This is a genomic window from Salinarimonas sp. (assembly GCF_040111675.1).
Classification (GTDB): domain Bacteria; phylum Pseudomonadota; class Alphaproteobacteria; order Rhizobiales; family Beijerinckiaceae; genus Salinarimonas.
In genome coordinates this window covers 1,556,162-1,783,264 of the sequence record NZ_CP157794.1, presented here as the reverse complement: position 1 = coordinate 1,783,264, position 227,103 = coordinate 1,556,162, and the positions used below count along the sequence as shown (strand labels likewise).

General features: G+C 70.8%; 199 protein-coding genes and 1 tRNA gene (2 of these 200 only partly in view). 80 read left to right on the top strand and 120 right to left on the bottom strand.

The genetic code is table 11. From position 1 onward, the window contains the following. Positions 1–518, top strand: the 3' portion of a protein-coding gene (locus tag ABL310_RS08275; protein ID WP_349371204.1) for a 3-hydroxybutyryl-CoA dehydrogenase. Its footprint begins 358 nt before the window's first position; the window shows 518 of its 876 coding nt (coding positions 359–876); its start codon lies off the left edge, out of view; it ends in the stop codon at positions 516–518. On the opposite strand, the gene ABL310_RS08270 is transcribed toward ABL310_RS08275, so the two are convergent. After that, positions 485–1,348 (bottom strand): hypothetical protein, encoded by an 864-nt coding sequence (locus tag ABL310_RS08270; RefSeq protein WP_349371203.1) that lies wholly within the window; start codon positions 1,346–1,348, stop codon positions 485–487. The genes ABL310_RS08275 and ABL310_RS08270 overlap by 34 nt on opposite strands. Before the next feature lie 348 nt (positions 1,349–1,696). Between ABL310_RS08270 and ABL310_RS08265 the strand changes: the two genes are divergently transcribed. The 4 genes from ABL310_RS08265 to ABL310_RS08250 all read left to right on the top strand — a co-directional run bounded on the left by ABL310_RS08265 (position 1,697) and on the right by ABL310_RS08250 (position 3,311). Beyond that, positions 1,697–1,906 carry a cold-shock protein gene (locus ABL310_RS08265; protein ID WP_349371202.1) on the top strand — a complete coding sequence of 70 codons (210 nt, stop codon included), beginning with the start codon at positions 1,697–1,699 and terminating at the stop codon, positions 1,904–1,906. 108 nt (positions 1,907–2,014) lie between these two features. Continuing rightward, positions 2,015–2,203 carry a hypothetical protein gene (locus ABL310_RS08260; RefSeq protein ID WP_349371201.1) on the top strand — a complete coding sequence of 63 codons (189 nt, stop codon included), beginning with the start codon at positions 2,015–2,017 and terminating at the stop codon, positions 2,201–2,203. Continuing rightward, complete coding sequence (locus ABL310_RS08255; RefSeq protein ID WP_349371200.1) at positions 2,200–2,556, top strand: DUF6481 family protein; 357 nt, start codon at positions 2,200–2,202, stop codon at positions 2,554–2,556. The genes ABL310_RS08260 and ABL310_RS08255 overlap by 4 nt, the downstream gene beginning before the upstream one ends. Next, positions 2,553–3,311: a lysophospholipid acyltransferase family protein gene (locus ABL310_RS08250; RefSeq protein WP_349371199.1), complete on the top strand. Its 759-nt coding sequence runs from the start codon at positions 2,553–2,555 to the stop codon at positions 3,309–3,311. The genes ABL310_RS08255 and ABL310_RS08250 overlap by 4 nt, the downstream gene beginning before the upstream one ends. Here ABL310_RS08250 and ABL310_RS08245 read toward each other — a convergent pair. The 5 genes from ABL310_RS08245 to ABL310_RS08225 form a co-directional block, all read right to left on the bottom strand. Further along, on the bottom strand, positions 3,308–6,244 hold the full coding sequence (locus ABL310_RS08245; RefSeq protein WP_349371198.1) for an FAD-binding and (Fe-S)-binding domain-containing protein: 2,937 nt from the start codon (positions 6,242–6,244) through the stop codon (positions 3,308–3,310). The genes ABL310_RS08250 and ABL310_RS08245 overlap by 4 nt on opposite strands. 37 nt (positions 6,245–6,281) lie before the next feature. After that, positions 6,282–7,373, bottom strand: a complete 1,092-nt coding sequence (locus ABL310_RS08240) for an enolase C-terminal domain-like protein (protein ID WP_349371197.1) — start codon at positions 7,371–7,373, stop codon at positions 6,282–6,284. Between the two features lie 11 nt (positions 7,374–7,384). Continuing rightward, positions 7,385–9,142 (bottom strand): thiamine pyrophosphate-dependent enzyme, encoded by a 1,758-nt coding sequence (locus ABL310_RS08235; protein ID WP_349371196.1) that lies wholly within the window; start codon positions 9,140–9,142, stop codon positions 7,385–7,387. Between the two features lie 109 nt (positions 9,143–9,251). After that, a complete protein-coding gene (locus ABL310_RS08230) occupies positions 9,252–10,463 on the bottom strand; it encodes a DUF2336 domain-containing protein (RefSeq protein ID WP_349371195.1) in 1,212 nt (403 codons plus the stop codon). Then, the gene (locus ABL310_RS08225) at positions 10,460–11,383 is read right to left on the bottom strand and encodes a transglycosylase SLT domain-containing protein (protein WP_349371194.1); all 924 of its coding nucleotides are present in this window, start codon (positions 11,381–11,383) and stop codon (positions 10,460–10,462) included. The genes ABL310_RS08230 and ABL310_RS08225 overlap by 4 nt, the downstream gene beginning before the upstream one ends. Positions 11,384–11,521: 138 nt before the next feature. On the opposite strand from ABL310_RS08225, the gene ABL310_RS08220 reads away from it, so the two are divergent. From ABL310_RS08220 to ABL310_RS08200, 5 genes are all read left to right on the top strand, one after another. Continuing rightward, a complete protein-coding gene (locus tag ABL310_RS08220) occupies positions 11,522–12,007 on the top strand; it encodes a MaoC family dehydratase (RefSeq protein ID WP_349371193.1) in 486 nt (161 codons plus the stop codon). A gap of 10 nt (positions 12,008–12,017) precedes the next feature. Continuing rightward, the gene (locus tag ABL310_RS08215; protein WP_349371192.1) at positions 12,018–12,884 is read left to right on the top strand and encodes a CoA ester lyase; all 867 of its coding nucleotides are present in this window, start codon (positions 12,018–12,020) and stop codon (positions 12,882–12,884) included. 143 nt (positions 12,885–13,027) lie between these two features. Next, on the top strand, positions 13,028–13,294 hold the full coding sequence (locus ABL310_RS08210) for a type II toxin-antitoxin system ParD family antitoxin (protein WP_349371191.1): 267 nt from the start codon (positions 13,028–13,030) through the stop codon (positions 13,292–13,294). Continuing rightward, entirely contained in the window at positions 13,291–13,695 is a 405-nt protein-coding gene (locus ABL310_RS08205; protein ID WP_349371190.1) for a hypothetical protein, read from the top strand. Before ABL310_RS08210 ends, ABL310_RS08205 begins: the two co-directional genes overlap by 4 nt. 206 nt (positions 13,696–13,901) lie before the next feature. After that, positions 13,902–15,119, top strand: coding sequence for an NADP-dependent isocitrate dehydrogenase (locus ABL310_RS08200; RefSeq protein WP_349371189.1), 1,218 nt, complete (start codon positions 13,902–13,904; stop codon positions 15,117–15,119). A 78-nt stretch (positions 15,120–15,197) separates the two neighbouring features. Here ABL310_RS08200 and ABL310_RS08195 read toward each other — a convergent pair whose 3' ends face one another. Next, positions 15,198–16,673, bottom strand: coding sequence for a pyruvate kinase (locus ABL310_RS08195; protein WP_349371188.1), 1,476 nt, complete (start codon positions 16,671–16,673; stop codon positions 15,198–15,200). Positions 16,674–16,800: 127 nt separating this feature from the next. On the opposite strand from ABL310_RS08195, the gene ABL310_RS08190 reads away from it, so the two are divergent. From ABL310_RS08190 to ABL310_RS08175, 4 genes are all read left to right on the top strand, one after another. Next, positions 16,801–17,753, top strand: a protein-coding gene (locus ABL310_RS08190; protein ID WP_349368028.1) for an IS630 family transposase whose coding sequence is annotated in 2 segments (ribosomal slippage) — positions 16,801–17,143 and positions 17,143–17,753 — 954 coding nt in all. Because the reading frame shifts where the segments join, the coding sequence is not laid out codon by codon here. A 94-nt stretch (positions 17,754–17,847) separates the two neighbouring features. Continuing rightward, positions 17,848–18,614, top strand: a protein-coding gene (locus ABL310_RS08185) for an IS5 family transposase (RefSeq protein ID WP_349368304.1) whose coding sequence is annotated in 2 segments (ribosomal slippage) — positions 17,848–18,157 and positions 18,157–18,614 — 768 coding nt in all. Because the reading frame shifts where the segments join, the coding sequence is not laid out codon by codon here. Positions 18,615–18,719: 105 nt separating this feature from the next. Next, positions 18,720–19,672, top strand: a protein-coding gene (locus tag ABL310_RS08180) for an IS630 family transposase (RefSeq protein ID WP_349368028.1) whose coding sequence is annotated in 2 segments (ribosomal slippage) — positions 18,720–19,062 and positions 19,062–19,672 — 954 coding nt in all. Because the reading frame shifts where the segments join, the coding sequence is not laid out codon by codon here. A gap of 123 nt (positions 19,673–19,795) precedes the next feature. Further along, positions 19,796–20,437, top strand: coding sequence for an exopolysaccharide biosynthesis protein (locus ABL310_RS08175; RefSeq protein WP_349371187.1), 642 nt, complete (start codon positions 19,796–19,798; stop codon positions 20,435–20,437). Positions 20,438–20,456: 19 nt separating this feature from the next. Here the strand turns inward: ABL310_RS08175 and ABL310_RS08170 are convergent, their stop codons facing one another. Continuing rightward, positions 20,457–20,882: an Lrp/AsnC family transcriptional regulator gene (locus tag ABL310_RS08170; protein WP_349371186.1), complete on the bottom strand. Its 426-nt coding sequence runs from the start codon at positions 20,880–20,882 to the stop codon at positions 20,457–20,459. Positions 20,883–21,405: 523 nt separating this feature from the next. Here ABL310_RS08170 and rocF point away from each other — a divergent pair. Further along, on the top strand, positions 21,406–22,380 hold the full coding sequence (rocF, locus tag ABL310_RS08165) for an arginase (protein ID WP_349371185.1): 975 nt from the start codon (positions 21,406–21,408) through the stop codon (positions 22,378–22,380). Between the two features lie 11 nt (positions 22,381–22,391). Next, entirely contained in the window at positions 22,392–23,603 is a 1,212-nt protein-coding gene (gene rocD / locus ABL310_RS08160) for an ornithine--oxo-acid transaminase (RefSeq protein ID WP_349371184.1), read from the top strand. Positions 23,604–23,607: 4 nt separating this feature from the next. On the opposite strand, the gene ABL310_RS08155 is transcribed toward rocD, so the two are convergent. Then, positions 23,608–24,987 (bottom strand): cytochrome P450, encoded by a 1,380-nt coding sequence (locus ABL310_RS08155; RefSeq protein WP_349371183.1) that lies wholly within the window; start codon positions 24,985–24,987, stop codon positions 23,608–23,610. 114 nt (positions 24,988–25,101) lie between these two features. Here ABL310_RS08155 and fumC point away from each other — a divergent pair, with 114 nt between their 5' ends. The 4 genes from fumC to ABL310_RS08135 all read left to right on the top strand — a co-directional run bounded on the left by fumC (position 25,102) and on the right by ABL310_RS08135 (position 28,623). Beyond that, positions 25,102–26,526: a class II fumarate hydratase gene (gene fumC, locus ABL310_RS08150; protein ID WP_349372021.1), complete on the top strand. Its 1,425-nt coding sequence runs from the start codon at positions 25,102–25,104 to the stop codon at positions 26,524–26,526. Between the two features lie 21 nt (positions 26,527–26,547). After that, positions 26,548–26,751: a DUF4169 family protein gene (locus tag ABL310_RS08145; RefSeq protein WP_349371182.1), complete on the top strand. Its 204-nt coding sequence runs from the start codon at positions 26,548–26,550 to the stop codon at positions 26,749–26,751. Beyond that, positions 26,748–27,023, top strand: a complete 276-nt coding sequence (locus tag ABL310_RS08140; RefSeq protein WP_349371181.1) for a ribbon-helix-helix domain-containing protein — start codon at positions 26,748–26,750, stop codon at positions 27,021–27,023. The genes ABL310_RS08145 and ABL310_RS08140 overlap by 4 nt, the downstream gene beginning before the upstream one ends. An 85-nt stretch (positions 27,024–27,108) precedes the next feature. Further along, a complete protein-coding gene (locus ABL310_RS08135) occupies positions 27,109–28,623 on the top strand; it encodes a sensor histidine kinase (protein WP_374730404.1) in 1,515 nt (504 codons plus the stop codon). A 22-nt stretch (positions 28,624–28,645) separates the two neighbouring features. On the opposite strand, the gene ABL310_RS08130 is transcribed toward ABL310_RS08135, so the two are convergent. Beyond that, a complete protein-coding gene (locus ABL310_RS08130; RefSeq protein ID WP_349371179.1) occupies positions 28,646–29,581 on the bottom strand; it encodes a phosphatase PAP2 family protein in 936 nt (311 codons plus the stop codon). A gap of 254 nt (positions 29,582–29,835) precedes the next feature. Between ABL310_RS08130 and ABL310_RS08125 the strand changes: the two genes are divergently transcribed. Next, complete coding sequence (locus ABL310_RS08125; RefSeq protein WP_349371178.1) at positions 29,836–31,191, top strand: esterase-like activity of phytase family protein; 1,356 nt, start codon at positions 29,836–29,838, stop codon at positions 31,189–31,191. Positions 31,192–31,230: 39 nt separating this feature from the next. Here ABL310_RS08125 and cobT read toward each other — a convergent pair whose 3' ends face one another. Next, entirely contained in the window at positions 31,231–32,274 is a 1,044-nt protein-coding gene (cobT, locus tag ABL310_RS08120) for a nicotinate-nucleotide--dimethylbenzimidazole phosphoribosyltransferase (protein ID WP_349371177.1), read from the bottom strand. Positions 32,275–32,404: 130 nt separating this feature from the next. On the opposite strand from cobT, the gene ABL310_RS08115 reads away from it, so the two are divergent. Genes ABL310_RS08115 through ABL310_RS08105 form a run of 3 tightly spaced genes read left to right on the top strand, consistent with a single transcriptional unit; the run spans position 32,405 to position 34,163 of the window. Further along, a complete protein-coding gene (locus ABL310_RS08115) occupies positions 32,405–33,244 on the top strand; it encodes an adenosylcobinamide-GDP ribazoletransferase (protein WP_349371176.1) in 840 nt (279 codons plus the stop codon). A gap of 14 nt (positions 33,245–33,258) precedes the next feature. Continuing rightward, positions 33,259–33,471 carry a DUF1289 domain-containing protein gene (locus ABL310_RS08110; RefSeq protein ID WP_349371175.1) on the top strand — a complete coding sequence of 71 codons (213 nt, stop codon included), beginning with the start codon at positions 33,259–33,261 and terminating at the stop codon, positions 33,469–33,471. After that, positions 33,471–34,163, top strand: coding sequence for a TIGR02281 family clan AA aspartic protease (locus ABL310_RS08105; RefSeq protein WP_349371174.1), 693 nt, complete (start codon positions 33,471–33,473; stop codon positions 34,161–34,163). The genes ABL310_RS08110 and ABL310_RS08105 overlap by 1 nt, the downstream gene beginning before the upstream one ends. Positions 34,164–34,264: 101 nt before the next feature. On the opposite strand, the gene ABL310_RS08100 is transcribed toward ABL310_RS08105, so the two are convergent. The 4 genes from ABL310_RS08100 to dusA all read right to left on the bottom strand — a co-directional run bounded on the left by ABL310_RS08100 (position 34,265) and on the right by dusA (position 37,878). Further along, complete coding sequence (locus tag ABL310_RS08100) at positions 34,265–35,356, bottom strand: toll/interleukin-1 receptor domain-containing protein (protein WP_349371173.1); 1,092 nt, start codon at positions 35,354–35,356, stop codon at positions 34,265–34,267. 150 nt (positions 35,357–35,506) lie between these two features. Beyond that, the gene (locus tag ABL310_RS08095; RefSeq protein ID WP_349371172.1) at positions 35,507–36,337 is read right to left on the bottom strand and encodes a sulfite exporter TauE/SafE family protein; all 831 of its coding nucleotides are present in this window, start codon (positions 36,335–36,337) and stop codon (positions 35,507–35,509) included. 75 nt (positions 36,338–36,412) lie between these two features. Further along, the gene (locus ABL310_RS08090) at positions 36,413–36,874 is read right to left on the bottom strand and encodes a PaaI family thioesterase (RefSeq protein ID WP_349371171.1); all 462 of its coding nucleotides are present in this window, start codon (positions 36,872–36,874) and stop codon (positions 36,413–36,415) included. Continuing rightward, positions 36,871–37,878: a tRNA dihydrouridine(20/20a) synthase DusA gene (dusA, locus tag ABL310_RS08085; protein WP_349371170.1), complete on the bottom strand. Its 1,008-nt coding sequence runs from the start codon at positions 37,876–37,878 to the stop codon at positions 36,871–36,873. Before dusA ends, ABL310_RS08090 begins: the two co-directional genes overlap by 4 nt. 126 nt (positions 37,879–38,004) lie before the next feature. Here dusA and ABL310_RS08080 point away from each other — a divergent pair, with 126 nt between their 5' ends. Continuing rightward, on the top strand, positions 38,005–38,181 hold the full coding sequence (locus ABL310_RS08080; protein WP_349371169.1) for a hypothetical protein: 177 nt from the start codon (positions 38,005–38,007) through the stop codon (positions 38,179–38,181). Between the two features lie 51 nt (positions 38,182–38,232). Here ABL310_RS08080 and ABL310_RS08075 read toward each other — a convergent pair whose 3' ends face one another. From ABL310_RS08075 to ABL310_RS08045, 7 genes are all read right to left on the bottom strand, one after another. Then, on the bottom strand, positions 38,233–38,664 hold the full coding sequence (locus ABL310_RS08075; RefSeq protein ID WP_349371168.1) for a cupin domain-containing protein: 432 nt from the start codon (positions 38,662–38,664) through the stop codon (positions 38,233–38,235). Between the two features lie 238 nt (positions 38,665–38,902). Continuing rightward, a complete protein-coding gene (locus ABL310_RS08070) occupies positions 38,903–40,747 on the bottom strand; it encodes a cation:proton antiporter (protein ID WP_349371167.1) in 1,845 nt (614 codons plus the stop codon). 76 nt (positions 40,748–40,823) lie between these two features. Next, positions 40,824–41,195, bottom strand: a complete 372-nt coding sequence (locus ABL310_RS08065) for a helix-turn-helix domain-containing protein (RefSeq protein ID WP_349371166.1) — start codon at positions 41,193–41,195, stop codon at positions 40,824–40,826. Positions 41,196–41,197: 2 nt separating this feature from the next. Then, positions 41,198–41,491 (bottom strand): type II toxin-antitoxin system RelE/ParE family toxin, encoded by a 294-nt coding sequence (locus ABL310_RS08060; protein WP_349371165.1) that lies wholly within the window; start codon positions 41,489–41,491, stop codon positions 41,198–41,200. Between the two features lie 171 nt (positions 41,492–41,662). Beyond that, positions 41,663–43,648, bottom strand: a complete 1,986-nt coding sequence (locus tag ABL310_RS08055; protein ID WP_349371164.1) for a methyl-accepting chemotaxis protein — start codon at positions 43,646–43,648, stop codon at positions 41,663–41,665. A 266-nt stretch (positions 43,649–43,914) separates the two neighbouring features. Then, the gene (locus ABL310_RS08050; protein WP_349371163.1) at positions 43,915–44,319 is read right to left on the bottom strand and encodes a DUF393 domain-containing protein; all 405 of its coding nucleotides are present in this window, start codon (positions 44,317–44,319) and stop codon (positions 43,915–43,917) included. Between the two features lie 6 nt (positions 44,320–44,325). Beyond that, complete coding sequence (locus tag ABL310_RS08045) at positions 44,326–45,279, bottom strand: FAD-dependent oxidoreductase (protein WP_349371162.1); 954 nt, start codon at positions 45,277–45,279, stop codon at positions 44,326–44,328. A 214-nt stretch (positions 45,280–45,493) separates the two neighbouring features. On the opposite strand from ABL310_RS08045, the gene ABL310_RS08040 reads away from it, so the two are divergent. Beyond that, positions 45,494–45,697, top strand: coding sequence for a hypothetical protein (locus ABL310_RS08040; RefSeq protein WP_349371161.1), 204 nt, complete (start codon positions 45,494–45,496; stop codon positions 45,695–45,697). A 6-nt stretch (positions 45,698–45,703) separates the two neighbouring features. Here ABL310_RS08040 and ABL310_RS08035 read toward each other — a convergent pair whose 3' ends face one another. Further along, the gene (locus tag ABL310_RS08035; RefSeq protein WP_349371160.1) at positions 45,704–46,081 is read right to left on the bottom strand and encodes a helix-turn-helix domain-containing protein; all 378 of its coding nucleotides are present in this window, start codon (positions 46,079–46,081) and stop codon (positions 45,704–45,706) included. A gap of 136 nt (positions 46,082–46,217) precedes the next feature. Between ABL310_RS08035 and ABL310_RS08030 the strand changes: the two genes are divergently transcribed. Further along, a complete protein-coding gene (locus ABL310_RS08030; RefSeq protein ID WP_349371159.1) occupies positions 46,218–47,063 on the top strand; it encodes a DUF2189 domain-containing protein in 846 nt (281 codons plus the stop codon). A gap of 45 nt (positions 47,064–47,108) precedes the next feature. On the opposite strand, the gene ABL310_RS08025 is transcribed toward ABL310_RS08030, so the two are convergent. The 10 genes from ABL310_RS08025 to ABL310_RS07980 all read right to left on the bottom strand — a co-directional run bounded on the left by ABL310_RS08025 (position 47,109) and on the right by ABL310_RS07980 (position 57,405). Further along, positions 47,109–47,858, bottom strand: coding sequence for an arginyltransferase (locus ABL310_RS08025; RefSeq protein ID WP_349371158.1), 750 nt, complete (start codon positions 47,856–47,858; stop codon positions 47,109–47,111). A 120-nt stretch (positions 47,859–47,978) separates the two neighbouring features. After that, positions 47,979–48,485 (bottom strand): RDD family protein, encoded by a 507-nt coding sequence (locus ABL310_RS08020; protein WP_349371157.1) that lies wholly within the window; start codon positions 48,483–48,485, stop codon positions 47,979–47,981. Between the two features lie 27 nt (positions 48,486–48,512). Beyond that, positions 48,513–49,754: a threonine ammonia-lyase gene (locus ABL310_RS08015; RefSeq protein WP_349371156.1), complete on the bottom strand. Its 1,242-nt coding sequence runs from the start codon at positions 49,752–49,754 to the stop codon at positions 48,513–48,515. An 11-nt stretch (positions 49,755–49,765) separates the two neighbouring features. Further along, positions 49,766–50,419, bottom strand: a complete 654-nt coding sequence (locus ABL310_RS08010; RefSeq protein ID WP_349371155.1) for an MBL fold metallo-hydrolase — start codon at positions 50,417–50,419, stop codon at positions 49,766–49,768. A 321-nt stretch (positions 50,420–50,740) separates the two neighbouring features. Next, the gene (murI, locus tag ABL310_RS08005; RefSeq protein ID WP_349371154.1) at positions 50,741–51,520 is read right to left on the bottom strand and encodes a glutamate racemase; all 780 of its coding nucleotides are present in this window, start codon (positions 51,518–51,520) and stop codon (positions 50,741–50,743) included. Next, positions 51,517–52,263 carry an RNA methyltransferase gene (locus tag ABL310_RS08000; RefSeq protein WP_349371153.1) on the bottom strand — a complete coding sequence of 249 codons (747 nt, stop codon included), beginning with the start codon at positions 52,261–52,263 and terminating at the stop codon, positions 51,517–51,519. Before ABL310_RS08000 ends, murI begins: the two co-directional genes overlap by 4 nt. A gap of 239 nt (positions 52,264–52,502) precedes the next feature. Then, positions 52,503–53,096 (bottom strand): ABC-type transport auxiliary lipoprotein family protein, encoded by a 594-nt coding sequence (locus ABL310_RS07995; RefSeq protein WP_349371152.1) that lies wholly within the window; start codon positions 53,094–53,096, stop codon positions 52,503–52,505. 84 nt (positions 53,097–53,180) lie between these two features. After that, a complete protein-coding gene (locus ABL310_RS07990) occupies positions 53,181–55,427 on the bottom strand; it encodes an MlaD family protein (RefSeq protein ID WP_349371151.1) in 2,247 nt (748 codons plus the stop codon). Positions 55,428–55,436: 9 nt separating this feature from the next. Beyond that, positions 55,437–56,252 (bottom strand): ABC transporter ATP-binding protein, encoded by an 816-nt coding sequence (locus ABL310_RS07985; protein ID WP_349371150.1) that lies wholly within the window; start codon positions 56,250–56,252, stop codon positions 55,437–55,439. Positions 56,253–56,256: 4 nt separating this feature from the next. Beyond that, on the bottom strand, positions 56,257–57,405 hold the full coding sequence (locus tag ABL310_RS07980) for an MlaE family lipid ABC transporter permease subunit (protein ID WP_349372020.1): 1,149 nt from the start codon (positions 57,403–57,405) through the stop codon (positions 56,257–56,259). Between the two features lie 110 nt (positions 57,406–57,515). Here ABL310_RS07980 and dgcA point away from each other — a divergent pair, with 110 nt between their 5' ends. Both dgcA and ABL310_RS07970 read left to right on the top strand, forming a co-directional pair. Then, complete coding sequence (gene dgcA / locus ABL310_RS07975) at positions 57,516–58,505, top strand: N-acetyl-D-Glu racemase DgcA (RefSeq protein ID WP_349371149.1); 990 nt, start codon at positions 57,516–57,518, stop codon at positions 58,503–58,505. A 161-nt stretch (positions 58,506–58,666) separates the two neighbouring features. After that, on the top strand, positions 58,667–59,293 hold the full coding sequence (locus ABL310_RS07970) for a LysE family translocator (RefSeq protein ID WP_349371148.1): 627 nt from the start codon (positions 58,667–58,669) through the stop codon (positions 59,291–59,293). A 244-nt stretch (positions 59,294–59,537) separates the two neighbouring features. Here ABL310_RS07970 and rpoC read toward each other — a convergent pair whose 3' ends face one another. The 11 genes from rpoC to ABL310_RS07915 all read right to left on the bottom strand — a co-directional run bounded on the left by rpoC (position 59,538) and on the right by ABL310_RS07915 (position 74,173). Next, positions 59,538–63,707, bottom strand: a complete 4,170-nt coding sequence (gene rpoC, locus ABL310_RS07965; RefSeq protein ID WP_349371147.1) for a DNA-directed RNA polymerase subunit beta' — start codon at positions 63,705–63,707, stop codon at positions 59,538–59,540. Positions 63,708–63,833: 126 nt separating this feature from the next. Next, a complete protein-coding gene (gene rpoB / locus ABL310_RS07960; RefSeq protein WP_349371146.1) occupies positions 63,834–67,955 on the bottom strand; it encodes a DNA-directed RNA polymerase subunit beta in 4,122 nt (1,373 codons plus the stop codon). Between the two features lie 307 nt (positions 67,956–68,262). Next, positions 68,263–68,640: a 50S ribosomal protein L7/L12 gene (gene rplL, locus ABL310_RS07955; protein WP_349371145.1), complete on the bottom strand. Its 378-nt coding sequence runs from the start codon at positions 68,638–68,640 to the stop codon at positions 68,263–68,265. A 52-nt stretch (positions 68,641–68,692) separates the two neighbouring features. After that, positions 68,693–69,211 carry a 50S ribosomal protein L10 gene (gene rplJ, locus ABL310_RS07950; RefSeq protein WP_349371144.1) on the bottom strand — a complete coding sequence of 173 codons (519 nt, stop codon included), beginning with the start codon at positions 69,209–69,211 and terminating at the stop codon, positions 68,693–68,695. A gap of 578 nt (positions 69,212–69,789) precedes the next feature. After that, on the bottom strand, positions 69,790–70,485 hold the full coding sequence (rplA, locus tag ABL310_RS07945; protein WP_349371143.1) for a 50S ribosomal protein L1: 696 nt from the start codon (positions 70,483–70,485) through the stop codon (positions 69,790–69,792). Positions 70,486–70,495: 10 nt separating this feature from the next. Beyond that, positions 70,496–70,927, bottom strand: coding sequence for a 50S ribosomal protein L11 (rplK, locus tag ABL310_RS07940; protein WP_349371142.1), 432 nt, complete (start codon positions 70,925–70,927; stop codon positions 70,496–70,498). Between the two features lie 164 nt (positions 70,928–71,091). Beyond that, positions 71,092–71,625: a transcription termination/antitermination protein NusG gene (gene nusG / locus ABL310_RS07935; protein ID WP_349371141.1), complete on the bottom strand. Its 534-nt coding sequence runs from the start codon at positions 71,623–71,625 to the stop codon at positions 71,092–71,094. Positions 71,626–71,639: 14 nt separating this feature from the next. Then, a complete protein-coding gene (gene secE / locus ABL310_RS07930; RefSeq protein WP_349372019.1) occupies positions 71,640–71,843 on the bottom strand; it encodes a preprotein translocase subunit SecE in 204 nt (67 codons plus the stop codon). 320 nt (positions 71,844–72,163) lie between these two features. Further along, positions 72,164–72,240, bottom strand: a tRNA-Trp gene (locus tag ABL310_RS07925). Between the two features lie 127 nt (positions 72,241–72,367). Then, the gene (gene tuf, locus ABL310_RS07920; protein ID WP_349368473.1) at positions 72,368–73,558 is read right to left on the bottom strand and encodes an elongation factor Tu; all 1,191 of its coding nucleotides are present in this window, start codon (positions 73,556–73,558) and stop codon (positions 72,368–72,370) included. 180 nt (positions 73,559–73,738) lie between these two features. Beyond that, on the bottom strand, positions 73,739–74,173 hold the full coding sequence (locus tag ABL310_RS07915; protein WP_349371140.1) for a PRC-barrel domain-containing protein: 435 nt from the start codon (positions 74,171–74,173) through the stop codon (positions 73,739–73,741). Positions 74,174–74,303: 130 nt separating this feature from the next. On the opposite strand from ABL310_RS07915, the gene ABL310_RS07910 reads away from it, so the two are divergent. The 10 genes from ABL310_RS07910 to ABL310_RS07865 all read left to right on the top strand — a co-directional run bounded on the left by ABL310_RS07910 (position 74,304) and on the right by ABL310_RS07865 (position 85,718). Continuing rightward, positions 74,304–74,999, top strand: coding sequence for an ABC transporter ATP-binding protein (locus ABL310_RS07910; RefSeq protein WP_349371139.1), 696 nt, complete (start codon positions 74,304–74,306; stop codon positions 74,997–74,999). 8 nt (positions 75,000–75,007) lie between these two features. Beyond that, positions 75,008–77,542, top strand: a complete 2,535-nt coding sequence (locus ABL310_RS07905; protein ID WP_349371138.1) for an FtsX-like permease family protein — start codon at positions 75,008–75,010, stop codon at positions 77,540–77,542. 116 nt (positions 77,543–77,658) lie between these two features. Next, positions 77,659–78,642, top strand: coding sequence for a sodium-dependent bicarbonate transport family permease (locus ABL310_RS07900; RefSeq protein WP_349371137.1), 984 nt, complete (start codon positions 77,659–77,661; stop codon positions 78,640–78,642). Beyond that, positions 78,639–79,007 carry a DUF190 domain-containing protein gene (locus ABL310_RS07895; RefSeq protein WP_349371136.1) on the top strand — a complete coding sequence of 123 codons (369 nt, stop codon included), beginning with the start codon at positions 78,639–78,641 and terminating at the stop codon, positions 79,005–79,007. The genes ABL310_RS07900 and ABL310_RS07895 overlap by 4 nt, the downstream gene beginning before the upstream one ends. A gap of 139 nt (positions 79,008–79,146) precedes the next feature. Further along, the gene (locus ABL310_RS07890) at positions 79,147–81,066 is read left to right on the top strand and encodes a M1 family aminopeptidase (protein WP_349371135.1); all 1,920 of its coding nucleotides are present in this window, start codon (positions 79,147–79,149) and stop codon (positions 81,064–81,066) included. Positions 81,067–81,147: 81 nt separating this feature from the next. Continuing rightward, a complete protein-coding gene (locus ABL310_RS07885; protein WP_349371134.1) occupies positions 81,148–83,160 on the top strand; it encodes a VWA domain-containing protein in 2,013 nt (670 codons plus the stop codon). A gap of 115 nt (positions 83,161–83,275) precedes the next feature. Next, positions 83,276–83,707 carry a curlin gene (locus ABL310_RS07880; RefSeq protein WP_349371133.1) on the top strand — a complete coding sequence of 144 codons (432 nt, stop codon included), beginning with the start codon at positions 83,276–83,278 and terminating at the stop codon, positions 83,705–83,707. 63 nt (positions 83,708–83,770) lie between these two features. Beyond that, entirely contained in the window at positions 83,771–84,148 is a 378-nt protein-coding gene (csgH, locus tag ABL310_RS07875; RefSeq protein ID WP_349371132.1) for a curli-like amyloid fiber formation chaperone CsgH, read from the top strand. Between the two features lie 30 nt (positions 84,149–84,178). Next, on the top strand, positions 84,179–84,586 hold the full coding sequence (locus tag ABL310_RS07870; protein WP_349371131.1) for a curlin: 408 nt from the start codon (positions 84,179–84,181) through the stop codon (positions 84,584–84,586). A gap of 265 nt (positions 84,587–84,851) precedes the next feature. Then, positions 84,852–85,718: an NAD(P)-dependent oxidoreductase gene (locus tag ABL310_RS07865; RefSeq protein ID WP_349371130.1), complete on the top strand. Its 867-nt coding sequence runs from the start codon at positions 84,852–84,854 to the stop codon at positions 85,716–85,718. A gap of 168 nt (positions 85,719–85,886) precedes the next feature. On the opposite strand, the gene ABL310_RS07860 is transcribed toward ABL310_RS07865, so the two are convergent. From ABL310_RS07860 to ABL310_RS07840, 5 genes are all read right to left on the bottom strand, one after another. After that, positions 85,887–86,669, bottom strand: a complete 783-nt coding sequence (locus ABL310_RS07860) for an enoyl-CoA hydratase-related protein (protein ID WP_349371129.1) — start codon at positions 86,667–86,669, stop codon at positions 85,887–85,889. After that, the gene (locus ABL310_RS07855; protein ID WP_349371128.1) at positions 86,666–87,313 is read right to left on the bottom strand and encodes a uracil-DNA glycosylase family protein; all 648 of its coding nucleotides are present in this window, start codon (positions 87,311–87,313) and stop codon (positions 86,666–86,668) included. Before ABL310_RS07855 ends, ABL310_RS07860 begins: the two co-directional genes overlap by 4 nt. Positions 87,314–87,352: 39 nt before the next feature. Next, a complete protein-coding gene (locus ABL310_RS07850; RefSeq protein ID WP_349371127.1) occupies positions 87,353–87,964 on the bottom strand; it encodes a glutathione S-transferase family protein in 612 nt (203 codons plus the stop codon). A 217-nt stretch (positions 87,965–88,181) separates the two neighbouring features. Next, positions 88,182–90,374, bottom strand: coding sequence for a xanthine dehydrogenase family protein molybdopterin-binding subunit (locus ABL310_RS07845; RefSeq protein WP_349371126.1), 2,193 nt, complete (start codon positions 90,372–90,374; stop codon positions 88,182–88,184). Between the two features lie 14 nt (positions 90,375–90,388). After that, entirely contained in the window at positions 90,389–90,844 is a 456-nt protein-coding gene (locus ABL310_RS07840; protein ID WP_349371125.1) for a (2Fe-2S)-binding protein, read from the bottom strand. Positions 90,845–91,040: 196 nt separating this feature from the next. Between ABL310_RS07840 and ABL310_RS07835 the strand changes: the two genes are divergently transcribed. From ABL310_RS07835 to ABL310_RS07825, 3 genes are all read left to right on the top strand, one after another. Beyond that, positions 91,041–93,020 (top strand): methylmalonyl-CoA mutase family protein, encoded by a 1,980-nt coding sequence (locus tag ABL310_RS07835; RefSeq protein WP_374730403.1) that lies wholly within the window; start codon positions 91,041–91,043, stop codon positions 93,018–93,020. 390 nt (positions 93,021–93,410) lie between these two features. Continuing rightward, complete coding sequence (scpA, locus tag ABL310_RS07830) at positions 93,411–95,597, top strand: methylmalonyl-CoA mutase (protein WP_349371123.1); 2,187 nt, start codon at positions 93,411–93,413, stop codon at positions 95,595–95,597. Positions 95,598–95,700: 103 nt separating this feature from the next. After that, positions 95,701–96,168 carry a hypothetical protein gene (locus ABL310_RS07825; RefSeq protein WP_349371122.1) on the top strand — a complete coding sequence of 156 codons (468 nt, stop codon included), beginning with the start codon at positions 95,701–95,703 and terminating at the stop codon, positions 96,166–96,168. Between the two features lie 28 nt (positions 96,169–96,196). Here ABL310_RS07825 and ABL310_RS07820 read toward each other — a convergent pair whose 3' ends face one another. Then, positions 96,197–98,287 (bottom strand): molybdopterin oxidoreductase family protein, encoded by a 2,091-nt coding sequence (locus tag ABL310_RS07820; protein WP_349371121.1) that lies wholly within the window; start codon positions 98,285–98,287, stop codon positions 96,197–96,199. Positions 98,288–98,403: 116 nt separating this feature from the next. Continuing rightward, positions 98,404–99,882 carry a phospholipase D-like domain-containing protein gene (locus tag ABL310_RS07815; protein ID WP_349371120.1) on the bottom strand — a complete coding sequence of 493 codons (1,479 nt, stop codon included), beginning with the start codon at positions 99,880–99,882 and terminating at the stop codon, positions 98,404–98,406. A gap of 138 nt (positions 99,883–100,020) precedes the next feature. Here ABL310_RS07815 and uvrB point away from each other — a divergent pair, with 138 nt between their 5' ends. After that, positions 100,021–102,741, top strand: a complete 2,721-nt coding sequence (gene uvrB / locus ABL310_RS07810) for an excinuclease ABC subunit UvrB (RefSeq protein WP_349371119.1) — start codon at positions 100,021–100,023, stop codon at positions 102,739–102,741. 16 nt (positions 102,742–102,757) lie between these two features. Here uvrB and ABL310_RS07805 read toward each other — a convergent pair whose 3' ends face one another. The 4 genes from ABL310_RS07805 to ABL310_RS07790 form a co-directional block, all read right to left on the bottom strand. After that, on the bottom strand, positions 102,758–103,816 hold the full coding sequence (locus tag ABL310_RS07805; protein WP_349371118.1) for a serine/threonine-protein kinase: 1,059 nt from the start codon (positions 103,814–103,816) through the stop codon (positions 102,758–102,760). Then, positions 103,813–104,811: a serine/threonine-protein kinase gene (locus ABL310_RS07800; protein WP_349372018.1), complete on the bottom strand. Its 999-nt coding sequence runs from the start codon at positions 104,809–104,811 to the stop codon at positions 103,813–103,815. Before ABL310_RS07800 ends, ABL310_RS07805 begins: the two co-directional genes overlap by 4 nt. 34 nt (positions 104,812–104,845) lie before the next feature. Next, on the bottom strand, positions 104,846–105,901 hold the full coding sequence (locus tag ABL310_RS07795) for a protein phosphatase 2C domain-containing protein (RefSeq protein ID WP_349371117.1): 1,056 nt from the start codon (positions 105,899–105,901) through the stop codon (positions 104,846–104,848). A gap of 132 nt (positions 105,902–106,033) precedes the next feature. Next, positions 106,034–106,288, bottom strand: coding sequence for a helix-turn-helix transcriptional regulator (locus ABL310_RS07790; protein ID WP_349371116.1), 255 nt, complete (start codon positions 106,286–106,288; stop codon positions 106,034–106,036). A 144-nt stretch (positions 106,289–106,432) separates the two neighbouring features. On the opposite strand from ABL310_RS07790, the gene ABL310_RS07785 reads away from it, so the two are divergent. The 3 genes from ABL310_RS07785 to ABL310_RS07775 all read left to right on the top strand — a co-directional run bounded on the left by ABL310_RS07785 (position 106,433) and on the right by ABL310_RS07775 (position 107,719). Continuing rightward, entirely contained in the window at positions 106,433–106,912 is a 480-nt protein-coding gene (locus tag ABL310_RS07785; protein WP_349371115.1) for a hypothetical protein, read from the top strand. 247 nt (positions 106,913–107,159) lie between these two features. Further along, positions 107,160–107,411, top strand: a complete 252-nt coding sequence (locus ABL310_RS07780; RefSeq protein ID WP_349371114.1) for a hypothetical protein — start codon at positions 107,160–107,162, stop codon at positions 107,409–107,411. Between the two features lie 56 nt (positions 107,412–107,467). Then, complete coding sequence (locus ABL310_RS07775) at positions 107,468–107,719, top strand: hypothetical protein (RefSeq protein ID WP_349371113.1); 252 nt, start codon at positions 107,468–107,470, stop codon at positions 107,717–107,719. A gap of 62 nt (positions 107,720–107,781) precedes the next feature. Here the strand turns inward: ABL310_RS07775 and ABL310_RS07770 are convergent, their stop codons facing one another. Further along, positions 107,782–107,955, bottom strand: a complete 174-nt coding sequence (locus tag ABL310_RS07770) for a hypothetical protein (protein ID WP_349371112.1) — start codon at positions 107,953–107,955, stop codon at positions 107,782–107,784. Positions 107,956–108,192: 237 nt separating this feature from the next. Between ABL310_RS07770 and ABL310_RS07765 the strand changes: the two genes are divergently transcribed. Then, positions 108,193–110,106, top strand: coding sequence for a hypothetical protein (locus tag ABL310_RS07765; RefSeq protein ID WP_349371111.1), 1,914 nt, complete (start codon positions 108,193–108,195; stop codon positions 110,104–110,106). A 151-nt stretch (positions 110,107–110,257) separates the two neighbouring features. Then, entirely contained in the window at positions 110,258–110,473 is a 216-nt protein-coding gene (locus ABL310_RS07760; RefSeq protein WP_349371110.1) for a hypothetical protein, read from the top strand. A gap of 4 nt (positions 110,474–110,477) precedes the next feature. On the opposite strand, the gene ABL310_RS07755 is transcribed toward ABL310_RS07760, so the two are convergent. The 4 genes from ABL310_RS07755 to ABL310_RS07740 all read right to left on the bottom strand — a co-directional run bounded on the left by ABL310_RS07755 (position 110,478) and on the right by ABL310_RS07740 (position 113,909). Beyond that, positions 110,478–111,191, bottom strand: coding sequence for an SDR family oxidoreductase (locus ABL310_RS07755; RefSeq protein WP_349371109.1), 714 nt, complete (start codon positions 111,189–111,191; stop codon positions 110,478–110,480). Positions 111,192–111,256: 65 nt separating this feature from the next. Then, positions 111,257–112,534, bottom strand: a complete 1,278-nt coding sequence (locus ABL310_RS07750) for a DUF763 domain-containing protein (protein WP_349371108.1) — start codon at positions 112,532–112,534, stop codon at positions 111,257–111,259. Positions 112,535–112,596: 62 nt separating this feature from the next. Further along, positions 112,597–112,851, bottom strand: a complete 255-nt coding sequence (locus ABL310_RS07745; RefSeq protein ID WP_188910342.1) for a DUF2312 domain-containing protein — start codon at positions 112,849–112,851, stop codon at positions 112,597–112,599. A gap of 188 nt (positions 112,852–113,039) precedes the next feature. Continuing rightward, positions 113,040–113,909 carry a LysR family transcriptional regulator gene (locus ABL310_RS07740; RefSeq protein ID WP_349371107.1) on the bottom strand — a complete coding sequence of 290 codons (870 nt, stop codon included), beginning with the start codon at positions 113,907–113,909 and terminating at the stop codon, positions 113,040–113,042. A gap of 107 nt (positions 113,910–114,016) precedes the next feature. Between ABL310_RS07740 and ABL310_RS07735 the strand changes: the two genes are divergently transcribed. From ABL310_RS07735 to ABL310_RS07725, 3 genes are all read left to right on the top strand, one after another. Continuing rightward, entirely contained in the window at positions 114,017–115,606 is a 1,590-nt protein-coding gene (locus tag ABL310_RS07735) for a proton-conducting transporter membrane subunit (RefSeq protein ID WP_349371106.1), read from the top strand. A 46-nt stretch (positions 115,607–115,652) separates the two neighbouring features. Next, positions 115,653–118,172, top strand: a complete 2,520-nt coding sequence (locus ABL310_RS07730) for a YbcC family protein (RefSeq protein WP_374730402.1) — start codon at positions 115,653–115,655, stop codon at positions 118,170–118,172. A 411-nt stretch (positions 118,173–118,583) separates the two neighbouring features. Beyond that, positions 118,584–119,648 carry an IS110 family transposase gene (locus ABL310_RS07725; RefSeq protein ID WP_349370788.1) on the top strand — a complete coding sequence of 355 codons (1,065 nt, stop codon included), beginning with the start codon at positions 118,584–118,586 and terminating at the stop codon, positions 119,646–119,648. A gap of 386 nt (positions 119,649–120,034) precedes the next feature. Here ABL310_RS07725 and nusB read toward each other — a convergent pair whose 3' ends face one another. The 8 genes from nusB to ABL310_RS07685 form a co-directional block, all read right to left on the bottom strand. Next, positions 120,035–120,514 (bottom strand): transcription antitermination factor NusB, encoded by a 480-nt coding sequence (gene nusB, locus ABL310_RS07720; protein ID WP_349371104.1) that lies wholly within the window; start codon positions 120,512–120,514, stop codon positions 120,035–120,037. A gap of 4 nt (positions 120,515–120,518) precedes the next feature. Beyond that, the gene (ribH, locus tag ABL310_RS07715) at positions 120,519–121,010 is read right to left on the bottom strand and encodes a 6,7-dimethyl-8-ribityllumazine synthase (protein WP_349371103.1); all 492 of its coding nucleotides are present in this window, start codon (positions 121,008–121,010) and stop codon (positions 120,519–120,521) included. A 307-nt stretch (positions 121,011–121,317) separates the two neighbouring features. Then, positions 121,318–121,941 carry a riboflavin synthase gene (locus tag ABL310_RS07710; RefSeq protein WP_349371102.1) on the bottom strand — a complete coding sequence of 208 codons (624 nt, stop codon included), beginning with the start codon at positions 121,939–121,941 and terminating at the stop codon, positions 121,318–121,320. A 4-nt stretch (positions 121,942–121,945) separates the two neighbouring features. Beyond that, on the bottom strand, positions 121,946–123,097 hold the full coding sequence (gene ribD, locus ABL310_RS07705; protein WP_374730380.1) for a bifunctional diaminohydroxyphosphoribosylaminopyrimidine deaminase/5-amino-6-(5-phosphoribosylamino)uracil reductase RibD: 1,152 nt from the start codon (positions 123,095–123,097) through the stop codon (positions 121,946–121,948). Then, on the bottom strand, positions 123,094–123,603 hold the full coding sequence (nrdR, locus tag ABL310_RS07700) for a transcriptional regulator NrdR (RefSeq protein ID WP_349371101.1): 510 nt from the start codon (positions 123,601–123,603) through the stop codon (positions 123,094–123,096). Before nrdR ends, ribD begins: the two co-directional genes overlap by 4 nt. A gap of 18 nt (positions 123,604–123,621) precedes the next feature. After that, entirely contained in the window at positions 123,622–124,926 is a 1,305-nt protein-coding gene (gene glyA / locus ABL310_RS07695; protein WP_349371100.1) for a serine hydroxymethyltransferase, read from the bottom strand. 171 nt (positions 124,927–125,097) lie between these two features. Then, complete coding sequence (locus ABL310_RS07690) at positions 125,098–125,517, bottom strand: type II toxin-antitoxin system VapC family toxin (RefSeq protein WP_349371099.1); 420 nt, start codon at positions 125,515–125,517, stop codon at positions 125,098–125,100. Next, positions 125,501–125,743: a ribbon-helix-helix protein, CopG family gene (locus tag ABL310_RS07685; protein ID WP_349371098.1), complete on the bottom strand. Its 243-nt coding sequence runs from the start codon at positions 125,741–125,743 to the stop codon at positions 125,501–125,503. The genes ABL310_RS07690 and ABL310_RS07685 overlap by 17 nt, the downstream gene beginning before the upstream one ends. Before the next feature lie 125 nt (positions 125,744–125,868). Here ABL310_RS07685 and ABL310_RS07680 point away from each other — a divergent pair, with 125 nt between their 5' ends. Then, complete coding sequence (locus ABL310_RS07680) at positions 125,869–126,840, top strand: nitronate monooxygenase family protein (protein WP_349371097.1); 972 nt, start codon at positions 125,869–125,871, stop codon at positions 126,838–126,840. 221 nt (positions 126,841–127,061) lie between these two features. Here ABL310_RS07680 and ABL310_RS07675 read toward each other — a convergent pair whose 3' ends face one another. The 6 genes from ABL310_RS07675 to ABL310_RS07650 form a co-directional block, all read right to left on the bottom strand. Further along, positions 127,062–127,859: a TIM barrel protein gene (locus ABL310_RS07675; protein WP_349371096.1), complete on the bottom strand. Its 798-nt coding sequence runs from the start codon at positions 127,857–127,859 to the stop codon at positions 127,062–127,064. 38 nt (positions 127,860–127,897) lie between these two features. Then, positions 127,898–128,659: an SDR family oxidoreductase gene (locus tag ABL310_RS07670; protein ID WP_349371095.1), complete on the bottom strand. Its 762-nt coding sequence runs from the start codon at positions 128,657–128,659 to the stop codon at positions 127,898–127,900. A 38-nt stretch (positions 128,660–128,697) separates the two neighbouring features. Next, a complete protein-coding gene (locus ABL310_RS07665; protein ID WP_349371094.1) occupies positions 128,698–129,969 on the bottom strand; it encodes an O-antigen ligase family protein in 1,272 nt (423 codons plus the stop codon). Continuing rightward, the gene (locus tag ABL310_RS07660; RefSeq protein ID WP_349371093.1) at positions 129,966–131,507 is read right to left on the bottom strand and encodes an undecaprenyl-phosphate glucose phosphotransferase; all 1,542 of its coding nucleotides are present in this window, start codon (positions 131,505–131,507) and stop codon (positions 129,966–129,968) included. The genes ABL310_RS07665 and ABL310_RS07660 overlap by 4 nt, the downstream gene beginning before the upstream one ends. A gap of 69 nt (positions 131,508–131,576) precedes the next feature. After that, a complete protein-coding gene (locus ABL310_RS07655; protein WP_349371092.1) occupies positions 131,577–132,761 on the bottom strand; it encodes a glycosyltransferase family 4 protein in 1,185 nt (394 codons plus the stop codon). 45 nt (positions 132,762–132,806) lie between these two features. Further along, positions 132,807–133,361: a polysaccharide biosynthesis/export family protein gene (locus ABL310_RS07650; RefSeq protein ID WP_349372016.1), complete on the bottom strand. Its 555-nt coding sequence runs from the start codon at positions 133,359–133,361 to the stop codon at positions 132,807–132,809. A 258-nt stretch (positions 133,362–133,619) separates the two neighbouring features. Between ABL310_RS07650 and ABL310_RS07645 the strand changes: the two genes are divergently transcribed. Beyond that, the gene (locus ABL310_RS07645) at positions 133,620–134,867 is read left to right on the top strand and encodes a L,D-transpeptidase family protein (RefSeq protein WP_349371091.1); all 1,248 of its coding nucleotides are present in this window, start codon (positions 133,620–133,622) and stop codon (positions 134,865–134,867) included. Between the two features lie 35 nt (positions 134,868–134,902). On the opposite strand, the gene ABL310_RS07640 is transcribed toward ABL310_RS07645, so the two are convergent. Next, positions 134,903–136,438 (bottom strand): cryptochrome/photolyase family protein, encoded by a 1,536-nt coding sequence (locus ABL310_RS07640; protein ID WP_349371090.1) that lies wholly within the window; start codon positions 136,436–136,438, stop codon positions 134,903–134,905. 11 nt (positions 136,439–136,449) lie between these two features. After that, entirely contained in the window at positions 136,450–137,184 is a 735-nt protein-coding gene (locus ABL310_RS07635) for an SDR family oxidoreductase (RefSeq protein ID WP_349371089.1), read from the bottom strand. A 113-nt stretch (positions 137,185–137,297) separates the two neighbouring features. On the opposite strand from ABL310_RS07635, the gene ABL310_RS07630 reads away from it, so the two are divergent. Next, positions 137,298–138,152: a formyltransferase family protein gene (locus ABL310_RS07630; RefSeq protein ID WP_349371088.1), complete on the top strand. Its 855-nt coding sequence runs from the start codon at positions 137,298–137,300 to the stop codon at positions 138,150–138,152. Between the two features lie 10 nt (positions 138,153–138,162). After that, entirely contained in the window at positions 138,163–138,348 is a 186-nt protein-coding gene (locus ABL310_RS07625; RefSeq protein ID WP_349371087.1) for a DUF2256 domain-containing protein, read from the top strand. Positions 138,349–138,619: 271 nt separating this feature from the next. Here ABL310_RS07625 and hppD read toward each other — a convergent pair whose 3' ends face one another. From hppD to ABL310_RS07610, 3 genes are all read right to left on the bottom strand, one after another. Continuing rightward, positions 138,620–139,732 (bottom strand): 4-hydroxyphenylpyruvate dioxygenase, encoded by a 1,113-nt coding sequence (gene hppD / locus ABL310_RS07620; protein WP_349371086.1) that lies wholly within the window; start codon positions 139,730–139,732, stop codon positions 138,620–138,622. A 63-nt stretch (positions 139,733–139,795) separates the two neighbouring features. Beyond that, the gene (gene maiA / locus ABL310_RS07615; protein ID WP_349371085.1) at positions 139,796–140,425 is read right to left on the bottom strand and encodes a maleylacetoacetate isomerase; all 630 of its coding nucleotides are present in this window, start codon (positions 140,423–140,425) and stop codon (positions 139,796–139,798) included. Next, positions 140,422–140,943, bottom strand: a complete 522-nt coding sequence (locus tag ABL310_RS07610) for a MarR family transcriptional regulator (RefSeq protein ID WP_349371084.1) — start codon at positions 140,941–140,943, stop codon at positions 140,422–140,424. Before ABL310_RS07610 ends, maiA begins: the two co-directional genes overlap by 4 nt. Before the next feature lie 171 nt (positions 140,944–141,114). Here ABL310_RS07610 and hmgA point away from each other — a divergent pair, with 171 nt between their 5' ends. Then, on the top strand, positions 141,115–142,485 hold the full coding sequence (hmgA, locus tag ABL310_RS07605; protein ID WP_349371083.1) for a homogentisate 1,2-dioxygenase: 1,371 nt from the start codon (positions 141,115–141,117) through the stop codon (positions 142,483–142,485). 375 nt (positions 142,486–142,860) lie between these two features. On the opposite strand, the gene ABL310_RS07600 is transcribed toward hmgA, so the two are convergent. After that, on the bottom strand, positions 142,861–143,979 hold the full coding sequence (locus tag ABL310_RS07600; RefSeq protein WP_349371082.1) for a TRAP transporter substrate-binding protein DctP: 1,119 nt from the start codon (positions 143,977–143,979) through the stop codon (positions 142,861–142,863). Positions 143,980–144,041: 62 nt separating this feature from the next. On the opposite strand from ABL310_RS07600, the gene ABL310_RS07595 reads away from it, so the two are divergent. From ABL310_RS07595 to ABL310_RS07580, 4 genes are all read left to right on the top strand, one after another. After that, a complete protein-coding gene (locus tag ABL310_RS07595; protein WP_349371081.1) occupies positions 144,042–145,049 on the top strand; it encodes a fumarylacetoacetate hydrolase family protein in 1,008 nt (335 codons plus the stop codon). A 126-nt stretch (positions 145,050–145,175) separates the two neighbouring features. Beyond that, the gene (locus ABL310_RS07590; RefSeq protein WP_349371080.1) at positions 145,176–146,126 is read left to right on the top strand and encodes an MBL fold metallo-hydrolase; all 951 of its coding nucleotides are present in this window, start codon (positions 145,176–145,178) and stop codon (positions 146,124–146,126) included. Between the two features lie 306 nt (positions 146,127–146,432). Further along, on the top strand, positions 146,433–148,040 hold the full coding sequence (locus tag ABL310_RS07585) for an FAD-dependent oxidoreductase (RefSeq protein WP_349371079.1): 1,608 nt from the start codon (positions 146,433–146,435) through the stop codon (positions 148,038–148,040). A gap of 1 nt (position 148,041) precedes the next feature. Continuing rightward, on the top strand, positions 148,042–148,272 hold the full coding sequence (locus ABL310_RS07580) for a DUF2783 domain-containing protein (protein WP_349371078.1): 231 nt from the start codon (positions 148,042–148,044) through the stop codon (positions 148,270–148,272). Positions 148,273–148,291: 19 nt separating this feature from the next. On the opposite strand, the gene ABL310_RS07575 is transcribed toward ABL310_RS07580, so the two are convergent. The 13 genes from ABL310_RS07575 to ABL310_RS07515 all read right to left on the bottom strand — a co-directional run bounded on the left by ABL310_RS07575 (position 148,292) and on the right by ABL310_RS07515 (position 166,817). Next, positions 148,292–152,899 (bottom strand): translocation/assembly module TamB domain-containing protein, encoded by a 4,608-nt coding sequence (locus ABL310_RS07575; RefSeq protein ID WP_349371077.1) that lies wholly within the window; start codon positions 152,897–152,899, stop codon positions 148,292–148,294. Continuing rightward, positions 152,899–154,851 (bottom strand): autotransporter assembly complex family protein, encoded by a 1,953-nt coding sequence (locus ABL310_RS07570; protein WP_349371076.1) that lies wholly within the window; start codon positions 154,849–154,851, stop codon positions 152,899–152,901. Before ABL310_RS07570 ends, ABL310_RS07575 begins: the two co-directional genes overlap by 1 nt. A gap of 286 nt (positions 154,852–155,137) precedes the next feature. After that, the gene (phnE, locus tag ABL310_RS07565) at positions 155,138–155,995 is read right to left on the bottom strand and encodes a phosphonate ABC transporter, permease protein PhnE (protein WP_349371075.1); all 858 of its coding nucleotides are present in this window, start codon (positions 155,993–155,995) and stop codon (positions 155,138–155,140) included. Beyond that, positions 155,992–156,927, bottom strand: coding sequence for a phosphonate ABC transporter, permease protein PhnE (gene phnE, locus ABL310_RS07560; protein WP_349371074.1), 936 nt, complete (start codon positions 156,925–156,927; stop codon positions 155,992–155,994). Before phnE (ABL310_RS07560) ends, phnE (ABL310_RS07565) begins: the two co-directional genes overlap by 4 nt. 3 nt (positions 156,928–156,930) lie before the next feature. Beyond that, positions 156,931–157,740 carry a phosphonate ABC transporter ATP-binding protein gene (gene phnC, locus ABL310_RS07555; protein WP_349371073.1) on the bottom strand — a complete coding sequence of 270 codons (810 nt, stop codon included), beginning with the start codon at positions 157,738–157,740 and terminating at the stop codon, positions 156,931–156,933. A gap of 106 nt (positions 157,741–157,846) precedes the next feature. Then, positions 157,847–158,773 carry a phosphonate ABC transporter substrate-binding protein gene (gene phnD, locus ABL310_RS07550; RefSeq protein ID WP_349371072.1) on the bottom strand — a complete coding sequence of 309 codons (927 nt, stop codon included), beginning with the start codon at positions 158,771–158,773 and terminating at the stop codon, positions 157,847–157,849. Between the two features lie 315 nt (positions 158,774–159,088). Continuing rightward, a complete protein-coding gene (locus ABL310_RS07545; RefSeq protein WP_349371071.1) occupies positions 159,089–160,327 on the bottom strand; it encodes a Zn-dependent hydrolase in 1,239 nt (412 codons plus the stop codon). 21 nt (positions 160,328–160,348) lie between these two features. Next, positions 160,349–160,924, bottom strand: coding sequence for a septation protein IspZ (locus tag ABL310_RS07540; RefSeq protein WP_349371070.1), 576 nt, complete (start codon positions 160,922–160,924; stop codon positions 160,349–160,351). Between the two features lie 310 nt (positions 160,925–161,234). Then, entirely contained in the window at positions 161,235–162,695 is a 1,461-nt protein-coding gene (gene hydA, locus ABL310_RS07535) for a dihydropyrimidinase (protein WP_349371069.1), read from the bottom strand. A 79-nt stretch (positions 162,696–162,774) separates the two neighbouring features. Next, on the bottom strand, positions 162,775–163,788 hold the full coding sequence (locus tag ABL310_RS07530; RefSeq protein ID WP_349371068.1) for an ABC transporter substrate-binding protein: 1,014 nt from the start codon (positions 163,786–163,788) through the stop codon (positions 162,775–162,777). Between the two features lie 36 nt (positions 163,789–163,824). Next, complete coding sequence (locus ABL310_RS07525) at positions 163,825–164,808, bottom strand: ABC transporter permease (RefSeq protein WP_374730379.1); 984 nt, start codon at positions 164,806–164,808, stop codon at positions 163,825–163,827. Further along, positions 164,805–165,746 carry an ABC transporter permease gene (locus ABL310_RS07520; protein ID WP_374730378.1) on the bottom strand — a complete coding sequence of 314 codons (942 nt, stop codon included), beginning with the start codon at positions 165,744–165,746 and terminating at the stop codon, positions 164,805–164,807. The genes ABL310_RS07525 and ABL310_RS07520 overlap by 4 nt, the downstream gene beginning before the upstream one ends. 228 nt (positions 165,747–165,974) lie before the next feature. Further along, on the bottom strand, positions 165,975–166,817 hold the full coding sequence (locus tag ABL310_RS07515) for an ABC transporter ATP-binding protein (protein WP_349371067.1): 843 nt from the start codon (positions 166,815–166,817) through the stop codon (positions 165,975–165,977). A gap of 278 nt (positions 166,818–167,095) precedes the next feature. Here ABL310_RS07515 and rutR point away from each other — a divergent pair, with 278 nt between their 5' ends. Beyond that, positions 167,096–167,764: an HTH-type transcriptional regulator RutR gene (rutR, locus tag ABL310_RS07510; RefSeq protein ID WP_374730401.1), complete on the top strand. Its 669-nt coding sequence runs from the start codon at positions 167,096–167,098 to the stop codon at positions 167,762–167,764. 20 nt (positions 167,765–167,784) lie between these two features. On the opposite strand, the gene preA is transcribed toward rutR, so the two are convergent. The 5 genes from preA to ABL310_RS07485 form a co-directional block, all read right to left on the bottom strand. Then, a complete protein-coding gene (gene preA, locus ABL310_RS07505) occupies positions 167,785–169,125 on the bottom strand; it encodes an NAD-dependent dihydropyrimidine dehydrogenase subunit PreA (protein ID WP_349371065.1) in 1,341 nt (446 codons plus the stop codon). A gap of 14 nt (positions 169,126–169,139) precedes the next feature. Beyond that, entirely contained in the window at positions 169,140–170,498 is a 1,359-nt protein-coding gene (locus tag ABL310_RS07500; RefSeq protein WP_349371064.1) for an NAD(P)-dependent oxidoreductase, read from the bottom strand. Between the two features lie 200 nt (positions 170,499–170,698). After that, complete coding sequence (locus ABL310_RS07495) at positions 170,699–171,412, bottom strand: hypothetical protein (RefSeq protein WP_349371063.1); 714 nt, start codon at positions 171,410–171,412, stop codon at positions 170,699–170,701. A 454-nt stretch (positions 171,413–171,866) separates the two neighbouring features. Beyond that, complete coding sequence (locus ABL310_RS07490; protein WP_349372013.1) at positions 171,867–172,766, bottom strand: histone deacetylase; 900 nt, start codon at positions 172,764–172,766, stop codon at positions 171,867–171,869. A gap of 5 nt (positions 172,767–172,771) precedes the next feature. Further along, the gene (locus ABL310_RS07485; protein ID WP_349371062.1) at positions 172,772–173,998 is read right to left on the bottom strand and encodes a cytochrome P450; all 1,227 of its coding nucleotides are present in this window, start codon (positions 173,996–173,998) and stop codon (positions 172,772–172,774) included. A 339-nt stretch (positions 173,999–174,337) separates the two neighbouring features. Between ABL310_RS07485 and ABL310_RS07480 the strand changes: the two genes are divergently transcribed. Together ABL310_RS07480 and ABL310_RS07475 are read left to right on the top strand one after the other, a co-directional pair. After that, entirely contained in the window at positions 174,338–174,808 is a 471-nt protein-coding gene (locus ABL310_RS07480) for a transposase (protein WP_349371061.1), read from the top strand. A 2-nt stretch (positions 174,809–174,810) separates the two neighbouring features. Continuing rightward, entirely contained in the window at positions 174,811–175,017 is a 207-nt protein-coding gene (locus ABL310_RS07475; protein ID WP_349371060.1) for a hypothetical protein, read from the top strand. Positions 175,018–175,027: 10 nt separating this feature from the next. On the opposite strand, the gene ABL310_RS07470 is transcribed toward ABL310_RS07475, so the two are convergent. After that, on the bottom strand, positions 175,028–176,185 hold the full coding sequence (locus ABL310_RS07470) for a M20 family metallopeptidase (protein WP_349371059.1): 1,158 nt from the start codon (positions 176,183–176,185) through the stop codon (positions 175,028–175,030). Between the two features lie 328 nt (positions 176,186–176,513). Between ABL310_RS07470 and ABL310_RS07465 the strand changes: the two genes are divergently transcribed. After that, positions 176,514–177,569: a hypothetical protein gene (locus ABL310_RS07465; protein ID WP_349371058.1), complete on the top strand. Its 1,056-nt coding sequence runs from the start codon at positions 176,514–176,516 to the stop codon at positions 177,567–177,569. Between the two features lie 9 nt (positions 177,570–177,578). Here the strand turns inward: ABL310_RS07465 and ABL310_RS07460 are convergent, their stop codons facing one another. The 9 genes from ABL310_RS07460 to ABL310_RS07420 form a co-directional block, all read right to left on the bottom strand. Further along, positions 177,579–178,115 (bottom strand): PRC-barrel domain-containing protein, encoded by a 537-nt coding sequence (locus tag ABL310_RS07460; protein WP_349371057.1) that lies wholly within the window; start codon positions 178,113–178,115, stop codon positions 177,579–177,581. 89 nt (positions 178,116–178,204) lie between these two features. Continuing rightward, positions 178,205–180,937 (bottom strand): malto-oligosyltrehalose synthase, encoded by a 2,733-nt coding sequence (gene treY / locus ABL310_RS07455; protein ID WP_349371056.1) that lies wholly within the window; start codon positions 180,935–180,937, stop codon positions 178,205–178,207. 187 nt (positions 180,938–181,124) lie between these two features. Then, positions 181,125–183,158, bottom strand: coding sequence for a 4-alpha-glucanotransferase (malQ, locus tag ABL310_RS07450; RefSeq protein ID WP_349371055.1), 2,034 nt, complete (start codon positions 183,156–183,158; stop codon positions 181,125–181,127). Beyond that, complete coding sequence (gene treZ / locus ABL310_RS07445) at positions 183,155–184,924, bottom strand: malto-oligosyltrehalose trehalohydrolase (RefSeq protein WP_349371054.1); 1,770 nt, start codon at positions 184,922–184,924, stop codon at positions 183,155–183,157. The genes malQ and treZ overlap by 4 nt, the downstream gene beginning before the upstream one ends. A 342-nt stretch (positions 184,925–185,266) precedes the next feature. After that, entirely contained in the window at positions 185,267–187,381 is a 2,115-nt protein-coding gene (gene glgX / locus ABL310_RS07440; RefSeq protein WP_349371053.1) for a glycogen debranching protein GlgX, read from the bottom strand. A 6-nt stretch (positions 187,382–187,387) separates the two neighbouring features. Next, a complete protein-coding gene (glgB, locus tag ABL310_RS07435) occupies positions 187,388–189,601 on the bottom strand; it encodes a 1,4-alpha-glucan branching protein GlgB (RefSeq protein ID WP_349371052.1) in 2,214 nt (737 codons plus the stop codon). Beyond that, a complete protein-coding gene (gene treS / locus ABL310_RS07430) occupies positions 189,601–192,879 on the bottom strand; it encodes a maltose alpha-D-glucosyltransferase (RefSeq protein WP_349371051.1) in 3,279 nt (1,092 codons plus the stop codon). The genes glgB and treS overlap by 1 nt, the downstream gene beginning before the upstream one ends. Position 192,880: 1 nt before the next feature. After that, positions 192,881–196,189 carry a maltotransferase domain-containing protein gene (locus ABL310_RS07425; protein WP_349371050.1) on the bottom strand — a complete coding sequence of 1,103 codons (3,309 nt, stop codon included), beginning with the start codon at positions 196,187–196,189 and terminating at the stop codon, positions 192,881–192,883. Positions 196,190–196,431: 242 nt separating this feature from the next. Continuing rightward, positions 196,432–197,469, bottom strand: a complete 1,038-nt coding sequence (locus ABL310_RS07420; protein ID WP_349371049.1) for a Glu/Leu/Phe/Val dehydrogenase dimerization domain-containing protein — start codon at positions 197,467–197,469, stop codon at positions 196,432–196,434. Positions 197,470–197,674: 205 nt separating this feature from the next. Between ABL310_RS07420 and metZ the strand changes: the two genes are divergently transcribed. Continuing rightward, positions 197,675–198,883 carry an O-succinylhomoserine sulfhydrylase gene (gene metZ / locus ABL310_RS07415; RefSeq protein WP_349371048.1) on the top strand — a complete coding sequence of 403 codons (1,209 nt, stop codon included), beginning with the start codon at positions 197,675–197,677 and terminating at the stop codon, positions 198,881–198,883. A gap of 7 nt (positions 198,884–198,890) precedes the next feature. Here metZ and ABL310_RS07410 read toward each other — a convergent pair whose 3' ends face one another. Continuing rightward, positions 198,891–200,012 carry a PilZ domain-containing protein gene (locus ABL310_RS07410; protein ID WP_349371047.1) on the bottom strand — a complete coding sequence of 374 codons (1,122 nt, stop codon included), beginning with the start codon at positions 200,010–200,012 and terminating at the stop codon, positions 198,891–198,893. Positions 200,013–200,137: 125 nt separating this feature from the next. Here ABL310_RS07410 and ABL310_RS07405 point away from each other — a divergent pair, with 125 nt between their 5' ends. From ABL310_RS07405 to ABL310_RS07390, 4 genes are all read left to right on the top strand, one after another. Next, positions 200,138–200,470, top strand: a complete 333-nt coding sequence (locus ABL310_RS07405; RefSeq protein ID WP_349371046.1) for a rhodanese-like domain-containing protein — start codon at positions 200,138–200,140, stop codon at positions 200,468–200,470. A gap of 74 nt (positions 200,471–200,544) precedes the next feature. Next, complete coding sequence (locus ABL310_RS07400) at positions 200,545–202,839, top strand: xanthine dehydrogenase family protein molybdopterin-binding subunit (RefSeq protein ID WP_349371045.1); 2,295 nt, start codon at positions 200,545–200,547, stop codon at positions 202,837–202,839. A gap of 517 nt (positions 202,840–203,356) precedes the next feature. Beyond that, complete coding sequence (locus ABL310_RS07395) at positions 203,357–203,809, top strand: cytochrome c (protein ID WP_349371044.1); 453 nt, start codon at positions 203,357–203,359, stop codon at positions 203,807–203,809. 9 nt (positions 203,810–203,818) lie between these two features. Further along, a complete protein-coding gene (locus ABL310_RS07390; protein WP_349371043.1) occupies positions 203,819–204,745 on the top strand; it encodes a cytochrome c in 927 nt (308 codons plus the stop codon). Here the strand turns inward: ABL310_RS07390 and ABL310_RS07385 are convergent. Then, a complete protein-coding gene (locus ABL310_RS07385) occupies positions 204,700–206,007 on the bottom strand; it encodes a hypothetical protein (RefSeq protein WP_349371042.1) in 1,308 nt (435 codons plus the stop codon). The genes ABL310_RS07390 and ABL310_RS07385 overlap by 46 nt on opposite strands. 85 nt (positions 206,008–206,092) lie before the next feature. Beyond that, positions 206,093–206,731 (bottom strand): DUF1134 domain-containing protein, encoded by a 639-nt coding sequence (locus ABL310_RS07380; RefSeq protein ID WP_349371041.1) that lies wholly within the window; start codon positions 206,729–206,731, stop codon positions 206,093–206,095. Positions 206,732–206,871: 140 nt separating this feature from the next. Between ABL310_RS07380 and ABL310_RS07375 the strand changes: the two genes are divergently transcribed. The 7 genes from ABL310_RS07375 (at position 206,872) to ABL310_RS07345 (ending at position 214,160) form a co-directional block, all read left to right on the top strand. Beyond that, positions 206,872–207,426, top strand: coding sequence for a YHS domain-containing (seleno)protein (locus ABL310_RS07375; RefSeq protein ID WP_349371040.1), 555 nt, complete (start codon positions 206,872–206,874; stop codon positions 207,424–207,426). A 102-nt stretch (positions 207,427–207,528) separates the two neighbouring features. Continuing rightward, positions 207,529–208,173 (top strand): histidine phosphotransferase ChpT, encoded by a 645-nt coding sequence (gene chpT, locus ABL310_RS07370; protein ID WP_349371039.1) that lies wholly within the window; start codon positions 207,529–207,531, stop codon positions 208,171–208,173. A gap of 135 nt (positions 208,174–208,308) precedes the next feature. Beyond that, the gene (locus ABL310_RS07365; protein WP_349371038.1) at positions 208,309–211,146 is read left to right on the top strand and encodes a hybrid sensor histidine kinase/response regulator; all 2,838 of its coding nucleotides are present in this window, start codon (positions 208,309–208,311) and stop codon (positions 211,144–211,146) included. Next, a complete protein-coding gene (locus tag ABL310_RS07360; protein WP_349371037.1) occupies positions 211,143–211,634 on the top strand; it encodes a chemotaxis protein CheW in 492 nt (163 codons plus the stop codon). Before ABL310_RS07365 ends, ABL310_RS07360 begins: the two co-directional genes overlap by 4 nt. 13 nt (positions 211,635–211,647) lie before the next feature. Next, positions 211,648–212,013: a response regulator gene (locus tag ABL310_RS07355; RefSeq protein WP_349371036.1), complete on the top strand. Its 366-nt coding sequence runs from the start codon at positions 211,648–211,650 to the stop codon at positions 212,011–212,013. Positions 212,014–212,088: 75 nt separating this feature from the next. After that, positions 212,089–213,312, top strand: coding sequence for a chemotaxis response regulator protein-glutamate methylesterase (locus ABL310_RS07350; RefSeq protein WP_349371035.1), 1,224 nt, complete (start codon positions 212,089–212,091; stop codon positions 213,310–213,312). Next, on the top strand, positions 213,309–214,160 hold the full coding sequence (locus ABL310_RS07345; RefSeq protein WP_349371034.1) for a protein-glutamate O-methyltransferase CheR: 852 nt from the start codon (positions 213,309–213,311) through the stop codon (positions 214,158–214,160). Before ABL310_RS07350 ends, ABL310_RS07345 begins: the two co-directional genes overlap by 4 nt. 456 nt (positions 214,161–214,616) lie before the next feature. Here ABL310_RS07345 and queG read toward each other — a convergent pair whose 3' ends face one another. After that, positions 214,617–215,699 carry a tRNA epoxyqueuosine(34) reductase QueG gene (gene queG / locus ABL310_RS07340; protein WP_349371033.1) on the bottom strand — a complete coding sequence of 361 codons (1,083 nt, stop codon included), beginning with the start codon at positions 215,697–215,699 and terminating at the stop codon, positions 214,617–214,619. 26 nt (positions 215,700–215,725) lie between these two features. Further along, positions 215,726–216,418 carry a glutathione S-transferase family protein gene (locus ABL310_RS07335; RefSeq protein ID WP_349371032.1) on the bottom strand — a complete coding sequence of 231 codons (693 nt, stop codon included), beginning with the start codon at positions 216,416–216,418 and terminating at the stop codon, positions 215,726–215,728. Between the two features lie 146 nt (positions 216,419–216,564). Between ABL310_RS07335 and ABL310_RS07330 the strand changes: the two genes are divergently transcribed. Then, on the top strand, positions 216,565–217,371 hold the full coding sequence (locus tag ABL310_RS07330) for an undecaprenyl-diphosphate phosphatase (RefSeq protein ID WP_349371031.1): 807 nt from the start codon (positions 216,565–216,567) through the stop codon (positions 217,369–217,371). 9 nt (positions 217,372–217,380) lie between these two features. On the opposite strand, the gene ABL310_RS07325 is transcribed toward ABL310_RS07330, so the two are convergent. Further along, positions 217,381–217,890 (bottom strand): flavin reductase, encoded by a 510-nt coding sequence (locus tag ABL310_RS07325; protein ID WP_349371030.1) that lies wholly within the window; start codon positions 217,888–217,890, stop codon positions 217,381–217,383. Between the two features lie 176 nt (positions 217,891–218,066). Between ABL310_RS07325 and ABL310_RS07320 the strand changes: the two genes are divergently transcribed. From ABL310_RS07320 to ABL310_RS07310, 3 genes are all read left to right on the top strand, one after another. Then, the gene (locus tag ABL310_RS07320; RefSeq protein WP_349371029.1) at positions 218,067–219,353 is read left to right on the top strand and encodes a cystathionine gamma-synthase family protein; all 1,287 of its coding nucleotides are present in this window, start codon (positions 218,067–218,069) and stop codon (positions 219,351–219,353) included. A gap of 468 nt (positions 219,354–219,821) precedes the next feature. After that, on the top strand, positions 219,822–221,552 hold the full coding sequence (gene ilvD / locus ABL310_RS07315) for a dihydroxy-acid dehydratase (protein ID WP_349371028.1): 1,731 nt from the start codon (positions 219,822–219,824) through the stop codon (positions 221,550–221,552). Continuing rightward, a complete protein-coding gene (locus tag ABL310_RS07310) occupies positions 221,539–222,357 on the top strand; it encodes a tetratricopeptide repeat protein (protein ID WP_374730377.1) in 819 nt (272 codons plus the stop codon). The genes ilvD and ABL310_RS07310 overlap by 14 nt, the downstream gene beginning before the upstream one ends. A 257-nt stretch (positions 222,358–222,614) precedes the next feature. Here ABL310_RS07310 and ABL310_RS07305 read toward each other — a convergent pair whose 3' ends face one another. The 6 genes from ABL310_RS07305 to ABL310_RS07280 all read right to left on the bottom strand — a co-directional run. Continuing rightward, complete coding sequence (locus ABL310_RS07305; protein WP_349371026.1) at positions 222,615–222,956, bottom strand: hypothetical protein; 342 nt, start codon at positions 222,954–222,956, stop codon at positions 222,615–222,617. Between the two features lie 2 nt (positions 222,957–222,958). Then, the gene (locus ABL310_RS07300; protein ID WP_349371025.1) at positions 222,959–223,225 is read right to left on the bottom strand and encodes a hypothetical protein; all 267 of its coding nucleotides are present in this window, start codon (positions 223,223–223,225) and stop codon (positions 222,959–222,961) included. A gap of 79 nt (positions 223,226–223,304) precedes the next feature. Beyond that, the gene (arsJ, locus tag ABL310_RS07295) at positions 223,305–224,543 is read right to left on the bottom strand and encodes an organoarsenical effux MFS transporter ArsJ (protein ID WP_349371024.1); all 1,239 of its coding nucleotides are present in this window, start codon (positions 224,541–224,543) and stop codon (positions 223,305–223,307) included. Between the two features lies 1 nt (position 224,544). Beyond that, positions 224,545–225,594 (bottom strand): ArsJ-associated glyceraldehyde-3-phosphate dehydrogenase, encoded by a 1,050-nt coding sequence (locus ABL310_RS07290; protein ID WP_349371023.1) that lies wholly within the window; start codon positions 225,592–225,594, stop codon positions 224,545–224,547. 17 nt (positions 225,595–225,611) lie between these two features. Next, on the bottom strand, positions 225,612–226,676 hold the full coding sequence (gene arsB / locus ABL310_RS07285; protein ID WP_349371022.1) for an ACR3 family arsenite efflux transporter: 1,065 nt from the start codon (positions 226,674–226,676) through the stop codon (positions 225,612–225,614). Between the two features lie 2 nt (positions 226,677–226,678). Next, on the bottom strand, positions 226,679–227,103 hold the 3' portion of the coding sequence (locus ABL310_RS07280) for an arsenate reductase ArsC (protein ID WP_349372012.1). 118 nt of this gene lie beyond the right edge of the window; 425 of the gene's 543 nt are visible here — the last part of the coding sequence; its start codon lies off the right edge, out of view — the gene reads right to left on this strand; it ends in the stop codon at positions 226,679–226,681.

Genomic DNA, 227,103 nt, shown 5'->3' with positions numbered 1-227,103 from the left:
CGATCTCGATCACGCGCCTCGCCGCCTCCACCGATCGGCCCGAACGCTTCATCGGCATCCACTTCATGAACCCCGTGCCGTTGATGCAGCTGGTCGAGCTGATTCGCGGCATCGCCACCGAGGACCCGACCTTCGAGTCGGCCAAGGCCTTCATCGACAAGCTCGGCAAGACGACGACGACCGCGGAGGATTTCCCCGCCTTCATCGTCAATCGCATCCTGCTGCCGATGATCAACGAGGCGATCTACACGCTCTACGAGGGCGTGGGCTCCGTCGACGCCATCGACACCGCCATGCGGCTCGGCGCCAACCATCCGATGGGGCCGCTGCAGCTCGCCGACTTCATCGGGCTCGACACCTGCCTCTCCGTCATGCAGGTGCTGCACGACGGCCTCGCCGATACCAAGTACCGGCCCTGCCCGCTCCTGGTGAAGTACGTCGAGGCCGGCTGGCTCGGCCGCAAGACCAAGCGTGGCTTCTACGATTACCGCGGCGAGACGCCGATCCCCACGCGCTGAACGTAGGCGAGACGCTCCGGCGCGAGCGCGAGTCCGAAGTGACGGTCGCTCGCCGCCGTCTCGCGCCGCCAGGCGGCGAGCGCGAGCGCGGCCGCGAGCGCGATCGCGAGCATCTCGCCGCCGTCCTCCGCGGTCATCAGCACGGCGTCGACGCCCTTGAAGGCGAGATCCGGCGCGATGCCGAGCGCGCCGGCGAGCGCCGCCGGCAGGCCGACGGCCTCCGAGGTGAGCGCGACATGCGCCATGTCGACGCCCACCGCGAAAACGGCGAGGAGGCCGAGCGACGCGCCGGCGAGAACGGCGAGCCCACGCGCGGCGCGGTCGGCGACGACGAAGCCCCAGGCCAGCAGCGCGACGAGCGGAACGCCGACCAGCGCCCAGGCGAGGAGCTCGCCGCTGTCGTCCGGGCGCAGGCCCGGCAGGGCCGGCAGGTCGAGGGCCACGACGAGCGCGTCGCCAGCCATCTCGTGATAGGACACCATGTCGTCGAGGGCGATGACGGCGAAGGCGAGCGCGAAGCCGGCGAAGACCGCGCCGCGGCCGCGCAGGAACAGAATCCCGAACAGGACCGCCGCGAGCAGCGTCTGGCCGTAATTGAGGATCTCGGGAAGCGCGCGGTCGTAGTCGAGGCGCAGGAAGTCGACCAGGGCCTCGTCGCGCAGGAGGCCGAGCTGTTCCCCCGCGATGGCCGCGCAATGGACGAGGACGGCGCCGAGGGTGATCCCGAGCAGGAGACGCGCGCCGGTTCCGGCGACGGGGTCGCGGCGCATCACGCGCGCGAGATCGCGAGCCTCCCTTCCTGCTGCTGCGACCACGTCCGCGGCGCCCATCGTCGCGCATCCTTTCCATGGGTGCCGGGCGGTCCGGCTCGAATTTCGCCGACTATCGACTGTTCTCGCAGGCGCGTCGACGCCGTGGTGAAGATACGGTTAACGACGCACGCGCTCGACGCGCAGATCGGCCGAGTTCCGTTCTCTCGTTGAAACGAGAGCCCGCACCCTTGTATTTGCGGGTGAAGGCGCGTATTTCAGGGGACGATCTTTTGGCCGGACAATCGGGCCGTGTCGCGCTGGCTGAGCCGTGCGGGCGTTCAGACTCTACCGAAACATCGACGACCGCGACCGGACGCACGCCCTGTGCGCCCGCTTGCACGCACGCACTTCAGACTGGACGACACAATGACCAACGGTACCGTGAAATTCTATAACGACCAGAAGGGCTTCGGCTTCATTCAGCCCGAGGACGGCTCGAAGGACGTCTTCGTGCACGCCACCGCGCTCGAGCGCGCCGGCATGCGCGGCCTCGTCGAGGGCCAGAAGGTGGCCTTCGACACGGCGGAAGACCGCCGCACCGGCAAGGTCGCCGTCAACAACATCCAGGCCGCCTGAGGCCCGCCTCGTCGTCAGACGCGGATACCGAAGCCACCCGATCTCCCGGGTGGCTTCACGCATTGGCGCCGGCGGCCGCCGCCGGCGCTTCGACGAGAGGAAGAGAGAATGCACCGCTTCAAGATCGGCCAACGGGTCCGCCTGCTGCGCGCCCCGGTTCCCGATGGGCGCTTCACCGGCGCCGACAGCTACGAGATCGTGCGCCTGATGCCGGCCGACCAGACGGGCGAGGCCGCCTACCGGGTGAAGTCGGGCTCCGCCGAGCTCGCCGTCCGCGAGAGCGAGATTCGCTCATGAGCGGCTTTCGCGAGAAGAGCTTCACCGACCGCCAGAGCGACGCCGCGAGCGCCAAGCGCGCCATGCTGGAGCGCGCCAAGGCGCGTTCGCCCCAGAACGATCCGGCCGCCGCCGAGCGGCGTGCGGCCCAGGCCGCCGCGACCCGCGAGGCCGACGCCCGACGCGCCGAGAAGGCCGCCCAGCGCGCCGCCGACGCCGAGCGGCAGCAGGCGGAGCGGATCGCCCGCGAGACCGCCGAGCGCGAGCGCGCGGCGACCGAGGAGGCCGACGCCGCCCGCCGCGAGGCCGATCTGCTGGCCCAGCAGAAGGCCGCCCGAGACGCCCGCTACGCCGCCCGCAAAGCCCGCAAATGACCGAGACGACCGCGCTCCCCCCTGCCCTGCCGGCCGCGCCGCCGGCCCCGCGGCGCCTGATCCCGAATGCGCGCTCGCGCGCCTTCGACGCTTATCTGGCCCTGTGGACCGGCCTGTTCGGCCTCGCCATCCCGATCTTCGCGCTCGTCGGCTCGCCGCGGGCGATCCGGGCGGCGACGCGGGTGTGGGTGCGCGGCGCCTTTTTCGGCCTGCGCGCGATCGTGGGGCTTCGCCACGTCGAGCGCGGCCGGGAGAACGTGCCCGAGGGACCGTTCCTCGTCGTCGCGAACCACCAATCCACCTGGGAGACCTTCGCGGCGCTCGTGCTGTTTCCCGACGTCGCCATCGTGGCGAAGCAGGAGCTGCTCGCGATTCCCGTCTTCGGCTGGTACCTGCGGCGCTCGGGCATGATCGTCATCGACCGCGCCAGTGGCGGCAAGGCCCTCAAGGAGATGATCGCCCAGAGCCGCGCGACGCTCGCCGAGGGCCGCCCCGTGCTGATCTTCCCCGAAGGCACGCGCCGCGCGCCGACGGACCCCGTGGTCTTCAAGCGCGGCACGGAGCTGCTCTACACCGCGCTCGGCGTCCCCGCCCTGCCGATGGCGCACGACGCCGGCGCGTTCTGGCGCTCCGGCGCCCCGCGCCGGGCCGGCGCGATCACGGTGACCTACGCCGAGCCGATCCCGCCGGGTCTTTCCGCAGCGGAATTCGCGCGCCGCGCCGAGGCGACGCTCGAGGCGAACAAGCAGGGCTAGGCCATCCCCATCCGCTCCGCCATCAGCTCCGCCACGTGGCGCGTCGCGCGCCCCGTGCCCTGCTCGATCTGCTCGCGGCAGGAATAACCATCGGCGAGGATCACGGTGTCCGCGCCCGCGTCGCGCGCCATCGGCAGGATCACCCGCTCGCCGCAGGCCATCCCCGTCTCGTAGGTCTCCTGCGCGAAGCCGAAGGAGCCGGCCATGCCGCAGCAGCCCGACGGCGCGATCTCGGCGTCGAGGCCGAGCCTCTCGAACAGCGCGCGCTCGCCCGCGTCCTTCAGGACGGCGTGGTGATTGCAGTGGATCTGCACGAGCGCCGCGTCGGCGATCTCCGGAAGATCGAAGCGCGCCTCGTGCGCCATCACGAAATCCGAGAAATAGGACACCTGCTCCGAGAGCGCCCGCGCGCGCGGATCGTCGGGAAACATGTTGACGAGCTCGTCCTTGAACGCCGTCGTGCAGGCGGGCTCGACGCCGACGATCGGGGTGCCCGCCTCGATCTCGTCGGCGAGCGAGACCAGCGTGCGGATCCAGAGCTTCTGCGCCGTATCGAGGAAGCCCTCCGCGTAGAGCGCCCGCCCGCAGCACAGGCGCCGGCGCGGGATGTCCACGCGGTAGCCGGCTGATTCGAGAACCCGCGTCGCAGCGATCAGCGTGCCCGGGCGGAAATGGTCGTTGAACGTGTCCGGCCAGATCAGCACCCGCTCGCCGGTCTCCGGGCGGTCGCGGCGGCGGGCGAACCAGCTGCGGAACGTCTCGTGCGCGAAGGACGGGATGGTGCGCTCCTGCGCGAGGCCCGCGACGCTCTTGGCGATCGAGGCGAGGCCCGGCAGGCGCGTGGCGAGATTGACGAGCCGCGGCATGCGCGCGCCGAGCGGCGCCCAGACGTGGATCAGCCCCATCGAATAGGCCGAGCGGGGGCGCAGCTTGCCCTTGTAGTAGCGCGCCCGGAACTCCGCCTTGTAGGTCGCCATGTCGACGTTGACCGGGCAATCGCTCTTGCAGCCCTTGCAGGCGAGGCACAGCGAGAGCGCGTCCTCCACCGCGTCGGCCTTGAAGCCGCCCTCCATGGCGCCGCCGTGCAGCATCTCGAACAGGAGCCGCGCGCGCCCGCGGGTGGAGTGCTTCTCCTCGCGGGTGACCATGTAGGACGGGCACATCACGCCGCCTTCCGAATCGAGCCGACGGCACTTGCCGACCCCGACGCAGCGCTCGGCTGCGGCCACGAAGCCGCCCTCCTCGTGGTAGGAGAAGACCGTGCGCGGCTCCTCGGGCTCCACCGTCGGCCCGAGCCGCAGGTTGGAGGTCGCCGGGTAGGGATCGACGATCTTGCCGGGGTTCATCAGCCCGTCGGGATCCCAGATCTCCTTGAAGGCGCGGAACATGGCGAGCATATCGGGGCCGTACATGCGCTCGAGCAGGGCGCCGCGCGCCTGGCCGTCGCCGTGCTCGCCGGAGAGCGAGCCGCCGTACTTCACCACCAGATCCGCCGCGTCGCTCAGGAAGCGCGACCATTCCGCGACGCCGTCCTCGTGCTTCAGGTCGAAGGAGACGCGGCAATGGACGAGCCCGTCGCCGAAATGGCCGTACATCGGGGAGACGTAGCCGTATTTGTCGTAGAGCGCCTGGAGCTCGCGGACATAGGCGCCGAGCTTCGCCGGCGGGACCGCCGTGTCTTCCCAGCCCTCCCAGGTCTCGGGGCGGTCGGGGATGTAGGCCGAGCCCGGCAGGCCCGCCTCGCGCACGCTCCAGACCTTCGCGGTCTTCTCCGGCGCGGCGAGGAGGCGGGCGGATACGCCCTTCTTCTCGTAGGCGCGGCACAGGGCGCGGGCCTTCTCCTCGGCCTGCGCCCGGTCGAAGGCGCCGAACTCGACGAGGAGCCAGCTGTCACCCTCGGGGAGGACCTCCATGTCGTCCTCGTGCAGGTGCTTGCGATGCATCGCGTCGACGAGGAAGCCGTCGATCCCCTCGATGGCGATCGGGCCGTGCTCGCGCACGGCGACCACCTCGTCGGCGGCCTCGTAGATCGAGGGGAAGGAGAGCACGCAGAGCACCCGCTCGGGCGGGCTCTCGATCAGGTTCAGCGTCGCGCCGAGGATCGTCACGCAGGTGCCCTCGGTGCCGACGAGCGCCTTCGCCACGTCGAAGCCGTGCTCCGGCAGGAGCTTGTCGAGATCGGCGAAGCCGGACACCCGGCGGGGGATGTCCGGGTAGCCCTCGCGGAGCAGGCGCTCGTGCGTCTTCCGGAACGCGTCGAGATTGTCGTAGAGGTCGGCGACGGGCCCGCCCTCGGCGCGGATGCGGGCGAGATCGGCGTCCGAGGTCTTGCCCACCGTCAGGCGCAAGCCCCGCGCGGTAATCACGTCGAGCGCCTCGACATTGTCGGCGGTGCGCTTGCCGATCACCGAGTGCACGCCGCAGGAATTGTTGCCGATCATCCCCCCGAGCGTGTTGTGGCTGTGGGTCGCCGGATCGGGGCCGAAGGTGAGGTGGTGGCGCTCGGCCTGCGTCCGCAGGACGTCCAGGACGCAGCCGGGCTCGACCCGGGCCGTGCGCGCCTCCGGCTCGATGTCGAGCACGTGGCCGCAATGCTTCGACCAGTCGATCACGACCGCCGTGTTGGTGCATTGCCCCGCGAGCGAGGTGCCGCCGCCGCGCGACAGGATCGGCGCCCCGTGCCGGGCCGCGATCCGCACGGCCTCCGCGCCGGCCTCGACCGAGCGCGGGACGACGACGCCGATCGGCACCTGGCGGTAGTTCGAGGAATCGGTGGCGTAGAGCGCCCGGTCGCCGTCGGAGAAGCGCACCTCGCCGTCGACATGCGCCGCCAGATCGCGGGCGAGCGCGTCCGGATCGCCGTCGAAACGGGCGGCCTCGCTGACGATGCGGCCGGAGGCGTTGCGCGCGACGATCCGGGCGGGGGCGTTCATGGGCGCTCTCTTTCGGTTTCGAGGGCGGTCACTCGGGTCACAGGGCGAAGCGCTCGGCGTCCTTCGCCTTCAAGGTCAGGCCGTGGCCGGCGGCGTCGCCCATGGCGATGGCGCCGGCCTTCGGGGTCGGCGCGCCGTCGAACAGCATGGCCTCGATGCGGACGTGGTCGTGGAACCATTCGATGTGGCGGCAGAGCGGCGCGGCGCGGCAGACCGGCAGGTGCAGGGCCGGCGCGGTATGGGCCGAGATCGGTACCGCGAAGGCCTCGGCGAGCGCGGCGGCCTGGAGGAAGCCCGTGTAGCCGAGGCAGCGGGTGGCGTCGATCTGGAGGCAATCGACGGCGCGCGCCTCGAGCAGGCGGCGGACGTCGTGCGGACCGTAGGCGTATTCCCCCGCCGCGCAGTCGATGGCGCCGGGGAGCCCGGCGCGGATATAGGCGAGGCCGTCGAGATCGTCGGAGGTGACGGGCTCCTCGTACCAGTCGACGCCGAATCCGAGGGCGACCTCGGCCATCGCGAGCGCCTCGCGCGGGGTGCAGGCGCCGTTCGAGTCAATCATCAGGGCCGCCTCCCCGATCGCCTCGCGGGCGACGCGCATGCGGCGCTCCTCCAGCCGGCGATCGGCGCCGACCTTCATCTTGACCCGCGCGCAGCCGTCCTCGGCGACCCATCGCCCGAGCTGCTCGGCGAGGCGCGCGTCGTCGTAGGAGGTGAAGCCCCCCGATCCGTAGATCGGAACCGCCTCGCGCCGCGCGCCCCACAGGTCGGCGAGGGAGAGGCCGATCAGGCCGGCCTTGAGGTCCCACAGCGCCGTGTCCACCGCCGAGATCGCGCCTGCCGCCACGCCCGACGAGCCCATGTTGCGCACGCGCCGGCGCATGCGGTCCCACAGGCGCGGCACGTCCATGGCGCTCTCGCCCAGCACCTCCCCGGCGAGCGTGCCGGCGGCGATGGCGGCGGCGCCGGCGTCGGCATAGGCGTAGCCCGTGCCGCGGACGCCGCCCGCGACCGCGGTGACGACGACGAGCGTCGTCGCGTCCCATTCGAGGGTGCCGTCCGCCTCGGGCGCGTCCGTCGGGATGCGGTAGGCGCGCGCCTCGAGGGCGTCGATGGGGACGGCGCCGGCCATCGCGCGCCGCCTCAGATGATCTCGCGGACGGTGTCGGAGGCCGCCGTGAGGGCGATCTTCGACGCGTTCGGCGTGCCGCGGGCGAGCGACTCGGCGAACTTCATCGCCTGGCCGGGCTTGATCTTCGGCGGCATCGGCGGCTCGTGCGGATCGACGACGGCTTCCACCAGGACCGGCCCCGGCGTCGCCAGCGCCTGACGCAGCGTGTCGCCGCAAAGCTCCGGATCGGTGATCTGGTAGGAGACGAAGCCGCAGCCCCGGGCGATGGTGGCGAAGTCGACGTCCTCCAGCTCGCAGCCGTATTCGGGGTTGCCGAGGAAAACCATCTGCTCCCACTTGATCTGGCCGAAGGTGTTGTTCTTGATCACGATGACCTTCACGTCGAGATCGTATTTCTTCGCCGTGATCAGCTCGCTCATCAGCATCGAGAGCCCGCCGTCGCCGACGAAGGCGATCACCGGCCGGTTCGGGTAGGCGATGGCGGCGGCGTTGGCGTAGGGCAGGCCGCAGGCCATGGTGGCGAGGTTGCCCGAGCACGAGAACATGATGTCGCCGCGGATGTCGACGTGGCGCGCGATCCAGGTGGTGATCGTGCCGGAATCGGTGGTGAGGATCGCGTTCTCGGGGATGAGCTTGTTGAGCTCGTGGGCGACGACCTGCGGCTTCATCGGCGTGTCGCGCCGCGTGCCGCGCTCGTGCATCAGGTCGCGCCAGTCCTGCATGCCTGTCTGCGCCTCCTCGAGGAAGGAGCGGTCCCGGCGATAGTCGAGGCGCGGCATCAGCATCTCGAGCACCCGGGCCGAGTCGCCCACCAGCGCCGCGTCGATGTCGTAGCGCAGGCCGATGCGCTGCGGGTCGATGTCGATCTGGATCGCCTTGGCCTGGCCGGGCGTGGGATAGAACTCGATGTAGGGATAGGACGAGCCGACGATCAGCAGCGTGTCGCAGCTCTCCAGCGCCTCCTGCGAGGGCCGCGTGCCGAGGAGGCCCGTGCCCCCGGTCGTCAGCGGGTGGTCGTCGGGCACGACGCCCTTGCCGAGCAGCGGCTTGACGATGGGCGCGCCGAGCCGCTCGGCGAGCGCGATCACCTGGTCGCGGGCGCCGAGCGCGCCGCGGCCCGCGAGGATCACCGTGCGCTTGCCCTCGTTGAGGATGGCGGCGGCCTCGGCGATCTGGCCCTCGGTCGGGATGTGCGCGCTCTCGGCCATGCGATCCGAGACGTGGCCGGCGATGTTGCGCTTCGAGCGGTAATCGGCGCTCACCGGCTGGGACTGGGTGTCCACCGGCATCGTCACGTGCGCGACGCCGCGATAGGCGAGCGCGGAGCGGCAGGCCAGCTCGACGACGTTGCGGGTATGGGCGGGGCCCATGACGCGCGCGTTGTAGACCGAGACGTCCTGGAACAGCTTGTCGAGCTCGACGTCCTGCTGGGTATGGGTCTGGATCAGGTCGTGGAACTGAAGACCGGTGATGGCGAGCACCGGCTGGCCGTCGAGCTTGGCGTCGTAGAGCCCGTTGAGCAGGTGGATGCCGCCCGGGCCCGAGGTCGCGAGGCAGACGCCGAGCTTGCCCGTGAACTTGGCGTAGCCGCAGGCCATGAAGGCCGCACCTTCCTCGTGGCGCACCTGAACGAAGCGGATCTCGTCCTGGCGCTTGCGCAGCGATTCGACGATGCCGTTGATGCCGTCGCCCGGCAGGCCGAAGATCGTGTCGACCCCCCACTCGATCAGCGTGTCGACGAGGACGTCGGCGGCGGTCTTGGATGCCATGAGAGCCACTCCCTGAAGCGCATGCGCGCCGACAGCCGAGGCGGGCCGCGCGCAACCGGATTTGCGCGGTCAACAGGGAGGGCGGCGGGTTCGTTCCGGAAGGGCGGGCTCAGGCGGCGAGCAGGCCCCGGGCGCGGATCGCCTCGACGATGCCGCGCTCGACATGGGCGAGCGCGACGTCGAGGGCCGCGTCCTCGGCCATGGCGCGGCTCGCCTCGCGGGCCTCCTCGCGGGCGGCCTCGACCTCGTAGCGGCGCAGGAGCACGAGGAGCTTGCCGCTCTCCTCCGCCGGCAGGGCGGCGCAGGCGGAGAGCACGCGCTCGACCATGCGGCGCGAGAGCTGCGCCGCGGCGCTCGCCCTGTCGCCCTGCGCCTCGCGCAGCGCCGAGAGCGCGGCCTCGAAGGCGGGCAGCAGGGCCGGCGGCAGCTTCGCCTTGCGGTAGAGCGCGGGGAAGCCGGCGCCGCGCGGATCGTGCAGGATGGCGACGACGCGCTTGCCCGGCATCTCGGCGAGGTCGGCGAAGGCGGCCTCGGCGAAGGGCATGGCGCGCGAGAGGACGGCGCGCAGGATCATGGCGGGGGTCAGCTGGCCCGTCCGGCGCAGATGCGTCACGAGCCGCGCGGCGTCCGCCACCGGTCCGGCGGACAGCGCCACCGTCGTCTTCTCCCGCGCCTCGCGCGCCACGCGCGCCCCGCGTTCGGCCGAGAGCCAGCCGCGGCCGACGACGAAGCTCTCGAGGCGCGAGGCGAGCGCCACCGCGATCGCCTGGCGCACGTCGACCGGGCAATCGGCGCGCTCCAGCAGCGCCTCGCGGATCTCGGGGTCGTCGCCGAGCCGCTCGTGGATGCGGGCGAAGGTCGAGGGCGCGATCTGAGCGCCGGGATTGCCCAAAAGCTCCACCACCGCCTGCGGGCAGGCGATCTCGGCGAGCGCCGCCGCGACGCCGGAAGTGAGCCGCGGGCGCAGCGCGATGGCGGTCTGGCAGAAATCGTCGCCGAGCGCGACCGCGTCGACGAGATCGGCGTCGGTGAGGAGCGGCGAGCGGGCGAGCACGAGCGCGGCGATGCCGCTCTGGTCGGAGGCGAGCGCCACGACGACGTGGCGCGGCGCGTCCGGCGCGTTGGCGAAGGCCTCGGCCATGGCCCGGCGGACCAGCGGCGAGGGATCGTCGAGCATGGCGGTGAGCGCCGTCTCGGCGTCGCGCACGTCGCCGGGCGCGAGGTCGCCGTAGAGATAGGCGCGGGCGAGCGCGCTCACCGCCTCGGCGCGGTCGCCGGGGGACGCGGTGCGGGCCCAGAGCAGGAAACGGCGCACGATCATCGCGCGACCCTCGTGAAGGCGGACAGGTCCAGCGGCGCGTCCCTCGCCTCTCGGCGGGCGCGCACCTCGACGAGGGCGGCCTCGGAGGGCGCGACGCGCGTCGGGGAGGCGGCGGCGCCGTCCGGCGGCGCGCTCCAGAGCGCCTTGACGGCGCCGGAGACGGGCCCGCTCGGCGTGTCGGTGCGGAAGAAGCCGTGGAAGGCCGGCCCGCCGCTCCGGGCGAAGGCGACGGGCGCGCCTTCGGCGAAGGCGGGCGCCGCGGACGGCGCGGCGTCCCGCGCCCGCCCGTGGGCGGCCGCGATCAGGCGGTAGAGCTCGCCCGCCCCGCGCGGGGCGCCGGCCTCGTCGTAGAACAGGCTGCGGTTCGCCTCCGCGGCGCGCGGGAACAGGTCGGCTGCCGATGCCGACGGCGTCTCGGCGGCGGCGCGGATCAGCCGAGCGGCGCCGCTCGCGCCGAGCACGTGAGCGACGGCGAGATCGGCCTCCGACGGCTCGCGGCCGAGATCGAGGGCGAGCGCCGCGCCGTTCTGCGCCGTCAGCGCGCCGGCGAGCCGGGCCGCGACCCGCGGGTCCTCGCGCAGGGCCAGGATCTCCGCCCGGCGGGCCGGGTCGGCGACGGCGAAAGACCCGTCCGCCTGCTGCACGACGTCGCGCGCGGCGTCCGCGAGCCCGAGCCGCGCGCCGTCGCTCTTCACGAGGCCGAGCCAGGTCTGCTCGATGAACTGGAACAGCCCCGTCGCCGAGGACGTGCTCGCCTTCGCCTGCGGGTCGAGCGCGGATTCGCGTTGCGCGGCCGCGAGCAGATAGTCGAAATTGAGCCCGTTCGCCCGCGCCCCGTCGCGGATCGCCTCGAGCACCGGTCGCGGCGTGGCGCCGTCCGGAGAACTGGACGAGACGGGTGGCGTGGTGAACAGGAACATGGCGCGCCGACGAACCCCCAGCCCCGCCGCCGACCCGCTCCGGGCGCGCGGCGGGCGCGAGAGCCATCATCGGCGCATCATGGTAAACGAAGGCTGAAGGCGCGCGGGCGGCCCCCGCGCGGCCACGAGGAGGACAGCATGGTCGACGAAGGGCGCCGCCACCCGCGCGGTGGGATCTATTTCGAGGATTTCGAGCCCGGCGCGGTGATTCCCCATCGCCTCACCCGCACGGTGACGCAGATGGACAACATGCTGTTCTCCAACATGACGCTCAATCCGCAGCCGCTCCACATCGACGCGCATTTCTGCGAGACGCAGACGGAGTTCGGCCGCCCTCTCCTCAACTCGCTGTTCACGCTGGGCCTGATGATCGGCATCTCGGTGAACGACACGACGGTCGGCACCACCATCGCCAATCTCGGCATGACCGACGTGACCTTCCCCGCCCCTCTCTTCGAGGGCGACACGGTGCGCTGCGAGACCGAGGTGGTCGAGAAGCGCGAATCGAAGTCGCGCCCCAATGCCGGCATCGTCACCTTCCGCCACCGCGCCTACAAGCAGGACGGCACGCTGGTTGCGCAATGCACGCGCCAGGCCTTCATGCTCAAGCGCCCGGCGGCGTGAGGAGGACGGCATGCGCTCGTATCTCTTCGTCCCCGGCGACAGCGAGAAGAAGCTCGACCGGGCGCTCTCCGCGGGCGCCGACGCGCTGATCGTCGACCTCGAGGATTCGGTCGCGCCGGGCGAGAAGGCGCGGGGCCGGGAAGTCGCCGCCGCCTTCCTCGCCCGCGCCGCCGGCGAGGCGGGCCGTCCGCGGCTGCTCGTGCGCGTCAACGCCCTCGACACCGATCTCATCGGGGCCGATCTCGATGCGGTAATGCCCGGGGCGCCGGACGGGATCGTGCTGCCCAAGGCCGCAGGCGGGCACGACGTCGCCCATCTCGCCGCCATGATCGCCGTGCGCGAGGCCGAATACGGCCTCGCCGACGGCGGAACGACGATCCTCGCCATCGCCACCGAGACGGCGAAGGGCATCTTCGCGCTCGGCACCTATCCGGGCGCGAGCCACCGGCTGCGCGGCCTCGCCTGGGGCGGCGAGGACCTCTCCGCCGACATCGGCGCGGAGGCGAACCGCGACGAGGCCGGCGCCTATACCGAGCCCTACCGGCTCGCCCGCTCGCTCACGCTGTTCGGCGCCGCCGCGGCCGAGATCGACGCGATCGACTCGGTCTACACCGCCTTCCGCGACACGGACGGCCTCGCCGCCGAATGCCGGGCGGCGCGGCGCGACGGCTTCGTGGCGAAGCTCGCCATTCACCCGGCGCAGGTGCCCGTCATCAATGCGGCCTTCACCCCCTCCCCCGAGGAGGTCGCCCGCGCCCGCGCCATCGTCGACGCCTTCGCCGCCGACCCGGGCGCCGGCGTCGTCGCGATCGAGGGCGAGATGATCGACATGCCGCACCTCAAGCGCGCCCGGCGGGTGCTGGCGCGGGCGGGGTGAGCGGGCCGACCCGAACCGGCGTTCGCCCGTCTCTCGCTTGCCGCTTGCCGAGTCTCGACAATAGGAGAGCGGTTTGCCTACCCCGTGGCTCGTTGACAATTTTTGCCAACAAGGACAATTTCGTCAGGATGAGGAGGCCTGCCATGGCTACGATGAATGTGAGCCTTCCAGACGACATGGTCGAGTTCGTCGAGGTCGAGATCCGCGAGGGCGGCTACGTTTCTGCGAGCGAGGTGGTCCGCGATGCCCTCCGTCTGCTGCGACGCGAGAAGGCTATCGAGCACGAGAAGGTCGCGATTCTCCGCAGGGAGGTCGGGATCGGCCTTGCCGATGCAGAAGAAGGAAGATTCTCCAAGAGGTCTGTAAGTGATATCGCCGATGAAGTTCGAAGGAAACACATCGGGCGATGAGCTACGAGTTGACGATGGCCGCTGAACGCGACATCGAAGAAATCCTGACGACGACACTGACGGTGTTCGGCGAAATTCAGCTGGACTCCTACACGGAGATTATCGACAAGGGGTTGGATCTGGTCGGTGCAGATCCGAACAGGGCCGGCTCCAGTGACCGTTCCGAGCTCGCGGCCGGCGTCAGATCTTTTCATCTGGAATTGGCGGCCGGTCGAAGCGGCGGCGGCGCGCACTGTTTGTATTACATCGCTGGGACGCTCTCGAACGGGAGCGACGGCGCCATCGTTCTGCGCGCTCTCCGCGAGCGCATGGAGCCGAAAAACAGGATCGCCCGATCTCTCGGCACGAAGCAGCCATCCCGTCGGAGATCCGCGACGGCGAGCGTGAAGAGAAAATCCTGACCACGTCCGAGCCCGGCACCAACAGCTGCCATGGCCTTCTCGACATCGGGCTCTCGGGTCTGCGGCCGCAGCCCGAAGGCTCCTGATCCGGATCGAGCCCGCCCCCGGCGAAAGCCGGACTTCCCCGCCAGGGCGTTAGCCGTTAAGACGCGCCGCGGAAGGGGGGCGCGCGGCGCCCCGCACGCTGATTTCGAAGAGGTCGTACGATGGCGAAGATCAAGGTCGCGAACCCCGTGGTGGAGCTCGACGGCGACGAGATGACCCGGATCATCTGGGCCTTCATCAAGGAGAAGCTGATCCACCCCTACCTCGACATCGACCTCGAGTATTACGACCTCGGCGTCGAGCACCGTGACGCCACCGACGACCAGGTCACGGTCGATGCGGCGAACGCCATCAAGAAGCACGGCGTCGGCGTGAAGTGCGCCACCATCACGCCGGACGAGCAGCGCGTCGAGGAGTTCGGCCTCAAGCAGATGTGGCGCTCGCCCAACGGCACGATCCGCAACATCCTCGGCGGCGTGATCTTCCGCGAGCCGATCATCGCCAAGAACGTGCCCCGTCTCGTGCCGGGCTGGACCCAGCCGATCATCGTCGGCCGCCACGCCTTCGGCGACCAGTACCGCGCCACCGACTTCAAGGTGCCCGGCAAGGGCCGCATGACCATCAAGTTCGAGGGCGAGGACGGCACCGTCATCGAGAAGGAGGTGTTCCAGTTCCCGGGCGCCGGCGTCGCGATGGCGATGTACAATCTCGACGAGTCGATCCGCGACTTCGCCCGCGCCTCGATGAACTACGGCCTCAACCGCAAGTACCCGGTCTACCTGTCGACCAAGAACACCATCCTCAAGGCCTACGACGGGCGCTTCAAGGACCTGTTCCAGGAGGTCTACGAGGCCGAGTTCGCCGACAAGTTCAAGGCGGCCGGCATCACCTACGAGCACCGCCTGATCGACGACATGGTCGCCTCGGCGCTGAAGTGGTCGGGCGGCTACGTCTGGGCCTGCAAGAACTACGACGGCGACGTGCAGTCGGACACGGTCGCCCAGGGCTTCGGCTCGCTCGGCCTGATGACCTCGGTGCTGATGACGCCGGACGGGCAGACGGTGGAGGCCGAGGCCGCCCACGGCACGGTGACGCGCCATTACCGCGAGCACCAGAAGGGCAAGGAGACCTCGACCAACTCCATCGCCTCGATCTTCGCCTGGACGCGGGGCCTCGCCCACCGCGCCAAGCTCGACGGCAACGAGGACCTCAAGCGCTTCGCCGATACGCTGGAGACGGTCTGCATCGACACGGTCGAGGCCGGCCACATGACGAAGGACCTCGCGCTGCTGGTGGGCCCCGACCAGCCCTGGCTGACGACGACGGGCTTCCTCGACAAGGTCGACGAGAACCTGAGGAAGGCGATGGCGGCGGGCTGATCGCCGCTCGCGCGCATCGCGACGACACAACGAGGGGCCCGGCCGGCGACGGCCGGGCTTCTTTCGTGTCGACCGCCCTCACCAGGTCCTGAGCGCCCGCAGGGTCGGCGTCTTCTTCGACTGGTGCTCGGCCATGCGGCGGAAGAGCCCGTCGAGCGCCTCGATGGCGGCGACGACGTTGGGGCCCTTGTTGAGCATTACGCATTCGGCGCGCGCCGCCATGGCGGCGTCCGTCATCTCGCCGCGGGACGGGAGCCCCGACTTGACGAGCTTCTCCAGCACCTGCGTCGCCCAGATCACGGGGACGTGGGCGGCCTCCGAGAGCCAGAGCAGCTCCTCCTGCATCTCGGCGAGACGCGAAAAGCCGATCTCCACGGCGAGATCGCCGCGGGCGATCATCACGGCGAAGGGCTGGCGCCCGGCGGCGGCGACGATGATCTCGGGCAGGTTGCGCACGGCGACCGGCGTCTCGATCTTCGCCACGATCCCGATCTCGCGCCAGCGGGCGCTGCGCGCCGAAAGCTCGCCCTGGAGCCGGCGGATGTCGTCTGCCGTCTGGACGAAGGAATAGCCGATCATGTCGGCGTGGCGCACGACGAAGTCGAGATCCGCGCGGTCCTTGTCCGTCAGCGGGTCGAGGGCGAGCGCCGTCTCGGGGAAGTTGAGGCCCTTCTCCGGCCTGAGCTTCGCGCCGCCGAGCTTGGCCTGATCGACGGCGACGACGAGCGCCTCGCCCGCGCGCGCCACCACCGCGCCCGAGAAGCGACCGTCGTCGATCGAGATCCGCGCGCCCTCGCCGATGGCGTCGAGGATGGCGGGCGCGGTGCAGGTCGCCTGGAACGGGTAGGCCGCGGCGAGGTCGGGCGCGAGGCGGCGCCCGACCAGAAGCCGGTCCCCGACGCCGATGCGGGCGCGATCGGCGGGCGTGCGGACCTCGCCGGTGCGGATCTTCGGCCCGGCGATGTCCATCAGGATCTTCAGCGGACGTCCGGTGGCTCGCTCGGCCGCGCGGGCATGCGCGATCATCGCCTCCCAGGCCGCCGGGCCGTCGTGGGCGCAGTTGATCCGCACGGCGTCCGCACCGGCGGCGGCGATGGCGTGGAGGAGAGCGGGGTCGTGCGCCGCGTCGCTGGGGAGCGTGACGAGGATGCGCCCCTGGCGCGTCTCGCGCGGCGACCCGAACAGGGCGGCCGTGGCCGCCTGCAGCCGGGCCTCGCCACGGAAGAACTGCCGCCGCGACGGCGCGCGGCGCCGCGTCGTCTCGCCCGCGAGGGCGGCGAGCGCCACGATGGCGGCGTCGAGGGTCGCCAGCACGCGGCCCTCGAGCCGCCCGAGCGAGGAGAGGCCGCGCAGCATCAGCTCGCGCTGGAGCCGGCGATGATCATGCTTCCGCAGCGCGAGGTAATGCGCGAGGTTCAGCGCCCCCGCAGCGAAGGCGGGCGTGCCGAGATCGTCACGGGACGCGCGGAAGCGCCGGCGGCCCTCGGCGGCGACCTCGTCGCGCAGGGCCTCGAGCTCCGCGAGCAGCGCTGTCGTCTCGGCCCCGGCCGCCATCACACTCTCCCCGTACGCGAACTTCCCGCCTCTAGAGCAGATCGCTTCCTGATGGAATCGCGCGGGGGATTCCCTTCGAGGCCAGTTCGTGATTCACGGTAGAGGCTGGCGGAGGAGGCCAGCCGCCATGACGAAGCCCCTCTCGATGGATCTGAGGCAGCGCGTCCTCGCTGCGGTCGATGCCGGCATGAGCCGCCGGGCCGCGGCGGACCGCTTCGGGATCGCGCCGTCCGCGGCGGTGAAGTGGTTCAACCTTCGGCGCGAGACGGGCTCGGTCGCGCCGCGGGCGCAAGGCGGCGACACGCGGTCCGGGCGGATCGAGGCGCTCGGCCCGGTCATCCTCGCGATGGTGGAGGAGGCGCCGGATCTCACCCTCGTCGAGATCGCCGAGCGGCTCGAGCGCGAGCACGGCGAGCGCTTCGCGCCCTCGACGGTGCACCGCTTCTTCGGCCGCCACGGCCTGACGTTCAAAAAAAGTCCGGCCACGCCAGCGAGCAGGACCGCGCCGACGTCGCCGCGGCCCGCGAGGCCTGGTTCGAGGAGCAGCCCGAGCTCGACCCGCAGCGGCTGATCTTCATCGACGAGACCTGGCTCAACACCAAGATGGCGCGGTTGCGGGGCCGCGCCCCCGAAGGCGAGCGCCTGCGCGCCGGCATCCCTCACGGCCATTGGCGCACCACGACCTTCGTGGCCGGGCTCAGGATCGGCGGGATCGACGCGCCGATGCTGATCGACGGCGCGATCAACGCGGCGAGCTTCCTCGCCTACGTCCAGCAGGTCCTGGTTCCGACGCTGAGCCCCGGCGACGTGGTGATCATGGACAACCTCGCCAGCCACAAGACCCCCGCCGTGCGCGAGGCCATCGAGGCGGCCGGAGCCGAGCTGCGCTTCCTGCCGCCCTACAGCCCGGACTTCAACCCCATCGAGAACGCCTTCGCCAAGCTGAAGGCCCTGCTCAGGAAGGTCGCCGCCCGGACGCGCGACGCCCTCTGGAGCGCCGTCGCCGACGCCATCGAAGCCTTCCCGCCAGAGGAATGCGCGAACTTCTTCACCGCAGCAGGATATGAACCCGAGTGGTGAGAATCTGCTCTAGGCTCTGGCCCCATAAACGGCAAAGCGGATTTGATCGCTCGAGCGTAGGATGATTCAACCTTCCTGATCGAGGGAGGATTCGATGCGCCGCCATGAGCTGACCGACGAGGAATGGGCGATCATCCAGCCGCTTCTGCCGAACAAGGTGCGCGGCGTGCCCCGGGTGGACGACAGGCGGGTGATCAACGGGATCGTCTGGCGCTTCCGGACGGGTGCGCCCTGGCGCGACGTGCCCGAGCGCTACGGCCCGCGCACGACGCTCTACAACCGCTTCGTCCGATGGCGGAAAGCAGGCGTCTGGGACCGAATTCTGGACGCCGTCTCAGAGGCTTACGACGGCGACATCGTGATGATCGACAGCTCCTGCGTCCGCGTCCACCAGCACGGGGCCGCGGGAAAAAGGGGGATTCGGAGGCCGCCGGAGATGGTCGCATGGGACGTTCCCGCGGCGGCCTGACGACCAAGATCCACGCCCTCGTCGATGCGGAAGGGCGGCCGGTTCGCCTCCTGCTCACCGCAGGGCAGGCAAACGACGCACCGGCCTGCGAGCAGCTCCTTCCGCTCGTCGCGAAAGACGCCATCCTGATCGCCGACCGCGCCTACGACACGAACGCGATCCGCGCGACGGTGACCGAACGCGGCGCCTGGGCGAACATCCCGCCCCGCGCGATCCGAAAGGGCAGCTTCCCGTTCAGCTCCTGGCTCTACCGCCAGCGAAACCTCGTTGAGCGCTTCTTCAATCGCATCAAGCACTTCCGCGGCCTCGCCACGCGCTACGACCGCTCGCCCGACAACTTCCTCGCCGCGCTCAAGCTCGCCGCGATCCGGATTTGGCTTGCCGCGAAATGAGTCCGCATCCTAGAGCAGATCGCTTCCTGATGGAATCGCGCGGGGGATTCCCTTCGAGGCCAGTTCGTGATTCACGGTAGAGGCTGGCGGAGGAGGCCAGCCGCCATGACGAAGCCCCTCTCGATGGATCTGAGGCAGCGCGTCCTCGCTGCGGTCGATGCCGGCATGAGCCGCCGGGCCGCGGCGGACCGCTTCGGGATCGCGCCGTCCGCGGCGGTGAAGTGGTTCAACCTTCGGCGCGAGACGGGCTCGGTCGCGCCGCGGGCGCAAGGCGGCGACACGCGGTCCGGGCGGATCGAGGCGCTCGGCCCGGTCATCCTCGCGATGGTGGAGGAGGCGCCGGATCTCACCCTCGTCGAGATCGCCGAGCGGCTCGAGCGCGAGCACGGCGAGCGCTTCGCGCCCTCGACGGTGCACCGCTTCTTCGGCCGCCACGGCCTGACGTTCAAAAAAAGTCCGGCCACGCCAGCGAGCAGGACCGCGCCGACGTCGCCGCGGCCCGCGAGGCCTGGTTCGAGGAGCAGCCCGAGCTCGACCCGCAGCGGCTGATCTTCATCGACGAGACCTGGCTCAACACCAAGATGGCGCGGTTGCGGGGCCGCGCCCCCGAAGGCGAGCGCCTGCGCGCCGGCATCCCTCACGGCCATTGGCGCACCACGACCTTCGTGGCCGGGCTCAGGATCGGCGGGATCGACGCGCCGATGCTGATCGACGGCGCGATCAACGCGGCGAGCTTCCTCGCCTACGTCCAGCAGGTCCTGGTTCCGACGCTGAGCCCCGGCGACGTGGTGATCATGGACAACCTCGCCAGCCACAAGACCCCCGCCGTGCGCGAGGCCATCGAGGCGGCCGGAGCCGAGCTGCGCTTCCTGCCGCCCTACAGCCCGGACTTCAACCCCATCGAGAACGCCTTCGCCAAGCTGAAGGCCCTGCTCAGGAAGGTCGCCGCCCGGACGCGCGACGCCCTCTGGAGCGCCGTCGCCGACGCCATCGAAGCCTTCCCGCCAGAGGAATGCGCGAACTTCTTCACCGCAGCAGGATATGAACCCGAGTGGTGAGAATCTGCTCTAGCCGGCTCGCTTGACAGGAACATGTCGGCGCGCGGGCCGCCGCGGTGGACTTCCCCGCCGCTTCCCGCTACGAGCGCGCCGACGCGGCTCCTCGCGTCCCCGAGGCCGAGCATGACCGACACCCGCCCGTCCGACGACGCCGCCGCCGCGGATCCCGCCCATCCGCACGAGAGCGCCTCCGACGTCCTCGCCCGCGTGGCGGAGACGACGCCGGGCGACCGCATTCCTCTCGGCGAGCTGATCGACGCGCTCGGCGAGCGCACCTTCGGGCTCGTCATGCTGGTGCTGGCCCTGCCGACCGCGATCCCCTTCCTCTACGGCGTGCCGCAGGTCGTCTCGATCCCGATGGTGTTCGTGGCGGCCCAGCTCGTGATCGGCCGCAGGGCCCTGTGGCTGCCCGAGGGCCTGCGCGCCCGCTCGTTCTCCAAGGCGGACTACGCCGCGATGATCGCCCGCGCCCGGCCCTGGCTGCTGCGCTTCGAGCGCTTGTCGCGGCCGCGGCTCGTCGTGCTCACCCGCCCGCCGCTCGACCAGCTGGTGGGCGTCGCGATGCTGATCGCCTCGCTCTCCATCGCCGTGCCGCTGCCGCTCACCAACACGGTGCCGGGCATCGGCGTCGCCATCCTGGCGCTCGGGCTCATCGAGCGCGACGGGCTCCTGGTGCTGGGCGGCGCGCTGGTGGCGCTCGTCTGGATCGGCTTCCTCGCCTTCGCCGGGACGACCGTGGTCGCGGCGATCCTGAGCCTGTTCTGAGCGGCCTCCAGGCTCGCTCTCACAGCTCGCTGAGGCAGATGTTCGTCTCCGAATGCGCGACGCCGGGCACCGCTCGGATGTCGGTGATGGTGGCGTCGAGGGCGGCGAGGTCGGTGGTCGCGATCTCGCAGACGAGGTCCCAGCGCCCGTTGGTCGAGTAGATCCGCGTCACCGGCGGCAGGCGCTTGAGGCGCGCTACGACCGGCTTCAGGTCGCCGGAGCGGACCTCCAGCGTGATGAAGGCCTTCACCGCCGCGGTCTCGACATCGGCGCGCAGCCGCACGGTGAAGCCGATGAGCACGCGCCGCTCGACGAGCTTGTCGATGCGGTTCTGCACCGTCCCGCGCGAGACGCGAAGCCGCTGCGCCAGGCTCGCCACCGGCAGCCGTGCGTCGGCGCGCAGCAGCGCGATGAGCGCACGATCGAGATCGTCGAGGCCTTCCATACGAGTCTCCGTTCGGGGCGGCGGGAATTCCCCTGTTCCTGGTGGCTGGACGAGTCTCGAATCGACGCCGTTCGAGACTGGTGCGAGCGGCTCGGCCGCTCGTCCTTCTCCCTTGGAGAAGGTGCCCCCGAAGGGGCGGATGTGGGTCGTGATGCAGCGCGAGCCGTGACAGAACCTGCTCGACGCTGCTGGTTCGCACGGCATCGGCGTCGAGACGGTTCTGCACGACCCACACCCCCGACCCCTCGCCACAAGGGCGAGGGGAGTCCGTCGGCGCTCCAGGCTTCAGGTCGCGACCATCCCGCAAAAGGGTTTCGCCGCAGGAGATGCGTGCATCGACGAGCCAGAGCCGAGAGGGGAGAGCCTGCATCGGCGACACAATCATATTGCGCAAACCGACTGACGATATGCCCCCTCGAGCGCCCCACATTGCCACATCTCTGGCTTTCTGTTGACCCCGGTCACGCACATATTCCGATCCGATGCCGCGCCACGAGCGAGACCGTGCGGCCGGAGGCGAGACATGGTTCATGCGCTGGGGGCGAGCGAGGTCGCCCGTACGGAGATTTCCCTGGTCGGCGTGCCGCTGGAGGACGGCGCCGGCCTGCGCGGCTGCACGATGGGGCCCGGCGCCTTCCGCGCCGCGGGTCTCGTCGAGGTCCTGCGCGACCTCGGCCATACCGTCCGAGACGAAGGCGACCTGCCCGCGCCCCGCCCCGTCGGCGGCGAGGCGGCGCTCAACGCCCTCGCCGAGACCTGCCGGAACGTGCGCGAGATCGCCGGCTGGACCCGGGCCCTGCACGATCGCGGCTACACGCTGATGAAGCGCGGCGGCGTGCCGGTCTTCATGGGCGGCGACCACGCGCTGTCCATGGGCTCCGTCGCCGCGGCGGCGCGGATCGCCGAGGAACGCGGCCACGACCTCGTCGTGCTCTGGCTCGACGCCCATGCCGACTTCAACACTCCGGCGACCTCGCCGTCCGGAAACATGCACGGCATGGCGCTCGCCTATCTCACCGGCGAGCCGGCGCTCGCGCCCGTCATGGAGGACATCACGCCGCTCGACCCGACGAAGATCCACCTCTTCGGCCTGCGCTCCATCGATCCGCAGGAGCGGCACATCGTCGACGCGAGGGGCGTCACCGTCTCGGACATGCGCGTCATCGACGAGTTCGGCGCGGCCGCGCTGATGCGCGACTTCCTGGCGAGCCTCGATCCGGAGAGAACGCATCTGCACGTCTCGCTCGACGTCGACTTCCTCGATCCCGGCCTCGCGCCGGGCGTCGGCACCACCGTGCCCGGCGGCGCGACCTATCGCGAGGCGCATCTCGTGATGGAGCTCCTCCACGAATGCGGCCTCGTGCGCTCGGTCGACCTCGTCGAGCTCAACCCCTTCCTGGACGAGCGGGGCAAGAGCGCGCGGCTGATGACCGAACTCGTCGCGAGCCTGTTCGGTCGCACCATTCTCGACCGCAAGCCGCTGAGGCCGGCCGCATGACGGAGGAGCGCATGACCCATCACGCGAACGACCTGATCGCCCTCGAGACGCGGCTCGGCGCGCACAATTACAAGCCGCTCGACGTCGTGATCGAGCGCGGCTCGGGCGTCTGGCTCTGGGACGTCGAGGGCAAGCGCTATCTCGACTGCCTCTCCGCCTATTCCGCCGTGAACCAGGGCCATTGCCACCCGAAGATCCGCGAGGCGATGATCGCCCAGTCGGAGAAGCTCACCCTCACCTCGCGCGCCTTCCGCAACGACCAGCTGCCGTTCTTCTACGAGGAGATCGCGGCGCTCACCGGCGCGCACACCGTGCTGCCGATGAATTCGGGCGCGGAGGCGGTGGAGAGCGCGGTGAAGGCCGTGCGCAAATGGGGCTACGAGGTCAAGGGCGTGCCCGAAGGCCGGGCCGAGATCGTGGTGGCGCGCGAAAACTTTCACGGCCGCACGCTCGGCATCGTCGGCTTCTCCACCGATCCCGACGCCCGCGGCGGCTTCGGACCCTTCGCGCCGGGCTTCGTCGCCGTGCCCTTCGGCGACGAAGCCGCGCTCGAGGCCGCCATCGGCCCGAACACCGTCGCGGTGCTGCTCGAGCCGATCCAGGGCGAGGCCGGGGTGATCATCCCTCCGCCAGGCTATTTCCGGCGCGTGCGCGAGCTGTGCACGGCGCACGGCGTCACGCTCGTCCTCGACGAGATCCAGACCGGGCTCGGCCGCACCGGCAGGCTGCTCGCCGAGGAGCACGAGGGGATCGAGGCGGACGTCACCCTCGTCGGCAAGGCGCTGTCCGGCGGGTTCTACCCGGTCTCCGCGGTGCTCTCGAATTCCGAGGTGCTGGGCGTGCTCAAGCCCGGCCAGCACGGCTCCACCTTCGGCGGCAACCCGCTCGCCTGCGCCATCGCCCGCGCGGCGCTGCGGGTGCTCGTCGAGGAGGGGATGATCGAGAATTCCGCCGCCATGGGCGCGCGGATGACGGCGGGGCTCGAGGCCATCCGCTCGAACCTCGTGCGCGAGGTGCGCGGCCGCGGCCTGATGCTCGCGGTCGAGCTGCACCCCGAGGTCGGCGGCGCGCGGCGCGTGGTCGAGGCCCTGCGCGAGCGCGGCGTGCTCGCCAAGGACACGCACGAGCACACGATCCGCCTCGCCCCGCCCCTCGTCATCCGCGAGGAGGAGGTCGACCTCGCGGTGGAGGCGATGGCGCAGGCGCTCGCCGCCTGCGGCTGACGCGTCAGCGCCGCAGCGTCACCCGCATCGGCAGACCGCCGCGGGGGCGAAGAGTGACACGCTGGACCGGCTCGATCCGATGTGCGGGATCGAGGTCGAGGCGCACGAGGCGGACCGTCTCCGCCAGCGCGATCAGGGCCTCCTGCATGGAGAAGGTGTTGCCGATGCACACCCGCGGGCCGGCGCCGAAGGGCAGGTAGGCGTAGCGGTCGATCGTCTCGCGCCGCGGCGACAGGAAGCGGCCGGGATCGAACACATCCGGGTCGTCCCACAGGAGCTTGTGCCGGTGCACCACCCAGGGCGCGATCATCACGATCGAGCCCGCCGGCAGGCGCAGGCCCTCGATCCGGTCCTCCTTGATCGCCTCGCGGCTCATGAAGGCGGCGGGCGGATAGAGCCGCATCGTCTCCTCGAGCACGGCCTTGGCGTAGGGCAGCCGGGCCGCGTGCTCGGCCGTCACCGGCTCGCCGCCGAGAACCGCGTCGACCTCCGCCTCGAGCCGCGCGCGCACGGTCTCGTCCTGCGAGATCAGGTAGAAGGCCCAGGTGAGCAGGTTCGCCGTCGTCTCGTGCCCGGCGGCGATGAAGGTGACGATGTTGGCGCTGACGTCGATGTCGGAGAGGCCCTGCCCCGTCTCGGGGTCGCGCGCCTCGAGCAGCAGCGTCAGCAGGTCGCGCGGCACCGCCTCCCCCGCCTCGACGCGGGCGCGGCGGGTCGCGATCAGCTCGGAGACCACCTTCTCGAAAAAGGCGATGGAGGGGCGCGCCTGGATGCGGCCGAGCCGCGGCAGCCAGTCCGGCATGCCGAGGACGTCCATCGGGTCGATGGGCCCCACCGCGTCGAACAGGCGCGTGATGGCGCGCCCGAGTGCGTCGGGGTCGCGCTGGAGGCCGTGGGTGAAGATCGTGCGCTCGAGCACGTCGAGGGTGAGCCGGGTCGTCTCCACCGCCATGTCGAGGGTGCGGCCTTCGCGGCGGGCGACGCGGCGCACGAGCCTGTGGGACGCCGCCGCCATCGCCTCGCCGAAGGAGGCGACGGTGCGCGCCGAGAACATCGGCGCCAGCGTCCGGCGCAGCATGCGCCAGTCCTCGCCCTCGGCGGTGAACAGGCCCGGCCCGATGACGCGCCGGGTGAGCTCGTCCTTGCGATAGTTGGCGGCGTTGTCGAGCAGCACCCGGCGGATGCCGCGGGGCTCGGACAGCACCAGGACGCGCCCGAGCACGCCCTTGCCGTAGACGACGGGCTTCTCGAAATGGTCGCGGGTCCAGGTGGCGAGCGGGTTGTCGCGCGCCTGGCGCAGGAAGGAGAACAGGTCCGGCGGCGCCCGGCGCGGGATGGGCGCGGGGGGACGGAAGCGGGGGGCGACGACGACGGGCTCGTCCATGCTCTCTCCTGGCGCGCGATGCTCGGGACCGCGATTCTACGCCGGCCGGGGGTGCCCGGCGCGGCTCCCACGCGTTACATGTGGTGTCGCGAACGCATGAGGGGAGGCCGCATGATGTCGCCGCAGACGGGTCAGGTCGACGCGGGGGGACCCGCGACGCGCAACGAGACGGACACGTTCGGTCCGATCGAGGTCCCCGCGGAGCGCTATTGGGGGGCGCAGACGCAGCGCTCGCTCGAGAATTTCCGCATCGGCACGGAGCGCCTGCCGACGCCGCTGGTGCGGGCGCTCGGCCTCGTCAAGCAGGCCGCCGCCATGGCCAACAAGGAGCTGGGCGAGCTGCCCGCCGAGATCGCCGACGCCATCGCCGACGCCGCCGCCGACGTCGCCCAGGGCAAGCTCGACGAGGAATTCCCCCTCGTCGTCTGGCAGACGGGCTCCGGCACGCAGTCCAACATGAACGCCAACGAGGTGATCGCCAATCGCGCCAACGAGGCGCTGGGCCACCCGCGCGGGGCGAAGACGCCCGTCCACCCCAACGACCACGTCAATCGCGGCCAGTCCTCGAACGACACGTTCCCCACCGCGATGCACGTCGCCGCCGTGCTGGAGATCACGACGCGGCTGATCCCGGCGCTGCAGCACCTGCACGACGCGCTCGCCGCCAAGGCGGACGATTACGCCGAGATCGTCAAGATCGGCCGCACGCACATGCAGGACGCCACTCCGGTCACGCTCGGCCAGGAATTCGGCGGCTGGGCGGCGCAGGTGCAGCTGGGCATCGCCCGCGTCGAGGCGACGCTGCCCTCGCTCCTCGATCTCGCCCAGGGCGGCACGGCGGTGGGGACGGGCCTGAACGCCCATCCCGAATTCGCCGAGCGCTTCGCCATGACGATCGCGGATCTCACCGGCCTGCCCTTCCTCTCGGCGGCGAACAAGTTCGAGGCGCTGGCCTCGCACGACTCGCTGGTCTTCGCCCAGGGCGCGCTGTCGTCGGTGGCCGCCGGCCTGTTCAAGATCGCCAACGACGTGCGCCTCCTGGGCTCGGGCCCGCGCTCGGGCCTCGCCGAGATCGCCTTGCCCGAGAACGAGCCGGGCTCGTCCATCATGCCGGGCAAGGTCAACCCGACCCAGGCGGAGGCGATGACCATGGTCTGCGCCCAGGTGATGGGCAACGCGGCGACCGTCCAGCTCGCGGGCACGCAAGGGCATCTGGAGCTCAACGTCTTCAAGCCCGTCATCGCCAACGCCGTCCTGCAGAGCGTGCGCCTCCTCGCCGACGCGGCGATCTCCTTCACCGACAAGTGCGTCGTCGGCATCGAGCCGCGGCGCGAGCGCATCGCCGACCTGCTCGAGCGCTCGCTGATGCTGGTCACCGCGCTCGCGCCGACGATCGGCTACGATCGCGCGGCGGCGATCGCCAAGGCCGCGCACGGGAACGGCACGACGCTCCGCGAGGAGGCGCTGAAGTCGGGCGCCGTCACCGAGGAGGAGTTCGACGCCCTGGTGCGCCCCGAGACCATGATCGGGCCGACCTGAGCCGGAGAGGACGCGCGAGAGATGAGCGCCGAGATCGTCAACCTGCGCCGCGCCCGCAAGGCGAAGGCGCGCGAGAAGGCCGAGGAGACGGCCGCGCAGAACCGCGCCACGTTCGGCCGGAGCAAGGCGGAGCGCGACCGCGAGGCGGCGGCGAAGGCGCTCGAGACGCGGCGGATCGATGGCCATCGCCGAGCGGGCGACGGCGACGAGGACGCGCCCTCGTGAGCGCCGCGATCGTCAAGCGCTCGCTCTCGATCGCCGGCCACCGCACCAGCATCTCGCTGGAAGAGCCGTTCTGGGAGGCGCTGCGGGCGCTCGCCGATGCCCGGGGCGTATCCGTGCAACGGCTCGTCGGCGAGATCGATGCGGAGCGCGGCGCGGCGAACCTGTCCTCGGCCATTCGCGTGCGCCTGTTCGAGGCTGCGCGCGCCGGGGAGCTGTCGCGCGGGGATGCCGCCCCCGGTCCCGAAACGGAGCGCGTGTCCGCCTCCGCATGAGGCCCCCGTTAAGATTTCGGTGGCATCTTCGGCGGGTACGGCCGCGCGAATCGCTCGCGCGGCGGGGGGCGTGCGTTCAGGGCTCATGACCGAGACGGCGGGGAACAGCGACAGGCAGGAGGGCGAGCGCGCCCTCGGCGATCCGAAGCGCCGTCGCCGGGTCGCCCAGGACGTGCGCGCCGCGCGCGAGAAGCTCACCTCTTCCGCCGGCCTCGAGCGCGCCTTCGAGACCGAGCTCGTCCGTCTCTTCGCGCAATATCGGGTCGGCGCGGCGATCCCGCTCTACGTGCTCGCCGCCGCCATCGCCGGGGCGGCCACGACGTGGCTGCCGATGCGGGTCACGGCGGTTTGGCTCGTCCTCGTCCTGTGCGCGATGTCGCTGATGCTGGTCCTGGCGCAGCGCCTGATCAGCCAGGCCGAGACGCGCGGTCTCGACGTCTGGCGGCGCGTCTTCGCCATGGGCGAGATGCTCCACGGCGCCTCCTGGGCCTACCTGATCCAGCTCCTCGTGCAGAACGCCACCGACGACGGGCGCATCTTCGTCCTCTTCTGCGCCGTGATGGTCACGGCGGTGGTGGCGACGCTCTCGGCGACCATTCCGGCCGCCGTCTATTGCGGGCTCGCCCCGCTCCTCCTCGTCACGCTCATCGTCCCGCTCACCGCCGGCGGGTCGCAGGCGCTGATGCTCGCGCTGATGATCGGCAGCGCGCTGATCTTCTTCGTCCTCCTCGCCCGCCACCTCTACGGCAGCGCCGTCGCGACGCTGCTGTCGCGCGCGGAGAAGGATGCGCTCTTCGTCGAGCTCGAGCAGGCCAAGGCCAATTCGGACGAGGCCCGGCGCCGCGCCGAGGAGGCGAACCTCGCCAAGTCCCGCTTCCTCGCGACCATGAGCCACGAGCTGCGCACCCCGCTCAACGCCATTCTCGGCTTCTCGGAGGTGATGAAGGGGGAGATCTTCGGCCCGCACGCCTCGGACAGCTATCGGGAATATTCCGCCGACATCCACGCCTCGGGCCAGCATCTGCTCAACCTGATCAACGAGATCCTCGATCTCTCGCGCATCGAGGCGGGGCGCTACGAGCTCAACGAGGAGGCGCTCGCGCTCGGCCATGTCATCGACGACTGCACGCACATGATGAACCTGCGCGCCCGCGCCAAGGGCCAGACGATCAAGGTCACCGTCGACGAGACGCTGCCGCAGATCTGGGCCGACGAGCGCGCGGTGCGCCAGATCGTGCTGAACATCCTCTCGAACGCGATCAAGTTCACGCCCCCGGGCGGCGAGATCCAGGTCAAGGCCGGCTGGACCTCGTCGGGCGGCCAGTACCTCGCGGTGAAGGACACGGGCCCCGGCATCCCCGAGGAGGAGATCCCCATCGTGATGTCGAGCTTCGGCCGCGGCACCTGGGCGATCAAGACCGCCGAGCAGGGCTCGGGGCTCGGCCTGCCCATCGTCAAGGGCCTCGTCGACCTGCACAAGGGCGGCTTTCAGCTCCGCTCGAGGCCCCGCGAGGGCACGGAGGTGATCGTCACCTTCCCCGCCTCGCGGGTGATGAACGCGCTCCCCGCCGTGGCGCAGGACAAGCGCAGCGCCGCCTGACGCGGCGCGCCGAGGCGCGACCTCAGATCCGCATCGACGAAGGCATCCCCGCCGCGGCGGGCCCGGTGGCCGGCTGACGCGCCCGCGCCGGCCTGCAGGTCCGGCTCGCCACGGCGACGGCGAGGAGCGCGGCCGCGGCGCCGCCGACGAGGTCGACGAGATAGTGCCCACCCTCCGGCAGCGTGCCGGCGATCACGCACAGATTGAGGGCGAGCGCGGGCCAGCGCAGCCAGGCGACACCCCAGGCCGCCCAGATCGTCAGCACCGCGAGCGCGGTGTGAAAGGAGGGGAAGGTGACGAGGCCCTCCGTCTGCGCGAGGTCGAAGACGGCGAAGGTGCCCGCGCGCAGCGCCTCGAAATGCGTCAGGTGCCAGACGCCCGCCTCCGCCGTCATGCGCATCAGCGCGGGATCCGGCGCGTAATGGACGTAGGGACCGATCGCGGGCGCGAGACCGGACACGCCGATCACGACGAGCGCGGAGACCGCGTAGGCGGTGAGGAACCGCTCGAGCGCGAGCTGCCGCCCGGACAGGCCGAGCAGCAGCACGATCGTGACGATCTGGATCAGGGACGAGTGGTAGGCGGCGATCAAGATCTGCGCGAGGAGCGGCCGCTCGGCGGCGAAGGCGAGGAAGGCCACCCAGTCGAAGCCCAGCGCCCGATCCCAGGCCGCGTAGGTCTCGTCCCGCAGCGGCAGCCCCGCCGCGATGGCGGCGTAGGACATCACGGCGCCCGCCGCGGTGAGGACGAGCAGCAGCGCCGTGCCTTCGAGCGTGCGCGCGAGCCGCGGATCGGGACGCCGGACCGTGTAGAACCAGGCGAGCGCGAGCATGGCGCCCGCCGTTCCGGCGAGCTTCAGGAAGCCGGCCGGCTCCAGGGCGAACCCGGCGAGGGGAATGCAGGCGGCGGCCGCGGCGACCATGGCCGCGGTGATCAGGCGCAAGGGCGTGGCGAGCACGGACGAAGCTCCCGTTTCGGCGTCTGCGCGGAGCCTAGCCGTACGCCTCCGAGCGCCCCGTTAACGCGGCGGACCGACGGCGCCCGCCGGCACAGGCCTGGTTAACGAAGGCTCTCGTTGCGTCACCGAACCGTCGCCGCACCGCAACACGCGCGACATGCGGCCGCACTAGCGATGACGCGCGCCGACGCCGCAGCCGCCCACGGGCAGCTCGCTCGGCGCCAATGCAAGCGCCCCAGCATCAAGGAGCACCCATGCGCGCACTCCTCGCCGTCTCCCTCGTCGCCCTCGCGACGGCCGCCGCGGCCCAGGACGCCCGGCAGATTCCGGCCGAGCTCGTCGGCCAGGCGATCCTCCCGGCCGAGACCGTCGTCACGCCGCCGGCGGACGCCCCGGCCGACCTCCGCGTCTCCGGCAAGTTCGCCGGCCCGGGCAACGCCCGCACCGAGACCCTCGGCGCGATCCAGGGCACGTCCTTCGCCCATCCCCGCGAGGCGCCGCGCCCGACCGGCTACGCGCTGCCGATCGAGGGCCAGCCGCTGCAGGGCCTCTCGGGCATCAAGGCGATGGGCGACGGCACCTACTGGGCGCTGTCGGACAACGGCTTCGGCTCGAAGGCGAACTCGCCCGACGCCATGCTGATGCTCCACCACCTGCGCCCTGATTTCGAGACCGGCGCGATCGAGGTGGTCGAGACCGTCTTCCTCGCCGACCCGAACAAGCAGGTGCCCTTCCGCATCGCCAACGAGGCGACGGAGAGCCGCTATCTCACGGGCTCGGATTTCGACATCGAGTCGATCCAGCCGGTCGAGGGCGGCTTCTGGATCGGCGACGAGTTCGGTCCCTACGTCGTCGAGCTCGACCGCTCGGGCGCGGTGGTGCAGGTGATCGAGACGCAGATCGACGGCGCCGTCGCCCGCTCGCCCGACCACCCGAACGTCCTCACCCCCGCCACGCCGGACGGCGCGGCGCAGTTCGTCGTGCGCCGCTCGCGCGGCTACGAGGGCATGGCGATCGCCCCCGACGGCTCGGTTCTCTACCCGCTGCTCGAAGGCCCGGTCTGGGACGCCGAGACGAACGCCTGGGAGACCGTCGACGGCCGCACCGCGCTGCGCATCCTCGAGCTCTCGACCGAGACCGGCGCCTGGACCGGCCGCTCCTGGTTCTACCCGCTCGAGGCGGCGGGCCACGCCATCGGCGACTTCAACATGATCGACGCGGATTCGGCGCTCGTCATCGAGCGTGACGGCGGCGAGGGCGTCGGCCCCGACGTCTGCCCCGAGGGCGCGCCGCGCAGCGACTGCTTCGGCACGCCGGCGCAGTTCAAGCGCGTCTACCGCATCGATTTCGGCGCGCCGGGCGAGGCGGTGGAGAAGGTCGCCTATATCGACCTCCTCGACATCGCCGATCCGAACGGCGTGGCGCGCCAGGGCACGGTCGAGGGCGTGTTCACCTTCCCATTCGTGACGATCGAGGACGTGGACGTGGTCGACGCCGAGACGATCATCGTGGGCAACGACAACAACTTCCCCTACTCCGCCGCCCGCGGCCCGCAGGTGCAGGACGACAACGAGCTCGTCCTGATCCGCGCGCCGGAGCTGCTGCAGTAAGGCGAGACGGGGCGCGGCGGCGGAACGGCCGCCGCCGCGTCACCCCTGCTTCTTGGACACCTGCGCCTGCTCGAAGGTCGCCATGTCGGTGTGGCAGGCGCAGGCGGCCTTGATCACGCCCATGGCGAGCGCGGCGCCCGAGCCCTCGCCGAGGCGCATGTTGAGCGCGAGAAGCGGCGTCTTGCCGATGCGCTCCAGCGCCTCGCGGTGGGCGCCCTCCGCCGAGAGGTGGCCGGCGACGCAATGGTCGAGCGCGCGCGGGTCGAGAGCGTGCAGCACCGCCGCCGCGGCGGTCGAGACGTAGCCGTCGACGACGACCGGCACCCGCTCGGCCCGCGCGGCGAGGATCGCCCCGGCCATGGCGCAGATCTCCCGCCCACCCAGCCGGCGCAGCACCTCGAGCGGATCGGACAGCGCCTCCCGATGCAGGGCGAGCGCGTCCTCGATGGCGGCGATCTTGCGGGCGAGGCCCGCGTCGTCGACGCCCGCGCCGCGGCCGACCCAGTGCGCGGGCTCGCCGCCGTAGAGCGCGCAATAGATCGCCGCGGCGGAGGTGGTGTTGCCGATGCCCATCTCGCCGATGCCGAGCAGATCCGCGCCCCCCGCGATCGCCTCCATGCCGAAGGCCATGGTGGCGACGGCGTCCTTCTCGCTCATCGCCGGCGCCTCGGTGAAGTCCTTCGTCGGGATGTCGAGGGCGAGGTCGAAGACCTTGAAGCCGAGCCCGTGGGCGGCGCAGATCTGGTTGATGGCCGCGCCCCCGGCGGCGAAGTTCTCCAGCATCTGCCGGTTCACCGCGTCGGGGAAGGCGGAGACGCCGCGCTTCGTCACGCCGTGCGCCCCGGCGAAGACGGCGACGAGCGGGCGCGCCACCGTCGGCTTCGTCTTGCCCTGCCAGGCCGCGAGCCATTCCGCCAGCCATTCGAGCCGCCCGAGCGAGCCGGCGGGCTTGGTCAGCTCCGCGTCGCGGGCGCGCACGGCCGCGACCGCGGCCTCGTCGGGGCCGGGCATGGCGGCGATCAGCGCGCGGATGTCGTCGAAGGGCGATCCGTCCGCGGACGGGCCGGCGGGGGTGTCGGTCATGGGATCCTCCGTGGCGCGCGAACGGCCGTGGACAGTACGCGCGAGCCGGGTGAAAGACGTGGTGCGACGACCTATAAGAGGATTCCGATCGGCGGTGAAGCCGCCGCCCCGCGACGGAGCCGCACGCCGCATGACCGCTCCCGCCGACGAGCATTCCACGCCGCGCGAGGGCGCGCTGTCGGGCGCCGCCTGCGACGTCGCGCGGGCGCTGCGCTTCTATTCGCGCCTGCCCGTCCCCGCCCTTCCCTGGGAGGCCGACCCGCACGCCCTGCCGGATTTCGCCCGCATGGCGCGGATGCTGCCGATCGCGGGCGCGATCCTCGGCGCGATCGGCGCGGCCGTGCTGGCGGGGGCGGCCGCGCTCGGCCTGCCGCCCCTCGTCTGCGCCGCGCTCGCGATCGGCGTGCTGGCGCTGATCACCGGCGCGCTGCACGAGGACGGCCTCGCGGACGTCTTCGACGCCTTCGCGGGCGGCACGACGCGGGAGCGGCGGCTCGAGATCATGAAGGACAGCCGGGTCGGCGCCTTCGGCGCGACGGCGCTGGGGCTCGCGCTGATTCTCCGAGTCTCGGCGCTCGCGGCGATTCTGCAAGCGGCGGGGATCGCCGGCGCGGCGGCGGCCGTCGTCGCGCTCGCAGCCCTGTCGCGGGTCGCGACCCTGATGCCGCTGGCGCTCGCCGATCCGGCGCGCAAGGACGGCGCCTCCGCCTCCGTCGGCCGGCTGCCCATGGCGACCCTGGTCCAGGCCGGCGCGCTCGGGACGCTCGTCGCGCTCGTGCTCGCGTGGGCGGGAGACCTGCCGCTCGCGGGCATGCTCGCCGCCTGCGCCGGAATCGGCCTCGGCGGCTGGGCGCTCACCCGCTGGTCGGCGGCGCGCATCGGCGGCCAGACCGGGGACGTCGCCGGCGCGGCCCAGCAGGTCGCCGAGGTCGCGGCCGCGCTTTGCCTCTTGATCGCCCTGCCCAGCTGACGATCTATGGAACCATGAGCACCGTTTCCTCTCCCTGCATCAAGGTCTGCCTCATCGACGAGGAGACCGGCCTGTGCGAAGGCTGCGGCCGCACGCGCGCCGAGATCGCGACCTGGGGTCGCCTCTCCGAGGAGGAGCGCCGCGCCATCATGGCCGGGCTCGACCGGCGCATGCGCGCCGCCTTCCTGGGCGAGGACGCGGACGCGCCCGGGCGCGAGACCGGCTGATGCCCGGCGCGATCGGCCTCGCGCTCCTCGCCTTCGGCCTCGCGGCGCTGGTCTGGACGCACGGCGAGCGGGAAATCATGGGCCTGCCGCCGGAGGAGTTCGCGCGGCTCACCGCCCTCACCGCCCTCGTCCTGTTCATCTCCGGCTCGCTGTTCGCGCGCTATCGCGGCCGCTGGACGGCGATGATCGGGCATCTCGTCTCCTGGGTGGTGATCTTCATCGGGCTCATCGCCCTCTACACCCACCGATACGAGCTCGAGGCGGTGGCGATGCGGGTGATGGCCGAGCTGCGCCCCGGGGCGGCCGTGGTCAGCGCGCCCGGCGAGGTGAGCGTGCGGCGCGGCTTCGACGGCGCCTTCGTGCTCACGGGAGAGGCGAACGGGGAGGAGCTGCGCTTCATCTTCGACACCGGGGCGAACATCGTCGTCCTCACCGCCGAGGCGGCCGAGCGCCTGGGCTACGGGCCGGGCGACCTCTCCTACACGGCCCCCGTCTTCACCGCGAACGGCCGCACGCTCGCCGCCCCGATCACACTCGAGACGCTCGCCGTCGGCGACATCGTCGAGCGCCGCGTGCGGGCGCTGGTGGCGCGCCCCGGCCAGCTGCCGGAGAATCTGCTCGGCATGACCTTCCTCGACCGCCTGGACGGCTACGAGGTGCGCCGCGACGAGCTGGTGCTGCGGGGGCGGTGAGGTCTCCAACTCTTCACTTCCCCTCGGCCTCGGATACGCGAAAAAGTCTCTGCGCGGATCCCGCATTAGCTGATCGCCACTACCGGACCACGCTGCCGCGACTAAAAGGGAATGTCCTCGTCGAACGCGACGGCCTTGCGCTCTCGAATTTGTTTTCCATCGATCATAAACGATCGACCAGTAGCTCTGTCTAGATAATTCTTCAGTCTATTATAATGATTATTTAGATAGATTGATCCGCTAAGCTGATCATTCTTGGCAAACGCAAAGATTATTGTTTGTAGCTGCTCTTCTGTAAGAGTCGGCACCTCTGCAACCAATCGATCAAATCGCTCGCGCGCCTCCGCAAAATCTGGAGAGGAGGCAAAGGCCTCAACAAAGGCAGCCTGGATTCTCTCCCGGCGACCGAGTTTGTCGACAAGGATGCGCTGGACGCGTTTCGCAGTCTCTTGAGCATCAGAAGCAGCGCGCAGCGCTTGCTCATGCCCGATGAAGCCGCGTGGATCGGTAGCACCGAGCTTCAGGGTAATGATCGGTATGTCCTTTCCCAGAGCAAAACCGACTTCTTGATTAGTCCAAACACTTTCATGGAAAGATGGGGTAAGATATACTAACATCACCTCCATCGTCTGCAAAGCTCTGACGATTTCTGCCCTCCACTCTCGTGTTGGCTCAATCTGATCGTGAGCGACAAACGAGGAAATCCCGTAATCATCGAGGAATCCGGCAAGTTCGTGAACGGCCGCTTTGTCGCCATCCCTATGGCTTATGAAGAGCCTGATCGTGTTTGGCCGCCAAAATGAGACCGAATCCGGAGTAAGCACCTGGCGACCGCTCAATCCAATCGCCTGCTGGTACTGTATATCTTGTTCGTCGATCATTTCGATTCTGACAAAGCGAAAATATTCATTATCTATACCACTCGAACACGCGTTTAGATCGCTCTTGATCTCCTCCTCGATCTCTTTCTGCTTTGCAAGCCTGATGGCTTTGATGATTGTTTCGGGCAGAAAGAGGATAACATCGTGCCCGTATGTCCCACCATTCCAATTGTCGAAATCAGTCTCTTCAACAACTAAAAAATGTGAAGCCCTGATGATTTCGAGCTTCACCCTGTCGCCTGCGGCGTCATATTCAAGCTGCAGTCGCTTGAGAAACGGCACTATCTTTGCTGGAAGGACGTGGCGACCCATCAAGGTACCTCGGAGCCGAAAGTCACACGCTCAAATATGCTCACGCTTGTCGAACATCAAGAGCTTGTAATCCAATCGTTGTGGACGACCACCGGAGCTTCCCGCCCACGAGGAGGACGCAACGCGCACTGCCGCACCCCGTCAAGGATCTCACTCGAAGATCGAGACCACGAACCTGAGGCACACGATCGCCAGGAAGACGCCGAAGGCGACCTCGAGCTTGCGCTTGGGCCAGGCGTGGGCGAGGTTCACGCCGATCTGGGCGGTGATCAGCGTGGTCGGCACCACGAGCAGGAAGCCCAGCACGGAGACGAAGCCGATGGCGTCGGGCGGCAGGCCCTCCTTGCCCAGCCCCGCGAAGACGTAGCCGATGGCGCCGGGGATCGAGATGATCAGCCCCAGCCCGGATGACGTCGCCACCGCCTGGTGGATGCCGCGGCCGTGAAGCGTCATCAGCATGTTCGAGATCTGCCCGCCGCCGATGCCCATCAGCGCGGAGGCGAGCCCGATGAACGAGCCGTAGGCGCGCAGCAGCCAGCCCTTCGGCAGGTCGGCGGCGACGCGCCAGGTGTCGTTGCCGAAGAGGAGCTTGATCGCGTTCATCCCGGCGATGAGGATGAAGACGAGCTTGAACACCCACGGGTCGGCGTAGCGCGCCACGGCCGAGCCGACGAGCACGCCGACGACGACCGGGACCGCCCACGACTTCAGCAAGGCCATGTCCACCGCGCCCTTCTTGAAATGGCCGCGGAAGGATCGGATCGACGTCGGGATGATGATCGCGAGCGAGGTGCCGACCGCGAGCGGCATGCGCACCTCCTCGTCCACGCCCAGCAGCCGGAACGCCTCGAACAGGATCGGCACGAGGATCGCGCCGCCGCCCACGCCGAACAGGCCGGCGAGCACGCCGGAGATCGCGCCCGCCACGAGGAGGCCGACCGCGAGCACCGCGAGGTCGCCGAGGGGTACGCCAAGGAGCATGGAGGGGCCCGCCTGTGGTGATCTGGAATGCACGGGCCGTATGCGGGTTTCCCGCCGTCGGCGCAAGCCGTCGCGTCAGTCGACAACGCCTTGGCGATTCTCCACGGCGACGAGCGTCGCCGTGAGCAGCGCGCAGGGCTTGCGCGTGGTCTCGTCGCCGCCGATCCGCTCGGCGAAGACCTCGGCCTGCGCGACCGTAAGGGTGCGTCCCGCCTTCACCACCCGGCCGACGGCCACGAGCCGCTCGCCGGCGGCGGGGCTGAGCAGGTTGATCTTGAACTCGGCGGTGAGGACGCCGCGCCCCTCCGGCATGGTGGTGAGTGCGGCGTAGCCCGCGGCGGAGTCGGCGATCGTCGCCACCGCGCCGGCATGGACGAAACCGTGCTGCTGCGCTACGTGCGGCGCGACCGCGAGCGCGATCTCCACCTCGCCGGGCGCGACCCGCACGAGGCGCGCGCCAAGGGTCTCCATGATCGTCTGGCGCGCGAAGCTCGCCTCGACGCGGCGGGCGGTGGCGGCGAAGTCGGGCGTCGTCACGTGGCGCGCTCCTCGCCCGACGCGTCCGACGCCGCGCGCCGCACGTGATCGACCGCTTCACGCAAGGTGTCGAGGCCCGCGCCCGGGCGCACCGCCTCCGTGGCGAGATGCCGGCGATAGGCCCGCGCACCGGGACGCCCCGGGAAGAGACCGAGCATGTGGCGCGTGATCGAGGACAGTCGCACGCCCTCCGCGAGCCGCGCGGCGACATAGGGCTCGTAGGCCTCGATCGCGGCGAAGCCGTCGGCGACCGGAGCGTCCTCGCCGAAGAGGACGGGATCGACCCGGAGGAGGATCTCCGGATCCTGGTAGGCGGCGCGCCCGAGCATCACGCCGTCGACATGGGCGAGCTCTTCGACGCAGGCCTCTATCGTCTTGATCCCGCCGTTGATCGCGATCGGCAGGTCCGGGAGCCGCGCCTTCAGGCGATGCACGCGCCCGTAATCGAGCGGCGGCACGTCGCGGTTCTCCTTGGGCGAGAGCCCCTGCAGCCAGGCCTTGCGGGCGTGCACGACCAGCGCATCGACGCCTACGGCGACCACGGCGTCGGCGAGCGCGTCGAGCGCCGCCTCGGGGTCCTGCTCGTCGACGCCGATGCGGCACTTCACGGTGACGGGAATCGACACGGCGGCCTTCATCGCCGCGACGCCCTCCGCGACCAGCCCCGGCTCGCGCATCAGGCAGGCGCCGAAGCGCCCGTCCTGCACCCGGTCGGAGGGGCAGCCGACATTGAGGTTGACCTCCGCGTAGCCCTCCCCCTCGCAGATCCGCGCCGCCTCGGCTAGCGCACGCGGATCGGACCCGCCGAGCTGGACGGCGACGGGATGCTCGGCCTGGGAGAAGCCGAGGATGCGCTCCCGGTCCCCGTGGATGACGGCGCCGGTGGTCACCATCTCCGTATAGAGCCGCGCCCGCCGCGACAGGACGCGATGGAACGCCCGGCAGTGGCGGTCGGTCCAATCCATCATCGGTGCGACGGAGAAGCGGAGGGTCTCGGGGGTCATGGGGAGGGAGATAGCGGGGGCGGGGGGATGGGGCAAGGGCCGCGTATCCGTGGTATGGTCTCGCTTGAAGACGGCCCGCGACGGAGAGTAAATGTGGGTGGGTGCACGTTTGCTTCGAGGTTGTCCATGGCGAGTGACGCGATCGACGAGCAACATCCGGGGGACAGCAGCCCGGAACGCGAGGACACGAAGCCTGCCTGCAATCTCGTCGCGAAAATCAAGGCGCGGATCGCACCGCTCGGCGGGGTGGATCTCGAGATTCCTCCCCGGGAACCGATGCGCGAGCCGCCGACGTTCGATTGAGGGCCGAGCCCGGCCGCCTCCCTTTGGAGACGGCCGCGCCCTCCCCTATCCTCACTTAGTCTCCGTCTCCAGGAACTCCTTCTCCGCCGGGCTGATCTGAAACACGACCACCTTCGCCGGAATGTCCTCCTCGTTCAGCACGCGCATGCGCGCGTCGAGCGGCTCGGCGGTGGCCTCGCCCGCCGTCAGGCGGCGCAGCTCGCGGCCCTCGACCTCCATCGTCAGCGTGCCTTCCGTTACATAGACGTAGACCGGCGTCGGATGGGAGTGCCAAGCGGCGGCGGTGTTCGGCTCGAGGGTGGCCTCGACCACGCGCACCTCCTGGGCCTCGCCGGGCAGCTCGACAGATTGGCCGAGGATCTGCTCCAGCGTGCTCGCGGGCGTGTCGATCGTGGTCAGGTCGCCCGTGTCGCTATCCTGGGCGAGGCTCGCGCCCGACGCGGCGAGCGCGAGCGCTGCGGCGAGTGAGAGAACGGCTTTCATGAGCGTCTCCGTCGCGTTTCGGCGTCGGCGAACCTCCGTGGAGGGCCGACGCACAGCCCCCGACATGTGGCGCTTCTTCTCGGCGCGCCTCTGCTCGACGCGGAAAAACCACACAGATTGAATGGTCTACTTTTGGAAATAACATGTCAAGCGTGAGTAAAACGAACTCAATCCGGGCGCGAGACCTGCGCCGGGATCAACGTTCGTCCGTCCGGGCCGGCGGGAGTACACGGCGACGCTATTCCGCCGCACGACGCCCACTCTCCTCCCCGCCCCCCTCCCCCTCGATCACGGCCCGCGCCTCCTCGTTCAAGGCCCGCCCCTCGTGCAGCGGCGCGCGCAGCGGCTCGGGGCGCATGGTCTTCTGGTGGAGGAGGTCCAGCCCCGCCTCGATGCCGGCGAGCTTCTGCGCCTCGAGCCGCGCGAGATCGCGGGCGCGCACGTCACCTTCCACCGCCGCCGCGCGCTCGGGCGACACGCCGAGCGTCTCCAGCACCTCGCGCCCGGCGCGGATGGCGCTCTCGAACGTGTCGCGCACGGAGAGCTCGACGCCCACGCGGTCCAAGGCGATCGTGTGCGTGCGGTCGTAGGCGCGGGCGTAGATGGCGAGAAGCGGGTACTGCGCCCGCAGGCGCTCGCAGATGGCGAGGCTCTCGTTGGGGTCCTTGACGCACACGAGGACGAGGCGGGCGTCCTCCACGCCGGCGGCGCGCATCACGTCGAGGCGTCCGCCGTCGCCGTAATAGACCTTGAAGCCGAAGCGCGCGGCGTTGCGCACCCGGTCGGGCGCGCGGTCGATGAGGGTGATCTCCAGGCCCTCCGCCAGCAGCATCTGTGTCGCGATCTGGCCGAAGCGGCCGAAGCCGATCACGATCGCCGTCCCGCCGGCGCCCTCGAAATCCTCGCGCATGGTCTCCGCGGGACGGGCGCGGGCGAGGAGACGCTCCGAGAGCGCGGCGAGCGGCGGGGCGCAGACCATGGAAAGCGCCGCGAGCGCGATCATCAGCCCGACGGTCTCCGGCGAGACGAGGCCGAGCGCCCCCGCGAGCGGGGCGAGCACGAAGGCGAACTCGCCCGCCGCGGCCAGGACGAAGGCGATCTTCACCGCCTCCCGCGCCGAGGAGCCGGTCGCGCGCGCGACCACCCACGCGGCGACGAGCTTCACGACGAGATAGGCGGCGAGGAGCGCGAGCACGAGATCGAGCCGCGCCCAGACGTCGGCGACGTCGATCAGCATGCCGACCGACATGAAGAAGAGCGCGAGCAACAGCCCGCGGAAGGGCTCGACGTCGGCCTGGAGCTGGTGGCGGTAGGAGGAGCCCGCCAGCATCACGCCGGCGAGGAAGGCGCCGAGCGCCATCGACAGGCCCGCCGCCCGCGCCGCCATCGCGGCGGCGAGGACGACGAGGAGCGCCGCCGCGGTCATCACCTCGCGCGCGCCTGCGGAGGCGACGAGGCGGAACAGGTGGTCGAGCAGGTAGCGCCCGGCGAGCACGATGCCGCCGACGACGCCGAGGGCGAGCGCCGCGTCTCCCCAGGCCGAGCCGGTGGCGCTCGCCCGCATGGCGGCCGCGCCGAACAGGATCGGCGCGAGCGCCAGCACGGGGACGGTGAGGACGTCCTGGGTCAGCAGCGCCGCGAAGGCGCGCCGGCCGTAAGGGCAGGAGAGCTGGCCGCGCTCCTCCATCAGCTGCAGCGCGATCGCCGTCCCCGACAACGCGAAGGCGAAACCGACGAGGAGCGCCGCCGCGGGCGGCAGGCCGAGCCACCAGGCGATCGCGCCGAGCGCCGCGGTGGTCACGACGACCTGCCCGAGCCCGATCCCGAGAATGTCGCCGCGCATGGCGACGAGGCGCGACAGCCGCGTGTCGAGGCCGATGACGAAGAGCAGGAGCACGATCCCGAGCTGCGAGACGCCCATCACCGCGTCGGCGTCGTCGAAGACCGCGAGCCCGGACGGCCCGATCGCCAGCCCGGCGGCGAGATACCCCACCGCCGTTCCGAGCCCGAGCCGCTTGAACAGGGGCGGCGCCAGGATCGCGGCGAGGAGGAAGGCGAAGGCCTGGGGGAGGTAGGCGTCCATGCGGGCTCCCGGTTGGGGGAGCCCCATGGTCTAGCGGGGCGGAGGATAGGGCAAGGGGGCGCAGTCGTGCGCCTAGTCAGCTGCGTGATGCAGTCTCGTCGCCGCCTCGCGCTCGGTTGCGGCGGCCCGGTTCTTCGAGATCACCGAGCCCATCCAGCACGACGGGCGTCTTGCCCGGGAACTCGACCGTCAGCTTCAACGTACCGCCCATCGCGTTCACGTAGCTCGTGAGCGTGGACAGCAAAAGATCGCTTTGCTTTTCGTACTTCGCAACGGTCGCTTGCCGGATGCCGAGCGATTGCGCCAGTTGCGTCTGCGTCAGCTCCCGAGCCTTGCGCAGCTCCTGCAACGTCAGGTACTCAGCATGCAGTCGATCGGCCTCGGCCTCGATCCGCTCGCGCCGTTCCGGGTCGAAGGTCGCCAGCTTTTCGCGCAGGGTCCGACCCATTCTCAATGTCCTCGCAGTCTTGCCAAGTGACGATCGAACCGTTCATCGGCTCTCGCGATGAGGCTCTTGTAGAAACGTCGTTCGTTCACGCCTGCCTTGTCGCCCGCGACGAGCAGCACCGCTTCCCGTTCCGGATCGAAGGCGAACGCGATACGCCAGACGCCATCGGCAGCCCTGCAGCGCAGCTCCTTCATATTGGCATGCCTGCTCCCAGCCAGCGTATCGGCATGAGGCCGCCCGAGCGCCGGCCCTTCTCGTTCAAGCAGAACCAGCACCGACGCAATGGCGTCCTGCACCTTCAATTCGAGTTGGTCGAACTCGGATTCGACTTCATCGCAAAGGTGACAGCCCAGCCCATGAGCAAGATACGCCTTTGAAGCTATATAGCCCTCTAGCAGTGATCTGGCAAGAGACATCTCGACAGGGTGGTCATAGGACCGCCCCGACCTTCACGTCGCCGCCCCCGATCACGCCGCCGCGACGCGCTCCAGGAAGCGGTCGATCGTCTCCGAGAGCCGGCGGGTCTCGTCGGCGGCGGTGCGGGAGGCGCCGAGCACCTCGTCGGCGGAGGCGGTGGTGCGGGCGGTGGAGGCCTGGACGGAGCCGATCGTCTCGGCCACCGCCTCGCTCGAGCGCGCGGCCTTCTGCACGTTGCGCGAGATCTCGCCCGTCGAGGCGCCCTGCTCCTCCACGGCCGCGGCGATGGAGGTGGTGTGCTGGTTCACCTCCTTCATGATCTGCGCGATCTGGTCGATGGAGGAGACCGCCTCGCCCGTCTCGGACTGGATCGCCGCGATCTGCTGGGCGATCTCGGCGGTGGCGCGGGCCGTCTGGTCGGCGAGCGACTTCACCTCGCCGGCGACGACGGCGAAGCCCTTGCCGGCCTCGCCCGCGCGCGCCGCCTCGATGGTGGCGTTCAGCGCGAGGAGGTTCGTCTGCTCGGCGATGGTGCGGATGAGGTCGACCACGTCGCCGATGCGCTGGGCGGCGTCGGCGAGGCCGGAGATGCGCCCGTTGGTGTCGTCGGCGGCGCGGGTGGCGCGGGTGACGACGTCGGTCGTGTAGCCCACGGCGCGGGCGATCTCGTCCACCGCCGAGGTGAGGCTCGCCGCCGCCTCCGCCGCGACGGTGGCGTTCTGCGCGCTCTCGTGGGTCTCGGAGGCGGTGCTCTCGGCGAGCCGCGACGTCTCGGCGGCGATGGCGGTGAGGGTGCCGGCGCTGGCCTGCATCTGGCCCATGTTGGCGGTGACGCTCTGGAGCGCCGCGCCCACGCTGGAGCGGAACTCGCCGATCAGCCCCTCGACGGCGCGCTGGCGCTCGGCGCGGGCCCGGGCCTCGCTCTCGCTCTCGCCGGCGAGGCGCTCGCGCTCGATGGCGTTCTGGCGGAAGATCTCGACGGCGGCCGCCATGGCGCCGATCTCGTCGCGGCGCTCGCGGCCCGGCACGGCGACCGTGGTGTCGCCCTCGGCCAGCCGGTTCATGGCCTGCGTCATCGCCGAGACCGGGCGGGCGATGGAGCGGCCGATCAGCACGGCGATACCGGCGCCCAGCAGCGCGAGCCCGATCGAGGTGGCGAGGGTCAGCATCGCCGTCTCGTTGGCGGCGGCCTTAGTGCGCTCGCCGATGGAGGCCGCCTCGCGGGCCGCGTCGGCGGAGATGGCGGCGGTCGCCTCGGCGACGGCGCGCTCGGTCTCGCCCAGCACGGAGGCGCGCAGGGCGGCGCGCTCGTCGGAGAGCGCCACCGCATCGGCGATGCCGGCCTTGAAGGCCTCCATGTGCCCGACGATCTCGCCGAGCTGGTTCTTGCGGGTGACGTGGGTGACGTTGTCGCGCAGGCGCGTCGTGTTGTTGAGCGCCGTGTCGATGTTGCCGACCGCCATCAGCGCGTCGTCGGCCGCCCCGGAGAGATAGCGCCCGAGCGCTACCTGCGCCGTCAGCATGTCCTTCATGGCGATGGCGAGACCGTTGGCGGTGGCGGTGTCCTGGTCCATCGTCGCCGAGTAGACGACGAGGTTCATGGTCTGGATCACCGCAGCGACGGACGGGTCGATCACCTCGTCGGTGACGGCCTCCAGCGCCGCGCGGGTCTCGAACAGGCGGTCGAGCCCCGCGCCGAACTCCGCGTAGCGCGCGGCGATGCCCTCGACGAGCGCGCGGCGCTGCGGATCGGCGGTGGCGGCGAGGGTCTCGGTGAGGTCGGCCTGGAGCTCGGCGCGCAGGTCGGAAATGGTCTGCGCCCGCTCGGCGCTCTCGCTCTCGAGCTCGTCGCGCACCAGCACGGCGAGCCGGGTCAGAGACCGATCGATCTCCTCCGCGCGCCGGCTCTCGGCGGAGACGCCGGCGAAGGCGTCGAACTCCCGCGAGAGGCCGACCACGTTCCAGGCGGCGAACAGGGCGACGCCCACCGCGAGAACCAGGATCGCGGCGAAGCCGGACGCGACGCGGCCCCTCAATCCGAGCCCCCCGCTTCCCGCACGCCCCGGCGCGCGCCCCTCGGCGCGCCGGCTCGAAACGCTGTCCTCGCGGCTGTCGGAACGGATCACGGCTTCAACCCCCGTCTGGCGAAAAGTCCCAAGCGAGGGTTACGGGAGAAAGCTGAACGGTCCGTTGACCGGACATACGGCGTCAATGTCTCCGTGCGCACCAGGACGCTACGGAAGCAGCCATCAGCCGGCTCTCGATACTGGTCTCCGGTGAGGTTCGACCTCGCAGGAGCGGATCATTCCCGCGCCCGGCCGAGCCGCCCCACCATCCGCGCGAGATGCGGCCGCACCGGCAGGAAGCCGCGATAGGCGAGCTCGAGCAGCGCGCGCACACCCGGCAATCGTGCGATGCGGGCGAGCGGGCGCCAGCCGGGCAGCACGCTCCACAGGGTGGCGAAGCCGGCGGCGCCGGAGACCAGGCGGCCGTCGGCCTCGCGCACATGGAACCGCGCCATCGCGGCCTCGCGCGGCAGATCGGGGCCGGGATCGGCGTCGGGCCGGGAGACGTCGACGAAAGCGACGTCGTCCGCGCCGCGGCAGCGCTGGTAATGGCCGATCTCGGCGCGACAGAGCGGGCAGTCGCCGTCGTAATAGACGGTCACCCGCTCGGCGTGGTCTCGCGTCGCGCGATTCTCCGTCATGCGGCCTTACCCCTCGCCGAGGACGGTGCGGGCGAGGGCCCGGCCGGAGTCGAAGGCGGCCTCGACCCGGCCGGCGAGGCACCAGTCGCCGCAGGCGCCGATGCCGCGCGCGGGGTCCCAGAGGCAGGCCTGGCCGACCGGCTCCTCGACGAGGGCGTAGCGCCAGCGATGCGCCTTGGCGTGGACGGGCGCGGCGGTCGCGCCGAGCAGGGGCGCGACCGCCGCGAGGAGCGCCTCGGCGATGGCGTCCGGCGCCTCCTCCAGATGGGCGCGGGAAAACTCGGGCGTGGCATTGACGACGATGCGGCGCGCGCCCTCCCTGAGGCGGCCGGGCTTCGTGCCGTCCTCCGCGATCCAGGCGATCGCAGCGTGCTCCGGCCTCTCCGGCACGGCCAGAGGAGACGGCACGTCGTCCGGCTCGAAGGCGAGCATCAGGGTCAGGCAGGGCGCGTAGCGCGCTCTCCCAGCCGCCTGCGCCAGGTCGGGCGCGGCGGCGGCGAGGAGCGTCGCCGTCTGCGGGGCGGGCGCGGAGACGAGGACGGCGTCGAAGGGGCCGGCCACGGCACCCTCCTCCGCGCGCAGCGTCCAGGCCCCAGGCCCGCCTTCGATCCGCGCGAGCGTGAAGCCGGTCGTCAGCGGCAGGCCGTCGGCGAGGGCCTTCACCGGCGCGTTCATCGCGGGGAGGCCGACGAAGCGATCCTCCCCCCAGGAGGTGGCGAAGCCGCGCGACCGCCATGCCGCGATCTCGGCGGCGAAGTCCGCCCCGTGCGCCTTGAAATACTGGGCGCCGTGGTCGAACGCGAAGCCCTCGGCGCGGCGCGTCGCCATCCGGCCGCCCGCGCCGCGGCTCTTCTCGAAAATGTGAACGGCGCAGCCGGCGACCGCCAGATCGCGCGCGGCGATCACGCCGGACAGTCCAGCGCCGACGATCGCGACGCGCTCGATACCTTCTACAGCCACGCTTCCACGCTCCTAGCGAGTGGTTTGCCTTCGCGAGGTTTACGCAGCGCAGCGCGGCTCGGACCTGCCCTGGCCCGCCCCGCGCGGGCGCCTGCGGCGCGACGCCGCCATGCGATCGTCCGCGAGATCGCTTGGCGGATGGTGCGGACGGGTCCAGACTGGCGAAGACAGGTCGAGCGCGCCTCGCGCGTCCCGACCTACGGAGACCGGACAGATGCAGACCCGTCAGAACGCACGTACCCTCCTCGACCTCGCCCGGGTGATGGTCAAGCAGGCGCGCATCCTGCGCGACGAGGGCTTCGCCGCCCGCGCCCGCGATGTCGCGCGTCGCGCCATCGCGCTCGACCGCCTCGCCTGGAGCATGCTGAAGCCGCAGCCCGCGCCCGTGCGCATCGTCGCGAGCCGCCGCCTGCACTGACCGCGATCAGCGGTCCGCGCGCGGTCCCGGCACGCCTTCGCTGCGCAGGATGGCGTCGATGGTCGAGGCGGCCGGAGCGGACCCGTGCTCGGCGAGGAGGATCTCGCGCAGCTTGCGCGGCCCGAGCGCCGGATGCGCCTGTCTCGCCGCGACGACGCGGGCGACCGTCTCCGGCGGGCTCGCACGGGCGTGCCGTCTCGGACGACGCGAGCGGTCCTTCAGCCCCGCCGCGCCCTCTTCCTTGTAGCGCGCGAGCCAGAGATAGCCGGTCGTCCGCGAGACGCCGTAGCGCGCGCAGCATTCCGTGACGTTCGCCCCCTCCTCGGTCGCCTCGCGGCAGAAGGCGAGGCGGGCCTCTTCCTTGGTGATCTCCCGAAACGGCACCTTACCCCCGGTCTTGCGCGTCCGCGCGCGCTCGCAGCATAACCAGTCTAGCCGCGCGCGGAAAAATCGGCCATCCTCGCGTCTCCCCCGAGTTCGAACGGCAACCGAGCAAAGAAGCCAAGACGAAGGGAACGCCATGGCCGACACCACCGACGCCGATCTCGGCGCGACGCCTGCGGAAGGCTCCGCCGAGGAGCCCGCACGCCGCGCGTACGAGCCCGTGGTGCGCGAGATCACCCAGGACGACGTCCGCGCCGCCCTCTCCGAGGGCCTGAGCGACTTCCGGGCCGCGCCCCAGTACGGCCTGTTCTTCGGCGCGGTCTACGCGCTGGGCGGGATCGCGATCGTCCTCCTCACGGCCTATAGCGGCATGGGTTATCTCGCCTATCCGCTCGCCGCCGGCTTCGCCCTCATCGGCCCGTTCGTGGCGGTGGGGCTCTACGAGGTCTCCCGCCGCCGCGAGGCCGGGGAGGCGCTGGCCTTCGGGCCGGTGCTGGGCGTGGTCTTCAGCCAGTCGAAGCGCGAGCTCGGCTGGATGGCGTTCGTCACGCTGTTCGTGATGATCGTGTGGATGTACCAGGTGCGCCTGCTGCTGGCGATCTTCCTGGGCTTCCAGTCCTTCGCGAGCCTGGGCGAGTTCCTCACCGTGGTCTTCACGACGACCGAGGGTCTGATGTTCCTCGCCGTCGGCAACGTCATCGGCGCTCTCCTCGCCGCGGCCCTGTTCTCGCTGACGGTGGTGTCGTTCCCGCTCCTGCTCGACCGGGACGTCGACTTCATCACGGCGATGATCACCTCGGTGAAGGCGGTGGTGACGAACCCCAAGCCCATGCTCGGCTGGGCGGCCTTCATCGTGGCCGCGCTGGTGCTCGCGATCGTGCCCTTCTTCCTCGGGCTGCTGATCGTGCTGCCGGCGCTCGGCCACGCCACCTGGCGGCTGTATCGCCGGGTCGTGGAGCCCGCGCCGGCGCAGGCGGCCTGAGGGCGGCGCGACCCGTAGCCACACGGTGGGCGGCGTGCGCGCCGCCTACTCCTCCACCCGCACCCAGCCCTGCGACAGGAGCCGCTCCTGCGGCATGAAGCGGGCCTTGTAGGCCATCTTGCGGGAGCCTTCGACCCAATAGCCGAGATAGACGTAGGGCAGGCCCATCTGCCTGGCGCGGGCGATGTGGTCGAGGATGACGAAGCTGCCCAGCGACCGGTCGGCCATGTCGGGATCGTAGAACGAATAGACCATCGACAGCCCGTCCGCGAGGACGTCCGTGAGGCACACCGCGATCAGCGGGCCCGCGCCGCGGCCGTTGATGAAGGTGTCCGGCCCACGGCGCCGATATTCCACGACGCGCGTCTCGATATGGCTGTCCTCGACCATCATGGCGTAGTCGAGCACGGTCATGTCGATCATGCCGCCGTCGGCATGGCGGCTGTCGAGATAGCGGCGGAAGAGCGAGTACTGGTCGCTCGTCGCCTGGTTGACCCCCACCGTCCCGACGAGATCGGCGTTCGCCTTGAGGATGCGCTTGAAGCTGCGCGAGGGCTCGAACCCGTCCACGGGCACGCGCACCGAGACGCAGGCGCGGCAGGTCTCGCACGCGGGCCGGTAGGCGATCGTCTGCGAGCGACGAAACCCGCCATGGGTGAGAATGTCGTTGAGCTCGCCGGCCCGGCGCCCCACCAGGTGCGTGAACACCTTCCGCTCCTCCTGGCCGGGAAGGTAGGGGCAGGGCGAGGGCGCCGTCAGGAAGAATTGCGGCGTTTCGCGGGAATGGCTCGTCACGCGGGTCAGACCTCGGGGAAGCGCGTCCGGGCGGCTCTCGTCAACGATACCATTCCCGTTCGCGCCAACAAGCGCTTTCGCCTCGCGACCATGCGAAGCAGGCGAACAATCTCCGGGCGATCAGGGTACGGTATCCGCCCGCGTGACGATCACGTCGACCAGGAGGTCGTGGCCCACCCGCCGGTCGTCGCGCGCGAAGCCGATGATCACATCGAGGAGCCAGAGCACGAAGGTCGAGGTGGCGAGCCAGAACAGGAGCGCGTGCACGCCCGCCGTCAGCGGGTCGACGCGCGCCGTCGAGGCCGCGCGCCAGACGCGCAGGCCCATCATCCGCATGCCGATCGTCGCCTGGTGCGGGCCACCGACGGTCATCGCGCTGTAGAGGAGACCCATGGCGGGGATCAGGATCGCGAAGAGCAGCCAGGCGAGCCCGAACGTGAGGAAGCCCAGGATCAGGATCGCCAGCGAGAACAGGATGACCAGCGCCCCGATCACGATCAGGTCGAGGCAGAAGGCGAGCGCGCGGCGGGTCAGCACGCCGTCTGTGGCGATGCGGATCTCGGCGCCCGGGCGGGGCGTGGGCAGGTCCTCGTGCGGAACGTCCCGGTTTCGATCGATCGTGCTCATCGCTCTGCGGCGCCCTCCCGGCTCCTGTCAGGACGGGGCCATCGTGGACAGGCCCCGCGGGTCGATGCGGGTCGGCGCGTAGCCGTCCCGCGCGAGCGCGGCGAGCACCTCCGCGGTGTGCGCCGCGCCCCGCGTCTCGATCGTGACGTCCACCGTCACGCCCTTGGCGGGAACATCGAGATAGAGACGCCCGTGCGAAACTTCCAGGATGTTGGCCCCGAGCTCGCCCAATCTACTCGCCACACGCCCGAGCAGGCCGGGCCGATCGTAGGAATAGATCCGGAAGGAGACGATGCGCTCGTCGCGCTCGAGCTCGCGCACCATCACCGAGGCGAGGATGCGCGGGTCGATGTTGCCGCCGCAGATCACGACGCCGACGTCGCGCCCGTGGAACAGCTCGGGGCGCGCCAGCATGGCGGCGATGCCGGCGGCGCCGGCGCCTTCCACCATGATGCGCTGGTGCGTGGCGCACAGGTTCACCGCGCGCTCGATCTCGGGCTCGTTGACCAGCACGATCTCGTCGACGAGGTCGCGCACGATGGGCAGCGTCAGCCCGCCGGGGCGCTTGACCGCGATGCCCTCGGCGAGCGTCGCTCCGCCCACCGGCAGCGTCTCGCCGTGGATGGCGTTGCGGAAGGACGGGTAGAGCCGCGCCTCGACGCCGACGACGCGGATCTGCGGCCGGATCGCCTTCGCCGCGACGGCCATGCCGGAGGCGAGCCCGCCCCCGCCGATGGGCACGACGAGAAGCTCGAGATCGGGCGCCTCCTCCAGCATCTCGAGGGCGATCGTGCCCTGCCCCGCGATGACGCGGGCATCGTCGTAGGGGTGGACGAAGACGAGGCTCTGCGCCTCGGCGAGCCGCCGCGCCTCGGTCTCCGCCTCAGCCACCGTCTCGCCGAAGAGGACGACGCGGGCGCCGTGCGAGCGGGTGTTCTCGACCTTCACCAGCGGCGTGCCCTCGGGCATGACGATGGTCGCCGGCGTCCCGAGCCGGGCGGCGTGGTAGGCGACGGCCTGGGCGTGGTTGCCCGCCGACATCGCGACGACGCCGCGCGCGCGCTCCTCCTCGTCGAGCGCCGCGAGCCGGTTCGCCGCCCCGCGCTCCTTGAAGGCGCCGGTGGGCTGCATCGTCTCGAGCTTGAGCGAGAGCCGCGCTCCGAGCAGCGCCGAGAGGCGCGGGGCGGCGACGAGGGGCGTGCGCAGCACGTGCGGCGCGATCGTCCGCGCCGCGGCGCGCACGTCGTCGGGGCTCACCGCGTAGGTCATGGCTCGGGCCCTCAGGCGAGGAAGGGGTTCGACTGCGCCTCGCGCCCGAAGGTCGACATCGGCCCGTGCCCGCACAGGAAGGCGATGTCGTCGCCGAGCGGCAGGAGCTTGGTCTCGATCGTGACGATCAGCTGCTCGTGGTCGCCGCCGGGCAGGTCGGTGCGGCCGATCGAGCCGGCGAAGAGCACGTCGCCGACCAGCGCGAAGCGGTCCGGCTTCGAGACGTAGGTGAGGCTGCCGGGCGAGTGGCCGGGCGTGTGCAGCACGTCGAAGGCGATGCCGCCGATCTCCACCGTGTCGCCCTCGTCGAGCCAGCGATCCGGCTTCACCGGCCGCGCCGGCGGCAGCCCGTAGGCCTGCGCCGTGGCGGGGAGCGTCTCGTCCATCAGGAAGGCGTCGGCGCTGTGCGGGCCGATGACGGGGACCTTCAGCGTATCGCGCAGGTCCTCGACGCCGGCGACGTGGTCGACATGGCCGTGGGTGAGGAGGATCGCCTCGATGGTCGCGCCGGTCTGGCGGATCGCCTCGAGGATGTTCGGCACGTCGCCGCCGGGATCGACCACGACGCCGCGCATTGTGTCGCGGGCGAACAGCACCGCGCAATTCTGCTGGAAGGGCGTCACCGGCACGATCGCCGCGCCGAGCCTGGGTTCCGTATCCGCCATCGGGGCACCTCGTCGGGAAAGTCCCCTTGTCGCACGGGCGAGGCGGGGATGGCCAGCCCCGGCCGGCGGAGGGCGCGCCCAGACGTCCGGGCGACTGCATGATGCTGGCCGCCGACGCACTCCCCTCTCCCTCGTGGAGAGGGGCTGGGGGTGAGGGGCGTCCGGCAAGTCTCCACGGGCTGCGAGTCCCGTTCGACCGCGGGGCAGCGGGGCATTGCTGTCGAGCGCGTTCTGCGCGCCCCTCACCCCCGACCCCTCTCCACGAGGGAGAGGGGAGATCCCCAGCCGCCCCCTCACGCGCCCCCCGCGTGGACAGGGTTTTCACCCGCAGGCCAGCCCCCGCTCCGCCAGCGCCGCTCGGATCGCGGGGAGCGGCGGGCGGCCGCTGGTGAAGCGGGCCTCTCCCCTCCCCGCCGGCGCGCCCGGGCGCGCCGCGCCGAGAAGGCTCACGACACGCCGGGCGATGGCCGGAGCGGGATCGAGCCAGGCGACCGGCCAGGGGGCGAGGCGGTGGAGGCGCTCGACGAGGAGCGGGTAATGCGTGCAGGCGAGGACGACCGCGTCGGTACGCGCCGCCTCGTCCGCGACGAAGCACGGCGCGATCTCGGCGGCGATCGCCGTGTCCGGCGCAGGCGCCCCCGAGAGCGCGGCCTCGGCGAGGGCGGCGAGGCCCGGCGCGCCGACCAGCGTCACCCGGCAGTCGCCCGCATGCTCGGCGATCAGGGCGCGGGTGTAGTCCCGCGCCACGGTCCCCGGCGTGGCGAGCACGCTGATCCGTTTCGTGTGCGAGGCCGCCGCCGCCGGCTTGATCGCCGGCACCGTGCCGACGAACGGGACCTCGAAGGCGGCCCTGAGCGGCGGCAGCACCAGTGTCGAGGCGGTGTTGCAGGCGATCACCACGGCGTCCGGGCGCGCGGCGGGGATCGCCTCGGCCATCACGCCGAGGACGCGCGCGACGAGCGCCTGCTCCGGCAGCGCGCCGTAGGGAAAGAAGGCGTCGTCCGCGAGGTAGAGCACGTCGGCATCGGGGCGCGCCTTGCGGATCGCGGCCAGCACGGTGAGGCCGCCGAGACCCGAATCGAAGACGAGCAGCCGGCTCACGCCTCCGGCGCCCCGCCGCGGCGGGGCTTCATCAGGGCGCCGATCATGCCGCGGAAGGTGCGCACCTCCTGCTCGGAGAGGCCCTTGCGCAGGAACATGTCGCGCATGTTGCGGGCCATGGTCGTCTTCTTGTCGGGCGGGTAGAAGCCGGCGCGGTCGAGCTCGACCTCCAGGAAGTCGAAGAACGAGACCACCATCTCGCGGGGCGCCGGCGGGCGCTCGACGTCGCCGAAGGGCAGCGCGCCCGCGCTCTCGGCCTTGAACCACTCGTAGCCGACGAGAAGCACCGCCTGCGCGAGGTTCAGCGAGGGGAACGCGGGGTTCACCGGGAAGGTGAGGATCGCGTCGGCGAGCGCGATCTCGTCGTTCCACAATCCCTCGCGCTCGCGCCCGAACAGGATGCCGACGCGCCCGCGCGCGGCCAGCGCGGGGCGCGCCTCCGCCACCGCGTCGACCGGCAAGAGCACCCGCTTCATCTGCCCGCGCTCGCGCGCCGTCGTGGCGTAGACGAGGGTGAGGTCGGCGATCGCGGCGCGCGTGTCGGGATAGACGGTCGCGTTCTCGAGAATGTGCGTCGCTCCCGCCGCCGTGGCCGTCGCGGCCGGGTTCGGCCAGCCGTCGCGGGGCGCGACGAGGCGCATCTCGGTGAGCGCGAAATTCGCCATGGCCCGGGCGGCCATGCCGATGTTCTCGCCCATCTGGGGCTCGACGAGGATGACGATGGGTGCGGCGGATGTGGTCATGGGGGGTGTTTAGCGCAGCCGCGAGGCGGATGCACCTGGCCGTCATCCCCGGCCGGAGCGCCGAAGGCGCGCAGGGGAAGGGGACCCAGCGCAGAAACTGCGCCGAAGGCGCGCCGCATGCCGCCGATCAGGCGGCTGGTCGCCGCCATATGGACGCCGCTGCGCGGCGACGAGTCGTGCTGGGTCCCCTTCCCCTCCGCCGCTTCGCGGCTCCGGCCGGGGATGACAAAGGGTGCGAGTCAAGCCCCCGCGCGACCGGTCCCGGCCCAGCGGACGATCTCCAGCATCGCCTCAGCCAGCGCGACCTCGAGCCCGAGCATCGCCGCGCGGCCGTCGATCGCCGCCACCGGAACGCGGGCGGAGAACACCTTGGCGTCGGCCACCGAGCCGTCGCTCTCGTCGACGGCGCGCACCGCGATCTCGACCACGGCGAGATTCGTCTCGGCGTCGACCCAGAAGGTGCGGATCGTCGAGTTCAGCTGGAAATCGGGCGAGACCCGGTCGCCGGGGCGGGCGACGCCGCCGATTCGGCTCGCGTTCTCGAAGGTCTCGACGAGACGCGTCTGCACGAGGGCGGGGAGCTGGTCGGCGTATTGCACGCCCGGCAGGTAGGAGAGCGCGCCGCCCGGCTCGCGCACCACGACGCGCTCGGAGGCGTAGAGCTCGATCGCGGTGGGCTCGACGACCAGGATCAGCCCCGGCAGCCGCATCGGCGCGGAGACGCGCTCGACAGGCGCGGCGAGCCCATAGGTGACGAGCGCCGGCGCGGAGGCGCAGCCCGCCAGCGGCGTCGCGAGCGCGACCGCCAGCGCGATCCGCCTCGCTCTCGTCATCGTGCTCGCCCTCGTCACATCACGCCCCCGAACCGCTCGACGCCCGAAACCCCGGGCCATCCAAAGCCGAAGCTGCGCCGGGCGTCAACGCCGGCCCTGATATTCGCGCACACCGCCGCCCTCGCCGCCGAAGATCACCTGCGAGGGATCGCGCTCGATCGAGCGCACGGCGCGGCCGATGTCCTCGAGGGTGCGCCGGCCTTCCTCGGCGAGCGCGCGGACCTCCTGCAGGCCCGGCCCCGTGAAACGGTTCAGGTTCTGCGACAGTTCCGCCGTGCGCGTGTCCAGGTTGTCGGCGAGCGTGCGGATCGAGGCCGCCGCCTCGCGGATCTCGTCGAACAGCGCATCGCCCTCCTCGCCCGCGGCCGTGCCGAGGAAATCCTCCGCGGCCTGGAGCACACGGTCGACCCGCGCCGCGGAGGCGTCGAGCTGCTCGGAGATCGAGACGGCGTTGGCCACCACGGCGTCGATCTCGTCGGCGTTCCCGCCGAGCGATTCGGAGAAGGTCTCGACATTGGCGATCACCCGCTCGATCCGCTCGGAATCGATCGCCTGCGCGATGCGCCCGATCTCCTCCAGCGCCCGCGTGACGTTCTCGCTGTTGTCGGCCAGCGTCTGCGAGAAGGCGCGGGCGTTCTCCACCGTCTCGGAGACGGCGGCCGGATCGACCGCGCCGACGAGCGCATCGACCCGGTCGATGGCGCCGTCGAGGCGCGTCGAGGTCTGCGCCAGGGTCTGCGTCAGACTCTCGGCGTTGGCGATGACGCGGTCCACCGCCTGCCGGTTCGCGGCGAGCGTCTGCGAGAAGCCCTCGACGTTGCCCAGCGTCGATTGCACCACGGCCGGGTCGATGGCGGCGGCGATCTCGCGCGCCTCTTCGAGCGTGGCGAGCAGGTCCTCGCGCGTGTCCGCCAGCGTCTGCGAGAAGGCGCGGGCGTTCTCGAGCGTCGCCGAGACCGTCGCCGGATCCACCGCCGAGACCAGCGCGTCGACGCGCCCCACCGTGCCGTCGAGCCGCGAGGCCGTGGCCTCGAGCGTCTGCGTCAGCGAGCGGGCGCTGGCGATCACGGCGTCGACGCTCTCGCGATTGGCGGCGAGCGTCTGCGAGAAGGCCTCGACGTTGGCGAGCGTCGATTCGACCCGCGCCGGGTCGACGGCGGCGACGAGCCCGTCGATGTCGGCGAGCGTCGCCTGCAGCGTCTCCGAGGCCGTGGCGAGGCGCGAGGTCAGCTGCGCCGCCTGGGAGAGCACCTGATCGATGTTCTCGCGGTTGGCCGCGACCGTCTCCGAGACGCCCTCCACGTTCTCCAGCGTCGCGTCGAGCCGCTGCGAGGACTGGGCGAGGTTCTCGGTCAGCGTCGCCGCCGAGCCGATCGCCCGGTCGAGCGCCTCGCGATTGTCGACCAGCGTCTGCGAGAAGTCGCGCACATTGGCGACCGTGGCGTCGATCGCCGCCGGGTCGAGCGCGCCGACGAAGGCGCGCACGTCCGCCACCGTCGCCTCGACGCCGGTCGCGGCCTCGTTCAGGCGCGAGACCAGCTCGGAGGCGTCGGCGAAGGCCTGCGTCAGCTGTTCCTCGCTGTTGGCCAGCGTCTGGGTGAAGCTCTCGACGTTCTCCACCGAGCGGGCGACGCTCTCCGCGTCGATCGCCGCGACGATGGAGTTCACGTTGCGCGAGAGCTCGTCGAGGCTGTCGGCGAGCGGCCCGATGCGCTCCGCCGCCTGGCCGACCTGCTCGAGGAAGCGGTCGATCGCCGGCGCGTTCTCGGCGAGCGCCTGCGAGAAGCGCTCCACGTTCTGCACCGTGTTGGCGATGGCCTGGTCGTTCTCCGCGACGAGCGTGTCGAAACGGTCGAACACGTCGGACGCGCGCCGGGCGATGTTGCGCGCGCTTTCGATCAGGTCCTGGAAGTCGGACGGCTCCGCCTCGATCGTCGGCAGCCCCTCCATGTCCTCGCTGATCAGCGGCTCGGAGGTCGGGGAGCCGCCGGACAGCGACACCGAGGCGATGCCCGTGAGGCCCTGGTACTCGAGCCGCGCCGTCGTGTCCTGACGAAGCGGGATCGTCGGGTCGACGGTGGCGCGGGCGATGACGATGGACGGGTTCTCCCGCGAGATCGCGAGCTGCGTCACCTCGCCGACGCGAATGCCGTTGAAGTTCACCGGCGCGCCGCGCGAGAGGCCCGACACCGAGCCCTCGAACAGGATGCGCAATTCGGCTCGCTCCCGGCCCGTGTCGCTGACCGCGAACCAGTAGACGAACAGGAACGCCGCCGCGACGACGAGGAGCGTGAACAGGCCGATGAGGGCGTAGTTGGCGCGGGTTTCCATGTCTCGTCCTCACGCGCTCTCGGTCGCGACCGCGCGCGCGCGCTTGCCGTGGAAGTAGGATCTCAGCCACGGGTGGTCCGAGGCGAGCATGGTCTCGATCGGCCCCTCCGCGATCACCCGCTTCTCGGCGAGCGCCGCGATCCGGTCGCAGACGGTGAACAGGCTGTCGAGGTCGTGCGTGACCATGTAGACGGTGAGCCCCAGCGTGTCGCGCAAGGTGGCGATCAGGTCGTCGAATTCGGCCGCGCCGATCGGGTCGAGGCCGGACGTCGGCTCGTCGAGGAAGACGACGTCCGGGTCGAGCGACAGCGCCCGCGCGAGCGCGGCGCGCTTGATCATGCCACCCGAGAGCTCGGAGGGGTACTTGTCCGCCGCATCGGGCTTGAGCCCCACCATCTCGACCTTGAGCATGGCGAGATCGTCCATCATGGCCTGCGACAGGTCGAGATGCTCGCGCATGGGCATCTGCACGTTCTGCTTCACCGTGAGCCCGGAGAACAGGGCGCCGTTCTGGAACAGGACGCCCCAGCGCCGCTCCATCTCGCGGCGCTCGCGCGCGGAGAGGCCCGCGCGGTTGCGACCGAAGACCTCGATCGTGCCCGCCCGAGTCGGCAGGAGGCCGAGGATGGCGCGGGTGAGCACCGACTTGCCGGTGCCCGAGCCGCCGACGAAGCCGAGGATCTCGCCGCGATAGACGTCGAGGTCGAGGTGGCGGAAGATCGTCTTCTCGCCGAAGCCGACCTCCAGATCGCGCACGCGGATGATCGGCTCCGCGTCGCGCGGGGCCGGACCTTTCTCCCGGATGCGGGTGGCGGGCTCGGTCATCGGCTCAGTAATCCAGCGCGGCGAAGAACATGGCGAACAGGCCGTCCAGCACGATCACCATGAAGATGGCCTTCACCACCGAGGCCGTCACGTGCTGGCCGAGCGATTCGGCCGAGCCCTTCACCGCCATGCCCTCGATCGAGGCGATGACGCCGATCACGAGCGCCATGAAGGGCGCCTTGATCAGGCCGACGAGGAAGGTCGAGAGGTCGATCGCCTCGCGCAGGCGCGCCAGGAACACGTCCGGCGCGACGTCGCCGTAGACCCAGGCGACGAGCCCGCCGCCGACGATCGCCGCGATCGAGGCGCAGAAGGCCAGCAGCGGCAGGCCGATGACCAGCCCGAGGATGCGCGGCACGACCAGCACCTCGATCGGGTCGAGGCCCATCACCCGCAGCGCGTCGATCTCCTCGCGCATCTTCATGGCGCCGATCTCGGCCGTGAACGCCGAGCCCGAGCGGCCCGCGACCATGATGGCGGAGAGGAGCACGCCCAGTTCGCGCAGGACCAGGATGCCGATCAGGTCGACGGCGAAGGTCGCCGCGCCGAACTGGCGCAGCTGGAAGATGCCCTGCTGCGCGATGATGGCGCCGACCACGAAAGAGATCAGCAGGATGATCGGCAGGCCCCGCAGCGCGATCTGGTCGACCTGGTTGACGAGCGCCGTGAAGCGGAAGGTCCAGGGCCGCATCACGACGCGCGCGAGCGCCGTGATGAACTCGCCGAGGAAGACGATGCCGGAGACGAGGTCCTTGCCCGCCTCCACCATCGTCTCGCCGACCGTGACCAGGAAGTCGACGAAGGGCGAGGTACGCGGGTGCTGCGGCAGCTCCAGACCGGCGCGGGCGACCTCGCCGATCAGGCGCTCGTGCACAGGCGCGGCGTTGCGCAGCGTCACCGTCGTCCCGGAGGCCGCGAGCGTTCGCCGCGCCCGGTCGACGGCGACGGCGCCCGCCGTGTCCATCCGGTCCACGCCGGCGAGGTCCACCGTGAGCTCGGCCTTGCCATGCCCCGCCTGGACCAGCGCCGCGCCGCAGCGCTCGAGCGTCTCGCCGAAGCGCGCGGTCCAGTCGCCCGAGAGCGCGAGCGCGCCCGGCCCGGCATCCGTCTGCGGAGCCGGCCGGCGCTCCGCGCTGGGAGCCTGGGTTTCGATCGCGTCGGTGGCGGGCAAGGCGTGTCCCGTCAATCGCCAATACGCATGATGAAACGGTGATAGCCCGCGCGGGCTTCCCGAGTCGAGGGCGTCCGGGGTATTCCTCCGACATGTCGCAGAGAAGCCTCACCGTCGCCGCCGAATCGTTTCCGATCGCAGGGCGCTTCACAATCTCCCGCGGATCCCGCACGGAGGCCGTGGTCGTCGTCGTCACGCTGGAGGCGGACGGCGCCCTCGGGCGCGGCGAATGCGTGCCCTATGCCCGCTACGGCGAGAGCGTCGAGAGCGTGCTCGCGCAGATCGAGACGATACGCCCCGCCCTCGTCGCCGGCATGAGCCGGGAGGCGCTGCAGAACGCCCTGCCCCCGGGCGCCGCCCGCAACGCCGTCGACTGCGCGCTCTGGGACCTGGACGCCAAGCGCTCCGGCGTACCCGCCGCCGTCACCGCCGGCGTCGATCGCCTGCGCCCGGCGACGACGGCCTACACGATCTCCCTCGATACGCCGGAGGCGATGGAGGCGGCCGCCGGCAAGGCCGCCTCGCGGCCGATCCTGAAGATCAAGCTCGGCGCGCCGGAGGGCGACCTCGCTCGCATCGCCGCCGTGCGCCGGGGCGCGCCGGACGCGACCCTGATCGCCGACGCCAACGAGGGCTGGACGCCCGACACCCTCGCCGCCCACATGGCCGCCTGCGCCGAGGCCGGCTTCGCGCTGGTCGAGCAGCCGCTCCACGCCTCCACCGACGAGGCCCTGCGCGGCATCGACCGACCGGTGCCGCTCTGCGCCGACGAGAGCGCCCACGACCGCGGGAGCCTCCCGCGGCTCGAGGGCCTCTACGATTTGATCAACATCAAGCTCGACAAGACCGGCGGCCTCACCGAGGCGCTGGCGCTGGCCGAGGCGGCGCAGGCGCGCGGCATGGGCATCTTCGTCGGCTGCATGCTGGCCTCGTCGCTCGCCATGGCGCCCGCCATGCTGCTCGCGCCCCGCGCCCGCTTCGTCGACCTCGACGGCCCGCTTCTGCTCGCCCGCGACCGCGACCACGCCCTGCGCTACGAGGGCTCGCTGGTGCATCCGCCGGAGCGGGCGCTGTGGGGGTGAGGTATCCCTGCCCTTGCGCAATCGATCGTAGGGGGAAGGCGCTCGCGGGGAAGGGCCGGCGAATCTTTGGAAACCTTTAGTTGTTTCTTATCAAGAGTCATACTATGACTTGCGCTGCGGTCGACGCCGTGCTACGCGTAAAGCCTCTGGAGGCGGCATACATGGACTATGCGCAGACACTGGCGGGTATAGCTGCGGTTCAGTTCTTTGCCGCGGCCAGCCCCGGGCCGAACTTCATTATCGTTTCCAACTACTCGATCAGCAGGTCACGGAGATACGGGCTTCTCGCCGTTTGTGGAATACTGGCAGCCAGCGCTACCTGGGCTCTTATGGCCGCACTAGGGCTAGGCGTGCTTTTGGCTACTCATCCGCACGTCTATGCAGCGATGCAGTATGCGTCTGCGGCTTACCTGATCTGGCTCGGCGGCAAGATCCTTCTCGGCGCCGTGCGCAAGAACTGCGGCAAGCCTGCGGCAACCGATCTCGATCGGCTCACGGCCTGGGAAGCGGTTCGGGCCGGATTTCTGACAAACATGACGAACCCCAAGTCCGTCGCCTATTACTCCAGCCTGTTCGTCGTCATGATACCTCCGGATGCACCTCTCGACCTCTTCGCGGCCAGTGTCGGCGTCGCGCTGCTGGTCTCGGCGCTTTGGTGGGTCTCGGTGGCTGCCTTCTTCGGGGTCCGCGTGGTTCGCGGAGCATACGAGCGATCGAGACGCGCCATCGATGTCCTCATGGGCGGACTTCTCGTCGCGCTGGGGGTTCGCATCGCCGTGTTTCGCTGATCGCGGGGGACGACACCGTGATCTGGACCCAGCTCTGGACTCGCCATCCAGCTCGGCGATTAGCTGCTCTCGAGTCCACGCGATCAAGCTCGAGCACCGGAAGCGCGGCCGAACCGCTTTGAATAAGTTGCTCGCCCAGGCGCCATCCAACGGCTTGCACTGTCTTCGGTGCCGATAATCGAAAGGGGGGCGATCCAGCAGATCGCCCCCCTTCCGATTTCGTGCCGAGCCTCGCGGCGGCGGCTCACCCCCCGGCGGGGAGCTCGCCGACCGCGCCGGTGGCCTCGGCCTTCTGCTGCAGGATGAGGTCGTCGCGCCGGGTCGCGATCTGGCGCAGCTGCGCCGCGAGCGCGCCGGTGCCCGCCGGGATGAGCGAGCCGACGATGACGTTCTCCTTGAGGCCCTCGAGCTGGTCCGTCTTGCCGTTGACCGCCGCCTCGGTGAGGACGCGGGTGGTCTCCTGGAAGGACGCCGCCGAGATGAACGACCGGGTCTGCAGGCTCGCCTTGGTGATCCCGAGCAGAACCGGATTGCCCTCGGCGGGCTTGCGCCGCTCGGCGACGAGGCGATCGTTGATCTCCTCGAACTCCATGCGGTCGACCTGCTCGCCGGCGATCAGCTCCGAATCGCCCGCATCCGTGATCTCGACCTTCTGCAGCATCTGGCGAACGATCACCTCGATGTGCTTGTCGTTGATCGACACGCCCTGCAGGCGGTAGACCTCCTGGATCTCGTTGACGAGGTAGGCCGCGAGCTCCTCCACGCCCTTGATCGCCAGGATGTCGTGCGGCGCCGGGTTGCCGTCGACGATGAAGTCGCCGACCTCCACGACGTCGCCGTCCTGCAGGTGGATGTGCTTGCCCTTCGGGATCAGGTACTCGACCGCCTCGGAGCCGTCGTGCGGGGTCAGCGTCAGGCGGCGCTTGTTCTTGTAGTCGCGCCCGAACTGGATCGTGCCGGACTTCTCCGCGATGATCGCCGCGTCCTTCGGACGCCGCGCCTCGAACAGCTCCGCCACGCGCGGCAGGCCGCCCGTGATGTCGCGGGTCTTGGCGCTCTCGGTGGAGACGCGCGCGAGCACGTCGCCGGCCTTGATCCGCGAGCCCGGGTCGACGGCGATGATCGCCTCGACCGGGAGCAGCGAACGGGCCTCGCCGCCGCGCGGCAGCTTCAGCACCTTGCCGTCGTCGTCGAGGATGGTGATCGCCGGCTTGAGGTCGGCGGTGCGGGCCGCACCGCGCCAGTCGATGACCACGCGCTTGGCGATGCCGGTGGCCTCGTCCATCGTCTCGACGATGGAGCCGCCGTCGACCAGGTCCTCGTAGGCCACCGCGCCGTCGACCTCGGCCAGGATCGGGCGGGAATAGGGATCCCACTCCGCGATGCGCTGGCCGCGCTTGATGGCGTCGCCCTCGTCGACGCGCAGGCGCGCGCCGTAGGGGATGCGGTGCACCGCGCGCTCGGTCCCGTCGGGCCCGACGATCACCACCGCGACGTTGCGGCCCATGGTGATGAGCTCGCCGTCGGAGTTGCGCGCCACGTAGCGGTTACGGAGCGTGACCTTGCCCTCGAAGGCGCTCTCCACGAAGGAGGTGTCGGCGATCTGCGCCGCGCCGCCGATGTGGAAGGTGCGCATCGTGAGCTGGGTGCCCGGCTCGCCGATCGACTGCGCCGCGATGACGCCGACGGCCTCGCCCTGGTTGACGGGCGTGCCGCGGGCGAGATCGCGCCCGTAGCAGGTGGCGCAGACGCCGTTGCGGGTCTCGCAGACCAGCACCGAGCGGATCTTCACCTCCTGCACGCCGGCGTCGTTGATCGCGGCGATGTGCCACTCCTCGATCATCGTGCCGGCGGGGACGATCACGTTGCCCTCGATGTCGGTCACGTCCTCCGCCGCGGTGCGGCCGAGGATGCGCGAGCCGAGCGTCGCGACCACCTGGCCGGCGTCGACGATGGCGCGCATGCCGATGCCCTTCGAGGTGCCGCAATCGACCTCGCGGATGACGGCGTCCTGCGCCACGTCGACGAGACGACGCGTGAGGTAGCCCGAGTTCGCCGTCTTGAGCGCCGTGTCGGCGAGGCCCTTGCGGGCGCCGTGGGTCGAGTTGAAGTACTCGAGAACGTCGAGGCCCTCCTTGAAGTTGGAGATGATCGGCGTCTCGATGATCTCGCCCGACGGCTTCGCCATCAGGCCGCGCATGGCGGCGAGCTGCTTCATCTGGGCCGGCGAGCCGCGCGCGCCGGAATGCGACATCATGTAGATCGAGTTGACCTGCTTGTCGGACCCGTCCTCGTCCTTCCGCACGGCGGAGATGCGCTGCATCATCTCGCCGGCGAGACGGTCCGAGCACTTCGCCCAGGCGTCGACGACCTTGTTGTACTTCTCGCCCTGGGTGATGAGGCCGTCCTGGTACTGCTGCTCGTAATCCTTCACGAGCGTGCGGGTCTCCTCGACGATGTCCCACTTGTTCTCCGGGACCACCATGTCGTCCTTGCCGAACGAGATGCCGGCCTTGAACGCGTGGTAGAAGCCCATGGCCATGATCCGGTCGCAGAAGATCACCGTCTCCTTCTGCCCGCAATTGCGGTAGACCGTGTCGATCATGTTGGAGATCTCCTTCTTCGTCATGAGCTTGTTCACGACGTCGAAGGTCACGCGCGGGGACTTGGGCAGCAGGGTGCCCAGGATCGCCCGACCCGCAGTGGTGTCGTAGATCTGGGTGTAGGGCTTGCCGTCCTCGTCGTAGTTCGTGGCGCGGTACTTGACCTTGGTGTGCAGGTTGATCGCGCCCTTGAACAGCGCGTGATCGATCTCGCCGAGATCCGCGAAGGCGCTGCCCTCGCCAGGCTGCTTGTCGCGCATGATCGACAGGTAGTAGAGGCCGAGAACGATGTCCTGCGAGGGCACGATGATCGGCGCGCCCGAGGCGGGGTGCAGGATGTTGTTCGTCGACATCATCAGCACGCGCGCCTCGAGCTGGGCCTCCAGCGAGAGGGGCACGTGCACGGCCATCTGGTCGCCGTCGAAGTCGGCGTTGAACGCCGCGCAGACGAGCGGGTGCAGCTGGATGGCCTTGCCCTCGATCAGCACCGGCTCGAAGGCCTGGATGCCCAGCCGGTGCAGCGTCGGCGCGCGGTTGAGCAGCACCGGATGCTCGCGGATCACCTCGTCGAGGATGTCCCACACCTCGGGACGCTCCTTCTCGACGAGCTTCTTCGCCTGCTTCACGGTAGCAGAGTAGCCCTTCGCGTCGAGGCGCGAATAGATGAAGGGCTTGAACAGCTCGAGCGCCATCTTCTTCGGCAGGCCGCACTGGTGCAGCTTCAGCTCGGGACCGACGACGATCACCGAGCGGCCCGAATAGTCGACGCGCTTGCCGAGCAGGTTCTGGCGGAAGCGGCCCTGCTTGCCCTTGAGCATGTCGGCGAGCGACTTCAGCGGGCGCTTGTTGGCGCCCGTGATGACGCGCCCGCGCCGGCCGTTGTCGAACAGCGCGTCGACCGCCTCCTGCAGCATCCGCTTCTCGTTGCGGATGATGATGTCCGGAGCGCGCAGCTCGATCAGCCGCTTGAGGCGGTTGTTGCGGTTGATGACGCGGCGGTAGAGATCGTTCAGGTCCGACGTCGCGAAACGGCCGCCGTCCAGCGGGACGAGCGGGCGCAGGTCCGGCGGGATCACCGGCACGACCGTCATGATCATCCATTCCGGCCGGTTGCCCGACATCAGGAACGCCTCGATGATCTTGAGGCGCTTGAGCAGCTTCTTCGGCTTGAGCTCGGAGGTCGTGGTGGCGATCTCGTGACGGAGATCCACCGCGATCTTCTCGAGGTCGAGATCCATCAGGATCTTGCGGATCGCCTCCGCGCCGATCATCGCCGTGAACGAATCCTGGCCGTACTCGTCCTGCGCGCGGACGTACTCCTCCTCCGACAGGAGCTGGCGCTCCTTCATCGGGGTGAGGCCCGGCTCGATGACGACGTAGGACTCGAAGTAGAGGATCCGCTCGAGATCCTTGAGCGTCATGTCGAGAAGAAGGCCGATGCGCGAGGGCAGCGACTTCAGGAACCAGATGTGGGCCACCGGCGCGGCGAGCTCGATATGGCCCATGCGGTCGCGCCGCACGCGCGCGAGGGTGACCTCGACGCCGCACTTCTCGCAGATGACGCCCTTGTACTTCATGCGCTTGTACTTGCCGCACAAGCACTCGTAATCCTTGATCGGCCCGAAAATGCGGGCGCAGAACAGGCCGTCACGCTCGGGCTTGAACGTGCGATAGTTGATGGTCTCAGGCTTCTTGATCTCGCCGTAGGACCAAGAGAGGATCTTTTCCGGGCTCGCGATCGAAATCTTGATCTGGTCGAACGACTGCGGCTGGGCCGCAGTGTTGAAAAGGTTCATGACCTCTTGATTCATCGCCGTCTCCTGGCAGGGCGAGGTGCGCCGTCACGCTCGCCTCGAAAATCGCAGGCGCCGCGGGGGCGGTCCCCCGCGGCTTCATTGGTCCGATCGATCCCGATCAAGGCCTCGACATCGGGGCCGTCACTCGGCCGCCTCCGAGGGAGGCAGCTCGTTGGTGTTGGCCTTCGAGGAGGTCAGCTCCACGTTCAGCCCCAGCGAGCGCATCTCCTTCACGAGCACGTTGAAGCTTTCCGGAATGCCCGATTCGAACGTGTCGTCGCCGCGCACGATGGCCTCGTAGACCTTGGTGCGGCCCGCCACGTCGTCCGACTTCACCGTCAGCATCTCCTGCAGCGTGTAGGCCGCGCCGTAGGCCTCGAGCGCCCACACCTCCATCTCGCCGAAGCGCTGGCCGCCGAACTGCGCCTTGCCGCCCAGCGGCTGCTGGGTGACGAGCGAGTAGGGTCCGATGGAGCGCGCGTGGATCTTGTCGTCGACCAGATGGTGCAGCTTGAGCATGTAGATGTAGCCCACCGTCACCTGCCGATCGAACGGCTCGCCCGTGCGCCCGTCGAAGAGCGTGACCTGGCCCGAGCGGTTGAGCCCGGCCATCTCGAGCATCTCCTCGATATCGCGCTCCTTCGCCCCGTCGAAGACCGGGGTGGCCATCGGCACGCCGCGGCGCAGGGTCTCGCCCATCTCCGCCAGCGTGTCGTCGTCGTAGGCCTCGAGCGGGTGGTTCGAGCCGTAGATGCGCTCCATGGTGCCGCGCAGCTGCGCCCCGTCGTGCGCCTTGCGATAGGCGTCGACCGCGGCCGCGACCTGCTTGCCGAGATTGGCCGCCGCCCAGCCCAGATGCGTCTCCAGGATCTGGCCCACGTTCATGCGCGAGGGCACGCCGAGCGGGTTGAGCACGATGTCGACCGAGGTCCCGTCCTCCAGGAACGGCATGTCCTCGACCGGCACGATCTTCGACACGACGCCCTTGTTGCCGTGACGGCCGGCCATCTTGTCGCCCGGCTGGATCTTGCGCTTCACCGCCACGAAGACCTTGACCATCTTCATGACGCCCGGAGGCAGCTCGTCGCCGCGCTGCAGCTTCTCGACCTTGTCGAGGAAGCGCTGCTCGAGCCGCTTCTTCGATTCGTCGTACTGCTTCTGGATCGCCTCGAGCTCGGCCATGCGCGCGTCGTCCGCCACCGCGAAGGCCCACCACTGCGAGCGCGGATACTCGTCGAGCATCTCGCGGGTCAGCGTCGTGTCCTTGCGGAAGCCCTTCGGGCCGGCGATGGCGGTCTGCCCGACGAGGAGCTCGGCCACGCGCGCATAGGTGTTGCGGTCGAGGATCGCCTGCTCGTCGTCGCGGTCCTTGGCGAGACGCTCGATCTCCTCGCGCTCGATCGCCTGGGCGCGCTCGTCCTTCTCGACGCCGTGGCGGTTGAAGACGCGCACCTCGACGATCGTGCCGGTGACGCCCGGCGGCACCCGCAAGCTGGTGTCGCGCACGTCGGAGGCCTTCTCGCCGAAGATGGCGCGCAGGAGCTTCTCCTCCGGCGTCATCGGGCTCTCGCCCTTGGGCGTGATCTTCCCGACCAGGATGTCGCCCGCGTTCACCTCGGCGCCGATATAGACGATGCCCGCCTCGTCGAGGTTCTTGAGCGCCTCCTCCGAGACGTTGGGGATGTCGCGGGTGATCTCCTCGGGCCCGAGCTTCGTGTCGCGGGCCATCACCTCGAATTCCTCGATGTGGATCGAGGTGAAGACGTCGTCCTTCACGATCCGCTCGGAGAGGAGGATCGAGTCCTCGAAGTTGTAGCCGTTCCAGGGCATGAACGCGACGAGCACGTTGCGGCCGAGCGCCAGCTCGCCGAGCTCCGTCGAGGGGCCGTCGGCGATGATGTCGCCCTTGGCCACGACGTCGCCGACGCGCACCAGCGGCTTTTGCGTGATGCAGGTGTTCTGGTTCGAGCGCTGGAACTTCTGCAGGCGGTAGATGTCGACGCCCGGCTTGCCGGGGTCGGTCTCCTCGGTGGCGCGGATGACGATACGGGTGGCGTCCACTTGGTCGACCACGCCGGCGCGGCGCGCGCCGATGGCGGCGCCCGAATCGCGCGCGACCACCGCCTCCATGCCCGTGCCCACGAAGGGCGCGTCGGCGCGCACCAGCGGCACCGCCTGGCGCTGCATGTTCGAGCCCATCAGCGCGCGGTTGGCGTCGTCGTTCTCGAGGAACGGGATCAGCGCGGCCGCGACCGAGACGAGCTGGCGCGGGGAGACGTCCATCAGGTCGACGCGCTCGGGCGGCACCACGATGACCTCGCCCGCCTTGCGGCAGATCACGAGATCCTCGGTGAGCGAGCCCGCATCGTCGAGGGCCGCGTTCGCCTGGGCGACGTGGTACTTCGCCTCCTCCATGGCCGAGAGATAGATCACCTCGCCGGTGACCTTGCCCTCGTGGACGCGGCGGAACGGCGTCTCGATGAAGCCGTACTTGTTCACCCGCGCGAAGGTGGCGAGCGAGTTGATCAGGCCGATGTTCGGGCCTTCCGGCGTCTCGATCGGGCAGATGCGGCCGTAATGCGTGGGGTGCACGTCGCGCACCTCGAAGCCGGCGCGCTCGCGCGTGAGCCCGCCCGGGCCGAGCGCCGAGAGGCGGCGCTTGTGGGTGACCTCGGAGAGCGGGTTCGTCTGGTCCATGAACTGCGACAGCTGCGAGGACCCGAAGAACTCGCGCACGGCCGCCGCCGCCGGCTTGGCGTTGATCAGGTCCTGCGGCATCACGGTGTCGATGTCGACCGACGACATGCGCTCCTTGATGGCGCGCTCCATGCGCAGGAGGCCCAGGCGGTACTGGTTCTCCATTAGCTCGCCCACGGAGCGGACGCGGCGGTTGCCGAGGTGGTCGATGTCGTCCACCTCGCCCTTGCCGTCGCGCAGGTCGACGAGCGCCTTCACCACCGCGAGGATGTCCTCGCGGCGCAGCGTGCGCTGCGTGTCCGGCGCGTCGAGGTCGAGGCGCATGTTCATCTTGACGCGGCCGACGGCCGAGAGGTCGTAGCGCTCCGCGTCGAAGAACAGCGAATGGAACATCGCCTCGGCGGTCTCGAGCGTCGGCGGCTCGCCCGGGCGCATCACCCGGTAGATGTCGAACAGGGCCTCCTCGCGGGCGGAGTTCTTGTCCACCGCGAGCGTGTTGCGGATGTAGGGGCCGACGTTGACGTGGTCGATGTCGAGCACCGGGATCTCGGTGAAGCCGCCGTCGACGAGCGCCTTGAGCAGCTTCTCGGTGATCTCCTCGCCGGCCTCGGCGAAGATGGCGCCGTTCGTCGTGTCGACGATGTCCTCGGCCACGTACTGGCTGATCACGTCCTCGTCCGTGGCCCGCAGCGCCGTGACGTTCTTCTCGGCGAGCTGGCGGGCGACGCGCGCGGTGAGGCGCTTGCCGGCCTCGAGCACGACCTCGCCGGTATCGGCGTCGATCAGGTCGACGGTGCCCTTGAAGCCCTTCATGCGCTCGGCGTCGAAGGGCGCGCGCCAGCCGTCGGCGTCGCGCGTGTAGACGATGCGATTGTAGAAGGTGTCGAGGATCTCTTCCGAATCGAGACCGAGCGCGTAGAGCAGCGACGAGACCGGAATCTTGCGCTTGCGGTCGATACGCGCGTGCACGATGTCCTTGGCGTCGAACTCGATGTCGAGCCAGGAGCCGCGATAGGGGATGATGCGCGCGGCGAAGAGCAGCTTGCCGGAGGCGTGCGTCTTGCCCTTGTCGTGGTCGAAGAAGACGCCCGGCGAGCGGTGCATCTGCGAGACGATGACGCGCTCGGTGCCGTTGACGATGAAGGTGCCGTTGTCCGTCATGAGCGGCATGTCGCCCATGTAGACGTCCTGCTCCTTGATGTCCTTGACGGACTTCGCCTGCGTGTCGGGGTCGACGTCGAACACGATGAGACGCAGCGTCACCTTCAGCGGCGCGGCGAAGGTCATGCCGCGCTGGCGGCACTCGTCGACGTCGTACTTCGGCGGCTCGAACGTGTACTTGACGAACTCGAGCAGCGCCGTGCTCGAGAAATCGGAAATCGGGAACACGGACTTGAAGACCGCCTGCAGACCCTCGTCCGCACGGCCGCCCTGCGGCTCGTCGACGATGAGGAACTGGTCGTAGGACGCCTTCTGAACCTCGATGAGGTTCGGCATCTCCGCCACTTCCGTGATGCGTCCGAAGGACTTGCGAATGCGCTTGCGGCCTAGCAGCGTGTTGGCCATGTCGACCTTGCTCCTCATGCACGGCTGACCGGGAGCCCCGTTCTGGCGCGGGGGAGGCGCCGGGGCGCCGGGTCAGCCGTCGGGCGGTTCCACAGGAACCGGCGGCGAAAAAGGACATGTGGAAAGGCGGGGGACCCTTCCGCAACGCCGGGGCGGCCCGGTGCGACAATACGCGTCGCGGGTCACCCCGAACCGCCCGCCGCGGGGCCGCGGAAGGCCCCCTCATCGGACGGAAACGACGGCCCCGGGCTTCCCCGGGACCGTCGGGATCGTCAAAGGCCGATCGCCACGCGGCGATCGGGCCCGATCACTTGAGCTCGACCTTGGCGCCGGCCTTCTCGAGCTGGGCCTTGATCTTCTCGGCCTCCTCCTTCGAGGCGGCCTCCTTCACGGTCTTGGGAGCGCCCTCGACCATGTCCTTGGCCTCCTTCAGGCCGAGGCCGGTGATCGCGCGGACCTCCTTGATGACCTCGATCTTCTTGTCGCCGGCCGCGGCCAGGACGACGTCGAACTCGGTCTTCTCCTCGACGGCCTCGGCGGGAGCGCCGCCGGCGGCGGGGCCGGCGACCGCGACCGCGGCCGCGGCGGAGACGCCCCACTTCTCCTCGAGCATCTTGGCGAGCTCGGCGGCCTCGAGAACGGTGAGCGACGACAGGTCGTCGACGAGCTTGGCGAGATCAGCCATTGTCTTCAGTTCCTCAAAAAGGTTCGAACGGTTCGTGTCGGGTGGGTCGGCGTCAAGCCGCTTCCTCGGACTTGGCATACGCCCCGAAGACGCGCGCCAGCTTGGCGGCGGGCGCGGTCGACAGCTGGGCGATCTTGGTCGCCGGGGCCTGGATCAGGCCGATCAGCGTACCGCGCAGCTCGTCGAGCGACGGCATCGTGGCGAGAGCCTTGACGCCGTCCGGGTTCAGGGCGGTGGCCCCCATCGCTCCGCCGAGGATGACCAGCTTGTCGTTGGTCTTGGCGAAGTCGACGGCGGCTTTCGGGGCCGCGACGGGATCTTCGGAATAGGCGAGCAGGGTCGGGCCCTGCAGCAGCTCCGAGATCGACGCGACTTCCGTGCCTTCGAGAGCGATCTTGGCGATGCGGTTCTTCGCGACCTTCACGGTGGCGCCGGCCTGCTTCATCTGCGCGCGCAGCTTCTGCATGTCGGCGACCGAAAGGCCCGAATAGTGGGCCACGACGACCACGGACGTGCTGGTGAACACGTCGTTGAGCGTCGAAGCGAGCTCGCGCTTGGCTGCTCTGTCCACTGGGCTCTCTCCGGTTGGCCGGAGCCCGCGAGGGCCCGGCCGGTTGCACACAACCGCCCATCAATCCGGCTCGCCGGGCCGATGGACGGCGCTCTGGCTAAGCCCTGTCCCCCTCCGACGCGGATCGCGCCCTCGGGAAAGCGATGGTTCGAACCTTCTTCGCCGCGGCGCCCGCCTTTCGGCCGGCGCCGTGGAAATACCGGTCGTCCCCGTCTATGCTGGCCCTCGGACGACGCCGGGAATTAAGCCCTCGCGGGCGCCTGCAGTCTCGGACAGGACAGGCCGCACGACCCCGCTCGAGAATCCCGCAAGGGGCCTCGCTCGGGTCCGGCAGCCGTCTTTCCGGCCGGTGTTCCGGCCGAAAAACGCGCGACCGAGGCTCCGCTGGACGCGGACCCACTCGGTCGATGAATTACGCGGACCGCTTCCTTAACGCGTCGCGCCCCGGATGCCAAGGGGGAATCTCGGCGAAAGTCAAGCGGGTTTTTCCGGAGCGGGGCTCCTGCGGCCGCCGCCCCGGACGTGCGAACGGCCGGGCGCGAGGCCCGGCCGTCCTGCGCGTCGCGCTGGCGCGCGGGTCAGCTCGTGACCGACGACACGTCGATCTTGAGGCCCGGGCCCATCGTCGAGGTAATGGCGATGCCCTGCACGTAGGTGCCCTTGGCGCCCGACGGCTTCGCCTTGATCACCGCGTCGGCGAAGGCCTTGACGTTCTCGGCGAGCTTGGCCGGCTCGAACGAGAGCTTGCCGACGCCGCCGTGCACGATGCCGGCCTTCTCGACGCGGAACTCGACGGCGCCGCCCTTGGCGGCCTCGACGGCGCCCTTCACGTCCATGGTGACGGTGCCGACCTTCGGGTTCGGCATCAGGCCGCGCGGGCCCAGCACCTTGCCCAGACGGCCGACGAGCGGCATCATGTCGGGCGTCGCGATGCAGCGATCGAAGTCGATCGTGCCGCCCTGGATCTGCTCGACGAGATCCTCCGCGCCGACGACGTCGGCGCCGGCCGCCTTCGCCTCGTCCTGCTTGGCGCCGCGCGCGAACACCGCGACGCGGACCGTGCGGCCCGAGCCGTTGGGCAGGTTGCAGACGCCGCGGACCATCTGGTCGGCGTGGCGGGGGTCGACGCCGAGGTTCATCGCGATCTCGAGCGTCTCGTCGAACTTCACCTTCGAGCGCTCCTTGAGGAGCGCGATCGCCTCGTCGAGCCCGTACAGCTTCGTCGGGTCGATGCCCTCGCGGGCGGCGCGGATACGCTTTCCAGCCTTGGCCATCTCGTCCTCCTCAGCCCACGACCTCGAGGCCCATCGAACGGGCCGAGCCCTCGATCATGGCGGCGGCCGCCTCGATCGAATCGCAGTTGAGATCGACCATCTTCTTCTCGGCGATCTCGCGAATCTGCTCGGCGGTGACCTTGCCCACCGGGCCGCCCTTGCCGGGAGCCGTCGCGCCCTTCTGCACGCCGGAGGCCTTCTTCAGCCAGTAGGTGACCGGCGGCTGCTTCATCTCGAAGGTGAAGGAGCGATCCTGATACGCGGTGATGATCACCGGGATCGGGGTGCCCTTCTCCATCTGCCCGGTCTTCGCGTTGAAGGCCTTGCAGAATTCCATGATGTTGAGGCCGCGCTGGCCGAGCGCCGGGCCGATCGGCGGGGAGGGGTTGGCCGCCCCGGCCGGGACCTGGAGCTTGATGTAGCCCGTGATCTTCTTCGCCATGAGACTGCGTCCGTAGCGTCCGCCGCCGGCTGCCGGCCGGGGGCGGAGGGTTGCAGGGCGCGGTGCGGCCGGTCGAGGCCCGGATGGCGTCCGGGCAGGCCTCCCGCGCGTCGTTCACGCCGGCGCGGGAGGCGCCGGCGCGATGCGTCCGGGTCGAGCGGTCCTCAGACCTTCTCGACCTGGCCGTATTCCAGCTCCACCGGGGTGGCGCGGCCGAAGATCGACACGGCGACCTTCACCCGCGAGCGGCCCTCGTCGACTTCCTCGACGACGCCGTTGAAGGAGGCGAAGGGGCCGTCGGAAACGCGCACCGTCTCGCCGACCTCGAAGGAGACCGAGGGCTTGGGGCGCTCGACGCCCTCCGCCACCTGGCCCTTGATCCGCTCCGCCTCGTGGTCCGGGATCGGCATCGGCTTCGCCTTGTCGGCGCCGAGGAAGCCCGTGACCTTGGGGGTGTTCTTGATGAGGTGATAGACCTCGTCCGTCATCTCGCACTTCACGAGCACGTAGCCCGGGAAGAACTTGCGCTCGGCGTCGACCTTGCGGCCGCGGCGCACCTCGACGACCTTCTCGGTCGGGACGAGGATCTCCTCGAACATCTCCGAGAGATTGCGCTGCTCGGCCTGGTCCTTGAGCGACTGCGCGACCTTGTTCTCGAAGTTCGAGTAGGCGTGGACGATGTACCAGCGCTTGGCCATGCTCTCCCCTCCCCTCAGCCGCCGAGACCGAGGACCAGGCCGACGCCGAAGCGCAGGATCTGGTCGACGACGAGGAAGAAGAGCGCCGCGAGAAGCACCATGACGAAGACCATGCCGGTCGTCACCATCGTCTCCTTGCGCGTCGGCCAGGTCACCTTGGACCCTTCCTGGCGCACCTGCTGGAGGAACTCGAACGGTGTGGTCTTGCCCTTGGCCATCTTTCGCTTCACGCCAAATCGCCCCGCCGCCGGCCGTCGCGCATCGCGAAGATCGGCGGGAGGGCTGGAGAAACCTGTCGGCTACGGCGGTCCGGGAGCGCCGCGGGGGGCGCGCCGGCCGAACCGGAGACCGTGTAATAGAGACGCCGCCGCGATTAATCAAGGGACGTTTGCCCCTCGCGAAACGACCGCCCCTCCGGGCCGCTCACGCGGCCCGCCTCCCCTGCGGGAAGATGGCGGCGGCGGCGTGAGCGGGAAACGAAAAGCGCGGCGCTCGTCCCCGAGCCCGCGCCTGATCCTGCCGTCGATTCCCTGCCGGTTGGCAGGAGTGGAGGGACTCGAACCCCCAACCCCCGGTTTTGGAGACCGGTGCTCTGACCAGTTGAGCTACACTCCTACGGCGGTCCGGAAGCGCCGTGTTCTGGGTCTTCCGGGGCCGGGAGGCGATGGTTAGCGCATCGCCTCCCGGAAGACAATCGGCTTGTGAAGCCCGCCCCGCGTTTTTTCGGGGGGCGCGAGATCCCTCAGTCCAGGACCGCCGCGACGACGCCGGCGCCGACGGTGCGGCCGCCCTCGCGGATGGCGAAGCGCAGCTTCTCCTCCATGGCGATCGGCGCGATCAGCTCGACCTCCATGGCGACGTTGTCGCCCGGCATCACCATCTCGGTGCCCTCGGGCAGCTTCACCATCCCGGTCACGTCCGTCGTGCGGAAGTAGAACTGCGGACGGTAGTTGTTGAAGAACGGCGTGTGGCGCCCGCCCTCCTCCTTGGTGAGGATGTAGGCCTCGGCCTTGAACTTCTTGTGCGGCTTCACCGAACCCGGCTTGCACACGACCTGGCCGCGCTCCACGTCCTCGCGCTTGGTGCCGCGCAGCAGGACGCCGACGTTGTCGCCCGCCTGGCCCTGATCGAGCAGCTTGCGGAACATCTCGACGCCCGTGACGGTCGTCTTGACGGTGTCGCGGATGCCGACGATCTCGACTTCCTCGCCCACCTTGATGATCCCGCGCTCGACGCGGCCCGTCACCACCGTGCCGCGGCCCGAGATCGAGAACACGTCCTCGATCGGCATCAGGAACGGCTGGTCGATCGGGCGCTCCGGCGTCGGGATGTACTCGTCCACCGTCGCCATCAGCGCGAGGATCGCCTGCTTGCCGATCTCGGGGGACTTGTCCTCGAGCGCCATCAGGGCAGAGCCCTTGGTGATCGGGATGTCGTCGCCGGGGAAGTCGTACTTCGACAGGAGCTCGCGGATCTCGAGCTCGACGAGCTCGAGCAGCTCCGGATCGTCGACCATGTCGACCTTGTTCATGAACACGACCAGAGCCGGCACGCCGACCTGGCGCGCCAGCAGGATGTGCTCGCGCGTCTGCGGCATCGGGCCGTCGGCCGCCGACACGACCAGGATCGCGCCGTCCATCTGCGCCGCGCCCGTGATCATGTTCTTCACGTAGTCCGCGTGCCCGGGGCAGTCGACGTGCGCGTAGTGACGGTTCGTCGTCTCGTACTCGACGTGCGCCGTCGAGATCGTGATCCCGCGCGCCTTCTCCTCGGGAGCCTTGTCGATCGCGTCGTAGGCCGTGAACGTCGCCCCGCCGGTCTCAGCCAGCACCTTCGTGATCGCAGCCGTCAGGGACGTCTTGCCGTGATCGACGTGGCCGATCGTCCCGATGTTGCAGTGCGGCTTCGTACGCTCGAATTTTGCCTTAGCCATCGCTCGCTTCCTGACGTCGTGCGCTCGGTTGGGCGCGCTCGCTTGTGCCCTGCGCACGCGCGCCGCGCGGCCTCGGGCGTGGTCCGTGCCCGGTATGCGCGCGGACGCGCGCCGGCTACGGGCGGTTTGGGCGCCCGCTTAGCGGGGTTTTCGTGGGGTTTCAAGAGGGGACGTGCGCCCTCACAGCCCCAGCTGCGCCGCCGCGTCCTCCAGCGCGCCGTAGGCGTCTCCGGCCTGCAGCTCCGAGAGCGGCTTCGTCAGCGACACGGTCGAGGCCTTCGCCGCGACCTTCACCGCCGCGAAGGGCACGGGCACGCGGGTCCCGTCCGGCGTCTCGAGGATCGCGGCGACGATGCGCCCGCCGGGGATCACCGCGAGATTCGCGATGGTGCCGACGCTCCCGCCGCTCGGATCCGCCACCTCCTTGCCGAGGAGGTCGCGCACGAGGAGCGCGTTCTCGGCCGCGTCGCGCAGGGCCGTCGCGGCCTCCGCCATGCCGTCGGGGCGGGGCATCGGCGTGGGGGTCGCCGCCGCGCCGGATTGCTGCTGCGCGAGGGCGGGCGGGCCCACGAAGGCGAGCGCGAGGGCGGTGGAGAGGACGGCGCGCGGGGTCATGGGCAGGCTCCTTCGCAGGGCGGGGTCGCCTCGACGACGCGTCGGCGCGCCCGCGGTTCCTTCGCACGGTTCCGGCGCGCCCTCGCCTTCCCCCGCGGATGCGCTAGCTTTCGCGGCGAAGGAAAACTCGATGCCGCATGCCGATCCCCTCGTCGCCCTCTCCGACCTGACGCTCTCCTACCCCTCGCCGGAGGGCGAGGTCGCCGTCCTGCGCGGGCTCGACCTCACTCTCTCCCCCGGCGAGGCGCTCGCGGTGATGGGCCCGTCGGGCTCCGGCAAGTCCTCGCTGATCGCGGTGATGGGCGGGCTCGAGCGGCCCACCGGCGGGCGCGCCCGGGTGCTCGGCCACGCGCTGGAGGAGGCGGACGAGCGCGCCCGCACGCAGCTGCGCCGGCGCGCCATCGGCATCGTCTTCCAGTCCTACCACCTCGTCCCCGCCATGACGGCGCTCGAGAACGCGGCGCTCCCCCTCGTCCTCGCCGGCGCGCCAGACGCCGAGGCGGCGGCCGCCGCCATGCTGGAACGCGTCGGCCTCGGGCACCGCCTGACGCACCGGCCCTCCGCCCTCTCCGGCGGCGAGCAGCAGCGCGTCGCGGTGGCCCGCGCCTTCGTGGCGTCTCCGCGCCTCGTCCTCGCCGACGAGCCCACCGGCAATCTCGACCGGCGCACGGGGACCGCCGTCGCCGACCTGATGCTCGGCCTCACCCGCGAGAGCGGCGCGGGGCTCGTCCTCGTCACCCACGACGAGGCGCTCGCGCGCCGCTGCGACCGGGTGATCGCGATCGAGGACGGCCGGGCCGTGGCGCCCGCCCGAGAGCCGGCATGAGAGCCGGCATGAGCGCGTCCGTCCCGGCCGGATCGCCTCTCGCGCCGCTGCCCCGGCTGCTGCGGGCGGAGCTGCGCGCGGGCATCGCCGGCCTGAGGCTGTTCGTCGCCTGCATCGCGCTCGCCGCCTTCGTGCTGGGCGCCGTGTGGATGACGGCCTCGGCCCTCACCCGGGCGCTCGAGGCGAACGGCGCGATCCTGCTCGGCGGCGATGTCGCCGTGAGCGTCGTCAACGCGCCGCTCGACGCGGCGCTCGTCGCCCGGCTCGCGGCTCTGGGCCCGATGTCCGGCGTGGCCGAGCTGCGCACGACCGCGCAGGCCGACGCGGTCCGCGCGCCCGTCGAGGTGAAGGCCGTCGACGACGTCTACCCGCTCGCCGGATCGGTCGCGATCGCGGGCGCGGCGTCCCTCCACGACGCGCTCGCATCGCGCGACGGCACGCCCGGCGCGGTGCTGGAGCCCGCGGCGCTCGCCCGGCTCGGCGTTTCGCCGGGCGACACGATCATGCTGGGCGGCGCGGACTTCGCCGTGCGCGGCGTGCTCGTGCGCGAGCCGGACCGGCTCTCGGCCGGGCGGTTCCTGGTCGGGCCGCGGGTGCTCGTCGGGATGGAGCCCGCCCGCGAGGCCGGGCTCATCGGCGCGCAGACGCTGGTCGACTGGCGCTACCGCCTCGTCGCGCCCGACGGCGTCTCACCGGAGGCGCTGGCGGAGCGGGTCCGCGCCCTCGCTCCCGAGCGCGGCTGGGAGCTCGAGACGCCCGCCGACGCCGGCGATCGCATCCGCGAGGTCGCGGCGCGGCTCGCGACCTTCCTCGGTCTCGCCGCCTTCGTCTCCCTCGCCATCGGCCTCGCCGGCGCCTTCGCCGGCGCGCGGGCCTGGATCGGCCGGCGCACGCGCACCATCGCGCTCTATCGTCTCTCCGGGGCCGAGCCGGCGCTCGTGCTCGCGCTGCATGCGGCGATCGTCGCCCTCGCCGCCGCGATCGGCATCGCGCTCGGCCTCGCGCTGGGCGCGGGCGTCGCGGCGACGCTGATGGATCTGCTCGCCGAGCGGCTGCATCTCGGCTGGCGCGGGCGCGACCTCCTCCCCGCCGCCGCGCTCGCGACGCTCACCCTCGCCATCGGCCTCGTCGGCGCCTGCGCGCCGAGCCTCGCCGCCGCGGCCCGCACGCCGCCGGGCGCGGCCATGCGCAGCGCCGACGCGCCGCCCGTGCCGGCCCGGCGGGACGCCCTGATCGGGCTCGTCGCGCTCGCCCTCGCCCTCCTCCTCGCCATCCTGGCGACGCCACGCGCCGAGCTCGCGGCCGGCGCCGCGATCGGCCTCGCGTTCGCGGCGGCGACGATCGGCGCGGCCGGCTTCGGCCTCGCGCGTCTGGCGCGCCGCCTGAGGCCGCGGAGCTTCGTCGCGCGCATCGCGCTCGGCGCCCTCGCCGAGCCCGGCGCGGCGGCGACCCGCGCGGTGGCGCTCGGCATCGGCATCGCCGGCATCACCGCCGTGATCGCGACGCAGGCCTCGCTCGCCACGGCTTTGCGCGGGGAGCTGCCCGAGCGCATCCCCGATCTCGTCCTCCTCGACGTGCAGCCCGGCCAGATCGAGGCCGTACGCGGGCGCATCGGTTCCGATCCGGCGCTCGGCGGCGTGCAGGCCTCGCCCTTCATGCGCGCCACCATCACCGCCGTGAACGGCGTGCCCGCCGAGGAGGCGCTGGTGCGGGCCGACAAGGCCTGGGTGATCGAGGGCGACCGCTCCTTCGCCTGGGCGGCGGAGCCGACGGGCGCGGAGCTGCTCGCGGGGGCGTGGTGGCCGGCCGACTACGAGGGCCCGCCCCTCCTCTCCCCCGAGGAGGACGTGCAGCAGGCTTTCGACCTCGTGCCCGGGGACCGCGTCACCTACAGCGTGCTCGGCCGCTCCTTCACGTCGGACGTGGCCAACATCCGCAAGGAATACCACCGCACCTTCCGGCCCGAATTCCTGCTCGTCGCCTCGCCGGAGCCGTTCCGGAACGCGCCGCATTCCTGGATCGTCTCGCTCGAGGGCGAGACGGACGCCGCGGTCGACGGGCTGGTCTCCGACCTCGCCCGCGACGCGCCGGGGATCACCGCCATCGACGTGCGCCGGATCGTCGAGGAGCTCGCCCGCATCGTGGAGGGCGCCACCCTCGCCTCGCTGGCGGTCGCGGGGGTGCTTCTCGTCGCGGGGGCGCTCACCCTCGCCGCCATCGTGGCCGCCGAGGTCGATTCGCGCCGCCGCCAGGCCGTCGCCTTCACGCTCATCGGCGCGAGCCGCGGCGAGATCGCGCTCGCGCGCCTGGGCGAGGCGGCCTGCGTCGGGCTGATCGCCGCCGTCGTGGGCGGCGGCGCGGGACTGTCCATCGCCGGCTGGATCGTGCTCGACGCTTTGCGCGTCGACTGGGCGCCGGGCGTCGGCGCGCTCCTCCTGCCGCTGGCGCTGGGCACGCTCGCAGCGCTCGCCGCCGGCGCCGCCGGCGGGCTCGGGGCGGCCCCGCGCGGGCGCGGGCAGCTGGTGCGGCTCCTGGCGCAGTGATCTTTCGGCGCCATGAGCCGCGTCGCCGATTGACCACCCGAGCCATGGGATTTGCCCGCGCGCCCGCGCGCCGCTAAGGAGGAGCCGCCCGCCGCCAGACCGAGGTGGATTCCCGCGTGCTCTCGCTCATCGTCGCCAATCTCACCTCGCCCATCGTCCTGTTCTTCGCGCTCGGTCTCGCGGCCGCGCTGGCGCGCTCCGACCTCGCGGTGCCGGAAGCGGTGGCGAAGGCGCTGGCCCTCTATCTGATGATGGCGATCGGCTTCAAGGGCGGGGCGAGCGTCGCGGGCCACGGCGTCGACGCCCGCCTGATCGGGGCGGTGATCGCCGGCGCCCTCTTGAGCTTCTCGATCCCCTGGATCGCCTTCCAGATCCTCAGCCGCACCACCCGGCTGCCGAAGATCGACGCCGCCGCGGTCGCCGCGCATTACGGCTCGATCTCCATCGTCACCTTCGTCGCCGCCTCGGAATCGGTGCGGCTCTCCGGCCTCGTCGCCGAGGGCTATCTCGTGGCGGTGGCGGCCGTGATGGAGGCGCCGGCGATCCTCACCGCCTTGTGGCTCGCGCAGGGCGCGCGCAAGGCCGCGGGGCGCGATCCCGAGAGCGACGAGCCGCCGGGCGCGCTGATGCGCGAGATCCTGCTCAACGGCTCCATCGTGCTGCTCGCCGGCGCGTTCGTGATCGGCTGGATCACCGGGGATCGCGGGCTCGAGATCGTCTCGCCCTTCCTGGTCGCGCCCTTCCAGGGCGTGCTCTGCCTGTTCCTGCTCGACATGGGCCTCGTCGCCGGGCGCGGCCTGCGCTCCGGCTGGCGCGAGCTGCGCGGGCCGGTGCTCGCCTTCGGGCTCTACATGCCGCTGGTCGGGGCCTCCCTCGCCGCGCTCGTCTCGCTGCCGCTCGGCCTCTCCGCCGGCGGCACGGCGCTGCTGATCACGCTCGCGGCGTCCGCCTCCTACATCGCGGTGCCCGCGGCCATGCGTCTCGCGCTCCCCGAGGCGCGCCCGGCGATCTATCTCACCCTCTCGCTCGGGGTGACGTTTCCGTTCAACCTGACGCTCGGCATCCCGCTCTACATCGCGCTCGCGGAGGCGCTGCCATGACAGACGACCAGAAGCCGGACGACCGGAAGCCGGACGACGCGAAGACCCCGCGCCTCGAGACCTACGCCAAGAAGCGCCTCGACATCATCGTCGAGGCCCCGATCATGAACCGGCTGCTCGACCTGCTCGATCGCCTGGCGGTGACGGGCTACACGGTCGTCCCGGCGCTCGCGGGCCGCGGGCGCGAGGGCTCCTGGCGCCGCGCCGGCCTCGTCTCCGACGCGGGGCAGATGGTGCTCGTCATCTGCGTCCTCGACGAGAGCCGCGTGCCCGACGTGCTGGAGCCGGTCTACAAGCTGCTCTCCCGCCAGATCGGCGTCGTGACGATCTCGGACGTCTCGGTGATCCGGCGGGAGCATTTCTGAGGGCGGCCTCCCCACCGGGCCGCGTCGCGGCCCAGCTCCCCTGCGGGGAGATGCCGGGCGGCCGTGTTCGGCGCGCGTCCTCGCCCTATATGCCGAACTCCAAGGATGGCCGCGGGCGCGCGGCGGACGAGGAGGGCGGATGCGGTTTCTCCAAGGTGTGGCGGCTTTTCTGGCGGTCTCGGTCGCGGGGCTCGTTGCGACGCAACCCGCGCACGCGGCGGCGGAGCACGCGGTCACGCTGCGGCTCGATCCCGAGACCGGCGCCCTCGCCCTGAGCGACGTTGTCACCGGCGCGGACGCTGCGCTCGTGCTGGACGGAGCGGACTGGCTCGAGACCCTCGCCGCGCAGGCGGGCGACGCGGCGATCGCCCCCGAGGACGGGCGGCTCGTCGTCCCCGCCGCGCGCGCAGCCGCGGACCCGGTGACGATCACCGCCGAGGGCGTGCTGCCGCCGGTCGACGGCGCCCTCGCCGCCGCCGGGGCGAGCCCCGAGGGCGCCTTCCTGCTCGACCCCTCCGGCTGGCTGCCGCGCTCGGCGGACGGCGGGGACGCGTACACCCTCACCGTCGAGACGCCCGCGCCCTGGCGCGCCGTCGCCACCGGCGCGCTCGTCTCCGAGGAGGAGGCCGGCGACGTCCGCCGCGCCACCTTCCGCTTCGCGCCGCACGACGAGCCCCCGGTCGTCCTCGCCGGCCCCTGGATCGTCGACGAGCGCGACGTCGCGGGCCTTCGGCTGCGCACCTACTTCCCCGAGGCGGCGCGGGACTACGCGCCGGCCTATCTCGACGCGGCGCAGGTCTTTCTCGCCCGCTTCGCCGAGGAGATCGGGCCCTACCCGTACGACGGCTTCGCAATCGTCGCTGCCCCGATCCCCGTCGGGCTGGGCTTCCCGAACCTCACCTACGTGGCGCAGAGCATCCTCGCCCATCCCTACATGCGCGGGCGCTCGCTGGCGCATGAGATCCTGCATTCCTGGTGGGGCAACGCCGTCGGCCTCGAGGCCGGCGCCGGCAACTGGGCCGAGGGGCTGACCACCTACCAGGCGGACTACGCCCTCGCCGCCGACGAGAGCCCGGAGGCGGCGAAGGCGCTGCGGCGCGAATGGCTCGCCGACCTCGCCGCCCTCCCGGCGGACGCGCGCACGCCCATCGTCGATTTCCGCTCCAGCGGGCACGACGGCCAGGCGGTCGGCTACGGCAAGCTCGCCCTCGTCTTCCGGATGCTGGAGCAGGAGCTCGGCGAGGCGGACTTCCGGAGCGGGCTGCGGACGCTCTACGAGCGGCATCGCTTCGGCCGCGCCGGCTGGCCGGAGGTGCGCGCCGCTTTCGAAGCGGCGGCGGATCGCGATCTCGGCTGGTTCTTCGGGCAATGGCTGGAGCGCGCCGGCGAGCCGCGCGTGATCCTCGCCGACGCCGCGCCGCTGGCGGACGGGACGGGCGTCTCCCTCACCCTCGCCCAGGACGCGCCGGCCTACCGGCTCTCGGTGCCGGTGCGGATCGAGACCGCGGCGGGGCCGGTGGAGACGATCGTGCGCCTCGACGCCGAGACGCGGACCTTCCGCCTGGAGACGCCCGCCGCGCCGGACGCCGTCCACGTCGACCCGGATTTCGGCGTCGTGCGCGCGCTGCTCGACGGCGAGACCGCGCCGGCCTTGCGGGATGTCCTGCGGGCGGACGATCTCACGCTCGTCGCGCCCTCCCCGGCCCTGCCCTTCGCGGAGGCGCAGGCGCTCGTGCGCCGCCTCGTCGGCGCGGACGCCGCGCTCGACGCCGCCTCCGCCCCGCCGGACGCGCCGGCGATCGTCGTCGGCCTCACCGCGGACGTCGCCCGCCTCGCGGCGGAGGGCGCGCCCGCCCGCGCGGGCGAGGCGCGCGCCTGGATCGCGCGGGAGGGCCCGCCCCGTCTCCATCTCTCGGCCGACACGCCGGACGCCCTCGCCGACCTCGTCGGCCGCCTGCGCTTCTACGCCAAGGAGAGCCTCGTCGTCGTCGCCGACGGCGAGGCCGTGCGGCGCGAGACGTGGGAGACCGGCGCGAGCCCGCTGACCCGGCGGTTCTAGCGGCCACGGCGCTTGCCTCCCGGCCACGCTTCCCGCACTCTCCCATGCACGGGCGGGGGCGCTCGTGCGGGAAGACGCGTCATGAAGACGAGCGCGACATCGATCGGCGCCTGCCTCGCCTGCGCGGCGGCGCTCGCCCTCGCGCCGGCGGGCTCGGCCCGAGCCCAGGAGCCCGTCGCGCACGAGACCATGCTCGTCCTCGACGCCTCCGGGTCGATGTGGGGACGCATCGGCGAGCGCTCGAAGATCGAGATCGCGCGGGAGACGGCGGACGCGGTGCTCGGCGGGCTGCCGGCGCAGACCTCGCTCGGGCTCGTCGCCTACGGCCACCGCCGGGAGGGCGATTGCGGGGACATCGAGATACTCGCCGCGCCGCGCCCCGGCGCCGGGCCGGACCTCGCCGCGCGCATCCAAAGCATCGTCCCGCGCGGGAAGACGCCCCTCACCGACGCCGTGCGGCAGGCCGCCGAGGCGCTGGGCTATACCGACGCCAAAGCCACGATCGTCCTCGTCACCGACGGCATCGAGACCTGCGACGCCGATCCGTGCGCGCTCGGCGCGGCGCTGGAGGCGGCGGGCGTCGATCTCACCGTGCACGTCGTCGGCTTCGGGCTCTCCGACGAGGAGGGCCGGCAGGTCGCCTGCCTCGCGGAGGAGACCGGCGGGGCCTATCTCGACGCCCGCAACGCCGACGACCTGCGCCTCGCCCTCGCCCAGACCGTCGCCGCGCCCGCGGCGCCGCCGCCGGCCGCGTCCCTGCCGGAGGCGCGCCTCGCCTTCGAGAACCCGGTGCCGGAGGGCACGCGCTTCGAGATCGCGGTCGAAGGCCCCGGCGGGCGTTTCGACCATCTCCACATCGCCCGCCCGGACATGCGCGACGGCGATTATCTGCGCACCGTCCGGCTCGACCCGGACGGCGGGCCGGTCCGGGCGATCGCGCCCGGCGAGGTCGGCGCCTACGAGCTGCGCTACTATTTCCGCGAGGGCGCGGCGATCATCGCGCGCGCGCCGCTCGACGTGGTCGAGGCGCGGGTCGGCTTCGACGCGCCGGAGGAGGTCGCGCAGGGGACGCAGGTCCGCGTCGGGTGGAAGGGCCCCGGCGCGCCGCGGGACGACATCCAGATCGCCCGCCCCGGCGCCGCGCCGGCGGACGCCGTCTTCTCCGCCCGCGTGCCGCCCGATCGCGGGCCGGTGACGCTGGATGCGCCCGTCGAGCCGGGGGACTACGTCCTGCGCTACTATTCCGCCGAGGACGGCGAGATCCTGGGCGAGACGCCCATCGCCGTCGTGCCGACGCCGGTCGTGATCGCCGCGCCGGAGGCGGTCTCGGCCGGGGCGGCCTTCACCGTCGCCTGGCAGGGGCCGGGCGCGATCCGCGACCTGATCCGCATCGCGCGCCCCGGCGCGCCGGAGACCGAGGAGCTCGGCTTCGGCCGCCTCGGCGGCGCGAGCGGGCCGATCCGGATGAGCGCGCCCGTCGAGCCCGGCGACTACGAGCTGCGCTACTGGTCCGGCGCGAGCCGGGAGGTTCTGGCCGCGACGACGCTCGTTGTCATGCCCGCCCTCGTCTCGCTCGCGCCGCCCGAGCGCGTCATGGGCGGCGCGCGCTTCGCGGTGGCGTGGCAGGGTCCCGGCGCGCCGCGCGACGAGATCCATCTCGTGCGCCCCGGCGCCGACGCCGGCGCCTATCTCGCCTTCGGCCGCATCCAGCCCGACGGCCGCGCGATCGCCCTCGACGCGCCGCTGGAGCCGGGGGACTACGAGCTGCGCTACTGGTCGGGCGAGGGCCGGGCCGTGCTCGCGACGGCGTCGCTGACGGTCGAGCCCGCGCAGGCGACGCTGACGCCCGACGCCAAGGTCAAGGCCGGCGAGCCCTTCTCGGTCTCCTGGACCGGTCCCGGCGGCCCGCGCGACGACCTCCAGATCGCCCACCCCGGCGCGGCCGACGGCGAGAGCCTCGCCGCGACCCGCCTGCCGCCCGACGGCCGCGCCGTCACGCTGCGCGCCCCGGCGGAGCCCGGCGCCTACGAGCTGCGCTACTGGTCCGGCGCGAACCGCGGCGTCGTCGCGCGCGTCCCGCTCGCGGTCGACTGAAAAAGAGCGATCGCCTTCGAACCTCCTCGCGTCCCCCTCCGACGAACGAGCATCCGGGCCAACCGGACGCCCCCCGCCGCAGCAGCGGCGGTCGTCGACCAGAGGAGACACGACCATGACCCGCAAGCTCGTCCTCGGCGCCCTCGTCGCTCTCGGCGCCGCCTTCTCCGCTCCCGCCAGCGCGAACGACTTCTTCATCGACCAGTACGGCATCGCCAACGAGGCCGGCGGCGGCCAGATCGGCGTCGGCAATCACGCCGGCACCTGGCAGGACGGCGTCGCCAATCGCGGCGTCACCACGCAGGACGGCTGGAGCAACACCGGCGTCATCGGCCAGCTGGGCGCGTTCAACGACGCGCAGGTCCATCAGCGCGGCGCGCACAATGTCGGCGGCGTCGGCCAGATCGGCGCGGGCCACGACGCGATCATGACCCAGGACGGCGCCGGCAACGTCGCGGCCGCGGTCCAGGTCGGCGAGAACTGCAACGGCAGCGTCAACCAGAACGGCGCCGGCAACGTCGCCGCAATCGTCCAGCACTGCCACTGACGCGCCGGCCGCGACGGGGCCGCCCCTCCCCCGCCCCGTCGCCCCGCGCGAAGGAGAGAGACCATGCTCGATCCCCGCAAGACGCTCCTCGCGGCGGCCGGTCTCGCGGCCCTCGCCGCCGGCTCGTCCGGCGCGACCGCCACCGACGCGCAGCACGGGCTGCGCTGCGAGATCCTCGTCGAGCGCTCGGGCGGCATGATCGCCGTCGCGCCGACGGTGGCCTCCGACGAGACGGTCAGCGGCGCCTATCGCCTGACGCTCGCCGGCGCCAGCGCCTCCGGGCGCACCAGCATCCGCCAGGGCGGGCCGTTCACGGCGCAGGCCGGCGAGACCGTCCGGCTCTCGCGCGCCATGGTGAGCGCCTCCGCCGCCACGGACGCCGCGCTCGAGATCGATGCGGGCGGCGAGACCGTCGCCTGCTCCCTGCGCATCGACCCCTGACCGGACAGCCCCATTCCGAGGAGACACGCCATGCTCACCCGCTCGAAGACCACCCTCGCCGCCGCCGCCCTCGCCCTCTCGGCGCTCGCCGGCGGCCCCGCTCTCGCCGGCGGCTCCGTCGGCCTCACCGTCTCGCCGGGCACGCCCGAGGGCGACCTCGCGCTGCGCACCGGCCTCGCGATCTTCGGCCTCGCCAACGGCATGAACGGCGGCGGTCACATCGGCCAGCACGGCAACGGCAATGCCGGCGGCCTTCTGCAGAACGGCTCCGGCAATCTCGGGATCGTGCACCAGGAGGGGAACGGCCACAACGGCACGATCCAGCAGAACGGGCACGGCAACGCCCACGGCCTGTTCCAGTTCGGCGAGAACACCGACGCCCACGTCCAGCAGACGGGGAACGGCCAGTCCGGCGTCACAGTCCAGTACGGGTTCTGAGGAGGCGCGACGCCGCTCCACGAACGGCGAGGCCCGCGCGGGGCGACCCGCGCGGGCCTTTCGTCGCCGCGGCCGCGCCTCGTCTCGCGGTCGCGGTTCCCGCGCGGCGATGCCGCGGGGCCACGTCCCTCTCGGCACGCCGCCTTTCGCGTTCCCGCACGTTTGCGCGTTTGACCCGCCGGGCCCGCCGACCTAGAACCGTCGACCATCTCTTGGGCCCGCGCGCGAGGGCGCGGCGCATTCCCTCATGCGAGGAGCTTCGACGATGGCGAAGGTAGCGTTCCTGGGACTGGGCGTGATGGGCTACCCCATGGCTCGGCACCTCAAGGACAAGGGCCACGAGGTCACCGTCTACAACCGCACCAAGTCGAAGGCCGAGCGCTGGGTGTCCGAGCACGGCGGCGCCTTCGCCAAGACGCCGCGGGAGGCGGCCGAGGGCCAGGAGATCGTCTTCGCCTGCGTCGGCAACGACGACGATCTGCGCGAGGTGACGATCGGCGAGAACGGCGCGTTCAAGGGGATCGCCAAGGGCGCCGTCTTCGTCGACCACACCACGGCGTCCGCCGAGGTCGCCCGGGAGCTCTCGGCGCTCTCCTGGGAGAAGGGCTTCGGCTTCGTCGACGCGCCGGTCTCCGGCGGCCAGGCCGGCGCGGAGAACGGCGTGCTCACCGTGATGTGCGGGGGCGAGCAGGCGACCTACGAGAAGGTCGAGCCGGTGATCGCGTCCTACGCCCGCATGTGCCGGCTGATCGGCCCCGCCGGCGCCGGCCAGCTGACCAAGATGGTCAACCAGATCTGCATCGCCGGCGTGGTGCAGGGTCTCGCCGAGGCGGTCCATTTCGGCAAGCGCGCGGGCCTCGACATGGAGGCCGTGCTCGACACGATCTCGAAGGGCGCCGCCGGCTCCTGGCAGATGGAGAACCGCTGGAAGACCATGGCGGCGGGCGAGTTCGACTTCGGGTTCGCCGTCGACTGGATGCGCAAGGACCTGAACATCGTCCTCAACGAGGCCCGCAACAACGGCGCGACGCTGGCCCTCACGGCTTTGGTCGACCAGTACTACGCCGACGTCCAGAAGATGGGCGGCAAGCGCTGGGACACGTCGAGCCTGGTGGCGCGGCTGGAGAAGTGACCGGAGGCGACGCGCGCCGCACGGTACCCTCCCCGCAGGGGAGGGAGTCGGCCGAAGGCCGGCGGGTGGGGACAGGGGACCAGATGACGGTCTCTAACCCCTCCGGTCCGCGGCTTCGCCGCGGCCCACCTCCCCTGCGGGGAGGTTTCGGCGCCGGCGGACAGCTGCTCACCCGTACCGCGGCGCGCGCTTCTCCCGGAACGCCGCCACGCCCTCCGCGAAGTCGTCCGAGAACCCCGCCTCCTGCTGGAGCTTCGCCTCCAGCGCCAGCTGGGCGGCGAGGTCGTTGTCGAGGCTCTTCGCCACGGCCTCCTTGGTGAGGCGGTAGGCGAGGCGCGGGCCCTCGGCGAGCCTCATCGCGAAGGCCCCGGCCTCGCGGGCGAAATCGGCGTCGTCGAAGACCTTGTGGACGAGACCCATCGCCTGCGCCTCCGCGGCCGGCACCGGGTCCGTCGTCAGCATCAGGGCGAGCGCGCGCTTCGGGCCGACGAGGCGCGGCAGGAAATACGTTCCGCCCGCGTCGGGGATCAGCGCGATGCGGGCGAAGGCCTCCTGCAGGTAGGCCGAGCGGGCGGCGAGGAGGATGTCGCAGGCGAGCGCGATGTTCATGGACGCGCCCACCGCCGGGCCGTTGAGCGCCGCGATCGTGATCTTGGGATAGGAAACGAGCGTCTCGATCAGCGGGTTGTAGTCGCGCGCGAGCGGGGGCCCGAGGTCGATGCGCCCGTCGGGGCCGCGCGGCAGGTCCTCGGTGAGGTCCTGCCCGGCGGAGAACGCCCTCCCCTCGCCGGTGAGCACCACGACCTTCACCGCCTCGTCCTCGGCGCAGGCGGCGAGCGCGCCGCGCAGCTCGGCGTGCACGCGCGCGGTGAGCGCGTTCAGCTTCTCCGGCCGCGTGATCGTCAGCGTCGCGACCCCGTCCTCGCGGGTCGTCCTCAGAACCTCGGTCATGCAGCGTTCTCCTCCTGCGCGCTTCGTTCGATCAGCGATGCTACCTGCGCCCGCAGAACCGGCAAGAGCTCGTCCTCGAACCAGGCATGCCGCTTGAGCCATGCGTTGTTGCGCCAGGACGGATGCGGCAGCGGCAGCACCCGCGGGCTGCGCGGCGCGGCGAGGATCTCCCGCCAGTTCCGCACGGTCTCGGTCAGCCCCGCCTTGGCGTGCTCCGGCAGGTGCCAGGCTTGCGCGTAGGAGCCGATGACGAGGATCAGCTCGAGCTTCGACAGCTCGGCGAAGACGCGTTCGCGCCAGGCCGGCGCGCATTCGCGCCGCGGCGGCAGGTCGCCGCCCTTGGCATCGTAGCCCGGGAAGCAATGGCCCATCGGCACGATGGCGACCCGGTGCGGATCGTAGAAGGTCGCCTCGTCGAGGCCGAGCCAGGCGCGCAGGCGCACCCCCGACGGATCGAGGAAGGGCACGCCGGCGACGTGCGCGCGGTTGCCCGGCGCCTGGCTCGCGATGCACAGCCGCGCCGCCGGATGCGCCTGGACGATCGGGCGCGGCTCGTGCGGCAGCGGCCCGCCGCGGGCCGGCGCGTCGCGGCAGATCCGGCACCCGCGCAGGTCGGCGAGGAGGGCGTCGAGGGGAGCGGTCATGGAGCGCAGATAAGCGCCCGTCCCGGCGAAAGCGAGGCGTCAGGCCGCCGCGCTGGGGCGCGCCTTCAGGCGCTCGTGGTAGGCGGTCAGCGCGGCGAGCTCTTCCGGCACGCGCATCTTCGCGAGCCGCAGGAAATCGAGACCGACGAGGGCGGAGATGTCGGCCACCGAGAACGCGTCGCCGGCGAGGAACGGGCTCTGCGCCAGATGGCGGTCGAGGAAGGCGAGCGAGGCCTCGACCTTCGGCCGGTTCGCCTCGCCCCAGGCGGGCACCTGCGGGACCTCGAGCTCGGCCATGGCGGGGTGCGTGTGCCGGAAGATCGCGGCGATCTGGGCGAGGAGGCCGTGCTCGATCCGCCGCTCCCACATCTCGATGCGGGCGATCGAGAGCGGGTCCGTCCCGAAGAGCGGCGGCTCGGGATGGAGCGCCTCGACGTAGCGGCAGATGGCGAGCGATTCGCAGATCGTCGTCCCGTCGTCGAGGACGAGGGCGGGAACACGCTGGAGCGGGTTGATGGCGGTGTACTCCGCGCTCTTGTGCTCGCCCTTGCCGAGATCCACGGGAACGAGGGGGATTGAGACGCCCTTCTCGGCGAGGAAGATGCGCACCCGCCGCGCATTGGGCACGCGCCCGCCGTCGTAGAGCTTCATTCCGTGCCTCCTGCGCGTCTCCTGGGCGGAGGAGGCGAGCACGCCGGGCTCGGCGCGTCAATCGGGCGCGGACGCCGAACGCCGCGCGCAAAAAAGAAGCCCGGCTTTCGGCCGGGCTGGAAGAAGCCTTCCTTTGGAGGTCACCCTAAAGAGAGTCTACTCGGGACGATCGGCAACGCCCCGACACCGGGGCGAGTTCCCGGCGGCCGCCTTTACTTCACGCACCCTCGCCGGCGGCGAGGTCGAGCGGCAGCGAACGCAGGCGCCGGCCGGTCGCGGCGAAGACCGCGTTGGCGATCGCCGGCGCCAGCGTCGGCACGCCGGGCTCGCCGATTCCGGAGGGATCGTTCTGCGAGGGCGCGATGTACACCTCGACGCGCGGCATCTCGGAGAAGCGGGTCGGGCGGTAGGCGTCGAAATTCGTCTCGCGCACGCGCCCGTCCTCGAGCGTCACCGCCTCGCGCAGGACGGACGACAGGCCGAAGCCCACCGCCCCCTCGATCTGGGCGCGGATCACGTCCGGGTTCACCGGCACGCCGCACTCCACCGCGGCGACGACGCGATCGACGCGGATCACGCCGCCCTCCACCGAGACGTCAGCCACCATGGCGCAGGCCGTGCCGAAGGAGGTATGGACCGAGACGCCTCGCCCCCGGCCGCCGCCCGGGCCCGGACCGTCCCAGCCGGCCTTCTCGGCGGCGAGGCGCAGCACCGCGGCCTCGCGCGCGCCCTCCTCCATGAGGCCGAGGCGGTAGGCGACGGGATCCTGCCCCGCGGCGGTCGCGAGCTCGTCGATCATGGTCTCGACGGCGTGGGCCGTGTGGGTGTGGCCGACGGAGCGCCACCACAGCACAGGCACCTGCTCGCGGGTGTCGTGAACCTCGACGCTCCGGTTGGCGATCCGGTAGGGCGTCTCGCGCGCGCCCTCGACGCTGGTGGCGTCGACGCCGTCGGCGACGATCAGCGCCTCGAAGGGCGTGCCCTTGAGGATCGACTTGCCGACGATGCGGTGCTCCCAGCCGACGATCCGGCCCTCGGGGTCGAGGCCGGCGCGGACCCGGTGCAGCACGAGCGGGCGGTAATGACCCGCCCGCATGTCGTCCTCGCGGGTCCAGACGAGGTGGATCGGCGCCGCCTCACCTGTCGCCTTCAGGATATGCGCCATCTCCGAGACCCAGTCCGCCCCCGGCACGGCGCGCCGGCCGAAGGAGCCGCCGGCGAAGAGCGTGTTCAGCCGCACCCGGTTCGGCGCGACACCGAGGATCGAGGCGATGGCGGCCTGGTCGATGGTCTGGATCTGGAAGCCGCCCCAGGCCTCGTAGGATCCGTCCTCGCGCCGGGCGATGACGCCGTTCATCGGCTCCATCGCCGCGTGCGCCAGATAGGGGAAGACGTGCTCGGCCTCGATCAGCGTCGCCGCGTCCGCGAGCGCGCCCGCCGCGTCGCCGGCGCGCGCCGCGACCATGCCGGGGCGCTCGGCGCGGGCGCGGGCCTCGGCGACGAGCGCCTCCGTCGAGCGCGTCTCCGCCCGGCTCTCGTCCCAGGTCACGGAAAGCGCCTCGCGCCCGCGCAGGGCCGACCAGGTGTCGCGCGCGACGACGGCGACGCCCGTCGGGATCTCCACCACGTCGACCACCCCCTTCACGGCCCGCGCGGCGGCGTCGTCGAAGGAGGCGACCCGCGCGCCGAAGAGCGGCGGATGGGCGACCACAGAGGTCAGCATGCCGGGCAGGCGCACGTCGAGAGAATAGGTCGCCGTGCCGTCGGTCTTCGACGGGCTGTCGAGGCGCGGCACGCCCTCCTTGCCGATGTAGATCCATTCGGCGGGCGTCTTGAGGCGCGGCGCCTCGGGCACGGGCAGCGCGGCGGCGGCCTCGGCGAGCGCGCCGAAGCCGGTCTCGCGCCCGCTCGCGGCATGGCGCACGCGCCCGCGCGCGACGCCGATCTCGCCCTCGGGAACGCCCCATTCGGCGGCGGCGGCGGAGATCAGCATCGCCCGCATCGCCGCGCCGGCCTGGCGCAGCTGCCGCCAGGAATTGGCGGTGGCGGTGGACCCGCCCGTGCCCTGCACCGGCCCCCAGGCGAGGTTGGCGTAGAGCGCGGCGTCGGCCGGGGCGAAGGCGAAGCGCATCTGGCCCCAATCGGCGTCGAGCTCGTCGGCGACGAGGGTGGCGAGCCCCGTCGTGACGCCCTGGCCCATGTCGAGATGCTTGATCGTCACCGTCACCGTGTCGTCCGGCGCGATGGAGACGAAGGCGTTGGGCGCCACCGGCGCCGAGGGCGCGGTGGGGGCCGCGGCGGCGGCGCGGGCCGCCCGCTTGTCGAGGGCGAGCGTCAGCCCGAGGGTCAGCGAGCCGGCGAGGAAGCCGCGGCGGGTCGGCGCGGGGGCGGAAAGCGGCTTGAACAGCATGAGACGTCCTCCCCTCAGCCGAGCCGCGTGGCCGCGTCGGCGATCGCCGCGCGGATGCGCTGGTAGGTGCCGCAGCGGCAGAGATTCCCGTCCATGGCCGCCACGACGTCCTCGTCCGTCGGTGCGGGCGTCTGCGAGAGGAGGCCGATCGCGGCCATGATCTGGCCCGACTGGCAATAGCCGCACTGGACCACGTCGAGCTCCCGCCAGGCGGCGCGCACCGCCTCGGCAACGGGGCCGTCGACGCCCTCGATCGTCGTGACCGCCGCGCCCTCGACCGCCGCGACGGGGGTGACGCAGGCGCGGATCGGCGCGCCGTCGAGATGCACGGTGCAGGCCCCGCACTGCGCGATGCCGCAGCCGAACTTCGTACCCGTGAGTCCCGCATGGTCGCGCAGCGCCCAGAGCAGCGGCATCTCGGGGTCGACGTCCAGCGCGGTCTCGCGTCCGTTCAAGGTGAGGCGTATCATGCGGCTTCGTCCTTTCACGCGAAGAGATAGGACGCGAGGGCGAGGGCGGACAGGGGGCGCAACGCCGCGACGCGGACGGGCGGCGCGCCGTTGCGGGCTTGCGCTCCGAGGCGATCCGCAACGAAAGTGCGACTTTCGCAGGGCTGCGGTTTGCGGGTAGACCACGAAGCCGGCATCACGCGGAGTGTCATGGATGATCGACGACAACGCCCTCTCGGCCGACTTCCCTCTCCCCTCGCGGGAGGACTGGCGCAGGCTCGCCGAGGGCGTGCTCAAGGGCGCGGATTTCGAGAAGCGGCTCGTCTCGAGGACCTATGACGGGCTCGCGGTCCAGCCGCTCTACGACAAGGCGGAGGCCCCGGCCCGGCCGGGCCGCGCCGCGCACGGCCCCTGGCGCGTCGCGCAGCGCGTCGACGATCCGCGGCTCGAGGCGGCGAACGCGCAGGCGCTGGAGGATCTCGAGGGCGGCGCCGACGCGCTGACGCTGGTCTTGCCCCAGGCGCCCTCGGCGCGCGGCTTCGGGCTGCAGGCGCAGACGGTGGAGGATCTCGACGCCGCGCTGGCGGGCGTGATGCTCGACCTCGTCCATGTCCGGCTCGACGCCGGCGGCGCCGGGCGGCAGGCGGCGGCGCTGCTGATCGCGCTCGCCGAACGCCGCGGCCACGCGCTCGCCGATCTCACCCTCGATCTCGCCCTCGACCCGATCGGCGCGGCCGCCGCCGCGGGCCGGATGTCCGCGCCCTGGGAGATCGTGGCCGAGCGCTCGGCGCAGACGCTCTCCGACCTCGCCGCGCGCGGCTTCACCGGGCGCACCTTCCTCGCCGATGCGCGGCCGGTCCACGAGGCCGGCGCGAGCGAGGCGCAGGAACTCGCCTTCGCGCTGGCCTGCGGCGTCGCCTATCTGCGCGCGCTGGAGGCCGGCGGGCATGGGCTCGACGCGGCGCGGGACGCGCTCTCGTTCCTGCTCGTCGCCGATGCGGACGAGTTCCTCGGCATCGCCAAGTTCCGGGCGCTCCGCGCGCTGTGGGCGCGGATCGAGGAGGCGAGCGGGCTCACGCCGAAACCGATCCGGCTCCACGCCGAGACCGCCTGGCGCATGACCACCCGCCGCGATCCGTGGGTGAACCTGCTGCGGGCCACCGTCGCGACCTTCTCGGCCGGCGTCGGCGGGGCGGATTCGCTCGTCGTGACGCCCTTCACCGCCGCGCTCGGGCTGCCCGACGCCTTCGCCCGGCGCGTAGCCCGCAACACGCAGCTCGTGCTCCTGCACGAATCGAACCTCTGGCGCGTCGCCGACCCGGCGGCCGGCTCGGGCGCGCTGGAGGGCCTCACGGACGCCCTGTGCGAGAAAGCGTGGGCGCTGTTCCAGGAGGTCGAGGCCGAAGGCGGGATCGTCGAGAGCCTGCGCACGGGCGCCCTGCAGGAGCGCGTCCGCGCGACCCGCGCCGCGCGGGACGCCGCCCTCGCCAAGCGCAAGGACGCCATCACCGGCGTCTCGGAATTCCCGTTCCTCGACGAGAAGCCGGTGGCGGTGGCGATGGCGGTGGACGACGCGCCACATCCCGCCCCGCCCTCGTCGGAGGCCGACGCGAACGCCAGGCCCGTCGCGGCCTTCGCCGACCTCGTCGCCGCCGCGGCCGACGGCGCGGGCCTCGCCCGGCTCATGGCCGCGCCGGCCGGCGTCGCGCCCGTGACGCTCGCGCCGCTGCCGCGCCGGCGCGACGCCGAGCCCTACGAGCGCCTGCGCGACCGGTCCGACGCGCTCCTCGCCGCCCACGGCAAGCGCCCGGCGGTTTTCCTCGCCAATATCGGCCCGCTCGCCGCCTTCAACGCCCGCGCCACCTTCGCCAAGAACGCCTTCGAGGCGGGCGGCATCGCCGCGCTCGGCAACGACGGCTTCCCGGACCACGCCGCCATGGCGGACGCCTTCGCCGAGTCCGACGCGACCATCGCCTGCCTGTGCTCGTCGGACGCGCTCTACGAGACCGAGGCCGTCGCGGCGGCCCAGGCGATGAAGGCCGCCGGCTGCACCCGTCTCTACCTCGCCGGCCGCCCGGGCGCGGACGAGGAGGCCTGGCGCAAAGCGGGCGTCGACGCGTTCGTCTCCATCGGCGTCGACCTGCTCGGGCTGCTCGAGGACGCGCTCGCCCATGCCGAGGAGGCCGCCCGTGCTTGATATCGCGAGCCGGTGCGCTCATCCTCCAAGCATGACGCCACCCGCTGTCATCCCGGATTGCGAAGCAAGTCCGGGACCCATATCCGCCGACGATCGTGGAGCGGCGTGCAACGCCGCGTCCCGCGACGCGAACGCCTGCGTTACGGGCGCGGGACGCGCGCGCTTCGCGCACGCTGAACAGTCGCCGGAGGTTCCGGGTCCCGGGCTGCCTTCGGCCCCCGGGATGACAGGGGGGAGTGTCATCCCGGATTGCGACACGCCGCGGCGCGACACGCTTGCGGCGGCGTTCGTGGACGCGCGCGCTTGCGCGCACGCTGAACACACCCCCGAGGATCTGGGCCCCGGGCCCGCTTCGCGACCCGGGGTGACAGCACGTGTAGAGGCCTGCCAATGAGCGCCAATCTCGGAAGCACCCTGCCCGACTTCACCAGCGTTCCCTTCGCCCGCGCCGCGCGCGGCGAGGCCGCGGCCGGCGCCGAGGCCGGCGCGCCCTGGGAGACGCCGGAAGGCATCCCGGTGAAGGGCGCCTACAGCGCAGAGGACCGCGCGGGGCTCGGCTTCGTCGACACGACGCCGGGGATCGCGCCCTATCTGCGCGGACCCTACCCGACCATGTACGTCACCCAGCCGTGGACCGTGCGCCAGTACGCCGGCTTCTCGACGGCGGAGGATTCGAACGCCTTCTACCGGCGCAATCTCGCGGCCGGGCAGAAGGGGCTCTCGGTGGCCTTCGACCTCGCCACCCACCGCGGCTACGATTCCGACCATCCGCGGGTGGCCGGCGACGTCGGCATGGCGGGCGTCGCGATCGATTCCATCTACGACATGCGCACTCTGTTCTCCGGCATCCCGCTCGACCAGATGAGCGTGTCGATGACCATGAACGGCGCGGTGCTCCCGGTGATGGCGCTCTACATCGTCGCCGCCGAGGAGCAGGGCGTGCCGGCCGACAAGCTCGCCGGCACGATCCAGAACGACATCCTCAAGGAGTTCATGGTTCGCAACACCTACATCTACCCGCCCTCGGCGAGCATGCGGATCATCTCGGACATCTTCGCCTTCACCTCGCAGAAGATGCCGAAGTTCAACTCCATCTCGATCTCCGGCTACCACATGCAGGAGGCCGGGGCGACGCAGGATCTCGAGCTCGCCTACACGCTCGCCGACGGCGTCGAGTACATCCGCGCCGGTCTCGCGGCGGGGCTGACGATCGACCAGTTCGCCCCGCGCCTGTCGTTCTTCTGGGCGATCGGGATGAACTTCTTCATGGAGGTGGCGAAGCTGCGCGCGGCGCGCCTGATCTGGGCGAAGCTCGTCAAGCAGTTCGAGCCGCAGAACGCGAAGTCCCTCGCGCTGCGCACGCATTCGCAGACCTCCGGCTGGTCGCTCACCGCGCAGGACGTGTTCAACAACGTCACGCGCACCTGCATCGAGGCCATGGCGGCGACGCAGGGGCACACCCAGTCGCTCCACACCAACGCGCTCGACGAGGCCTTGGCGCTGCCCACCGACTTCTCCGCGCGCATCGCCCGCAACACGCAGCTCTTCCTCCAGCAGGAGAGCGGCACGACCCGTGTCATCGACCCCTGGGGCGGCTCGCATTTCGTCGAGCGGCTGACCGCCGAGCTGGCGAAGACCGCGATGGCGCATATCGAGGAGGTCGAGGCGCTCGGCGGCATGGCCAAGGCCATCGAGGCCGGCGTGCCCAAGCTGAAGATCGAGGAGGCGGCGGCGCGCACCCAGGCGCGGATCGACAGCGGCAACCAGGCGGTCATCGGCGTCAACATGTTCAAGCCGCTCGACGAGCGCCCGGTCGAGGTGCTCAAGGTCGACAACGCCAATGTCCGCACGCTTCAGCTGGACAAGCTCGCGCGTCTGCGCGCCGAGCGCGACCAGGGCGCCGTCGACGCCGCCTGCGCGGCGCTGACCAAGGCGGCGGAGACCGGCGAGGGCAATCTCCTGGCGCTCGCCGTCGAGGCCGGGCGGGCGAAGGCCACCGTCGGCGAGATCTCGGCGGCGCTGGAGAGCGTCTGGGGCCGCCATCGCGCCGAGATCCGCTCGATCTCGGGAGTCTACAAGCGGGAGGTCGGAGCCATGTCGCCGGCAGTCGAGCGCGTGCGCAAGCTGGTCGAGGCCTTCGAGGAGGAAGACGGGCGGCGCCCGCGCATCCTCGTCGCCAAGATGGGCCAGGACGGCCATGATCGCGGCCAGAAGGTGATCGCCTCCGCCTTCGCCGATCTCGGCTTCGACGTCGACATCGGTCCGCTCTTCGCCACCCCGGAGGAGGCGGCGCGTCAGGCGATCGAGAACGACGTCCACATCGTCGGCGTGTCGTCGCTGGCGGCGGGGCATCTGACGCTGGTGCCCGAGCTGAAGAAGGCTCTGGAGGCCTACGATCGCGGGGACGTGATGATCGTGGTCGGCGGCGTGATCCCGCCCGACGACGTGCCCACGCTCCTCGAGATGGGCGCCTCCGCGGTGTTCCCGCCCGGCACCGTGATCGCGGACGCGGCCGAGAAGCTCGTCTTCGAGCTCAACCGGCGGCTCGGATACGAACCGCGCCAAGCGGCGGAGTGACGGAACGGAGTCGGCCGCGCGGGCTTTTCCTCCCATCCGCCGCCGCCTCTGGACAGGACCCCCGCCTCGCTCCCATATAACGGGGACCGCCGAAAGGAGCATCATGGCCGGCATCTCACTTTCCGTCGAAGGCGACAAGATTCAGCTGTCGTTTCAGAAGGACGACCAATCGACCGCGATCGTGATGGATGCGGGCGCGGCGCGGACGCTCGCCTCGGCCCTGACCCAGTTGCTCGACGTGATGGACGACGCCCTCGACGAGGACGAGCTCGAGGAGGCCTTCACCGACGAGGAGCTCACCGAGGAGCTCGCCCGCCAGCTGGCGGAAGAGGAGGAGGGCGGCGACGGCGAGGGCGTCGAGACGATCGAGGGGGAGGTCGTCGACGTGACGTCCCCGACGATCGACATCGGCCTGGACCAGGACGGGCACGCCGTCGTCTCGCTACGCGCGGGACGGTTGCCGCCGATCATGCTGCGCCTCCAGGACGAGGAAGCGCGCCACATCTCCCAATCGCTCAGCGAGATCCTCAGCGCACCGCGCGACGCGCGCCTGAGCCAAGGCGGGCATTGAGAGCGCGCAGGCGGGTTCGCCGACGCGGCTAGCCCGCCCGCGCGATCCGCACCCGGATGTCGTGGAACGCCGCGCCACCGTAGGGCGCCACCGGATCGGCGCCGGTCAGCGTGTTGATGCCCCGCCCGTCCGGATGGGCCGCGTTCGGCCAGATGCCCTCCGCGATCAGCACGCCCCGGCGCACGCCCGCGAACAGCCGCGCCGCGAGCCGGACGCGCCCGCGGGCGTTCTCCAGCGCGACCTCGTCCCCGTCCGCGATCCCGTGCGCGGCGGCGTCCTCCGGGTGGATCAGCACGCTCGGCCGCGCCTCCTTCTCCCGCGAGGTCGGCGTCTCCGTGAACGTCGAGTTGAGGAAGTGCCGCGCCGGGCTGGTCGCGAGCCGGAAGGGATGGTCCGGCGTCGCGTCTTCCGTCACCGCCCAATGGTCCGGCAGGGACGGCATGTCGGCCCATGGGCCCATGGCTCCGGCCGTCGGCGCCGGGACCTTCGTCCAGTCCGGCCGGAAGCGGAACCGGCCGTCCGGCCAGGCGAAGCCGTTCAGGTAGTGCGCCTCCTCGAACGGCGGTTGCGCGTCGCGGAAGCGATCCGCCTCCAAGGCCGCGAGGGAGCCCCAGCCGGAGACGGAGAGCGTCTCGTCGATGATCTCCCGCGGCGTCATCCGAAAGCCGCGATGCTCCGCGCCGAGCCGTTCGGCGAGCGCCGCGATCACCTCGTGGTTGGAGCGGCATTCGCCCGGGGGATCGACCAGCTTCGGGCCGATCTGGATGTGCTGGTGCCCGCCGCCCTGGTAGAGGTCGTCGTGCTCCATGAACATGGTCGCCGGCAGGACCACGTCGGCATAGGCCGCGGTCTCCGTGACGAACTGCTCGTGCACGACGGTGAACAGGTCCTCGCGCGCGAAGCCGGCCTTCACCAGCTCCTGCTCCGGCGCCACCGAGACGGGGTTCGAGTTCTGGATGAACAGAGCCGTCACCGGCGGGCCGTGGCGCAGCGCCTCGGCGTCGCCGAGGAGCACGCGACCGATCTGCGACTGGTCGAGCATGCGCACCGTCGGGTCGCGCAGGTCGTGGCCTTCGATCAGCGACTTGTTCCAGTGGAAGATCGCGCCGTTGTTGTGGAAGGCGCCGCCGCCTTCGTGCTGCCACGCGCCGGTCACCGCCGCGATGCACGACGCCGCGTGCATGTTCGCCGTGCCGTTGCGCTGGCGCGAGAAGCCGTAGCCGAGCCGGAAGTAGGTGCGCCGGCGCTCGCCCACGAGCCGGGCGAAGGCCTCGATCTCCGCGGCGGGAATGCCGGTGATGGCCTCGGCCCAGGCGGGGGTTCGCGTCTCGAGATGCGCGGCGAGCTCGTCCGGGCAGTCGGTGTAGCGGCGCAGGTAGTCCCAGTCGGCGAGCCCGTCGCGGAACAGCACGTGCATCGTCGCGCAGGCCAGCGCCCCGTCGGTGCCGGGACGCAGCAGCAGCTTGACGTCCGCCTGCTTCATCGTGGCGTTGTCGTAGACGTCGACGACGACGATCTTCGCGCCGCGCTCCTTGCGGGCGCGGATGGCGTGGGTCATCACGTTGACCTGCGTGTGCACCGCGTTGGTGCCCCAGATCACCACGCAGTCGGACTTGGCCATCTCGCGCGGGTCCGGCCCCGCGAGCTTGCCCGTTCCGGCGATGTAGCCGGTCCAGGCCATGTTCGTGCAGAAGGTCGCGAACATGCCGGAATAGCGCTTGGCGTGCCGCAGCCGGTTGATGCCGTCGCGCATGACGAGGCCCATCGTGCCGGCATAGTAGTAGGGCCACACCGTCTGCGGCCCGTGCGCCGCCTCGGCGGCGAGGAAGCGCCCGGCGATCAGGTCCAGCGCCTCGTCCCAGCTCGCCCGCCGGAAGGCGCCCTCCCCCTTCGCGCCGGTGCGGATCAGCGGATGCGTCAGCCGGTCGGGATGGTGGATGCGCTCGGCGTAGCGCGCGACCTTCGCGCAGATCACGCCGGCCGTGTAGCTCTGGGTCGGGTCGCCGTGCACGCGCCCGATGGAGCGCCCCTCGATCACCTCCACCTCGAGCGCGCAGGTCGAGGGGCAATCGTGCGGGCAGACGGACGAGCGGCGGGCGATGCGGGGCGGTGCGTTCATGGGGTGGAGTTGTGCCAGAACGCGGGGGCCGTGGGAAGCGGGGACGCGCGGGATGGAACGCCGCGAGAGCTGCGACGCCTGTCATCCCCTGCGCGCCTGCGGCGCTGTTTCCCCGCTCACCGCAGCGGCGCGAGCAGCGTCGCCTTGGCGCGGCGCAGCCATTTCGGCGGGCGCTCGGGGTCGAGCAGGTCGTTCTCGGCGAGGATCTCCTCCACCGGGCTGACCGGATCGGGCTCGTAGGGCTCGAGCGCCCGGCCCGGCTTGCGCAGGCTCTCGATGCCGCGCACCAGCCCGTGCTCGGCGAGGGCGGCGTGCGCCTCCTGCGGCGAGCAGGCGAGGTGCTCGGCCAGCAGGTCGGCCCGCACCTCGCGGATGCGCTCGCGGATGCGCGCCTCGTCCGGCGCCCCCGCCACCGCCTCGACGGCGACGTCGCACTCCGTGTCGAAGCCCATGGAGCGGTTGTTCAGGTTCGACGAGCCGATGCGGATCAGCCGGTCGTCGACGATCAGGATCTTGGCGTGGACGTAGATGTCCTCGCGCTCCTGCGTAACCGGCGTGTAGATGCGGAAGCGGTCGTGCCGGTCGGCGTCGCGCACGAGCTTGAGGAGCCGCGCCCGCGCCGAATCCATGGTCGCCGCCTCCAGGAAGCCGTCCGCGGAGAGCGGGTTGACGATCACGATCTCCGGCCCGTCGCGGTCGCGCAGGCGCGCGGCGATGGCCTCCGCCACCGTGCGGGAGGCGAAATACTGGCTCTCGCAATAGATCGTCTCGCGCGCCTCGCGGATGCAGGCGAGCAGCAGGCTCTCCACCTCGAACACGCGGGGGTAGTTGCCGAACAGGGGCGCGGTGCGGGCGATGCCGACGTCGACGTCGACGAAGGTCGGCGCCACCGAGGACGGCCAGAGCGGCGCGCGCGGCGGCGGGGGCTCGAGATCCTCGCCCGCGCCGAGCTTCCAGCGCTCGCGGGCGTGGTCGCCGAGCGCCTTCGCCGCGTCGCCGTCGAGCGCCATGGTGGCGTCGTGCCAGGGACCGTAGGGCTGGCCGCCGGGGCGGCGGCGGCGATCGTCGTGGTCGCCGTGGGCGCGCGTGTCCCAGCGGTCCGCGGTCATGTCGATGCCGCCGCAGAAGGCGAAGACGTCGTCGATGACCACGATCTTCTGGTGGTGCGCGGCGCCGGGGGGATGCGCGCCGTCGAGGTGGAAGCGCACGTTCTTGTCGGTGGTCCAGTCCAGGATCATCAGCGGCGTCGAGCCGCGACCGAGCGCCTGGATCATGCCGAGGTCCCACTTGAGAACGTTGATCTGCATGTCCGGCCGCCGCTTGGCGATCCAGCGCAGGAAGTCGCCGAGCCCGTTCGGCCCCTCGAGCGTCGACCCCTCCGGCTCGAGCAGGATGCGCAGGTCGAAATCCCAGCCGATCAGCATGATCGAATGCTCGGCGGCGAGCATCGCCTCCTTGGCGGCCTTGAAATAATGCTGCGCGTCGACGATCAAGCCGGCGCGATCGGCATGGGCGATGCGCCAGCAGGTCTCGCCAGGGCGCAGAATCCGGTCGGGCGCGGCCCCGTCGGGCTCGCGAGCGGCGTGCGTCGGCATGAATCTCCTCCCCCGGCGGCGCGGCCGGTGCTGCGGGAGAACCGGGAGCGTGGGGACGCGGTTCCGTTCCCGCGGGTCGTTCGGTGAAGGCCTCGTCCCCACCTTTCCCCCGGGCGCGACTCCGCCCATATTCCCCCCATGGCTCGCACCCCGAAAAAATCCCCGGCGAAATCCCCGTCCGCCCCCACCTCCGATTCCGGCGCCCCCGCGCGCAAGGGCGCGCGGCCGAAGGCGCAGAAGCCGGAGCTGAAGCCGCTCGACGAGCACCTGGCCGAGCTGCTCAACCCGGCGCTGAGCAAGAAGAAGGGCGAGACCGGCGTCACCGGCTTCGCCGAGGCGCCGCAGCGCGGCTTCGAGACCGGCTTCGTGGGCGAGCTCGACCCCGATCTCGCGCCCCCCGCCGCCCGCGATCTCGCCGAGCCCGCGGACTCCCCCGCCCGCAAGGGGGGCCGCCCGAGGAAGCCCTCCGCGCTGCCCCCGCCGGAGGATCTCGCCGGCGGCGGCGTCTCCGCCACGGTGAAGGCGCTGGAGGACCTGCTCACCTCCGGCAACCCGCTGTTCAAGGACGGCAAGCTCTGGACGCCGCACCGCCCGTCACGGCCCGACAAGTCGGAGGGCGGCCGTGCCTTCGTGATGCGGTCGGAGTACAAGCCGGCGGGCGACCAGCCCACCGCCATCGCCGAATTGTGCAAGGGCGTGGAGGAGCACGAGCGCGACCAGGTGCTGCTCGGCGTCACCGGCTCGGGCAAGACCTTCACCATGGCGAAGGTGATCGAGGAGACCCAGCGCCCCGCCCTCATCCTGGCGCCGAACAAGACGCTGGCCGCGCAGCTCTACGGCGAGTTCAAGTCGTTCTTCCCCGAGAACGCGGTGGAATACTTCGTCTCCTACTACGACTATTACCAGCCGGAGGCCTACGTCCCGCGCTCGGACACCTATATCGAGAAGGAATCGTCCATCAACGAGCAGATCGACCGCATGCGCCACTCGGCCACGCGGGCGCTGCTCGAGCGCGACGACGTGATCATCGTCGCCTCCGTCTCGTGCATCTACGGCATCGGCTCGGTGGAGACCTACACCGCCATGTCGTTCTCCCTGAAGCAGGGCGAGCGCATCGAGCAGCGCCAGCTCATCGCCGACCTCGTCGCGCTGCAATACAAGCGCATCCAGTCCGACTTCACCCGCGGCACCTTCCGGGTGCGCGGCGACGTCATCGAGCTCTTCCCGGCCCACCTGGAGGACCGCGGCTGGCGCATCGGGCTGTTCGGCGACGAGATCGAGACCATCCAGGAATTCGACCCGCTCACCGGGCAGAAGACCGCCGAGCTCGAGTTCGTCAAGGTCTACGCCAACTCGCACTACGTCACCCCGCGCCCCACCCTCCAGCAGGCGATCAAGGGCATCAAGGAGGAGCTCAAGCAGCGCCTCGCCGAGCTCAACAAGATGGGCCGGCTGCTCGAGGCGCAGCGGCTGGAGCAGCGCACCACCTTCGACCTCGAGATGATCGAGGCCACCGGCGCCTGCAACGGCATCGAGAACTATTCGCGCTACCTCACCGGCCGCCGCCCCGGCGAGCCGCCGCCGACCCTGTTCGAGTACCTGCCCGACAACGCGCTCGTCTTCACCGACGAGAGCCACGTCACCGTGCCGCAGATCGGCGGCATGTATCGCGGCGACTTCCGGCGCAAGGCGACGCTGGCCGAGTACGGCTTCCGCCTGCCCTCCTGCATGGACAACCGCCCGCTGCGCTTCGAGGAATGGGACGCCATGCGCCCGCAATCGGTGCACGTCTCCGCCACCCCCGGCGGGTGGGAGATGGACCGCACCGGCGGGATCTTCGTCGAGCAGGTCATCCGCCCCACCGGCCTCGTCGACCCCGTGGTCGAGGTCCGCCCCGCCAAGAGCCAGGTCGACGACCTGCTCGGCGAGGTGAAGGACATGGCGCGCCGCGGCTACCGCACGCTGGCCACCGTCCTCACCAAGCGCATGGCGGAGGATCTCACCGAGTACCTGCACGAGAACGGCGTGCGGGTGCGCTACATGCATTCCGACATCGACACGCTGGAGCGCATCGAGATCATCCGCGACCTGCGGCTGGGCGCCTTCGACGTGCTGGTGGGCATCAACCTGCTGCGCGAGGGCCTCGACATCCCCGAATGCGCGCTCGTCGCCATCCTGGACGCGGACAAGGAGGGCTTCCTGCGCTCCGAGACCTCGCTGATCCAGACCATCGGCCGCGCCGCCCGCAACGTCGACGGCCGCTGCCTCTTGTACGCCGACACGATCACCGGCTCCATGCAGCGCGCCATGGCCGAGACCGAGCGCCGCCGCGAGAAGCAGCTCGCCTACAATGCCGAGCACGGCATCACCCCGGAGAGCGTCAAGCGCGCCATCGGCGACATCCTGGAGAGCGTCTACGAGCGCGACCACGTGCGGGTCGACACGGGCCTGGCCGAGGCCGGCGCGACCGTCGGGCACAATCTCAAGGCCATCATGGCCGACCTCGAGAAGCGCATGCGCGAGGCGGCCGCCAACCTGGAATTCGAGGAGGCCGCCCGGCTGCGCGACGAGTTGAAGAGGTTGCAGGAAACGGAGCTGCTGGTCGGCGACGACCCGATGGCGCGGCAGGGGGACATCGAGGCGGGCGCCGGACGCTACGGCGCCGGGGACGCGCGCGGCGGGCGGCCGAAGGGCGGGACGCGGGTGGCGAAGCCGGTTCCGGGGGAGATGGGGCCGGGGACGGACCGGGAGCGGCCCTTGGGGGCGGGCGCCGTGGCGCCGCGGCCGGCGGGGCGGAGCATGGAGGGGCGGCCGGGGCAGGCGCCGAAGTATAGGGGGAGGAAGGGGAAGAGGGGGTGAGGGGGGGGGAGACGAACTATGCTAGCTTCACTACCGGATGTGCCCGGGAGTACGGAGTACCTGGGTGAAGTGAAACCATCACACGATCGTCAACCTTTATTCTTGTGGTGCCATATACACTTTCGACATGAAAGAAAACGTCTTCACCACTGTCCGAGAGGGCAAAATATTGGGTTCCATACTGTATTCTAACTACTTTTGCCGTTTTTCTCTCAAGATTGATTGCGTGCATCTCTTCAAGGCGCGTGATGATATCTGCCAGACTGGGCCTCTCCTCAATTGAGCTTTTAAGACAAGACACAATAAGATCTTGCAAATCTTTTGAGGCCTCTGCGTAGTGTTGATTTGCTGTCATGAACTTGGGCCACGGCTCAAGCTTGCCAGATGCAACGCGCACGGCTGCGAGCATACCTTGGCCAAAGGGATAAGACTTTGCTAATATTCGGAACATCAATGCTGCAAGGGACCATATGTCCGCCTCTGGCCCGGGGTGCTCTCCAGGTTGTCTGAACATCATCTCAGGCGCCATATACGGCAGGGCGCCCTTAACAGTGCCAGCGGTCGATTTGGTCAACTCTCCGCCTTGCTCATCGAAGAATTGTTGCGCGAGTGTAGCGATACCGAAATCGGTGATCTTGACTGTTGACAAGTTCGGATCAGCAGAGACAAGCACATTAGACGGTTTTAGGTCTCTGTGCACAACCCCGGCCTCGTGCGAGGCCCGCAAACCACGAGCGAGTTTCGAAAATATCTTCATTCCTAGATACGGATCCACGAACTGAAACTGCGATAAAGTTGCCGTTTCAAGATCTGCTCCTTCGACAAGCTCCTCAATCAAAAATGGACCATCATCCTGCTCAAAGTAGTCAAGTGTTTTGGCTACGTTATGGTGGTTCACCTTGGCGGCAAGGATCGCACTAGACCGGAAACGCTTCGCCTTTTCGCCAGGCAGCGGAGTTTTTAAAGCAACGTTCTTATCAAGTAGCTGGTCCTTAGCCAGGAAAACACTCTGCATGCCCCCTTGGCCGATATGCTTGACGACCCGGTACCGTCCAGAAAGCACACTGCCGATCATATCTGCACCTGCGGGCTATTGGTCTCAAAAGTTGTGAAAGTACGCGGAGAGTTGCTTCCTTCAAACGAAATCACGCAGGCCGGTATCATTCTTGATCCAGGAACTGCAGGGCGATTGTTCAGCATGACACGGCCCATCACGCTCTTCACCGTGAATTCTTTCCCGTCATACTCTATTGATAGCTTACACTCCTTTGTCGACAAAGTAAGCGCTCGCTTATCTTTATTGATTTCGTGGACCTTGCCACCAAGCAAGATACGGCCTCGATGCCGGTTATGAAGCAGCTTCTGCTCAAAAAAAAGCTGAACCTCTTCACTCGAAGGTCGCCGGTTCGGGACGGGTGCAAGACACTTTGAGATGAGGAGTGCTAGATCGTGTTGGAAAGCTGAAGAATTATCAGATATCGCCCTTAAGATCTCTTCGGGCGTCGATCCCCGCTTTACAGGAGGAATCGCGATGTTGAATATCTTTAACAACGTCACGCCGAAAGCATAAATATCAACCGATGAGCTAAAACTTATCGTCTGCTCTCCGAAAAGTTCTGGAGCCATGAATTCTGAGGTCCCGATTACTGACCTAGTCTTACTATCCACGCCTACGCTCCGTGAAAGTCCGAAATCAAGAATCTTCACGGTGCCCTCACTGGAAACGCGGATATTCTGCGGTTTGATATCTCGATGAACTACGTTAGCAGAATGAATATGCGTTAATCCACATGCAATTTGCCAAGCAGCATGAAGCTGCTCGGCTTCGCTCTTCAATACAAGGCCTTCTAAGTCGACACCTTCGATCTTCTCAAGGATCAACCCGTTCTCATCTTCTCCTTGATATTCATATGAAACTATATCCAAAAGCTGCACTACGTGAGGTGAGCGGACCGCCAGAAGCGCCTTCTGTTCATCTAGGAGGCGTCTAAAGTCGCCAACACGCTTCACGCGCTTGAGCATTACATACCGATCGAGGTGCCTATCTAGGCACTCGTGTACTTCTGACATTCCGCCCCAAGCCGCGTTGCCGGTCGGCTCATACCTATTCGCGATCAATATCATCGTGGCTCCCAGTAATTTGCTCAACCTCAATGCGCAACTGGTCTCGACCCGCTGACTGGCTGGTGTCGCGCTTCTTCCGGCGTGACGAGCGCCCAGGTCTGGTCGGTCGCCCCTTCGGCTTCAACCGCTCATCCGGAGTTTGATCGCCCTCCCTGCCTCTTCTATCGGAGATAGGCCGATTCGCAACACGCGCTTCATCGATCATGATAGTCAGTTTATCAGTCACGCTCCAAATTTCAATGATGGGTAGGTCTCGGGCGACGAGTTCCGGTTGAATCTCCTTGGGCCGCAACGCCACAATGGATCCGTTGTCGTGTCCCCCGAACCACCTCGCGAGAGCAACGAGCCGCTCCGCGGCAGCCTTGGGTTCGGGAGCCTTTCGAATCATTTCCGTTAATAGGTGCTGATCTAGATAATGAATTCCATCTGATGTTATGTATATTGTTGCTATGTCAGGATCGAGTCGCCCAATATGTGGAACAAGCCCCTCGCCGATACCAACATACTGAATGAGCCCGCGGTTCGGCCTTGAGAACAATTCTTCAAAGGTATCATCCTTTGTCTCACGAGCTAAATGGAAGAGATTTTGTTCTTTGGTTGAGTAGACACGGCTATCACCAACATTGACCACGTAAGTCGCATTTTCCGAAACAATTATAGCTGATAAAGTTGCACCACCTTTTCCCTTTGCGAACTCGAACACTCGCTCGTTGGCGAAATTCACTGCTTGGAACAAGGCCTCTTCGAAAGGGCCCTGATGTCGGCGAAGCGAGTGAAACAAGGCGGCTAGTGTCATTGCCGCACACTCCGAACCGTTGACCATTCCCCCCATGCCGTCGCTAAGGGCGGCACAAACGAAACTCTCTCCGGGCGGCCGGGCGCAGGACATCACGGCCACACGATCCTGGTTCTCGGATCGCTCAACGCCGACGTCCGTCGCCAAGAAAATCCCTAGCGGCTGCACGATGCGACTTGCTCGGTCTCGGACTGCCTCGAACAGCCAATCCCTGAGATAAAGAAGGTTCTTTTCGCTCACCTGTACTCCTCAGCCTCCCGAGCAATGCGCACCAAGCGGCGATGCCACCGTGAGAACGGGTAGTGCACCGACGCACGCTCCACAAGCACGTTATCAGAGGACTGGGCGAGTCGGGGAGGCTCGTAGTCGAAGTCAGCGCTCCCGGAATCGCACTCCCACCCCACCCCCGTTGGCGTCGATGAACACCACCCCCGCGTCCTCGAAGGCGCGGCGCAGCGTCGTGGCGGTCATGTTGAGCCCGCCGACCGGGCCCGCCTCGGCCTCGAGGCGCTTGATCGTGGGGAGCGAGACCCCTGATTCCTCGGCGAGCTTCTGCTGGGTCCAGCGCAGGAGGCCGCGGGCGGCGCGGACCTGCTCGGAGGTGATGCGGGGCGGATTGCCGGCCATCGGCGCACTTTCTAGATCGCTTCGATACTTTTGGTATTGACGAGGGCGGTCCGCCCGTATGATACTAATGGCATCAAGAGATCCCCGCCACCCCCGTGCGCGCCATCGCGCGCGCCAGACCCGCTCGCCCCGAAGGAGCCCGTCATGGTCCCCTCCCCGATCCCGGCCGCCCCCGCGGCCGCGAGCCCGTTCGCGCGGCCCGACCACCCCCACGCAGACTGCCCCCTCCGAGCCCTCGCCCGCGAGGCCGACGCGATGATCGCCCGCAAGCACCTCTGCGACGGCCGGGCGATCGACGCGCCCACCCCGGACGAGCGACAGGCGGCGCATGCGGAGATGGACCGGCTCGGGCGGGCGCTCGACCGCCTCGCCACGCGGGCGGCGTATCTCTCGGTCGGCTCGCGGGAGGGGGCGCTGCTCGCGCTCGTGCTGGCCGCGGGCGAGGCGGAGATGGTCGCTGTCGCCGACGAGGCCCCGGGCCCGGCGCTCGAGCGGCTCGTGCGCCACCTCTGGACCATCCGCCGCGTTCTGGAGCGCGACGCCGCCCTGCCGGAGCCGGTGGCGGAATACTGGATGCCGCGGCGGCTGGCGCCGTCCGCACTTTGCATGAACACGGATTCGTGAACGCTGCGTGACCGCACCCGCCGCGGCGGCGCGCCGCGTGCGGTCGGGGGAACACGAAGGAGGAAAATGCGTCCAGGCGCGCATGCCGGCGACGAACACCCCCGTTCGCTCCTCACATCCGCCTCGTTACTTGCACAGACGCAAGAAAGACCGTGCGAAGCGGGGCCGTGCGTTTTCCGCGGAACGAGCGAAGTAAGGGGCATCGAGACGGACGCAGCGTCCGCTCCCAACCCCAGGAGACACCACCATGACCAAGCTCGCTCTCGCCACCGCCGCCGCCGCCGCCCTGTTCGCCGGCTCGGCCCTCGCCGCCCCGTCCGAGGTCACCCTCTACGACGCGCCCCAGCAGAAGGACGCCTTCTTCCAGCTCCAGCGCGGCGCGGCCCCGGACGTGAACGTCACCGGCTCCATCGCGACGCCGGCACCGGTCGTCGCCGACGAGGTCCCCTTCTGGGCCGCCCACGAGCAGATCCGCATCGACGCCCAGAACAACAGCTGATCCCGCCAATCCGACCCGACGCCCCCACAGGCGCACATCCCACAGGAGACACCACCATGACCAAGCTCGCTCTCGCCACCGCCGCCGCTGTCGCCCTCTTCGCCGGCTCGGCCCTCGCCGCCCCCTCCGAGGTCACCCTCTACGACGCGCCCCAGCAGAAGGACGCCTTCTTCCAGCTCCAGCGCGGCGCGGCCCCGGACGTGAACGTCACCGGCTCCATCGCGACGCCGGCCCCGGTCGCCGTCGGCGAGGCGCCCTTCTGGGCCGCCCACGAGACGATCCGGATGATGGCCGAAGACAACAGCTGAGCCCATCCGCCCCCACGCGCACGGCGCCCGCCGGAGAGATCCTCCGGCGGGCGCTCGCGCGTTCAGGAGGCCGCCGCGTCGTCCGCCGCGCGCTGGGCGACGAGCGCCCACACGGTGGCCACGGGCCACAGCAGGATCGTCGCCTGCAGGACGAGCGCGACCGTGCCCGCGATCGGGCGTCTCAGCAGGAACAGGGCGAGGAAAGGCAGGACGAGGGCGAGAACGAAGGCGGCCATGGCGAAGCTCCGGGGGGAAGCGGCGTCCGGGCCCGCGAGCTTACCAGAGCGTTCGGGGAGCGGGATCGGGCGAAACCCGAAGGCGGGCGGCTCGGGCCCGATCCGTCGACGACAGACGGCGTCTCCCCTCCTCGCCACTGCTCTCTTCACCACGAGCGCAAGGCAGCCTCTTTCAGTTGACAATTCCTTAGAAAGCACGCAGTAGCAACGTGCACCACCTTGGCTGGGGGCAGCGACATGGGTGACGCGATCAATGGTACGGCGGCGCGCACCGTCAAAGCGGCGCTTCAGTCTCTGTTCCCGTATGTCGACGGGCAGCTCCCGTACATGTCGTTTCCCGATCGGAAGGGGCGGCCTCCGCGAGCGTACGTCACGCCGCCGATGCTCCCGCCCGATGTGTTCGCCGCGTCGGCCTACTTGCTGGAGCTCAGCGGAGCCTACCACCACGTCGTGTCGGAGCGCACCGGCGCCGGCCCTATGAGGCAGATCCAGGTCGATGCGGCGATGCGCGACGAAGCGGGCAAAGTCGCCGCGGCTTGGCGCGCCTTCGAGCCGAAGACGAACTATAAAGCCGATGATCCGAAGGTATTCGGCCGCTGGTTGCGTGGCGCGGGCGCGCCGCTGACGCGACTGTACGCGTGGTGGGACGCCGTTTTCGAGGCCTGCGCAGACGAGCCGGTCTTCAGGACACTCTCCTACGGCTCGCCTCCGCCGGACTGGTGGAGCCCCGCTTTGAGCCTCTTCATCGCAGCCGACGAGGCTGCGCTGGAATATGGCTGGCGCGTCCCGGAGACGAAGGACGGTGAACAGCCCAGCTGGCTGGAGCGGCTATTCGCGAGCAACTACGGCGCGCAGCTCCGGCAGCCGGCGGAGACGACGACCGACGAGAGCGGCCTCGTCCGAGGGCCCGATTCGGGCGTCGTGACGCTGTCCTCCGCCAACCAGGACGTCGCCACGGTCCTGCCGAAAGCGCGAACCGCGGCCGTGGGGTGCACGTTGCGATCCCTGTCTCACCACCTCGCCCTGCTGCCGGCGCGAGGAATCGCACGCGGCGCCTGGTTTCCGTTTCTGTTCGAAAGCCCTCCAGCGCTCGAGCAGCAAATGAACATCCTTCTGGTGCCGTTCCCGTTCTCGATCGAGGGGAGCGCATTCAGGCCGGCAGCGGACTACATGAACGGGCGATCGCGATTCGGCTATTTCGAGCTGGCGCAGACTTGGCTCGGAAACTCGATGCAAAATGCCCTCGCTCATTTCACAGAAAATCTGATCCATGCGGCCAAGAACGAATGCAGCAATATACATGGAGTCATTTTTCCTGAACTCGCGCTCGATTCAGATACCTATCAGCGCCTGCGCGATGTACTCATCAAGCGCCTTCCGGAAATCGAGTTTCTGATCGCGGGGGTGTCCGAGAGCGAAGACGACAATGGAGAGATTCGCTCGGGCAATTTCGTCTCGATGACTCTCTTCCAGGACAAATCGGGTCAGTCCAAGCATCCGGGCCTTCTCACCCAGCGCGAGAAGCATCATCGTTGGCGCCTCGATCGCTATCAGATCCTGGAGTATGGGCTCGAAGGCTTTCTCGACCCGTCATGTCTCTGGTGGGAGAACATCGACCTGCTGAGCCGACGCGTCGACTTCGCGGTCGTACGTCCCGGGACCGTCATCAGCGCGATGATCTGCGAGGACCTCGCGCGCGTCGACCCTTGCCAGGAGCTGCTTCGGGCTGTCGGCCCGAACATCGTCTTCGCGCTGTTGATGGACGCGCCTCAGCTGCGCGCGCGCTGGCCCGCGCGTTACGCAACGGTGCTCGCCGAAGACCCGGGAAGCGCGGTCCTGACGCTGACCTCCCGTGCGCTGATGACGAGGCAGCACCGGACGTCTCGTCGCCTATCGACGAACGGAAGCGACCGGGTGGTAGCGCTTTGGCGCGACGATGCGGGCGCACCGATCGAGATAGCCTGCCCCTACGGGGCACATGCAGTCAGGCTGACCCTCTCGGCTGTCCGCGTGTCGGACGTCACGCTCGACGGGAGAGAGGACGACAGGGCTGTCGCCTGGCGCTACGAAAATCACGCGCCGGTCTGCCTCCCGGACCCCGGCGCCTTCGGCGGGGTCCTGGGCGCAGAGGACGTGGCATGCCGCCCATGATTGCGTCGCTTCGCCGCGGATGGCGCATGCACCCCGGGGCACGTCGAACGCGTCTTTACGATGCGCGTTCAGCTTGCTTCAATTCTTGTACGGCCTATATTGCCGAGGACTATCGGAGGAATCCATGCAGAGGGTAGCCAGGGATGTGATCATGAGGATCACGGAGCAGACGCGGCAGCTCAGCCAGAGCCCCGACGTCCTGGCCATGGAGTCCCTGCCCGGCTATCGGAGCGTCTCGCGCGCCTTCGGTGGCGACCGCCGCGAGATCGCGCATGGCGGCAAGTCGAACTGGCAGCCGTCCGGGTCCCCCTCCGAAGCCGGAGCCGACGGAAACTCGCCTGACACCGGCTCGGCGCCGGGCATCTGAACGGTCACCCCTCCTCCACCGGCGGCGTCGGCAGGATGGTCAGCTCGTGCACGTCGACGCCCGGCGGCTGGGCCAGCGCGTAGACGACGCTGCGGGCGACGTCCTCCGGGCGGAGCGCATCCGGCTTCGGCTCGTCGAAGAACGCCGTGTCGACCATGCCGGGCTCGATCAAGGTCACCCGCACGCCCGTGCCGCGCAGCTCCTCGCGCAGATTGTAGCCGATGGCGGTGACCGCCCATTTCGAGGCGGCGTACATCGAGCCCGCCAGCACCCGCCGCCCGGCGACGGAGCCGGTGATCAGCACGTGCCCGCGCGCCGCCTTCAGATGGGCCAAAGTCGCGCGCAGCGTGTAGGCGACGCCGAGGATATTGACGTCGACCAGCTTGCGCCAGCTCTCCGGCGGCGCGCCGGAGAAGCCGCCGGGCGCGCCTCCCGTGCCGGCATTGGCGAAGACGGCGTCGATCCGGCCGAAGCGCTCCACGACCGCGGCGGCCATGCGCTCCTGGTCGGCATAGTCCGTCACGTCGCAGGGAAAGGCGGCGGCGCGATCCGCCCCGATCTCCGAGACGAGAGCCTCGAGCTTCTCCACCGAGCGCGCCGCCAGCGCCACGCGCCACCCCTCCCCCGCCGCAGCGCGCGCGGTCGCGGCGCCGATGCCGGAGGAGGCGCCGGTGACGAGGAGGACCTTGTCGTCGGGGGCGGGGGTGGTGGCGGGCATCGGGGGCTCCTGTCTGGATGATCAGACGGAGGAACGCCTCGCGCCGCCGGATGGTTGGCGCGCCCTCAGGCCGCGGGCCCGGCCACGTCGCTCTCCCCCTTCTCCCACCCGAACACGCTGCGCCCGCCACATGCCGGCGACATCCGCCGCTCCCGCGCCATGAACGCGTCCACCGACGGACCCTCCGCCACGGCCTCGAGCCGGCGGGCCTGGTCGTCGAGGCGGCGGAGCGCCGCGAGTTCCTCCGCCTCGCCGAGCCGCGCCTTGCGCAATGCGGATTTCATCACGGCGATGGTGCGGTCGTAGACGGCGGTGGGCACCGGATAGGGATGGCGGTCCTTGCCGCCATGGGCCAGCGAGAAGCGGGCGGGATCGCTGAAGCGGCAGGGCGCGCCGTGCAGCACCTCGGCCACCATCGCCAGCGAGAGCACGGTGCGCGCGCCGACGCCGGGCGTCATCAGGAGATCGGGGAAGTCGACCGGCCCGCGCTCGGCCGCGGCGGCGAGGGCGCCGTGGAGCCTGCGGGCGACCACGGTCTCGGGACGCACCTCTTCGTGGCGCGGCATGACGAGATGCGGCAGGAGCGGCTGCGCGGGCTGGGGCTCGGGCGTCGGGGCGGGCTGGCCCGCGCCACCGCCGTCCAGCTTCAGCGCCTCGGCGACGATCCGGTCCGGCCCGAGCTCGGCGAGGAGCGCGACCTGCCCCGTGCGCGAGGCGGCGGCGCGCCGGTCGGCGAGGTTGACGATCGTGCCCTGCCCCCGTCCCTCGACGGCGGCGTGCGGGCTGTCGACGAAGCTCTCCAGCCCCTCCGAGAGCCAATGGTAGCGGCGCGCCTGCCGCCGCTCGCCGTTCATGCCCTGCTGGATCACCGTCCATCGGCCGTCGTCGGTGACGACGAAGCCGTGGAGATAGAGCTCGAACCCGTCCTGCACCGCCGCGGAATCGACCTTGGCGACGAGCCGGCTCGCCCTGGCGAGGGCATCGCCGTCGAGCCCGGTGCGCTCGGCGACCGCGAGGAGCTCCGCCGGCGTCGCCCGCGAATGCCGCCCGCGCCCGCCGCAGACATGGATGCCGAGCTCGCGCGCCTTCGGCCCGAGCCCGCGCTTCAAGGCGCCGATCACGCTCGTCGTGATGCCCGACGAGTGCCAGTCCATGCCGATGACGGCGCCGAAGCTCTGGAACCAGAACGGATGGGCGAGACGGCGCAGGAACTCGTCGCGCCCGTATTCCAGCACGATCGCCTCGGCCATCACGGCGCCCAGCGCCGACATGCGCGCGCCGAGCCAATGCGGCACGCGGCCGCCGTGGAGGGGGAGATCGGCGCTGCCGGCGCGTGTCGTCATGAGAACGGAGCGTAAACGAAGCGCGCCTGCCCGGCAAGCCCGCCGTCCCGCGCCGGCGCGCCTCACGCCATGCCGAGCGCCTGCATGTAGAGCTCGAGGATCGCCTCCTCCTCCTGGCGCTCGGAGGCGTCCTTCTTGCGGATCTTGAGGATCTGGCGCACGGCCTTGGCGTCGAAGCCGCGACCCTTCAGCTCGGCGAAGACGTCCTTGATGTCCGACTGGATGCCGGCCTTCTCCTCCTCCAGCCGCTCGATGCGCTCGATGAACTGGCGGAGCTCGTCGGCGGCGACCCCGGAATCGGCGACGTCTGCGACCATGGTGGCGATCCTTCTCGAGATGAACGGCGCGGCCGGGCTGCGGCTCTCGCGCGGGCGATGTCGGAGGGTTGCGATAGCCGCGCCCGCGGGCCGACGCAAGGCCGCAGACGCGGCCGCGCGGTCGCGGGCGCGGGGCTGGGGACGGGCCTGTGGGAATTGCGGGGATAGCGGGCCGAAACGCCCTCCCCTCATCCCAGCAGCTCCCCCACCAGCGGGTTCGGGAACCGCCGCCGCAGCGTGATCGCGTAGAAGCTCTCCGAGAGCAGCGGCACGCGCGCGCGCTCGACCAGGACCCCGCTCGCCAGCTCGTCGCGCACCACGATGGGCGGGACGAGGGTCAGGCCGTCGCTCTCCCGGGCGAGGAGGCGCAGCATGGCCATGTCGTCGACCTCGGCGAGGATCGAGGGGCGCACGCGGGCGGCGTCGCAGAGGCGGTCGAAGGCCAGGCGCAGCTCGCTCTCGGCGGACGGCAGCACCATCGGCGCGCCGTCGAGATCCTCCGGCACGCGCAGCGCCCCGTTCCCCGCAACGGGCCGGCCGACGATGGAGACCGGCTGCTCGTCGAGGAGCCGGCTCTCGCGCGGCGCGGCCGCATCGCGCGGGGCGGGCGCGTTGGCCAGCACGAGGTCGAGCTCGTGCGCGTCGAGGAGGCCCAGGAGCTCGCGCAGCGTCCCCGAGCGCAGGACGAGGTCGACGTCCGGCCGGCCGATCAGCGGGCGGAGCAGCGCGAGCTGGAAGTTGCGCGAGAGCGTCGCGATGGCGCCGACCCTGAGCGCCCGGCGAGTCGCGCCAGGGCGCTCGCGCAGGGTCGAGACCAGCTCCTCGCCGGTCTTGAACACGCTGTCGGCGTAGTCGAGCGCGATCCGCCCGGCCTCGGTGAGCTCGAGCCGCTTGCCCTCGCGGGTGAACAGGTCGTGGCCGAGCTGCTCCTCCAGCGATCGCAGCTGAACGGAGAGCGCCGATTGCGAGACGTTGAGCCGCCGCGCGGCCTTGGTGAGCCCGCCCTCGTGGGCGATGGTCCAGAAATAGCGCAGGTGATGGTAGTTCAGCGTGGCCATGGGATCGTTCTACCAGAGCGAACGATGTCTTGCAAAGTTTGAATTTTTCAGAAGCAACGTGGACGCCTATATCCGATTCGGAGACGTGCTAATCCGGAGAATCCCTTATGTCGGCCCTGCTCGCCTGGCTCGCCGCCCTCGGCCCAGCCGCCCTCCTCGTGGTCGGGCTGATCCCGACCTCCCGCGCGAACGCCGAGCCGCGCGCCATGGCGCGCTACGCCCGCCTCGCGGCGCTGGTGGCGCTCGGCGCGAGCGTGGCGACGGGCCTCGCGGTGATCGCGGCGGGGCCGCTCTACACCGGGACGCTGGGCGTCGGCGGGGTCGGCCTCGCGCTCTACGCGGACGCGTTCTCGGCCCTGATGCTGGTGCTCGTCTCCTTCGTCGGCGCCATCGTGGTCGCCTACTCGAAGAACTATCTCGACGGGGACCCGCACCACGGCCGCTTCATCAAGCTGCTGTCGCTCACCATCGCCGCCGCGCTGGTGCTGATGGCCTCGGGCAACCTCTTCCATCTCGTCCTCGCCTGGATCGCGACGAGCCTCGGCCTGCATCAGCTCCTCGTCTTCTACAAGGATCGGCCGTACGCCGTGCTCGCGGCGCGCAAGAAGGGGATCGCGAGCCGCGTCGGCGACGCGGCGCTGATCGTCGCCTCCGCGCTCGTGCTCGGCGTCTTCGGTACGCTCGAGATCCCGGTCCTCCTCGCCGAGGCCACCGCCATGGCCGAGGCCGGCGAGACGCCTTGGGCCGTGCACGTCGCGGTCCTCCTGATCGTGCTCGCGGCGCTGGTGAAGTCGGCCCAGTTCCCGGTCCACGGCTGGCTCGGCGAGGTGATGGAGACGCCGACCCCGGTCTCCGCCCTGCTCCACGCCGGCATCATCAATCGCGGCGGCTTCCTGATCGTGCGGCTCTCGCCGCTCGTCGTCCTCTCGGCGCCCTCCATGGACGTGCTCGCGATCGTCGGCGGCTTCACGGCGCTGTTCGGCTCGCTGGTGATGCTGACGGCGCCGAGCGTGAAGGTGGCGCTCGCCTATTCCACCATCGGGCAGATGGGCTTCATGCTGCTCCAGTGCGGGCTCGGCGCCTTCTCGGCGGCGGCGCTGCACATCGTGGCGCACGCCCTCTACAAGGCCCACGCCTTCCTCTCCTCGGGCTCGGCGGTCGAGACCATCCGCGCCGCGCTGCCGCCGGAGGAGGCGAAGATGCCGAACCCGGCGATCTACGGCGCGACGCTGGCCGCCTCGGTGGCGCTCACCCTCGCGGTCGGGGCGGTGTTCGGCGCGAGCATTCTCGACAATCCGGGCGCCTTCGCGCTCGCCGCGGTCGTGGCGCTCGGCGTCGCCCATTACCTCGCGACGGTGCTGTCTCAGGAGACCGCGGTGAAGGCGCTCGGCTCGGCGGCGGCGCTCGCCGGGGTCGTGGTGGTCGCCTACTACGCGCTCCAGGCCGCCGCCGCCTGGCTGCTCGCCGGCGCGGTGGCCCCGAGCCTGACGCTCGAGAGCGCCTTCGACGGCTTCGTGGTCGGCCTCGTCGTGGTCTCGTTCGCCGCGGCGCTCGCGATCCAGACCTTCGCCCCCGCCCTCGCGAAGCACCGGCCCTTCGCCGCCCTCTACGTCCACATCGCCAACGGCTTCTACGTGAACGCCTACGCCACCCGCCTCGCCGCCCGGCTCGCGCCGGTCACGGTGAAGAAGTCCTGATCCGGAGGTTCTCGTGATGACCAAGAAGACTCCCGCCGAGCTCACCATGGATCAGGCCGCGCTCGCCCGCGCCGAGAGCGTGGGCGCCCGCGAGGCGGCCGCGTCGCTCGCGAGCCTCGAGAGCGAGGTCGCGACGGCCTGCGGCCGGATCGCGCCGCTCTGGCCGCTCAAGCACTTCGTGGCGGTCAACCCCTATCTCGGCCTGATCGACCAGAGCTTCGCCGAGGCCGCCTCGACCCTCGCCCGCATCTCCGGCGCACGGCTGACCCTGCCGCGGTCCTCCTACGCGGCGAAGCACGCCGCCGGCGAGATCACCGACGCCGACCTCGCCCAGGCGCTCCACGGCGCCGGGAAAGGGGCGCCCGCCGATCTCGGCGCCTTGAAGACGAAGATGGCCGAGGACGGGCCCTTCTGCCCGCTCGCCATGACCGCCGCCGAGGCGATCGACGTCGCCACCGGCCGCGATCCGGCGACCGGCGCCGCCGCGCTCGTGGTCGAGGAGATCTCGAAGTTCTGCGCCCGCTATTTCGACGAGGGCCAGGCGCTCTGGCGAGCGCCCGTGCGGGGCAAGGGCCTCTACGACGCCTGGCGGGCGCAGGCCGCCTTCGACCTGACGCCCGAGGTGATGGGCTTTGCCGGCTTCCGCAAGGCGCTGGCGCTGCTGCCCGAGGACGCGGACGCCGCCATCGCCACGGCGATCGCCGATCTCGGCGTGCCGGAGGCCGCCTGGGCGGACTACCTGTACCGGGCGCTCGTCACCATCAACGGCTGGGCCTCCTACGCCCGCTACCTCGTCTGGAACGCCGAGCTCGACGGCGGGAGCGATCCCGTCCTCAAGGAGCTCCTCGCGGTGCGCCTCTCCTACGACGCGGCGCTCCTCGCGGTGACGCCGCAGGCGAAGGCGACCTTCGACGCCGCGCTGACGAAGATGAGCGCTCCCCGGACGCTCGATCCAGAGCGGCTCGTCGACGCCATCCTGCAGGACGCCGCCGAGATCGCCCATCGGCGCGGCCTCGTTTCGCGGGTGGTCGAGGCCAACCGGGCGGCCGACGCCGCGCCGGCCGAGGCCGAGCGGCCCGCGGCCCAGGCCGCCTTCTGCATCGACGTGCGCTCGGAGGTCTTCCGGCGCGCGCTGGAGACGGTGGCGCCCGGCGTACAGACCATCGGCTTCGCCGGCTTCTTCGGCCTGCCGATCGAGTACGTGCCGCTCGGCCGGCGCCGGGGCGGCGCGCAGTGCCCGGTCCTGCTCAAGCCCGCCTTCGTCGTCTGCGAGGAGGTGAAGGACGCCGGCGCGCAGGAGCAGGAGGAGGTCGCCGGCCTGCGCAAGCTCCGCAAGGAGGCCGCCAAGTCCTGGAAGACCTTCAAGCAATCGGCCGTCTCCTCCTTCGCCTACGTCGAGGCGGCGGGCCTGCTCTTCGCCGGCAAGCTCGTCGGCGACACGCTCGGCAAGACTCGGCCGGTGACGCATCCGGCGGTGGACGGGCTCGACGCCGACGTCGCGAAGCGCCTCGCGCCGACGCTCGCTGGGAGCGAGATCGACGGCCGGCTCGCCGGCATCGATGTGGAGCAGCGCATCGCCACGGCGCAGGTCGTGCTCAAGGCCATGTCGATGACGGGCCCCTACGGCCGGCTGATCATGCTCGCCGGCCACGGCTCGACCACGGTCAACAACCCGCACGCGTCCGGCCTCGATTGCGGCGCCTGCGGCGGCCACACGGGCGAGGCCAACGCGCGGGTCACCACCGCCATCCTCAACGACCCCGCCGTCCGCGAGGGGCTGAAGGAGGCGGGCATGGGCCTGCCGGACGACACCTGGTTCGTCCCGGCCCTGCACGACACCACCACCGACGAGGTGCATCTCTACGACACCGAGATCCTGCCGCAGAGCCATGCGGGCGACCTCGCCCGGCTGAAGGCCTGGCTCGCCCAGGCCGGCGCGCTGACCCGCCTCGAGCGCTCGGCGCTGCTCGCCCTCGACGCGCCGGGGGCGAACGTCGACGGACAGGTGCTGGCGCGCGCCAACGACTGGTCGCAGGTGCGGCCCGAATGGGGCCTCGCCGGCTGCGCCGCCTTCGTCGCCGCCCCGCGGGCGCGCACCCGCGGCGTCGACCTCGGCGGGCGCTCCTTCCTGCACGATTACGAATGGGAGGCGGACGAGGGCTTCGGCATCCTCGAGCTGATCATGACCGCCCCGATGGTCGTCGCCTCCTGGATCAGCCTGCAGTACTACGGCTCGTCGGTCGACAATGCGGCCTTCGGCTCCGGCAACAAGGTCCTGCACAACGTCGTCGGCGGCCTCGGCGTGCTGGAGGGCAATGCCGGCGACCTGAAGGTCGGCCTGCCCCTGCAATCCGTCTCCGACGGCGAGCGCCTCGTCCACGAGCCGCTGCGCCTCAACGTCTTCATCGAGGCGCCGATCGAGGAGATGAACAAGATCATCTCGAAGCATGAGAGCGTGCGCCACCTCGTCGACAATGGCTGGCTCCATCTCTTCCAGCTCGCCGACGAGGGGAGGACCGTGCGCCGCTACGTGGGCGCGCTGGCGTGGGAGACGATCGAGGGGTGAGAGACGGGGGGCACCGCCCCTCCGGGCCGCTCGCGCGGCCCACCTCCCCTGCGGGGAGATGCCGGCCGCGCGCTGCATCGGGCGGTGGCGACAAGCGCGTCCGACACCTCCCCGAAGGAGAGGTCGATCGGAGTCGGACTGGAGGACAACAGCGCCGACGGGTGAGCGCCTGCCGCACGCGCTGTCACCCCGGGTCGCGAAGCGGGCCCGGGGCCCAGAACCGCCGACGTTTGTCTCAGCGTGCGCGGCAGCGCGCGCGTCCCTCGACAAGGATGCAGGCGTGTCACGACGCGGCGCTGGCGCGCCGCTCCTCATGGCTCCGGAGCGTATGTTGGTGTGGACGGCCCCACCCGGCGGCATCTGTGTGCCAAGATGGAGTATCTGCAGCTCGATCTGAGGGAGGGACCGTCCATGAAGGAGTTTAGCGCGATCGGCATCGACACGTCCAAGGCTCATTTCGCGGTGTCCGGCGCGGACGCGTCGGGCCGGGAGGTCTGGCGCGAGAGCGGGACGCCGGCGCGGATGAAGAAGAAGCTTTCGGCGCTTGCGCCGACGCTGATCGGGATCGAGGCGTGCCGGGGCGCGCACCTTCTCGCGCGCGAGCTCGTCGCCATGGGCCACGACGCGCGCATCGTGCCGCCCCAGCTCGCCAAGCCCTTCGTCGGGCGCAACAAGAACGACGCCGCCGACGCCCGGGCGATCTGCCGGGCCGTGCGGGAGCCGGACACGACCTTCGTGCCGATCAAGAGCGAGGCGCAGCAGGCGGCCGCCATGCTCGTCGACCACCGGCGGGCGCTCCAGGCGCGCCGAACCGAGATCGGCAACCGCGTTCGCGGCTACGCCGCCGAGCTCGGGATCGTGGCTCCGCAGGGCGCCCGATACATCCCCACGATCCTCGGCGAGATCCTCGCCCGCACGGACCTGCCGACGCACGCGCGGCTCGTCTTCGAGGATCTCGCCGACGAATGGGAGCGCCTCGGCCCGCGGGTCGCGGCCGCGGAGGCCGCGCTCGTGAAGGCGGCGCGGGCGAGCGAGGCCTGCCGCCGGCTGATGGAGGTGCCCTGCGTCGGCCCGGTCGTGGCCTGGCGCACGATGGTGGCGGTGGGCGATCCGCGGCGCTTCCGCTCGGGACGCGCCTTCGCCGGCTGGCTCGGGCTCACTCCGCGCGACCACACCACCGCCAACAGGCAGCGCCTCGGCGCCATCACCCGCGCGGGCGACATGGCGCTCAGGGCCGATCTCGTCTGCGCGGCGACGGCGCTGCTCCAGCAGGTGAAGCGCCGCGGCGAGGAGGCCTGCGGCGGCGGGCGGCTCGTCGCCTGGGCGGCGCGGCTCCTGCCCAAGAAGAAGTTCAAGGAGGTCGCGGTCGCGCTGGCCAACCGGGTGGCGCGGATCCTGTGGAAGCTCCTCGCCTCCGGCGCGCGCTTCGACCGCGATCACGGCCCGGCCCTCGAGCCGCTGGAGGCCGCGGCGTGAGCGCCGCCGCACCCCGTTTCGCGCCGGCCGGCCGCACCTGCGGCCGCCCCGGCGCGCCCGAGACGCCCGCCGCCCGCCGTGCCCTCCGGGGCCGACAAGCGAGGGCGTGACCTGCAGGAACGAGAGGTGGACCATCGACACGTCGATGATCGGGCCAAGCCGCGGGACCCAATGGCGCGATGAAATCGCGGGTATGTTCGGCGCCCGATCAAGCGTAACCCATCTTGGCCAGCGGCCCTCGGGCCGCGCGAACAGGTCGGACATATGGGTGCAGGCGATCTCGATGAGCCGGCTCGACCCTCTTGCAGACCAGGGGCCGTCCACATATGGGTCCCGGATCGCCTTCGGCGTCCGGGATGACAGCGGTGCGCCCCCCTAACGCCCCCCTAACGCCCCTTGGCGAACTCCTCCGCCCGCACCTCGTGCGCCACCGCGTCGAGCACCGCGTTCACCATGCCCGGCTCGTCCTCGCCGTAGAAGGCGTGGGCGACGTCGACGTATTCGGTGATGGCGACGCGGGCCGGCACGTCCTTGCGGTACATCAGCTCGTAGCCGCCGGCGCGCAGGATGGCGCGCAGCACCGCTTCGACGCGCTTCAGGGGCCACTTCTCGGCGAGCGCGGCGTCGACCTTCACGTCGATGGCGCGCTGCTCGCGCACGACGCCCTGGAGGATGTCGCGGAAAAAATCGAGGTCGGAGGGGGCGCCCTCGACGCCCTCGACCTCGCGGCCGATCCAGAAGGCCTCGAACTCGGCGAGCGCGTCGATCACGCCCTTGCCGGCGACGTCCATCTGGTAGAGCGCCTGCACGGCGGCGAGGCGGGCGGCGGCGCGGGCGGCGGCGCGGTTGGGCTTGGGGCTCGCCATGGGATCAGGCCTCCCCGCGCAGGCGGCCCGCGATGGCCGCGAGGCCGAGCGCGGCCCGCGCCGCGCCCCCGCCCTTGTCCATCTCCGACACCTTGGCGCGGGCCCAGGCCTGCGCCTCGGTCTCGACCGTGAGGATGCCGTTGCCGAGCGGGATCTTGCGGGCCACCGAGAGGTCCATCAGCGCGCGGGCGCTCTCGAAGGCGACGATCTCGAAATGCGCCGTCTCGCCGCGGATCACGCAACCGAGCGTCACCGCCGCCTCGTAGGGACGCCCCGCCGCCGCGGCGGCGTCCAGCGCGATCGCCACGCAGGCGGGGATCTCCAGCGCCCCGTCCACGGTGAGCACGTCGACCGCGACCTGCGCCTCCGCGCACACGGCCCGCACGCCCTCCAGCAGCGCGTCGGCGAGGCCGTCGTAGTAGCGCGCCTCGACGACGAGGACGCGCGCCCCGGGCAAGGGTTCGACCGGGCGGCTCTGGGCGTGGGTGGCGACCATGAAAGGCGTGTCTCGCAGGGATCGGATGTCGGGCGCTTCAGTTAAGGGGCGCGGGGCCCGGAGGCAAGTGCGGCGTGGCGAGGCGAGAGCGCGCGGGCGACCACCGTCATCCCCGGCCGGAGCCGCGCAGCGGCGGAGGGGAAGGGGACCCAGCGCAGAGAATCGCGCCGCAGGCGCTCCTTGCGGCGGCGACCAGCCGCCTGGACGGCGGCAGAAGGGGCGCCTTCGGCGCACTCTTCTTGCTGGGTCCCCTTCCCCTGCGCGCCTTCGGCGCTCCGGCCGGGGATGACGCCCGCGCCGTCATTTCTCACCGCGCCTCCATCAGTCGCGCCGCGTAGCGCGCCATCAGGTCGACCTCGAAATTCACGAGGTCGCCGGCCCGACGCGCGCCGAAGGTCGTCACCTCCAGCGTGTGCGGGATGAGCAGCACGGAGAAGACGTCGCCGTCGACGGAGTTCACCGTCAGCGAGCAGCCGTCGAGCGCGACAGAGCCCTTCTCGGCGACGAAGCGGGAGAACCCGGCAGGCGCGCGCAGGTCGAAGCGGGCGGTGGCGCCCCAGCCGGTCTCCTCCGGCGTCACCTCGGTGCGCGCCACGATCTCGGCCATGCCGTCGACATGGCCCGAGACGATGTGCCCGCCGAGCTCGTCGCCGATCTTGAGGGAGCGCTCGAGGTTGACCCGGGTCCCCTCCCCCCAGCTCCCGACGGTGGTGCGCGCCAGCGTCTCGGCCGCCGCGTCGACCGAGAACCACATGTCGCCGGCGATCCCGCCCTTCTCGACCACCGTCAGGCACGGGCCCGAGCAGGCGATCGAGGCGCCGATGGCGACCGTGTCCGGGTCGTAGGGGCAGGCGATGGTCAGCCGGCGCTGGTCGGCGCGGTCCTGCGCCGCGACGATGCGGCCGATGGCGGTGACGATGCCGGTGAACATGGGATCACGCTCTCTCGTAGAACTGGAACAGGTCCTCACCCGCGGGCTCCTCCGCGTGGAGGGTCAGGCGCGTCTCGATGTGGCGCGCCAGCGCCGGGCCGACCGCCGCGAGACCCGCCGCGTCGAGCCGGCGCGGGCCGGTGGCGATGGCGAGCGCATCGACGAGATCGGCGGCGGCGAGCCCCTCCGCCAGCGCCGGCCCGCCCTCGCAGAACACCCGCGTGACGCCGCGCGCCGCGATCAGCCGGAGGCCCTCGTCGAGCCGCACGCGGCCGTTCGCGTCGGCGCCGACACGCATCACCTCGCAGCCCGCGGCGACCAGCCGGCGCTCGGTCTCGACCGGCGCATCCACGGTGGTGAGGATCCAGGTCGGCGGCGCGCCGGCGCTCTGGACGACCTGCGCGTCGATGGGCAGGGCGAGGTTCGAATCGACGACGACCCGCACCGGGGAGCGATGCTCGAGCCCCGGCAGCCGCGTCGTCAGCCGCGGGTCGTCGGCGACCACGGTGCCGAGCCCGACCATGATCGCGTCCGCATGCGCCCGCATCAGGTGGACGCGGGCATTGGCCAGCGCGCCGGTGATCCGGAGCCGCTCGTTGGAAGCCGCCGCCGCGTAGCCGTCCGCCGTGCGGGCGAGCTTGAGAAGCACCGCGGGGCGGCCCCTGGTGACGCGGGTGACGTGGCCGATATGGCCGCGCGCGGCCTCCCGCTCCTCCACGCGGCCGGTAACCGCGAGGCCCGCCTGGCGCAGCAGCGCCGCGCCGCGCCCGCTCACCCGCGGGTCGGGATCGGCGAGGGCGTAGACCACGCGCGCGACGCCGGCATGGATCACGGCCTCGGCGCAGGGCGGCGTGCGGCCGTGATGCGAGCAGGGCTCGAGCGTGACGTAGAGCGTCGCCCCCCGCGCCGCGGGGCCGGCGGCGTCGATGGCCATGCGCTCGGCATGAGGCCGCCCGCCGGGCTGGGTGACGCCGCGCGCCACGATCACCGGCGCGCCGGACGCGTAGGAGACGAGCACCGCGCCGACGCTCGGGTTCGGCCAGGTGAGGCCGAGATTGCGGCGGCCGATGGCGAGCGCGTTGCGCATGAAGGCGACATCGCGCAGCGACTGCGGCTCGCCGGCCGCGGCCGCCTCGGCGAAGGCGTCGGGGGTCATCGCGCCGCGCTTTCGGCGTCTGTCGCCTCGTCCGACGCCGCGCCGTTGGCGTGCGCCGCGCGGCCGAGCCCGAGGAGCAGCTCCTCGAAGTCCTTCGGCTCGCGGAAGCTCTTGTAGACGGAGGCGAAGCGCACGTAGGCGACGTCGTCGAGGTTCTTCAGCCCCTCCATGACGAGGTCGCCCACCTGCTCGGAGGACACCTCCGTCTCGCCGGAGGATTCGAGCTGGCGCACGATGCCGTTGACCATGCGCTCGACCCGCTGCGGGTCGACCTCGCGCTTGCGCAAGGCCACGTCGATCGAGCGCTGCAGCTTGTCGCGATCGAACGGCACGCGCTTGCCCGAGCGCTTGACGACGAAGAGCTCGCGCAGCTGCACGCGCTCGAAGGTGGTGAAGCGCCCGCCGCAATCCGGGCACACGCGCCGCCTGCGGATCGCGGCCGAATCCTCGGCCGGCCGCGAATCCTTCACCTGCGTGTCGAGGCTTCCGCAATAGGGGCAGCGCATGTGCCGCGGGCTTTCCCGTCAGGCGTAGATCGGGAAGCGCCGGGTGAGCGCGTGGGCGCGCTCCTGCACCGCCGCCTCGACGGCCGCGTTGCCGTCCTCGCCGTTCCCGGCGAGGCCGTCCAGCGTCTCGACGATGAGCCGGCCCACCTCCTGGAACTCCGCCACGCCGAAGCCGCGGGTCGTGCAGGCGGGAGTGCCCAGGCGGATGCCCGAGGTCACCATCGGCTTCTCCGGGTCGAAGGGCACGCCGTTCTTGTTGCAGGTGATGTGCGCGCGCCCGAGCGCCTTCTCCGCGGCCTTGCCGGTGAGGCTCTTCGGGCGCAGGTCGACCAGCATCAGGTGGTTGTCGGTGCCGCCCGAGACGATGGCGTAGCCGCCGGCCTTGATCGCGTCCGCCATGGCGCGCGCGTTCTCGACGACGGCCTGCGCGTAGAGCTTGAACTCCGGCCGCAGCGCCTCGCCGAAGGCCACCGCCTTGGCCGCGATGACGTGCATCAGCGGGCCGCCCTGCATGCCGGGGAAGACCGCCGAGTTGAACTTCTTCGCCAGATCCTCGTCGTTCGTGAGGATCATGCCGCCGCGAGGGCCGCGCAGCGTCTTGTGGGTCGTCGTCGTGGCGACGTGGGCGTGGGGGAAGGGCGAGGGATGCGCCCCGCCGGCGACGAGACCGGCGAAATGCGCCATGTCGACCATGAAGTACGCGCCCACCGCGTCGGCGATCTCGCGGAAGCGGGCGAAGTCCCAATGGCGGGAATAGGCCGAGCCGCCGGCGATGATCACCTTCGGCTTGTGCTCCTCGGCGATGCGAGCGACGTCGTCCATGTCGATCAGGTTGTCGTCGGGCCGCACGCCGTAGCTGACGACGTTGAACCACTTGCCCGAGACGTTCACCGGCGCGCCGTGGGTGAGATGGCCGCCGGCGGCGAGGTCGAGGCCCATGAAGGTGTCGCCGGGCTTCATCAGCGCCATGAACACCGCCTGGTTCGCCTGCGAGCCCGAGTTCGGCTGCACGTTGGCGAAGCCGCAGTCGAACAGCCGGCAGGCGCGCTCCTGGGCGAGCGTCTCGGCGATGTCGACGAACTGGCAGCCGCCGTAATAGCGCCGGCCGGGATAGCCCTCGGCGTACTTGTTGGTCATCACCGAGCCCTGCGCCTCGAGCACCGCCTGCGAGACGATGTTCTCCGAGGCGATCAGCTCGATCTCCATGCGCTGGCGGCCGAGCTCGGCCTCGATCGCCCGGGCGATCTCCGGGTCGACGTCGGTCAGGCCCGCCGAGAAGAAGGAATTGGACAGGTGGGTCCGGGTCGCTTCGCTCGCGCTCATGTCGGCCTCGCTCGTCGCCCCGAGATGCCTCTCTCGCGCGCGCCGCGGCGGGGCTCGGCCGGGCGCGCCGGGGCGCTCGCGCGCCCTCACGTGTCAGGTGGGGCGTCTAGCATGGGGGAGGAGGGCGCGCCAACCGCGATGATGTCGCTGCCGATGGGGAAGATCGGTGGGTCAGGGCGTCAGCCCGCGCGCCGGAACGCCCAGGCGTGAGGCCATTGCCAGCAGCTTGCGGTCATCCGTGACGAGAACGCCGCCTCGCGTTCTCGCGGTGAGAGCAAGGTAGAGACAGTCGTAGATCGGATGCCCCAACTCGACGGCGAGACGGGTCGCGTGCTCTGCGAGCTCGGCGACGGGCACGAGGTTCGGCGGCTGAAAGACGACCCGCAGCGTCGAGACCGCCGCGAGCATCTGCGCCCACGAGACCTCATCTCTGTTGAATTTCTTCCACAGAGCGTTACCCACCTCCACGAGCAGCAGATCCGGCGCGAGCAGCACGGCTGCCGGCTCGTCGAGTATCCTCTGCGCAGCCTCGGATCCCTCCTCCTCGACGAACCACTTCACCGCGACCGACGCGTCAACGATAAGGCTCATCGTTGTCCCTGTCCTCGCGGATGAGCCGGGTGCTGTCGATCGAGCTCGGTCGGCTCATGGCGCGGATGAGCCGCGCGCGCTCGGCCAGCTCTGCACGCGAAGGCGCCACATGAACGGCGATCGCATCTCGGATGACCTCGCTTACGGAGGTTCCCGAAGCCCGCGCTTTCTCCCTGAGCCGCTGGGCGACGTCGTCGTCGATGTTTCGGACGAGAATATCGGCCATGGTCGAGGCTCCTCGATATCACCTTGATATACGATCGCCGGCGAGCCTGCAATCCCGCACCCGCTTGCCCTCGCGGCCCGCAGCGGGCATGCCTGTGCGCGTCGCTCGCAACGAAGAGACGCACAATGCCCGTTCCCGCCATTTTCCAGAACCGCCTGCGCCTGCCCGTGATCGGGGCCCCGATGTTCATCGTCTCGGGGCCGGAGCTCGTGATCGCGCAGTGCAAGGCCGGAATCGTCGGGTCGTTCCCGGCGCTGAACGCGCGCCCGCCGGCGCTGCTCGACGAGTGGATCGCCCGCATCGAGGAAGAGCTCGCCGCCCACGACGCGGCGCATCCGGAGGCGCCGTCCGCGCCCTTCGCGGTGAACCAGATCGTCCATCGCTCGAACGACCGGCTGGAGCAGGACCTCGCGATCTGCGAGAAGCATCGGGTGCCGATCGTCATCACCTCGCTCGGCGCGCGCCCGGAGCTGAACGACGCCGTCCACGCCTGGGGCGGGATCACGCTGCACGACGTGATCAACCTGACCTTCGCGCGCAAGGCGATCGAGAAGGGCGCGGACGGGCTGATCGCGGTGGCCGCCGGCGCGGGCGGGCACGCGGGCGGGCTGTCGCCCTTCGCGCTGATCGAGGAGATCCGCGGCTTCTTCGACGGGCCGCTCGCGCTGTCCGGCGCCATCGCCACGGGACGCGCCGTGCGCGCGGCGGAGGTGACGGGCGCGGACTTCGCCTATATCGGCTCGCCCTTCATCGCGACCAGCGAGGCGCAGGCGAGCGCGGATTACAAGCGGATGATCGTCGAGAGCGCCGCCGACGACATCCTCTACACGCCCTACTTCACCGGCGTGCCCGGCAACTACCTCAAGCCCTCCATCCGCGCGGCGGGCATCGATCCCGACAGCCTCGCCGAGAAGGAGCGCCAGCGCATGGACTTCGGCGCCGCCGGCGCGGACGCCAAGGCCTGGCGCGACATCTGGGGCGCGGGCCAGGGCATCGGCGCGGTGCACGACGTCGTGCCGGCCGCGGAGCGCATCGCGCGGCTCGCGGCGGAATACGAGGCGGCGAAGGCGATGGAGGGGCGGGTGCGGCTGCGGTGAGGAAATCGTGCCGCGACGAGAGCCGTCATCCCCGACCGGAGCGCCGTCAGGCGCGCAGGGGAAAGGGGACCAAGCGCAGGATGGCGCGCCGCAGGCGCTCCTTGCGCCGCCGCCCAGGCGGCTGATCGCCGCCGAAAGCCGCGGCTTCGCCGCGATCAAGTCGTGCCGGGTTCCCTTCCCCTCCGGTCGCTGCGCGACCTCCGGCCGGGACTGACAAGCCCTCAGGCGATCCCCATCCGCTCCACCCAGGCGAGGCCCTCCGCGGTGTCGCCGCGGGGATTGTACTCGAGCCCGATCAGGCCCTGGTAGCCGCTCTCGGCCACCGCCTCGAGCACGGCGCGGTAGGCGATCTCGCCGCCGTCGGGCTCGCCGCGGTCCGGCACCGCCGCTATCTGGACGTGGCCGATCCAGGGCAGCAGCCGGCGGAAGCGGCGAATGAGGTCGCCCTCCCCGATCTGGACATGGTAGAAATCGAACAGGAGCCGGACGTTCGGCCGGTCGATCTCGGCCAGGATCTCGGCCAGATCGTCGGCGCGGGAGACGAAATAGCCCGGCCGGTCGACGGCGTTGAGCGGCTCGAGCACGAGCGTGATCCCGCGCTCGGCGGCCCGCGCCGCGGCGCGGCGCAGGTTGGCGACATAGGTCGCGCGCGCCGCCACGCGCTCTTCCGGCGCCGGATGGCCGGCCATGACGTGAATCACGCGTGCGCCGAGCGCCGTCGCGTAACCGAAGGCCTCCTCGAAATCCGCCTCGAACTCGGCCTCGCGGCCGGGCAGCGCCGCGCGGCCCCAGGCGCCCGGACCGCTGCCGGGGCGCGTGTTGAGCCCGGTGAGCGCGACGCCCGCGGCCTCGAGCCGCGCCCTCACCTCCGCCACCGGGTGCTCGTAGGGGAAATGGCACTCGACCTTGCCGAAGCCGCAGGCGGCCGCCGCGTCGATGCGGTCGAGGAAGGGGCGATCGGGGAAAAGGAGCGCGATGTTCAGCGTCAGCCGGTCGCGGGGGAAGAGCGGCGCATTCATGCGGAGGTCTCGTTCTCGTTCGTCGTTGCGGGAGCGCGTCACAGCCCCGAGACCAGATGCCCGCCGTCGACCGGCACGAGCGCGCCGGTCATCCAGGGCGCGGCGTCGGAGGCGAGCAGCAGGAAGGCGGCGTCGAGATCCTCGGGCCGGCCGAGCCGGCGCATGGGGATGCGCTTGATCAGCGCCTCGCCCGCCGGGCTGGCGAAGAAGTCGGCGTTGATCTCGGTCTCGACGTAGCCCGGCGCGAGCGCGTTGACGCGGATGCCGTAGCGCGCCCATTCCAGCGCCAGCGCCTTTGTCATCTGCTTCAGGCCGGCCTTGGAGACGGCGTAGGGCGCGACCCCGCCCGCCACCCTTTCGGCGACGATCGAGGCGATGTTGACGATCGTCCCCTGCCGCCCGGAATCGCGCCAGGCGCGGGCGGCGTGGGTCGAGGTCAGCCAGGGGCCGCGCAGGTTCGTCGCCATCACGGCGTCGAAGCTCTCGAGCGGCAGGTCGACCGCCGCCCCGGACCCGCTGATCCCGGCATTGTTGACGAGAACGTCGAGGGGCGCCGGGAGGGCGGCGAAGCAGTCCGCGACCGAATCGGGATCCGTCACGTCCAGATCGAGCGCCGCGACCCCGGCCGCGCCGGCCGCGTCCAGCTGCGCGACGAGCGCCTCGAGCCGCTCGCGCCGCCGCGCGGCGACGCTCACCCGTGCGCCGCAACCCGAGCACAGCCGCGCGAAATGCGCGCCGAGCCCGCTCGACGCCCCGGTGACCAGCACGTGCCGGCCGGCCAATCGCGCTCCGAGATCCATGCCGTTCCCTCCACCGCGGTCTCGCGCCGCGTCGCGGACTAGCTTGCCCGACGCGACGAACCGGTCAAGGGGACGGCGGCCCGGCTCCCGCCGCGCCTGCGCTCGATCTTCGCGTAGGCGTAGAGCCCCCAGATCAGGCCGAGCAGCATCCAGAAATGCCGCCAATGGTCGGTGTCGATGGTCAGGCCCTGGAGGATCTGCACGAACAGCACCGACCAGACGGCGATGGCCAGCGGCTGCAGCGAGAAGCGGGTCGCGACCGTGGCGAAGCCGACGACGATCGTGGCGAGAATCAGCGCGATGTAGGAGACGCCGCCGATCCAGCCGTAGGAGGCGAAGGCGTTGATGTAGACGTTGTGCGGGTCTTCCGGCCAGTGATAGCGGAATTGCCGCGGCCCGTAGCCGTTCGGGTGCTCGAACAGGTAGGGGATCGAGCGGACCTGGCTGCCGAAGCGGCCGGTCGGGCCGACGTCGTAGGACTGGTTGAGGCTCGCGCGCATCTCGAACATGGAGCGCACCTCCTCCACGGAGAGCGCCGCGCCGAGCGCCGCGATCGCCACGAGAGGCGCGAGCGCGACGAAGCCGAGGATGCGCAGGCGCAGCCGCGGCGTCGCGGCGAGCAGGAAGGTGAGGCCCGTCATCATCACGACCGAGCCCACCGCGTGGCCCCAGGCCCCACGGGAGAAGGACAGGAACACCGCGCCGCCCATCAGCAGCGCGAGGAGCGCGACGTTGACGAGGAAGCGCCCGCGCCGGTGCAGGATGTCCTGCGCGATCAGCACGATGGGGAAGATCACGAAGGTGCCGAGCACGTTCGGGTCCTTGAAGGTGCCCGAGGCACGGTCGTTGAGCGTGAAGATCGCGCCCGTGCCGGCGACGTCGAAATAGCCCATGATCCCAGCGAGCGCGGCGATCGAGGCGCCGAGCGTGAGCCCCGCGCGCAAAGCCCGGAAGCGCTCCGCCCCCCGGTCGAGGATCATCGCGGCGAAGAAGACGCTGGTGACGAGGAGATAGATCGAGACCGCGATGAAGCGCACCGCGTCGGCGTCGTGCAGGAAGGGCGCGAGGCTGAACAGGCCGCCGACGTTGAAGATCGCGCCCAGCACGATCATCGGCAGGGTCGAGCGGTGCAGCTTCAGCCCGCCGACCACGAGCACGAACAGGCACAGGACGAAGGCGTATTCGTAGGGCGAGGGCTCGATGAAGGCGAAGCCGCCGCCGAAGCCGAGCAGCCAGAGCGAGGCGCGCTCGATCCGCGGCGAGAAGGCGCGGCCCGCCGGCCGCGCCGCGCTGGCGACCCCTGCGCTCAATAGGCGTTCTCGCGGTCGGAGAGCAGCGCGACCGGCGTCATGGCGAGGATCTGCAGGTCGAAGAACACCGACCAGTGCTCGATGTAGTAGAGGTCGTGCTCGACGCGCCGCTGGATCTTCTCCTGCGTGTCGGTCTCGCCCCGCCAGCCGTTGATCTGCGCCCAGCCGGTGATGCCGGGCTTGACCTTGTGGCGGGCGAAGTACCCGTCGACGACCTGGTCGTAGAGGCGGTCCGCCGCCTTGGCGTGCAGCGCGTGCGGGCGCGGGCCGACGAGGGAGAGGCTGCCGAAGAAGACGACGTTGAAGAGCTGCGGCAATTCGTCGATCGACGTCTTGCGGATGAAGCGCCCGACCCGGGTGACGCGCGGATCGTCCTTGGTGACGAGCTTCGCCGCGGTCGCGTCGGCCATGTCGGTGTACATCGAGCGGAACTTGAAGACCTCGATCAGCTCGTTGTTGAAGCCGTAGCGCTTCTGCTTGAAGAAGACCGGCCCCTTCGAGTCGAGCTTCACGGCGACGGCCGTCGCCAGCAGGAGCGGCGAGAGCAGGATCAGCAGCAGGCTGCCGACGATGCGGTCGAACAGCCATTTCAGCACGAGGTCCCAATCGGCGATCGGCCGGTCGAAGACGTCGAGCACCGGCACCGAGCCGATGTAGGAATACGAGCGCGGGCGCAGGCGCAGCTTCGAGGTGTGGGCGGCGAGGCGGATGTCGATCGGCAGGATCCAGAGCTTCGAGAGCATCTGCAGGATCCGCTCCTCGGCCGAGATCGGCACCGTGAAGATCACGAGGTCGAGCTGCGTGCGACGCGCATAGTCGACGAGATCGTCGACGCGACCGAGCTTCGGATAGCCCGCCACCACGTCCGCCGAGCGCTCGTCGGAGCGGTCGTCGAAGACGCCGACGATCTTCACGCCGGTATCGGGCTGCGCGTCGAGGGCCTTGATCATGCTCTCGGCCGCGGGTCCGCCGCCGACGATGGCCGTGCGCCGGTCGAAGCGCCCGGCGCGGGTCATGGCGGTGACGACGAGCGAGACGGCGAGCCTCTCTGCAGTGAGGGCGAGCAGCCCCATCCCGAACCAGGAGACGAGCCAGACGCGCGAATATTCCTCGCCGACCTTCAGCAGGAAGATCGCCGCGAGGGCGATGAGGAAGACGAGCGCCCAGCCGAGCGCGATCTTCACGCCGTAGCCGAAGAAGGCGCGAAAGGCGCCGATCGAATACGCGCCGAGAGCCTGGAAGGCGAGAATGGCGAGGGCGCCGAGCGCCCCGATCGCCACCCAGTACTCGAACGAGACGATCCCCCCGAGATAGCCGGCATGGGCCGCGAGGCCCGTCGCGACGACGATGAGCGCGTCGATCCCGCGGACCATGCCGACGAGAACGACGGGAGACAGGCTCTTCGCCACGGGCAGCCCGGAGGCGCTCTCCGCGATCGGCGCGCCCGCCGCCAGCCGTCGCTGGCGTCCGCCGGCGGACGGCTCGGCCGCCGCGGTCGCGGCCGCCTGCATCAGGTCGCGAATGTTCAAGCCGGTCATGACGTGCTCTCGTCCCGCGTTCTGCGTGGCATTCGTCGCGTGTTGTACGGGTTCTGGGTGAGGGAAGGCTTAAGGCGATTGCAGAGCCACCGCCGCCTGCACCGCCGGGACCGGCGCGCCGAGCGCCGTCAGGTAGCCGGCGAGCACGCCGTCCGCCATGGCCTCGAGCGAGAAGCGCGCGTGCACGTGCTCGGCCAGCGCCCGCGCCGCCTCGGCGCGTTCCTGCGGATCCTTGTCGAGGGTCGCGACGATGCGCTCCGCCAGACGCGGCACGTCGTCGGGCGGGATCAGGGCGTCGGCGTAGGGACCGAAGATCTCGGGAATGCCGCCGACATCGGTCGAGATCAGCGGCTGCCGGGCGGCAGCGGCCTCGAGCACGACGTAGGGCAGCGATTCCGCGCGCGACGGCACCACCATGACCTTGGCGCGCCCGAACACGGCGCGGATCGGCTGCGGTCGCTCGAACACCACGTCCTCGCCGATCCCGCGTGCGGCGGCGCGGGCGACGAGCGCCTCGTAATCCGGTCCGGAGCCCACGGCGAGAAGGCGCATGCGCCGGCCGCTCTCGGCGCGAATCCGCGCGAGCGCGTCGATGAGGGTGTCGATCCCCTTCGCCTCGCGCAGCTCGCCGATGTAGAGCAGGTCGAACGCGGCGGCGCCGGCGTCGACCGGCTCGAATTCCGCCTCGGCGATGCCGTTGTAGATCACCCGCACACGCTCGTCCGCGCCGCCCACATAGGTGCGGAAGCGCCCGGCGATGTAGCCGCTCTCGAAGGTGAACAGCTCGGTGCGCGACGCCATCATCTTCTCGAGCAGCATGTAGAAGCGGTGCTGCGCGGTGCCCGGCCGAAAGTTGAAGCTGCCGCCGTGCGGGGTGTAGATCCGCGCGATCCGCTCGGAGGACGGCAGCGGCAGAAGGCGCGCATAGGCGCCGCCCTTGGCCCCGTGAGCGTGGAGCACGTTGGCGCCCGTCTCCCGACGCACGCGGCCGAGCGCCCGGATCGCGGCGACGTCCCCGAAGCCGGGGTTGCGGGCGATCCGAAACCGGTGCAGCCCGAGAGAGAGCTGCGGCTCGAGCTCGGCCAGCGCCGCCTCGGTGACCTTGTTGCCGGTGGCCGAGTCGCAGAAGACGCCGACCCGGTAGCCGCGGGCGAGCTGCGCCCGGGTCAAGTCGAGCACATGCCGGAACAGGCCGCCGAGCGGCGCCCGGAAGACGTGCAGGATCCGCAGCTGAGGGATGTGGTTGTCGGCCATGTCGCGCCTCCCCGTCCCGTCTCGGCCGGGGCGGCGCGTCGGCGATCAGAGCCAGCGCTCGCCGACGACGATCGTGTCTCCCGGCCGGACCGGGAAGCTCATTGGCACAGCTTCCGTTACGATAGAGTCACCGGCTTCGCGGGAGATCTCGGCGCTGACGCGGTTCGCGCGGGGCGTGAAGCCGCCGGCGATGGCGACCGCGGTCTGCACCGTGAGCCCGTCGACGTAGGGAAACTGGCCGGGGCTCCCCACCTCGCCGAGAATGAAGAACGGCCGGTAGGCGTCGACCTCGACCGTGACCTGCGGATCGCGCAGGAAGCCCGCGCGCAGCCGCTCGGCCACGCGCGCCTCCACCGCGCGCGTCGTCGCGCCCTCCACGGAAACCGCGCCGATCAAAGGCATCGCGATCGCGCCGCCGGCGTCGACGGTGTAGAGGTTCGACAGGTCGTCCTGTCCGAAGACGATGACACGCAGGCGATCGCCCGACGCGAGCCGGTACTCGCCAGGCACGGTCGCCTCGAGCAGCCGCGGGCGCGGCGCGACGCAGCCGGCGAGAACCGGCGAGACCAGGAGGAGAGCGAGGGCGGAGCGCCTGTTCATCATGCGGCTCGAGTGTCCTTCATGGCCGCTAGCTTTATCGTCGGATGGTTAACCGTTCGTCACCGATTGCCGCTCGACGCGCCTGTCGCGCAGGCGCAACACCCCTGCCCGCTCTCCTGGCGGTTTCGTGATTTGCCTTAATTTGGCCGGTCTGCTCATGGTTCGTAAACGACGACACGTCATCCTTTCCGGGGTCGCGCGTCGACGGTCACCCGTCGGCGACGGCCTCGCCCCGACAACGAGAGTCGTTTTCTGAAGATGATCGCCCGCGCCTTCCTCGCGACCGCCACGCTCGCCTTCGCCTCCGCCCTCGTCGCCGCGCCCGCGCAGGCGCAGACGCAGTACGCGCAGTTCCAGGCGGAGTGGGCCCAGAACTACGACGCCGCGACGCGCACGCGCGTGGAGCGCGTCGACACGCCGCTGCTCTCGCCGGAGACGCTCGCCGCAACCGAGCAGATGATCGCGCGCTATGCCGACATCGTCGCCCGCGGCGGCTGGGGCACGGTGCCCGACGAGCGGCTCACGCTCGGGGTGCGCTCGCCGAGCGTGGTCGCCCTGCGGCGTCGCCTGATCCTGTCGGGAGACCTGGACCCGACCGCGGGCGCCTCGGACGTGTACGATTCCTTCGTCGAGGCGGCCGTGCGCCGCTTCCAGACGCGCCACGGCCTGACGCCGACGGGGTCGCTGAACACGGCGACGATCGTCTCGCTGAACGTGCCGGCGCACGTTCGGCTCGAGCAGCTCGAGCTCAACGTGGTGCGCCTGCGCTCCTATTCGGGTGATCTCGGCGCCCGCCACGTCATCGTCAACATTCCCTCCGCCACGGTGGAGGCGGTGGAAAACGGCATGGTCGCGACCCGCCACGCCGCCGGCGTCGGCAAGGTCGATCGGCCCTCGCCGATCTTCAACTCGCGCATCACCGAGATCAACTTCAACCCGTTCTGGACCGTCCCGGCCTCGATCATCCGCCGCGACCTGATCCCGCTGATGCAGGAGAACCCGTCCTACCTGACGGACAACCGCATCCGCATCTTCACCCATCAGGGCCAGGAGATCGCGCCGCAGGCGGTGGACTGGTACTCGGACGAGGCGACGCGCTACGTCTTCCGGCAGGACCCGGGCGGCGAGTTCAACTCGCTGGGCTTCGTGCGCATCAACATGCCGAACAAGGACGCGGTGTACATGCACGACACCCCGGCCCGCGGCATCTTCGGCGACGACTACCGCTTCGTCTCCTCGGGCTGCGTGCGCATCCAGAGCGTCCGCGAGCTGGTGGTCTGGCTCCTGTCCGAGGAGCAGGGCTGGGACCGCGCCCGCATCGACGACACCTTCCGCTCGGGCGAGCGCATCGACGTGCAGCTGCGCCGGCCAGTGAGCAATTACTGGACCTACATCACCGCCTGGGCCACGCCCGACGGCCTCGTCCAGTTCCGGGACGACATCTACGGCCGCGACGGCATCGCCGGCGTGCCGATCGCCCGAGCGCCGGGCTCCGAGGACGGCTGAGGACCAGGGGCGCCACCGGGCGCCCCTTTTCGTTTCTAGGCGTACGACGACCGCAGCCCCGCCAGGAACCGCGCGCTGTCCTCCCGGATCGCGGCCCTGCGGGCGTCGCTCATCTTGGAGAGCGTGCGCAGCGGCATGCCCATGCGCGGGTTGCCGGCGAGCCGCCCCTCGTTCTCCATGAGGAAGTTCCAGTAGAGATAGTTGAACGGGCAGGCGCGCGCGCCCTCCTTGACCTTCGGGTCGTAGGCGCAGGCGGCGCAATAGTCGCTCATCCGATCGATATAGGCGCCCGACGCCGCATAGGGCTTCGAGGCCAGCACTCCGCCGTCGGCGTAGAGGATCATGCCGTGCACGTTGGGGAGCTCGACCCATTCGTAGGCGTCGGCGAAGACGACGAGGTACCATTCCTCCACCTGCGACGGCGAGAGCCCCGCGATCAGCGCGAAATTGCCGAGCACCATCAGCCGCTGGATGTGGTGCGCATAGGCGTGCCGGCGGGTGTCGGAGACGCATTGCGCGAGGCAGTTCATCTCCGTCTCGCCGGTCCAGTAGAAATCCGGCAGCGGGCGCGTCGCCGAAAGCGCGTTGGTGTCGGCATAGGCGGGCATCTTCAGCCAGTAGAGCCCGCGCACGTATTCGCGCCAGCCGATGATCTGGCGGACGAAGCCCTCGACGGCGTTCAACGGCGCCCGCCCCTCGCGCCATTCCCGCTCCGCCGCCCGGCAGACCTCCTCCGCCGTGAGGAGCCCGGCGTTCAGGTAGGGCGAGAGCACGGCGTGGAAGAGGAACGGCTCGCCCGTCTTCATCGCGTCCTGGTAGTCGCCGAAGGTGGGCAGCGCCTCGTCGACGAAGACGCGCAGGGCTTCCAGCGCGTCGGCGCGGGTGACGGCCCAGCCGAAGGGCTCGAGATCGCCGAAATGGTTGCCGAAGCGCCGGGCGACCAGCGCCAGCACCTCCCGCGTGATCGCATCGGGCTCGAAGCGGCGGCGCGGGGGCACGCGCAGGCTCTTCGGCAGCGCCTTGCGGTTCTCGGCGTCGAAATTCCACTGCCCGCCGACGGGCTCGCCGCCCTCCATCAGGAAGCCGGTCTTGCGGCGCATCTCGCGGTAGAAGAACTCCATGCGCAGCTGCTTCTTCGCGCCGGCCCAGGCGGCGAACTCGGCCTTCGTGGCGAGGAAGCGGTTGTCGTCGCGGATCTCGACCGGCGGCCCGAGCTCCTCGCGCCAGTCCCGCATCATCTGGAGCACGCGCCATTCGCCGGGCTCCGTCACCACCACACGGTCGGGCGCATGACGTGCGACGGCGCGGGCGAGCTCGGCCCCGAAGGAGCCGGCGTTCTCCGCGTCGTCGAGCCGCACGTAGTCGACCGAAATCCCCTCCGCGCGCAGCGCCTCGGCGAAATGGCGCATCGCCGAGAACAGGAAGGCGATCTTCTGCTTGTGGTGGCGCACGTAGGTCGCCTCCTCCCAGACCTCGACCATCAGCACCACGTCGTGGTCCGGGTCGAGATCCGTGAGCGAGGCGATCGAGCGGGTGAGCTGGTCGCCCAGCAGGAGACGCAGGGTCTTCATCGCGCGCCGGCTCACCCCTTGACGCGCAGGGTCGAACGCCCGCCGTCCACCGCGATGGTCTGCCCCGTGATCCAGGCGGCCTCGGGCGAGATCAGGAAGGCGGCGAGGCCGCCCACGTCCTGCCCGGTGCCGAGCCGGGGGATGGCGTGCATGCCCGCGATCGCCTGCGCCATCGCGGCGTTGCCGGTGATGCCTTTCGCGAGGTCGGTCTCGAGCAGCGAGGGCGCGAGGCAGTTCACCCGCACCTTCGGCGCGAGCTCCGCCGCGAGCGCCAGGGTCAGGCCCTGCACCGCTCCCTTGGCCATGGCCACGGAGGCGTGAGCGGAAAAGCCCTGCTTCGCGGCCACCGTCGAGAACAGCACAACGCTCGCCCCGTTCGCCTGCCGGAAGGGCTTGAGCGCCGCCTGCACCGCCTGCGCGGCGCCGAGCGCGTTCAGCCGGTAGTCGGCGAGGAAGTCCTCCTCGGTGAGCCGCGCCAGCGGCTTCAGGTTGATGGAGCCCACCGCGTAGACGAGCCCGGAGAGCCCCTCCCCCGCGCTCGCGGCTTCCGTGGCCCGTGCGATCGCTCGCGGATCGGTGGCGTCCGCGACCGTGTAGCCGGCCGCGTCGACCGCGCGGGCGGTCTCGGCGAGCCGCGCCTCGTCGCGCGCGGCGAGATGCACGCGGTATCCTCGCGCGGTGAGCGCCCGCGCCGTCGCCGCGCCGACCCCGCCGCTGCCGCCCCAGACCAGAACCCGTCCACTCATCCTCGACGCTCCCGCTGCACACTCGCTCGCGATGCGCTACCTATGCCGAAGACGGCCGCGGTCGAGCCCCTGGGACGGGCGGCGACCGGTCGCATCAGGGAGTGACCGGCACGATGCGCTTCGCATTCGCGGGAATCGATTTCCTCGCCGACGCCTTCGACGGCTTCGTCGCCGCCGGCTGGCGGCCGATGATGCTGTTCACCCGCCCCTGCGACGGCCTGCACGATTTCAACGAACGTATCGTCGCCGAGGCCGCGACGCGCAAGCTGCCGATCCAGATGTCGCGGATCACGCCGGGCGATCTCGCCGCACTCGGACAGGCCGGCTGCGAGTGCCTCGTCGTCGCGGGCTATCCCTGGCGCATCCCGCCCTGGCGGGAGCATCTGCGCTACGCGCTCAACTTCCACCCCTCGCCGTTGCCCGAGGGGCGCGGGCCCTACCCGCTCTACCGCGCCATCCTCGACGGGCGCGCCGATTGGGGCATGAGCGCCCACGTCCTCGACGACGCCTACGACACCGGCGCCATGCTCGGCCGGGAGCGTTTCGCGCTCTCCCCGCTCGAGACGCACGAGACGCTGCTCGCCCGCTGCCAGATGGCGACGCGGCGCATCGCCCGTGGGCTCGCGGCGAACTTTCCCGCCGCCTGGGCGGCGGCGGAGCCGCAGGTCGGCGGGAGCTACTATCCCCGCGCCAGCGACGCGGACCGCACGCTCGATTTCCGCCTGCCGGTAGAGATGCTGATGCGCCGGGTGCGCGCCTTCGGCGTCGTCGAGACCCTCGCGCCGCTCGGGCCCGGGACGATCCACGTCGCCCAGGCCCACGGCTGGGAGGAGGCGCACGACCTCGCGCCGGGGACGGTCGTTCACCAGTATCGCCGCGTCATCACCGTCGCCGCCAAGGACGGCTACGTCGCCATCACCCGCTGGAGCCCCGTCTCGCTCGACGCGGCCCGCAATTTAGGCCGCTGAGGCGCCTGCCATGGCCCGCATGCGCAAGAAGGCCGACCTGCCGCAGAAGACCTGCGCCGCCTGCGGGCGCCCGTTCGCGTGGCGCAAGAAGTGGGAGAAGGTCTGGGACGAGGTCCGCTACTGCTCCGACCGCTGCCGGAAGACCCCGCAGTCACCGCGGACAGCGGAGCGCGCGCCGTCGAGGGGCCGCGGCTGACGCTTTCCTTCCCTGTAGGGGAAGGTGGCTCGGCGAAGCCGAGACGGATGGGGCGCGGCGCGTGAGCGACGCGTTCCGCGAAGCGGAAGCTCTCCGTCGGCCGGCGGTCTCACCCGTCGAATTCGGCTTCGCCGAACGCGCCTGCCGGCGCGCCCCATCCGTCACCGCGCTTTCGCGCGGCGACACCTTCCCCTACAGGGAAGGAGAAGGGGCGCCGCGACCCACATGCCGTGCGCCCCCTTACGGCCCCCGCGGCGCCGACGCAGGCCCGTCACGCCTTCTCCTTCAGCACCCCGCGGCGGATCTGGTCTTCCTCGATCGACTCGAACAGGGCCTTGAAGTTGCCCTCGCCGAAGCCGTCGTCGCCCTTGCGCTGGATGCACTCGAAGAAGATCGGGCCGATCACGGTCTTGGTGAAGCGCTGCAGCAGCACCTTGGTGAAGCCGCCCTCCAGCACGCCCTCGCCGTCGATGAGGATGCCGTCGCGCTGCAGGCGCGCGACGTCCTCGCCGTGCTTGGGCAGGCGCTTGTCGATGCGGGAATAGTAGATGTCGTTCGGCGCCGGCATGAACTCGACGCCGCTCTCGATCAGCGTCTCGATCGTCTCGTAGAGGTCGTTGGCGCCGAGCGCCACGTGCTGGATGCCCTCGCCCTTGTACTCCTTGAGGTATTCCTCGATCTGCCCGCTCTCGCCCGCGTCCTCGTTGATGGGGATGCGGATCTTGCCGTCCGGCGAGGTCATGGCCCGCGAATGCAGGCCGGTCATCTTGCCGGAGATGTCGAAGTAGCGGATCTGGCGGAAGTTGAAGAGCCGCTCGTAGAAGCCGGCCCACTCGTCCATCCGCCCGCGATTCACGTTGTGGGTCAGGTGGTCGATGTAGAACAGCCCCGCGCCCGTCGGGTGCGGATCGCGCTCCTCGCTCCAGACGAAGTCGACGTCGTAGATCGAGCCCTTCGCCCCGTAGCGGTCGACGAAGTAGATCTGCAGCCCGCCGATGCCCTCGATCGCGGGGATCGCGAGCTCCATCGGCCCGATCTGCGTCTTGGCCGGCTTGGCGCCGAGCTTGATCGCGCGCTCGTAGGCCTGCGCCGCGTCGACGACGCGGAAGGCCATCGCGGGCGCGCAGGGCCCGTGCTCGGCGGCGAACCGCGCCGCGAAGCTCTCCGGCTCCGAGTTGAGGATGAAGTTGATGTCGCCCTGGCGGTAGAGCGTCACGTTCTTCGAGCGGTGCTTCGCCACCGCCGAGAAGCCCATGCGCTTGAACAGCGCGTCGAGCTTCTCGGGCTCCGGATGGGCGTACTCGACGAACTCGAAGCCGTCCGTGCCCATCGGGTTGTCGTCGGTGATCTGCGGCGGCGGGGCGTCGTGGGGGAAGGGACCCATCTTGTCCTCCTTGGGTGGATGCGTCGGCGGCGGCCTCAGGCCGTGAATGCGTTTGTCGCGGCCTCAGGCCGCATCGGGCTGGTTCTCGGGGGCGGCCGCGGCGAAGGCGGGCTGCGCGCGGCAGGCCTCGTCGACGGCGCGGATCTTCGGGTAGGCGTCGAGCGGCACCGAGAACCGTCGTGCGTTGAAAACCTGCGGGACGATGTAGAGATCCGCCATGGTCGGCGCGTCGCCGAAGGCGAAGGGCCCCGGGCGGATCAGCCGCTCGAGCGCGGCGAAGCCCTCGTGGATCCAGTGCGCGTACCAGGCGTCGACGGCGGCCTGGTCGGCGCCGAGGCGCTCCTTGAGCCACGAGAGCGTCGAGAGGTTGTTCAGCGGGTGGATGTCGCAGCCGATGACCGCGCAGGCGGCCCGGATCTCGGCGCGACGGCGCGCGTCGCCCGCAAGCAGCGTCGGCTCGGGCCAGGTCTCCTCGATCCATTCCAGGATCGCGGGCGACTGGACCAGCACCGCGCCGTCGTCCGTCTCGAGCGCCGGGACGCGCCCTTGCGGGTTCAGCGCGCGATAGGCCTCGGAGAGATGCTCGCGGCGCACGAGATGCACGAAGGCCTGCTCAAAGGCGACGCCCTTCAGGGCGAGCGCGATGCGCACGCGATAGGCGGCGGAGGAGCGGAAATAGCCGTGGAGCTTCAACGGGAGGCCTCCGAGGCGTTGGTCGCCGCATCGGCGACGTCGAGGTCGGGCGCGAGCGCCCGGGTGTGGGCGTCGAGCTTGTCGATCAGGCGAAACAGCGTCTCGTGCTCCTGCGGCGTGAGCCCGGAGACGACGGCGCGCTCGAAGGCGAGCGCCTCCGGCGCCACCGCCTCGTAGATCTCCCGCCCCGGCCGCGTGAGCACGAGCAGCTCCTCGCGCATGTCGCCGGGGTTGGGCCGGCGCTCGACGAGGCCGCGCTCGGCGAGCGCCGCCACGGCGCGGGAGACGGTCGACTTGTGCATCACCGCGTGGGCCGCGATGTCGCGCGCCGTGCGGGTCTCGAACTGGCCGAGCGTCGCGATGATGCGCCATTGCGGGATCGTGATGCCGAAGCGCTCGGCGTAGATCCGCGCCAGCGCGTTCGACACCACGCTCGCCAGCACGTTCAGCCGGTAGGGCAGGAAGCGCTCGAGGGCGATCGGAGCGTCTTCCGCGGGGAGAGGAGCGTCGTCGCGCATGTCGTCGGGGGATGACCGCATCGTTGACAGAAATCAGTTGCTGGTGCAACCATTATGCCGATATCGACCCGGCTGGCAAGGCCGCCGTCCGAGCGACCCGCTCGGGCCGGCGCCGGCCAGGAGAACGAGCTGGAGAACGAGCCCCGGACGAAGGCTCTCGAGGAGACATCCATGACCGTCCACCAGACCACCGGCTTCACGAGCCCCGACCTCCAGGGTCGCGAGACCGCGCTCAAGCCCGGCTACATGTCCGGCTTCGGCAATTCCTTCGAGACGGAAGCGCTCGAGGGCGCGCTGCCGGTCGGCATGAACTCGCCGCAGAAGATCAATTTCGGCCTCTACGCCGAGCAGCTCTCCGGCTCGCCCTTCACGGCCCCGCAGGCCACGAACCAGCGCTCCTGGCTCTACCGCATCCGCCCCTCGGTGAAGCACTCCCACCGCTACGCCAAGGTGGACAAGGGCTTCATGCGCACCGGCCCCTGCCGCGAGGACACCGATCTCGCCATCGGCCAGATGCGCTGGTCGCCCGTGGCGATCCCCGACGAGGCGCTGACCTTCGTCACGGGGCTGCGCACCATCACCACGGCGGGCGATTCGGACACGCAGGTGGGCATGGCGGCGCATCTCGCCTTCGTCACCCGCTCGATGGAGAACGAGTACTTCTTCAACGCCGACGGCGAGTACCTGATCGTGGCGCAGGAGGGCGCGCTGCGGTTCAAGACCGAGTTCGGCGTGGTCGAGTTCGGCCCGGGCGAGATCTGCGTGATCCCGCGCGGGGTGATCTTCAAGGTCGAGCTCGTCGACGGGCCGGCGCGGGCCTACGTCTGCGAGAATTACGGCGGCCAGTTCACCCTGCCCGACCGCGGGCCGATCGGCGCCAACTGCCTCGCCAATCCGCGCGACTTCCTCACGCCGGTGGCGGCCTACGAGGACGTCGAGGAGGAGAGCTTCCTCTACGTGAAGTGGGGCGGCGACCTGTTCATGACCAAGATCGAGCAGTCCCCGCTCGACGTCGTCGCCTGGCACGGCAATTACGCGCCCTACAAGTACGACCTGCGCCGGTTCTCGCCCGTGGGCGCGATCCTGTTCGACCACCCGGACCCGTCGATCTTCACCGTGCTGACGGCGCCCACCGAGACGCCCGGCTCGGCGAACATCGACTTCGTCATCTTCCCGGACCGCTGGATGGTGGCGGAGAACACCTTCCGGCCGCCCTGGTACCACCGCAACCTGATGAGCGAGTTCATGGGGCTCGTCTACGGCGTCTACGACGCCAAGCCGGAGGGCTTCGTCCCCGGCGGCTTCTCGCTCCACAACCAGATGCTGCCGCACGGGCCGGACATGCAGGCCTTCGAGCACGCCTCCAACGTCGATCTCGGGCCGGTGAAGCTCGAGGGCACCATGGCCTTCATGTTCGAGACCCGCTTTCCGCAGCGCGTGACGAAATACGCGGCCTCGCTCTCCGAGTTGCAGGACAGCTACATCGACTGCTGGCAGGGCCTGAAGAAGCACTTCGACCCGAACCGGCGCGAGCCGAAGTAAGGCCGCGGAGCGCAGCCCCCGATGCGTTTTCCGGTCACCGACGAGATCGACTTCCGACGCCGCCGGACGTCGTCAAGTTCTGTCCTTCCCTGTAGGGGAAGGTGGCTCGGCGAAGCCGAGACGGATGGGGCGCGCGGCACGCGCGTTCGGCGAAGCCGAAATCGACGGGTGACCCGGACGCCGTCGCCGGGCTTCCGCTTCGCGGAACGCGTCGCTGCGCGGCGCGCCCCATCCGTCACCGCGCTGCGCGCGGCGCCACCTTCCCCTACAGGGAAGGACAAACGACGGATTGCGCACCAGGCGACCGCCGACATCCGCTCGGCCGCCGCTGCGAGCGCAAGCGAGCGGCGCATGGCCGCTCGCGCCCCCCTGCCCTCACCCGCGGCCGCGGGTGCGGGCCATGAAGTTGTCGAAGGCGAGCTCGTTCACCGGCCACCAGAGCAGCGAATCGGCACGGAACTCGCGGTAGGAATCCCAGGCGCGCTTGAAGCTCTCGTTCTGGGCGGCCGTCTCGTCGTAATAGGCGTTGGCGGCCTCGAGCGCGGCCTCCATCACGTCCTGCGGGAAGTAGCGCAGCTCCGCGCCCGCGGCGACGAGGCGCTTGAGGGCGTCCGGGTTCACCGCGTCGTACTTGGCGAGCATCCAGTTGTTCGCGGCCTCCGCCGCGTGGCGGACGATCGCCTTGTAGTGCGCCGGCAGCGCGTCCCAGCTCGCCTGGTTGAAGATCGCGTGCAGCATCGCGCCGCCTTCCCAGAAGCCGGGCGCGTAATAGTACTGCGCGACCTGGTGGAAGCCGAGCTTCTCGTCGTCGTAGGGACCGACGAACTCGACCGCGTCGATCGTGCCGCGCTCGAGCGCGGGGTAGATGTCGCCCGGCGCGATCTGCTGCGGCACGACGCCGAGGCGCGACATCACCTGCCCGCCGATGCCGCCGATGCGGAACTTGAGACCCTCCAGATCCGCGACGGAATTGATCTCCTTGCGGAAGAAGCCGCCCATCTGCGCGCCCGAGTTCCCGCAGGCGAGGGAGGTGACGTTCATCGGCGCCAGCACGTCGTTGATGATCTCGGCGCCGCCGCCGAAATGCCACCAGGAATGCTGCTGGCGGGCGTTCAGCCCGAAGGGCACGCCGGTGCCGAAGCCCAGCGCCGGCTCGCGGCCGAAATAGAAGTAGACGGGCGTGTGACCGGCGTCGATGGTGCCATTGGAGACAGCGTCCAGCACCTGCAGGCCGCCGACGATGTCGCCGGGCTTGAAGGTCTGGATGGTGAAGTTCCCGTCGGTCGCCTCCGACACCATGCGGGCGAAGGTCTCCATCGTACCGTAGATGGTGTCGAGCGAGTTCGGGAAGCTCGACTGCATGCGCCAGGTCACGGTGGGCTGCGACTGCGCGATCGCCGGAGCGGCGATCGTGGTCGTCGCCGCGGCGCCGACGGCAGTGAGCCCCGCACCCTTCAGGAAGCTTCTTCTCTTGGTGTCGATGGTGCTGGACATCGGCGTATCCTTCTCACGTTTCCCCTGAGGCATAGACAAGCACGAAAGGTGCATCGAACGCCATGAGATTAGCCTCCCTGAAGCACGGCCGCGACGGCCGCCTCGTCGTCGTCTCCCGCGACCTCGCGCACGCGACGGATGCATTTCCCGTGGTCGCGACGCTGCAGGATGCGCTCGACGACTGGGAGCGCATCGCCCCCAGGCTCGAGGACCTCGCGGAAGGGCTCGAGCACGGCGCCGTGCCCTCCTTCCGGTTCCACGAGCACGATTGCGCCTCGCCCCTGCCCCGCGCCTATCAATGGGCGGATGGCTCGGCCTACGTGAACCACGTCGAGCTCGTGCGGAAGGCGCGCGGCGCCGAGATGCCCGAGAGCTTCTGGACCGATCCGCTGATGTACCAGGGCGGCTCCGACGCCTTCCTCGGCCCGCGCGACCCGATCCGCATGGCCGACGAGGCCTTCGGCATCGATTTCGAGGCCGAGATCGCCGTCGTCGTCGGCGACGTGCCGATGGGCGCCTCGCCGGAGGAGGCGGCGCGCGCGATTCGGCTCGTGATGCTGGTCAACGACGTCAGCTTGCGCAACCTGATCCCGGGCGAGCTCGCCAAGGGCTTCGGCTTCTTCCAGGCCAAGCCCTCCTCCGCCTTCTCTCCCGTGGCGCTGACGCCCGACGAGCTCGGCGACGCCTGGGACGGCGGCAAGATCGCGCTTCCGCTGCTCAGCTACGTCAACGGCAAGCCCTTCGGGAAGCCGAACGCGGGCGTCGACATGACCTTCGACTTTCCCCGCCTGATCGCCCACGCCGCGCGCACGCGACCCCTCTGCGCGGGGACGATCGTCGGCTCGGGCACGGTGTCGAACAAGGACGAGGGCGGCGGCCCCGGCCGGCCGGTCTGGGACGGCGGGCTCGGCTATTCCTGCATCGCCGAGATCCGCACCGTGGAGACGATCCGCGAGGGCGCGGCGAAGACGCCGTTCCTGGCCTTCGGCGACACGGTGCGCATCGAGATGAAGGACGAAGGCGGCCATTCCCTGTTCGGCGCGATCGAGCAGGTGGTCGAGAAGGGTTGAGGATGGGTTCCGCTGGGGCGTGGGACGTGCAGGACGAGGCCCGCCGGCCACCGATCTCCTTCCGTGTAGGGGAAGGAGAGGCGCGCCCGACCGCCGGCACGAATTGAAGAGCAAAGGGAGCCAAAGATGACAAAAAGCTTCGCCTCCACCGGCGACATGACGGAGAAGACCGTCACCTTCTCCGAGATCGGCCCGGACCTCTACGCCTACACGGCGGAGGGGGACCCGAATTCCGGCATCATCGTCGGCGACGATGGCTGCATGGTGATCGATGCGCAGGCGACGCCGGCGATGGCGCAGGACGTGATCGCCCGCGTGCGGAAGGTCACCGACAAGCCGATCAAGTACGTGCTGCTGACGCACTACCACGCCGTGCGCGTCCTCGGCGCCTCCGCCTACGACGCACAGGGGATCATCGCCTCCGACCTGACCATGGCGCTGATCCAGGAGCGCGGGCGGCAGGATTGGGAGAGCGAGCTCGGCCGCTTCCCGCGCCTCTTCCGCGGCGCGGACTCCATTCCCGGCCTTACCTGGCCGAACCTCGTCTTCGACACCGAGATGAGCGTCTTCCTCGGCAAGCGCGAGGTGAAGCTCTACCATCTCGGCGCGGGCCACACGGCGGGCGACGTCGTCGCCTGGGTGCCGGACGCGGAGGTGATGTTCTCGGGCGACCTCGTCGAGTTCCACTCCGCCTGCTATTGCGGCGACGCCCATCTGCGCGAGTGGCCGGAGACCTTGAACGGCATCCGAAACGCGGACCCGAAGGCGCTGGTCCCCGGCCGCGGCGACGCGCTGACCGACCGCGCCACCGTGCGCGAGGCGATCGCGATGACCCGCGACTTCGTGCAGACGCTCTACAGCCAGGCCGAGCTCTCCGTCGCGAAGGGCCGCTCGCTGAAGGAGACCTACGACGCCACCCGCGCGGTGATGGACCCGAAATTCGGCTCCTTCGCCATCTACGAGCACTGCCAGCCCTTCAACGTGGCGCGCGCCTTCGACGAGGCGTCGGGGATCGACCATCCCACGATCTGGACCGCAGAGCGCGACCGGGAGATGTGGGCCGCGCTGCAGGGGTGAGCCGCGGGGGAGGCGTCCTCGCCGGACTGCTTGCCGAGCGCTGCCCGACTTCCGTGCGCTGCAGGCGGTGTGTCGGAGGTCGTGATCTCAGGCGTAGAGCGCCGACGGACTCCCCTCTCCCTCGTGGAGAGGGGCCCGGGGTGAGGGGCGTTGCGATCGGTCCGAACGTCGGCGAGGGCAGCCTGCAACGATGACGCAGACAGTCCTGTGCGCCCCTCAACCCCCACCCCTCTCCGCGAGGGAGAGGGGAGTTCGGTCGTGCGTGTCGCCGCGGCCGTGCCGAAATCATGGGAGGATCGGAGTAAAATGGCCAAAAACGCCCGCAAGTCCCTCTACCAGTTCGAATATCGCCGCTCGCCGGACCAGGACGGGCCGACCGCCCGCCGGCCTGTCGTGGTGATCGGCGCCGGCCCCGTCGGGCTCGCGGCCGCCATCGATCTCGCCCAGCGGGACGTGCCCGTCGTCCTCCTCGACGACGCCGACCGGATCGGCGAGGGCTCGCGCGGGCTGTGCTATTCCAAGCGCACGCTGGAGATCCTCGACCGGCTCGGCGTCGGGCGCGCCTGCGTCGAGAAGGGCGTCACCTGGAAGCTCGGCAAGGTCTTCCAGGGCGAGGAGCTGATCTACGCCTTCGACCTCCTGCCCGAGACCGGCCACGAGATGCCGGCCTTCGTGAACCTGCAGCAATACTACCTCGAGCACTTCCTCGTGCAGCGCGCGGACGCGCTCGACAACCTCGACATCCGCTGGCGGAACAAGGTCGTCGGGCTCACCCAGCTCAACGACGGCGCGCGGCTCACGATCGAGACGCCCGACGGCCCCTACTCCCTCGAGGCGGATTGGGTCGTCGCCGCCGACGGGGCGCGCTCGCCCACCCGCGCCATGCTCGGGCTCGACTTCATGGGCGAGGTCTTCGAGGAGCGCTTCCTCATCGCCGACGTGCGGATGTCGGAGGCCTTCCCCACGGAGCGCTGGTTCTGGTTCGACCCGCCCTTCCACGCCGGCCGCTCGGCGCTGCTGCACAAGCAGCCCGACGGGATCTGGCGCATCGATCTCGGGCTCGGGGCCGACGCCGACGCCGAGGCGGAGCAGAAGCCGGAGAACGTGATCCCGCGCATCCGCCAGATGCTGGGACACTCCGACTTCGAGCTCGAATGGGTCTCGGTCTACACCTTCCAGTGCCGCCGGCTCGAGCGCTTCGTGCACGGCCGCGTGGTCTTCGCCGGCGACGCCGCCCACCAGGTCTCGCCGTTCGGCGCGCGCGGCGCGAATTCCGGCGTGCAGGACGCCGAAAACCTCGCCTGGAAGCTCGCCCGCGTGATCCAGGGCCGCGCCCCCGCCGCGCTGATCGACACCTACGACCTGGAGCGCATGGCCGCGGCGGACGAGAACATCGGCCACTCCACCCGCTCGACAGACTTCATCGCCCCGCGCACGCCCCAGGAGATGCGCTTCCGCGACGCGGCGCTGGCCCTCGCTCGGAAGGCGGATTTCGCGAAGCGCATGGTCAATTCCGGCCGGCTCTCGACGCCGACCACGTATCGCGCCTCCCCGCTCTCGACGCCCGACGCCGAGCCCTGGGGCGGGTCCGCCCGCCTCGGCGCGCCGCTTCCGGACGCGCCGATGGCGACGCCCGCGGGCGAGCCGATCTGGCTTCTCGACGCCATAGGCGGGGACGCGGTCGAAATCGTCCTCTCCGACGGACCGCCGCCCGCGCCCGCCCCCGAAGGCGTGCGCCGCATCGTCGTCGGCGCGGACCTGATCGACGTCGAGGGCCGCTTCGCCGAGCGCTTCGACGCGGTGCCGGGCGCGACCTGGCTGGTGCGCCCCGACCAGCACCTCGCCGCGCGCTTCCGCCACGGCGACCCGGACCGCATCGTCGCCGCGGCGCGGCGCATGCTCGGAGAGGCATGACATGAGCGAGACGACGACCGGGCTCGACACGACGAGCCGCCTGCCCGATCCGGACCGCGCCTACCGCGCCCTGATCGACGCCCATCGGGGGCTCACCGACGAGGAGAGCGCGGCGCTCAACACCCGCCTCGTCCTCCTCCTCGCCAACCAGATCGGCGACGAGACCGTGCTCGAGGAGGCGATCGCCCTCGCGAAGGAGGTGGCGCAGAAGCCGGCGCAGGGCGGAGCCTGACGGCGCCGCCCGCGCGTCCTCAATACTCGATCTCGTAGCCCACGCCGACCGACGAGCGCCCGTCGGCGCCGACGGCGCCCTGGAAGCGCAGGCGATCGGTGAGGTCGATGTCGAGGGAGACGCCGGTGTCGTCGGGCCGCGCGCCGGCGCGGATGCCGAGGCGGACGTTGTCGGCGATGTAGCGGCCGACGCCGACGGTCGGGCCGCCCTCCCCCGCGGAGATGTCGAGGCTGTCGACGCCGAGGCTGCGGCGGATCTCCTCGAACAGGCCGGAGCCGCCTCCGGCGAGGCTCGCGATCCCCTGCGCGAGCTGGAGCGCCTGCGCCGCCGAGAGGCCGCCTGCCGCGCGCCCGAACAGGATGCGCGAGAGGATCTCGTCGTCCGGCAGCTGCGGCGTCGAGGAGAGCTCGAAGCGCGGCTGATTCGCGGGACCGCGTACCGCGATCTGCGCCGTGACGTCCCCGGCCTGGGTCTGGGCGACGAGATCGAGCGAGGGCGTCAGCGAGCCTGCGAAGGTGAGCCGCCCGCGGGTGAAGTCGAGCCGCTGACCCAGGATGTCGAGCCGGCCACGGCGCAGGTCGAAGGCGCCGATGGCGTTCGGGTCCCGCGTCGTGCCGGTGAGGCGCAGCTGCCCGCCGAGCTCGGCGTTGACGCCGCGGCCGCGCACGAAGATCTGGTTGAGCGCGTTCACCGTGAGATCGAGCCGCGCGTTGAACGGCGTCGCCGCGCCCGCGGCCTCCCGCGCCGCGCGCTCGCGGGCGAGGGCGAGGCGCGCCGCCGCCTGGGGCGGCGGGCCGACGTGCTCCGTGCCCGGCAGCGGCTCGAGCGTCGTCGGCAGCGTATCGGGGATGGTGACGTCCAGGGTCGTGACGTCGACCGCGCCCGCGATGGTCGGCGTCGTCGCGAGCGGGCCGGTGATGCGCAGGTCGAGATCGGCGACCGCGGTCAAGAGGTCGTTGCCGATCAGCTGCGCGTCGCGGCCCGTGATGGTCAGGTCCGCCGGGAAGCCGCCGCCGAGGCCCACCGAGCCGCCGACCGAGAGGCTGCCGCCGTTCGGCGTCGCCGCCGTGAGGTCGGCGATGCGCACCCGGTCGCCCTCGGCCTCGATCCGGCCGGAAATGCCGCTGAGGGCGATCCCGCGCAGGTCGTCGCGGAAGGCGGCGTTCGCGATCGTGGCGCCGCCGGCGAGGCGGGGATCCGCCAGCGTGCCGCCGACGTCGAGATCGACCTGCGCCTGGCCGGTGAGCTGCTGGCCCGGGTCGAGGAAGCGCGAGAGCGGATCGAGCGCGATCGGCCCCTCCACCGCGAGATCGATCGTCCTTGACGGGTCGAGCGGCACCGAGCCCGAGGCGGTGAGCGTGCCGAGCGGCGGGGCTGCGATGGTGGCGTCGATGGTCGCGCGATCGCCGGTGAGGCGGCCCGAGGCGGTGACGTCGATGGCGGTGATCCCGGCGTCCCGCGCCTGCGCCAGCGAGAGGCCGTCGACATCGACCTGATAGCTCCCCGTCGGCGCGGCGAGCGTGCCGCCGAGATCGGCGGAGCCGGAGAGCGTGCCGGAAATGTCGAGATCCGGCGCGGCGGCACGGGCGAGCGCGAGCGGCAGGCGCGTCGCCGTGACGTCGAGATCGATCTCGCCGGAGGGGTCGAGCGGCACCGAGCCGGTGACGGCGAGGCGCCCGCCGTCGGTGGTAATCGTCGCGTCGACGGTGGCGCGCTCGCCGGTGAAGGAGCCCTGCGCATCGAGCGCGACGCCGGGAAGGCCGGCGCGGCGCAGCTGCGGCAGCGAGAAACCGGACACCGAGAGCGCGTAGTCGCCCTGCGGCGCCGACGGCGTGCCGCCGACGTCGACCGTGCCGTTCACCACGCCTTCGATGCCGAGACCGGGCACGAAAATCTCCGCCGCCGAGAGCGGCAGGCTGGTGATCTGCGCCTCGAGGTCGAGCGCGTCGCCCACCGTGCCGTCCACCGCGACGAAGCCGCCGTTCGCCTGCAGCCGCAGGCCGTCGATGGCGACCGCGCCGTCCTCCAGCGTGATCGTCGCGGCGTCGGCGAGGGAGACGCTGCGGCCGTCGCGGGTGGCGGTGAAGTCCGAGAGCGCGAGGGTGATCGCGCCGTCCTCGGGAACGATGCGGCCCGCGGCGTCGAGGTCGAAGCCCTGCGCCGTGGCGGAGGCGGTGAAGTCGGTCGCCTCCGGCGTGCCGTCGAAGGCGAGGCGGATCGTCTCGAAGGTCTGCCCGCCGGCGACGAGCGCCTCCGCCGTGAGCGTCCCGTCGATGACCGGTGCGCGGAACAGGTCGGCGGCGGTGAGATCGGCGGAAAAGTCGGCGAGGCGCACCTCGCCGAAGCGCAGCTCCGCGCCCTCGGCCGTGACGGAGGCGTTCTGCCCGCCGTCCTCGACGGAGAGCGAGACGTCGGCCTCGAGCGCGCCGGCGAGCTCGGTGAGAAGGAGCGGCGTCAGGTCGGAGAGATCGCCCGCGTCGAGCGTGACGTCGCCCGCGGCGAGACCCGCGTCGCCGATCGTCAGCGCGCCGGCGAGATCGACGGAGCCGACGGTGAGGTCGAGATCGTCCAGCGCGTATCCGCCCGCATCGGTCCGGCTCACCCGCGCCATGCCCTCCGCCGTCTCGCCGGCGACGAGGCCCGACAGCGCCACCTGAGCGTCGAGGTCGCCGGTGAGGTCGCGGCCGGTGAGGCGCAGCGTCAGGCGCTCGATCGGCCGGTCCATGGCGACGACGTCGCGCAGCTGCGCGGTCGCGGCGACGTCGGGCGTCTCCAGCGAGCCGGTGAGGCGCGCCTCGACCGTCGCGCTGCCGGCGGTGATGCGCGGATCGAGCGGCGCCAGCATCGGGATCGTCAGGTCGAGGGAGAGGTCGGCGGCCTCGTCCGTCGCCTGGCCGTCGGCGATGAGCGTGAGGTTCGCGCCGTCCAGCGCGAGATTGGTGAAGGCGAAGCCTCCGGGAAGGAGCTGCGCCGTGCCCGAGAGGCTCGCGCGCGCGCCGAGCAGCCCGTCGAGGGCCGGAACGCCGCTCTCGAAGCCGCCGAGCGAGCCGTCGAGCTGGGCCAGGATCTGCGGGCCGGACGGGTCGCCGCGCAGATCCGCCTCGAGGATCGCTTCGCCGGCGAGCGGCAGGTTCACGAGGTCGGCGAAGGCGGAAAGGTCGGGGATCGTCGCCGCGAGCGTGCCATTCAGCTGGTCGGCCGCAACCACGCCCGCGAAGCTCGCGGACGCCGTCTGCGTCTCGATCGCGGCGGTCTCGACGTCGGCGACGCCCTCGGCGCTGACCTCGCCGCGGGCGACGATCGCCAGCGTCGGGCCGATGGCGTCCTGCAGGGCGGGATCGGTGAAATCGAGCCCCTGCGCGTCCGCGTCGAGGCTGAAGGAGAAGCGCGTCGGCGGGTCGTCCGTCCCGATCGGGGCGGAATCGATTGTGAGGTCGAGGCTGTCGAGGGAGACCTGCGGCGTCGCGACGCCGTTCGCGACGATCCGCCCGTCGACGCGCGGGGCCTGGATCGATCCGCCGATGTCGAGGTCGAGGGCGAGCTCGCCGATCCGCGCTGCGCCGGCCTCGGTGATTCCGCCCTCGGTCGGAAGCGCGCGGCCGTCCACCGAGAGATCGAGCGCGCCCTCCGGCCCGACGGCGCCGCTGACGTCGAGCGCCGCCACGGGCGAGGCGAGGCGCAGCTGCTCGAGCGCGATGCGGCCGCTGTCGCCCACCGTGACGTCGCCCGTGAGCTGCGTCGTGCCCTCGAAGACCGGGGCGATCGCATCCGGCAGGAGGCCGGCGATCCGCGCGGCGAGATCGAGGTCGAGGGCGTAGGCGTCGGCCGTGCGCTCCACCGTGGCGCGGCCCTGCGCGCCGATGGTCGGCCCGGCCTCGAAGTCGAGGTCGGCGGCGAAATCGGAGAGCGGGCCGTCGCCCTGGAGGGACAGCCGCACCGGCGGCAGGCCCGGCAGGTCGAGGAGGCGCGCCATGAGGCCGCCGGCCGGCTCGTCCAGGGTGACGTCGAGCGCGAGCGTGTTCTCGATCGGCCGATAGGCGATATCCGCCTCGAAGGCGCCGGGCTCGTCGAGCCTCTGCGCGGCGAAGTCGAGGGAGAGGCCCTCCTCCGGATCGCCGATCCGCGCCGAGCCCTCGGCGGTCAGCCGCGCGGCCGTGCCGAGCACCGGCTCGCCGAGCACGAGCTCCTCCAGCGCGAAACGGTCGACGTCGACCTCGAGCGGCAGCTCGGGGAAGAGCGGGCCCTGTTCCACGTCCTCCTCGTCGACGTCCTCGCGCTCCGGCAGGCGCTCGACGATCAGCGTGCCGAGCGTCAGCGCGTTCACCTCGAGACGGCGCTGAAAGACGAGCGCCGAGCGGTTCCAGTCGATGGTCGCGCGGTCGAGCGAGAGGAAGACGCCCTCCTCGTCCGAGATGCGGATGTCGCGGATCGTCGCCTCGGAGGAGAGCGCGCCCTCCACCGCGCCGATGGAGATCTGCTGCGTCGGCGTCGAGAGCAGGTTCGAGATCAGCCCCGCGAGAACGCCCTGGTCCTCCTGCGCGCGCAGCGAGGAGGTCGCGACGACCCCGCCGGCGAGCGCGACGCCGATCAGGAGGAGAGCGAGGAGAAACGTACGCAGCCGCGTCATCAGAAGGCCTGCCCGATGCCGAGATAGAGGCCGAAGGCGTCGTCCCCCTCCTCCGGGTTGAGGGGAAAGGCGACGTCGGCGCGCAGCGGGCCGATCGGCGTGTGGTAGCGCAGGCCGACGCCGGCCGCGAAGCGCAGCTCCTCGTCGAAGCTCGGATAGCTCTCGCGGAAGGCCGAGCCGGCATCGACGAAGGGGACGATGCCGATATTGTCCGTGACGCGCAGACGCGCCTCGAGCGAGGCCTCGAACAGCGAGCGCCCGCCGATCGGCTCGCCCGCGAGCTGCGGACCGAGGCTGCGATAGGCGTAGCCCCGCACCGAGCCGCCGCCGCCGGAGAAGAAACGCCGGTTGGTCGGCACCTCGTTCAGCTCGGCGCCCACGATGGAGCCAACCTCGACGCGCCCGGCGATGACGTAGCGCTTCAGCGGGTCGAGCGGGAAATAGGCGGAGACCTCGGCGTCGGCGTAGGTGAAGCCGACGCTCGAGCCGAAGGCCTCGAGATAGGGCGTGACCCCGGCGCGGATGCGGTAGCCCTCGCGCGGGTCGAGCCGCGACAGGGTCGCGTCCTGCACGAAAGCGACGGGGATGCCGACGAGCGTGTAGTCGTAGTCGCCGAGCACGTCCGTGCCGCGGCCGATCTCGTACTCGCCTCCGACCTGGAGGTTGGAACGCTCGCCGAAGCGGTGCCGGATGCCGGCCGTCACGTTGACGAGCTCGGCCGTGTAGCCGGACGTGCGATCGCGCGAGACCAGGGCGTCGGCGAGGAAGTCGTTGCGCGTGCCCCACAGAGCCGGCTTGACGAAGCTCGCCGAGACCTTGCCCCCGAGATCGTCCCACCACTCCTCGTCCGCCGCCTGCGCGCGCGCGCCGGTCTGGGTGAGGTAGATCGCGCTCGCCTCGAGCCGCAGCCGCTCGGCTCCGCCGAACAGGTTGCGGTGCGCCCAATAGACCGTCGCGGCAGGGCCGTCCGACGTGGAGTAGCTCGCCGAGACGCCGAAGACGCGCGGCAGCCGCTCGGACACGACGACCTCGAGCGGCAGGTTGCCGTTCGCGTTCAGCGCGTCCGCCTCGTTCACGCGCACGGCCGAGAGCGCCTCGATCTGCCCGATCGAGCGGCGCATCGAGGCGATCGCCTCGGGCGAATACGGGTCGCCGGGCTCGGTGTAGATGAAGGAGCGGATGACGTAGTCCGGAACGCCCTCGTTGCCGCTCACCGCCACCGGGCCGATGCCGGCGACCGGCCCCGGCGCGACACGGATCGCGAGATCCATGATCCCCTCGGGATGCACGACGACCGGCTCCACCGCCGCGATCTCGGCGAGCGGCCGGGAGGCGGCGCGGTAATAATCGACGATGTTGGCCTGCGCGGCCAGGATCCCGGCGCTGGCGGCGGGGTCGCCGGGCTCGAGGGCGTAGACCCCCTCCGGCAGCGCGAGCGGCGTGCCCTCCGGGCCGAGCACCCGGATCTGGCGCATCCGGAAGATCTCGCCCGTGTCGATCAGCACCCGCACGGGCACGAGCGCCTGCCCGCGGAAAGCGCGCGCCGCCTGGGTCGCCGCCGCGGCGTTCTCGCCGCGAATCGTGAGGGGGACGCCCGCCACCTCGATGCGGACGCGGGCGTTGTAGTAGCCGAGCCCCCAGAGCGCGTCGATGAAGGGCACGAGATCGCTCTGCGCCCGGCGCACCAGCGCCTCGGCGTCCGGCGGCGGGTCGCCGCGCAGGCGGTAGAGGGTCGAGATCGTCTCCAGCGCGTCGTCGACGTCGGCCTCGCCCTCGACGAGGAGGTCGAAAGCGTAGGGCAGCGCCTCGGCGCTCGGCTCGGGCGGCTCCTCGTCGCGGCCGAACAGGCCGAAGAAGTCGAATTGTGCGCGCGCCGGCGCGGCGAAGGCCGCAACACCCGCGGCGGCGAGAAGGCACAGGGCCGTTCCCGCTCGCTTTCGACCGATCCCCATGGCTCGAGACATCCGAGACTCCGCCGCACCCGGCCCGCAACACCGGCGCCGGTTGATAACGCCTGCAGCTCCCCCCGTGAACGCGAAGAGATCACGAAAGCGCGTCCGTGGCAAATCGGGCACGGTCGAGCTTGGCCGTTCGGCGGCTTTCGCGCCGGGCCGGATGGACGCCGTCGCGTAGAGCCCGCGAGGTCTCGAGAAACAAAAGTGAAGAAACGTCGCAGCGCGAAGCGCGAGACCTTGCGGCGGGCGGGAACGGGCGCGCGGCGACGCCCGCTCGGCGCGTTCAATGCCCGCGCTCTCCGATGAAGCGCTTGCGAATCCTCGCGGAGATCCAGTCGATCACGGCGATGACGACGAGGACGTTGAGCACCACGAAGGCCACCTGATCGAACAGGCCGGCGCGGAAGCGCTCGATGATGACCATGCCGACGCCGCCCGCCCCGACGAGGCCGAGGATCGTGGCGGACCGCGTGCTCGACTCGAAGGAGTAGAGCGAGAGCGAGATGAAGACCGGCAGGATCTGCGGCAGGATGCCGTAACGGATGGTGCGCGCGCCGTCGGCGCCGGTGGCGCGCACGCCCTCCACCTGCTTGCGGTCGATGTTCTCGATCGCCTCCGAATAGAGCTTGGCCAGCGTGCCGGTATCCGAGACGAAGATGGCGAGGACGCCCGCGAGCGGGCCGAGACCCACCGCGCGCACGAAGACGAGGCCCCAGATCACCTGGTCGACGCCGCGCAGCACGTCGAGGAAACGGCGCGTCGCCTGCCGCGGCAGCCACAGCGGCATCGTGTTGCGCGCCGCCGCGAAGGCGATGACCAGGGCGAGGATCGTCGCGAGCAGCGTGCCCAGGAAGGCCATCGCGATGGTCTGGGCGATGCCGACGTAGATCTGCTCGTACATCCAGGTGTCCATGTCCTGCCAGACGAACATGCGCGTGATCATGCGCACGGCGTTCTCGGAGGACGCGAACAGCTTGTAGAACTCGAACAACCACAGCGAGTAGAGCAGATAGCCGAGGATCACGGCCCACGAGCCGATCACGAGGGCCCGGCGCAGGGGATCGCCGAAGGCCTTCGGGTTCGCGGCGCGCGCCGCCTCGATCTCGGCGGGGCCGATCGCGGCGAGGGTGAACGTCCTCATTTCAGGTTCTCCCGCCCGATGAAGGCGTGGCGCACGCGCTCGGAGATCAGGTCGATGCAGGTCACGGTGAGCACCACCAGGATCAGCACGGCCATGACCCGGTCGTCCGAGTAGAAGCTGATCGTGTGGTTGAGCTCGGCCCCGATGCCGCCCGCGCCGACGAAGCCGACGATGGAGGAGGCGCGCACGTTGATCTCGAAGCGTAGCAGCGTATAGGAGGCGAAGTTCGGCAGGACTTGCGGGACGATGCCGTAGCGAACTTCCTCGAACCAGGACCCGCCCACCGAGCGGATGCCGTCGACCGGACGCATCGAGGCGTTCTCGGCGACCTCGGCGAAGAGCTTGCCCAGCGCGCCCGCGGTGTGGATCGCGATGGCGATGACGCCGGCGAGGGGGCCGATGCCGACGGCGAAGACGAGGACGAGGGCGTAGAGGATCTCCGGCACGCCGCGGCAGACCTCGAGCGTCCGCCGGCAGAGCACGCCGACCCAGCCCTTCGGCGCGAGATTGCGCGCGGCGGCGAAGCACAGTGCGAAGGCGGCGGCGGCGCCGAGGATCGTCGCCGTCATCGCCATCAGGATCGTCTCGAAGATGAGCCGGACGTACTTGGCGAAGTCGGAATACCAGAACGTCAGCGAGCCCGGCACCGCGCGCCCGTCCTCGCCCCGGGGCAGGAAGAGCTTGTCCCATTCGAGGCTCGGCAGGACCGTGCCGAAATACTCGAAGATCCGGGGGACGCCCTGCGCCAGCCGCTCCGGGAAGAAGCGCGAGACGTCGATCGACCAGGCGAGCATCGCCAGGAAGAGGCCGAGGAAGAGGAGGTTCGTCCACATCTTCTGGCGGATGAGCGCCTTGCGATGGGTCTCGAACAGGGCGACGGCGTCGGGCGCCTCCGGACCGGCCGCCGAGGAGGTGAGCGCATGGGCGGTCATGGCTCAGACCGCCGCCGCCGCAGGCGCCGGATGGCCGCCGAGCGAGGTGGAGGTGAGGCCTTCCTGGAAGGCGTCGCCGGCCTCGGCGCCGTAGATCTCGCGCGCGGCCGCGTCGGTGAGCTCGTGCGCGGCGCCGTCGAAGACGACGCGCCCGGCCTGCATGCCGATGATGCGGTCGCAATAAGCGCGCGCGGTGTCGAGGGTGTGGAGATTGCACACGACGGTCAGCCCGTCCTCGACGTTGATCGCCCGCAGCGCGTCCATGACCACCTTGGCGTTGAGCGGGTCGAGCGAGGCGATGGGCTCGTCGGCGAGCAGGATCTCGGGCTCCTGGACGAGCGCGCGGGCGATGGCGACGCGCTGCATCTGGCCGCCGGAGAGGGTGTCCGTCTGCTGGAGCGCCGTATGCGCCATGCCGAGACGGTCGAGGGCGCGGATGGCGAAGGCGCGCTCCTGCGCGGAGAAGAGCTGCAGCATCGAGGACACGAAGCCGTGCTCGTGCAGGCGCCCGGTCATGACGTTGGTGATCACGTTGAGCCGGCCGACGAGGTTGAACTGCTGGAACACCATGGCGCAGTCCGAGCGCCACTTGCGCAGCTCCGCGCCCTTCAGCTTGGCGACGTCGACGCCGCGGTAGATCAGCTCGCCGCCCGAGGGGTCGTTGAGACGGTTGATCATGCGCAGCAGCGTCGACTTGCCCGCGCCGGAGCGCCCGATCACGCCCACCATCTGCCCCTTGGGGATCGTCAGCGTGACCGAGTCGACGGCGACGGTGTCGTTGAAGCGCTTGGTGAGCTGCTTGAATTCCAGCATGAGGTCCTCGCGAGGTGTCGGGCGGCCGGCAGGGCGCAGCGAGCGCCGCGCCACGCAAAACGGACCCTCGCCCGGGGCGAGGGTCCGTCGCGATCTGGTCCGCGGTTCAGCGCGAGCCTTCCATCTCGGCCTTGCGCATGGTCACGACGCCCTCGTAGAAGGCGTGGTCGACCGGCTTCCAGCCCGCGCCGTCGCCGAAGGAGACGTTGACGTAGCACTCGGCATCGATCTCGCGCTGGTTGCCGAAATACTCGACCACGATCTCGCGAACCTCGGCCGGCACGTCCTTGCGGAGCACGATCGGGCCGTTCGGGATCAGGTTCGATTCCCAGATGATGCGCAGGTCGGCCATGTCGAGGAGGCCGTTGTCCATCATGCGGCGCAGGTTGCCGCGGGTGTAGCCCTCGGACGGCTCGCCGACGCCGGACACCCAGGTCACGCCGCCGTCGTACTGGCCGTTGAGCACGGCGACCACCGCCTGCTCGTGACCGCCGCCGAAGCCGGTCGTCGAGAAGTAGTCGTCGGCGATGCCCTGCTGGCCGAGCTCGAAGCGCGGCACCAGGTAGCCCGAGGTCGAGTTCGGATCGGCGTAGGCGAGCGAGCGGCCCTGCATGCCCTCGAGCGACTCGATGCCGGAATCGGTGCGCACGTACATGACCGACTTGTAGCCGAGCGAGCCGTCGGCCTCGGCGTTCACGAAGATCGGCTCCACCGCCTCGGGATCCTGCAGGTAGATGCCGGCGTAGCCGGAGGCGCCGAGAAAGGACATCTCGAGCTGGTCGGCGAGCAGGCCCTGCATGACGCCCGCATAGTCCGGCGCCGGGAAGAGCTCGACCGGGACGCCGAGACGCGAGCCCAGCGCCTCGATCAGGCATTCGTTGTTGCGCAGGCGATCGGCCTCGTTCTCGCCGCCGAGCAGGCCGATGCGGAACACGGGGAGCTCGGACGTCCAGTCCTGAGCGGCGGCGGGCCCGGCGATCGCGGCGACGAGCGCGGCGGCGGCGGTCATGCCGAGAAGGGAGGTGCGGAACATGGAGGCGATCTCCGATCCTGGGTGCGTGGAGAAACGCGCGCGATTGCACGCGACGGTCTCGCTCTAGAGCCGGCGCGTAACAGTTTTTTGACGGCTTTTACTAAGTCGGCTAGCGTTATCGCTGCACGATTACTTCTCAGCGCCGGAGAATACCAGCATAGCGCGCATCCGCATCGCACGTGCGCCCGCCCATGGCGAACGGAGCGCGGCCGAGCCGCCGCGCGGGCGGCGAGCACCGGCCGCCGACGATCGGCCGCGGATCGACGCGGCCGATGGCCGCGCCCGGTCGGGCCCGTCCCGGGTCGCCCCGCCTCCTCAGGCGAAGCGGCTGTCGTATTCCAGGAGCGCGTTGAGCAGCACCTGCGCTCCCGCGGCGCACTCGTCGAACGAGGTCGATTCCGCCTCGTTGTGCGAGAGCCCGCCCTCGCAGGGGACGAACACCATGGTGGTCGGCGCAACGCGGGCGGTGTAGGCGGCGTCGTGCCCGGCGCCCGAGATGATGTCGCGATGCGAGAAGCCCGCCTTCTCCGCACCGTTGCGCACGGCGGCGATCAGGTCCGGGTCGAACTTCACGGGCGGAGAGTCCCACACCTTCTTGCGTTCGGCCTCGAGCCCGATGGCGCCGGCGATCTCGTCGATGACGGCGTAGAGCTTCGCCTCCATCTGCGCGAGGACGGCGTCCTCCGGATGGCGGAAGTCCACCGTGAAGAAGACCTGGCCCGGGATGACGTTGCGCGAGTTCGGCGTGACCTCGAGCAGGCCCACCGTGCCGACCGCGTGCGGCGCGTGCTCGTGAGCGATGGCGTCGATTCGGTCGACGAGGCGGGCGGCGCCGACGAGGGCGTTCTTGCGCAGCCGCATCGGCGTCGAGCCGGTATGCGCCTCGCGGCCGGTGAGCGTCACCTCGTACCAGCGCATGCCCTGCACGCCCTGCACGACGCCGATGGTCTTGCCCTCGGCCTCCAGGATCGGCCCCTGCTCGATATGGAGCTCGAGCATGGCGGAGAACGTCACCTCGCCGGGCTTCTTCGTGCCGCGATAGCCGATGGCGTCGATGGCCTCCTTGAAGGTGACGCCCTGGCGGTCCTCGCGACTGTCGGCGAAGGCGGTGTCGAAGACGCCGGCATAGACGCCCGAGCCCAGCATGGCGGGCGCGAAGCGCGAGCCCTCCTCGTTCGTCCAGTTGACCAGCATCAGCGGCGCATTGGTCTCGTAGCCCAGCGCGTGGAGCGTGCGCATCACCTCGAGCCCGCCCAGCACGCCGAGCACGCCGTCGAACTTGCCGCCGGTGGGCTGGGTGTCGAGATGCGAGCCGATGGCGATCGGCGCGACGTCGGAGCGCTTACCGGGGCGGGTGGCGAACATGTTGCCCACCTCGTCGACCACGACCGTGCAGCCGAGGCTCTCGCACTCGGCCTTGAACCAGTCGCGGATCTCGCGGTCGAGATCGGTGAGCGTGAGCCGCTTGATGCCGCCCTTTGCGGTCCCGCCCACCTTGGCGGTCTCCATCAGGGTGTCCCAGAGGCGCTGGGCGTCGATGGTGAGGTTCTGCATTGGTCTTCTCCAACCCCGTGTTCAATTCTCGAGTTCAGCGGATCTCACGACCGCGTCGCCCGCTGTCCGCTCGTCCCAGTAACGATGCGCCACGATCGAGGTGACGATGAAGAAGAGCCCGATCCACGCGACATCCGACACTCCGTTGTAGATCGCCCACGTACGATCCGAATAATTCCGCCACACGATTTCGTTCGCCGCGGCCCTCGCGACGGAAAGCCCGATCCAGGCGCCATGAAGGGTGCGCCATCCGTGCTTCGTCATGTGGATGCCGTAGCCGAGCGTGCGGCGCAGCAGGCTGGGCCGCAGAAGCATCCCGAAAGCGATGATGGCCGCGAATGCGAGCGAGCCGACGGTGTTGCTGACCTTGACGTAGGTCGTGTCGTCCAGGACGAGGCCGATCGAGAGCAGGACGATCGTCAGCGCGAAGATGGAGATCGCCATCAAGGGCAGGGTTCGGTCCCACCGCCACCGCAGCAGGATGGCGAGCCCCGTCGCCACGGCCGCGAACCCCGCACCCACGAATATGCCCCCGACCATATGCCCGACGAGGAAGGCCGGGCCCGGGATCAGCTCCACCACCAGTCGCTTGTCCATGCCGGCAGTACCCTGTCGAAGCGGGAATTCTCCTTCCCCTGCATGGGTTCTCCTTCCCTGTAGGGGAAGGTGGCCCGACGCGAAGCGGCGGGACGGATGGGGCACGCCGAAGGCGTGTTCCGCGAAGCGGAAATCGGGGGCTCCCGACCTGCGCCGTTGCGGCCCGTCCCCGGCTTCGGCTTCGCCGAACGCGTCGCTCCGCTCCGCGCCCCATCCGTCTCGGCTACGCCGAGCCACCTTCCCCTACAGGGAAGGACGAGGATCCGGCGGTCGCCGCGCGTCTCGACGAGCCGCCGTGCAGAGGCGCGCGTTACGGCACCACCGTCCCGTGCTCGCGCACGATCGGGCGCGGCGCGGTGAGCGCCTTGAAGGTGGCGAGCGCGGTCGCCGGCGCGGGGAAGGGCTTCCTCGGGATGAAGGTCCCCCAGCCGCGATCGGCGATGACCTGGCCGTTCTCCGCCGCGAGCCGGCCGCGCAGGAACACCTTGGCCGGCAGGCCCGTCACCTCCATGCCCTCGAAGACGTTGTAGTCGATCCGCGAGACCTGGGACGCGGCCGAGATCGTCTTCGTCGCCTCCGGGTCCCAGATCACGATGTCCGCGTCCGCGCCCTTGCGGATCGCGCCCTTGCGGGGATAGCAATTGAGGATCCGGGCCGAGTTCGCCGAGGTCGCGGCCACGAACTCGCTCGGCGTGAGGAGCCCCGTGCGCACGCCGTGCGTCCACAGCACCGGCATGCGGTCCTGAAGGCCGCCGGTGCCGTTGGGGATCTTGCGGAAGTCGTCGACGCCCATGAGCTTCTGCTCGGTGGTGAAGGCGCAATGGTCGGTCGCGACCACCTGCAGCGAGCCGGCCTGGAGCCCGTGCCAGAGGTTCTCCTGGTGCTTCTTCGGCCGGAAGGGCGGGGACATCACGCGGCGCGCGGCGTAGACCCAATCGGTGTTGTGGTAGTCGGTCTCGTCGAGCGTCAGGTGCTGGATCAGCGGCTCGCCGTAGACGCGCTTGCCGGCGGCGCGGGCGCGGGCGATGGCCTCGTGCGCCTCCTTGCACGACACGTGCACGATGTAGAGCTGGCAGCCGGCCATGTCGGCGATCATGATCGCGCGGTTGGCCGCCTCGCCCTCGACCTCGGGCGGGCGCGAATAGGCGTGGAACTCGGGACCGCTCATGCCGCGGCCCATGTAGTCCTCCTGCAATTGCGCGACGACCTCGCCGTTCTCGGCGTGGACCATCGCCATGGCGCCGAGATCGGCGCAGCGCTTGAAGGAGTGGAAGAGCACGTCGTCCTCCACCATCAGCGCGCCCTTGTACGCCATGAAATGCTTGAAGGTGTTGACGCCGCACTCGTTCACGATGACGGCCATGTCGTCGAAGATCTCTTCGGTCCAGTCCGTCACGGCGAGGTGGTAGGAATAGTCCGCCGCCGCCTTCTCGGACTTCGCCCGCCAGTCCCGATAGGCCTCGGTCATGCGCTGGCCGGGGCCCGGGATGCAGAAGTCGACGATCATGGTCGTGCCGCCGGCGAGCGCGGCCTTGGTGCCCCACTCGAAGTCGTCGGCCGAGACCGTGCCCATGAAGTGGAACTCCATGTGCGTGTGCGGGTCGAGACCGCCCGGCATGACGTAGGCGCCGGTGGCGTCGATCACCTCGGCGCCCGCCGGGACCTCGAGGTCCGGCCCGACCGCGACGATGGTCTCCCCTTCGACGAGCACGTCGGCGCGCTCGGCGATGTCCGCGTTGACGACGGTTCCGCCCTTGATCACGAAGGCCATGGCGCCCTCCCCTCGCATTGTCCGTTTCGTTCGGTGGCGGGACCGGCCGGCGACGCGGCCGGCCCCTGGTGTCGCAGCCTCAGAGGCCCGCCTCGTCGACGATCACGTGCGTCCAGGCGCCCTCGGGGGCCTCGGAGATGACCGGGCTGTCGCCGCCCGACGAGAGCAGCGTCTCGACGGTGCGCTCGTAGTCGGCCGGGTCGAGACGGCCCGCGCCCTCGCCGGTGTCGAGGAGCTTGGCGATCTCGCCCATCATCCGGACCTGGTGCTCCTCGGTCTGGGCGCCGGTGGCGTCGTTCTCGAGCACGATCATGGCCGCCTCTTCCGGGTTCTCGCGGGCGTACTCCCAGCCCTTCATCGAGGCGCGGACGAAGCGGGCCATGGCGTCGACGAATTCCGGATCCTCGAGCCGGTTCTCGTCGACGTAGAGGCCGTCCTCCAGCGTGGCGACGCCCTGGTCCGAATAGGGGAAGACGACGAGCTGCTCGGGCGTGAAGCCCGCGTCGATGACCTGCCAGTATTCGTTGTAGGTCATGGTCGAGACGCAGTCCGCCTGGCCCTGGATCAGCGGGTCGACGTTGAAGCCCTGGCGCAGCACGGTGACGCCGCCGTCGGATCCGTCGGTGGCGAGGCCGAGCCGCGACATCCAGGCGAGGAACGGATACTCGTTGCCGGCGAACCAGACGCCGAGCGTCTTGCCCGGGAAGTCCTCCGGGCTCTCGATGCCGGTGTCCTCGCGGCAGGTCAGCATCATGCCCGAGAGCTCGAAGGGCTGGGCGATGTTGACGAGCGGCACGCCGCGCTCGCGGGCGGCGAGCGCCGCCGGCATCCACTCGACGATCACGTCGGCGCCGCCGCCGGCGATCAGCTGCGGGGGCGCGATGTCCGGGCCGCCCGGGTTGATCGTGACGTCGAGGTTCTCCTCCTCGTAGAAGCCCTTGTCCTTGGCCACGTAATAGCCCGCGAACTGGGCCTGGGTGACCCATTTCAGCTGGAGCGTGATGTCGGTCATGTCCTGCGCCTGCGCGCCGGCGCCCATCCCGACGAGAAGCCCGAGCCCCACGGCCCCTGAGAGTACCGTCTTCTTCAGCATGTTCCTCTCTCCCTCACTGCCGTCGCCGCACCCCTCTTATTTGCGGATCGACGGATGCCAGAAGGTCGCGGCGCGCTCGATCAGCGCGACGAGACCGTAGAAGGCGGAACCGGCGATCGCGGCGAGCGCGATCACGGCCCAGACCATGTCGAGGCCGAGGCGCGCCGCCTCGGCCGAGATGCGAAAGCCCATGCCCACGATGGGCGTGCCGAAGAACTCGGCCACGATCGCGCCGATGAGGGCGAGGGTCGAGTTGATCTTCAGCGCGTTGAAGACGAAGGGCAACGCCGCCGGGAGCCGCAGCTTCACCAGCGTCTCCCAGTAGCCCGCCGCGTAGGAGCGCATCAGGTCGCGCTCCATTCGGGACGCCTCCTCCAGGCCGGCGACGACGTTCACCAGCATGGGGAAGAAGGTCATCACCACGACGACCGCGGCCTTGGACTGCCAGTCGAAGCCGAACCACATCACCATGATCGGCGCGATGCCGATGATGGGGAGCGCGGCGACGAAGTTGCCGACGGGCAGCAGCCCGCGCCGCAGGAACGGCACGCGGTCGGCGAGGATCGCCACCGCGAAGCCCGACAGGCAGCCGATGGCGTAGCCGGCGAGCACGCCCTTGAGGAAGGTCTGCCGGAAATCCGCCCAGAGCAGGTCGCTCGAGGCGAGGAAGCGCTCGAAGATGGCCGACGGCGGCGGCATCAGAGCCGGCGGCACGCCGAAGCCGACGACGATCACCTCCCACAGGAAGAACAGGAAGGCGCCGAACAGGAGCGGCGTGAGGAGGTCGACCGCGGCCTTCCCCGTCTTGGAGCGCGTCTTCAGGCCGGCGAGCCCGGAGACGGAGAGCGTCGCCGCCGCCCAGAGCGCGATCACCAGCGCCCAGAAGCCGCCGCCCGCCTCGCCCGCGACGTCGGGCTGATGTACCAGCCCGAGCGCGTAGACGCAGCCGACCCAGGTCAGCGCGATCAGCCAGGCGACCCTGGCCGGGCTCGCGAGGCGGCGGGCCAGGAACCCGCTCACGGCCGGCCTCCCATGGCGCGCATCACCGCCTTCTCGAGGAGGCCCACCGCGACGACGAGGAGCGCCGCGCAGGCGGCCGCGACGACGAGGGCCGACCAGATCTGGATCGTCTGCCCGTAATAGGAGCCCGCCAGCAGCCGCGCGCCGAGCCCCGCCTGCGCGCCGGTCGGCAGCTCGGCGACGATGGCGCCGACGAGCGAGATCGCGATCGCGACCTTGAGAGAGGCGAAGAGGTAGGGCAGCGAGGCCGGCAGGCGCAGCTTCCAGAAGATCTCCCAGCCCGACGCCGAATAGGTGCGCATCAGGTCCCTCTGGATGCGGTCGGGCGCCTCCAGCCCCTTCACCATCCCGATGGTGACCGGGAAGAAGCAGAGATAGGACGAGATGATCGCCTTCGGGATCAGCCCGCGCAGGCCGATCGAGCCCAGCACCACCACGATGATCGGCGCGATGGCGAGGATCGGCACGGTCTGCGAGGAGATCACCCAGGGCATCAGGCTCTTCTCGAGGGTCTTCAGGTGGACGATCCCCACGGCGAGCAGGACGCCGAGCGCCGAGCCCATCAGGAAGCCCACCAGCGTCGCCGAGATGGTCTCGGTGGCGTGGTAGACGAGGCTGCGCCGCGAGGTGGGCGCGGTGTCGAGGATGGTCTTGTCGAGCTCGACCAGGATCTGGTGCGGCGCGGGCAGCATCGGCCGGTCCTCGGCCATGGTCTGCCAGAAGACCGTGCTCGCGGTCGCCTCCTGGCCCATGCGGGCGAAGCGCTCGGAGACGCCCTGCCAGTTCATCCAGATCGCGGCGACGTACCAGATCGCCATGATGACGGCGACGACGACGAGGACGGGGCCGAGATTGCCGCGCCAGAGCTTGCCGAGAAGGCCGGGACGGGCCGCGCCGACGAGGGGGACGGTGGTGGAGGAGCTGGTTCCGGCGGTCATGGGCGCCCTCCCCCGTCATCCCGGATTGCGAAGCAAGTCCGGGACCCAGAACCACAGGTCTTCGGAGAGCGGCGCGCGAGCGCCGCGGCGGGGATGGCTTCCGGCAAGGTCCGTGGACGCGCGCGCTGCCGCGCACGCTGAGAGACACACCTGCGGTTCTGGGCCCCGGGCCCGCTTCGCGACCCGGGGTGACAACCCCCGTCATCCCGGACGGCCGCGCGCACCCCCTCAATCATCGTACGAATGCCCCGCACGGAGCCCCTCGCGGACGCGGTGGGCGATCTTCAGGAATTCGGGCGTCTCGCGGATGTCGAGGGGGCGGTCCGGGCCGAGATCGCAGTCGATGACGTCGATGATCCGGCCGGGACGCGGCGACATCACCACGATCTTGGTGGAGAGGAACACCGCCTCCGGGATCGAGTGCGTGACGAAGACGACCGTCTTCCTGGTCTTCGCCCAGAGCTGGAGGAGCTGCTCGTTCAGGTGGTCGCGCACGATCTCGTCCAGCGCGCCGAAGGGCTCGTCCATCAGCAGCAGCTGCGGGTCGAAGGAGAGCGCGCGGGCGATGGAGGCGCGCTGCTGCATGCCGCCGGAGAGCTGCCAGGGATATTTCTTCTCGAAGCCCGCGAGATTGACGAGCTCGAGCATCTCGGCGACCCGCGCCCGCCGCTCCGCCTTGGAGAGCCCGAAGATCTCGAGCGGGAGCTCGACGTTGCGGCCGACCGTGCGCCAGGGATAGAGCGCCGGCGCCTGGAAGACGAAGCCGTAGGCGCGCTTCAGGCGGGCTTCCTCCGGCGTCATGCCGTTGACCCCGATCGAGCCGCCGGTGGCGCGCTCCAGATCGGCGATGACGCGCAGCAGCGTGGTCTTGCCGCAGCCGGAGGGGCCGATGAAGGAGACGAACTCGCCTTCCGCGACCTGGAGGTCGACGTCGGAGAGCGCGTAGACCGGCCCGTCCGCGGTCTGGAAGGTCAGCGAGAGCCCCCGGACGTCGATCACCGGCGCATCGCCCGCCGCCGCGGATGCGGGAGCACCCTCGCCGACGCCGATCGGTGCGGCGGACCCAGCCATGTACTCCTCCAGACGCATGTCGTTCCCGTACCCCCTCAGCTTCGTCCGCACGCGCCGACGGCGCAAGAGCCCGATCCGCTCCGTTCACGCCTCGTCCCCGGCAAGACCCGTGCCGCGCGCGTCAGCGCGGATCGCGGACGCGAGGCCGGCTGCCCCTGCCCATCCCTTCGGCATCCCGCCCCACGCCGCGGCAAAGAAACCACACGAGAAGCGTGGCCATCGGCGCTTGCCTCGCGCCGCATCCCGGCCATACGGTCGCGGCAAGCTGGGAGGACGGCATGGACGAGGCGATCCGCGTGGGCGAGCAGGAGACGACGACGTCGCGCAACGGCCTGCGCACCCGGGCGGGCGAGGCCAACGAGGAGCGCATTCTCGACGCGGCGCTCGACGCCTTCGCGAGCCGCGGCTACCACGGCGCCCGCATCGACGCGATCGCAGCGGCGGCAGGGCTTTCCAAGCCGAACCTCCTCTACTACTTCAAGACCAAGGACGCGCTCTATCTCGCGGTCCTCCGCCGCACGCTCGAGCTCTGGCTCGAGCCCCTGCGCGAGCTCGACGAGGGGCGCGACCCGCGCGCGGCGCTCGCCGCCTACGTCGCCCGCAAGCTCGCCTATTCCCGCGACATGCCCGCCGCCTCCAAGCTGTTCGCCCTCGAGATCCTGCAGGGGGCGCCGCTGCTGGGACGCGTGCTCGACGGCCCGCTGAAGGCGCTCGTCGACGACAAGGTCGCGATCCTCGAGCGCTGGATCGCCGCCGGGCGGCTCGCCCCGGTCGATCCGCACACGCTCATCTTCGCGATCTGGGCGACGACGCAGCATTACGCCGACTTCTCCTCGCAGGTCGCGGCCGTGACGGGCCGCACGCTGGCGGACGAGGCCTTCTTCGCGGAGACGCGCGAGGGGCTCGTGCGTCTCCTGCTCGACGGGGCGATGCCGCGCGGGACGTGAGCCCCGCGCGGGCGCCGGGTTCACTCCGCCGGCTCGAGCGCGGCGTCGGTGTCGTAGGCTACCGGCTTCTCCGCCATCGGGTTGTTGGGGTGCTGCGTCCAGTTCCGGTACGAGCCGTCGACGACGCGGCCGGTGCGCTTGTCGACCTGGTTCTCCAGCGGCACCATGGTGATGCAGTTCTCCACCGGGCAGACGACGGCGCAGAGATTGCAGCCGACGCATTCCTCCTCGATCACCTCGAACTTGCGCACGCCCTCGACCATGTTGGTGATCGCCTGGTGCGAGGTGTCCTCGCAGGCGATGTGGCAGCGCCCGCACTTGATGCAGGCGTCCTGGTCGATCTGGGCCTTCACCGCGTAGTCGAGGTTCAGGTACTGCCAGTCGGTGACGTTGGGCACGGCGCGGCCGACGAAGTCCGACACGCGGGAATAACCCTTGGCGTCCATCCAGTCGGACAGGCCCGACTTCATCTCCTCGACGATCTTGAAGCCGTAGACCATCGCCGCCGTGCAGACCTGCACGGTGCCGGCGCCGAGCGCCATGAACTCGGCGGCGTCCTTCCAGGTCTCGATGCCGCCGATGCCGGAGATCGGCATGCCGCGGGTCTCGGCGTTGCGGGCGATCTCGCCGACCATGTTGAGCGCGATCGGCTTCACCGCCGGCCCGCACATGCCGCCGTGCGTGCCCTTGCCGTCGGTGTGCGGCCAGGGGGACATGGCATCGAGGTCGACATGCATGATGGAGTTGACGGTGTTGATCAGCGACACCGCGTCCGCCCCGCCGCGCTTGGCCGCCTGGGCGGGGCCGAGCACGTTGGTGACGTTGGGCGTGAGCTTCACGATCACCGGCATGCGCGTGTGCTGCTTGCACCAGCGCGCGACCATCTCGACGTATTCCGGGACCTGCCCCACCGCCGAGCCCATGCCGCGCTCGGACATGCCGTGCGGGCAGCCGAAATTGAGCTCGACGCCGTCGGCCTCGGTCTCCTCGACGCGCTTCAGGATGGCCTTCCAGCTCTCCTCGGTGCACGGCACCATCAGCGAGACCACCATGGCGCGGTCGGGCCACTTGCGCTTGACCTCCTTGATCTCGCGCAGGTTCACCTCGAGCGGGCGGTCGGTGATCAGCTCGATGTTGTTGAAGCCGATCACGCGCCGGTCCGGCCCGTGGATCGCGCCGTAGCGCGGGCCGGACACGTTGACGATCGGCGGGTCCTCGCCGAGCGTCTTCCAGACGACGCCGCCCCAGCCGGCGCGGAAGGCGCGCTCGACGTTGTAGGCCTTGTCGGTTGGCGGCGCGGAGGCGAGCCAGAAGGGGTTGGGCGCCTTGATGCCGCAGAAATCGACGGACAGGTCTGCCATGGTCTCGTCCTCCCTCACTCTGCCGCGAGCGGCATGCGGGCGGCGAGCGCCCGGTGGATGGAGAGGGCGGCCTGCTTGCCGTCCTCCACCGCGACGACGGTGAGGTCCTTGCCGCGGGTGCAGTCGCCGCCGGCCCAGACCTTGGGCAGCGAGGTGCGGCACTCGGCGTCGACCTTGATCTTCGGGCCGTCCATCTCGATGACGGCGCTCTCGTCGGCGACGTCGGTCGGCAGGAAGACCTGGCCGATCGCCTTGAACAGCTGGTCGGCGGGGAGCTCGAAGGTCTCGCCGGTGTCGACGAGCGCGCCGCCCTCCAGCGCGGTGCGCATGAACAGGACGGAGGCGAGGACGCCCCCCTCCCCCTGCACCGCATAGGGCCGTGCGAAGTGCCGGATGACGACGCCGTTCGTGAGCGCCACCTCCTGCTCGTAGCGCGAGGCCGGCATGGCGTCCGCGCCGCGGCGATAGACGAGGGTGACCTCCTCCGCGCCGAGCTTCTTCGCCTGCACGGCGGCGTCGATCGCCGTCATGCCGCCGCCGACCACGATCACCTTGCGGCCGATGGGCAGAGCGGAGAGGTCCGGCGCCTGGCGCAGGCGCTCGATGAAGGCGACGGCGTCCTCGATGTTGGAAAGCCCGCTCTCGTCGACGCCGAGCGCGTTCACCGCCTGGAGGCCTAGGCCGAGGAAGACCGCATCGTATTCCGCCGCGAGGCCCGAAAGCGTGACGTCGCGCCCCAGACGCCTGCCGTGATGGACGGTGATGCCGCCGACCTCGAGGAGGTACTCCACCTCGCGCTGGGCGAAGCCGTCGGTCGTCTTGTAGGCGGCGATGCCGTGCTCGTTGAGGCCGCCGGCCTTCTCCCGCGCCTCGAACACGTCGACCGAATGACCCAGCGTCGCGAGCTTGTGGGCGCAGGAGAGGCCCGCAGGCCCCGCGCCGACGACCGCGACCCGCGCGCCCGTCGCCGGACCCTGGCGATAGAGCTGGCGGCCCGCGGAGAACAGCGCGTCGGTGGCGTAGCGCTGGAGGCGCCCGATCTCGACGGGCTTGCCCTCGTCCATGCGCACGCAAGCTTCCTCGCAGAGGGTCTCCGTCGGGCAGACGCGGGCGCACATGCCGCCGAAGATATTGGCGTCGAGGATCGTCTTGGCCGCCCCTTGCGGGTTCTCCGTCATGATCTGGCGGATGAACATCGGGATGTCGATGCCCGTCGGGCAGGCCTGGATGCAGGGCGCGTCGTAGCAGAACAGGCAGCGCTCGGAGGCGACGCGCGCCTCGTTCCGGTCGAGCGCCGGATGGAGATCGGCAAAGCCCGCCTCGATCTCCCCGGCCGGGATCCGCCCGGCCCCGATGTCAGGATGCGTGCTCATGGATGAGCCTCCCCGAGCCGCGCGGATACTCGACGCACGGTCTCGCTCGCGATCAATCGGACACGTTCACCCTCGGCCGGTCTCTTTTGGACCGACTCTAGTTTTGACCATGTGATCAAATGCCGAGGCGGCTGTCAATTTGGAGGCAGGGTGAAAAGGAAGGCAGGGGGTGGTCAGGGGATGGGCAGCCCCCCCCTCGCTCACTCCTTGAACACGATCACCCCGTCCGGCGGCGGCGCGGCGGGGCCTGCGACGGGTGCGGGGGTCGGCGCGACGTCGTCGGCGCAGGCGTCGAGCGCGCCGACGGGCAGCGTATCGAGGGTGGCGATCTCGGGCTCGAGCGCCGCGAGCGCGCGCTCGGGGCCGACGGCGTCACGCTGGGGGGCCTCGACGGCGAGGCGCTCGAGCGCGAATCGGTAGCGCTCGGCGCGCTCGCGGGCCTCGGCGCGGATCCAGGCGATCAGGCACCGGTTCTCGGCGACCCGCAGCGCCGCCTCCTCCGCCTGGCGCTCCTCCAGATGCCGCACGTAGAGCAGGAACTGCAGCCGCGCCCGGTCCGCCTCCAGCACCCGCTCGGCCATCGTCCGCAAAGGCGCGATCAGCACACGATCCTGCTCCGCGTCCTGGGCGATGCGCCGGAACAGCGGCGCGGGCGACGTCCCGCGCGAGAAGCGCAGCGCGTCCCAATAGCCGCGGCGGGCCTGGAACGAGAGCGAGGTGGGGATGATGCGGTGGCGGGCGAGATCGGCGAGCACGCGCTCGATCACCTGCCACTCGTGCGCCGGCATCAGGAATCGGTAGGCGCGCGTCCGCAATTCGCGCTCGTCGTCGGTGAGGATCGACCAGGAGGCGGGCTGCCCGTAGATCTCCGCCGTGGCGCGGCCGGCGAAGGGAAGCACGCGGTCGCCGATCACGGAGGGCGCGGGCCGGCCGAAATCGCCGCGCGGCGCGCAGGCGGAAAGCGCCGCGAGAGCGGCCAGGGCGAGGCTAGCGGCGACGGCGGCGCCGCGGCGTGTCCGGCGCGTGGGCGCCCTCGCTGTCCGGCGCGCGGCGTTCATACATCACCCCGGTGAAGAGCAGGATCTCTCCGCGCGGCGCGTCCTCGGGCGGCGCGGGGCGCGGCCTCGTGCCTGCGTAGTCCGCAAGCCGCACGATCGTGGACCGTACGGCGTCTGCGCGCGGCGGTCCCCGCCGGGTGATGCGCGTCTCGCCCATGGTCTTGAACCCCGTCATCCGCCCGCCGACGCATCGGCGGCGTCGGCGATCTTCAATGCGTATGGTTAACGCTTGGTTTCCGGCACGCGAGCGGGATTGTTCTTACGGGAGATGCCGAATCCGGCTTACTTCCAAGTCCTGGATTCCGGCCCCTCACACACCCCGTTCCGCCATCGCGCGAAACACCAGCGCGTGGCGCTTTCCGATCGCCTCGGAATCCTCGCCGTAGCCGCCGCCGATCACCGCGACGAGGGGGATTCCGCGCCGCCGCGCCTCGGCGACGACGAAGCGGTCGCGCCGCCACAGGCCCTCGTCGGAGAGGGCGAGGCGCCCGAGCCTGTCCTCGCGGTGGGGGTCGACGCCGGCATTGTAGAACACGATGTCGGGGGCGACCCGGTCCATCATGTCGGGCACGTGCGCCGCGATCTCCTGCAGATAGGCGTCGTCCTCGAGCGCGTCGGGGAGGCCGACGTCGCGATCGCTCGCGATCTTGCGCACGGGATAGTTCTTCTCGGCGTGGATCGAGAGCGTGACGAGGTCGGGCTCGTCGCGCAGGATGTCGGCCGTGCCGTCGCCCTGGTGGACGTCGAGGTCGACGACGAGCGCGCGGCGGATCGCGCCCTCGCGATGAAGCGCCAGCGCCGCGACGGCCACGTCGTTGAAGACGCAGAACCCCGCCCCGCCGGCCCGCTGGGCGTGGTGGCTGCCGCCCGCGGTGGAGCCCGAGAGGCCGTGCTCCAAGGCCAGCCGCGCCGCGAGGAGCGTGCCGCCGATCGAGGCCCGCGCGCGCCGGGCGACGCCCGCGTCGATAGGCAGCCCGATGCGCCGCTCGATCGCCGCCGGCACGGTCTGGGTGAAGACCTGCTCGACGTAGGCCGGATCGTGCGCGAGCCCGATCGTCCCGGCGTCGGCCGGCTCGGGCCCGACGAAGCCGTCCGGCACGATCCCCTCCGCCTCGAGCGCGCGGCGCAGCGCGCCGTACTTGCCCATGGGAAAGCGATGGCGCGCGGGCAACGGCGCCTCGTAATGCTGATGCGAGACGAGGGGCGGCAGCCGCTTCACGTCGTCACCATCAGCCGCTCGAGCCCGTGGAAGTGATAGGCGTCGCGGTAGACCGGCGGTTCGGCGAGGCGCAGCGACGGGCAGCGCGCGAACAGGATCGGCAGCGCCACCTGCATCTCCAGCCGCGCCAGCGGCGCGCCGATGCAGAAATGGATGCCGGCGCCGAACGCGGTGTGCTGCGGGCTCTCGCGGGCCGGGTCGAAGCGGTCCGGATCCGGATTGACGCGCGGGTCGCGGCCGGTCGCGCCGAGCACGAGGCCGATCCTGTCGCCCTTCCTGAGGGAGACGCCGCTCTCCTCCAGGTCCTCCAGCACCCAGCGCGTGAAGACGTGGAGCGGCGGGTCGTAGCGCAGGCATTCCTCCACCGCGTTCTCCGTCGCGGCGTCGTCGGCGAACATCGAAGCCGGGTCCGCGCCGGTCTCGAGGATGGTCTTCACGGCGTTGCCGGTGGCGTGGACGGTGGCCTCGTGTCCGGCGTTGAGGAGCAGGATCGCGGTGGAGACGAGCTCGTCCTCCGAGAGCCGGTCGCCCTTCTCCTCGGCCGCGATCAGGACGGAGAGGAGATCGTCTCCCGGCGCGCCGCGGCGCGCGGCGACCGTCTCGCGGATGAACCGGGCGAAGTCGCGGGCGGCGGCGTTCGCGTCCTCCTCCACCGCGCGCGTGCGGCCGAAGGCGTACATCGCGACCATCCGGTGCGACCAGTCGAGCAGCTGCGGGGCGGTCTCCTCCGGCACGCCGAGCATGCGGGCGATGACGCGCACGGGGATCGGCGTCGCGTAGGCGTCCAGCAGGTCGAAGGGCTCACCTTCGGGAAAGGCGTCGATGAGCGCGTGCGCGAGCGCGGCGATGGCCGGGCGCAGCCGCTCGACCTGGCGCGAGACGAAGGCGCGGTTGACGAGCGTGCGCAGGCGCGTATGCGCGGGCGGCTCGCGCTCCAGCATGGAATGGGCGTCGATCGCGTCGAAATCACGGGTATGGGCCGCCGGCTCGGGGAGCCCGAGCTCCTCGCGGGTGGCGACGTGCAGGATCTCGCGGCCGAAGCGGCGGTCCCGCAGCAGGCGGTTCACGTCCGCATTTGCGACGAAAAACCAAGATCCGTATTGCTCCCAATAAAAAACCGGCGCCTTCGCATGAAGCCGGGCGTAGGTCCGGTACGGGTCCTGGTTGAAGCTCGGGTCGCGTGGATCGAGCGACAGGCGGCGGCGGGAGGGAACGAGCGGCATGAGCCCGATATCGACCGCGGCGCCGCGCCCGGCAAGGGCTTTCTCGCACAACGGCTTTGCGTCTCGCACCGTCGCGACGTCGACGCCCCACCGCAATGGTCGCCCTCGGACAGAGAACACCATTTTAAGGAGCTTAACTCGTAGAGGAGCGGGACACATAAGTAAGAAAAATGGATCAGCTTGCTAACTTTGTTATAAATCCATGGCAAGACTTGTAACCTCTAAAACTCTTTGCTAGAGTTCAGGCGTCGTTTAAGCACAAAGGCAACAAACAATCTGTTCGATAACGGGGGCGCAACTCTACGGACTGTTTTCCTGAGCTCTGTGGGGGAGTAGCGCATGTACGCCTTGAACGAGCCGGCCTTCCGCAACGAGGAGGAGGCATACCGCTTCGTCGAAGCGCGCGTTTGGCCGGACGGACCGGTCTGCCCGCATTGCGGCCGCGGCGATCGTATCGGGCGCTTGATGGGCAAGGATCCCAAGCCCGGCGCCTATAAGTGCTACGCGTGCCGCAAGCCGTTCAACGTGAAGCTCGGCACGATGCTCGAGTCGACGCACGTGCCGCTGCATCTGTGGCTTCAGGCGCTTTTTCTTCTCCATGCGGCGGAGACGCCCGTGAGCGTCAATCGCCTGCATCAGATCCTGGGCGTCTCCAGCCGCACGAGCTGGCTGATGTCGCAACGCTTCCGCGATCGGCTCGCCACCGCCGAGGCGGAGGCGCAGTGCGACGAGGACGCACGGATGCGGCCGCGGCCGCAGCATCCCTACCGCGACGCCGCCACCTTCGGCGGCTGGGCCGCCGGAGGTTGACGATGACAGACAGGCCGCGCCGCAAATGGGCCGAGATCCAGGTCGACCTCTTCATGGACGCCGCGCGCCGTCAGGCCGGGGACGCCTCGGGCGACCGCTTCGAGACGTTGTTCCGCAAGCTCGTGCCGCCGATCACGGCGACGAGCCCCCAGCGGATCGGACGCGCGCCCCGGCCGAACGGCCCGCGGTCCGACTCCGAGGACGCATGAGCGCCTTTCCTCACACGGTCTCCAGCAGCCGTACGATCAGCTGAGCCCGCGGCGCCAGCGACGAGACGAGACCGTATTCGTCGAGCGTGTGTGCGCCGTCGCCATCGATCCCGAGCCCGTCCAGCGTGGCGATTCCGAGACCTGCGGTGAAGTTGCCGTCGGAGCCCCCTCCGGTCCGCGAGGTCTCGACCAGCTCGAAGCCGATCTCCGCGGCGAGACCCGCCGCCGTCTCGAACAAGGAGGCGACCTCGCGCGTGCGCTCGAAGGGCGGGCGGTTCATGCCGCCCGTGACGTCGACGCGGAAATCGGGCTTGTGCGGCGCGAGGCCGAGGATCTTCGCCGCGAATTCCTCGCCGTCTGCCGCGGTCTCGACGCGCAGGTCGACGCCGAAGCGGCAATGCTGCGGGATCGTGTTCATCGCGGTCCCGCCCTTGATCATGCCGACCGTGGTCGTCACGCCGCGGGAATAGTCCGTCATCGCCTCGATCGCCGCGATCTGGCGCGCCGCCTCGTAGATGGCGTTGCGGCCGTCGGGGTGGCGCGAGCCGGAATGAGCGGGGCGCCCCTCCACGTGCACGTCGAAGCGGCCGACGCCCTTGCGGCAAGTGACGATCTTGCCGCCGTCGCGGGCGGGCTCGGTGACGTAGACGGCCTTCGCCTCGCGACCGAGATGCTCGATCAGCGCTCGCGTGGTGGGCGAGCCGATCTCCTCGTCCGGCGTGAACAGGTAGACCATCGGCCGCTTGGCCGTGCCCCGGCGCGCCACCTCGAGGAAGGCCTGGAGCGCGAGATAGGCGCCGCCCTTCATGTCGTAGACGCCGGGCCCGTAGAGCCGATCGCCCTCGACCCGCACCGGCAGGCCGTCCGCCGACGTGCCGATCGGGTGGACCGTGTCGAGATGGGACAGGACGAGGGCGGACGGCTCGTTCGTGGTCGGGCCGGCGCGCAGGATCACCGAGCCGCCGAGCCCGTCGCGGCCAGGAATGCGCTCGACGGCGACCGGCGCATCGCCGAGACCGTCCACCATCAGGTCCATCATGGCGTCGACCGCGGCGGCGGTGTCGGTCGGGCTCTCGCAGCGCGCCCAGGCGCAGACGTCGTCGACCATGCGCGAGACGCGCGCGTCGGAGGAAAAGGCGGCGGCGGCGGAGTTCGTGGGGATCGGCATCGGGTCCGTTCGGGTTCGAGGAGCGGGGCGCGCGCAGATAAGCACGGGCGAGGCCGCACGCGAAGGGGGGCGGGACCGATCTTCTCCGGGCAGGACCGCACGGCTGCGGTCGCGAGGCCGGCCCCCCGCGCGCGCGGCCGATCGGGGCGATCCGAGCGAGCGTCTTCACCGTCTCTTCATCCCGTCGTGCCTTACGAGGCGCGCCATCCCCCAGCGGTAACCCCGCCTCAACCCCTCCCCGGCCAAGGTCCGCGACGTCGCGCTTGCCGCGGGGGCCGTCCCGCGGGCATGCTTTCCTGGCCGATTCGAGCCCCGAGGTCCCTGCCGCATGAGCGAGTCGAAAGCCCTCTCGCCGATCGCCGACGCCGATTACGAGGCGATCGAGGCCGCCGTCATGGAGACGCAGCGCGGCCGCTGGTTCCTCGCCGAATACGCGCGCCGCAACCGCACCGCGGACACCACCATGCTGCTCGCGGCGATCGAGCGCCTGGAGAGCGCGGTCTCGCGCGAGCGCGAGGCGGATCGCATGGACCGCCTCCGCTTCGATCTCGTGGAGATGGCCCGCGCCATCACCTCGACCAAGCGCGAGATCGCGGCGATCCGCCCGAGCGACGGCGCGCCCTCCGACCTGCTCGTCGCGTCCGAGGCCCTCGACGGCATCGTCGGCACGACGGAGCGCGCCACGTCCGACATCCTCGAGGCGGCCGAGCACGTACAGGAAGCCGCCTGGACGCTGCGCGAGGACGGCGCGCGCGAGGACCTCTGCGACGAGCTCGACCGGCGCGCCACCGACATCTACACCTCCTGCTCGTTCCAGGACCTCACCGCCCAGCGCACCAAGCGCATCATCGAGACGCTGCGCTTCCTCGAGGGCCGCATCAACGCGATGATCGACGTCTGGGGCGGCTCCCTCGACGAGGAGGACGAGGGGGAAACCGCCGAGAGCGAGGGACGGGAGACGCTGTCGCGCCGGCTCGACGTCTTCTCCGGCCTCGACCAGCAGGGCATCGACGACGTCATCGTCGAGTCGGAGGCCACCGGCGTGGTCGAGGCCTCGTTCGGCGCCCTCACGGTGATCGAGCCCGAGATCGCCGCGCGCCCCGCGCCGATCGAGACGGTCGCCGACGACCTCTCCTGGGACGGGGCGGACGACGCCGCCTTCGTCGAGGTCGAGGACGCCGACGAGGCGGCGCCGGCGCCCGCGCACGAGACCGACGAAGGGGCGGACGTGGCTGAAATGGCGGACGAGGCCGCGCTCGACGCGTTCGACGTGGACGAGCCGTCCGCCGAGACGGATGCGGATGAGGCCGGCGAGCTGAACCTCGGCGCCTTCGCCGACATCGACGCCCTCTCCACCCGCGAGAAGCTCGCCCGCTTCAGCTGAGCCGGGCGGTCACTGCTCCGGCGCGTCGCGCGTCGGATCGTAGGCCTGCGAGCCGGTGGCCTCGACCTCGGGCAGCTCCAGCGCGGAGCGGCGCAGGCGAATGGCGACGTCGTCGGCGATGGGCGAGAGGTTCGCCGCCTCGTAGTCGTTCAGGGTCGGCAGGGCGCGCAGCTGGTTGAGCGTATAGGCGGCGATCAGCCGGCCGTCGCGGATCACCGTCTCGCCGATGGGGATCAGCACGGTGCGGCCGCCGAGGCGGTCGGTGTACTGCACCACGAAGCTGCGCTGCTCCTCCAACCCGACGACGACGTCGCGCACGGTGCCCACCCGCGACTCGTCGCCGAGCGCCACCGGCGCGCCCTCCAGCGTCGCGACGTCGAATTCCCGGTCGCCGGGTCCCGGCAGCGGCAGGAGGCGGCTGTCGAGGCTCTCCACCGGATCGCCGGTGACGGGCCCCTCGCCCCCCGCCCCGCCCGTGGTCTGGGCGGCGAGCGGGCTCGCGGCGAGGATCAGGGCGGCGAGAAGCGGGATCGGGCGGGCGTGCATCGCGGGTCACTCCATCGTGGCTGTTTCGTCACGAGGGGATGCGCGAGCGGGGAAAACCGTTCCCGCCGCGCACCGTCGCACCGTCGACGTCAGCCGAGCACGAACAGCCCGACGGGCAGAGGCCCGAGAAGGTCGGCGACCTTGGTCTCGCGCCCGAAGGTCCGCCGCGCGCCGGCGTCGAGCGCGGCGCTCATCTCGGCGTCGAGAACGTCGTTCGGCGTCACGACCGTGGTGTCGCCCCACCATTCGGCCGGCGGCGCGAGCGCGTCGCCCCCGATCAGCGGCTCGGCGAGATGGCGGGCGGCCACCGCGATCAGCGCCGAGGAGGAGCGCCGCCGCGCGAAGGCGACGACGTGGGCGGCGCGGTGACCGCGCACCTCGAGCGGCGCGTAGTCGCCCTCGGCGAAGAGCTCGGCTCGATGCAGGCGCGCATCCAGCAGTCGCGCGATCAGTCGCTGCTTCACGCGCCCGTCCTGGTAGCGCCCGGCGAGATCGGCGACCGACGCCTCCTCGCCGAGCGCGGCCTCGCGGACGCCGTAGTCGACGGGATCGCGATTGTCCGGGTCGACGAGGGAAAAGTCCCAGAATTCGCGGCCCTGGTAGCAGTCCGGCACGCCGGGCGTGGTGCAGCGCAGGAAGGTCTGCACGAGCCCGTTCGCCGCGCCGACGGACGCGAGCGCCTCGACGAAGGCGTGGACGGAATCGAGAAAGGCCGGCGCGACGTTCGGGTCCGTGACCTCCGCGACGAAGCGGCGGCAGGCTTCCTCGTACTCGGTGTCGGGCTCGGTCCAGGAGGAGTTCAGCTTGCCCTCCCGCAGCGCCTTCTCCTGCCAGCGCGCGAGGCGCTCGCCGAGCCGCATCACCCCCTCGCGATCGTCCGGGGCGAGGCCGAAGGGCCAGGCGCCGAGCAGCATCTGGTAGAAGACGTACTCGTCCGCCGGATCGACCCGGTCCTGCGCGTGGCGCCGGTTGAGGTCGAGCCAGGTCCCCACCCGATCGGCCCATTCCGCCGGGACCTCGGAGAGCGCCGCGAGGCGCGCGCGGACGTCCTCGCCGCGCTTGTGGTCGTGCGTCGCCGTGGCGAGCATGGAATGCGGGAAGCGCGCGGCGCGGTCCATGGCGCTCGCGTGGAAGGCCTCGCGCGGGATCGCGAAGCGGCCGGGATCGGAGCCGACGTCGTTGCGCGAGACGAGGCGGCCGTAGCGGTAGAACGCCGTGTCCTCCACCGCCTTCGCCGCGACCGGCGCGCAGAGCTGCTGGAAGGCCACGACGGCGCGGGCGCGCACCTCCTGGTCGGCGACGCCGACGCCCTGGATCCACCCGCCGATCAGGTCGACGATCGCCGCCTCGCCCGGGCCGGCCATCTCCTTCGCGGCCGTGACGGCGCGCTCCAGCAAAGGCGCGTCGGACCCCGGCGCCGCGCCGGCGGTGGCGTAGGTGCGGTAGGCCGGGAAGGCCGCGATCAGCGCGATCAGGGCCCGGCGCAGGGCGTGATAGGTGACGTCGCGGGTCTCGAGGTCGAGCCGGGCGAGGTCGTGGAAGGCGTGGGCGACGGCGTCGAGCTGGCCGGCGAAGTTGCGCACCAGCATCTCGTTGCGCGCGTCGAGTTCCTCGGAGGCGAAATCCGGGTAGCGGCCGGAGATCTCGCTCCAGAGATCGGTGAACATCTCCTCGCCGTCGGCGCTGTGCAGGAGCCCGCCGACGGCGTCCATGAACTCGTAGCCCGTGGTGCCGTCGACCGCCCAGTCGGCGGGGAGCGCCTCGTCGTGGGCCAGGATCTTCTCCACCAGCAGGTAGGCCGGCCCCTCCGGCGCCTCGGGCAGGCGCTGCGGCGCGATCTCGCCCAGGCGCTCGCGCAGGCGCCGGCCGTAGCCGGCGGGATCGGCGAGGCCGTCGACGTGGTCGATGCGCAGGCCGTCGATCAGGCCCTCCCCGTAGAGGCGGAAGATCTCGGCGTGCACTCCCTCGAACACGTCCTCCTCCTCGACGCGCAGGCCGGCGAGCTCGGTGATGTCGAAGAAGCGCCGCCAGTTGATCTCGTCGCCGGCGGTGCGCCACCAGGCGAGCCGCCAATGCTGGCGCTCGAGGATCGGGTGCAGGCGCTCCGGCTCGCAGACGCGCTTCAACGTCGCCTCCAGCGTCTCCCCCGCCTCGCGGGCGAGCTCGGCGCGGGCCTCCTTGAAGGCCTCGGGCGTACGGGCCTCGTCGAACTGGTCGGCGAGGGGCGCGAGAGAGGCGTCGCCGGCGCGCAGGATCTCGCCGTAATCGCCCGGGTTGAGCGGGAAGCGGTGGTGATAATAGGCCGCGCAGAGCCGGCGCATGTGGGGGTCGAAGACGAGCGTGATCTCGCCGTTCGCCAGCGCCTCGCCGTAGGGCGCGCCGAGGAAAGGGGCGGCGACCTTGCCCTCGAAGGCGGGATCGGGCGTGTCCCAGTCGATGTCGAAATAATGCGCGTAGCGGCTCTGCGGCCCGTTCTCGAGCACGTCGAGCCAGAAGCGGTTGTCCGCGCCGCCGACCGCCATGTGGTTCGGCACGATGTCGGCGAGGACGCCCATGCCGTGCCGGCGCGCCGCGGCGACGAGGGCGCGCAAGCCGTCCTCGCCGCCGATCTCCGGGTCGACATGGGTGAAGTCGACGCCGTCGTAGCCGTGCACGGAGCCGCGGCGCGAGGCGAGGATCGGCGAGAGGTAGAGATGGCTGATCCCGAGCGCGGCGAGATAGGGCACGGCCCGCTCCGCCGCCTCGAACGGGAACTCCCGGCGCAGCTGCAGGCGATAGGTCGCGCGCGGAACCCGCGGGGCGATCGGTGTTTCGTTGCTCATCGCTCACGCCTCCTCGTCGTGCTCGCGCCGCCCCGACATCTCCCCGCAGGGGAGGTAGGCCGGGCGAAGCCCGGACCGGAGGGGGCGTCGTCGGAGCCGCGCCCCGCCCGCTCTCCCCACCCGCCGGCCCTGCGGGCCGTCGACCTCCCCTGCGGGGAGGTGTCGGGCGCGCGTTTCATCCTGCACCCTATCCTCTCCGCCGCGGGCGCGCCTTGGCGAGCGCCTCCATCCGGCGGCGGGCGGCGGGGTCGTCGAGGCCCTCGGACGGAAGGCGTCTACGCCAATTCGGGTGCTCGTCGAGGGTTCCGGGCAGGTTGGGCTGCTCGACGAGGCCGTGCAGGTCCTCCGCCGGGACGATGGCGAGGTTCGAGGCCGTCTTCGCCACGAAGCCGAGCGCCGCGTCGACCACGGGATCGGTCTCCGCGACCGGCGGCGGTTCGCCCTCGGCCGTGCCGGCCTTGACGAAAGCCTCCCAGAGCTTGCCGCGATCGGCGTCGCGCTCCTGGTGCTGGGTGCGGTGGAACTCCGCGTCGCCGTGGCCGACGCGCTCGCGCCAGTCGACGTCGTTGCCGCGCCACCAGCCGGCGACGGTGGGGAGATCGTGCGTCGTCGTCATCGATGCGGCGTGGCGCGCGTAGCGCCGCGGCGAGGTGAACCGCCCCTTCGCCCCGCGCTCGAACCAAAGCACGCGCATGCCGAGCACGCCCGCCCGGTCGAGCCGCGGCCGGAAGCCCGGCGGGACCGTGCCGAGATCCTCGCCGATGACGACGCCGCCGGAGCGGTGGCTCTCCAGCGCGACGAGCCGCAGCATGTCCTCCTCCGGATAGGAGATGTAGCAGCCCTCCTTCGGAGACAGTCCCTTGGGCACGACCCAGAGCCGGCGCAGGCCCATGGCGTGATCGATGCGCACGCCGCCGGCGCAGCGCAGCGCCGCGCGCAGGGTCGCGAGGAAGGGCTCGAAATGCGTGGTTTCCAGCGCCCTCGGCGAGAAGTTGGTCAGGCCCCAATCCTGCCCCGTCGGCCCGAGCAGGTCCGGCGGCGCGCCGATGGAGAGGCCGTCGAGCACGTCCTGCCGGCGGGACCAGACGTGGCTGCCGCCGCTGTCCATGCCCACCGCGAGATCGGCGATCAGCCCGATCGCCATCCCCGCGTCCTTCGAGCGGCGCTGCGCCTCCACGAGGGAGCGCTCGGCGAGCCATTGCAGAAAGGCGTGGAAGACGACCTCCTCGACATGCTCGCGGCAGAAGGCCTCCACCGCCGGGCTCTCGGGATGACGGTATTGCTCCGGCCAGTCCTGAAAGCCGCCGGCGCGGCCCTGCGCCGTGAAATGCGCGTGCAGCGCCTCGTAGCGGGCGTGGTTCTCGAGGAGCGATCCGCCCTCGGCGCGGAAGGCGGCGAAATCGGCGCGGCGCTGCGTGTCGCCGGAGGCCTCGAAGCGCCGGTAGAGCGCCCGCAGCTTCGCGAGCTTGAGGCGCGCGCCCGCCTCCCAGTCGACGAGATCGCCGCGGGGCGGCGCCTCGCCGGGGAGGTCGACCTCGCCGAACACCGCCGCCGGGTCGGCGTAGAGCACGTTGTGGAACAGCCGCGTCGAGGGCGAGTAGGGGCTGAAGCGCGAGGGGTCGGCGGCGAAGAGCGCGTGGGTCGGGCTCATCGCCACCGCGTCGGCGCCCGCGCGGCCGGCGGCCTCGGCATAGGCGCCGAGCGCGCCGAAGTCGCCGAATTCCTCGCCCGCGCGCGGCGGCAGCGAGTAGATCTGCGCGGCGAGCCCGAAGACCTTGCGGCCCTTGGCGACGTCCTCGACCCGCGCGCCGTGGCGCGGCGCGACGGCGAGCGTGACGTGGTGATCGCCGATCTCGAGACCGTGATAGCCGGGCTCCAGCACCGGCGGCAGCGCCATGCCGCCGGCGGTGGGGAGAAGCCGCATCTCGCGCCGCCCGCCGTGCTCGTGGCGCAGGACCGCGACGGCGCTCTCGGCGAGGGCCGGGGGCAGCGGGGTCGACTGGCCGACCTCCGTGGTGAGGAAGGAGAGGCCCGCGCCCGTCTCCTCGCGCAGCTGGGCGCGGCTGTCGGCGATCTCGGCCTCGCTCCCCGCGGGAAGCCCCATGGCGGCGAGGACGCGGCGCAGCGTCTCCTCGCCGACCGTTTCGGGCCGGCCCCTGAAGTCCTCCCAGCGGATGTGCAGGCCCGCCTCCTCGGCGAGCGCGTGGAGCGCGTCGGTCATTTCGGCGCGTCCTCCAGCCAGGCGAGGGTGGTGTGGGCGGGCACGCCGTCCGCGACGAGCGGCTGGCCGACGACGAGGAACGGCTCGCCCGCCGGGACCGCGACGCCGCGCAGCGGCGCGGGGATGGCGCCGAGATTGGTGAGGATCGTCAGCCGCGCGCCGTCGCCCATGAGCCAGCGCCCGACGACGGCCTTCTCGTTGACGACCTCGGCGCTCTCCGCCTTCGCGCCCTTCAGGCGCGGCGCGACGTGCTCGGCGCGCAGCGCGAGGAGACGCTTGTAGAGCGCGTGCACGGCGTGGTCGCCGCTCTCGCCGCCGATCGCGGGGCGCGAGCGGGCGAAGGTCGCCGGCGCGTTCGGATCGGGGATGCGCTCGCGGGTATGCGGGTCGGCGAATTCGGGGAACGCCTTGAACTCGCGCCGGCGTCCCTCGCGAACCGCGTCGGCGAGGCCGTCGTGATAGTCGGTGAAGAACAGGAACGGCTCCTTCGAGCCGGTCTCCTCGCCCATGAAGATCATCGGGATCTGCGGGCAGAGCACGTGCAGCGCGGTCGCCGCGTCCAGCGCCTTGCGCTCGACGAGCGTGGTCAGCCGGTCGCCGAAGGCGCGGTTGCCGACCTGGTCGTGGTTCTGCAGGCAGGTGACGAAGGCGGTGGGCGGCAGGTGGCCGGACGGGCCGCCGCGCGGGCCGCCCTCCCCGTTCTCCGGCGCCTCACCCTGGTAGACGAAGCCCTCCCGCAGGCAGCGCGCGAGCTTGCCGGCCGTGTCGCGGATGTAGTTGCCGTAATAGGACTGGTCCTCGCCGGTGAGCATCACGTGGACGCAATGGTGGAAGTCGTCGTTCCATTGCGCGTCGATCTCACGGCCGAGATAGCCCGGGTCGTTCTCCTCGTTCTCGAGGATCAGGTGCACGTGCCGCCCCGGCTCGATCGTGCGGCGCACCTCGGCGGCGACCTCGTCGAGCCAGTCCCGCTCGGGGATCTGGTGGACGGCGTCGAAGCGCAGGCCGTCGATCCGGTATTCCATCAGCCACATCATCACGTTGTCGGCGAAGAAGCGCCGGACCTCGCGGCGGCGGAAGTCGATCGCCGCGCCCCAGGGCGTGTGGATGTCGTTGCGGAAGAAGGGCTCGGCATAGGCGTGGAGGTAGTTCCCCTCCGGCCCGAAATGGTTGTAGACGACGTCGAGGAAGACCTGCAGCCCGTGCCCGTGCGCCTCGTCGACGAGGCGCTTCAACGCCTCCGGCGTGCCGTAGGCGGCGTCGGGCGCATAGGGCAGGACACCGTCGTAGCCCCAGTTGCGCGCGCCGGGAAAGGCGCCGATCGGCATCAGCTGGATCGCGGTGACGCCGAGATCGGCGAGGTCTTTCAGATGCGAGCGCACGCCGTCGAAGCCGCCCATCAGCCCCGCATGCGCCTCGTAGACGACGACCTCCTCGAGCGGGCGGCCCTTCCACTCGGCGTTCCGCCACTCGTAGGCGTGCGGGTCCACGACTAGCGAGGGATCGTGCACGTCGTCGGTCTGGGCGCGCGAGGCGGGGTCGGGCACGAGCATGCCGTCGTCGAGCCGATAGCGATAGGGGGTGCCCGCCCCGCATTCGACCTCGACCTCGAACCAGCCGGCGTCCTGCTTGCCCATGGGGATGGGCTCGCGCCCCTCGATGGCGAGGTGCGGCTGGCGCTGGATCGGCGCCCAGAGACGGAAGCGCGTGCGGCCCGGCGAAACCAGGCTCGCGCCCCACAGGGTGGGATGGGAATGGCGGGCCATGGGGGATCAGCTCCGTTACGGATGGCGTTCAGACAACGCGCGGGAAACCTCGTCCTTCCCTGTAGGGGAAGGTGGATCGCCGCGCAGCGGCGAGACGGATGGGGCGCGCGGGACGCGCGTTCGGCGAAGCCGAAATCGACGGGTGCGCCTGACGCCGCCGAACTTCCGCTGCGCGGAACGCGTCGCTTCGCGCCGCGCCCCATCCGTCACCGCGCTGCGCGCGGCGCCACCTTCCCCTACGGGGAAGGACCGGCGAGCCGTCCCGCATGCACCCTCTTGATCGGGAGATGTGTGCATCGGCGATCCCCCAGGGAGAGGGGAGAGCCTGCATCGCGGGCGCCCTCATCCCCCACCCTCCTCCGGCGGGATCGTCGCGGCGACGAGCACGGCGGCGCGGTCGAGGACCTCGTAGGCGGGCTCGCCGAGGCTCTCCTCCGGACGGTCGGGATCGGCGGAATCGATCAGGAGACGCCAGCCGGTCTCGGGGCCCGGCAGGGTGAAGCGGATCGTCTCGTCCGAGCCGTTGAGCAGGAAGACGACGATCTCGATGCCGCCGTCCTCGCGGCGCTCGGCGCGGCGCATGGCCAGCGCGCGCTTCTCCGAATCGTTCCAGTCCTCGGGCGAGGGCGTGTCGCCGTTCTCGTCGAACCAGTCGAGGTCGCGGATGCCCTCCGCGATCTCCTGGCCGTAGAGGAAGCGCTTGCAGCGCAGGATCGCGTGGTCGCGGCGGATCCCGGCGAGGCGGGCGGAGAAGCCCATCAGCGCCTGCCCGGCCTCCGAGCGCGCGACCTCCCAGTCGAGCCAGGAGATCTCGTTGTCCTGAGCGTAGGCGTTGTTGTTGCCGCCCTGCGAGCGCCCGAACTCGTCGCCCGCGAGGATCATCGGCGTGCCGAGCGCGGCGAAGACCGTGGTGAGCATCGAGCGCATCACCCGCGCGCGCACGGCGAGGATCTCGGGATCGTCGGTCTCGCCCTCGACGCCCCAGTTGCGGGAATAGTTCTCCGAATGGCCGTCGCGATTATCCTCGCCGTTGGCCTCGTTGTGCTTCTGCTCGTAGGCCACGATGTCGGCGAGCGTGTAGCCGTCGTGCGCGGCGATGAAGTTCACCGACGCCCACGGCCGGCGGGCGCGCCGGTCGAACAGGTCGCCCGAGCCCGAGAGCCGCGCCGCGAGATCCGAGCGCAGGCCGGGATCGCCCCGCCAATAGCGGCGCACGCCGTCGCGGAAGCGGTCGTTCCACTCGGCGAAGGACGGCGGGTGGTGGCCGAGCTGGTAGCCGCCGGGGCCGATGTCCCAGGGCTCCGAGATCAGCTTCTTGCGCGACAGGATCGGGTCCTGCCGCAGCGCGTCGAAGAAACCCGCGCCGGGGTCGAAGCCGTGCGGCTCGCGCCCGAGCGTGACGCCGAGGTCGAAGCGGAAGCCGTCGACCCGGTAGGAGGTCGCCCAATAGCGGAGCGAATCCATCACCATCTGCAGGACGCGCGCGTTCGACAGGTTCACCGTGTTGCCGGTACCGGTGTCGTTGATGCAGTGGCGCGGATTGTCCGGCAGGAGCCGGTAGTAGCTGGCATTGTCGAGCCCGCGCCAGGAGAGCGTCGGCCCGAGCTCGCCGCCCTCGCAGGTGTGGTTGTAGACGACGTCGAGGATGACCTCGATACCGGCCGCGTGCAGGCGGCGGATGGCGATCCTGAGATCGTTGTTGTCCCCGCCCTGCGGCATGTAGCGCGGCTCCGGCGCGAAGAAGGACAGCGTGTTGTAGCCCCAGTAGTTGACGAGCCCCTTCTCCTGCAGGAACCGGTCCTGCAGGAAGGCGTGGATCGGCAGGAGCTCGATCGAGGTGACGCCGAGCCGCTTGAGGTGCTCGATCACCGCCGGATGCGCCAGCGCGGAATAGGTGCCGCGCTCGGGGATGCGCACGTCGTCGAGGAGCTTGGTCAGCCCCTTCACGTGCGCCTCGTAGATGACCGTCTCCGACCAGGGCACGTTCGGCGACCGGTCGTCGCCCCAGGAGAACGAGTCGTCGACGACCACCGATTTCGGCACCGCCGGCGCGCTGTCGCGCCGGTCGAAGGAGAGGTCCGCCCGCGGCGACAGCACGCGGTAGCCGAACAGGGCGTCCGTCCAGCGCGTCTCGCCGTGGAGCGCCTTGGCGTAGGGGTCGACGAGGAGCTTGTTGGGGTTGAAGCGGTGCCCATGCTGCGGCTCGTAGGGGCCGTGCGCCCGGAAGCCGTAGAGCAGGCCCGGCTTCACGTGCGGCAGGTAGCCGTGCCAGACCTCGTCGGTCCATTCCGGCAGGTCGAAGCGCGCGACCTCGCGACGGCCGCTCTGGTCGAACAGGCACAGCTCCATGCGCTCGGCATGGGCCGAGAACACGGCGAAGTTCACGCCGAGACCATCCCAGGTCGCGCCGAGCGGAGTGGGCGAGCCCGGCGAGAGCCGGTCGGGGAGCAAGGGCATGCGGCTTTAGCCTTCCGGGCGCAGGACGAGCGTGGACAGCGGCGGCAGGGTCAGGCCGAGCGAATGCGACTTGCCGTGCGCGGGCGTCGCCTCGGCGCGCACGCCCCCCGCATTGCCCAGGTTCGAGCCGCCGTAGATCTGCGCGTCGGTGTTGACGATCTCGCGCCAGGTTCCCGCCTCGGGCACGCCGATGCGGTACTCGTGCCGGGGCACGGGGGTCATGTTGAGCACGACGAGCAGCGGCTTCGCCTCGCCGTGGCCCTTGCGCAGGTAGGCGAAGACGGAATTCGTGGCGTCGTCGCCGATCACCCACTCGAAGCCCGAGGGCTCCGCGTCGGTGGCGTGGAGCGCGGGCTCCTTCGCGTAGACCCGGTTGAGGTCGCGCACCAGCATCTGCAGGCCGGCATGGCTCTGGTTCTGCAGGAGCGCCCACTCGATCTCGCCGTCGTGGTTCCACTCGCGGTGCTGGCCGAGCTCGCAGCCCATGAAGAGCAGCTTCTTGCCCGGATGCGTCCACATGAAGCCGAAATAGGAGCGCAGGTTGGCGAGCTTCTGCCACTCGTCGCCCGGCATCTTGCCGAGCAGCGAGCCCTTCCCGTGCACCACCTCGTCGTGCGAGATCGGCAGGACGAACTTCTCCGAGAAGGCGTAGATCAGCCCGAAGGTCATCTCGTTGTGGTGGTAGGCGCGGTAGAGCGGCTCCCGGGCCATGTAATGCAGCGTATCGTGCATCCAGCCCATGTTCCACTTGTAATTGAAGCCGAGCCCACCCTGGCTCACCGGCTGCGACACGCCGGGGAAGGCGGTCGATTCCTCGGCGATGGTGATGGCGCCCGGCGCGCGCTCCTGCACGATCTGGTTCATCCGGCGCAGGAAGTCGATCGACTCGAGGTTCTCCCGCCCGCCGAAGCGGTTGGGGATCCACTGGTCGTGGGCGCGGGAATAGTCGCGGTAGAGCATCGAGGCCACCGCGTCGACGCGCAGGGCGTCGATGTGGAAGGTCTCGACCCACCACAGGGCGGAGGCGATCAGGAAGCCCTGCACCTCGCGCCGGCCGAGATTGTAGATGTAGGTGTTCCAGTCGTGGTGATAGCCCTCGCGCGGGTCCTCGTGCTCGTAGAGCGCGGTGCCGTCGAAGCGGGCCATGCCGTGGGGGTCGGTGGGGAAGTGCGCCGGCACCCAGTCGAGGATCACGCCGATATTGGCCCGGTGGCAGGCGTCGATGAAGCGCGCGAACCCCTCCGGCGTGCCGTAGCGCGCCGACGGCGCGAACAGCGACAGCGGCTGGTAGCCCCAGGAGCCGCCGAACGGGTGCTCCATGATCGGCATCAGCTCGATATGGGTGAAGCCGAGATCCGCCACGTAGGGGATCAGCGTGTCGACGAGCTTGTCCCAGTCGAGCACGCCGTGCGGCTCGCCCTCCGGCCGCAGCCAGGAGGCGGGATGCACCTCGTAGACGGCCATGGGCTTCGTCGGCCCTTGGCGCTCGCCGCGCCGGGCCATCCATTCCTCGTCGGTCCAGCGGAAGGCCGGCGGGGCGGCGACGACGGAGGCGGTGGCCGGCGGCGCCTCGGTGCGGCGCGCCAGCGGATCGGCCTTGGGCGGCAGCGTCTCGCCGAACTTGCCGACGATCTCGTACTTGTAGCGCTCGCCCGGCCCGATGCGCGGCACGAACAGCTCCCAGACGCCAGCCGAATGGCGCAGCCGCATCGGGTGGCGCCGCCCGTCCCAGGCGTTGAAGTCGCCGATCACCGAGACGCGCCGCGCGTTCGGCGCCCAGACCGAGAAGACGACGCCCTTGACGCCGTCGATCTCCGTCACCTGCGAGCCGAGCCGCTCGGCGAGGTCCCAATGGGCGCCCTCGGAGAACAGGTGGAGGTCGAGATCGCCGAGCACGACGCCGAAGGAATACGGGTCCTCCGTGTCCTGCGTCACGCCGTCGGGCCAGCTGATCCGAAGCCAGTAGCGCTCGCGCCGCGAGACCGTGCCGGCGAACAGCCCGTGGCGAACCTCCGAGAGGCGGCCGAGCATCTCGCCGTTCTCGTGCGACATCACCTCGACGGCCAGCGCGCCGGGCTGGAAGGCGCGCACGACGGGGCCCTGCCCGGTCTCGTGCATGCCGAGAAAGGCGAACGGATCCGTGAGGCGCCCTTCGAGCGCCTCCATGGCCGCGGCCTCGACGCCCTCGATCTCCGGCGCGTGGGTCGTCGTGTCGTTCATCAGGACATCTCCTCGTTGGAGGCAAGGAGGCGCTCGGCCACGTGGGCGAAGCCGTTCAGCGGCACGTCGAGCCAGGCCGGACGGTTCGCGGCCTCGTAGCAGATCTCGTACGCCGCCTTCTCCAGGATAAAGAGGTCGAGCAGGGAAGAGTTCGAGACGCCCTCGGGCGCCACCTCGCGATAGCCCTCGAGGAACGCTTCCTCCGCGACCTGGCGGAACAGGGACCGCAGCTGGGCGCCGCGCGCCTCCGTGAGCGGGCCCTGCGGGGTGTGGCGGTGCTTCTTCAGGTTGGAGGCCGCGTAGTCGAACGAGCGGATCACGCCCGCGACGTCGCGCAACGGGCTCGCCTTGGCGCGACGGTCCGCCAGCGACTTCGCGGGTTCGCCCTCGAAGTCGATGATCATCACGTCGTTGCCCGCGACCAGGAGCTGGCCGAGATGCAGGTCGCCGTGAATGCGGATCCGCGGCGTGCCGGCGATCGCCTGCGCCTTCTCGTCGACGAGGGCGAGGAGCCGCTCGCGGCTGTCGAGCACGGTGCGCGCCTGCGCCGCGTCCTCCTCGTGGTCCCACTCGCCGTAGGCCTCGATGGCGGCGAAGGCCGCCTCGAGCTGGGAACGGACGCCGTCGCGCAGCCGCGCGACGTCCTCCCCGCCCGCGGTCTCCGGACGGAAATCGTCGGCGGCCGTCTCGCGGCCGAGCACGCCGTGCATCTCCGCGAGGCGATGCCCCAGATTGCGCGCGAAGGCGTGATAGGTCTCGAATTCGTGCCCGTTCTCGGCGATCTCCTCCTCGCTGTGGGTGGAGAGCTCGTCGATGGTGCGGTCGAGATAGTTCAGCGTCCACTGCCAGCCGTCGCCCTGGTTGAGGACGAAGCCCTGCACGAGGGCGAGCGTGGTCGGCGTGCCGTCACGGGCGACGTGGACCACCTCGCCGAGCAGCGGCGGGGAATTGGCGAAGCCGTTCTCGGTGAGGTAGCGGCTCATCTCGGCTTCCGGATGGATGCCGGCCGTGAGCTTGCGCAGGAGCTTGAACACCGCCTGGCGGCCGACGATGAGCGTCGAGTTCGACTGCTCGGCCGTGAGCCACTCGATCTCGGCGTCCTCCGCCGGCGCGTGCTCGGCGAAGTGCGTGGTCGCGTTGAAACGGATCTCGCCGGTCTGCGTCGGCAGCACGCTGCCCTCGGCGAGGCCGTGGGTCAGGGCGCGGGCGAAGCCGGGCATGGCGAAGCCGTCGGTGAGATAGCCGACCCGCCGGCCCATGCGCACCCGCGCCATGGCGAGCTGCGGCGCGAAGGGCGCGGGAGGCTCGTCGTCCCACGAGATCGCGAGCGGCAGGGCGTAGCGCTCGGGTCCCGACGTCGTCGTGATCTCGACGAGCGACATCAGGATGTCCTTGCCGGAGCCGGGCAGCGGCATCGCGGTGACGAGCTCGACCTTCTCGATCGCCTGGTCCTTGCGCTGGAACCAGCGGCGGTGCGGGGCATAGCTCGGCAGCACGTCGCGCTCGAGCGTCTCGCGCGACTTGCCCTCGATCACCTCCTCGACGCCGCGGCGCACCACGAAGGTGAGGTGCTCGGGCTCGATGCCCGCCGTCGCCGTCGACCATTGCGGCGGCTCGACCGTCTCGGAGAGCTGGAACCAGAAGAAGCCGTAGGGCGGCAGGGTGAGCAGGTAGGGCAATTGCCCGACCTGCGGGAACGACGCCCCGCCCGAGAGCTCGACCGGGATGCGTCCGGCGAACTCGCCGAGGTTCAGCTCCACCGCCTGGGCCTGGCGCGAGACGTTGGCGACGCACAGGATGGTGTCGTCGCCGTGCTCGCGCAGGTAGGCGAGGATCTTGCGGTTGGCCGGGCGCAGGAAGCGGATCGTGCCGCGCCCGAACGCGGCGTGCTGCTTGCGCACCGCCAGCATGCGGCGTGTCCAGTTGAGCAGCGATGACGCGTCGCGCTCCTGGCTCTCGACGTTGACGCGGTCGTAGCCGTAGAGCGGGTCCTGGATCGGCGGCAGGGTGAGCCGCGCGGGGTCGGCGCGCGAGAAGCCGCCGTTGCGGTCCGGCGACCATTGCATCGGCGTGCGCACGCCGTCGCGGTCGCCCAGGAAGATGTTGTCGCCCATGCCGATCTCGTCGCCGTAATAGATCACCGGCGTGCCGGGCATGGTCAGCAGAAGCGAGTTCATCAGCTCGATGCGCCGACGGTCGCGCTGCAGCAGGGGCGCGAGGCGGCGGCGGATGCCGAGATTGATGCGCGCGCGCGTCTCGGACGCGTAGGTGTTCCAGAGATAGTCGCGCTCCTTGTCGGTGACCATCTCGAGCGTCAGCTCGTCATGGTTGCGCAGGAAGACGGCCCATTGGCAGTTCTCGGGGATCTCCGGCGTCTGGCGCATGATGTCGGTGATCGGGAACCGGTCCTCCTGCGCGATCGCCATGTACATGCGCGGCATCAGCGGGAAGTGGAACGCCATGTGGCATTCGTCGCCCTGCCCGAAATAGTCCTGCGTGTCCTCCGGCCACTGGTTCGCCTCGGCGAGCAGCATGCGGTCCGGATAGGTCGCGTCGAGCTCGGCGCGGATCTTCTTGAGGATGGCGTGGGTCTCGGGGAGGTTCTCGTTGTTGGTGCCCTCGCGCTCGACCAGGTAGGGCACCGCGTCGAGCCGCAGCCCGTCGACGCCCATGTCGAGCCAGAAGCGCATGATCGAGAAGACCTCCTTGAGCACCTTCGGGTTATCGAAGTTGAGGTCCGGTTGGTGGCTGTAGAAGCGGTGCCAGAAATACTGGTTCGCCACCGGATCCCAGGTCCAGTTCGACTTCTCGGTGTCGAGGAAGATGATCCGCGTGCCGGAATACTTCTTGTCGTCGTCGGACCAGACGTAGAAGTCCCGCGCCGCCGAGCCGGGCTTGGCCCGGCGCGCCTTCTGGAACCAGGGATGCTGGTCGGACGTGTGGTTGATGACGAGCTCCGTCACCACGCGCAGGCCGCGGGCGTGCGCCTCCTCGACGAAGCGCTTGAAGTCGCGCGTCTTGCCGTATTCGGGGTGGACGTTGCGATAGTCCGCGATGTCGTACCCGTCGTCGCGCCGCGGCGACGGGTAGAACGGCAGGAGCCAGATGCAGGTGACGCCGAGCTCGGTGATGTAGTCGAGCTTCTGCAGCAGCCCCGCGAAGTCGCCGATGCCGTCGTTGTCCGAATCGAAAAACGACTTCACGTGGAGCTGGTAGATCACCGCGTCCTTGTACCAGAGCGGATCGGTGTTGGTGATGAGCGACTTCTTGCGCGGCAAGTCAGGCCCCCTGATGCGGACGGATACGCCAGATGACGAACGGATACTCGAACGGGTCGAGGCGGATGTGGTGCGTCTTGCCGTGCCAGACGAAGGCGCGGTCGGCGATCAGGTCGTCGACCTCGACGGCCCCGTGGTCCGGCAGGCCGAATTCCCACAGCGGCACCTCGAAATCGCACGCGTTGGCGACGTGCGGATTGAGGTTGACCATGACGAGGATCATGTCGTCGCCGTTGCGGGACGGCTTGCCGTAATACAGGATCTCGTCGTGGTAGGCGTTGTAGAAACGCGTGTTGGTGTGCGTGTGCAGCGCCGGGTTCGAGCGGCGGATGCGGTTGAGCCGGGTGACGTCCGGGACGATGTTGCCCGGCATGGTCCAGTCGCGCGGCTTGATCTCGTACTTCTCCGAATCCTTGTACTCTTCCTTGCCGGGGATCGGCTCGCCCTCGAGCAGCTCGAAGCCGGAATACATGCCCCAGATGCCCGACAGGGTCGTGGCGAGGCAGGCGCGCACGAGGAAGCCGGCCCGGCCCGAGCTCTGCAGGTAGTAGGGGTTGATGTCCGGCGTGTTGACGAACAGGTTCGGCCGGAAGAAGTCCTTCGGCGCCTCGTTCGCCAGCTCCTCGAAATAGGATCGCAGCTCCCATTTCGTGTTGCGCCAGGTGAAGTAGGTGTAGGACTGCGTGAAGCCGAGCTTCGCCAGCTGGTACATCATCTTCGGCCGGGTGAAGGCCTCCGACAGGAAGATCGCGTCCGGATGCTGCGCCTTCACGTCGGCGATGAGCCATTGCCAGAACGGCAGCGGCTTGGTGTGCGGATTGTCGACGCGGAACGTCTTGACGCCCTCCTTGCACCAGAACAGCACGATGTCGCGCAGCGCCAGCCACAGGTCCGGGACCGCCTCCGTCTTGTAGAAGTCGACGTTGACGATGTCCTCGTACTTCTTCGGCGGGTTCTCGGCGTACTTGATCGAGCCGTCCGGCCGATAGTCGAACCAGCCGGGATGCTCCTTCAGCCAGGGGTGGTCCGGCGAGCACTGGATGGCGAAGTCGAGCGCGATCTCGAGCCCGTGCGCCTCCGCCGCCTCGCGCAGCGCGCGGAAGTCCTCGAAGGTGCCGAGCTCGGGGTGCAGCGCGTCGTGGCCGCCCTCCTCCGAGCCGATGGCGTAGGGCGAGCCCGGATCCTCGGGCCCCGGCGTGAGGGTGTTGTTCTTGCCCTTGCGGTTCTTCTTGCCGATCGGGTGGATCGGCGTGAAGTAGAGCACGTCGAAGCCCATGTCGCGCACCCGCGGCAGTTGCGGGATGACGTCCCGCAGCGTGCCGTGGCGGTGCGGGCTGTCGACCTGCGAGCGCGGGAAGAGCTCGTACCAGGAGGCGAAATGCGCCTGCGTCCGGTCGGCCTCGATCGGTTGCGTGTGGCTGCGCGCCGCGTGCGGGCGGTCGTCGGCCTCGCGCATGAGCATGCGCGCCTGCGGCGAGAGCAGCACGTGCACCCGGTCGTCGCCCTCGGCGCGATCGAAGCGCGAGAGGATCTCCTCGAGCCCGCTCTTCGTCTCGCCCGACGCGCGCTTGGCGGCGGCCTCGACGTGCTGGCGCCCCTCGATCAGGTCGAGGGAATAGTCCACCTTCGCGTCGAACTTCTTCGTCAGGTCGCGGCAGAAGGTCTGGTAGACGTCGTGCCAGGCCTCGACGACGTAGTCGTGCCGGCCCATCCGCTCGAGGAAGAGCATGCCCTGGAAGCGGTCGTTGCCGAGCGGCTCCATCGGCGCGCGACGCCACGCGTCCTCGTCGACGGCCTTCCACAGCAGCTCGACGCCGAGCACCTCGTGCCCGTCCATCAAGGCGTCGGCCTCGACCACGACGGCGTCGCCGACGACGCGCTTGACCGCGAAGCGGCCCTCGTCGACGGCGGGATCGAGATTGTCGACGGCGATGCGCGGCCACTTGGTGGCGGCCGTCGTCACCGCCCGCTTGCCGGGCTGGCGGGCGACCTTGACGGGCGTCGCCCGCGACGCCTTGGCGAGGAAGGCCTCGCCGGGATGGAGCGCGATCAGGTCGCCGGCGGAGGCGGTGGCGTCGGCCGCGCCCGCCTCGACGGGCGTGAAGGCGCCGAAGGTGCCGCCCATCTGGCCGCGGAGCTTCGCGGCGAAGACGTCGTTGCCCTCGAACAGGTCCGGATTGACGACGACGAGGAGCGCCTCCTCGGCGTAGCGCGGGTCGCGCGCGGTGCGCAGCAGCCCCGTCACCCGCGCCGACGGCCCCGTCAGCGGGCGCAGCATCGCCGGCTCGCGCAGGAGCTCCGTCGCCTCGACGAGGCGGTTCACGCGCTGGACCATCTCGGTCAGGTCGAACGGCGCCTCCGCGGCGGCGCGGTCGTAGTCCTCCGGCGACGAGACCACGGCGTCGATCGGCCGGCGCGCGGCGACCTCGACGCCCATCGGCGCGAGGAGGCCCGTCCCGAGCGCGGCCGCGGCGTGCAGCGCGCGGTCGTAGGCCGGGCGAAGCCCGCGATTGTCGCGCACGCGCTCGGCGAGGCGGGTCGAGAACGGCGCCTCGACCGTCGCGATCGGCGGGGCGACGGTGGCCAGCGCGTCGTGCTCGTCCAGGTACCAGGAGGAGCGGAAGTCCCACCAGGCGAGGGAATTCACCGTGAAGTCGAACGGCGTGCCGCGCAGCTCGAGCACGTCCGGGCGCGGCACGCCGGTGACGTCGGCGATGAACAGCGCGTCCGGCTTGGCGTTGCGCGCGGCCGTCATCAGCCGGCCCCAGAGGTCGGCGGTGGCGCCGGACGGCTTCAGCGCGCGGAAGCCGGCGACGCCGAGCTCGGCGTAGCTCGCGATGCGCGGCGCCCAGAAGTCCCGCAGCCGCTCGCCGCAGCCGTCGACGATGCGCGACATCGCCGTGCCCTGCGGGCTCGCCGGATGGCGCGGGTCGATGATGCCCATCGGCGTCTCGCGGCGCACGGTGAAGCAGTCGGGCGCGGCCTCGACGAAGCGGTGCTCCAGCGCGAAGCTCTGCGGCGCGACGTCGAGCATCAGCTTCAGACCGCGCTCGGCCGCGTGCTCGACGAGCCAGCGGATCACGTCGTGGGCGCCGTAATCGGTTTCGAGCCCGGGATGGGCCGCGTCGTGGTCGGCGGGAAAGAACACGTCGCCGGAGCGGCCCGGCGCGTAGATCGGGGAGACGAGGACATGGTCGAAGCCGAGCGCCTTCACCCGGTCGAAATGCTCGAGGAAACGGCCCAGCGGCCCCACGAGCCGGTGGTGCATGTAGTAGATGCGCGGCGCTTTCGTGATGGTGGTCTCGGCCATCGTCCCTCGCGTGCCTTTCGTCGCTGATCGGATGCGCGCGAGGACCGCGCGCACGGGTGCGGGCGACCGGCGTCGCCTCGGTCTGTCTGTCTCGTTCGTCTCGCGCGTCTGCGCACGGCGGACGCCTGCGCTCGGGTGTCCGGGTCAACACCCCGGATAGGCCGGAGTTCCCAGCAGAGAACGTGAAGCTAAGCCCGAGCCGACGCGACGCGCAACCCCGCTCGGGATTTTCGCACCGCTCGTCACGCCAGCCGCCGCCGCGCGAACGCCTCCGCGACACCGTTCGGGGAGACGCCGCGCTCGGCCGCCTCGCGCAGGATGGTCTCGATGTTGGCGACCATGGCCCCGAGCGTCTCCGTGAGCCAGCCGGCGTCGGTGCGGCCCTCGATCTCGCGCGCCACGTTGATGATCCCGCCCGCATTGAGCGCGAAGTCCGGCACGTAGAGGATGCCGCGCGCGTGCAGGGCGTCGGCGTGCTCGGGGCGGGCGAGCTGGTTGTTGGCGGCGCCCGCGACGATGCGCGCCTTCAGCCGCGGGATGGTCGCGTCGTCGAGGACGCCGCCCAGCGCGCAGGGCGCGAACACGTCGGCCGCGACGGTCGCGATCGCGTCGGGCGCCACGGCGCGCGCGTCGAAGGCCCGCTCGGCGTCGGCGACACGGGCGGGGTCGATGTCGGACACGACGAGCCGGGCGCCGGCGGCGTGGAGCAACGCGCACAGGTGCCGGCCGACATGGCCGAGACCCTGCACCGCGATCGTGCGCCCGGCGACATCGTCGGAGCCCGTCGCGACGAGCAGCGCCTTGCGCATGCCCTCGAACACGCCCCGCGCCGTCACCGGCGAGGGATCGCCCGAGGCGTGCGCGCCGGTCTCGAGGCCCGCCACGTGCGGCGTCGCCTCGCGGACGATCTCCATGTCGGCGACGGACACGCCGACGTCCTCCGCCGTCACGTACGTGCCGCCGAGGTCGTGCACGGCGCGGCCGAAGGCGCGCAGGAGCTCGGGCGTCTTCTGCGTGCGCGGGTCGGCGATGATGACGGACTTTCCGCCGCCGAGATCGAGGCCGGCGACCGCGTTCTTGTAGGTCATGCCGCGGGAGAGACGCAGCGCGTCGGCCAGCGCCTCCTCCTCGCTCGCATAGGGCCACATCCGGCAGCCGCCCGCGGCGGGGCCGAGACGCGTCGAATGGATGGCGACGATGGCTTTCAGGCCCGAGGCCGGATCGTGCGCGAACAGAACGCGCTCGTGGCCGTCGAACTCGGGATGGGTGAACAGGGACACGCGGAACCTCCTCGACGTTGAAGGAAACCGACGAGACGCCGAGCCCGTTCCCCCGTCGGCCGCCACGCTTCGGTGTCGACGCGCCGCGCACAACCGTCAAGACCCATTCTCGCCCGTTCCCCATGCGGCGCCCGAAATCGCTTGCGTCCCGCGCGAGGCTCCGGCAAGAGAATGCGTTCGTTATACAGAACGGGATGATCGTCCGATGAGCTCCGCCGAGCGCCCGACCCCTCCCCTGCGCCCGGAAACGCTGGCCGTGCACGCGGCGTCGAACCGGACGCCGTTCGGAGAGACGTCCGAGGCCCTGTTCCTGACGCAGGGCTTCACCTATCCGGACATGGAGACGGCGGAGGCGCGCTTCAAAGACAAGACCGGCGGGGCGGGCTTCATCTATTCGCGCTTCGGCAACCCCACGGTGGCGATGTTCGAGGAGCGCATGGCCGCTCTCGAGGGCGCCGAGGCCGCCCGGGCCACCGCGACCGGCATGGCCGCCGTCGCCGCGGCGCTGATGGGGCCGTTGAAGGCGGGCGACCACGTGGTCTCGTCCTCGATCCTGTTCGGCTCCTGCCGCTTCATCCTGGCCGAGATCCTGCCGAAATTCGGCATCGCGACCACCTTCGTGGACGGCGGGGATCCGGAGGCCTGGCGCGCCGCCATCCGCCCCGAGACCGCGGCGCTGTTCCTCGAGAGCCCGGCCAACCCGACGACGGATCTCATCGACATCGCCGCCATGGCCCGCCTCGCCCGCGAGGTCGGCGCGATCCTCGTCGTCGACAACGCGCTCGGCATTCCCACCGTCTCGAATCCGCTGGCGCTCGGGGCCGACGTCGTCACCTACTCGGCGACGAAGCACATCGACGGCCAGGGGCGATGTCTCGGCGGGATCGTGCTGTCGTCGAAGGCGTTCATCGAGGAGCGGGTCCAGCCCTGGCTGCGCCATACCGGCCCGGCGCTCTCGCCCTTCAACGCCTGGGTCATGCTCAAGAGCCTCGAGACGCTGTCGCTGCGCATCGGCCGCCAGGCCGAGAACGCGCTCGCCCTCGCGACGGCGTTCGAGAACGCCCCGGGCATCGCGCGCGTGCGCTATCCCGGCCTGCCTTCCTCACCGGACCACGATCTCTGCCGCCGCCAGATGACCTGCGGCGGAACCGTGCTCGCGGTGGAGCTCGCCGGCGGCAAGCAGGCCGCCTTCGCCTTCGGCAAGGCGCTGCGGATCATCAAGATCTCGAACAATTTCGGCGACGCGAAGAGCCTCGTCACCCATCCCGCCACGACGACGCACGAACGTTTCACGCCGCAGGAGCGCGCGTCGATGGGCATCGGCGACGGCATGCTGCGAATCTCGGCCGGTCTCGAGCATCGCGAGGATCTCGTCGCCGACGTCCTGCAGGCGCTCGAGGCGGCCCGGGGCTGAGGGCGTCTCAGTCGTCCGCGGCGCCGAGGAACCGCTCCAGCGCCGCCGCGGCCGCGGCGTTGGCGTCGTGGCGCAGGTCGAAGGAGAGTCGCAGCCGCTCGCCCTCGATCTCGACGACGCTCCCCGCGATCGCCGGCGTGTCCGGCAGATGGAACGAGAGCGGCTGGCCCGGGCTCAGCGCCGCCGGGCGCTCGAGCACGACGAGCGCGCCCTTGGCCGAGAGATCGCGGGTGCGCCCGCGCAGGGCGCCGGCGGCGACGCGCACCTCGCAGGGCGCGTCGACGGGAATGCGGGCCTGCGCGCGTCGATCGCCCATGGGCGACCGTCGCACCGCGGCGATCAGGCCGTCGGACAGCGCCCGCACGGTGCGGGCCATGTCCTGCGCGCCGTCGGCGAGCCGCGCCGCCACGCCCGACGTGTCGAGCGCGAAGCGGCGCAGGGCGGCGACGTCGAAGTCCGGCTCCTCCCGGCCGGCGCCGCGAGCGAGCGCGGCGCCGCGCTGACGCAGGGAGGCGGCGAGCGTCGCCGTCTCGGCCGAGCGCTCCTCCAGCGCCGCGACGAGGCCTTCGACCGCGCCCCAGGCCTCCTCCAGCACGCGGGCGAGATCGGCCACCTCCGTCGAGGCCGCGGTGAAGCCCCGGGCCGAGGCGCCGGCGCGCACGGCGGCGAGGGAGACGTTGAGCGCCGTCGCCGCGACGTCGGCGACGAGCGAGGCGACCGGCGGCACCATCAGGTCGAGGGCGGGACCCAGATCGGCGTCGCCGAGGCTTTCCGCCGCGGCCGCGAGATCGGCCTCCTCGCGGGCGAGACGTCGCGCCTCGGCGCGGGCGCGCGGCGCGAGGGTCTCGAGCGTCTCCGCCTCGCGGCGGATGGCGTAGGCCAGGCGGAAGACGGCCTCGCGCGCCTCGTCGCGGCCGTCGCCGGCCCCGCCGTCGTCGTGGCCGCCGGCGCCGCTCCACCCGATCTCGGAGGCGCGCTCGAGCGGGCTCGACGCGAGGGCGCTGTCGTCGAGCATCAGGTCCGCGCGCGCGCCGGCCGGCGCACCCGTCGCGGGCGCGGCCGAGAACCCGAGCGTCGCGAAGGAGCGGCGCATCTGGGCGAACCGACGTTTGACCTGGAAATCGAGCATGAGCCCCACACGGTCCTGAAACGTTGTCACCTTAAGCCGCGGCCGGTTCCTTAATCCTGAATCGTCCGCAAGCATCTTTGTCGAACCTCGCGCCGAAGAGCCGGCGCGAGCAGGGAGAACACCCCATGTTGACCCAACCCACTGGAGACGCGCCCGCACTGTCCCGCGAGGAGGTGAAGCGCGGCCTCGAGACGGGCTCCATCGCCCTCGTCGACGTCCGCGAGCCGGACGAGTACGAGGTCCGGCGCATTCCGGGCTCCGTGTGCCACCCGCTCTCGCGCTTCGACGCGCAGGCCCTGCCCGACGACGGGCGGCGAATCGTCTTCACCTGCTCCGCGGGCGTGCGCTCGCAGCACGCCGCGCATGCGGCGCAGGCGGCGGGCGTCTCCGAAGTCGCCCACTACCAGGGCGGCATCCAGGATTGGGTCACCGCGGGCGAACCCGTCGAGACCGGGTGAGCATCCGAGGCGGTTGACAGACGCGCGCGGAGCGCCACCCTCGCGCACGACATGACCCATTGGCGGAGATCCCCATGCGCCCCATGAAATTCGGCGTCGGCCAGGCCGTGCGACGCGTCGAGGACGCCCGTTTCGTGACCGGGACGGGCCGATACACCGACGATTTCGCGCCACCCGGCATGATCAACGCCGTGATGGTGCGCAGCCCGCACGCTCACGCCACGCTCCGTGTCGGGGATCTCTCCGAGGTGCGCGCCATGCCGGGCGTGCGCCTCGTCCTCGCCGGCGAGGACGCGAAGGACCTGCAGGATCTCCCCTGCCTCGGACCGGCGCGCAATGCCGACGGCTCGAAGATGCCGCTGCCGCCCTACCCGATCATCGCCCGCGACCACGTGCGCCACGTCGGCGACGTCGTGGGGATGGTCGTGGCGGACACACTGGCGCAGGCCCGCGAGGCGGCCGAGGCCTTCCCGGCCGAGTACGAGCCGCTGCCCGCCGCCGTTGGGATCGCCGGCGCGAAGGCCGAGGGCGCGGCGCTCGTCTGGCCGCAGCTCGGCACGAACCTCGCCTTCGACGCCGCCGTGGGCGACAAGGACGAGACCGACGCCGCCTTCGAGACGGCCGCGCGCGTGGTCTCGCTCACCCTCGTCAACAACCGCGTCGTCGCGAACTTCCTCGAGCCGCGGGCCTGCCTCGCCGAGATCGACGCGGCCACGGGCCGCGTCACCTTGACGCTCGGGAGCCAGGGCAGCCACGACGTACGCGACCTCGTCGCGCAGACGCTCGGCTGGCCGGAGGAGCGTCTGCGGGTCGTCACGCCAGACGTCGGCGGCGGCTTCGGCACCAAGATCTTCACCTATCGGGAATACCCGCTCTGCGCGCTGGCGGCGGAGAGGCTCGGCGCGCCCGTGAAATGGGCGGCGGACCGCACGGAGCATTTCGTGGGCGACGCGCAAGGGCGCGACAACCTCACCGAGGCGCAGATGGCGCTCGACGCCGACGGCCGCTTCCTGGCCCTGCGCGTGACGATCGACGCCGACATGGGCGCCTATCTCTCGCAATTCGCGCCGTTCATCCCGTCGGGCGGCGCGCGCATGTCGCCGGGCGCCTACGACATCCCGGCGGTCCACGCGCGCATCCGCGGCTGGTACTCGCATACGGTCCCCGTCGACGCCTATCGCGGCGCCGGCCGGCCGGAGGCCGCCTACGTCATCGAGCGGCTCGTCGATCACATCGCCCGCGAGCTCGGCGAGACGCCGGATGCGGTGCGCGCGAAGAACTTCATCCGCCCGGAGCAGATGCCCTACAGGACGAAGACCGGGCGCACCTACGACACGGGCGAGTTCGAAGGCCACATGCGCCGCGCCATGGAGCTGGCCGGGTGGGCGGGCTTCGAGGACCGGCTCGCGGCGGCCCGCGCGCGCGGGCGGATCCGCGGCATCGGCATGGCCTGCTACATCGAGGCCTGCTCCGGCGGCGGCGCCGAGACGGCGGAGGTCTCGATCGAGCGCGACGGCACCGCGCTCGTGAAGATCGGGACCCAGTCGACCGGCCAGGGCCACCTCACGGCCTACGCCCAGCTCGTGTCGCAGCATCTCGATCTGCCGGTCGAGAAGATCCGTGTCGTCCAGGGCGACACCGACCAGATCAAGACCGGCGGCGGCACCGGCGGCTCGCGCTCCATCCCCGTCGGCGGAGCCTCGGTCGCCGGCGCCTCCGAGATGCTGGCGACGCGCCTCAAGGAGCTCGCCTCCGACGCGCTCGAGGCGGCGGCGGCCGACCTCGAGATCGCGGAGGGCGGCGTGCGCGTCGCGGGCACCGACCGCGCCGTGTCCTTCGCCGACCTCGCCGCCAAGACGCCCGAGGGGCTCGCGGCGTCGCACGCCTGGAAGCCGCCCGAGGCGACCTATCCGAACGGCACGCACGTGTGCGAGGTCGAGATCGACCCCGACACGGGCGTGACGGAGGTCGTCGGCTACGTCGTCGTCGACGATTTCGGCGTGACGCTGAACCCGCTCCTCCTCGCCGGCCAGGTGCATGGCGGCGTCGCCCAGGGCATCGGCCAGGCGCTGCAGGAGCACGTCGTCTACGACGAGGGCGGCCAGCTGGTGACGGCCTCGTTCATGGACTACCAGCTGCCGCGCGCCGCCGACGTCCCGAACTTCGTCTTCGAGACCCGCAACGTGCCCTCCACGACGAACGTGCTCGGGATGAAGGGCGCGGGCGAGGCGGGCTCGATCGGCGCCTCCCCCGCGGTGATGAACGCGGTCGCCGACGCGCTCCACCGCGCTTACGGCGTGCGCCGCATCGACATGCCGGCGACGCCGCAGGCGGTGTTCCAGGTCATCCGGGAGGCGGAGGGGGGCTGAGCGATCGGGAGAGGGCTGGGCGGTTCGACGCGAGCGCGACGGAGTTCCCCTCTCCCTGGTGGCTAGACGATTCACATATCGTCCCGCGCCGTTGGTCGTGATCTGCGAGAGGCGCGAGCCGCTCGTCCTTCTCCCTTGGAGAAGGCGCCCCCGAAAGGGGGCGGATGTGGGTCGCGATGCAGCGCGAGACGTCTCGGGACGAACGCGACCCTACCGGTACGAACGGCATCGCCGTCGAGACAGTTCTGCACGACCCACACCCCCGGCCCCTCGCCGCAAGGGCGAGGGGAGACCGTCGGCGCCCTGCCTTCGAGTCGCGCCCGTCCGACGATGGGCATTCGCCTCATGAAATGTGTGCACCGACTGAGGGGAGTCGCAGCCCGCCGCGATCACGGTTTCGTGAAATCCGCGCGCGCAGGGGTCCATTCGCGCGCGGACGGGTAGCCGCGGCGAAGCGCCGCGCTATCCTCCTTGGAGGCGCTCCAGACCGGCGCCGGGAAACCGGAGGGGATCCACCGTGACGCACCGCCTGACCCGTCTCGTCGCCACGCTCGGCCTCGCGGCCGTCGCCTTCGGCCCCGCCATCGTCGTCGCGCAGGGCGATCCCATCGCCGAGCGCCAGGAGATCATGAAGGGCGTCGGCGACGCCACCCGCACCGGCGTGCAGATGGTCCGCGGCGAGCGGCCCTTCGACCTCGACGCCGCGCGCAACGCCTTCGTGGTCTACGTCGACGCCTCCGAGCGGATGCCGGACCTGTTCCCCGACGGCACGGAGACCGGCGGCGATACCGAGGCCTCCCCCGCGATCTGGGAGGACAAGGAGCGGTTCGTCGTGCTGTTCACGGAATGGGGCGACGCCGCCGCAGCCGGCCTCGAGCAGACGACGGACGCGACGACCTTCCAGGCCGCCTTCGGCACGGCCACCCAATCCTGCCGCACCTGCCACACGGATTTCCGCCTCGACAACTGACGAGGGCTCATGCTCGACGCGCTCCAGAAGACCGCTGTCGTGGTCGTGACGCTGGTCGTCCTCGGCGTCACGGCCTTCTTCATGCTCTCGGAGCCCGACCTGCACGCGGCCGGCCTCGAGCGCGTGCCGGGCGGCGAGACCGATCTCGCGAACGGCGAGCGGCTGTTCTGGGCCGGCGGCTGCGCCTCCTGCCATGCGACGCCGGACCAGGACGACCCCCTGCTCCTCGGCGGCGGCCTCGCGCTCGAGACCGACTACGGCGTCTTCTACGCGCCCAACCTCTCCCCCTCGCGCGACGGCATGTTCGGCTGGACGACGCCGCAATTCGTGCGGGCCATGCGCGGGGGCGTCTCGCCTGAGGGGGAGCACTACTATCCCTCCTTCCCCTACACCTCCTACCAGCGCATGTCGGCGGCGGACCTGCGGGACCTCCACGCCTTCCTGATGACGCTCAAGCCGGTGGACGGCGTCGCGCCCGAGCACGATCTGGCCTTCCCCTTCAACCTGCGCCGCGGGCTCGGGCTGTGGAAGCTCGCCTATCTCGACGGTGCGGAATTCGTCGCGCCCGAGGGCATGGACCCGCTCCTCGCGCGCGGCGCCTATCTCGTCGAGGGGCCGGCGCATTGCGCCGAGTGCCATTCGCCGCGCAACCTCCTCGGCGCGATCGAGGAGGAGCGGCGCTTCGCCGGCGGACCGAACCCGGAGGGACGCGGCTTCATCCCCAACATCACCCCGCACGAGACCGGCATCGGCTCCTGGACGCAGGGCGAGATCGTGGAGCTGCTCACGTCGGGCTTCACGCCGGAATTCGACGTGATCGGCGGCACGATGGCGCACGTCGTCGACAACACGGCGCAGCTTCCCGCGGAGGACCGCGAGGCGATCGCCGCCTACCTGCTGGCGCTGCCGCCCAAGCCCGAGACGCCGCGGGACTGAGCGGCGCCCTCCCCCGTCTCCGTCGCGGCGGCGACCTTCGGCGAGGCCTGGGCATCGGCGCCGTCACCCGGGCCGCGGCGGCGACCCTTCTCGGCGCCTCCCGCCTTCTCCGACGCGCTACGCCGCGCCGCCGCGCGCTTGACCTCGGCCTCGACCGCCTCGGCGCGTCGCTCCAGGCTCGCGCCGTCGACGGGCGCGGGCTCCTCCTGCGGCTTCGGTCCGCCGCGCGCCGAACCGGGCCGCGCCGCCCGCAGGGCCGCGAGCTCGCCCTGCGCCCGCGCGCGCTCCTGGCGGGCGAGCGAGAGCGCGCCCTCGAGCGAGCCCTTCTCGGCCTTGAGCACCTCGATGCGCTCGTTGAGCGCGCGCAGGGCGCTCTCGTGCGCGCCGGCGAGCGACTTCTCGCGGGCGACGAGGCTCTCGACCCGCGCCTCCAGCCGGGCGACGGCCGCCTGCGCCGCGGCCAGCGCCGCGTTCGCGTCCTCGCCGATGGCGCGGGCGAGATCGCGCTCCTGGCGCAGCTCGCCGGATTCCACGCCGAGCGCCGCGGCCTCCGCCGACTTCGCGTCGGCCTCGGCGCGCGCTTGCGCGAAGCGCCGCTCCAGCACCTCGCCGCGGGCCTGCTCGTCGCCGAGCGCCGCGCGCGTCTCGCCATGGGCCGTGCGCTCCGCCGCGAGCTCGGCGCTGCGCTGGGCGAGCCGCTTGTCGAGCTCGTCGCCGCGCTGGGTCTGCACGGCGACGCGGGTCTCGAGGTCGGCGATGGCGATGCGCTTGGCGTCGACGTCCTGGAGCGCGCGGTCGTGGCGGCCCTGCAGGTCGGCCTGCGCCGTCTTCAGCTGCGTGAAGGCCTCGCGGGTGTCGGCGAGATCGCCGCGGGTCTCGGTCAGGTCGTCCTGCGTCTCGGCGAGCGTGGAACGCGTCTTGGCGAGATCGGCGTCGAGATCGGCGATGCGCGCGTCGCGGGCGGCGAGGTCGCGGCCGAGCGTGTCGATCCGCAGCGCGCGGCGGCCGAGCTCGGCCATGTCCGCCTGCTTGCCGGCGAGCGTGCGCTCGAGCCGCTCCTCCACGCGCCGCTCGCGGAGCGCGAGCTGGGCGCGCAGGTGATCGCGCTCTGCGTTGAGCTCCACCAGCGAGCGCGGCAATTGCGCTTCCAGCCGGCGCCGGGCTAGCCGGTCCGCACGGGCGTTGAGAGCCGGGACCATCAGCAGCGCCAGGAAGGTCGCCGCCAGGAACCCCAGCAGGATGAACATGGCGGCTTCGATCACGCGTCGCCTTCCGGATAACGGACCCGCATTCGTGGATTAAGGCAAACGCGCGGCGGACGCCAGCGTTGCGGCGTCCGCCTTTTCGTCAGAACGGATTCCAGGTCGGCTGCGCGGTGAACTTGAGGTATCCGAGGTTGAGGCCGAGCCGCGCGCCCACGCCGGTGCGGATCGGAACCACCACCATCTCGTCCGCCATCAGCGCCGTCATCCCGACCCCGCCGACGAGGTAGGCCGAGCCGTCGAGCCCGACGAAGCGGCGGTAGAGCGCCTCGGTGGAGGGCAGGTTGTAGACGAGCATCATCGTGCGGGCCCCGTCTCCGCCGACGTCGAAGCCGAGCGAGGGGCCCTGCCAGAAGACCGGGCGCTGCCCGGCATTGCGGGTGTAGAGCACGCCCTCGCCGTAGCGCAGGCCGCCGAAGAAGGCGCCCGACGCCTCCTGGCCGAGGATGTAGCCGTTGGGCTGACCCCAGCGCGCCACCGCCTGCTCGATCGTGAGCGCGAGACCGCGCGACGTCGAGCCGAAGAAGCGGTGCCCCGCCTCGATCGTCTCCTGCGTCGTGTAGGTCTGGGTCTGGCGCATCATGTCCGTGTTCGTGGCGCGCGGATCGCCGGGCGCGGCGTGGAGGGCGCCCGGCGCGACGAGCAGCGCGAGGGCGAGGATCAGGGCCGCGACCGCCGGGAGGGAGGGCGCGAGGCGGACGACGGCGAGAGTGGCGGCGCGCATGGTCTCTCTCTCTTTCTCTGCGGGTCCCGGCGCAGGCCCCTCCCGGGAGAGGCGGGCGCATTGACGTGATGTTGAGCCTTTGCGGCCAAAACGGGCCGCGGGAGCCGACGACGGCTTTCGAACGGAAGAATTCGAGCAAGATGGACAACAGAGCGTTAACGTTGATCGCCTGCGCGCTGGTTCTTTCCCAGGCCCTCGCCCCGAGCCTTTCCGGCGTCGCCCGCGCGGAACCGCAAGGGGAGGCTCTGGTCGCCGCTCTGCCGCCGCCCATCGGGCTGACCGAGCGCGTGCCGCTCCACGCGCTCTCCGGATACGCCCTCGACGGCCTCGACCCCGTCACGTACTTCCTTCCCGGCGGGCCGCAGCCCGGCGCCGTCGCGCACGAGACCGTCTGGCGCGGCGCAGCCTGGCGCTTCGCCAGCGCCGCGAACCAGGCGGCCTTCGAGGCGGGGCCCGCGCGCTTCCTCCCGCGGCTCGGAGGCAACGATCCGGTCGCGCTCGCGCAGGGGCGCCTCGCCGAGGGCCGGTCCGACCTCTACGCCGTCGTCGAAGGGCGGCTCTATCTCTTCCACGATCCCGCGAGCCGCGCGCGCTTCACCGGCGCGCCGGAGACCCTCGCCACGGTCGAGGGCGCCTGGGAAGCGTTGCGCGAAAGCCTCGTCGACCCGGCGAGCGGCCGCGGCGCATCGCCTTGATCTTTGCAAGGCGCAGCCACGCCGCTACCAAGAACCGTGGGCGTTCCTGCGCCCGAATCGCATCCGCGCCGGTTCCGCCGGTACAGGCCCCTCGGAGGTCCCATGGCCACGGTCTCGCTCGATTCCCTCGATCTCGCCGCTCTGCTCTGCTCGCGCGTCTGCCACGACGTGATCAGCCCCGTGGGCGCGATCGTGAACGGCCTCGAGGTGATGGAGGAGGAAGGCGGCGACGCCGAGATGAAGGAGTTCGCGCTCGACCTCATCCGCAAGAGCGCGCGCCAGGCCTCCGCCCGCCTCCAGTTCGCCCGCATCGCCTTCGGCGCCGCCGGCTCGGCCGGCGCGGCGATCGACCTCGGCGATGCCGAGACGGTGGCCAAGGGGTTCTTCAACGACGACCGCACCCAGCTGACCTGGGACGCGCGGCGCATGCTCCTGCCGAAGAACCGCGTGAAGCTTCTGCTCAACCTCGTCGTCATCGCCGCGCAGGGCATCCCGCGCGGCGGCACGATCGCGGTGACGGTGGAGGGCGACGAGCAGGCCTCCCGTTTCGTGGTGCGCGCCCAGGGCAAGGCGGCGCGCGTGCCCACCCACGCTCCCGCCCTCGTCGCCGGCGAGGCGGAGGACGGGGTCGTCGACGCTCACGCGATCCAGGCGTACTATACCGGATTGGTAGCGCGCGCCGCTGGCATGGGGGTCGGGTTCGCGCTCGACGGCGACGTGGTCACCATCACCGCCGAGCCGTCGTAGAATGGTTGAATTCCGTTAAGCATCGCACGTGTCCGGAAGAGACGATCCTCGGCGCGAGAGGAAACGGAACTTAAACGACTTTCGCGGCACTCTCGATCCAACCCGGCCCAGCCTCTGGTGGATCGAGATATCTCCATGGATGAACTGCTTCGCGAATTCCTGACCGAGACGAGCGAGCACCTCGATACGGTCGACGTCGAGCTCGTTCGCTTCGAGCAGGACCCCAACAACGAGAAGATACTCTCGAACATCTTCCGGTTGGTCCATACGATCAAGGGGACCTGCGGGTTCCTCGGCCTGCCGCGGCTGGAGAGCCTGGCGCATGCGGCCGAGACCCTGATGGGCCGCTTCCGCGATGGCCTGCCCGTCACGTCCAACGCCGTGACGCTGATCCTCGCGACGCTCGACCGGATCAAGGAGATCCTCGCCGAGCTCGAGCGCACCGCGGCCGAGCCGGAGGGCGAGGACGTCGACCTGATCGGCGAGCTCGAGCGGATGTCCACCGCCGACGAGGCGGCCCTCCTCGCCGAGGACGCCGCCGCGCCGGCCGCCGAGGCCGCGCCCGAGGCGCCCGCCGCCACGGCGACGCCCGAGCCCGAGCCCGAGCCCCCGCTGGTCGTGCAGGCGCTGGAGCGCGAGCTGAAGCCCGGCGAGGTCTCGCTCGACGACCTGGAGCGCGCGTTCCTCGAGGCGCCCGGCCCCGACGACGACATCGCCCCGCCCCCCGCGCCGGAGCCGGTCGCCGCAGCCGCGCCCGCCCCGGAGCCGAAGGTCGAGGCCGCGCCCGTCGCGCCGAAGGCCGAGGCCAGGGCCGAAGCGAAATCCGAGCCGACGCCGGAGGCGAAGCCCGCGGCGCGCAACGGCCAGGCCGCCGAGAAGGAGGCCTCCGAGGGCGCCGGGTCGGGCGACAACGTGACCAAGGTCCAGACGATCCGCGTCAACGTCGACACGCTCGAGCACCTGATGACGATGGTCTCGGAGCTGGTGCTCACCCGCAACCAGCTGCTCGAGATCGCGCGCCGCCACGAGGACAACGGCTTCAAGGTCCCGCTGCAGCGCCTCTCGCACGTCACCGCGGAGCTGCAGGAAGGCGTCATGAAGACGCGCATGCAGCCGATCGGCACGGCCTGGCAGAAGCTGCCGCGCATCATCCGCGACCTCTCCTCCGAGCTCGACAAGAAGATCGAGCTCGTCATGCAGGGCGCCGACACCGAGCTCGACCGCCAGGTGCTCGAGGTCATCAAGGACCCGCTGACCCACATGATCCGCAACTCGGCGGATCACGGCATCGAGACGCCGGCCGAGCGCCGGGCGTCCGGCAAGTCCGAGCGCGGCACGATCCGGCTCAACGCCTATCACGAAGGCGGCACGATCACGATCGAGATCTCGGACGACGGCAAGGGCCTGAACTTCGACGCCATCCGCAGGAAGGCGATCGATCGCGGGCTCGGCAGCGAGGCCGAGATCGAGCGGATGAGCGAGGCGCAGATCGCCAAGTTCATCTTTCACCCGGGCTTCTCGACGGCCAAGCAGGTCACGGCGGTCTCCGGCCGCGGCGTGGGCATGGACGTCGTCAAGACGAACATCGAGCTCATCGGCGGCACGGTCGAGATCGTGTCCGAGCAGGGCAAGGGCACGACCTTCACCATCAAGATCCCGCTGACGCTCGCCATCGTCGCGGCGCTCATCGTCGCCGCCGGCGACCAGCGCTACGCCATCCCGCAGGTGGCGGTGCTCGAGCTCGTGCGCGTCAAGAAGGGCTCCGACCACCAGATCGAGCGCATCAACGGCACGCCGGTGCTGCGCCTGCGCGACCGGCTGCTGCCGATCGTGCCGGCCAGCCAGGTTCTCGGCATGGACAGCGCCGACGCCGGGCCGGGCGACGAGGGCTTCGTCGTCGTCTCCCAGGTCGGCCGCCAGCGCTTCGGCATCCTCGTCGACGGCGTCTTCCACACGGAAGAGATCGTCGTGAAGCCGATGTCGACGAAGCTGCGCCACATCCCGCTCTTCTCCGGCAACACAATCCTCGGCGACGGCGCCGTGGTGCTGATCATCGACCCGAACGGCGTCGCCAAGATGGTCGGCTCCGGCACCGCCGAGCAGCAGTTCGGCTTCGAGGACATGGGCGAGACGGAGGAGACGAACGACGTCGAGACCGTGACGCTCCTCGTCTTCCGCGGCGGCGGCGAGAGCCTCAAGGCGGTGCCGCTCTCGCTGGTCACGCGCCTCGAGGAGATCGACGCGACCAAGATCGAGTGGGTCGGCGGGCGTCCGCTGATCCAGTACCGTGGCAAGCTGATGCCGCTCGTCACCGCCGACCCGACGATCCAGATCAAGTCCGAGGGCAGCCAGGCTCTCGTCGTGTTCTCCGACGGCGAGCGGGCGATGGGGCTCGCGGTCGACGAGATCGTCGACATCGTCGACGACGTGCTCGACATCGAGCTCGTGGCCGACCGCTCCGACCTCGTCGGCTCGGCCGTGGTGCGCGGGCGCGCCACCGAGATCGTCAACGTCGCCCACTACCTGCCGCTCGCGCACGAGGACTGGACGCGGAGCGGGCCGCCGAAGATCGCGAGCCTCTCGCGCACGCTGCTGCTGGTCGACGACAGCCCGTTCTTCCGCGACATGCTCACCCCGGTGCTCAAGGCCGCGGGCTTCAAGGTGATCACGGCGGGCTCGACGGAGGAGGCGCTGCAGGTGCTCGCCGCCGACAAGCGCATCGACGTCATCGTCACCGACATCGAGATGCCCGGGCGCGACGGCTTCGCGCTGGTCGAGGCGGTGCGCGCCCAGGCGCGGCTGCACGACGTGCCGGTGATCGCGCTCTCCTCGGGCGTGACGCCCGAGGCGATCGATCGCGCGCGTCGCCTGCGCATCTCGGAATTCGTCGCCAAGTTCGATCGCTCGGGCCTCGTCGCCGCGCTCGCCGAGACCGGCGCCGCCGACGCCCGTTCCCTGGGAGAAGCCGCATGATCGCCGCCAATTCGAACGAGACCGGGCGCGACGGCCGCGCCTCCGGCGAGATGGAGGAATTCGTCACCGTGATGGTCGCCGACCAGATGTTCGGCCTGCCCATCGACCGGGTGCACGACGTCTTCATCGCCTCGTCCCTCACCGCCGTGCCGCTGGCCCCGCGCGAGATCGCCGGGCTCTTGAACCTGCGCGGCAAGGTGGTCACGGCGGTGGACCTGCGCCGCCGTCTGGGCCTGCCCGATCGCGAGACCTCCGGCGACGAGATGGCGGTCGGCCTGGAGCACAGCGGCGAGAGCTACGGCCTTCTCGTCGATTCCGTCGGCGAGGTGATGAAGCTCTCCGTCGACACGCACGAGCCGGCCCCGGTCCACATGGACCAGCGCTGGGTGAAGCTGTCGAACGGCGTGCACCGCCTGGACGGCCGGCTGCTGATCATCCTGAACGTGGACGCGGTCCTCGCCTTCGACGCCGAAGCCCGCGCGGCCTGACGGGAGAAAGCGCATGAAGCACTGCCTCGTGGTCGACGACTCGGCGGTGATCCGCAAGGTCGCCCGCCGGATTCTGGAGGGCCTGTCCTTCCGCATCACCGAGGCGGAGGACGGCGAGCAGGCGCTCACCGTCTGCCGCGCACAGATGCCGGACGCGGTGCTGCTCGACTGGAACATGCCCGTGATGGACGGCTACGACTTTCTGCGGGCCCTGCGCGCCCTGCCCGGCGGCTGCCATCCCAAGGTCGTGTTCTGCACGACCGAGAATGACGTGGCCAACATCGCCCGCGCCATGCGCGCCGGCGCCGACGAATACATCATGAAGCCCTTCGACAAGGAGATCATGACCGCCAAGATGCAGGAGGTGGGGCTCGTCTGAGCCTGTCCGAGCATCGCAATCGTCCTCGCGCCGCGGGCCTCTGGCGTCCGCGTCGCGCTACCTTCGAGCCGCGTCATGACCTCCGCCCTCGCCTCCGCCTCCCAGAACGCGCCGCCGCAGCCCGCCCGCATCATGATCGTCGACGATTCCGTCGTCGTCCGCGGGCTCACCTCGCGCTGGCTGGAAGAGGCCGGCTTCACCATCGCGGCCACCTGCTCCAACGGTCGTGTCGCCGTCGAGCAGATCGAGCGCGCGCGGCCCGACATCGTCATCCTCGACATCGAGATGCCCGAGATGGACGGGCTGCAGGCCCTGCCGCTGCTGCTGGCCAAGGCGCCCAAGGCGACCGTCATCGTCATCTCGACGCTGACCCAGCGCAACGCCCAGGTCTTGCTCAAGTGCCTCTCCATGGGCGCGACCGACTATCTGCCGAAGCCCGAGAGCCATCGCGGCGTCACCACGTCGACGACCTTTCGGCAGGATCTGATCGCCAAGGTCCAAGGCCTCGCCGCGCGCCATCAGCGCCGCGCCGGCGCAGCCGGAGCCGCGAGCCCCGCGCCGCGTCTCGGGGCGGGACAGGCCGCCGGGGTCCGCACCGCGCCCGCACCGCGCGCGCCCCTCGCCGGCCAGATCCGTCCCGTGCCGCAGGCGGCGCAGGCGCGCGTGGAGACGAGCCGGGTGATCGTGCGCCCGCGCACCGGCTTCGCCCAGGCGCCGAAGGCGCTTCTCGTCGGGGCCTCGACCGGAGGCCCGCGCGCCGTGGGCGAGGTGCTCTCGGCGCTCGCGCCGGCGCTGCGCCACGTGCCGGTTCTGATCGTCCAGCACATGCCGCCGATCTTCACCGCCGTGTTCGCCGAGCATCTCGGGGTCCAGACCGGCCTGCCCGCCGCCGAGGGCCGCGACGGCGAGAAGCTCGAGCCCGGCCGCATCTACGTGGCGCCCGGCGGCAAGCACATGGGCCTGCGCCGCGAGGGCGCGGGGAGCGTCTTCGTGCGGCTCGACGACGGTCCGCCGGAGAATTTCTGCAAGCCCGCGGTCGACGTGCTCTTCCGCGACGCCGCCGCGATCTACGGCGGCTCGGCGCTGTCGGTCGTCCTCACCGGGATGGGCGCCGACGGAACCGCCGGCGCCAAGTCCCTCGTCGCCGCGGGCGGGCTCGTCCTCGCCCAGGACGAGGCGACCAGCACGGTCTGGGGCATGCCGGGCTCCATCGCCCGCGCCGGCCTCGCCCACGACATCCTGCCGCTGCCGGCCATCGCGCCTGCGCTCAAGACCCTGCTCAACGGAGGCGCGGCATGACGGACGCCGACTTCGACTACCTGCGCGCGCTCCTGAAGTCGCGCTCGGGCCTCTCCCTCGCGCCGGAGAAGCGCTACCTCGTCGAGAGCCGGCTGGGGCCGATCTGCCGCAAGCACCAGATCCCGGGCCTGCCGCAGCTCGTCCAGGTCCTGCGCAGCGGACGCAACACGGCCATCGAGACCGCCGTCGTCGAGGCGATGACGACGAACGAGACCTTCTTCTTCCGCGACAAGACCCCCTTCGACGTCTTCCGCGACGGCCTCCTGCCGAAGCTCGCCGCCGCGCGCGCGTCCACCAAGCGCCTGCGCGTCTGGTGCGCGGCCGCCTCCACCGGCCAGGAGCCCTACTCGCTCGCCATGATCCTCGACGAGATGCGCCCGCGGCTCGGCGGCGTGCAGGTCGACATCCTGGCCACCGACCTCGCCGGCGAGGTGCTCGACCGCGCCAAGGCGGGCGTCTACAGCCAGTTCGAGGTGCAGCGCGGCCTGCCGATCCAGATGCTGCTCAAGCACTTCAAGCAGGAGGGCGAGCAGTGGCGGATCTCGCCCGCGATCAAGGGCATGGTCCAATTCCGGCCGCTCAACCTGATCCGCGACTTCTCGGCGCTGGGCCAGTTCGACATCGTGTTCTGCCGCAACGTGCTGATCTATTTCGACCAGCCCACCAAAACCGACGTCCTGCGCCGCCTCGCCAATTCGCTCGCCCCGGACGGCGCGCTCTTCCTCGGCGCCGCGGAGACGGTGATCGGCCTCACCGACGCGCTCCAGCCGCATCCCGAGTTCCGCGGGCTCTACGTGCCCAACCGGGCGCAGCCCGCCCCCGCCCCGCGCCTCGCCGCGAGCGCGTGAGGGGCGGCGCGCCCGTCGTTGCCGTCGAGACAGCCCTGCACGCCCCGATTTCCTTCCCTGTAGGGGAAGGTGGCTCGGCGAAGCCGAGACGGATGGGGCGCGGCGCGTGAGCGACGCGTTCCGCGAAGCGGAAGCTCGGGCGGCCGTCGGTCGCGCCCGTCGATTTCGGCTTCGCCGAACGCGCGTGCCGCGCGCCCCATCCGTCACCGCGCTTCGCGCGGCGACACCTTCCCCTACAGGGAAGGAAAGGGTTCGGCGCGCCCGCCGCCCGCCCCCCCCGCGCGCGTACCGCCGCCTCGCGCTGCATCGGCGGCGAGACAGAACGATCTCGCCTTCGATGAAGCGAGACCGGACGGCAGGGCCTCGTCCGCATGAGGCGGAGACCTGCGCGACGCCCCTCCCGGTCCGGGCTTCGCCCGGCCCACCTCCCCCGCGGGGTGATGCCGGGTCTCGCCCTCACCCCCACTCCCGCGCCACCTCCGGATCCCCCTCCCCCGCGGCCCGCGCCTCCCGCAGCGCCGCGAACTCGCCTTCCGGCAGAAGCCGCCGGAGCGCCCACACAGCCATCGCGCGCACCAGCGGCGAGGCGTCGTCGAGCCGCTCGCGCGCGGCCCGCGCCAGGCCGGGGTCGCCGCTGTTGCCGATGGCGATCAGCACGTTGCGCACGAAGCGGTCGCGGCCCGTGCGCTTGATCGGCGTGCCCGAGAACAGCGCGCGGAAGGCGGCGTCGTCCAAAGCCGCGAGCTCGGCGAGGGGGCGGTCCGCGAGATCGGGACGGGAGCGCAGCTTCGCCTCGCGCCCGGCCTGCGCGAACTTGTTCCACGGGCAGACGGCGAGGCAATCGTCGCAGCCGTAGACCCGGTTGCCGATGCCCTCGCGCAAGGCGGGATCGATGTGCCCCTTGTGCTCGATGGTGAGGTAGGAGACGCACCTCCGCGAATCGAGCACGTAGGGCGCCGGGAAGGCGTTCGTCGGGCACACGTCGAGGCAGCGCCGGCAGGAGCCGCAATGGTCGCGCTCCGGCTCGTCGACGGGCAGGTCGGCGGTGGTGAAGATCGCCCCCAGGAAGAGCCAGTTTCCGAGCGCGCGCGAGACCAGCACCGTGTGCTTGCCCTGCCAGCCGAGCCCGGCGGCCTCCGCCAGCGGCTTCTCCATCACGGGCGCGGTGTCGACGAACACCTTCACGTCCGCCCCGCCCTTGGAGGCGAGCGCGCCGGCGAGTTCCTTGAGCTTGCCCTTGATCACGTCGTGATAGTCGCGCCCCTGCGCGTAGACCGAGATCGCCGCCCGCGAGCGCCGGCGCACGGCCTCCAGCGGGTCCTCGTCGGGCCCGTAATTCATGCCGAGCATGACGATGGAGCGGACCTCGGGCCACAGGGCCCGCGGGTCGGCCCGGCGCTCGGCCGTCTCGTCCATCCAGGCCATCGTGCCCTGATGGCCGGCCTCGAGCCAGGCCGCGAGCCGCGGGGCGAGATCGGGCAGGGCCGCGGGCGCGGTCACGCGGACAGCGTCGAAGCCGAGCGCGCGGGCGCGCTCCACGATCTCGTCTTTCAGGCGTTCCCGTCTCAGAAGTCCAGATCCGCGTAGGCGTCGGGCGGCGCCATGCCGGGGACGCGGTCGGCGAGGAGCGCGCGGAAGCTCGGGCGGCTCTTCACCCGCGCGTACCACGTCTTCGCCGCCTCGTCCTCCGCCCATGGCGCATCGCCCAGATAGTCGACGCAGGAGATATGGGCAGCCGCGGCGAGATCGGCATAGGTCAGCGCCTCGCCGGCGAGAAAATTCCGGCGCTGGGCGAGGAAGCCGATATAGCGCACGTGATAGCGCACGTTGGCGCGCGCGGCCCGGATCGTCGCCATGTCCGGCGGTCCGCCGCCGGCGGAGGCCGAGACGAAGCGCTTGTAGATCTTCTCGTTGACGAGATAGCCGGTCACTTCCTCGTAGAACTTGCCGAGGAACCAGCCCATCAGCCGACGCACCTCGACCCTGGCCGCCGGTTCCGCCGGCATCAGCCGGCGCTCCGGCTCCGCCGGGCCGGTGGTCTCGTCGAGCCATTCGGCGATGACGGCGGGCCCGGGCACGACGAGGCCGTCGTCCTCCACGAGAACCGGGGTCTGGCCGGCCGGGTCGAGGGCGAGGAACGACTCGCGCCGCTCCCAGGGCCGCTCCTCGACGAGATCGACCACGCGCCCCAGCTCCGCCAGCGCGAGGCGGGCGAAGCGCGAATGCGGGCAGAGCGGATAGTGATGCAGTGTGGCCATGGGTCCCAAGAACGCTTCGAGCCGGGCGACATTAAGGCTTCGTCAAGTTAACGCCCGGTAACGATCCGCCGGGCTGGCGCTCGCGCCGCAGGGCGGCTACACCCGGCTCCGACGCCGTTCTCTCGCACCGCAACGAGCTCGTCCCCATGACCCTGATCGAGGCCCTCAAGGCGCTCTTCCTCGGCCTTCTCGAAGGCGCGACCGAGTTCATCCCGGTCTCCTCGACGGGGCACCTGATCCTGCTCCAGAGCCTGTTCGGCCTCGACAGCCACGCGGACAAGACCTTCGCCATCCTGATCCAGTTCGGCGCGATCCTGGCGATCCTCTCGGCCTATTTCGCGCGCCTCTGGTCGATCGCGCTGTCGCTGCCGCATGATCCGAAGGCGCGGCGCTTCGTCGTCGGCGTCCTGGTCGCCTTCCTGCCGGCGGCGGTGGTGGGCGTGCTCGCGCGCGACTTCATCCTCGGCGTCCTGTTCGATCCGCGCGTCGTGTGCACGACCCTGATCCTCGGCGGCTTCGTGCTGCTCGCGGTCGACCGGGCGAACCTGCCGCAGCGCCACGAGGAGGCGACGCGCTTCTCGCTGCCGATGTATTTCGGCATCGGCGTGATCCAGTGCCTCGCCATGATCCCCGGCGTCTCCCGCTCGGGGGCGACCATCGTCGGCGCCATGATGATGGGCGCCTCCAAGCGCGCGGCGGCCGAGTTCTCGTTCTTCCTCGCCATGCCGACCATGGCCGGCGCCTTCACCTGGGAGCTGCTGCAGTCCTACGACCAGCTCTCCGCCGACGACACGGCGAAGATCGCCATCGGCTTCGTCGCGGCCTTCGTGGCGGGGCTGTTCGTGGTCAAGACGCTGCTCGCCTATGTCTCGAAGCACGGCTTCGGCCTGTTCGCCTGGTGGCGCATCGTCGTCGGCGGCGTGGGGCTCGCGGCGCTCGTCGCGTTCGGGTGAGGCGCGCGCTCACACGCCGTGAAAGGCCCGCTCGCGGTAGACGAGCGCCCGGGCGTGGCGGCCGACGCGCGCCTCCACGACCTCGCCGATGACGACGTGGTGGGTGCCCACCACGTCGGCCGAGAGCAGCCGGCAGTCGAAGCTGACGAGCGCCGTCTCGAGCACGGGCGCGCCGGTGGCGAGCGTCGACCAGCGGTTCTGGCCGAAGCGCGCGTCGCCGCGCAGCTCGGTGCGCCCGGCGAAGACGCTCGCCACCGGCTCGTCCTCCCAGGAGAGCGCGTTCACGCAGAAGATCCCGTTACGCACCAGCGCCTGCGCGGATTCGCTGCCGGCATTGGCGCAGACGAGCAGCGTCGGCGGATGGTCGGACACCGCCGTGACGGCGGTGGCGGTGAAGCCGGCGCGGCTCGCTCCGGCGCGGGTCGTCACCACGTGCACGGCGCCCGGCACGCGGCTCATGGCCTCGCGGAAGCGCCCGGCGTCGAAGGGCGACGGATCGACGGCTTCTGTCGGGCGCACGCTCAAGAAAGTTCCTTCTCGCAAGTTGCAGACGCCATGAACCGGATAGGATGGCCATCGACGTCTGATATGGCCAGGAAGAGCCGAAAGGAAAGACGCGGAGAGGGCGGACGGGCGACCCCGCGCGTTCCCCGTCCGCGTTGTCGCTCCCGACCCCCGTTTTCCGGAGATGATAGATGGCCCAGGACCGCTACCACAAGGACCGTATCGACGGCCGCAAGCTGCAGCCCGAGACGCTGATGCTCGGCTACGGCTACGACCCGCTGCTCTCGGAGGGCGCGGTCAAGCCGCCCGTCTTCCTCACCTCGACCTTCGTGTTCGAGAGCGCCGAGCACGGCAAGGAGTTCTTCGACTACGTCGCCGGCCGGCGCGAGCCGCCGGCGGGCGAGGCCGCGGGCCTCGTCTATTCGCGCTTCAATCACCCCAATGCCGAGATCGTCGAGGATCGCCTCGCGATCTTCGAGGAGGCCGAGGCCGCGCTCCTGTTCTCGTCGGGCATGTCGGCCATCGCGACGACCATCCTCGCCCATTCCCGCCCGGGCGACGTCGTGCTGCACTCCCAGCCGCTCTACGGCGGCACGGAGACGCTGATCGCGAAGACGCTCGCCAATCTCGACATCGGCGCGGTCGGCTTCGCCGACGGCGTCGACGAGGCGGCCGTGCGCGCCGCGGCCGAGGACGCCCTCTCCCGCGGGCGGGTGTCGATCGTCATGGTCGAGACGCCGTCGAACCCGCTCAATACGCTCGTCGATCTCGCCCTGGTGCGACGCGTCGCCGACGAGATCGGCGAGAGGCAGGGCCACCGCCCGGTCGTCGTGTGCGACAACACGCTGCTGGGCCCGCTCTTCCAGAAGCCGCTCCAGCACGGGGCCGACATCTCGATCTACTCGCTGACGAAATACGTCGGCGGCCATTCGGACCTGATCGCCGGCGCCGCTTTGGGCTCCAAGGGGGTGATGCGCCCCGTGCGCCTGCTGCGCTCGGCCATCGGCACCCAGCTCGACCCGTTCCCCTGCTGGCTGATCGCGCGCTCGCTCGAGACGCTGGCGCTGCGCATGCGCCGGGCCTCGCAGAACGCCGAGATCGTCGCCGCCTTCCTGAAGGACCACCCGAAGGTGGCTCGCGTCCACCACCTCGGCTACCTCCCCGAGGGCTCCCCGTCCCGCGCCGTCTACGACCGGCAGTGCGAGGCCCCGGGCTCCACCCTCGCCTTCGACGTCGCGGGCGGGGAGAAGGAGGCCTTCCGCATGCTCAACGGCCTGCAGGTGGTCAAGCTCGCGGTCTCGCTCGGCGGCACCGAATCCCTCGCCTGCCACCCGGCCTCCACCACCCATTCCGGTGTCCCGCAGGAGGTCCGCGCCCGCATCGGCGTCTCCGACGCCACGATCCGCGTCTCCATCGGCGTGGAGCATCCGGACGATCTGGTGGCGGATCTGGCGCACGCGCTGGAGGGGATGGGCTGAGGGGGCCGGCGGGTGGGGAGCGCCGTCCCGTCCCACGCTTCCCGCCCGCCCCTCCGGGCCGCTGAGGCGGCCCAGCTCCGCTGCGGGGAGATGGCGGCGGCGGGGCTCCCGCGTCCGTCCATCATGCACGTCGCCCCCTCCCGGACCCCCTTCACGAAATGTTGCCCCCTCGCAACACACCGCCCCCATCGCGCCCTCCGCAATCCCCCAGACGGCCCCGCGCCCCGATCCCGCCACTTTCCCCGCGCATGGTCACACTCGACACGAACGCGTTGTTTTTCAAAGCTTTAATGGCGCGAGGCGAGCCCTGGGCCCTGGTCCGGGGCCTCGCGCGTCCTCCGGGATGCGGCGTCGGCGGAGCTTGGCGGGACGCGGCCTAATTGCGTATGAGAGGCGTCCGGGCGGCGTCAGCGCCTGTCAAGAGCCGTTAAGCGGGCGGCAAAGCGTTTGTGGGAAGGAACGAGGGTCATGAGCGAGCGCGTCTACGACAAGTCGAAGCTGCCGAGCCGTCACGTGACGGAGGGGCCCTCGCGCGCGCCCCACCGCTCCTACTACTACGCCATGGGCCTGACGGAGAAGCAGATCCACCAGCCCTTCGTCGGCGTCGCCACCTGCTGGAACGAGGCCGCCCCCTGCAACATCGCGCTGATGCGACAGGCGCAGGCGGTGAAGAAGGGCGTCGCGTCCCAGGGCGGCACGCCGCGCGAGTTCTGCACCATCACCGTCACCGACGGCATCGCCATGGGTCACGACGGCATGCGCTCCTCGCTGCCCTCGCGCGACGTGATCGCGGATTCCGTCGAGCTGACCATGCGCGGCCACGCCTACGACGCCCTCGTCGGCCTCGCCGGCTGCGACAAGTCCCTGCCGGGCATGATGATGGCCATGTGCCGCCTCAACGTGCCCTCGGTCTTCATCTACGGTGGCTCCATCCTGCCGGGCTCCTTCCGCGGCCAGCCGGTGACGGTGCAGGACGTGTTCGAGGCGGTGGGCCGGCACTCGGTCGGCCAGATGTCGGACGAGGACCTCGCCGAGCTCGAGAAGGTCGCCTGCCCCTCGGCCGGCGCCTGCGGCGCGCAGTTCACGGCCAACACGATGGCCACCGTCTCCGAGGCGATCGGCCTCGCGCTGCCCTATTCCGCCGGCGCGCCCGCGCCCTACGAGATCCGCGACCAGTTCTGCATGACGGCGGGCGAGATGGTCATGGATCTCATCGAGAAGAACATCCGCCCGCGCGACATCGTCACCCGCAAGGCGCTGGAGAACGCCGCGACGGTCGTCGCGGCCTCGGGCGGCTCGACCAACGCGGCCTTGCACCTGCCGGCGATCGCGCACGAATGCGGCATCGAGTTCGACCTGTTCGACGTCGCGGAGATCTTCCGGCGCACGCCCTACGTCGCCGATCTCAAGCCCGGCGGCCGCTACGTGGCGAAGGATCTCTTCGAGGTGGGCGGCATTCCGCTCCTGATGAAGACGCTCCTCGACCAGGGCTACATGCACGGCGACTGCATGACGGTGACGGGCCGCACCATGGCGGAGAACCTCGCCTCGGTGAAGTGGAACCCGGATCAGGACGTGGTGCGCCCGGCCGACAAGCCGATCACCGTGACCGGCGGCGTGGTCGGCCTCAAGGGCAACCTCGCGCCGGAGGGCGCCATCGTGAAGGTCGCCGGCATGCCGCCCGAGAAGCAGGTCTTCAAGGGCCCGGCCCGCGTCTTCGACGGCGAGGAGGCCTGCTTCGCCGCGGTGCGCAACAAGGAATACAAGGAGGGCGAGGTGCTCGTCATCCGCTACGAGGGCCCCAAGGGCGGCCCCGGCATGCGCGAGATGCTCTCGACCACCGCCGCGCTCTACGGCCAGGGCATGGGCGACAAGGTCGCGCTCATCACCGACGGCCGCTTCTCGGGCGCGACGCGTGGCTTCTGCATCGGCCACGTCGGCCCCGAGGCCGCCGTGGGCGGGCCGATCGGCCTCCTCGAGGACGGCGACGTCATCGAGATGGACGCGATCAACGGCACCCTCCAGGTGCACCTGTCGGACGAGGAGCTCGATGCGCGCCGCCAGAAGTGGCAGCCGCGCGAGATCGGCTACGGGTCCGGCACGCTGTGGAAGTTCGCCCAGACGGTCGGCCCCGCCCGCTACGGCGCGGTCACCCATCCGGGTGCCAAGGGCGAAAAGCAGTGCTATGCCGATATCTAGGCGGACACGTCGTGGCGCATACGCCCTGGTGCTGGCGACGGCCCTCCTGACGGGTCCGGCGCTGGCGGTCGACGGCGCGCGCTCGGGCGAGGCGGCCTCGCCCTTCGCCTCCGTGCGCGACGCGCTGCGCTCGGGGATGCGCGACTACAATGCCGGCGACAAGGCGGGCGCCGTGCGCGCGCTCGAGTTCGCGGCGGTGCAGGGCGACACGCTGGCGCAATGGAAGCTCGGCCGCATGTACGCGGCCGGCGACGGCGTGCCCCACGACGACCTGAAGGCCTTCGAGTATTTCTCCGGGATCGCCGACGGCCACGCCGAGCAGTCGCCGGACGCGCCGGACGCCGGCGTCGTCTCCAACGCCTTCGTGGCGCTCGGCGTCTATTTCCTGGACGGCATTCCCGGCACCTACGTGCGCCAGAACACCGCGCGGGCGCACGAGATGTTCTCCTACGCCGCCTCCTGGTTCGGCGACGCGGACGCGCAGTACAACCTGGCGCGCCTCTATCTCGACGGCCGCGGCGTGACGGCGAACCCGCGCATGGCCGCGCGCTGGCTCAACCTCGCCGCCGAGAAGGGGCACATCGCGTCCCAGGCGGTGCTCGGGCACATGCTGCTCACCGGCGAGGGCGTTCCCCGCCAACGGGCGCTCGGGCTGATGTGGCTCACCCTCGCCCGCGACGCCGCCGATCCGAGCCGCGATCCCTGGATCGCCGACCTCTACGATCAGGCCATCGCCGGCGCGAGCCAGAGCGACCGGCAGAACGCGCTCGCCTATCTCGAGCGCCACCTGCAAACGGATCGCTGAGGGCGCTCGGAGCCTGCAAGGCATTGGCGGGGCTGTCGTCGACTTCAGCGTCGTCGATCACCGTCATCCCGGACGCCGAAGGCGATCCGGGACCCATGAACGCCGACGTCGGTGTCGCAGCCTTCAGGCTGCGCTTCCGTGATCCCGAGGATTGAGGTGTAGCGCGACGAGCGCGCCATGCGCGCTCGATCCGAGGTCGAGCGTATAGGTCCCGGATCGGCTTCGCCGTCCGGGACGACATCGCTGAGGGCGCTCGCTCACTCTTCCTTCTGGCCGAGATGCTCCGCCGCGTCGTCCGCGTCGCGGTTGGCGCGCGCGCGGCTCTCCGGCGTCTCGCCGGTCGCGAGGCGGCGCGTCGTCTCCGGCGTCTCCTGCGCGGTGAGATCGCCGTGCGTCGAGGCGTCGCCGCCCGATCCGCTCGTGGCGGCGCGATAGGCGTGCGCCTCGCCGCCGGGATCGCCCCAGGCCTTCTGTTGCGTCAGGTTGCCTTCCGGTCCGCCCTCCCCCACCGGCGCGTTCTCGCGGCGCTGCTCGTTGCGCAGGCGGCTGACGTCCTCGTCGTTCAGGTTGGGGCGGTCGCGGGTCGGGTCGTCGGCCATGGTCAGGGCTCCTGGAACTCGTCCGGTGCGGGCGCGAGGAGGTCGATCTCGGGGGAGATCGCCGAGGGCGGCGGCAAGTCGCCGCCATCGGCGCCGTCGCGCTCGCGCAGCAGGCGGCGGATCTGGTCGCGGGTCGGCTGGTCGCGCGTGTCGGCCACCGAGCCGGTCGCGGCGTCGGCCCCCCTCTCCTGCTGCGCCAGCCCCGCGCGGGGCGCGAGCGACAGCGCGAGGATCAGGAGCGTCGCGAGGAGGAAGGTGGTGCGGGTCATGCCGCCTCCGGCCTGTCGAAACTGGACCGATGGGGAATGACGCGCGCCGCGCGGGGTTCCGTAAGGCCTTTCCGGCGGCTCAGGTCGCTGCCGTCGCCTCCCGCGCCCGGGGCAGGGCGAGCGTCACGGCAAAGCAGATCGAGAGCATCACGGCCGAGCCCAGCAGGCAGGCGAGGATGCCGCCGGCCTGGTAGAGCAGGCCCGACAGGAGCGTGCCCGTGAAGCGCCCCGCCGCGTTGGCCGCGTAGTAGAAGCCGACGTCCTCCGCCGCCTTCTCCGAGCCGGCATAGGCGAGGATCAGGTAGGAATGGACGGAGGAATTCACCGCGAAGGCGATGCCGAATACGCCGAGCCCCGCGACGAGGACGAGGTCCGGCCGGCCGATCCCGGAGGCCAGGGCCGCCGCGATCAGCGCGGGGATCGCCGCGAGGCCGAAGGACCACGCCCGCGCCCCGTCGACTTCGGAGGTGAGCCCGTCCGGGCTGCGCTTGACGAAGCTCGGCGCCACCGCCTGCACCGCGCCGTAGCCGATGGTCCAGGCGGCGAGGAAGGCGCCGACCATGGTGAAGGTCCAGCCGTTCGCGTAGAGGAAGACCGGCACGCCGACGACGAACCAGACGTCCCGCGCGCCGAACAGGGCCACGCGCGCGCCGGCGAGCAGGTTCACCCCGCGCGACTTGGCGAAGAGCTCCTTGGCGCTCTTCGAGGCCTTCGCCCGGCCCATGTCCCGCGGCAGCGCCAGGACGACGCCCGCGAGGACGAGGGCGAGCGCGCCCGCCATCGTCCAGAGCGCGAGCTGGAAGCCGAGCGTCTGCAGGAGCACGCCGCCGAGGAAGAAGCCGAAGCCCTTCATGGCGTTCTTCGAGCCGGTGAAGAACGCGACCCAGCGGAACAGCCGGCTCTCGCCGGCCTCCCTGCGGGCCTGCGCCTCGGCCACCTTGATGGCGCTCTTGGAGGCCGTCTTGGTCAGGTCCTTGGCGACGCCGCAGATCCCCTGCGCCACGACCACCCAGACGACGGAGAGCGCCACCGCCCAGTCCGGCGAGACGGCGGAGAGGACGAGGAAGCCCGTGATCTGCGTCGCGAGCCCGGTCATGAGCATGCGCGGGATGCCGAAGCGGGTCGCGAGCCAGCCGCCGATCATGTTGGCGCCGATGCCGGCGGCCTCGTAGAGCAGGAACAGGAAGGCGAGCGTGAAGGGCGAGTAGCCGAGCTGGAAGAAGTAGAGCAGCACCAGCATGCGCAGGGCGCCGTCGGTGAGCGTGAAGCCCCAATAGCTCGCCGTGACGACGGCGTAGTTGCGCGTGCCGGCGGTCATCTCAGATCCCCGTCCGGGCCATGTGCGTCACGAGGTCGACCATGCGGCAGGCGTAGCCCATCTCGTTGTCGTACCAGGCGTAGACCTTGAGCAGCGTGCCGTCGGTGACCATGGTGGAGGGCGCATCGACGATGGAGGAGCGGGTGTCCCGCGCGTAGTCGGCGGAGACGAGCGGGCGCTCCTCGTAGCCGAGGATGCCGGCGAGGGGCCCGGCGGCGGCCTGCGCGAAGAGGCGATTGACCTCCTCGGCCGTGGTCTCGCGGGCGAGCTCGAAGACGCAGTCCGTCAGCGAGGCGTTGAGCACCGGCGCGCGCACCGCGTGGCCGTTCAGCTTGCCCTTCAGCTCGGGATAGATCAGCGCGATCGCGGTCGCGCTCCCCGTCGTCGTCGGCTGGAGCGAGAGCATGGCCGAGCGGGCGCGGCGCAGGTCCTTGTGGACCGCGTCGTGGACGACGTTGGTGTTCGTCGGGTCGTGGATCGTGGTGATCTGGCCGTGCCGTATCCCGATCGCCTCGTGCACCACCTTCACCACCGGCGCGAGGCAGTTCGTCGTGCAGGAGGCGGCGGTGACGATGGGGTGGCTCTGCGGGTCGTAGAGATGCTCGTTGACGCCGACGACCACGTTGAGGACGGAGGGGTCCTTCACCGGCGCCGCGACGACGACGCGCCTCGCGCCGCGGGCGAGATGGCCCTCGAGCGCCTGCGGCGTCAGGAACTTGCCGGTCGCCTCGATCACGACGTCGACGCCGAGATCGCCCCACGGGACGTCGCCGGGCGCGGCGTGCTGCGAGAAGGCGATCGAGCGGTCCCCGATGCGGAGCGCGCCCTCGCCCTCCGCGCGGATCGGCGCGCGCCAGCGGCCCTGGACCGAGTCGAACTCGACGAGGTGCGCCAGCGCCGCCGCCGAGCCCTTCAGCTCGTTGACGGCGACGATCTCGAGCCGGTTGTCGCGGCGCGGATCGTCGTCCGGCCGCTCGGCGCCGCCCAGCGCCGCGCGCAGGGCGAGCCTGCCGATGCGGCCGAGGCCGTTGATGCCGACGCGCAGGGTCATGGGAGGCGTCCTTCGGATCAGGATTTGGACGACGAGGCGGCGGAGGTCGCGCGGCGGACGGCGCCGCGCTCGTACCAGGCGCGCGAGCGGTTCACGATGGCGACGAGGGAGAGCATCACCGGCACCTCGATCAGCACGCCCACCACCGTCGCGAGCGCCGCGCCGGAGGTGAAGCCGAACAGCGCGATGGCGGTGGCCACCGCGAGCTCGAAGAAGTTCGAGGCGCCGATCAGGGCGGAGGGGCCGGCGACGGCGTGGCTCTCGCCGAGAACGCGGTTGAGCAGGTAGCCGAGGCCGAAGGTGAGGTAGGCCTGCAGGAAGATCGGCACGGCGAGGAGCAGGATGACGAGCGGCTGCTCGACGATCTGGTCGCCCTGGTAGCCGAAGAGCAGGACCAGCGTCGCGAGCAGCGCGACGATGGAGATCGGCTGGAGCCGCGCAAGCAGCGCGTCGAGCGCCGCCGCGCCGCCGCGGGCGAGCACGCGCCGGCGCACCACCCAGGCGGCGATCACCGGCACGACGATGTAGATCACGACGGAGAGGAGCAGCGTCTCCCACGGCACGACGATGGCGGAGAGGCCCAGCAGCAGCGCCACGATGGGCGCGAAGGCGAACACCATCACGACGTCGTTGAGCGCCACCTGCGTGATGGTGAAGCGCGGCTCGCCCCGGCACAGGTTCGACCAGACGAAGACCATGGCCGTGCAGGGCGCCGCGCCGAGCAGGATCAGGCCTGCGATGTAGCTCTCGATCTGGTCCTGTGGCAGGAGCGGGCGGAACAGCCAGCCGATGAAGATCCAGCCCAGCACCGCCATCGAGAACGGCTTGATCGCCCAGTTGACGAAGAGCGTCACCCCGATGCCGCGCCATTGCCGCGTCACCTCGCCCAGCGCGGCGAAATCGATCTTCACCAGCATGGGGAAGATCATCAGCCAGACCAGCGCCGCGACGGGAAGGTTCACCTGCGCGATCTCGACGGCGGCGAGCGCCTGGAACATCTCGGGCACGAGGCGCCCCAGGGCCACGCCGACGACGATGCACAGGGCGACCCAGAGCGTGAGGAAACGCTCGAAAACGGACATGATCAGGCGCTCTCGCGGGTGAACGGAACGACGGCGCCCACGGAGGCGCCGGTCAGGGTCCCGATCTCGTCGAGCTTTCTCGACAAGGCGAGCCGGTCGAGGCTCGCGATCGGCAGGCTGGTGAAGACCGAGATGCGGTTCTTCAGGTAGCGGAAGGCCTGGCCGAAGGCGCGCTCGCGCTCGAAGGGCGCGCCCTCGACGGCGGCGGGGTCCTCGATGCCCCAATGCGCCGTCATCGGCTGGCCCGGCCAGACCGGGCAGGGCTCGCCGGCGGCGGCGTCGCAGACGGTGAAGACGAAGTCGAACGCGGGCGCGCCCGGCTCGGCGAACTCGGCCCAGGACTTCGAGCGCAGGTCCTCCGTCGGCATGTCGAAGGCGTCGAGCACCTTCAGCGCCAGCGGGTCGACGGCGCCCTTCGGCCGCGAGC

Excerpts from the sequence above, each read along its gene's own strand:
- ABL310_RS08270 (WP_349371203.1), bottom strand. The coding sequence starts at position 1,348 with ATGGGCGCCGCGGACGTGGTCGCAGCAGCAGGAAGGGAGGCTCGCGAT.
- ABL310_RS08265 (WP_349371202.1), top strand. The coding sequence starts at position 1,697 with ATGACCAACGGTACCGTGAAATTCTATAACGACCAGAAGGGCTTCGGC.
- ABL310_RS08260 (WP_349371201.1), top strand. The coding sequence starts at position 2,015 with ATGCACCGCTTCAAGATCGGCCAACGGGTCCGCCTGCTGCGCGCCCCG.
- ABL310_RS08255 (WP_349371200.1), top strand. The coding sequence starts at position 2,200 with ATGAGCGGCTTTCGCGAGAAGAGCTTCACCGACCGCCAGAGCGACGCC.
- ABL310_RS08250 (WP_349371199.1), top strand. The coding sequence starts at position 2,553 with ATGACCGAGACGACCGCGCTCCCCCCTGCCCTGCCGGCCGCGCCGCCG.
- ABL310_RS08245 (WP_349371198.1), bottom strand. The coding sequence starts at position 6,244 with ATGAACGCCCCCGCCCGGATCGTCGCGCGCAACGCCTCCGGCCGCATC.
- ABL310_RS08240 (WP_349371197.1), bottom strand. The coding sequence starts at position 7,373 with ATGGCCGGCGCCGTCCCCATCGACGCCCTCGAGGCGCGCGCCTACCGC.
- ABL310_RS08235 (WP_349371196.1), bottom strand. The coding sequence starts at position 9,142 with ATGGCATCCAAGACCGCCGCCGACGTCCTCGTCGACACGCTGATCGAG.
- ABL310_RS08230 (WP_349371195.1), bottom strand. The coding sequence starts at position 10,463 with ATGATCGTGCGCCGTTTCCTGCTCTGGGCCCGCACCGCGTCCCCCGGC.
- ABL310_RS08225 (WP_349371194.1), bottom strand. The coding sequence starts at position 11,383 with ATGTTCCTGTTCACCACGCCACCCGTCTCGTCCAGTTCTCCGGACGGC.
- ABL310_RS08220 (WP_349371193.1), top strand. The coding sequence starts at position 11,522 with ATGGTCGACGAAGGGCGCCGCCACCCGCGCGGTGGGATCTATTTCGAG.
- ABL310_RS08215 (WP_349371192.1), top strand. The coding sequence starts at position 12,018 with ATGCGCTCGTATCTCTTCGTCCCCGGCGACAGCGAGAAGAAGCTCGAC.
- ABL310_RS08210 (WP_349371191.1), top strand. The coding sequence starts at position 13,028 with ATGGCTACGATGAATGTGAGCCTTCCAGACGACATGGTCGAGTTCGTC.
- ABL310_RS08205 (WP_349371190.1), top strand. The coding sequence starts at position 13,291 with ATGAGCTACGAGTTGACGATGGCCGCTGAACGCGACATCGAAGAAATC.
- ABL310_RS08200 (WP_349371189.1), top strand. The coding sequence starts at position 13,902 with ATGGCGAAGATCAAGGTCGCGAACCCCGTGGTGGAGCTCGACGGCGAC.
- ABL310_RS08195 (WP_349371188.1), bottom strand. The coding sequence starts at position 16,673 with ATGGCGGCCGGGGCCGAGACGACAGCGCTGCTCGCGGAGCTCGAGGCC.
- ABL310_RS08175 (WP_349371187.1), top strand. The coding sequence starts at position 19,796 with ATGACCGACACCCGCCCGTCCGACGACGCCGCCGCCGCGGATCCCGCC.
- ABL310_RS08170 (WP_349371186.1), bottom strand. The coding sequence starts at position 20,882 with ATGGAAGGCCTCGACGATCTCGATCGTGCGCTCATCGCGCTGCTGCGC.
- rocF (WP_349371185.1), top strand. The coding sequence starts at position 21,406 with ATGGTTCATGCGCTGGGGGCGAGCGAGGTCGCCCGTACGGAGATTTCC.
- rocD (WP_349371184.1), top strand. The coding sequence starts at position 22,392 with ATGACCCATCACGCGAACGACCTGATCGCCCTCGAGACGCGGCTCGGC.
- ABL310_RS08155 (WP_349371183.1), bottom strand. The coding sequence starts at position 24,987 with ATGGACGAGCCCGTCGTCGTCGCCCCCCGCTTCCGTCCCCCCGCGCCC.
- fumC (WP_349372021.1), top strand. The coding sequence starts at position 25,102 with ATGTCGCCGCAGACGGGTCAGGTCGACGCGGGGGGACCCGCGACGCGC.
- ABL310_RS08145 (WP_349371182.1), top strand. The coding sequence starts at position 26,548 with ATGAGCGCCGAGATCGTCAACCTGCGCCGCGCCCGCAAGGCGAAGGCG.
- ABL310_RS08135 (WP_374730404.1), top strand. The coding sequence starts at position 27,109 with ATGACCGAGACGGCGGGGAACAGCGACAGGCAGGAGGGCGAGCGCGCC.
- ABL310_RS08125 (WP_349371178.1), top strand. The coding sequence starts at position 29,836 with ATGCGCGCACTCCTCGCCGTCTCCCTCGTCGCCCTCGCGACGGCCGCC.
- cobT (WP_349371177.1), bottom strand. The coding sequence starts at position 32,274 with ATGACCGACACCCCCGCCGGCCCGTCCGCGGACGGATCGCCCTTCGAC.
- ABL310_RS08115 (WP_349371176.1), top strand. The coding sequence starts at position 32,405 with ATGACCGCTCCCGCCGACGAGCATTCCACGCCGCGCGAGGGCGCGCTG.
- ABL310_RS08110 (WP_349371175.1), top strand. The coding sequence starts at position 33,259 with ATGAGCACCGTTTCCTCTCCCTGCATCAAGGTCTGCCTCATCGACGAG.
- ABL310_RS08105 (WP_349371174.1), top strand. The coding sequence starts at position 33,471 with ATGCCCGGCGCGATCGGCCTCGCGCTCCTCGCCTTCGGCCTCGCGGCG.
- ABL310_RS08100 (WP_349371173.1), bottom strand. The coding sequence starts at position 35,356 with ATGGGTCGCCACGTCCTTCCAGCAAAGATAGTGCCGTTTCTCAAGCGA.
- ABL310_RS08095 (WP_349371172.1), bottom strand. The coding sequence starts at position 36,337 with ATGCTCCTTGGCGTACCCCTCGGCGACCTCGCGGTGCTCGCGGTCGGC.
- dusA (WP_349371170.1), bottom strand. The coding sequence starts at position 37,878 with ATGACCCCCGAGACCCTCCGCTTCTCCGTCGCACCGATGATGGATTGG.
- ABL310_RS08080 (WP_349371169.1), top strand. The coding sequence starts at position 38,005 with ATGGCGAGTGACGCGATCGACGAGCAACATCCGGGGGACAGCAGCCCG.
- ABL310_RS08075 (WP_349371168.1), bottom strand. The coding sequence starts at position 38,664 with ATGAAAGCCGTTCTCTCACTCGCCGCAGCGCTCGCGCTCGCCGCGTCG.
- ABL310_RS08070 (WP_349371167.1), bottom strand. The coding sequence starts at position 40,747 with ATGGACGCCTACCTCCCCCAGGCCTTCGCCTTCCTCCTCGCCGCGATC.
- ABL310_RS08065 (WP_349371166.1), bottom strand. The coding sequence starts at position 41,195 with ATGGGTCGGACCCTGCGCGAAAAGCTGGCGACCTTCGACCCGGAACGG.
- ABL310_RS08050 (WP_349371163.1), bottom strand. The coding sequence starts at position 44,319 with ATGACGGAGAATCGCGCGACGCGAGACCACGCCGAGCGGGTGACCGTC.
- ABL310_RS08040 (WP_349371161.1), top strand. The coding sequence starts at position 45,494 with ATGCAGACCCGTCAGAACGCACGTACCCTCCTCGACCTCGCCCGGGTG.
- ABL310_RS08030 (WP_349371159.1), top strand. The coding sequence starts at position 46,218 with ATGGCCGACACCACCGACGCCGATCTCGGCGCGACGCCTGCGGAAGGC.
- ABL310_RS08020 (WP_349371157.1), bottom strand. The coding sequence starts at position 48,485 with ATGAGCACGATCGATCGAAACCGGGACGTTCCGCACGAGGACCTGCCC.
- ABL310_RS08015 (WP_349371156.1), bottom strand. The coding sequence starts at position 49,754 with ATGACCTACGCGGTGAGCCCCGACGACGTGCGCGCCGCGGCGCGGACG.
- ABL310_RS08010 (WP_349371155.1), bottom strand. The coding sequence starts at position 50,419 with ATGGCGGATACGGAACCCAGGCTCGGCGCGGCGATCGTGCCGGTGACG.
- ABL310_RS08000 (WP_349371153.1), bottom strand. The coding sequence starts at position 52,263 with ATGACCACATCCGCCGCACCCATCGTCATCCTCGTCGAGCCCCAGATG.
- ABL310_RS07995 (WP_349371152.1), bottom strand. The coding sequence starts at position 53,096 with ATGACGAGAGCGAGGCGGATCGCGCTGGCGGTCGCGCTCGCGACGCCG.
- ABL310_RS07990 (WP_349371151.1), bottom strand. The coding sequence starts at position 55,427 with ATGGAAACCCGCGCCAACTACGCCCTCATCGGCCTGTTCACGCTCCTC.
- ABL310_RS07985 (WP_349371150.1), bottom strand. The coding sequence starts at position 56,252 with ATGACCGAGCCCGCCACCCGCATCCGGGAGAAAGGTCCGGCCCCGCGC.
- dgcA (WP_349371149.1), top strand. The coding sequence starts at position 57,516 with ATGTCGCAGAGAAGCCTCACCGTCGCCGCCGAATCGTTTCCGATCGCA.
- ABL310_RS07970 (WP_349371148.1), top strand. The coding sequence starts at position 58,667 with ATGGACTATGCGCAGACACTGGCGGGTATAGCTGCGGTTCAGTTCTTT.
- rpoC (WP_349371147.1), bottom strand. The coding sequence starts at position 63,707 with ATGAATCAAGAGGTCATGAACCTTTTCAACACTGCGGCCCAGCCGCAG.
- rpoB (WP_349371146.1), bottom strand. The coding sequence starts at position 67,955 with ATGGCCAACACGCTGCTAGGCCGCAAGCGCATTCGCAAGTCCTTCGGA.
- rplL (WP_349371145.1), bottom strand. The coding sequence starts at position 68,640 with ATGGCTGATCTCGCCAAGCTCGTCGACGACCTGTCGTCGCTCACCGTT.
- rplA (WP_349371143.1), bottom strand. The coding sequence starts at position 70,485 with ATGGCCAAGGCTGGAAAGCGTATCCGCGCCGCCCGCGAGGGCATCGAC.
- rplK (WP_349371142.1), bottom strand. The coding sequence starts at position 70,927 with ATGGCGAAGAAGATCACGGGCTACATCAAGCTCCAGGTCCCGGCCGGG.
- nusG (WP_349371141.1), bottom strand. The coding sequence starts at position 71,625 with ATGGCCAAGCGCTGGTACATCGTCCACGCCTACTCGAACTTCGAGAAC.
- secE (WP_349372019.1), bottom strand. The coding sequence starts at position 71,843 with ATGGCCAAGGGCAAGACCACACCGTTCGAGTTCCTCCAGCAGGTGCGC.
- tuf (WP_349368473.1), bottom strand. The coding sequence starts at position 73,558 with ATGGCTAAGGCAAAATTCGAGCGTACGAAGCCGCACTGCAACATCGGG.
- ABL310_RS07915 (WP_349371140.1), bottom strand. The coding sequence starts at position 74,173 with ATGACCCCGCGCGCCGTCCTCTCCACCGCCCTCGCGCTCGCCTTCGTG.
- ABL310_RS07910 (WP_349371139.1), top strand. The coding sequence starts at position 74,304 with ATGCCGCATGCCGATCCCCTCGTCGCCCTCTCCGACCTGACGCTCTCC.
- ABL310_RS07905 (WP_349371138.1), top strand. The coding sequence starts at position 75,008 with ATGAGCGCGTCCGTCCCGGCCGGATCGCCTCTCGCGCCGCTGCCCCGG.
- ABL310_RS07895 (WP_349371136.1), top strand. The coding sequence starts at position 78,639 with ATGACAGACGACCAGAAGCCGGACGACCGGAAGCCGGACGACGCGAAG.
- ABL310_RS07890 (WP_349371135.1), top strand. The coding sequence starts at position 79,147 with ATGCGGTTTCTCCAAGGTGTGGCGGCTTTTCTGGCGGTCTCGGTCGCG.
- ABL310_RS07885 (WP_349371134.1), top strand. The coding sequence starts at position 81,148 with ATGAAGACGAGCGCGACATCGATCGGCGCCTGCCTCGCCTGCGCGGCG.
- ABL310_RS07880 (WP_349371133.1), top strand. The coding sequence starts at position 83,276 with ATGACCCGCAAGCTCGTCCTCGGCGCCCTCGTCGCTCTCGGCGCCGCC.
- csgH (WP_349371132.1), top strand. The coding sequence starts at position 83,771 with ATGCTCGATCCCCGCAAGACGCTCCTCGCGGCGGCCGGTCTCGCGGCC.
- ABL310_RS07870 (WP_349371131.1), top strand. The coding sequence starts at position 84,179 with ATGCTCACCCGCTCGAAGACCACCCTCGCCGCCGCCGCCCTCGCCCTC.
- ABL310_RS07865 (WP_349371130.1), top strand. The coding sequence starts at position 84,852 with ATGGCGAAGGTAGCGTTCCTGGGACTGGGCGTGATGGGCTACCCCATG.
- ABL310_RS07860 (WP_349371129.1), bottom strand. The coding sequence starts at position 86,669 with ATGACCGAGGTTCTGAGGACGACCCGCGAGGACGGGGTCGCGACGCTG.
- ABL310_RS07855 (WP_349371128.1), bottom strand. The coding sequence starts at position 87,313 with ATGACCGCTCCCCTCGACGCCCTCCTCGCCGACCTGCGCGGGTGCCGG.
- ABL310_RS07850 (WP_349371127.1), bottom strand. The coding sequence starts at position 87,964 with ATGAAGCTCTACGACGGCGGGCGCGTGCCCAATGCGCGGCGGGTGCGC.
- ABL310_RS07845 (WP_349371126.1), bottom strand. The coding sequence starts at position 90,374 with ATGCTGTTCAAGCCGCTTTCCGCCCCCGCGCCGACCCGCCGCGGCTTC.
- ABL310_RS07840 (WP_349371125.1), bottom strand. The coding sequence starts at position 90,844 with ATGATACGCCTCACCTTGAACGGACGCGAGACCGCGCTGGACGTCGAC.
- scpA (WP_349371123.1), top strand. The coding sequence starts at position 93,411 with ATGAGCGCCAATCTCGGAAGCACCCTGCCCGACTTCACCAGCGTTCCC.
- ABL310_RS07825 (WP_349371122.1), top strand. The coding sequence starts at position 95,701 with ATGGCCGGCATCTCACTTTCCGTCGAAGGCGACAAGATTCAGCTGTCG.
- ABL310_RS07820 (WP_349371121.1), bottom strand. The coding sequence starts at position 98,287 with ATGAACGCACCGCCCCGCATCGCCCGCCGCTCGTCCGTCTGCCCGCAC.
- ABL310_RS07815 (WP_349371120.1), bottom strand. The coding sequence starts at position 99,882 with ATGCCGACGCACGCCGCTCGCGAGCCCGACGGGGCCGCGCCCGACCGG.
- uvrB (WP_349371119.1), top strand. The coding sequence starts at position 100,021 with ATGGCTCGCACCCCGAAAAAATCCCCGGCGAAATCCCCGTCCGCCCCC.
- ABL310_RS07805 (WP_349371118.1), bottom strand. The coding sequence starts at position 103,816 with ATGATCGGCAGTGTGCTTTCTGGACGGTACCGGGTCGTCAAGCATATC.
- ABL310_RS07800 (WP_349372018.1), bottom strand. The coding sequence starts at position 104,811 with ATGTCAGAAGTACACGAGTGCCTAGATAGGCACCTCGATCGGTATGTA.
- ABL310_RS07790 (WP_349371116.1), bottom strand. The coding sequence starts at position 106,288 with ATGGCCGGCAATCCGCCCCGCATCACCTCCGAGCAGGTCCGCGCCGCC.
- ABL310_RS07785 (WP_349371115.1), top strand. The coding sequence starts at position 106,433 with ATGGTCCCCTCCCCGATCCCGGCCGCCCCCGCGGCCGCGAGCCCGTTC.
- ABL310_RS07780 (WP_349371114.1), top strand. The coding sequence starts at position 107,160 with ATGACCAAGCTCGCTCTCGCCACCGCCGCCGCCGCCGCCCTGTTCGCC.
- ABL310_RS07775 (WP_349371113.1), top strand. The coding sequence starts at position 107,468 with ATGACCAAGCTCGCTCTCGCCACCGCCGCCGCTGTCGCCCTCTTCGCC.
- ABL310_RS07770 (WP_349371112.1), bottom strand. The coding sequence starts at position 107,955 with ATGGCCGCCTTCGTTCTCGCCCTCGTCCTGCCTTTCCTCGCCCTGTTC.
- ABL310_RS07765 (WP_349371111.1), top strand. The coding sequence starts at position 108,193 with ATGGGTGACGCGATCAATGGTACGGCGGCGCGCACCGTCAAAGCGGCG.
- ABL310_RS07760 (WP_349371110.1), top strand. The coding sequence starts at position 110,258 with ATGAGGATCACGGAGCAGACGCGGCAGCTCAGCCAGAGCCCCGACGTC.
- ABL310_RS07755 (WP_349371109.1), bottom strand. The coding sequence starts at position 111,191 with ATGCCCGCCACCACCCCCGCCCCCGACGACAAGGTCCTCCTCGTCACC.
- ABL310_RS07750 (WP_349371108.1), bottom strand. The coding sequence starts at position 112,534 with ATGACGACACGCGCCGGCAGCGCCGATCTCCCCCTCCACGGCGGCCGC.
- ABL310_RS07745 (WP_188910342.1), bottom strand. The coding sequence starts at position 112,851 with ATGGTCGCAGACGTCGCCGATTCCGGGGTCGCCGCCGACGAGCTCCGC.
- ABL310_RS07740 (WP_349371107.1), bottom strand. The coding sequence starts at position 113,909 with ATGGCCACGCTGAACTACCATCACCTGCGCTATTTCTGGACCATCGCC.
- ABL310_RS07735 (WP_349371106.1), top strand. The coding sequence starts at position 114,017 with ATGTCGGCCCTGCTCGCCTGGCTCGCCGCCCTCGGCCCAGCCGCCCTC.
- ABL310_RS07730 (WP_374730402.1), top strand. The coding sequence starts at position 115,653 with ATGGATCAGGCCGCGCTCGCCCGCGCCGAGAGCGTGGGCGCCCGCGAG.
- ABL310_RS07725 (WP_349370788.1), top strand. The coding sequence starts at position 118,584 with ATGAAGGAGTTTAGCGCGATCGGCATCGACACGTCCAAGGCTCATTTC.
- nusB (WP_349371104.1), bottom strand. The coding sequence starts at position 120,514 with ATGGCGAGCCCCAAGCCCAACCGCGCCGCCGCCCGCGCCGCCGCCCGC.
- ribH (WP_349371103.1), bottom strand. The coding sequence starts at position 121,010 with ATGGTCGCCACCCACGCCCAGAGCCGCCCGGTCGAACCCTTGCCCGGG.
- ABL310_RS07710 (WP_349371102.1), bottom strand. The coding sequence starts at position 121,941 with ATGTTCACCGGCATCGTCACCGCCATCGGCCGCATCGTCGCGGCGCAG.
- ribD (WP_374730380.1), bottom strand. The coding sequence starts at position 123,097 with ATGACCCCCGACGCCTTCGCCGAGGCGGCCGCGGCCGGCGAGCCGCAG.
- nrdR (WP_349371101.1), bottom strand. The coding sequence starts at position 123,603 with ATGCGCTGCCCCTATTGCGGAAGCCTCGACACGCAGGTGAAGGATTCG.
- glyA (WP_349371100.1), bottom strand. The coding sequence starts at position 124,926 with ATGAGCGCGAGCGAAGCGACCCGGACCCACCTGTCCAATTCCTTCTTC.
- ABL310_RS07690 (WP_349371099.1), bottom strand. The coding sequence starts at position 125,517 with ATGAGCCTTATCGTTGACGCGTCGGTCGCGGTGAAGTGGTTCGTCGAG.
- ABL310_RS07685 (WP_349371098.1), bottom strand. The coding sequence starts at position 125,743 with ATGGCCGATATTCTCGTCCGAAACATCGACGACGACGTCGCCCAGCGG.
- ABL310_RS07680 (WP_349371097.1), top strand. The coding sequence starts at position 125,869 with ATGCCCGTTCCCGCCATTTTCCAGAACCGCCTGCGCCTGCCCGTGATC.
- ABL310_RS07675 (WP_349371096.1), bottom strand. The coding sequence starts at position 127,859 with ATGAATGCGCCGCTCTTCCCCCGCGACCGGCTGACGCTGAACATCGCG.
- ABL310_RS07670 (WP_349371095.1), bottom strand. The coding sequence starts at position 128,659 with ATGGATCTCGGAGCGCGATTGGCCGGCCGGCACGTGCTGGTCACCGGG.
- ABL310_RS07660 (WP_349371093.1), bottom strand. The coding sequence starts at position 131,507 with ATGACCGGCTTGAACATTCGCGACCTGATGCAGGCGGCCGCGACCGCG.
- ABL310_RS07655 (WP_349371092.1), bottom strand. The coding sequence starts at position 132,761 with ATGGCCGACAACCACATCCCTCAGCTGCGGATCCTGCACGTCTTCCGG.
- ABL310_RS07650 (WP_349372016.1), bottom strand. The coding sequence starts at position 133,361 with ATGAACAGGCGCTCCGCCCTCGCTCTCCTCCTGGTCTCGCCGGTTCTC.
- ABL310_RS07645 (WP_349371091.1), top strand. The coding sequence starts at position 133,620 with ATGATCGCCCGCGCCTTCCTCGCGACCGCCACGCTCGCCTTCGCCTCC.
- ABL310_RS07640 (WP_349371090.1), bottom strand. The coding sequence starts at position 136,438 with ATGAAGACCCTGCGTCTCCTGCTGGGCGACCAGCTCACCCGCTCGATC.
- ABL310_RS07635 (WP_349371089.1), bottom strand. The coding sequence starts at position 137,184 with ATGAGTGGACGGGTTCTGGTCTGGGGCGGCAGCGGCGGGGTCGGCGCG.
- ABL310_RS07630 (WP_349371088.1), top strand. The coding sequence starts at position 137,298 with ATGCGCTTCGCATTCGCGGGAATCGATTTCCTCGCCGACGCCTTCGAC.
- ABL310_RS07625 (WP_349371087.1), top strand. The coding sequence starts at position 138,163 with ATGGCCCGCATGCGCAAGAAGGCCGACCTGCCGCAGAAGACCTGCGCC.
- hppD (WP_349371086.1), bottom strand. The coding sequence starts at position 139,732 with ATGGGTCCCTTCCCCCACGACGCCCCGCCGCCGCAGATCACCGACGAC.
- ABL310_RS07610 (WP_349371084.1), bottom strand. The coding sequence starts at position 140,943 with ATGCGCGACGACGCTCCTCTCCCCGCGGAAGACGCTCCGATCGCCCTC.
- hmgA (WP_349371083.1), top strand. The coding sequence starts at position 141,115 with ATGACCGTCCACCAGACCACCGGCTTCACGAGCCCCGACCTCCAGGGT.
- ABL310_RS07600 (WP_349371082.1), bottom strand. The coding sequence starts at position 143,979 with ATGTCCAGCACCATCGACACCAAGAGAAGAAGCTTCCTGAAGGGTGCG.
- ABL310_RS07595 (WP_349371081.1), top strand. The coding sequence starts at position 144,042 with ATGAGATTAGCCTCCCTGAAGCACGGCCGCGACGGCCGCCTCGTCGTC.
- ABL310_RS07590 (WP_349371080.1), top strand. The coding sequence starts at position 145,176 with ATGACAAAAAGCTTCGCCTCCACCGGCGACATGACGGAGAAGACCGTC.
- ABL310_RS07585 (WP_349371079.1), top strand. The coding sequence starts at position 146,433 with ATGGCCAAAAACGCCCGCAAGTCCCTCTACCAGTTCGAATATCGCCGC.
- ABL310_RS07580 (WP_349371078.1), top strand. The coding sequence starts at position 148,042 with ATGAGCGAGACGACGACCGGGCTCGACACGACGAGCCGCCTGCCCGAT.
- ABL310_RS07575 (WP_349371077.1), bottom strand. The coding sequence starts at position 152,899 with ATGACGCGGCTGCGTACGTTTCTCCTCGCTCTCCTCCTGATCGGCGTC.
- ABL310_RS07570 (WP_349371076.1), bottom strand. The coding sequence starts at position 154,851 with ATGGGGATCGGTCGAAAGCGAGCGGGAACGGCCCTGTGCCTTCTCGCC.
- phnE (WP_349371075.1), bottom strand. The coding sequence starts at position 155,995 with ATGAGGACGTTCACCCTCGCCGCGATCGGCCCCGCCGAGATCGAGGCG.
- phnE (WP_349371074.1), bottom strand. The coding sequence starts at position 156,927 with ATGACCGCCCATGCGCTCACCTCCTCGGCGGCCGGTCCGGAGGCGCCC.
- phnC (WP_349371073.1), bottom strand. The coding sequence starts at position 157,740 with ATGCTGGAATTCAAGCAGCTCACCAAGCGCTTCAACGACACCGTCGCC.
- phnD (WP_349371072.1), bottom strand. The coding sequence starts at position 158,773 with ATGTTCCGCACCTCCCTTCTCGGCATGACCGCCGCCGCCGCGCTCGTC.
- ABL310_RS07545 (WP_349371071.1), bottom strand. The coding sequence starts at position 160,327 with ATGCAGAACCTCACCATCGACGCCCAGCGCCTCTGGGACACCCTGATG.
- ABL310_RS07540 (WP_349371070.1), bottom strand. The coding sequence starts at position 160,924 with ATGGACAAGCGACTGGTGGTGGAGCTGATCCCGGGCCCGGCCTTCCTC.
- hydA (WP_349371069.1), bottom strand. The coding sequence starts at position 162,695 with ATGGCCTTCGTGATCAAGGGCGGAACCGTCGTCAACGCGGACATCGCC.
- ABL310_RS07530 (WP_349371068.1), bottom strand. The coding sequence starts at position 163,788 with ATGCTGAAGAAGACGGTACTCTCAGGGGCCGTGGGGCTCGGGCTTCTC.
- ABL310_RS07520 (WP_374730378.1), bottom strand. The coding sequence starts at position 165,746 with ATGACCGCCGGAACCAGCTCCTCCACCACCGTCCCCCTCGTCGGCGCG.
- ABL310_RS07515 (WP_349371067.1), bottom strand. The coding sequence starts at position 166,817 with ATGGCTGGGTCCGCCGCACCGATCGGCGTCGGCGAGGGTGCTCCCGCA.
- rutR (WP_374730401.1), top strand. The coding sequence starts at position 167,096 with ATGGACGAGGCGATCCGCGTGGGCGAGCAGGAGACGACGACGTCGCGC.
- preA (WP_349371065.1), bottom strand. The coding sequence starts at position 169,125 with ATGGCAGACCTGTCCGTCGATTTCTGCGGCATCAAGGCGCCCAACCCC.
- ABL310_RS07500 (WP_349371064.1), bottom strand. The coding sequence starts at position 170,498 with ATGAGCACGCATCCTGACATCGGGGCCGGGCGGATCCCGGCCGGGGAG.
- ABL310_RS07485 (WP_349371062.1), bottom strand. The coding sequence starts at position 173,998 with ATGCCGCTCGTTCCCTCCCGCCGCCGCCTGTCGCTCGATCCACGCGAC.
- ABL310_RS07480 (WP_349371061.1), top strand. The coding sequence starts at position 174,338 with ATGTACGCCTTGAACGAGCCGGCCTTCCGCAACGAGGAGGAGGCATAC.
- ABL310_RS07475 (WP_349371060.1), top strand. The coding sequence starts at position 174,811 with ATGACAGACAGGCCGCGCCGCAAATGGGCCGAGATCCAGGTCGACCTC.
- ABL310_RS07470 (WP_349371059.1), bottom strand. The coding sequence starts at position 176,185 with ATGCCGATCCCCACGAACTCCGCCGCCGCCGCCTTTTCCTCCGACGCG.
- ABL310_RS07465 (WP_349371058.1), top strand. The coding sequence starts at position 176,514 with ATGAGCGAGTCGAAAGCCCTCTCGCCGATCGCCGACGCCGATTACGAG.
- ABL310_RS07460 (WP_349371057.1), bottom strand. The coding sequence starts at position 178,115 with ATGCACGCCCGCCCGATCCCGCTTCTCGCCGCCCTGATCCTCGCCGCG.
- treY (WP_349371056.1), bottom strand. The coding sequence starts at position 180,937 with ATGAGCAACGAAACACCGATCGCCCCGCGGGTTCCGCGCGCGACCTAT.
- malQ (WP_349371055.1), bottom strand. The coding sequence starts at position 183,158 with ATGACCGACGCGCTCCACGCGCTCGCCGAGGAGGCGGGCCTGCACATC.
- treZ (WP_349371054.1), bottom strand. The coding sequence starts at position 184,924 with ATGGCCCGCCATTCCCATCCCACCCTGTGGGGCGCGAGCCTGGTTTCG.
- glgX (WP_349371053.1), bottom strand. The coding sequence starts at position 187,381 with ATGCCCTTGCTCCCCGACCGGCTCTCGCCGGGCTCGCCCACTCCGCTC.
- glgB (WP_349371052.1), bottom strand. The coding sequence starts at position 189,601 with ATGAACGACACGACGACCCACGCGCCGGAGATCGAGGGCGTCGAGGCC.
- ABL310_RS07425 (WP_349371050.1), bottom strand. The coding sequence starts at position 196,189 with ATGGCCGAGACCACCATCACGAAAGCGCCGCGCATCTACTACATGCAC.
- metZ (WP_349371048.1), top strand. The coding sequence starts at position 197,675 with ATGAGCTCCGCCGAGCGCCCGACCCCTCCCCTGCGCCCGGAAACGCTG.
- ABL310_RS07410 (WP_349371047.1), bottom strand. The coding sequence starts at position 200,012 with ATGCTCGATTTCCAGGTCAAACGTCGGTTCGCCCAGATGCGCCGCTCC.
- ABL310_RS07405 (WP_349371046.1), top strand. The coding sequence starts at position 200,138 with ATGTTGACCCAACCCACTGGAGACGCGCCCGCACTGTCCCGCGAGGAG.
- ABL310_RS07400 (WP_349371045.1), top strand. The coding sequence starts at position 200,545 with ATGCGCCCCATGAAATTCGGCGTCGGCCAGGCCGTGCGACGCGTCGAG.
- ABL310_RS07390 (WP_349371043.1), top strand. The coding sequence starts at position 203,819 with ATGCTCGACGCGCTCCAGAAGACCGCTGTCGTGGTCGTGACGCTGGTC.
- ABL310_RS07380 (WP_349371041.1), bottom strand. The coding sequence starts at position 206,731 with ATGCGCGCCGCCACTCTCGCCGTCGTCCGCCTCGCGCCCTCCCTCCCG.
- ABL310_RS07375 (WP_349371040.1), top strand. The coding sequence starts at position 206,872 with ATGGACAACAGAGCGTTAACGTTGATCGCCTGCGCGCTGGTTCTTTCC.
- chpT (WP_349371039.1), top strand. The coding sequence starts at position 207,529 with ATGGCCACGGTCTCGCTCGATTCCCTCGATCTCGCCGCTCTGCTCTGC.
- ABL310_RS07365 (WP_349371038.1), top strand. The coding sequence starts at position 208,309 with ATGGATGAACTGCTTCGCGAATTCCTGACCGAGACGAGCGAGCACCTC.
- ABL310_RS07360 (WP_349371037.1), top strand. The coding sequence starts at position 211,143 with ATGATCGCCGCCAATTCGAACGAGACCGGGCGCGACGGCCGCGCCTCC.
- ABL310_RS07355 (WP_349371036.1), top strand. The coding sequence starts at position 211,648 with ATGAAGCACTGCCTCGTGGTCGACGACTCGGCGGTGATCCGCAAGGTC.
- ABL310_RS07350 (WP_349371035.1), top strand. The coding sequence starts at position 212,089 with ATGACCTCCGCCCTCGCCTCCGCCTCCCAGAACGCGCCGCCGCAGCCC.
- ABL310_RS07345 (WP_349371034.1), top strand. The coding sequence starts at position 213,309 with ATGACGGACGCCGACTTCGACTACCTGCGCGCGCTCCTGAAGTCGCGC.
- ABL310_RS07335 (WP_349371032.1), bottom strand. The coding sequence starts at position 216,418 with ATGGCCACACTGCATCACTATCCGCTCTGCCCGCATTCGCGCTTCGCC.
- ABL310_RS07330 (WP_349371031.1), top strand. The coding sequence starts at position 216,565 with ATGACCCTGATCGAGGCCCTCAAGGCGCTCTTCCTCGGCCTTCTCGAA.
- ABL310_RS07320 (WP_349371029.1), top strand. The coding sequence starts at position 218,067 with ATGGCCCAGGACCGCTACCACAAGGACCGTATCGACGGCCGCAAGCTG.
- ilvD (WP_349371028.1), top strand. The coding sequence starts at position 219,822 with ATGAGCGAGCGCGTCTACGACAAGTCGAAGCTGCCGAGCCGTCACGTG.
- ABL310_RS07310 (WP_374730377.1), top strand. The coding sequence starts at position 221,539 with ATGCCGATATCTAGGCGGACACGTCGTGGCGCATACGCCCTGGTGCTG.
- ABL310_RS07305 (WP_349371026.1), bottom strand. The coding sequence starts at position 222,956 with ATGGCCGACGACCCGACCCGCGACCGCCCCAACCTGAACGACGAGGAC.
- ABL310_RS07300 (WP_349371025.1), bottom strand. The coding sequence starts at position 223,225 with ATGACCCGCACCACCTTCCTCCTCGCGACGCTCCTGATCCTCGCGCTG.
- arsJ (WP_349371024.1), bottom strand. The coding sequence starts at position 224,543 with ATGACCGCCGGCACGCGCAACTACGCCGTCGTCACGGCGAGCTATTGG.
- ABL310_RS07290 (WP_349371023.1), bottom strand. The coding sequence starts at position 225,594 with ATGACCCTGCGCGTCGGCATCAACGGCCTCGGCCGCATCGGCAGGCTC.
- arsB (WP_349371022.1), bottom strand. The coding sequence starts at position 226,676 with ATGTCCGTTTTCGAGCGTTTCCTCACGCTCTGGGTCGCCCTGTGCATC.